Below are 221,810 nucleotides of genomic sequence, written 5' to 3'. Positions count from 1 at the left end.
GCGCGATGAGCGCGCGCCTGCGGGCGTACGGCGCGATCCCGTGCGAGGTGCCGACCATCGCGGTCGAGCCGCCGCGCACGCCCGCCCAGATGGAGCGGGCGGTCAAGGGCCTGGTCGACGGCCGGTACGCCTGGGTCGTCTTCACCTCGGTCAACGCGGTCCGCGCCGTCTGGGAGAAGTTCGACGAGCACGGCCTCGACGCCCGCCACTTCGGCGGTGTGAAGATCGCCTGCATCGGGGAGGCCACCGCCGAGGCGGTCCGCTCCTTCGGCATCCAGCCCGAGCTGATCCCGGCCGACGACCAGTCGAGCGAGGGGCTGCTGGCCGAGTTCTCCCCGCACGACGAGATCCTCGACCCGGTCGGCCGGGTGCTGCTGCCTCGCGCCGACATCGCCACCGAGACGCTCGCGGCCGGACTCATCGAGCGCGGCTGGGAGGTCGACGACGTGACGGCGTACCGCACGGTCCGCGCCGCCCCGCCGCCGGCCGAGATCCGCGACGCGATCAAGTCGGGTGGCTTCGACGCGGTGCTGTTCACCTCGTCCAGCACCGTACGCAACCTGGTCGGCATCGCCGGCAAGCCGCACGCCCGCACGGTCGTCGCGGTGATCGGCCCGAAGACCGCCGAGACCGCGACCGAGTTCGGCCTGCGCGTCGACGTCCAGCCCCAGCACGCCTCGGTGCCGGACCTGGTCGAGGCGCTCGCGTCGTACGCGGTCGAGCTGCGCGAGAAGCTGGCCGCCATGCCGGCCAAGCAGCGCCGCGGCTCCAAGGTGCAGGGACCCACCGCTCTTCGCTTCCGCTAAGTCTTGGAGCCCGCCATGTCGTACCCCGATGTGCGTCCGCGCCGGCTACGGCGTACCCCGGCCCTCCGCCGCTTGGTAGAGGAGACGCGGGTCGCGCCGTCCGAGCTGGTTCTGCCCCTCTTCCTCAAGGAGGGGCTGACCGAGCCGCGGCCGATCAGCTCGCTGCCCGGCGTCGTGCAGCACTCGCGGGAATCGCTGCGCAAGGCCGCGCACGAGGCGGTCAGTGCGGGCGTCGGCGGGCTGATGCTGTTCGGCGTGCCTACCAACGATCACAAGGACGAGACCGGCTCGGCCGGGCTCGACCCCGCCGGCATCCTGAACGTCGGTATCGGCGATCTCGTCGCCGAGGTGGGCGACGCCACGGTCATCATGAGCGACCTGTGCCTGGACGAGTTCACGTCGCACGGCCACTGCGGAGTGCTGGCGCCGGACGGTTCCGTGGACAACGACGCCACATTGGCCATTTATGCCGATATGGCGGTAGCGCAGGCTTCCGCCGGGGCGCACATGGTCGGGCCGTCGGGAATGATGGACGGCCAGGTCGGCGTTGCCCGGCAGGCATTGGACAAAGCGGGTTATCAGGACACTTCGATCCTGGCGTACTCGGCGAAGTATGCGGGCGCGTTTTACGGCCCGTTCCGCGAGGCCGTCGAGTCCACTCTCAAGGGCGACCGCCGCCAGTACCAGCAGGACCCGGCCAACCTGCGCGAGGCGCTGCGCGAGGTCGACCTCGACGTCGCCGAGGGCGCCGACATCGTCATGGTCAAACCGGCCCTGGCGTACCTCGATGTGATCGCCGCGATCCGCGACCGCGTCACCGTGCCGGTAGCCGCCTACCAGGTCTCCGGCGAGTACGCGATGGTCGAGGCCGCCGCCGCGAACGGCTGGATCGACCGCGACCGCATAATCATGGAGACGCTGACGTCGATCAAGCGCGCCGGCGCCCAGATCATCCTCACCTACTGGGCCGCCGAGGTCGCCCGGCACCTGCGCTGATCACTCGACCGGCTCGAGGATCTGTACGAGCTGGGCGACGTCCGCGCCGTACTCGTACCAGTCGCGGTCGGGCTGATAGCCCAGCTCGGCGTTGACCTTCAGCATCGACTCGTTGTTGTGCGCGTTCCAGGTCTGTACCTCGCGCAGGCCCGGCTCGGCCGCGCGCAGCTCGAACAGCATCCGTGCCTTGAGTGCCCGGTCGATGCCGTAACCGCGGTGCGCCCGCACGACGATCGTGTCGTACTGGTCGGCGCGCTCGGGATGTTGCGCCGGCACGACCACCTCGGTCAGGCCCGCGACGTCGCCGCTCGCCTGGTGGATCGCCAGCACGATGTACGGCTTCAGGCCGCGCTTGTGCAGCGTCTCCAGCGAGTCACGCAGCCGCTGCGGGTCGGAGGAGCGGGGCGCCAGGTCGAGGTCGTCATCGTCGTCCTGCGCTTCCAGCTTGGCCTGGGCGTACGCCTCCAGCAGCTCTTCGGGCGGGCCGCCCGGGTGATATTCCACCCGGAAGCCGGCCGCGATGCCGTCGGCCATCTCGCGCAGCGCCGGCCAGTCGACCGAGGACAGGTTGAGCACGCTGCGGGTCTCGACGTACTCCCGCTCGAAGCCCAGCGACTCGTAGAAGGGGATCGCCGGGGTGCCGCCGATCGCCTCCACACCGATCGACGAGAAGCCCTCGAGATAGGCACGGCGGGCGGCCATCGCCACCAGCTGCCGGCCCAGGCCACGGCGACGCAGCGACGGTTTGACCATCACCTCGAGCACACCGATATCGCCGAGCAGCAGGATGCTGACGTGCGCGAAGATCTCACTCTCTCCCTCGGGGAGACGGTCGTCCTCGGCCACCCAGCAGATCCGGCGCTCGCCGGGCACGGTCTCGGCCAGATACTCCCTGACCTGGACGTCCTGCCACGGTGGATCGTCGGGGAGATCTGTGGCCAGCACAGCATTGACCGTCTCCACAAGCGATCGGATCTCCCCGGCCGACGCTGACCGGGGGTCCCATTCACGCACCCTCACCCGTACAGCTTGCCGTGCAGCGGACCTTCAGGGAAGTGCCGCGTACGGAAATGTGCGGGTGCCGTCACTGTGCGTCTATGTTCGTTTGCCATCATCGACTGCGCCGGCCGTAGTCGTTTGCCGCTTCGAAGACCTTTTGGGCGTACGGCTGAACAGCGTTGTACGAGAGAATCGCGTCCCACCAGGATTCCGCCTTGGACAGGTCGCGCCCACCCTGGCACAGGTAGATCGCGGCGGTAAGTGACGCATCGTCGATGTCGTTCGGGTCGGCCACGCCGTTGTTGTCGGCGTCCACCTTGTAGCTGTTCCACGTCGCCGGGATGAACTGAAGCGGACCGACGGCCCGGTCGTAGGTGACGTCGCCGTCCATCGTGCCCTGATCGGTGTCCCGGACCATCTGGCGGCCACCCTTGCCGTCCAGCGGCAGACCATAGATCGGCGGTTGCACCGAGCCGTCGGCGCCGAGCACCGCGCCGTTCGCGCTGCCGTGCGAGGACTCGACCTTGGCGAGCGCGGCGATCGTGGTCCAACTGAGGTGACAGGAGGGCATGGTCTTGGCAACGACGAGCTCCGCGTACCCGTAGGCCTGCACGGCCACTACCGGGATGCCGACCTTGGTGCCGATCTGCTCGGCCCAGCCGGTGAGCGCGTCGGCCGGGCGGGCGCCGGTCTGCGCTCCGACCTGGCCCTGGGTGGTCTGGCCCGGGATCGCCGCGGTGGTTCCGGTGGGGAAGCCGCCGGTGGCGCCGACGGGCGCGGAGGCGGTGGAGAGGTCGGTCGGCAGACTAGCCGCCGGCGCGGACGCCGCGCCGTTGCCGGCCTCACCCGGGAAGGCGGGGGTCGCGCTGGGCGTGGGTGCGGCTTCGAGAGCCTGGGGTACGAGGTACGCGCCGGCCGTGCCCGCCGCGCCGAGCAGGAGCAGGGCGATGACCGCGGGCAGGACGAGGCGGCCGCTGGGGCGCTTGGCCCACGCGGAGGTGTTGCGGCTCGCGTGCCGGACCGCCTGCACGGGCCGGGCGTTGCGCAGCCGACCCGGGCTGGCCGGCTTCTCCGGCGCTGTGGCTTTCCCGGCTTCCGCCGTTCCTGGCTCGGGCGTTCCCGGCTCGGGCTTTCCTGGCTCGGGTGCCTTCTCGGCGGGTGTGGCTGCCTCGGTCGTCAGGCCGGGCTGCGTCTTCTCGTCCTTGGCGGGCGGGGCGGCGGTGTCCTTCGCGGGTGCGGCCATTGCCTTCTCGGGCTCGGTTGCCCTCTCGGGCTCGGCCTTCTTATCCGACTCCACCGTGTTGGCCGATTTCGCTGTCGTCTCGCCCGTCTTGTCGCCCTTTTCGGATTTGTCGCCCGTGACCGACGACCCCACAGCCGTCGACTCCGGCTCCCTCGCGGGGCCCGCGTCGGGAGCCGCGCCGGAACTGCCGAGCGGCCCGCCCTGGTGCGGCGCTGCCGCCCGCAGTTCAGGTTGCCCCACCGGTGTCTCCCGCCCGTTCGCCACGGCCCGACCATACCCGCCGAAGGCTCGCCGCAAGAGGCCGCGTCGACGCCGGCGAATGACGTTACGGCTGGGTAGGGCTGCCGAGTGCATTTCTGTCATACCGGGGGCCTACTCTTTGCCAATGCCGCGTTACGAGTTCCGGTGCCGCGCCTGTGGCGACACGTTCGAGGTCAGCCGCCCGATGGCCGAGGCGTCCGCGCCCGCCGACTGCCCCCAGGGCCACAACGACACGGTCAAGCTGCTGTCCACCGTCGCGGTCGCCCGCGGCGCCGCCGGCGGCTCATCAGCCCCGGCCCCCTCCGGCGGCGGCGCCTGCGGCGGCGCCTGCGGCTGCTGACCCACCCGGGCCGGCTTGCCCACCCGGGCGGCTTGCCCACCCGGGCGGCTTGCCCACCCGGGCGGCTTGCCCACCCGGGCGGCTTGCCCACCCGGGCGGCTTGCCCACCCAGGCGGCTTGCCCACCCGGGCGGCTTGCCCGGCCAACCCCCGCGTGCCCGACGACGCCGCGACGGCTCGTCACCGGGCTGGCCCGATGGGGAAGAGCGGGCACCGTGTCGCGCAGCATCTCGGTGGTGACTTGCGCCGGTGGTCCGGTGGCTGCGTTCGAGGCGCTGCAGGTTGGGCGACTTGCGCGGGGTGGTCCGTTGGCTCCGATCAGGGGCTGCACGCTGGGCACCTGTGCGGGCGGTCCGATGGCTCCGATCAGGGGCTGCACGCCGGGCACCTGTGCGGGCGGTTCGGTGGCGGCGATCAGGGCGTTGCGCAGTGAGCGACTTGCGCGGGTGGGCTCGTGACGGCGATCAGGGCGCGGACGTGCGCCGGGTCGTCCCATGCGTGCAGGCCGATTCCATGCGTCCAGAAGGGGTGGCCTTCGCGGACGGCCGGGCATATGGTGCCCGGCGGTCGATCTCCGGGGGACGCGTGTGGTGGTCACGCAGCGGAGCGACCGTGCGACCGTGGAGAGACGCCGCGCGTGATGACTCCTCCGGGTACGTCCGAACGGTCGGCCGGAACTGACCAACCGCGGCGTGTCCTGGCTCGATCCATTTCGTTACGTCACGCGTAGTGCATAGAGAACGTCGATGACTGCCCGGCGAGTGTCGTCCGTCCGGGGTCGGCCGTGGCGGGAGATCGTTACCGTCCGTTTCTACGATGCACAGTGACGCTGTGATACGGCAGCATGAGTCACGACTTCCCAAAGGAGGCGGAGGTTCACCGTGTCGGGACGGACCGAGCTGCCGAGCGGCCTGGTGACCTTTATGTTCACCGACATTGAAGGCTCGACTCGTCTGGCCCGGATGCTCGGCGACGATTACGGACCTGTCCTTGGTGCTCACCGAGCGTTACTTCGGGATGCACTGAGCGACTTTGGCGGTGTCGAGCTCTTCACTGAGGGTGACTCATTCTTCGTTGCGTTCCGCGACGCTGGCGCCGCGATGGCGGCCTGTGTGGAGGCGCAACGGCGACTGTCCGCACACGAGTGGCCCGGTCGCGACGCGATGCCCCGGGTGCGGATGGGCATGCACACCGGCTTCGCCAAGCCGATCGGCGACGAGTACGCCAGCATCGAGGTCCACCGCGCCGCCCGCGTCGCCGCCGCAGCCCACGGAGGCCAGATCCTCTGCTCGGGCGCGACCGCGCTGGCCGTCCTCACCGCGGGAGCTGACATCCCCTTCGGAGCACGGGAAGCCGGCGCGAGGCCCGCCCCGAGCAAAACAGAAAAAAATAGGGCCCGGACCGCAACGCTTACCGTGGAACGCCCCAGCCAGGACCCGGTAGCCGACACCCTGGCCGGCGTCGACCTGCTCGACCTCGGCCCGCACCGCCTGCGCGGCTTCGACGACGACGAGCGCCTCTTCCAGGTGGTCGCCGCCGGCCTCGACCGCGAGTTCCCCCGCCCCCGCACCCCGGGCGCGGCCCGCCACAACCTCCCCGCCCCGCTCACCTCCTTCGTGGGCCGCCGCGCCGAGGTGGCCGAGCTCGCCGACCTGCTCACCCGCAACCGGATCGTCACGATCGCGGGTCCGGGTGGCGCCGGGAAGACGCGCCTGTCGCATGCGGTGGGGGAACAGGTGCTCGACACGTACGCGCAAGGAATCTGGACCGTCGATGCCGTCAGCGCGGCAACCGGCCTGGCTCCCGCGCTGGCCGCGGCCCTGGGCCTGCGCGCCGAGCCGGGCCGTCCGGTGCTCGACACCCTGCTCGAGCAATGCGCCGACCGGCGGATGCTGTTGCTGCTCCAGACCTGCGACGCCGCGCCCGCCGCCTGTGCCGGTCTGGTGCGCCGCCTGCTTTCCTCCTGCCCGGGCGTCGATGTGCTGGTCACCGGACGGGAGCCGCTCGGCGTGCACGGCGAGGTGGTTTGGCGGATTCCGCCGCTCTCGCCGGCCGACGCGTTCACCCTGCTCAGCGAGCGGGCCGAGGCCGCGCGCGGCGGACGGCCCGGCTGGGTCGACGAGAGCGACGAGCTGGCCCGGGTGGCCGCCCGGCTGGAGGGTTCGCCGCTCGCGGCGGAGCTCGCCGCCGGCCGGCTGCGGCTGTTCTCGGCCGGCCAGCTGCTGGCGCGCCTCGACGACCCGATCGCCGCCCTCGATCCAGTCAACGCCGATCTGGACAAGGACCATGAGCGCCACGACAGCCTGACCGCCTGCCTCGACTGGTCCTATCGGACGCTCAGCGTGCGCTCGGCCGCCCTGCTGCGCCGGCTGTCGGTCTTCGCCGGCCCGGTCGATCTCGCCGCGATCGAGTGGTGCGGCGCCGACGCGCTCGCCTCGCTCTCCGAGCTGACCGAGAAGTCCCTGATCGACGTCGTGCCGGGCCCGCTCTACCGGATGTCCGAGCAGGTGCGGGCGTACGCGGGCCGCCAGCTCGTTGCCGCCGGTGACGAGCGCGCCGCCCGGGAACGGCATGTGGCCTGGTCGCTGCACGCGCTCGGCGCGGTCACCGTGGACACCGACGGCCAGCCGCGCACCGTCTCCCTCACCGAGCTTGCCCCTTTTGTCAGCGAATGGCGGGCGGCTCTGCGCTGGGCCGCCACCGAGGGCAGCGTCGAGGCGGGCCTGCGACTGGCCGGTGCTCTCGATCCCTGGTGGCGCGAGCACGGGGGCGCGCGGGAAGGCCGTGACCAGCTGTTCCGCCTCTACCGGCGGCTGGGCGAGGCCTCCGTGCCACCCGCCGACCTGGCGGGCGCCTACCTGGTGCACGCCGGGCTGGCCGACGACCGGGACGAGCGGGTGCGCTTCTTCGAGCGGGCCGAGAAGGTGGCCGACAGCGAGAACCTGCTTGTCCGGGCGATCGCCGGCCACCGGATCACGCTGCTGGAGAACCGCGACTTCGAGGCGGCCGAGCAGTTCTGCCGCGAGGTGACGGCGCGGGCCGAGCAGTCCGGCGCGGCCGAGGCGGCGCTGCCGGCGGTGGTCACCCTGGCCGAGCTGCTGTGGCGGCGGGACGCGATCGACGAGGCGGCCGAGTTGCTGGGCGGCGCTCGCCAGCTGGAGGCCGGCCGCCCCGAGGATCGCGGCCGGCGCACCGTCGACTGGCTGCTGGGGATGGTGGCGCTGCGTCGCCGCGACCTGGTCGCCGCCCACGATCACCTGGTGGTGGCGCTGCGGTCCCGGCTGCGCCACGGCTTCCGGGGCGCGGCGGCGGACGCGGTCGCGGCGATCGCTGCGCGCTGCGCGCTGGGCGGCGACGCGGCGATGGCGGCCGTCCTGTTCGGCGGGGCCGAGGCGGCCCGCGGCGCCCGGCGTACCGACATGTTCGGACGGTTCTGGTCGGAACAGCAGTTGGCGCTGCGGGCCGCACTCGGCGATGCGGCGTTCGATGCCGCGTACGCGGATGGTGTGGGTCTCGGTTTTGATCGGATTGTGGCGATGGCCTTGGCGGTGGAGCACCCCGACCTGGAGGACGGCGCCGTCAGGTTTGCTGCATCAGGGCTGACGCTCGATTGAGATCGGCCTGCTTGACCGCGGACAGCGAACCGAAATTGTGCACGGCCTCGTAGTACGTCCAGGCCAGGCTGTAGCAGGCCGGGCGCACGATCGAGCTGTACGTGGCGCACTTCCGCTTGAGGTCGGCGTAGAAGGTGTCGTCGATCCGGCCCTTGTTGGCCGGGAACGCGCCGATGGCCTTGTAGTTGCGGTAGCCGAAGTCGTGGTGCCAGCAGGACAACGTGAAGTCGAAGCCGAGCGGCTTGTCCGGGCTGGCCGAGCAGTAGTCGGTGGACCAGTCGAAGTTGTAGGACTGCCAGGGCGTGCGGTTGAGGCGGGCCGCGTTCCAGGCGTTGGTGCTCGCCGCGTTGGGTTGGGTCCAGCCTAGGAGCACGGCCGGCTTGTCGTCGGTAGCGGCGGAGGCCGTGCCGGCGGGGACCAGCGCGGCCAGGGTGAGGACCAGAACGAGGAGGATGCGTCGGGTCATGGGGGCAGTTTTGGCCTCCGTCCCCGCGGCATACAGATCTGTCGATCGACTTTGGCGGCCATCGCCGAAGTTACCAACGGGTATTCCTTAACGATGGTTAATGTGATGTCCTGGAGGGCGGGCCTGCACCCGGCCGCTATGGTGTGCGTGTGCGGGACGACAAATGATCCATCTGCCCCTGGTCCGCCAGGGCCCCCTGCGTGCGCTCGCCGTCCGAGTGGCGCTGGCCGTCGGATTGGTCCTGTTCACCGTCGCGGTCATCTACCTCGACCGCGACGGCTACCGCGACGTCAACGAGGACGGTCTGACCCTCCTCGACTGCTTCTACTACGCGGTCGTGTCGCTCTCGACGACCGGCTACGGCGACATCACCCCGGTCACTCCCGACGCCCGGCTGGTGAACGTCCTGGTGATCACCCCTGCGCGGGTACTCTTCCTGATCATCTTGGTCGGCACGACCCTCGAGGTGCTCACCGACCAGTACCGCAACAGCCTGCGTGTCGGCCGGTGGAGGCGAAAGTTGAAGGACCACGTCATCGTCTGTGGCTACGGCACGAAAGGCCGGGCCGCGGTCGCCGCGCTGCTGGAGAACGGCTACGACAAATCCCGCATCATCGTCGTGGAGAACCGTGAGGCCGGCATCCGTCAGGCCGCGTCCAACGGCCTCGTCGCCATCGAGGGCAACGCCACCCGCTCGTCGGTCCTCAACGAGGCCGACGTCAAGAACTGCAAGGCCGTCATCATCGCCACCGACAGCGACGAGGCCTCGGTGCTGATCACGCTGACGGTCCGCCAGCTCACGGCCGGCCAGGTGCGCATCATCGCCGCCGTCCGCGAGCAGGAGAACGCCGCCCTCCTCAAACAGAGCGGCGCCCACCACGTGATCGTCTCGTCGGCCACCGCGGGCCGGCTGCTGGGCCTGACCACGACGGCGCCACCGCTGATCGACGTGGTGGAAGACCTGCTGACGCCGGGTCAAGGCATGGCGCTGGCGATGCGGAGCGCGGAGCGCAGCGAGGTCGGCCAGAACCCCCGCCAGCTGGCGACGCTGGTGGTGGCGCTGATCCGCCGGGGGAAGGTGCTTCCGCTGGGCGGCGAGCATGCGGTGACGATCGAGACGGGCGACATGCTGGTCTACATCCGCGTCGAGGAGAGCAGCGTAGGCGTCACCGTCTGATTCAGGGTTTGGCGGCGACGACGGCGAACTCGGAGACCTTGTCGGTGATGCCGGGGTGCTCGGGGTCGGGGCGCCAGGCGGTGCACGTCACCACGCCCGGCGGCAGGATCTCAAGGCCGTCGCAGAAGGCGGCGATTCCCTCTCGGCTGCGGGCCGTGATGGGCGCCGCGCCGCTCTCGTTCCACTGGCGCATCGACTCGCGGACGGCCGGGCCGTTGACCTCTTCGGTCGGGTGCGAGATGACCAGGTAGCTGCCCGGCGGAACGGCGGCGATCAGGCGCGAGACGATGGCGTCGGCGGACGTGTCGTCGACGATGAAGTTGAGGATGCCGGAGAGGATCACCGCGACCGGTTGGGTGAAGTCGAGCGTCTTCTGCGCGTCGCGGAGGATCGTGGCGGTGTCGCGCAGGTCGGCGTCGATGTAATCGGTGGCGCCGGAAGGGGTGCTGGTCAGCAGGGCCCGGGCGTGCACCAGCACCATCGGGTCGTTGTCGACGTAGACGATGCGGCTGTCGGGGGCGACCGCCTGCGCGATCTCGTGCGTGTTGCCCGCGGTGGGCAGGCCGGTGCCGATGTCGAGGAACTGCCGGATGCCGGCGTCGGCAGCCAGGAAGCGGACCGCGCGCCCGAGGAACTCGCGGTTGGCGCGGGCCGACTGGACGAGCTCGGGCATGAGCGCCAGGGCATACTCGGCGGCCTCGCGGTCGGCGGCGAAGTTGTCCTTGCCGCCCAGCAGGTAGTTCCACAGCCGGGCGGAATGTGGCACCTCGGTCTTGAGTAGGGCGTGCAGGCCAGACTCGTCGGTCATGTCGACCCCCCTCACGACAGTGGCGAGGAAGCGAGCCTACCGCTTCCTCGCCGCCGGGTGTGAGCAGGTGACTCCCCCGTGGACGATTACATGATCGTCCAGGTGTCGGCCGCGTTGAGCAGCGAGTCGAGCATCTCGTCGGGGGTGCCGTCGGCCTGGGCCTTGGCGTCCTGGAGCTGCTTCTGCAGCAGCTGGTCGTAGGTGGGGCGCTTGACGTCGCGGAATACGCCGATCGGCGTGGTCGCCAGGTCGGAGCCGGAGAGGCGGGACAGTGCGAACGCGTACGCCGGGTCGTCGACGGTGGCGTCGTGCACGACCGGGGACTCGCCGTCGAGCGAGGTCGAGTCGCGCACCGACAGGCCGAAGCCGCCGGCCGGGTGGACCACCGAGAACTGTCTCTCGCTGCCGAAGGTGATCGGCTGACCCTGCTCGAGTCGGATCAGGTGATCGTCCCGGGTGGACGGGTCCTTGATCAGCTCGAATGCGCCGTCGTTGAAGATGTTGCAGTTCTGGTAGATCTCGACGAACGCGCTGCCCTCGTGCTGGGCCGCCGCGCGCAGCACCGACTGCAGGTGCTTGGCGTCCGAGTCGATCGCGCGGGCCACGAACGACGCCTCGGCGCCGAGCGCCAGCGACAGCGGGTTGAACGGCGAGTCCGCCGAGCCCGCCGGCGTCGACTTCGTGATCTTGCCGAGCTCGGAGGTCGGCGAGTACTGACCCTTGGTCAGGCCGTAGATCCGGTTGTTGAACAGCAGGATCTTGAGGTTCACATTCCGCCGCAGGGCGTGGATCAGGTGGTTGCCACCGATCGAGAGCGCGTCGCCGTCGCCGGTCACGACCCAGACCGACAGGTCGGGGCGGGACGCGGAGAGCCCGGTGGCGATCGCCGGGGCACGCCCGTGGATCGAGTGCATACCGTACGTGTTCATGTAGTACGGGAACCGCGACGAGCACCCGATCCCGGAGATGAAGACCGTCTTCTCGCGCGGGATGCCCAGCTCGGGCATGAACCGCTGCATGGCCGCGAGGATTGAGTAGTCACCGCAGCCCGGGCACCAGCGAACCTCCTGGTCGGACTTGAAGTCCTTCGCCGTGAGCTTGAGCTCAACAGTCGGGCTAGCCATTCTTGACCACGTCCTCGAGCATGCTTTCCAGCGTCGCGGCGGTGAACGGCAGGCCGCTGATCTGGTTGAACGGAACGGCGTCGACCAGGTACTTCGCCCGGATCACGTGGGCGAGCTGGCCCAGGTTCATCTCGGGGATGACGACCTTGTCGTACGCCTTGAGCACCGCACCGAGATTCGCCGGCAACGGTGCGAGGTGCCGCAGGTGGGCCTGCGCGATCGGCAGCCCGCGCTGCCGCAACGCCCGGCAGGCCGCGCCGATCGGACCGTAGGTCGAGCCCCAGCCCAGCACGAGCACCTTGGCGCCCTGCTGGTCGCCGTTCTCGGCGTCCGGGTCTTCGACCTCGACGTCGGGCACCTCGATGGCCTCGATGCGGGCCGCCCGGGTGCGCACCATGAACTCGTGGTTGGCCGGGTCGTACGAGATGTCGCCGGTTTTGTCGGCCTTCTCCAGGCCGCCGATGCGGTGCTCCAACCCCGGCGTGCCCGGGATCGCCCACGGCCGCGCCATGGTCGAAGGGTCGCGAAGGTACGGCAGGAAGCGGCCGTCCTCGCCGTTGGGCTCGGTCGCGTACTGCACCGTGAGGTCGGGAAGCTCGCCGGCCTCGGGCAGCAACCACGGCTCGGAGCCGTTGGCCACGTAGTTGTCGGAGAGCAGGATGACCGGCGTGCGGTAGGTCAGCGCGATCCGCGCCGCCTCGATCGCCGCGTGGAAGCAGTCGGACGGCGACTTGGGCGCGATCACCGCAAGCGGCGCCTCGCCGTGCCGGCCGTACAGCGCCATGTTGAGGTCGGCCTGCTCGGTCTTGGTCGGCATGCCCGTGGACGGGCCGGCCCGCTGCACGTCGACGACGACCAGCGGCAGCTCGAGCGCGATCGCCAGCGAGATCGTCTCGCCCTTGAGCGCCACGCCGGGGCCCGAGGTGGTGGTGACGCCGAGCGCGCCGCCGTACGAGGCGCCCAGCGCCGCGCCGATGGCCGCGATCTCGTCTTCCGCCTGCATCGTCGTGATGCCGAACCTCTTGTGCTTCGACAGCTCGTGCAGGATGTCGGAGGCCGGAGTGATCGGGTACGCGCCGAGGAACACCGGCAGCTTGGACCGGACGCCGGCGGCCACGAGGCCGAGCGCGAGCGCCTGGTTGCCGGTGATGTTCCGGTAGGTGCCCGGGCGCATCTTGGCCGGCTTGATCTCGTACCGGACCGTGAAGTCTTCCGTCGTCTCGCCGAAGTTCCACCCGGCCTGGAAAGCGGCCTTGTTGGCGGCCACGAGGTCGGGGCGCTTGGCGAACTTGCGCTCGAGGAACCGCAGGGTCGACTCGAACGGCCGCGAGTACATCCAGCAGACCAGGCCGAGCGCGAACATGTTCTTGGCCCGCTCGGCGTCCTTCTTGGAGACGCCGTGGTCGCTCAGCGCGCCGACGGTCATCGAGGTCAGCGCGACCGGGTGAACGGCGTAGCCGTCGAGCGAGCCGTCCTCGAGCGGGCTGACCGCGTAGCCGACCTTGGCCAGGTTGCGCTTGGTGAACTCGTCGGTGTTGAGGATGAGGTCGGCGCCCTGCGGCAGGTCGGACAGGTTGGCCTTGAGCGCTGCCGGGTTCATCGCGACCAGCACGTTCGGCGCGTCGCCGGGCGTGAGAATGTCGTAGTCGGCGAAATGCACCTGGAAGCTCGACACGCCGGGCAGCGTGCCGGCTGGTGCGCGGATCTCGGCCGGGAAGTTCGGCAGTGTGGAGATGTCGTTGCCGAGCTGCGCGGTCTCGGATGTGAACCGGTCACCCGTCAGCTGCATGCCGTCGCCCGAGTCGCCCGCGAACCGGATTACCACCCGGTCCAGCTGTTCGACCCGCTTTGCTCCAGCTGCCACGATCTCAACCTCCAAGGGGCGCCGGCCAGGGCGGGTGATGCACGTCGATGAGCCGGCCCGCAATCAGTCACTTCCAGCCTACGTCGTCGGTCCTTACTAACCGGCGATGGCCGGTGCCCACAGTACTTAGGCAATGCTTGCTCGATCCAGAAGAGTCCACCATGCGGCGGGTCATTCATCTCACTGGGTTTACTAGGCTGTGACCCGTGGACGGCTATCTCGGCTCGTACGCCACGCTCGGGCTGGTGATCGGAGCGGGCGTGCTCGTCTTCGTGGGTGCTTTCTCCGCCAACCGGCTACTTCGCCCGGGCAGTCCGGCCGAGCCGCCGGGCAAGTTCATCGCGTACGAGAGTGGGATCGACCCCGTCGGCGGCGATTGGGCGCAGGCGCAGATCCGTTACTACGTATATGCATACCTTTACGTCCTTTTCGCCGTAGAAGCCGTTTTTCTCTTCCCCTGGGCCGTCGTGTTCGACCTGCCGGGATTCGGCGCGGCCACCGTCATCGAGATGGCGATCTTCGTTGCCGTGCTCGCGCTGGGCATCCTCTACGCCTGGCGTAAGAAGATCCTGACCTGGACCTGACTGCCCGGCCGGGGTGGCGGGCTCGCCACAAAACGGCGGGCATGCCAACATCGTGCGCATGGGTCAGCTTTTCCTCTTCATCGTGGTCGCCTTGGTGGTCGCCGCGATCGTCTTCGGCGTGACCGTGATGCTGGGCGGGGGCGACTCGGGATTGACGCCCGTCGAACCCGATGGGAGCGCGGTGCCGCTGCCGACCGACCGTCCGCTGGGCGAGGAAGATCTGGCCGGCACCCGCTTCGACACCGCCTGGCGCGGCTACCGCATGGCCCAGGTCGACCAGGCGCTCGAGCGCGCCGCCTACGACATCGGGTACAAGGGCGAGCTGATCAGCGTGCTCGAGGCCGAGGTCATCGCGCTGCGCGACGGCCGCATGGCCGACGCCGACGCGCTGCGCAAGGCCCGCGAGGCGGCGATCGCGCCGGTCCCGGCGCCCCCGGCCGGCGACGGTCCGCTGATCGACCTCGCCGCCACGCCCCCGCCACCGGACGACGCGCCCGGCGCCGACGCGAAGGAGTCCGAGCCGGCGGAGCCGCGGTGAGCGGGGCCGAGCCGGTCGACGGGCTCGGCGACGCCTCCCGCCCCGGCACCGGCGAGGTGACCGCCACCGTCATCGTCAACGCGCCCGCCGCCCGGGTCTTCGCCGCCTTCCTGAACTGGGAGGGCCAGTCCCAGTGGATCCCGTTCACCAAGGTGCGCGTGGTCGAGGGCGACGGCGGCGAGGGAAGCCTGGTCGAGGCGGTCACCGCGATCGGTCCGGCGTCGCTCCGCGACGAGCTGCGCGTCGTCAAGGTCAACCCCCCTTTCGAGGTACGGGTCGTGCACTGCGGAAAGGTCTTGCGGGGTCCGGGATCGGTTCGCTGCACGCCGATGTCCGGCGACCGCACCCAGGTCGTCCTGCACGAGTGGTTCCACCTGCCGGCCGGCCCCGCCGGGAAGGTCGCCTGGCCGGTGCTCTGGCCGGGGTCGAAGCTGGGCTTCACCGGCGCGCTGAAGAAGTTCGGCCGCCTGGTCGAGCAGGGCCGTCTCCCGTAGCGGATTTTTGTCAGAGGGTGGCCCTACGGTGGTCGCCATGACAGACACCTCGCCGTTCGGCGCGCCGCAGCCCGGCACCGCGCCGGCTGACCTGCTCGACGCCGGTCTCGTGGTCGGCGACGACGGCCGGGCACGCTGCTTCTGGGGCGGCAGCACCCCCGACTACGTGGGCTATCACGACACCGAGTGGGGCCGGCCGGTCCGCGGCGACGACGCGCTCTTCGAGCGCATGAGCCTCGAGGCCTTCCAGTCCGGCCTGTCCTGGATCACGATCCTGCGCAAGCGCCCGGCCTTCCGGGCCGCCTTCGCCAACTTCTCGATCGACAAGGTGGCGGCGTTCTCCGAGGCCGATGCGACCCGCCTGATGACCGACCCCGGCATCGTCCGCAACCGCATGAAGGTCGACGCCACTCTGCACAACGCGCGCGTCGCCGCCGAGCTCGGCGACGGCCTGTCCGCGCTGCTGTGGTCGTTCGCGCCGTCCCCGCGCCCGCCCCGCCCGCACACCCGGGCCGACGTCCCGGCCACCACACCCGAGTCGATCGCGATGGCCAAGGCGCTGAAGAAACAGGGCTTCAAGTTCGTGGGCCCGACGACGGCGTATGCATTGATGCAGGCCACCGGCATGGTCGACGACCACCTCGCGGGCTGTTGGGTCCCACCGATCTCGCCTGCGCCGGCCGCGTGATGAGATGGAACGCATGGCTCAGTGGGCGGTGATCATTCCGGCGGATCAGTGGGCGACCGAGCGGCTCTACCACAACGAGACCGTGACGGTGGCTTTCGCAGGCGGTGCGGTGGCGCCCGACGAAGAGGTACTGCTGGTCGCCGACGACCACGTGGTGGCGCTGGCCCGGGCCGGCAAGACCGCGCACGACCCGGTGGTGGCGCTGGCCCGGGCCGGCAAGACCGCGCACGACCCCGTGGTGGCGCTGGCCCGGGCCGGCAAGACCGCGCACGACCCCGCCGGCCGTCGCGGTGACGACCTGGTCCTGACCTACGTGCGCCGCGCGTTCGACGACCCGGTGCCGGCCGCGAGCCTTGCCGCTGTCCTGGCCGCCGGCGACGGGCCGGTGCAGGTCGAGGCTCAGGAATTCCGCCGTCTGACGGCCGCGCTCGCCGGCGAGCCCGGCCCCGGCACGCCGACCTGGCTGGTCAGCCTGGCCCTGCCGATCGAGGCCGCCACCCCGGCCGATGCGGTGCGCCAGTTCTGGACGCACGTGGCCGTGCTCGGTCCCAAGGAGCTGCCGACCTACGTCTGGCCTTCCGGTGACGAGCTGGCCATGCAGGCGTTCGTCCTCGGTGAGGAGGCCAACCAGGACCCCGAGGAAGAGGACGACGACTGAACGCACGCCACGGCCCCGCAGCCCTGGGCTGCGAGGCCGGCACACCGGCGGTCCGCACGCCACGGCTCCGCAGGGCTGAGCTGCGAAGCCGACGGCCGGCACACCTGCGGCCGGCACGCCACGGCCCCGCAGCCCTGGGCTGCGAGGCCGTGGGTGCGACGCCGGTCGAGCCGGGCGAGGGGCGGGGCCGTCGTCGCGATCAGGGGCCGTTCAGCCGCCCAGGCTGGCCGCTGCCGACTTGATGGCCGACGAGAAGTAGCTCACCTGCGTGTACACGCCCGGCTTGTTGGGCCGCGCGCAGCCGTCGCCCCAGCTCACGATCCCGACCTGCACCCACGCGCCGGCCGAGTCGGTGCGGAACATCGGGCCGCCCGAGTCGCCCTGGCAGGTGTCGACCCCGCCCGCCGTGTACCCGGCGCAGATCTCATCGGTCGCGATGACCTCCCCGTTGTACATGGCCGACGAGTTGCAGGTGGCGTCGCTGACGAACGGCACCTGCGCCTTCAGCAGGTAGCGCTGCTGCGAGCCGCCCTCGGTCGCCGAACCCCAGCCGGCGATCGTGAACGTGCCCGAGTCGTACGCGGTGCTGGAGGCGAGCGCCAGGGTCGCGAGGCCGGTCACCGGGCTGGCCAGCCGGATCAGCGCCCAGTCCTTCCCGGCCCCGTTGTAGCCCGGCGCCCGGTACACGTAGTTGGACTTCCGGGTGATCTTGCTGCTGGAGTTCAGGTCGACCACGCCGAGCGTCGCCGTGATCGACGTGTTCGTGCCGGTGCGGCCCACGCAGTGCGCCGCGGTGAGCACGATCGTCGGGCTGTAGAGCGCCCCGCCGCAGCCCATCGAGAGCCGCACCATGAACGGGAACTCGCCCTGTGCGGCCCGCGTGCCGCCGACGACGTTCGTGCCGGGCGCGACGCCGTCACCCGAGCCGACCGGAGCCGCCGCGGCAGGGGACGCGGTGGCGCCCAACGCCGCGACGGTGAGCACAGCCACCGCCGTACCCAGAAGAATCCGCCACCTGACCATGTAAGGCCCTCCCACTCAGCAGAAGTGTTGGGGAGGAGCCTATTGATGGAACTCTATGAATGTGGCGATCCCAAAACGGTCATAACGTCAGTGACCCTCGAAGACCGGCTTCTGCTTGGCCAGGAACGAGCTCACCGCGGCCTTGTGGTCGTCGGTCCCGCCGCAGATCGACTGCGCCTGGGCCTCGGCCGCCAGCGCGTCGGAGAGCGTCCCCGCATCCCCGATGGACAACTCCCGCTTTATCGCGCCATAGGCGACGGTCGGCCCGGCGGCGAGCCGCGACGCCAGAGCCTGAGCGGCCGGCAGCACCTCGTCGTCGGAGTCGGTCAGGCGGGACAGCATGCCGTATTTCTCGGCGGTGACGGCATCGAGCGGCTCGCCGAGCAGCAGCAGCTCGAGCGCCCGGGCATGCCCCACGATCCGCGGCAGCGACCACGAGACCCCGCTGTCCCCGGCCAGGCCCACGTTGGCGAAGGCCATCAGGAACTTCGTCGACGGCCCGCCGATCCGGAAGTCGGCCAGCAGCGCGAACGACGCGCCCGCGCCGGCCGCCATGCCCCGCACCGCGGCCACCACCGGCTTGGGCATGTTCGCCAGCCGCTGGGCGATCGGGTTGTAATGCGCCCGCACGGTGTCCAGGTCGGTACGGCCGGACTCCAACTGCTCGGCGTGCTCCCGCAGGTCCTGGCCGACGCAGAAGCCGCGACCCGCGCCGGCCAGCAAGATCGCCCGGCAGCTGCGGTCGGTCTCGAGCTGCGCGAGCGTGTCCCGCAGCGCTTCCTTGAGGTCGACGTCGAGGGCGTTCATCGCCTCGGGCCGGTTGAGCGTGAGCGTGACGACCGCGTCGGTGCGGTCGACGAGCAGAGAGTCCGTCATGTATCTGAGAATCCCACACGGCCGCCCCGGGAGGCCGAATGCAGGCAGCGTTCGACGTACCGGTCGGCGGCGGGTCGCAGGCGGGCCGCGTGCCGGTCGAAGAAGCCGGCCGCGCTCGCCCCCGGCCAGCGCGGCGGCAGCAGCGACGGCGGCAGTTGCGGGTCGCGGAACAGGAACGAGCGCCAGGCGTGCACGAGCCGGAACCGGGCCGCGTACGCCTCTTCGTCGCTGCTGCGCGCGTTGACCGCGCTGACCACCGGCCGCAGGTCGGCCACGAACGTCTCGTAGGACGACGCGAGCGACGGCAGGTCCCAGGCCTTGCCGACGACCTCGCTGGCGCCGGGCGACCCGGCCGCGTGCGCGGCGCTGAACCGCTCGTAGCCGACGCCGGCGTCGACCAGGACGGCGTCGACCTCGTCGGCGGCGCGCGGCGCCACCCAGGCATGATCACCCAGCGTGCCGTAGCCGAGGAAGGACAGCCGGTTGGCATCCTTCTTGACGAGCGGGCCGTGCAGCAGAATGAGATCGAACCGGCCGTCCCACCCGGAACGCCCGGTGCGGTAGATCCGGGCCGCCGCCTCGTCGAGCCGGCGCGCGGCCTTCGGAGTGAGCAGATAGCCCGGTCCGGAGACCAGCCGCAGGGGGTGCAGCCAGCCCTGACGCACCATCCGGGACACCGCGGTGCGCACGGCGGGCGGCGCGATTCCGAGCGGCGCGAGCAGCTTGACCAGGGCGGCGACCGGCGCTCGCCCGCCCCGGGGGCGGAGGTAATCGCCGTACAGGTCGAAGAGTGCCGACCGCGCCTGCATGACCGCACATTGTGACAGCCCGAAAGGCGATATGCTAGATGCTGTCACATCCGCCCGGGCTGGGTTTGGGTTCGCCGGTGTTCATCAGGGAAAATGTTTGATCGGCACGGTGGGCCGGGTCGCGTGAACACGCGGAATGGCCCACGGCCGCCGGTCGGATACGAGTACCACGCCGCGTGGGGCTGAGCACGCGGCGTTGAAAAGTGGCAGTGGGGTAACCCACCGACACCCTGATGTAGGTCTGAGGGGAGACGAAATGGCGGCGATGAAGCCGCGGACGGGCGATGGTCCGCTGGAGGTCACCAAGGAGGGGCGGGGCATCGTCATGCGCGTCCCGCTGGAAGGTGGTGGCCGTCTCGTCGTTGAGATGACTCCGGACGAGGCCAACGCGCTGGGCGACGCGTTGAAGTCGATCGCCGGCTGACGTTTCGCGCGAGCCCGCCGGTACGGTACCGCCCGTACCGGCGGGCTTTCCACGTCTTCGAGAAAGGTCACGCTCTCGTGTTTCCGATCAGGCTGACCGACCATCTCGACGACGACCGCACCAGGATCGTGCCGATCGCCGCCTCGGGCCCACTGTCGCACGAGGTCGACGACCTTTCCGCCGAAATCGCCGCGCTGGCCGAGGGATTCGGCGAGGCCGGCGAGGTGCGACTTCTACCCCGGCCGCTGCGGAGGCCGAACAGCGTCGTGCTCGCGGGGACAGGCGCGGGCGACGAGGCGGGCTGGCGCGCGGCCGGCGCCGCCGTGAGCCGCGAGCTGAGGGCCGACGAGCCCCTGCAGGTCAAGCTGGACGGTGAGGTTCCGCCCGAGGCGGTGCGCGGCCTGGCCGAGGGCCTCTGGCTGGGCGGCTATCGCTATCGCGATGGCCGCGAGGACCCCCGATCGGCCGAGGTCGAGCTGATTTCTCCCGCTTTTTCCGCGTACGCCGAGAGCCTGGCCCTCGCGACCGCGTCGGCCCGTGCCGCCTGGTTCGCCCGTGACCTCACCAACACCCCGTCCTCGCTGAAGAACCCCGCCTGGCTGTCCGAGGAGCTGGTGGGCGCGACCGCCGGCCATACGGGAGTGGAGATCCGCATCCGGGCCGGCGCCGAGCTGGACCGCTTCGGCGGCCTCCGGGCCGTCGGCGGCGGCTCGGTGAGCCCGCCCTGCCTGGTCGAGATGTCCTGGTCGCCCGCGGGCGCCCGCACCCACGTGGTCCTGGTCGGCAAGGGGATCACCTTCGACTCCGGCGGCATCTCGATCAAGACCCGAGAGGGCATGAAGCGGATGAAGATCGACATGGGCGGCGCGGCCGCGGTGGCGGCGGCCACGCTGGGCGCGGCCGAGCTGGGGCTTCCGGTACGCGTCACCGCCCTGCTCCCGCTGGCCGAGAACGCGGTCGGCGCCGCCGCCTTCCGCCCCGGCGACGTGATCACTCACTACGACGGCACCACCAGCGAGTCCACCAACTCCGACGCCGAGGGCCGCCTGGTCCTGGCCGACGCGCTCGGCTACGCGGTCGCCGAGCTCGACCCCGACGTGATCGTCGACCTGGCCACGCTGACCGGCGCGAACACGGTCGCGCTGGGCCACCGCACCGCCGCGCTCTACAGCCACAACGACGACCTGGCCGCCGCGCTGGCCGAGGCGGGCCGGCAGGCCGGCGAGCAGATGTGGCGGCTGCCGCTGGCCGACGACTACCGGGAGTACCTGCGTAGCGACCTGGCCGACCGGCACAGCTCCCCCGCGCGGGGCGCCGGCTCGGTGGTGGCCGCGCTCTACCTCGCCGAGTTCCTCGGGGACAAGGCCGACGTCTGGGCGCACGTGGACATGGCCGCGCCCAGCTGGGCCGAGACCTCGGAGCTCGAGATCAGCCGCGGCGCGACCGGCTGGGGCGCCCGCACCCTGCTGCGCTATCTCGAGCGGCTCAGCGCTTGACCGCGGCGAGCAGTCCGGCCCCCGACGGGATCACCGCGGGGATCCACTCCTCGGCCTCGCGCACGGTCCGCACGGTCTCGCGGATGGTCAGCGTGTCGACGTCGCGGGCGGCCGGGTCGCTGATCCGCCCGCCGGCCATCGCGCCGTTGACCACCAGCACCCCGCCCGGCCGCAGCAGCCGCAGCGCCGCCTCCGCGCAGGCGCCGAACTCGGTCGCGTCCGCGTCCACGAACACCAGGTCGTAGACCCCGTCGGCGAGGCGGGGCAGCACGTCCAGCGCGCGTCCGGTGATGATCCGGGTACGGGACGAGGCGAACCCCGCCTCCACGAAGATCCGGCGGGCGATCCGCTGGTGCTCGTTCTCGACGTCGATGGTGGTGAGCACCCCGTCGACGCGCATGCCCCGCAGCAGCCAGACGCCGCTCACACCCGTACCCGTGCCGATCTCGACCACCGCCTTGGCGTTGCCCGCGGCAGCGAGCAGGCGCAGCACGGAGCCCGCGGCCGGCGTGACGCTCTCCAGGCCGAGCTCATGGGAGAGGCCGCGCGCGGTCTGCAGCACGATGTCCTCGGCGGCGTAGGCCTCCGCGAACTGCAGGGACTGGGCCGTCTGCGGGCCGATCGGGCGGGCTGGCGGGACGATGACGACCTCCGGGCGGTTCCGTTCGGGCGGGGGATGCACGTGCGGAACCGGCGTACATCGGATATGAGAGTAGAGCGATGCTCTCCCGGGATGCACCGGGCCGTCGATGGGATAAACGGGCCGGGGCCGGGAAGGCTCAGGGATCCGTGTCATTCTGGAGGGGGAGCCGGGCTCCTTCAGGGACCGCGAGTGTGGGAGGCACCGACGTGACCGACGGCTGGAACGCGCGTAACGCTCCGCCGCCTGCCGGTCAGCCCATGCCTCAAAACCCGAATCAGAACTGGTGGTCCGACGCGCTCACCGACCCCTGGCGCGACCCGTACGCGGCGGCCCAGGTCGTGCTGCCGCCCCCGCCGCCGGGCGGAGGGCCATCTCCCGAGTCGGTCCCCAATCCCGACGCGCCGCGCCGCTCGCTCACCCCGATCCTGCTGATCTGCCTGATCACGGCCCTGCTCGCGGGCGGTCTCGGCGGCACGCTGGGCTTCGTCTTCGCCGTCCGCGGCGGCCTCGCCAACTCGAACGGCAGCCAGCTCGGCGCGGCCCATCCCGAGCCGTCGGCGGCGGTCAACCGCGCCCCCGACACGCTGGCCGGCGTGGCCAAGAAGGTGCTGCCGAGCGTCGTGACCGTCCGGGTCACCGGCGCGATCGGCTCGGGCTTCGTGGTCTCCGCCGACGGGTATGTGATCACCAACGACCACGTGGTCGAGACCGGCAGCGACAACATGTCGGTGTCGTTCAGCGACGGCACCACGGCCAAGGCGACCCTGGTCGGCCGCGATCCCGAGTCCGACATCGCTGTGATCAAGGTCGCGAAATCGGGACTCACCCCGGTGGCGCTCGGCAACTCCGACTCGATCGCGGTCGGCGACCCGGTGCTCGCCTTCGGCTCGCCGCTGGCGCTGGTCAACACCGTGACCGCGGGCATCGTGAGCGCCCTCGACCGCACGATCCAGTCCGGCGACCCGGGCGGAACCACCCGCTACTACGCGGCCATCCAGACCGACGCCGCGGTCAACCAGGGCAACTCGGGCGGGCCGCTGGTCAACGCCGCCGGTCAGGTCATCGGGGTCAACTCGGTGATCCGCTCGCTGGGCACCACCGAGACCGACGCCGGCAACATCGGCCTCGCCTTCGCCATCCCGATCAACCAGGCCAAGCGCCTCGCCGGCGACATCATCGACCACGGCAAGGCCCGCCGCACGGTGATCGGCGCCGAGGTCGTCACCGGCACCGCCACGGTCACCGGCGCCCGCCTGCGCTCGGTTGAGCCGTCCGGCCCGGCCGCCACCGCGGGCCTCAAGGCCGGTGACGTGATCACCAAGCTCGACAACCACGTCCTCGAGGACGGCACCGACCTGATCGCCCTCGTCCGCAAGTACGCGCCGGGCACCGTGGTGCCGGTCGAGTACCGCCGGGGGAGCAAGACCTCGACCGCGTCAGTGACACTCGTCGCCGACTCGAATTGAACCTATGGCTCAGCGGATCTCGTGCGTAGGCTTGGCGCCGGAACGGTAGGGAGGGAGGCCACCTCATGTTCGAGAACCTGAACTGGTGGGAGATCGGCGCGTTGCTCCTGCTCGCGCTGCTGATCTTCGGCGAGCGCCTGCCCAAGGTGATCGGCGACGGCATGCGCATGCTGCGCGGCCTGCGCGCCATGGCGCAGAACGCCACCTCCGACCTGAACAAGGAGCTCGGCACCGACCTCCAGCTTCAAGATCTGCATCCCAAGGCGTTCATCCGCAAGCACATCCTCAGCGAGGAAGACGAGGAAGCGCTGCGCAAGCCGCTGCAGGGCCTTTTCGAGGACGTGAAATCCGACCTGAACGGCGTGAAGTCGGATTTGTCCGAGGTGGCCGCCGCCGCGGACATCAAGAACGCCACGAGCAGCGATGTGGTGAAGCGTCCAGCCCAGAGCTTCGACCTGGACGCCACCTAGCCAGCCGGCTCCGCTTCGCTCAGCGGGGCGATCGCGATCACCGCTTGGCGTTGACCATCAGGCTGAGCGGCTTGCCCACCAGGGAATCGCGCCGGACGGCCAGCTTTGCCGCCACCTCGTCCAGCGCCTTCGCGGCCGGGGCATCCGGTGCGGCCAGCACGATCGGCTCGCCCGCGTCGCCGGACTCCCGAACCCGCGTGTCCAGCGGCACCTGACCGAGCAGCGGCACGGAGGCGCCCACCGTCTTGGTCAGCGAGTCGGCCACGGTCTGCCCGCCGCCGGCCCCGAAGACCTCCATGCGCGAGCCGTCCGGCAGCTCGAGCCAGGACATGTTCTCGACCACGCCGAGCAGCCGCTGGTGGGTCTGCAGCGCGATCGCGCCAGCCCGCTCGGCCACCTCGGCCGCGGCCGCCTGCGGGGTCGTCACGACCAGGATCTCGGCGTTGGGCAGCAACTGGGCCAGCGAGATCGCCACATCGCCGGTGCCCGGCGGCAGGTCGAGCAGGAGCACGTCGAGGTCGCCCCAGTAGACGTCGGCGAGGAACTGCTGCAGCGCACGGTGCAGCATCGGCCCGCGCCAGACCACCGCGGCGTTCCCGGCGGTGAACATGCCGATCGAGATCACCTTCACGCCGTGCGACTGCGGCGGCATGATCATGTCTTCGACCCGGGTGGGCCGGCCCTCGACGCCGAGCATGCGGGGCACCGAGTGTCCGTAGATGTCCGCGTCGAGCACGCCGACCGAGAGCCCGCGCTTGGCCAGGGACGCGGCCAGGTTGACGGTCACGCTCGATTTGCCGACGCCGCCCTTGCCGCTCGCCACGGCGTACACCCTGGTCCTGGAACCTGGTTGGGCGAACGGGATGACGGGCTCGGCAGCGGCGGAACCACCGCGCAGCGTGCTCTGCAGCGCCTTGCGCTGCTCCTCGGTCATCACGCCGAAGTCGATGCTCACCGACGTGATCCCGGGGATCTTGGTGAGGGCGGCGGTGATGTCCGAATTGAGCTTGTCGCGCAGAGGGCAGCCGGCCACGGTGAGCAGCAGCTCGACCTTGACGTGCTCGCCGGCGACGGTGAAGCCCTTGACCATGCCGAGGTCGGTGATCGGGCGGCGGATCTCGGGGTCGTCGACGGTCGCCAGAGCAGTCTGGATCGCGTCCTCGAGCGTGGGGGCGGGAGCGGACATAGCTTGACTTTACTGCGCGGTCAGGAGCGATCCGCGTCCCACTCCTTGCGATCCTCCTCCCACTCCGAGCGGGCCCGCTTCTCCCGCCGGTGGGCCGCTTCGTCCAACTCGTCGGCGAGCCGGGCCAGCTCATTGCGCAGGAAGTCGCGGGTCGCGACCTCGCCCAGCGCGATGCGCAGCGAGGCGATCTCGCGGGCGAGATATTCGGTGTCCGCCTTCTGCATCGCGGCGCGCCGTCGATCTTCCTCCATGGCCAGGCGGTCGCGGTCGGCCTGCCGGTTCTGTGCGAGCAGGATCAGCGGCGCCGCGTACGAGGCCTGCAACGACAAGATCAAGGTCAAGAACGTGAAGGTGTACGGGTCGAAGCGCAGACCCTCCGGCGCGAGCGTGTTCCACGCGAACCAGGCCCCGATCACCACCGTCATCCAGACGATGAACTGCGCCGTCCCCATCCCCCGGGCGATCCCCTCCGACCAGCGGCCGAACGTCTCGGGGTTGAATCGGGGCAGCCGCACCCGGCTCCGCTCGACGGGTTGATCCAGGCGGTCCCGCCGCGGCTCGGTCGTCACGGCGAAGCCTGCTGGTCATCGGCGCCCGCGGCGTCCCGGTCGCGCCAGTCCCGCGGCAGCGAGTGGTCGAGCACGTCGTCGACCGTGACCGCCCCGAGCAGCCGGTGCGAGTTGTCCACCACCGGCATCGAGACCAGGTCGTACGTCGCCATCCGCTTGGTGACCTCGGCCAGCGTCGCCTCGGGCCGCAGCGGCTCGAGGTCGCTGTCGACGAGGCCGCCCAGGATCGACGCCGGTGGCTCGCGCAGCAGCCGCTGGAAATGCACCATGCCGAGATACTTACCCGTCGGGGTGGCCGACGGCGCGCGCGCCACGAAGACCTGCGCCGCCACCACCGGGGAGAGCTCCGGCTCGCGGATGCGGGCCAGCGCCTCGGCGACCGTCACGTCGGGCGTGAGAATGACCGGCTCCGAGGTCATCAAGCTGCCCGCCGTGCCCTGCTGGTAGTCCATCAGCTGGCGGACGGGGGCCGCTTCCTCGGGCTCCATGAGGTCGAGCAGCACGGTCTGCTCGGTCTTGGGCAGCTCGGCGAGCAGGTCGGCGGCGTCGTCGGGGTCCATCCGCTCGAGCACGTCGGCGGCGCGCTCGCGGTCGAGGCGTACCAGGATCTCGACCTGGTCGTGCTCGGGCAGCTCTTCGAGGACGTCGGCCAGGGTGCGGTCGCTCAGCGCGGCCGCCACCTCGTTGCGCCGGGCATCGGGCAGGTCTTGCAGAGCGTTCGCCATGTCGGCCGGGCGCATCTGCTCGAGCAGGGCCAGCAGGTTGGAGGTGCCCTGCGTATCGGTCGGGCCGAAGAGGTTGCGGATCCGCTCGTACTCGGCCTGGAAGACGTGCCCGCGGCGGGCGAGCCGCCCGGTGTGCTCGCGGACGGCGACCCGGGTGACCAGCCACTCGTTGCTGCGGTTCTGCTCCATGCCGATGTCGACGACATTGCCCTGGGTACCGGGCCCGTCGCCGGTCTCGGGCTTCACCATCACGCGGCGGTCGAGCAGGTCTTCCACCACCAGCAGCTCGTTGGGCCGCTTCTCGAAGCGGCGCAGGTTGAGCGTGCCGGTGTTGAGCACGACCGCCTCGGCGTCCATCGAGGTGACCCGCCCGATCGGCAGGAAGATGCGCCGCCGCAGTGCCATCTCGGCGACCAGCCCGACGACCTGCGGCGGCCGGTTGGTGGTGCGCAGCCGCACCACGGCGTCGCGCACCCGGCCGACCCGATCGCCGTTCGGATCGAAGACGCCCAGCCCGGCGAGCCGGGCCAGATAAACCCGCGTCCCCATGGTCACGGCTCAAGCCTAGGTTAGGGTCCGGACATGTCCACCGTGGCGTACGAGATCGTCGACGTGTTCACCGACCGCCCCTTCGCCGGGAATCCGCTGGCCGTGGTCTACGGTGCCGACGATCTGGCCGCCGACCAGATGCACGCGCTGGCCCGCGAGTTCAACCTCGCGGAGACGGTTTTCATCCTCCCGCCGACCTCCTCGGCCACCTATCGCGCGCGGATCTTCACCCCCGAGCGCGAGTTGCCGTTCGCGGGCCACCCGAGCGTGGGCGCCGCGGTGACCTCGATGCGCCGCGGTCTCTTCCCGCCCGGCGAGATCATCCAGGAGTGCGGCGCGGGCCTGCTGCCTCTTGTTGTCAGGGAGTCCGGCTCGGCCACCCTCACGGGCGGCGAGCCGACGCTGGGCGAGCAACTCGATCCCACCCCGCTGCTGGCCCTGGCGGGCCTCACGGCCGAAGATCATGAGCTTGCTGCCCCACGTTCCGCCGGGTGCGGTCTGGCCTGGGTGTTTCTTCCCGTACGGCGGGAAGCGCTCGCGAAGATCCGGATCGACGACGCGGCGGCCGAGAAGCTCGGGGTGAGCGAGCTCAGCATCTTCTCCTGGTCCCCGTCCCCCTCGCCGGAGGCCCACGCGCGGGTCTTCTGCCCCGGCGCGGCCGTCCCCGAGGATCCCGCGACCGGCTCGGCCGCCCTGGGACTGGGCGTCTACCTGGTCGACGCCGGTCTCCTGCCGGCCGACGGCACGTCCACCTACCGCGTCCACCAGGGAATCGAGATGAAGCGCCCGTCCCTGCTGGACTGCACCGTGACGGCCGGCGCCGGCCGCGCCCTTGCCGCCACGGTGGCCGGCCACGTCTGTCCGATCGCGAAGGGCGAGATCGCCGTCCCGCCCTTCATCGGCTGAGGATCAGGATTTCCGCACGCGGTGCAGGCGGAAGGGACGTTTCGTCTCCACCCGGGCCGGGGTGTCGCGCGGGGCGGCCGCCCCCGAGGTGGCCGGCAGGTGGGGTGCGGTCGTGTCGTGGTCGGACGGGGTCAGGCGGACGATCGCGCAGCCGTCGGCGGCCCAGCGGGTCACCAGCTCGCCGAAGGTGCCCGAGGCGTTCAGGCGCTTCTGGGCCAGCTGCGGGGCGACCTCGGCCCAGTCGTCGCCGTCCCGCGCCAGGCGGGTCACCGTCATCTCGGCCACCACGATCAGGCCGCCGTTGTCGCCGCGCAGGCGGACCGTCGCCGTCGACGCCTCGGCCAGGCCGGGCGCGTGCTGCTCGCCGGGGCCGCTCACCATGATCAGCGAGCCGTCCAGCGGCATGCACCAGACGCCGAGGGCCGGGCCGTCGCCGACCGAGACCCAGGCCAGCGCCGCCTTCTTGAGGGCTTCCTCCACGACCGCAGACGTCATCGGGTCATCCTCGCACCTTCGGGATTCACCATCTGGGTGTGGTCGATCAGGCTCACCACCTCGGTCAGCGAGCGGACCGTGCGGCCCGCGAAGTTGGTGTCCGCGTCGTACACGAGGTGGTGGGCCAGATCGGGGGCGGCCAGCCGTACCGGCGTCATGCCGATCGCCGCCGCGCCGGTGAGCTCGTTGCTGCCGCCGTCGCCGACATACAGGCACTCGGACGGCAGGACATTGAGCTCATCGCAGGCGGCCAGATAGATGTTCGGATCCGGTTTGCAGACCCCGAGCCGTACGGAATAGATCGTCGCGTCCAGCAGCGGCGCGACCGGAAGGCTCGGCAGGAAGGCCGGCAGCTCGTGTGTGCAGTCGCTGATCACCGCGGTCGCCAGACCGCGCCGCCGGATGGCCGTGAGCACGCTGACCGCGTCGGACCGCAGCCGGGTGTCGGCCTTGAGCGCGTTGATCCGGGCCGGCACGCCCGCGCGCACCTGCGACGGGCGGGGGCGGCCGCCCGCCTGCTCGATGACCCATCGTAGGGTGGCTTCGGCGGAGCCGTACCGGCCCCGGGCGCGCGCCCGGAAGGTGCGGTCGAGCACACCGCGCACCGCGTCGGGGTCAGCGCCGAGAGATCGGGCGATCTCGGCGTGCTGGGGTCCGCGCTGGACCGCACGGGTCAGGGTGCCAAAAAAGTCAAACACGACCGCACGGTATGCGGACACGATAAATCAGCCTCCCGGGCATCGGGTGGTCAAAAGGGGCGGGACAACGCGGTGACTGTAGCCACGGCGTCACTTTCCGTTCAATAGCGGTTGGCAAACGTGCTGCAAAACCCTGCAAGAAGCGACGGCCGGGGATGAATACGCGCTCACCTCGCCAACGGCCTGGATTGACAACCGTCGTCGCCCTCGCCGTTGCGGTCCTCGCCGTCTCGTCGTCGGCCCCGCTGATCGCGTTCGCGGCCGCTCCCGCCCTAGCCATCGCGTTCTGGCGCAACGGCCTGGCCGCCGTTGCGCTCACCCCCGTGACCCTCGGACCCCGCCGGCCCGAGCTGCTCGGCGCCGGCCGCCGCGCGCTGATCTTCTGCCTGCTGGCCGGCGTCGCCCTCGCCGCACATTTCGCAACATGGATGCCGAGCGTCCAGCTCGGCTCGGTGGCCACCGCGACTGCCTTGGTCGCCACCCAGCCGGTCTGGCAGGGGTTGATCGCCGCCGCTCAGGGCCGCCGGCCGCCGGCCGCGGGCTGGCTCGGCATCGGCCTGGCGGTGGCGGGCGCCGCGTGGGCGACGGGCGCCGACGTGGGGGTCTCCGGGCAGGCGGTGCTGGCCGACGTGCTGGCCCTGTTGGGCGCGGTGGCCGCCGCGGTGTACACCGCGCTGGGCGAGCAGGCCCGGACGACGCTGAGCACGACGACGTACACCTGGATCTGCTACGGCACCTGCGCGCTCGCCCTGCTCGCGGTCTGCCTGATCGCCCGGGTCGACCTGGCCGGCTACGACCCGCGCACGTGGGCCGCGATTCTGGCCCTGGTGGCCGGGGCCCAGCTCCTGGGCCACTCGATGTTCAACTACGCCCTCCAGCGCACGTCGGCCACCACCGTCAGCGTCCTGGCCCTCCTCGAGGTGCCCGGGGCGGCCCTGCTGGCCTGGGTGTGGCTGGGGCAGCAGCCTCGTCTCGCCACCCTGCCCGGCCTGCTGCTCCTGCTGGCCGGCGTGGCCGTATTCGTCCTCGGCGCCACCCGGGCCAACCGCCTCACGGTCGACCCCGCCCTCACCGACTAGCGAGCCCTCCCCGATCAGCCCGCCCTCGTCGGCTTGCGCGCAGCTTCTCTCGCCGGCCGGCCGTTCGCGGTCTCGTTCTTGCGGCGGGTGTGCGGTCCGCTTTGGGCGGGTTCGCTCGTTGAACCATCGGGGGCGTCGGGCTGGCGGCGGCCGGCGAGGACGGGTAGAGAGGGGGAATGCGATGTACCGCGGTCGATTCCGGACGGGCCTCGCGCTCGGGGTGGTCCTCATGATCGGTGGGTGCGGCGACCCGGGCGACGGCGAGATCGTCGACTCGCCCGGCCTGACCGGCGGCTGGACCACGGCCGGCTGTGGCGTGCCTCGCACCCCCGAGCACGTCACCGCCGGCGGCGTCCAGGTGCCCGTCACGCCGCCCCGGCTCGAGGCGGTGATGACCGGGATCGACCGGGCCGGCCGGGGCGAGTTCGCCGACAGTTTCGCGGGCGTCGAGGTCGATCAAGAGAAGGTTCGCGCGATCGTCTACCGCGTCCCGTCGGCGGCCTTCGACGACTTCATCCGCAAGTCGGCCGAGGACGCCTGCGTGGTCGTCCGCGACGCCGACCACTCCACCAAGGACCTCACCGTCTGGCACGACCGGGTGCTCGCCGACCTGCCGTACTGGACCGCGCAGGGCGTCCGTGTCGTCAGCATCGGCGCCCGCCACGACGGCAGCGGCGTCGAGATCGGCGTCCGCGACGTCGAGGAGGCCCGCCGTCAGCTACCGGCCCGCTACGGCGCCAGAGCTCCGCTGATCTTCGTTCAGGCCGATCCGGTGCGCCCGCTGCCCGCCCCCACCAGCCGCGTAGCCGCGCCGCCGGGCGATCAGGTCACCAGTTGGGATCGTTCTCGCTGAGCACGACCAGGACGATGACGAGCACGATCCCCACCACGACGATGGCCGTCGTGATCCAGCCGACGATGATGCCGGCCAGAGCCATCCCGGCGCCGTCCGTGCCGTTGGCCGCGATCCGCCGCCGGGCGACGTGGCCCATGATCGCGCCGACAACGCCGAGAAGACCGCCGATCCCGTACGCGCACAGGCCCGGCACCGCCGCGCACGAGACGACCAGCGACGCGATCGCGAGCCCTTCGGTCTCCCGCGGCCGGTAGACGTACGGGTAGCCCGGCTGCGGATAGCCCGGCTGCGGATAGCCCGGCTGCGGATAGCCCGGCTGCGGATAGCCCGCCTGCGGATAGCCGTGCTGCGGATCGCCGGGCTGCGGATAGCCCTGCTGCGGATCGCCGGGCTGCGGATCGCCGGGCTGCGGATACGACGGCTGGGCGTAGGTCGGCGGCGGATACTGGACCGGCGGGACGGCGTCGTCCGGGGGCGGCGTCGGCTCGGGCGGATACGGGTAGCTCAATATCGCCTCCGGTGGCAGGTCGGCCGGACCCCATTAAACAGTGAGGTCACGTACGCCTGTCGTGCGCCACATGGGTGCGATGTTTGCCCTGGCCCATGTGACGGGGCAGGATCGCCGCATGGTCTTCGACGCCCGCTCTGCCAGCGGTAGCCGTTCTCGGCGCGACGCCACCCGTCCCGCGGCCGGCCGCCGGCCGCGCACCAACGTGCCCGACGCCCCCGACACGGCCGACGCGGCCGACGCTCCGGCGGAAGTCTCGGAGCCGGGCGAGGCGCCCGTGACGCTCCGCCTCGACGGAAAGGTCGCGCTGGTCACCGGCGCGGGCAGCCCCGACGGCATCGGGTACGCGACCGCCCGCCGCCTGCGCGATCTGGGCGCCCGCGTCGCGATCGTCTCCACCACCAGGCGCATCCACGAGCGGGCCGCCGAGCTGGGCATCACCGGTTTCGTGGCCGACCTGACCGACGAGGCCGAGGTGGGCGCGCTCGCCGACGCGATCACCGACCAACTCGGCGACGTCGAGGTTCTCGTGAACAACGCCGGCCTCGCGAGCCGGGCAAGCCCCGAGGTGCTGCGCCCGGTCGCCCAGCTCACGTACGACGAGTGGAAGGCCGAGATCGACCGCAACCTGAGCACGGCGTTCCTGTGCAGCCGCGCCTTCCAGGGCGCGATGGCCGAGCGGGGCTGGGGCCGCATCGTCAACCTGTCCGCGACGGCGGGCCCAGTGAACGCCCTCCCGACCGAGGCGGCGTATGCCGCGGCCAAGGCCGGCGTGGTCGGCCTGACCCGCGCCCTGGCGATGGAACTGGTGGCCGACGGCGTCAACGTCAACTGCGTGGCCCCCGGCACGATCTACACGGCCGCGTCGACGGTGACCGAGATCAAGCAGGGCCTCGGCACCCCGATCGGCCGCCCCGGCACTCCCGACGAGGTGGCCGCCGCGATCGCGTTCCTCTGCTCTCCGGCCGCGTCCTACATCACCGGCCAGATGCTGGTCGTGGACGGCGGCAACAGCGTCCGCGAGGCCGAGTTCCGCTGACCCGTCGCTGAACGGGCTGTCGCTCGACGGGGCGTCGCTGAACGGGCTGTCGTTCGACGGGTCTACGTCGAGACCTTCGGCCCGCTGCTGGCCTACGCCCTGCGCCGGGTCGAGCAGCCCGCCGAGGCGTCCGATGGCGGCCAGGTGCCGCTTGCCAGGCGCCTGACTGACGGCGACCCGCACCCCCTTGCGGGTCGCGATCGGGGCAAGCCGCTTGACCGTGGACAGCGCGGAGGCGGCGTCGGCGTGCGGCACCGCGGCTCCGGCTCGCGATGAGCTGGAGGCGAGAAGACTCGGTGGTTGGCCGGCCGGGTGACCGGCCGACCATCCCGATCAGTAGGTGCTGCTGCCCATGCCGTTGTTGACGGCGAAGATGATCGCGACCACGTAGAACGCGCAGACGAGCACGCCGAGGCCGGTGAAGATGTAGCCGAGCCAAAGGCCGGCCGTGGCCAGGCCCTCGCCCTGCTCGCCGGTTTGACGGATCTGCTTCTTGGCCAGGTGGCCGAGGACGATCGCGACCGGCGCGAAGATGAACGCGAACACGAGGGCCAGGATCGCCATCGTGTTCGTGCCGGCCACCGGCACGTAGACCGGCTGCGGATAGCCGGGCTGCGCGCCGTAGGGCTGCTGCCCGTAGCCCGGTTGCCCGTAGGGCTGGTCGCTCGTGGGCGGCTGCCCGTAAGGCTGGCCGTACGGCTGACCGCTGGACGGCGGCTGCCCGTACGGCTGACCGCTGGACGGCGGCTGCCCGTAAGGCTGTCCGTAGGGTTGTCCGCTGGACGGCGGCTGCCCGTACGGCTGTCCGCTCGACGGCTGGGACGGGTCGCTGGGCTGCTGCCCGTAGGGCTGCTGGGGCTGATATGGATCCGGCGTGCCGCCGGACGTCGGATAAGTCATGAGGTCCTCCTCGTTCCCCGGCACCGTACTAGCCGGGACAAACGTGGGGACACGATAGGCGTACTCCGACCCAGGAAGCGACGCCAATCAGACTCAATTTCCCCGATGTCTCGCACCGAGGCGGCCCGTCTCGGGACAATCCGGCTCAGGAAAGTCTCGTCAGACTGCCCACGGCCCGCTCGACCGCGAGGCATCGATCTTCCACATAGTCGATCCCAGCCTCCTCGGCGAGCCGCCGCGCCTGGGCCGACACGATGCCGCTCTGGAGCCACACGGCCGGCGCCTTGATCGCGATCGCCTGCCGCACGATCTCGACCGCGTCGCGAGCCGGCCGGAAGATGTCGACCAGGTCGACCGGCTCCCCGATGTCGGCCAGCGTCGGGACCGCTTTGATCCCGAACACCTCGTCGGCGAACGGGTTGACCGGAATGATTCGCCAGCCGTGCCGGAGCATCTGCAGCGGAACGGTGTGCGCAGGCTTGAACGGGTCCCGTGAGGCCCCCACCACGGCGATGACGTTGGCCTCCGCCAGGATCTGCTGTGCACTCCTCATGCAATCGACTGTAGTCACGCGAAACGCCCACGACTGCTCCGTACATCACAGCCCCGCCGCACGTCACAAAGCCCCACCGGCGCGCCGTCGCTGCAAGGGGGAGAGGCGAGGAGAAGAAGAAGCCGTCGACGCCGCGGTCGGTGAAGGCAGAGGCGGTCGGCCGGCTCGCAGCGTAAGCGCGGGGCCGGCACGGTGTTGAGGGCGGGCGGTGTGGGCCGAGCGGCGTGGTCATAGCAGGGTCAGTTGCTGGGGCTGGGGCTGGGGCTGGGGCTCGGCGGCCGGGGGTGGGCCGACGTTGCGGATCTGGGCCGGGTCGGGGCGGTGCAGGCCGTGGCGGCGGGCTGCCATGCGGACGCGGGCGCCTATCTCGGACTGGTAGGACTCCGGGAGGTAGGAGCCGTCGCCGTAGAGCTCGCGGTAGCGCGGGGCCAAGGCGGGGTGGGTGCTGGTCAGCCAGGACGCGTACCACTCCTTGGCGCCGCGGCGCAGGTGCAGCGGGATGGGGGTGACGCTGACGGCGCCGGCGGCGGCGATGGCGGCGACCGTTTCCTCGATGGACTCGTCGTTGTCGGTCAGGCCGGGGAGGATCGGGGCCATCAGGACGCCGACGGGGAAGCCGGCGTCGGTCAGCCTGTGCACCACGTCGAGACGGCGGCGGGGGCTGGGCGCGCCGGGCTCGACCGAGCGCCAGATGGTCTCGTCGACGAAGCCGACGGAGACCGCCAGACCGACGCTGGTCACCTCGGCCGCCTGCCGGAGGAGGTCGAGGTCGCGCAGGATCAGCGTGCCCTTGGTAAGGATCGAGAACGGGTTGGCGTGATCGCGCAGCGCGGCCAGGATCTCGGGCATCAGGCGGTAGCGGCCCTCGGCGCGCTGGTAGACGTCGACGTTGGTGCCCATCGCGATCGCCGCGCCGGACCAGCGGGGCGCGGCCAGCTCGCGGCGGATCAGCTCGCCCGCGTTGACCTTGACGACGATCTTGGTGTCGAAGTCGTGGCCGGAATCGAGATCGAGATAGGTATGGGTGTGCCGGGCGAAGCAGTTGTGGCTGACCACGCCGTCGGCGATGAAGTCGCTCGTGCCGGTGGAGATATCGAACAGGGGGAGCGTGAGGCCGAGGTCTTCGATGTCGGCAACCGCGAGTTCTCGGCTTTTGCGCACGCCCACCCCGGAGGCGTCGAGCGGCGCGCCGTCGATGCCGGTGAGGTGCCGGAAGCGCAGCGCCGCCCACAGGTCGCGGTCGATCTCGACGGTCGCCGGGGCGCCGGGGCGGGTGCTCGCCGAGGCGCCGGCGCGGGTGGTGACCGGGGCTCGGCTGGGCAGGCCGAGCCGGGTGAGCGCATCGGTGACCCGGCTGAGGAAGAGCTGGTCGCCGCTGGTGAAGGTGATCGCGAGCCGGTCGGACCGGCCGGTCGACCCGAACGCCCCGGCCAGGAAGCCTCTGTACCACCCCGGGGTGGGCTGCTCGGGCCAGCGCAGCGCCTCGTGCAGGGGGAGGTCTTCGAGGTAACGGTCGGCGCGGACCCAGGCGTCGCTCTCACGGGCCGTGCGGCCGGGGCTGCCCGATGCCGGGGTGGTGAGTGCGGCATCGCCGCGGATCAGGCCGCAGAGGAAGCCGGACTGATAATCGGGGGACTCCTTGGGCGGCTCGGCGAAGTGACCGACCCCGAACATCAGGTCGCCGACCGCGAGCGCCGGCTGGTGCGGCTCGGCGGGGCTGACGTGGCGCCAGCCGCGGTCGGTGAGGAAGCGGTGGTCGCCGCTGGCCACCAGCCGGGTGCCGTCGGCCAGCGTGACCCGGAAGGCCGGTTTCTGGGTCTGCCAGTGGTCGAGGACCGTGGTGGGCACGTAGCGGCGGCATGCGCCGGCGCCCATCGTGCCCATGATGGCGTCGCCGGGGCGCAGCTCGGCGAGCGGACGGGTCGTGCCGTCGGCCATCAGGATCGGGGTGTCGCCGGCCAGGCAGTACGAGCAGGCGTGTGAGCAGCCCCGATAGGGATTGACGGTCCACTGGAACGGCACCCGCGACTGACCCGGCACGCGATTGATCAGGCTCTTCGCCCGGATCTCGTAGAAGGTCATGCCGGCGAAGCCGGGTGTGTCGAAGGTGCGGACGGTGGCGCCGGGCAGCGCCAGCGGCAGGGGTGGAGCCGCCGGCGCCGCCCTGTCAAGGAGCGGGTCGCCGTCGTGGGGAGCCGACAGGTTGGACCATCGCATGGGGGAGATTCGAACACATGTTCGATCTCGTTGTCCACTCGTCGGCGGCGTGTCGCCCGGCCGGAAACCGCGCGCGTCGCGATGGCGAAATGGCCCGCGGACCTAGCGGGTCCGCGGGCCGGGATGTGGTGCCGAGATCAGTGGCTGTGCGCGGCGAGCTGCTTGCGCACGTCCTCCATATCGAGCTTCTCGACCTGGTCGATCAGGTTCTCCAGGGCCGACTCCGGAAGGGCGCCGGGCTGGGAGAAGACGATGACGCCGTCGCGAACGGCCATGATCGTCGGGATCGAGCGAATGTCGAACTTCGCGGCGATAGCCTGCTCGGCCTCGGTGTCGACCTTGCCGAACGTGATCTCCGGGTGCTTCTCCGAGGACCGCTCGTACGTCGGCGCGAACCGGACGCAGGGGCCGCACCAGCTGGCCCAGAAGTCGACCAGGACGATGCCGCCCTTGTTGGTGACCTCGTCGAAGTTCTCAGCGGTCAGCGCAACCGTCGCCATGATGTCTCCGTCCACGGGAAAATTGGCTTGCGTGCGTTGAAACCCATCGTCGCTCCGCCCCATTCCCGCTCTCCGGGGTGGCGACACGTGTCCTGGGGCACGATTTCCGAACGCCGTGTTGGCCTTAGACCACTCATCGTAACGATAAGTAGGGAGAGCGCTCTCATTTCTGAAGCAACTTGCTACGCCCGTTTTTGAGCGAGATACCGGGACATCGCATCCCGGGTCGGGTCGCACCCCTGCCTGCCTGCGTAACACCCGGTATCAAAGGTAATGGTTAACAAACCTAAATGTGATTTGGCTCACATCTGAAAGTCCTTCACATCGATACGCACGGTAAGGCAGACTTCAACTCATCAGAGCGTGGGCGGCGGGTGCCGGGGAGGGCCCCGCCGCTCATTGCGTCTCCACCACCGCTGGGTAGCGTAACCGCCCATGATTGCGGATGAGGGCAGGTCGGTGGCGGCGGAGCCGTCGGACGGCGAGTCCGCCGAGGTCGGCGTAGGCCCCTGGGTCGGTGAGTGGCCGTCCGATCCTTGGTTTGATCCCGAATTGCTCGCGCAGGGTGACCGCCGCAACGTCGTGGATCGCTATCGGTATTGGCGGCGTGAGGCCGTCGTGGCCGACCTGGACACCCACCGGCACGACTTCCACGTCGCGATCGAGAACTGGCAGCACGATCTCAACATCGGCACCGTGGTGCGCAACGCCAACGCGTTCCTCGCGGCCGAGGTGCACATCGTCGGACTGCGGAAGTGGAACCGGCGCGGCGCCATGGTCACCGACCGGTACCAGCACGTGCGGCACCACCCGACCATCGACGAGTTCGTGGGTTGGGCCGCCGAGCTCGACCTGCCGGTGATCGGGATCGACAACCTGCCCGGCTCGCGCCCGATGGAGACCGTCACCCTGCCTCGCCGGTGCGTTCTTCTCTTCGGCCAGGAGGGGCCCGGCCTCTCCGGCACGGCCCGTTCGGCGTGCAGTCAGCTGTTCTCGATCGCGCAGTACGGCTCGACCCGATCGATCAACGCCGGGGTGGCCAGCGGCATTGCCATGCACGCGTGGATTCGCGCTCATGCGGGACCCCCGCCGGAGTGAATCTTTCTGATACGTCCGGGTTCTGCGGATCCGCTTGACGAGGCCTTCGCCGACCCGCACGGTAGGTGTGTGGGTGTCACGGTGAGTTGCCCCAGGTGCGGTGCGCAGGTCCGGAAGCCGGACCTGATGCACAGCGACTGGCGCTGTGACAACTGCGGCGACGTTCCGCCCTTCCATGTGGCCGAGCACATCAGTGCCGAGATCGTCGACAGCATGATGCGGCAGCGCACGCCGAAATCGGAGAAGGTTCCGTTCTGGTGCCCGTGGCCGTTGCCCGCCGGCTGGATGGTGACCGGTGTCGGCTGGGCGGGTGACGACCGATTGGGCGTACGTGCGAGCGCGATCTCGTGCAGCGGCCCCGAGCCCTTGGGCGGTGGGCCGGCCGATGTGGTTCTGATCGCCGAGCTTCCGGGCGTCGGCCTGGGCACGCGATTCGCCGGCATTCCCGGCATCGACCCGGGATATCTGATCACCGAAGCCCTGGCCGGCCCCAGTGGACACCCGGGCCCGCACGCCAAGATCAAGGCCGCCGGACACCCCACTCCACTGTGGTGCGTCAAGTCCCCGGAAGATCGAAGTGCCTACGTGAGTGAGGCAAAAGGAATGTGGCTCTATGCGGTAGCGTGGCCCGCAAGCGCGGGTTACTTTCTCGCGGAGCACGTCGTACTGCACGACCTCTCCGAGGGGGTGCCACCCGAGCTCGTGTACGGAGCGCCGTCACCGTACCTGCACGGCCGGGCCTGATTGCGGGGCCTGACCTGCGGTTTCGGTATCGGCTTTTCGGTCACATTGTTCACACCGAGCGACGAAGCTGATACCGTCAGTACTGCCGCGGCGCTGACCGTCACCCGCACCCACAGGAGAAGGCCCGCCATGATCAAGAAGGTTCTCACCTGGCTTGGTATCGCGTTCTTGATCTTTTTCATCGCCTTCAACCCGAACTCGGCGGCGGACGTGTTCGCCTCCCTCGGAGGGACGATCGCCGATATTGCCCGGGGCTTCGGCCAGTTCTTCACCAACCTCGTCGCTTAGCATCTCTACATGGGTGGTCCTGCTGAGCCGCACGAGCCTCGAGGCGAGGGTGCTGGGCGCCCTCGGGACGATGACGAGAGCTTCGGGTACGAAGATCCGGCGTTCGATGATGCCTATACCCGGCGGCGCCCCTATTCGGACGGTCCCGGTTTCTCCCCGGACGCGGGCTACAACCCCGACGCCGGCTACAACCCCGACGCCGGCTACAACCCCGACGCGGGCTACGCGACGGACGCCGGCGAGTACGAGCCGCCCATCATCACCCAGGAAGAGCTGGCCGGCCTCGGCGAAGGCGGTGGCGGCGGCCCGCGCCGCGTGCTCCCGCTCGAGGACGAGCCCACCACTCTGGTCGCGCGCTACCTCTTCCCGACCGAGCGCTATCGCGGCGAGTGGAAGAGGCATTGGATCCACCTCTCCACGCCGCTCCTGATCGGCGCCGGCGCCACGCTCGCGCTGGGCTACCTGGCCGGCTTCCTGACCCGCCAGCACATCGACGGCCTGGTGACGGTCGCGGTGCTGATCTGGCTGGGAGTGATCGGCTGGGTCGCGTGGAAGGTCTTCGACTGGTACTTCGACCGCTTCATCCTGACCAACAAGCGGGTCATGGTGGTCAACGGGATCGTCACCCGTCGGGTGGCCATGATGCCCCTCCTGCGGGTGACCGACATGAAGTACGAGCAGTCCGCGCTGGGCCGCATGCTCAGCTACGGCACGTTCGTCCTCGAGTCGGCCGGCCAAGATCAGGCGCTCCGCGAGGTCAAGCACCTGCCGAACCCCAACGAGCTCTACCTGAGGGTCGTCGAGGAGATGTACGAGCCGCAGGCCGTCGAGGCACGGCTGGGCAAGGACGGCGACGGCGACGACGCCTGATCACCGTTCGGCGGGCATGTGACGAAGGGATCTCGGATCCGTACGGTCGCGGGTTGTGCCTGGCCGGTAGCGTTTTCGGGTGACCAGAATCGACCTGCACTGCCACTCGACCGCCAGCGACGGCACCCTGACACCCGCGCAACTGGTCATGGCGGGTTCGCGTGCGGGTCTCGACGTCATGGCGATCACCGACCACGACACCACCGGCGGCTGGGCCGAGGCGGCCGCGGCGCGTCCCGAGGGACTGATCCTAGTGCGCGGCGCCGAGCTGTCGTGTCGCTGGTTCGGCGGTGGCGAGTGGCCGATCCCGCTGCACATGCTCGCGTACCTGTTCGACCCGGCCGAGCCACGGCTGGCCGCCGACCTGTTGGCCCTGCGCACCGACCGCGAGCAGCGCGCCGAGAAGATCGTGACGAAGCTGCGCGCCGACGGCGTGCCGATCACGTGGGACGAGGTGCGTGGCTACGCGGCGGGCGGGTCGGTCGGCCGGCCGCACATCGCCCAGGCGCTGATCCGGGCCGGGCTCGTCCATACGACCAACGAGGCGTTCGCCTCCCGATGGCTGGGCTCGCGGTATTTCGTACCCAAGGCTGATCTTGATGTTTTCGAAGCCGTGCGGGCGGTACGTGCGGCAGGCGGCGTGCCCGTTTTTGCACATCCGAGGGCGACGTCACGCGGGCGAGTGGTGCCCGATCAGCTGATCGTCGACCTCGCCGAGGCCGGCCTCTTCGGACTCGAGGCCGACCACGAAGATCATTCGTCCGCCGAGCGGGCGCACGTGCGGGCTCTGGCGGAAGACCTGGGCCTGGTGGTCACCGGATCTTCCGATTTTCACGGTACGCACAAGACGGTCCGGCTAGGTGCGTTCACGACCGCGCCCGAGGCGTACGAGAAGATCGTCTCCGCGGCGACCGGAGTGCCGGTCCTAGGGTGACCCTCACCGCACCGGCCTGCGTGAACAACGTGCCAACCCCTACCTTGTTCGGGTGAATCTCAAGTTTCTCGGCGAGGTCTACGTGACCCTGTTGGTCATCGTCGACCCGCCCGGCATGGTGCCGGTCTTTCTGGCGCTGACCGGGACGATGCCGTCCAGAGCCCGGATGAAGGCCGGCACCCAGGCGGTGCTGCTGGCCCTCGGCGTCATCGTGGGCTTCGCGGTCGCCGGGCAGACTCTGCTCGATTACCTGCACGTCAAGCTGCCCGCGCTCCAGGGCGCCGGCGGCCTGCTGCTCGTGCTCGTCGCGTTGCAGCTGCTCACCGGCAAGACCGACGAGCCCGCCGAACAGGGCGGCACCAGCAACGTGGCGCTCGTGCCGATCGGCACTCCGCTGCTCGCCGGGCCCGGCGCCATCGTCGCCACCATGTTGTTCGTCCAGCGTGCCGATGGTCTCAACGACTACACGGTGATCGGCATCGGCATCCTGCTGGTCATGCTCACCGTCTGGGTCGTCCTCCGCTACTCCGGAGTGATCGTCAAACTGCTCCGCCCGGCCGGCATCGAGGTGCTGACCCGGATCGCCGGCCTGCTGCTCGCGGCCATCGCCGTGCAGTTGATCGCCGACGCGGTGGACGCCTTCGTGGAGCTGTACACCGCCGCGTACGCCTGAGTTTTTGTCGGGGGGTGCTGGCAGGATTACCGCGTGGCTTCCACCAGACCCGCCAGGTCGGTCCCCGAGCAGCTCGGCTTCGACGGCATGCCCGAGCGGCTCTTCGTCTGCACCCCGAGCAAGCTGGGCACGTTCGTCGACTGCCCCCGGCGGTACCGATACTCCTACGTCGACCGCCCCACCCCGCCCAAGGGCGCGCCCTGGGCACACAACTCGCTGGGCGCGAGCGTCCACACGGCGCTGAAGAACTGGTATGCGCTGCCCGTCGCCCGGCGCGCGCCGGGCGCACTGCCGAGCCTGCTCCGTCCGACCTGGGTGCGCGAGGGCTATCGCGATGTCGAGCAGGAACGAGCGACGTATCGGGCGGCCATGGGCTGGCTGGAGACCTACGTGGCAGGTCTCGACCCGCAGGAAGAGCCGCTCGGGGTCGAGCGGGTGGTGGCGACCAAGACGTCGGTGATCGCCTTCAACGGGCGCGCCGACCGCATCGACTCCCGCGACGGCGAGGCGGTGATCGTCGATTACAAGACGGGGCGTTCGGGCCTCGACGCCGATGATGCTCGCGGGTCGCAGGCGCTGGCGCTGTACGCATGGGCCGCGCAGCGCGTGTTCCGGCGGCCGTGCCACCGGGTCGAGCTGCACCATCTGCCGAGCGCGGCGGTCGCGGCTCACGAGCACACCGAGGAATCGCTGGCCCGGCAGGTGCGGCGTGCCGAGGAAACGGCGCAAGACATCATGGCGGCCGAGCGGGCGGTCGCCGGCGGGGCCGATCCCGACGAGGAGTTTCCGGTCAATCCGGGGTCGCTGTGCAGCTGGTGTGACTTCCGCAAGGTTTGCCCGGCCGGGCAGCAAGCGCCGGCCCGGGAGCCTTGGGCTGCGGTGGAGCATTTGGGCAACTGAGGAGCATTTCGGCAACTGAGGAGCATTTCGGCAGCCGGGGAGCGGGCGGGCTCGGTGCTGTCGCCGTGGGGTGTGGAAGGGCCGGTGGGTGCTCGCGGCGGGTCACGAGGGCGGGGGCGCTCGCGGCGGGTCAGTAGGGGCGGGTGCGCTCGCGGGGTCAGGAAGGGGCGGCGGCGTTGGCGGCGGCTGCTCGGGCCAGGGCGGCTTCTCGCATGGGTGCTACCCGGAGGCTGCGGGGGATGGTCGAGAGGACCGAGGAGAGCAGCAGGCGCAGGCCACGGGCCGAGAGGTCGGCGGTCAGGTCGGTGGTGGGCAAGCCCAGGCCGCCGTACATACGGCGGGCCCAGGGCGGGAGCATGGCCATCGCGGTTGCCGCTATGCCGAAGTACGCCCAGCGCGTCGGGCCCAGGGTGAGGCCCAGGCGGAAGGCCCGGCCGCCCCAGTTCTCCGGGACGGGCGGGACGGTCAGGAACAGCGCCGTCTCCACGCTCTCCCTGGTCAGGCTCAGGCGGGGCTGCATCTCGTCGTAGTACATGGCCACCTCGGTGGCCGTGGCCGGGACCGTGGCGGGGTCGAGGCCCATCAGCTCGGCGGCCAGGAGTTGCTCGGTGTAGTAGCCGTCGATCTCCTCGGGGGTGAGGCGCACGCCCGCCCGGGTCGCGGTGGTCAGGAACGACTCGACCTCGGCCACGTGCACCCAGCGCAGCAGCTCCGGCTCGTCGAGGGGAAAGTGCTCGCCGGTGCGCGGGTCGATCGCGGTCATCCGGGAATGCAGGCGCCGCACCCGGGAGGCGATCTTGCGCACCTCCTCCGTCGTGCCCCAGACAACCGTGCCGACGTACGCGGACGTGCGGGTGAGCCGCCCCCAGGGATCGGCGCGGTAGCTGGAGTTCTGCGAGACGGCGGCCACCGCGCGGGGGTGCAAGGCCTGAAGGTAGAGCGAGCGGAGCCCGCCGAGCAGCAGAATCGGTTCCCGATGCAGTTTCCAGGTGACGGAATCCGGCCCGAACAGCCCCAAGTCCCCACTCATGCGATCAAGGTTGCCACGGAAACGCGGAAAACTTGAACCCGTTCAGAAATGGCGACCCGTGCGGGTCCCGGGCGGGTCTCAGACTGCCTCGTCCGCCTGGCGCCGGGCCTGACAATCGGGGCACAAACCCCAGAAAGTGACTTCGGCCTCGTCGACCTCGAAGCCCTGCGCCTCGTTCGGGGTCAGGCAGGGACGCTCGCCGACGGAGCAGTCGACGTCGGCGATCGCGCCGCAGCCCCGGCAGACGATGTGGTGGTGGTTGTCGCCCACCCGTGCCTCGAACCGGGCCGGGCTGCCGGCCGGCTCGATGCGCCGGGCCAGGCCGGCCCGGGACAGGGCGCCCAGCACGTCGTAGACGGCTTGGGTCGAAACCGAGTCGAGGCGAGTGCGGGCACGGCCGGCGATGTCTTCCACCTCGAGGTGGCCGCCCTCGGCGAGGATCTCCAGCACGGCGAGGCGCGGCCTGGTCACCCGAAGGCCGTGCCTGCGTAGAAGATCTTCGTTGCTGGACATCGGTCCATGACAACACGGTTCACGGCAAAGCCCAACTCGTGACCTTGCGAGGTGCCCCGTTCTGGTGGGATATCACAGGATCGGTCTGCCGGTGAACCGCAGTGGGCGGCCGGGCGTAAGCGCAGACAGTGGATGTTGCGGCGTCAGACACTTCGGGCTGACGGATCCGTTCATGATCGAGGAGGCGTCTTGTTCGACCAGATCAACGGCCTGCCCGTGCACGCGCTCGTGCTGCACGCGGCGGTCATCTTCGTTCCGCTCCTGGCTCTGGGCGCCATCGTGTACGCGCTCGTGGGACCGTGGCGCGCGAAGATCGGCTGGGCCGTCCTGCTGCTCGGGATAATCGCGCCGATCTCCACCTTCGTCGCCAAGGAGTCCGGCGAGAAGCTCTACGACCGTTTGGTGGGTCTGGGCCTGAAGGGCAACGGTAAGGAGATTCTCGACGACCACATGCACTTCGGCACGATGACCTTCTGGTTCTCGCTGTCCCTCGGGGTCGTCAGCATCGTGGCGGTCATCCTCACCCGCCGCGGCTCGGTTCCCAAGGTTGTCGAATGGGTCCTGGCGGCGGCCATGGTGGTGCTGGCCGTGTTCTCGGGCTATTACGTCTTCCGCACGGGCGACTCGGGCGCTACCGCGGTCTGGGGCACGTACTAGAACGTCGTCCCACCACGAGAAACGACGCCTCCGTCGGCCGGGCTGCCTTTACGGCGGCCGGCGGAGGCGGAAATGCGGCGGGCAGGGCGCGGCGGGCGGGGCGCGGCGGGCAGGGCGCGGCGGGCGGGGCGCGGCAAGCGGGGCGCGGCAAGCAGGGCGCCTTGGCCGGAGCGCGGTGAGCGAGGCGCGGCGGGCAGGGCGCGGCGGGCGGGGCGCGGTGGCCGGAGTGCGGTCGCCGGAGCGCGGTTTCTAGAAGATGGCTCGGGCGCAGAGCAGGCAGATGAGGATCACGGCGATGGCACCGGCCACGAGCCCTACGCCGTACGTGACCGTGCGGGCCGAGCCCTCGGCGTCATCCAGGGCGTCCATGTCCTGTGGGGGCAGGGCGCGCGGGGGCGGAGGCTGGGCGATCGTGGGCGGTCGCCAGTCCGGCGGGGGCGGGGTCGCGCGGGGTGGGCCCTGGTAGCCGGGGCCCCGGGCGGGCTGGGGCGCCGGGGCCGGCGGCGGCGCGGGCGGGGTGGCCGCGGGGTCGGGGCGCTGCCAGTACGCGTCGTCCGGGACGCCGGTGGGGGAGCTCACGTTCACCGACGGTACAGCCGAAGGAGGAAGACGGTCTCGGCGGCGCGGCTTACCCTCGTAGCCGTGGACATCTTGGACGAGCCTGAGCGCGACAACGACGCCGAGCGCGAGGTCGACTTCGAGTCGGAAGAGGTGGCCGTGCTGCCCGACCAGACCCGCGACGACACCGAGCGGGGTTGGGGCGAGCGCGGCGACACCAACGACGAGCGGCTCTGGGAGGACCGTCCGCCCCACTGGGGGTGAGGCGGGCCTGGGGCGGGCAGAGGGTCAGCCGGGGGCGGCAGGGCGTCACGGGCGGCAGGGCGTCACCGGGCGGCAGGGCGTCACCGGGCGGCAGGGCGTCAGCCGGGTGGCAGGGCGTCAGCCGGGGCGGATCAGGATCGCGAAACCGTGGCCGGGGGTGACCACGGCGCGCTGGGCCTCGGTTGGGGCCAGGGCCAGCAACAGGCCGCCGCCGGCAGTGGGGTCGCCGGCGCCGGTGACCTTCAGGACCAGGGCGGCGGCCGCCACAGCGGTGGGGCCGCCATCGCGGTTCATGCGCAGCAGATCGACCCGGTTTCCGGGGCGGACCAGGCTCAAGGCCGTCGGGTCGGCCAGCCGGATCGGGACGCCCAAGCTGCCAGGCGGCACCGTGACCTGGCCCGCATGCGCCGGGCCGTCCGCACCCGAGCCGGCCGAGCCAGCCGCACCCGACCCGGCCGAGCCAGCCGCACCCGAGCCGGCCGAGCCAGCCGCACCCGCGTTGGTCGACCCCGAGCCGGCCGCACCCGCGTTGGTCGACCCCGAGCCGGCCGAGCCAGCCGCACCCGCGTTGGTCGACCCCGAGCCGGCCGCACCCGCGTTGGTCGACCCCGAGCCGGCCGCACCCGCGTTGGCCGCACCCGTGTTGGTCGACCCGGAGTTGGCCGCCCTCGAGCTGGCCGAACCTGAGCCGGCCGGAGCTGCTGCGGCTGAGGCCGGCGCCGCGGCCGTGGGGGAACCCTGCGAAGGATCGGCCGCGGCGCCGGGTTTGCCGGTGCAGGACCGGCTGGCTGACCACGACGCGAAGGCGGCGGTTGCCAGCAGCGCCGCGACCGCTGCCAGACGCAGCAGCGTGCCGCGGGACGGCCGGCGCCGTCGCACGGGATCTAGGTGTCCGTCGTGTCGTGCGGATCCCCGTGCCCGAGGGCCGGATTGCCCTGACTGTGACGTTTCGGGCTTGCCCATGGTCCGTTCCTCCCGCCCGCCGGATGTGCCGTGGTCGGGGCAGGACGTTAGGCCGGATCGAAGATCGCTCGCTCGAGGCCTGTGGACAACCGCGCGCTGTGGACAACCCGCGGCAAGGCGGTGATTTTGCTATGCACAAAGCAGCGCGCCAGGCCCAGGGCCTGGCGCGCTGTCGGTTGTCGCGTGGGTCAGGAAGCGGCGGCGGCCTTCGCGCTGCCGGACGAGCCCGATCCCGATGACGAGCTCGAGGACGACGAAGAGGACGTGCCCGACGAGGACGTGCCCGACGAGGACGTGCCCGACGAGGACGTGCCCGACGAGGACGAGCCCGACGAGGACGAGCCCGACGAGGACGAGGACGACGTGGTCGCGGCGGCGGCGTCGGAGGACTTGCCATCGGAACCGTTGGACTTCTCGGCGCTCACCGCGCCGGCGCGGGAGTCGTTGCGGTAGAAGCCCGAGCCCTTGAAGACGATGCCGACCGAGTTGAAGACCTTGCGGAGCTTGCCCTGGCAGTTCGGGCACTCGGTGAGCGCCGGGTCGGAGAACGACTGAACCGCCTCGAGCTGCTGACCGCACTCGGTGCAGGCGTACTGGTAGGTAGGCACGGCTCCTCCGGATCTGTCGGCTGCTGGCACTCGCCAACTCCGAGTGCCAATGTTGCGCCATCGGAGGTCATTTCGTCCACTCGGCTGCGCGGTTGAGAGTCAAGCCACCACGAGGTGTGATAACCCCGTGCACCGCCCGATCGTGTGGCTCGGCCGGCACCGAGTCGAGCAACTCCCCGTCGTGCAGCAGCGCGAGCACCAGCGGCGGCCGCCGCTGGGGGAGGCGAGCCAGCGCTCGATCGTAGGATCCGCCGCCACGCCCCATGCGGATCCCCGAGCGGTCGACGGCCAGCGCCGGCACCAGCACAAGATCGGCCGAGGCGGGCGCGCCGGTGCCGAGCCGCGGCCCATCGGGTTCGAGCAGCCCACGCGGCCCGGAGGAGAGCGAGCCCGAGAAACCGGAGGAGAGCGAGCCCGAGAAAACAGCCCAGTCGAGATCGCCGTCGGGCAACAGGACGGGCAGCAGGACGCGGGCATGGGCGGCCAGGACCGAGGGCAGGTCGGCGCCACCGGGTTCCGGCCCGATCGGGACATACGCGGCAATCGTGGACGGGTGCTCACGACGTACGAAATCAAGAATGTGACCTTGAAGTTGGGACGCCGCGAGGGACCGGTCGCTGGCAGTGAGCGCTCGTCGTGCTGTAATCAGTTGACTGCGCAGGGCGATCTTGGCTGCTCGTGATCCTTCTTCGTCACCGGTTAAATCGGACATGCAACACCCCCTTTCAAAAAGCGGCAAACGGCGCACACTATGTCAGCATCGCTCCAAAGAGGGCCATTTCCGGGAGGATGCGTGACGCTACGTGGCCGGCTGACCGCCGCCTTCCTGGTGGTCGTTCTCGGTCCGGTCCTGCTCGGGTCCATCTTCGTCGCCCTGACCGTCACCACCGTGAGCCGGGATCGGGCGGCCGAGCGACTCGATCATGCCGCGACCACCCTGCGTACCGGAATCTCCGCCATCTGCCGACAGCTTCAGGCTGCGGCGGACGCGGTCGCGGTCGTGCCCGCCGATGATCGATCGCCGGTGGCGCGCCAGCTGATCGCCCGCGGTCTGGCCAGTGATATCCGGATATTCTCCGGCCAGTCCGGCGAGGAGTCCAAACCGTCCCGAACCGGTGATTGCGCCGCTCCGACCGGCACCACCACCTCCGCGATCGTCGCCACCGCCACCGTCGGCACCCAGCAGATCACCGCGGCGCAATCCGTCGACGAAGCCTTCCTCACCCGCCTCGCCGCCGCCAGCGGCGCACGCGTCACCCTCGGTAGCCATCACCGGCCCGGCGGTCGCGAGCTGGGCGTGGGGCCGGGCCAGCCGCTGCCGCTCACGCTCACCATCACCAAGAGCAAACCCCTTTTCCTGTACGCCGTGCTGCTCGCCGTCGTCTGCGCGGCCGCCCTCGCGTCGGTGCTGGTGGCGCGCTGGCTGGCGCACACCACCACCCGGCCGCTGGGCGATCTGGCGTGGGCGGCCGACCAGGTGGCCGGTGGCGATCTCGACACTCGGGTGCCGATCGTGCGGCCCGACGAGCTCGGCCGGCTGGCCGCCACGTTCAACCGGATGACGCGCGAGCTCAAGGCGTACGTGCAGGCGCTCACCGCCAGCCGCGACCAGCTCCGCGGCCACCTCGCGATCCTCGGCGAGACCCTGTCCAGCACCCACGACGTCGACCGGATCCTCCAGGTCATCCTGCGGACCGCGCTCGCCGCGACCGGCGCCCGCTCGGGACTCGTGCTGCTGCTCGACCCGGCCGGCGGTCATCTCGTGGCGCGCTGCGCGATCGGGCTGACCGGCGCCTGGGACCTGCCCGACGACAAGCTCGCGACGATGCGGTTGCCGGTCGGCTCGGGCGTGCTGGGCGCGGTCGCGGCGGCGGGCGAGTCGCGACGGGGACACGGAGAGATCGCCTCGGTCGAGCCGCCGTGCCGCACTTACGTGGCCGTGCCGATCCGCGCTCCCGTGGCCGTCGACGACCCGCTGCTGCCCAGCGAGCCGACGCCCGCCACGCTCGGCGTGCTCGCCCTCTACGACCGGGTCGGCGGGGACGACTTCGACGACGCCGACCTGCGCACGCTGCGCACCTTCGCCGGGCAGGCCGGGGTCGCCGTGCACAACGTGCGGGTGCACGAGGAGGCGCAGCGGCTCTCGCTTACCGACCCGCTCACCGGACTGTGGAATTACCGTTATCTGCGGGAATCGTTGCGCCGGGAGGTGGAGCGGGCGAGCCGGTTCGGCCGGATGCTGGCGGTGCTGGTGCTCGACCTCGACCACTTCAAGGAGGTCAACGACACGTACGGGCACGCGGCCGGTGACGCGGTGCTGGGCGAGTTCGCCCGCCGCATCCGGATCGGGCTGCGCGAGGTCGACGTGGCGTTCCGCCAGGGCGGGGAGGAGTTCGTGGTGCTGCTGCCGGAGACCGACGCGTACGGCGGGGCGATCGTGGCCGAGCGACTGGGCGCCGTGGTGCGCGACCGGCTGGTGCCGATCGAGGGGCGCGGCGCGATCCCGGTCACGGTCTCGATCGGGATCGCGGTCTACCCCGAGCACGGCGCCGACGCGCAGCGGGTGCTGCAAGCCGCGGACGACGCCTTGTACGCGGCGAAGAACGCGGGGCGCGACACCTACCGGCTCGCCGACCCGGCGAGGGGCGTGCCCACCGGTGGGCCGCAGCCGCCGCGCCAGGCGCACGGCCGATAGTCTCACGACATACCCGGGCACGATCTGAGCGAAGGTGCGGTGACCTCGATGACCCCGAACGCGCATGCGACCGGCCGCCGAGCGGTCAAGGCCGTCATTCCCGCGGCCGGTCTGGCCACCCGGTTCCTGCCGGCGACCAAGGCGGTGCCCAAGGAACTGCTGCCGGTGGTGGACCGGCCCGTCCTCCAATACATCGTGGAGGAGGCGGCGGCCGCCGGCATCACGGACGTGCTGCTGGTGACCGGCCGCGGCAAGACCTCCATGGTGGACCACTTCGACCGCCGCCCCGACGTCGAGCAGCGCCTCGAGGAGAAGGGCGACCTCGAGCGGCTCGCCGCCGTGCGCCGCACCAGCGAGCTGGCCGACATCTACACCTGCCGCCAGGGCGAGCCGCTCGGCCTGGGCCACGCGGTCGGCACCGCCGCCTCGCACGTCGGCGACAACGCGTTCGCGGTGCTGCTCGGCGACGAGTTCGTCGAGGAAGACAAGCCCCTGCTGCCGGACATGCTCGACCTCCAGGCGCGGACCGGCGGCATCGTCCTCGCCTTCATGGAGGTCAAGCCTTCGGAGACCTCGCGGTACGGCATCGCCTCGGTGGCGCCCTCTTCCTTCGGTGACGACATCGTCGAGGTGACGGGCCTGGTCGAGAAGCCCGCGCCCGACGAGGCGCCGAGCAACCTGGCCGTCCTCGGCCGTTACATCCTGCCCAGCTCGGTCTTCGAGGCGATCGACAACACCAAGCCCGGCAGCGGCGGCGAGATCCAGCTGACCGACGCGATGGCGCAGCTCCTCGCCGACGGCGTGCCGGTGCACGGCATCGTCTACCGCGGTCACCGCTACGACACCGGCATGCCTCTGGGCTACCTTCAAGCAGTGGTGATGTTGGCGAGCAAGCGCGCCGACCTCGGCGAGGAGTTCCGTGAGTGGCTCGCCGAGTTCGTCGCCGGCGGTGCGAAGGGATGACGGCGACGGCCGATGCCGAGGCGGCCGCCAACGAGCTGATGCCTCTCGCCGAATACCTGGGCAGCGTGCTGCGCAGGTTGCGGGCGCTGCCTCCGCTCGACCTCGACCTCACCCAGGCGCACGGCAACGTCCTCGCCGGCGATGTGCTCGCGCCGCACCCCTACCCCGCCTTCGACCAGGCCGCGATCGACGGATACGCGGCCCGGTGGGAAGACCTCGCGTCGGCCGGCCGGGTCGGCTCGCACCCGTCCTTCGGGCGGTTCGAGGGCGGGCCGCGGCCGGTGCGGCTCAACGTCGTCGGCGACCTCGGCGCGGCCAGCTGGCGTCCCGTGCGGCTCACCCCCGGCACCTGCTTCTCGGTGGCGGCCGGCGCGCCGCTGCCGATCGGCACCGACGTGGTCGTGCCGGTGCATTGGACCGACCAGGGCATGGCCGCGGTCGAGATCCTGCACGCGCCCAAACGCGGGTCAGGAGTCAGGCGTACGGGTGAGGAGCTGGCCGCCGGTCAGCTCCTCGCCTCCGCGGGCACGTACGTCACACCCGCGATGGTGGCCACGTTCGCGGCGTCCGGGATCGGGCACGTGATCGTGCGGCCCAGCCCCCGGGTCGTGGTCGTGGCCACCGGCGACGAACTCGTCGACGTGGGCCGGCCCAGCCAGCCCGGGCAGGTCGTCGACGCGAACTCACACGCGCTCACCGCCGCCGCGGTCGAGGCGGGCGCGCTCGCGTACCGGATCGGCATCTGCGACGACGACCCGGAAGGCCTGCGTGGCCTGCTGGAAGACCAGACTCTCCGGGCCGATCTGATCATCACGACCGGCGGCACCGGCACCGGCCCGGGCGACATGCTCCGGCGCGTCCTCTCCCGGCGCGACCCCGGCCGCGGCGTGGTCGAGTTCACCGACGTGGCCCTCTGCCCCGGCGCGACCCTCGGGTTCGGCACCGTCGGCGGCGAGGAGGTGCCGGTCGTCTGCCTGCCCGGCGAGCCCGGCGCCGCCCTGATCGGCTTCGAGGTCCTGGCCCGCCCGGTCATCCAGCTCCTCGCCGGCGCCGAGCCGGTGTTCCGCCCCAGCGTCAAGGCCCACTTGCTGGAGACGGTCTCCTCGCCCGGCGGCCTGCGCGAGTTCCGCCCCGCCCACGTGGCCGAGCGGCGCGGCGGTGGTTACACGGTGCAGCCTCTCGCCGGTGGGCCGTACACTCTCTCCGGCCTTGCCGAGGCCAACGGACTTCTGGTCCTCGGCGAGCGGGTCACCACGGCGGCCGCCGGCTCGACCGTGGACGTGTTGCTCCTCGACCGGAGGCGATGATGTCCTTTTTCGGCCGGCGGCCATGATGCTGGGCTCCACGCCCGGATGGCCTGCTGTGCTGGCGGACGGCGCTGTGCTGCTGCGGCCGTACAAGCGCAGCGACGCGCGGGCCTGGTCCGAGGTGCGCATCGCCAACCAGAAATGGCTCGCGCCGTGGGAGTCGTCGCCGCCCGGTCCCTGGTCCGAGATGAACTCGACCCGCGCATACGCGTACGTGTATTCGGACATGAAGCGGGCCGCCCGGCGCGGCGACAGCATGCCGTTCGCGGTCTGCCTCGACGATCGGCTCGTCGGGCACATCAATCTGGGCAACATCGTGCGACGGGCGTTCAGCTCCGCGTACGCGGGCTATTGGGTCGACGCCCGGGTGGCCGGCCGGGGCGTCATCCCCACGGCGCTGGCGCTCGCGGTCGACCACGCCTTCGGCCCCGGCGGGCTGCACCGCATCGAGGTCAACATCCGCCCCGAGAACGGGCCGTCCCGGCGGGTGGTGGAGAAGCTCGGCTTCCGCGAGGAGGCCTACCACCAGCGGTACATGCACATCGACGGCGCGTGGCGTGACCATCTTGGATACGCGCTGACCAGCGAGGAGGTGGCCGCCGAGGGCGGTCTGCTGGCCCGCTGGCGACGCGTACGTGCTTGAACCTTCGATCTTCGCAGCGTGACGCGCCCGGCGCGGCGCGCGCATTTCCGCAGCTCCCGCCCGTAGCCTCGGGGAGATTGGGTCTTGCGGTCCGCCTGTGTTACCGCTAATGCGGGCCGCCCGTAGCTGACGGGAGGGGTGAGGGTGCCGACCTCGGTGCTCCTCGCCGTCCTCGCCGCGGCCGGTCTGCTCGCTCTCGCGCCCGCGCTCGTGCGCCGGTACGACGCCACCGAGCGCCTGGCCGCGGAGCGGGCGTCGTCGACGGCGCGGGTGCTGCAGCGCCGCCGCCGTCGCCGCACCGTGCCCGGACGCCGACCGATCAACCCCGGACGGGCCGTGACGGTTACGGTGCTCGTCCCGACTTCCGCGCCGCCCGCGCCGCAGCGCCGCCTCCGCCTGGTCACCGGCAAGCGGCCGCCGCGACGCATCCCGACCCGGCGGCACACGCCGGCGGTGGTCCGGCGCCGGCGGGTCTTCGCGGCGCTCCTGCTGCTCAACGTGATCGAGCTGGTGGGGGTGCTGACGGTCGGGCCGGGGTTCTGGATCGGGTTCGCGGTTACCGGGTCGCTGCTGGCGCTCTATCTGGTGCATCTGCGGAACCGGGCGCTGGCCGACCGGCGTCGGCGGCGGGTCGAGGCTCGCGAGGCCGCGTGGCTGGCCGCTCGGCAGGCCGAGGTTCGGCGGGAGCAGGCACGGCGGGCGGCGGCCCGGCGGGAGGCCCAGCGGAGGCTGGCGGCGCAGCGGGAAGCCGTGCGGCGGGCCGCGATGGGGCTTGATCGAGATCCGTCCGAGCTGCCTGCGGCGGCGTCGGTTTCGTATCGTCGCGCCGGTGGGTTGCGAGGGCGGGCGTACGAGGCTGGGGGCGGGGGTCGGTTCGCGGGCTGACGGGCTGACCTGTTAGCCTTGCTGCTGTTCGACGGACAGTGTCCGTCGGCGGGGCTGTGGCGCAGACTGGTAGCGCACCTCGTTCGCATCGAGGGGGTCAGGGGTTCAAATCCCCTCAGCTCCACGAGTCGATAGGCGGCCTGTGTTCGCGGAAAGCGCGAACAGGGTCGCCTCGTCATATCTGCTCCGGGGGGCCGAGCCCCCGGACGCCCCGCGATGCTGTGGTTGCGCTTCCGTCTGGTGGTTGCGCTTCCGTCTGGTGGTTGCGCTTCCGTCTGGTGGTTGCGCTTCCGTCTGGTGGTTGCGCTTCTGTCATGGGATGTGGGGAGCGCCTGGCTCCAGCGGGAGGCGGGTGGCTCGGGCCACGAAGCTGATCGCGTGGTACCAGCCGCATAGCAGCAGCAGGTCGATCAGCTGGGGGTCGTCGAAGGCCTTGGTCAGGCGTGCCCACAGCTTGTCGTCGATGTCGCTGGTGTCGTGCAGAGCGTCCACGGCCTCGATCAGCAGGCGCTCGGTGTCGTCGGGCCAGCAGGGGTCGGTGGAGGCGCCGTGGACCAGGGCATGGTGCTGGTCGGGGGTCAGGGCTACCCGGGTGCCGAACGTCTGGGCGTGTACGGACCACTCGTACTCGCAGCCGCAGCGGGCGCAGGTGCGGTCGATGACTATCTCGCGCTGGCGCATGGTCAGGGTTAGGTCGCGGCCCAGTTCGTAACGGCCCCACGCGTGCATGGCGCTGGTCATCGGCAGGTTGCGGGCGAACAGGCGGAACAGGGCGATCGGCGGGACGCCGGGCGGCATCATGGCGGCCAGCAGGGCGCCGGCTTCCTCGGTGTACGGCGGTTCGAGTGTGGCGATGCGTGACATGACCCCTCCTGTTTCGGATTCCGAAACGGACGTTAGTGTTTCTGAAAACGAAACGCAAGGAGGAGGGTATGCCGGTTCCGCTTCCGGGGAGGCCGGTTCGTGGCTCCACGACCGGGCGGCCGATCATGGCGGCGATGGATCTGCTGGGGCGCCGCTGGGCGCTGCGGCTGATCTGGGAGTTGCGGGACGGGCCGGTGGGCGCGCGTGCGCTGCTGGCTCGCTGCGAAGGGTTGTCGTCGAGCGTGCTTTACCAGCGGCTCGGGGAGCTCACCGGGAGCGGGCTCGCGCTGGGCGGCAATGAGGGGTACGAGCTGACGCCGCTCGGGAAGGACCTCGGGCGGGCGCTCGGGCCGCTCGACGAGTGGGCGAACCGCTGGGCTGAATTGCCGGGCGAGCGCGGCAAATCGGGCGATCCGCAGGGCGATTGGACAGGCCATACGCCCCGGTGAGTGGACAGGCCTTACGCCCGGGTGAGCGACCGCTCCGCGACCGGCCAGCCGAGCAAGGTGCGCAGCTCTTCGGGGGTGGCCAGCTCGTCGGCACCCAGCTCGGCTCGGGCGATCTGGCGGGCCGCCGTCGGGTCGGGGTCGTGGCCGTACACCTCGGGCCACTGCCGGCGCAGGCGGGGCTCGCCGCCGAAGGTCGGGTCGGCGTTGTCGAGGACCATCGGGTCGCCGTAGACCGCGCCTTGGCAACCGGCCAGCAGGCCGTACCAGATCGCGCTGCACAGGCGGTTGGAGACGACGCGGCGGTGACGCCGCAGCTCGGCGAGCTGGCGCACCAGGAACCCGCGGTCGTGGTCGCGCCACCAGAAGCCGCGGTAGCCGTGGCAGATGACGCGGAAGCCGGCCTTCTCGTACAGCCGGCGGATCGCCTTGACCCGGTGCTCGTTCCAGTACAGACAGACCGTGACGGGGCCGGACTCGTGGGCCTTGAGCTCGGCGATGAGGCGGCGGTGGTCGCCCATCACCTCCTGACCCTCCCAGCCGTGGAACGGGTAGAAGATCGTGCCCTCGCGCTCGTCTTCCGTGGCGATAGGCTCCATCTCGAGCAGGTACGCGAACGGCGAGCCGACCACCACCGCGTCGCGCCGGCCCTGGGACCAGGCGCGGCGGCGCACCTGCTCGGACCAGACCAGCAGCGGGCTGCCCTCGACGAACGGCACGCCGGGGGCGAGGCCGTCGCCGATGTTCCACCCGTGCTGGAGGTAACCCTGGATGCGCGGCGGATGCAGCGGCTCGGGCAGCGCGCAGTACTTGGCCAGCACGTGGGCGTGGCCGTAGTAGTAGTTCGCGTGATGCATGCCCTCACCGACCCCGAGATCCCGCGGGAAAACCGCCCGGAATACGTTCGGTTCCGGCGCTGAATCGTAGCGCGGGCGCCGAGGCGGGCTCGGCGCGCGCAGGCACGTTGAACTGCGGATTAACGGGAAGTGTGGCCCATGAGAACACGGCAGCGCGGCGACTATTCGCAGTCGGCGCTGGTGCTCGGCACGGCCCAGTTCGGCGGCGCGTACGGCATCGCCAACCGCACCGGCGTGCCCGGCGAGACCGCAAGTGAACGCATCCTGGCCACCGCCCGCGAGCTCGGCGTCACCCACATCGACACGGCCCGCGCGTACGGCGACAGCGAGCAGCGCATCGGCGCCGTCGACCACGGCCTCTCGGTGATCACCAAGGTGGCGCCGGGCGGGGACGTGCGGGCCGGGGTCGACGCCAGCCGGGCCGCCCTGCGCGCCACCGGGCCGCTGACGATCCTGCTGCACCGCGCGGCCGACGCCGGCGTGAGCTGGAGCGAGCTGCGGAAGTGCCTGGACACCGGGGAGGCCGATCGGGTCGGCGTCTCCGTGCAGTCACCCGACGAGCTGCGACGGGTGCTCGACCTGCCCGACCTGGGGTACGTCCAGCTGCCCTGCAACATCCTCGATCGGCGGTGGCTCGACATCGATCTGGCCGCACGGCCCGAGCTCGTGGTGACCGTGCGGAGCGCGTACCTGCAAGGTTTGCTTGTCGCCGGGACCTCGGTGACCTGGCCGCACCTGCCGGACGGCGACCGCGACGCCGTCGTCGCGACGCTGGACAAGCTCGCGGCCGATTTCGGCCGCGAGGGACGCGCCGACCTGTGCCTTGCCTACCTGTTCTCGCTGCCCTGGGTGACCTCGCTGGTGGTCGGCGCCGAGACCGAGGAGCAGCTGCGCGCCAACGCCGAGCTGATCGACCGCGAGCCGCTCACCGCCGGCCAGCGCGAGCAGGTCCTGGCCGCGCTGCCCGAGATGCCGGTGGAGCTGCTCGACCCGAGCCGGTGGTCGAAATGATCACGCCGAACGATCTCTTCGGCCTCGACGGCAAGGTCGCGGTCGTCACCGGGGCCACCGGACGGCTCGGCCGGGTGATGGCCGAGGCCCTGGCCGGCGCCGGAGCGACTGTCTGGCTGGTGGGACGCGACCAGGGCAAGCTGGACTCCCTGGCGAGCGAATGGAACTGCCCGGCGATGAGATGCGACGTGACCGTCGACGAGGACGTCGCCGCGCTCGGCGCGCGAATCAGGGACGAGAGCGGCCGCCTCGACGTGCTCGTGCACAACGCGCATGTCGGCAAGGCCGGCTCGCTGCGCACGGCGAAGCCCTCCGACTACCTGGAGGCCGCCGACCTGGCGTTGTCCGCCTTCCAGCGGCTGCTGGACGCGACCCGTGACCTGCTGGTCACCACGGCCGCCTACAGCTCGCCGTCGGTGATCGCCGTCGCCTCGATGTACGGGCTGGTCAGCCCCAAACCGTTTCTGTACGACACGCCCGAGGGCGGCAATCCGCCCTTCTACGGCGCGGTCAAGGCGGGCCTGGTGCAGCTCGCCCGGTACGCCGCGGTGGAGCTGGGCCCGGCCGGCGTGCGGGTGAACTGCCTGACGCCCGGCGCGTTCCCGGGCGGCGGCGACCCCGAGCTGCTGGCCCGGCTCGGCCGGCAGAACCCGCTCGGCAGGGTCGGCGACCCGGCCGAGATCGCCACCTCGGTGCTCTACCTCGCCTCTCCGCGCACCAGCTACGTCACCGGTGCGAATCTCGTGATCGACGGAGGCTGGACGGCCTGGTGAAGGGGTGATCAGGCGACCGCGGTGACCTTGCAGGTCATCGACGCGTCCGCGTTCGTGTCGAGGATCGTGCTCTGGTCGACGCTCTCGGTGTCACCCGACCCGATGTCGCGCACCAGCGCCGTGTCGGTGTCGAGCAGCTTGCCGGCCCCGTCGTGGTATTCGACGCGGATCGTCGCGGTCTGCGTGTCGGAGCTGCGGTTGTGCACCTCGAGGCCGATGGTGGCGACGCTGCCGCTGGCGTTGCACTTGGTCACCTTGACGTCGAAGCCGGTTCCCGAGTTGCGTCCGAACAGGTAGTACGCGCCGAAGCCGAGAACCAGGACCACGACGCCGATGAGCACCGCGTACGAGGCGGAGAAGCCCGACCGCTGGGGCGGCGGCGGAACCTCCCGTTGGGGCAGCGGGGCCTGCTGCCAGTCCGAAGGGGACTGCGCCGGCTCCCATTGGGGCCGCATCGGAAGCTGCGGCGGCGAGACAGGCTGCCCCTGTACGGGCGGCGCCCAGCTCGGCGGCTGCGCCCAGGACGGCTGCTGTGGCTGTTGCGGGTGTTGCGGTTGATGTGGCGGTGTCCAGGCGGGCGGCTGCCCGCCCGCATGCCGGGGCCCCTGCTCACCGGCAGGCGGCCAACGGTCGGGCGAGGGAGGGTATCCCTGCGGGGGATTCGCGTAAGACATCGAGCATCCTTGCACGATGGTGTGGGGGCGCTCACAGAGTGGTCCTAAACTTGATCGACGTCGAGAGTGGGACCAGAGACTCGGATGATCGTCAAGGGAAACTGGATGATCGGATGATTTCACCCAGCGTAACTATGGTGCGGATTGAAAACGATCAATCTTGGCACAGACATAGATCAGACGTTTTTGTTTCGTGAAATCCGAAAAATGCTACTTTCGGGTGGTATCTCTGGAGCAAGTCTTCGGAGGTGACGCATGCAAGCTCCCCTGCCCGACAACGAAATCGATCGTCTCGGCGCCCTGTACGCGCTCGACATCCTCGACAGCGCGCCCGAACAGGATTTCGACGACATCGTGGCGCTCGCGTCGAGTGTGTGCGGTACGCCGATGTCCTTGGTCACCCTGGTCGACACCGACCGCCAGTGGTTCAAGGCCCGGGTCGGCACCGACCTCACCGAGACCTCGCGCGACCTGTCGTTCTCCGCGCACGCGATACTCGGCCGTGACCTGCTGGTCGTCCCCGACGCCACCAAGGACGCCCGGTTCTCGGACAACCCGTCGGTGGACATGGAGGGCGGCATCCGGTTCTATGCCGGCTCGCCCCTGATCACCTCCGACGGGTACGCGCTCGGCACGCTCTGCGTGATGGACAAGAAGCCGCGCAGCCTCGACGTCGAGCAGCAGCAGGCGCTGCGCGCGCTGGCCCGCCAGGTCACCTCGCAGATCGAGCTGCGCCGGCACGCGATCGCGCTGGCCAGCACCACGGCCCGGCTGCAGGAGCTGGAACGCCGCAAGGACGATCTCGCCGGGCTGGTCGGCGGCGACTTGCGGGCGCCACTGCGGCTGATCTCGTCCTATCTGGACAAGCTGGGCAGCACCGGCTTCCACGACGCCGAGATGGCCGAGCTGGTCGGCCGGGCGACGGCCGGGCACATCCGCGGCTTCCTCGACCTGTTGCAGCACCTGAACACGATGGCGGAGGCCGGTTTCGGCAGCGAGAGCCTGCACATGCGGCAGATCGACCTGACCCGGATCACCCAGCGCGCGGTCGAGTCGGTGCGCCCGATCGCCGCGACCAAGCAGATCTGGATTCTCAACCATGCCGGTGGTCCGGCTTTGCCGATCATCGCCGATCCCGTACGCCTCGAGCAGGTGCTCACCCATCTGCTGTTCGCGGCCGTGAAGTACACGCCGGTCGGGGGCCGGGTGCGGGTCGGCACCGAGATCGAGTCGGGCCCGACCGTCCGCCTCGACGACATGGACCTGCCCGGCGGCGCGCGGCCCGATCTGTTCCCGCACCTCTACTACGGTGCGATCGCGAACCCGTCGGAGATCCCCGGCCCGGACCGCGGCCTCGCGGTGGCGAAGAAGATCCTCGACGCGCACCACGCCACGGTGGCGCTCTCCGACCGGCCGGGCGACGGCACCTCGCTGCACGTCGTGTTCCCGTTCGCGCAGGCGACGTCGGCCGAGCAGATCGCCGAGCTGGTGGCCGCCTGAGTCGCACCGGGTTTCATCGCCGACCCGCCCGCCCGGCTGCAGTTCGGGCGGGCGGGCCGGCGTCTACCCGGTGTAGACCCGGCCGGAGCCGCCACCCGGGGGCGAGCCGGCTGACGGAAGGTCCTCGGGGTCCAGCCGGGCCTGCGCCGGCACCGCCGGACGGGCCACGGCACGCCCGGCCGCGGGGTGCGCCGCCGGCCGCTCCTGTCCGATCGTGGGCGGCCACGTGTCGAGGGCCGGCGCTACCGGCTCCTGCGGCAGGTCGGGAAGGCTCTCGCGCGGCGTCAGGCCGGCCCGGTGCAGCTTGTGCCAGCGCAGCCGGCCGCCGGTCAGCGCGGTCGTCGCCGACTGCATCAGCACCAGGTACATCAGCTGCCGGTAGGCGAACTGCTGGAGCGGCAGCCGCCACAGCGGGCGCATCGATTCCTTGTCGAAGCGGAATGCCACCGCGGCCGTGAACAGCTGCAGCGCGAGCATGCCCAGCCAGGCCACCAGCGTCTCGTTCAGCTCCCAGAACACCAGGCCGTAGACGAGCATGACGTCGACGACCGGGGCGAGCATCGGCAGCGCCACCCCGAACAGCGCCAGGAACGGCAGCCCGACCCGGCCGAACCGGCCCGACGATCCGGAGTCGAACAGCGACCGGCGGTGCTTCCACATCGCCTGCATGGTGCCGTAGCTCCACCGGTAGCGCTGCCGGTACAACTGCTCGAGGGTGGCCGGCGCCTCGGTCCAGGCCTTGGCGCGCTCCTCGTACACGACCCGCCAGCCGGCCCGGCACAGCGCCATCGTGACGTCGGTGTCCTCGGCCAGCGTCTCGTCACTGATCCCGCCGACCTCGGCGAGGGCCTCGCGGCGGAACCCGCCGATCGCGCCGGGCACGGTCGGCATGCAGTTGAGAACCTCGTACAGGCGGCGGTCGAGGTTGAAGCCGATCACGTACTCGATGTGCTGCCAGGCGGCGACCATCCGCTCCCGGTTGCCGACCTTGACGTTGCCGGCGACCGCGCCCACCGTCGGGTCGGCGAACGCCTGCACCAGCATCCGGATCGAGTCCTTCTCGAAGACGGTGTCGCCGTCGACGGTGACGATCAGGTCGTGCTTGGCCAGCGCGATGCCGGTGTTCAGCGCGTTCGCCTTGCCGCCGTTGGGCACCCGCACCACCCGTACGCCCGGCAGGGCCATCCGCTCGACCAGCGCGGCGGTGCCGTCGGTGGAGCCGTCGTCGACGACCACCACCTCGATCCCGCCCGGGTGGTCGCCGCCGGCCAGCGAGCGGACGGCCGCCTCGATGCCCTCCTTCTCGTTGTAGGCGGGCACGATCACCGACACGGGGTCGGTCACCGGGGGACCCCAGCTCCAATCGGGCTTGCGGCGCTGCCGGGCGTGGCGCGTCGCGAGGAGCAGCAACAGTCCCGTACGCCCGATGGTGAGCGACCCGACCACCAGGAACAGGCCCGCGATCAGCCACAGCAGACCGTCGGCGGCGCGGACCGTCCCGATCACCGCGGCCCCGCGCCATTCGTCGCTCCGCGGCGCGGCCGGGTTCTCCTCCAGCGCCGGCACGGGCGTGGCGTCCTTGGCCTTGTTGCGCTGGGCGATGCTCTGGTTGAGGCCCTCGGTGACGGTGGTGAACCGGTAGCCGCGGGCCTTCATCATCGGGATGAACTCGCGCAGTGCCCGGACGGTCTGCGAGCGGTCGCCGCCGGCGTCATGGAACAGGATGACCGCGGACGTGTCGCCGGGTGGCGTCGCGTTGCGGATGATCTGGTGTACGCCGGGCCGTTGCCAGTCCTCGCTGTCCATGTCGTTGACGACGACCAGATAGCCCTGCTTCCCGGCCTCCTTGACCAGCTTCCAGTTCACGTCGTCGATGGCGTTGGCCTTCGACGAGTACGGGAAGCGGGCCAGGTTGGTGTGCACACCGGTGGCGCGGGCGACCGCGACCTGGGTCTGCGACAGCTCGAAGGTGCGCCGCCAGGGCGCGATCCGCTGCATGTTCGGGTGGGTGAAGGTGTGCAGGCCGACCTCGTTGCCGCCGTCGGTGATGCGCCTGGTGAGCTCGGGGTTCCGGGCCACCTCGGAGCCGATCACGAAGAACGTGCCGTGCGCGTCGTTCTCGGCCAGCACGTCCAGGACCTGCGGTGTCCAGGTGGGGTCCGGGCCGTCGTCGAAGGTGAGCGCGATCGTGTGGTCCGGCATCCGGCTGCTGCTCTCCTGGCCGCCGGTGGTGTTGATGACCGGGCCGCCGCCGCGGATCGCGAGCGGGACGCCGTCCTGGTCGCCGACCTCGGTCTCGGCGTGGTCGCTGGTGAACTCGGCGTTGATGTACGCCTGGACGACCAGGACGCCGACGAAGACGGCGAGCAGGAGGGTGGCCAGGGCGACGCGGGGCTGGGGCAGGAGCCGGCGGCGGACGGGGCCGCGGCCCTTGCCCCGGCCGCGGGTGATCACGCAGCGGCCCCGGAGACGGCGGGCTCGGGCTCAGGCTCGGGCGCCGGCTGGGACGACGCGGGCGGTTCCGGGGCGGCGGTCCTGGTCGGCGCGGCGGTCGGCGCGCCGGTCGACTCGGCGGTCGGCTCGTTCGATCCCGAGGACTCCGAGGAGCCGCCGCCCTGTCCGCCGGAGCCGGGCTCGGTGGTTGTTCCGCCGCCCCCGCCGGCCGGCGGCTGCGGCGCGACGGTCGCGGGCGTCGTGGCCGGCGTGGTCGCGGGCGTTGTCGTGGTCGACTCGACCGGCCGGGTGGTCGTGGCGGACGGCTTGGGCTTGGTCGTCGTGGCCGGCTTGCCGGTCGCGCTCGTCGTCCTCGCCGCCTTCGACGGGATCTTGGTGGATTCGAGGCGCGGTGCCACGGTGCTCGCCCCGCCGGTGCGGCGCGGCAGGGCATCGGTGAGGAACACCGGCGTCGGCGGCTGGCTCGGGGCCGGCGTCGGCGCGGGGGTCGAGCCGGGCCGGGCCGGGGCCTTGGTGTCGTTGCCGGTGGCGGTCTCGAGCCCGGGCAGCGGCAGCACGGCGCTGGACTTCACCGGGCCGCCGGCCAGGCTGACGCTGATCAGGCCGCCGTAGAGCATGACCAGGCCGCCGAACCCGTACGCGAGACGGCGCAGCAGCCGGCTGCGGCGGCCGGTGGTGTCCACGAACACCGGCGCCGGCAGCGCCGCCGGGATCACCACCTCGGTGTCGGGGATGTCGCGCTCGACGAATTGCGGGTTATCTGGCTCCTGCGAAGTCACGCGGCGAGCTTAAAAACATCTATCGCGATCTTGGGGACACTCACTCCACGGGGTGACGGATGATCGCTATCGCTAAATCAACCGAAATGATGAGTGTGGACGTTTGACCAGATGGGCATCGGTGTGTGTTGCTCGGCAAAGGTCGCTTCTGAGCAGGAGCACAATGGAAAGCACTCTGAGGTTACGCCAATTCGCCGAAGCATTTCCTGTCGCATCAACGACTCTTTCGGCGCCATTTTCGCGAAAACAATTCACGGCGCGATTGGTCGATCTTATGGTGATACAACCGTTATGTCCGATGTGGCGCGTGGCTTGATCGAAATTTGAAGTTCAGTGGGCGACCCGTTGTGCCTGACATCGGAGGTCGTTAAGCTTCACCTTGCGCGCCCCTATCGCCCGCTTCCCCCGTGGCAGGCGATCGGGGCGCGCCCTTATGTGCAGGGCCCTGAATTCCTCGGTGCCCCTAGCCCCTTCAAATCCACCGGCCGCCGAGCCACATGCGTGACGACCAGCTCTCGTACGAGATGAGTTGTCCCACGAATATCGGGTGGAAGTAGGCGAAGCAGAGCGCCACCAGCACCACGTAGGCGCCCGCCACCACCGTCCCGATCAACTGCCGGTCGGATCTGCCCTTGCCGGAGACCACCCCGGTCGACGGCGTCATGATCGCGCCGAGGACGTAGACGACCGCGAGGATGAGGAACGGCAGTGCGGGCAGGACGTAGAACGAGAACATCGTCCGCCCGTCCTTCACCGCGTAGTAGAACCACGGCAGGATCCCGCCGAGCAGCGGCACGAGGATCGCCCAGGCCCGCCAGTCGCGCCGCGCGATGCCGAACCAGATCAGCGCCGCGAGGGCCGGCAGGAACGACCACCACAGGATCGGTGTGCCCAGCAGCAGGATCTCGCGGGCGCAGCTGGGCGCGCCGCAGTTGCCGCTGTTGTTCCAGTAGAAGGCGACCGGCCGGCCGAGCAGAAGCCACTGCCACGGCCAGGACTGGTAGACGTGCCGCTCGGTCAGCCCGCTGTGGAAGTTGAACGCCTCGACGTGGTAGTGCCACAGGTTGCGCAGCGCCCCGATGACCGGCGGCTCGCTGAGCCCGTTGGCCTCGCGGTAGTGCCGGAAGTACCCGGTGTTGGTGACGAACCAGCCGGTCCACGTCGACAGGTACGTGAACAGAGCGACCCAGACGGTCACGATGCCCCAGCCGATGTCGCCGAAGATGCCCGCCACGATCGGCTGCTGGATGCCCGCCGAGCGGCGTGCCTGCCAGCGCCAGGCCAGGATCAGCACGCCGAAGAACGGCAGGAAGAACAGCGCGCTCCACTTCACCCCGCAGGCCATCCCGAACAGCACGCCCGCGACGAGCAGCCACCACGGCACGATCCGCGGAATCGAGGCGGTCTTGCCGGGGGCGTAGCCGTCTTCCAGCGCGCGCAGCAGCCGGCGGCGGTAGTGGTCGCGGTCGAGCAGGATGGCGGCGAAGCTGGCCAGCACGAACAGGCCGATGAAGATGTCGAGAAGCGACGTGCGCGACAGCACCAGCTGGAAGCCGTCGAGCGCCATGAGCAGTCCGGCCGTGCCGGCCAGCAGCACCGAGTGGAACAGTCGGTAGGCGACCCGGATCAGGATGAGGATCATCAGGGTGCCGGCGACCGCGGCGGGGAACCGCCAGCCCAGCTCCTTGTTGCCGAAGATCAGCTCGCCGAGCGCGATCAGCCACTTGCCCAGCGGCGGGTGCACCACGTACGCGGGGCCGTTGGTCTTCTCGTCCCACTCGACGCCATGGTGGATCAGGTCCCACGCGTCGGTCGGGTAATACACCTCGTCGAAGATGTAGCCCTTGGGCTGGCCCAGGTTCTGGAAGCGCAGGATCGCCCCGATCACCACGACGAGGAGCGTGACCGCCCATGAATGCGGGTTCAGCCAGTTCTCGAGGGTGGCCAGGCGGCGGCGGACGATCTCGGGCACGCCGCGTGCGCCGGTGGGTTCCGCCGCCTGAGGTGGCTCCGGAGTGAGTTCTGTCTCAGCTGTCGCCGTGGTCACCCCGCGATCCTAGGACGTACCGCTGAGAAGCGATGCCCGCCGTCGGCGCGTCCCGTCGTGTGATGGACTTTCGGGCGTGGCAGCGAACGAGAACGGGCCGGGCCGGGTGGTGCTCGCCGGGGCGCCGCTGGGCAATATCGGCGACGCGTCGGCCCGGCTGCGCGAGGTTCTGGCCTCGGCGGATGTGGTCGCGGCCGAGGACACCCGGCGGCTGGCGCGGCTGGCGCGCGATCTCGGCGTGACCGTGACCGGCCGGGTGGTGTCCTATTTCGAGGGCAACGACGAGCGGCGTACGCCCGAGCTGGTCGAGGCCCTCGAGCGCGGCGCGACGGTCGCGGTGGTCACCGACGGCGGCATGCCGAGCGTCTCCGACCCCGGTTACCGCCTGGTCCGAGCGGCGCTGGACGCCGGTTTCCCGGTCACCGCGGCGCCCGGTCCGAGCGCGGTGACCACGGCCCTGGCACTGTCGGGGCTGCCCAGCGACCGGTTCGTCTTCGAGGGCTTCCTCCCGCGTTCCGGGTCGCATCGCCGATCGCGCCTGCGCGAGCTCGCCGCCGAGCCCCGCACGCTGGTGTTCTTCGAGGCGCCGCACCGCATCGCGGCCGCGCTGGCCGACCTGGTGCCGGCGTTCGGCGACGATCGGCCCGCCGCGGTGTGCCGGGAGCTGACCAAGACCTACGAGGAGATCCGCCGCGGCACGCTCGCCGAGCTGGCGCGGTGGGCCGCCGAGGGGGAGCCGCGTGGCGAGATCACGCTGGTGGTGGCGGGCGCGCCGGCCGGTCCGCCGCCGCGCCCGAGCGACGAGGAGCTGCGCGAGGCGGTCGCCGAGCGCGAGGCCGCCGGCGCGTCCCGCCGCGACGCGATCCAGGCGGTGGCCGGCGATTTCGGCCTCAAGAAGCGCGAGGTCTACAGCCTCGTGCACGGTTCACCGTAGGCGCCGGTTCTCGACGGGCGCCGGTTCTCAGTAGGCGCCGATCAGGAAACTTCTCAGTAGGCGCCGATCAGGAAACTTCTCAGTAGGCGCCGATCAGGAAACTTCTCAGTAGGCGCCGATCAGGAAGCCGAGCAGCAGGAGCATCGGCCCGGCCAGGCTGGCCAGCACCGCGCCGCGTCTGGCCCGCCGGGTCTCGAGGCGGCGCGCGCCGGTGACGCCCGCTATGGCGTAGCCGCAGAACAGCACCAGGAGGAAGCCGAGCAGCCAGCGCAGCTGGAGCAGCGGGCTGGTGTTGCCCAGGTAGGCGCGGGGGCTGTCCGGGCTGACCATGCGCGCCGGCGAGACGGTGCCGGGCACGTGGTGGCCGGGTCCGACGCCGAGCAGCGTCACCCGGCTGATCGTGTAGCGGCCGTCGGCGGCGGCGAACCGTCCGGCGCAATGCTGGGTGACGCCCGAGCTGGTGCAGGCGCTCACGGTCGCGTAGCCGCGGTCGCCGTGCCCCATGGCCAGCCAGAACGGCTCGGCGCTGACCCAGGCGAAGAACGCGGCGAGCAGGCCCAGCGCGACCAGCGAGGCGGAGGCGGCGACCGGGGTGCGCGGGGCAGCCCGGCGGGCGCCGCGGCGGCCGACCGCGTGCGCGGGCCGGTCGTCCGGTGGTGGCTCGAGGACCTGCTCGGGGTCGGTGTGCCAGAACGGCGAGTTCTCGAGGCGCTCCAGCCGGGCGTCGGTCTGCGGGTCGCCGGTGGCGCGCGGCAGCGGCTCGGTGGGATGGGAGCGGCGGGTCTGCGGTATCGGGCCGTGCTCGATCGGCCTGGACTCCGCTGGGGCCGGCTCCGGTGGGGCCGATTCTGGCGGTGGGGCCGGCTCGAGTGGCACCGTGGGGCGGTTGCGGACGCTGGGCTCGGGCAGCACCATCACGTCCGGCTCCTCCGCCTCGGCGACTGCGGTCTCTCCCTCGACGACCGCTCGCTCGGCGGTGGTCTCGACCGCCCAGTCGGGCTTCGGCTCCTCCACGGGGCCCTTTTCGGGCGCCAGGGCAGGTTGGTCGGCTGCGACGGTGGCGGCGGTGCGGCGCGCGCGGTGCCCGGCCGCCGGGCGCAGCGGGTCGTACCGGTGGGCGTCCACCTGGTCGTGGTGGCGTTCCACGGGCGCGGTCTCGGCGAATTGCCTCGTGGTGTCGCGGACGCCGGCCTCGTGCGCCCCGCCGGCCTCGCCGGTACGTGTGGGCCCGGCCTCCTCGGGCGGCAGCAGGGTCCCGGTGCCGCCCTGGGCGGCCTCCGCCTGGTGCTGCGGGGTGCGCCGGCGCGCGTGCGGGGACCGGCCGGTGGGCGGCTCGGTGGGTGAGCGGTCGGTCTCGCCGCGCCACCACCCCGGGTCGGGATCGGAGAACGACCATGGGTTGCCCTCGGTGGGGGGCTTCTCCCCAGGTTGCGGCGTCTCTCCGATCACGGCTCCATTGGACTACGCGGCACCCCGGTGATCACGCACAATTGGCGCGTGTCGCCATAAATGAGTATCTCGCCGTGGGCAGAACGAATCCGTTCGCGGGCCGGGTCCGCCGCTCATTACTCTTAGGAACCATGAGTCACGTTCTCGCCGCGGTTGCCTGGCCCTACGCCAACGGCCCGCGCCACATCGGTCATGTGTCCGGCTTCGGAGTGCCCTCCGACGTCTTCAGCCGGTACATGCGGATGTCCGGTCACGACGTGCTCATGGTCTCGGGCACCGACGAGCACGGCACCCCGATCCAGGTGCAGGCGGACGCCGACGGGGTGACCCCGCGCGAGCTGGCCGACCGGTACAACCAGGTGATCGTCGAAGACCTGCACGGTCTCGGCCTGACCTACGACCTGTTCACCCGCACGACCACCCGCAACCACTACGCCGTGGTGCAGGAGCTGTTCTCGGTCCTGTTCAAGAACGGGTACATCGTCCGGCGCACGACGCTGGGCGCGATCTCGCCGTCGACCGGGCGCACCCTGCCCGATCGGTACATCGAGGGCACCTGCCCGATCTGCGGCTACGAGAGCGCCCGCGGCGACCAGTGCGACAACTGCGGCAACCAGCTCGACCCCGAGCAGCTGATCAACCCGCGTTCCAAGATCAACGGGGAGACCCCGGAGTTCGTCGAGACCGAGCACTTCTTTCTCGACCTGCCGGCGTTCGCCCAGGCGATCGGCCACTGGCTCGACCAGCGGGAGAACTGGCGCCCCAACGTGCTGAAGTTCTCCCGCAACCTGCTCGACGACCTGCAGCCGCGGGCGATCACCCGCGACCTCGAGTGGGGTGTGCCGATCCCGCTCGACGACTGGCGTGACCGCAACGACAAGCGCATCTACGTCTGGTTCGACGCCGTGATCGGCTACCTGTCCGCCTCGATCGAGTGGGCCCGCCGCTCCGGCGACCCCGAGGCGTGGCGGCAGTGGTGGTCGGCCGACGGGCTGGGCAAGGACGCGCAGTCGTACTACTTCATGGGCAAGGACAACATCGTCTTCCACTCGGTGATCTGGCCGGCGCTGCTGCTGGGTTACTCGGGCGAGGGCGACAAGGGCGGCGAGCCGGGCGAGCTCGGCAAGCTCAACCTGCCCACCGAGGTCGTCTCGAGCGAGTACCTGACGATGGAGGGCAAGAAGTTCTCCTCGTCGCGCCGGGTCGTCATCTACGTACGTGACTTCCTGGCGCGCTACGACGCCGACGCGCTGCGGTATTTCATCGCCGCGGCCGGCCCCGAGTCGACCGACACCGACTTCACCTGGGCCGAGTTCGTCCGCCGCAACAACGACGAGCTGGTCGCCGGCTGGGGCAACCTGGTCAACCGCTCGATCTCGATGGCGGCGAAGAACTTCGGCGTCATCCCGTCGCCCGGTCCGCTCACCGCGGAAGACGAAGCCCTGCTCGCCGTCGCGAAGGCCGGGTTCGCCACGGTCGGCGAGCTGATCGGCAAGCATCGGCAGAAGGCGGCGATCGGCGAGGCGATGAAGGTGGTCGCCGAGGCGAACAAATACCTCTCCGACCAGGCCCCGTGGAAGCTCAAGTCCGAGGAGGAGAAGCCCCGCCAGGCCACCATCCTGCACGTGGCGCTGCAGGTGGTCAGCGACGCGAACACGTTGCTGACCCCGTTCCTGCCGCACTCCGCGCAGAAGGTGTTCGAGCTGCTCGGCGGCGCGGGCGTGCACGCGCCGATGCCGCGCATCGAGCAGGTCGACGACCTGGACGGCGGTCCGTCCTACCCGGTGCTGACGGGCGACTACACGGTGGGCGCCAAGTGGGAATCGGTTCCGCTGGTCGCCGGCACCCCGCTCGCTCCGCCGAAGCCGGTTTTCCGCAAGCTCGACCCCTCGGTGATCGAGGAGGAACTGGCCCGCCTCGAGGGCTGATCTTGCCGTTGCATCCCCATCCCCTACGCGTTTCTACAACGTGTAGGGGATGTCTGCTATGTGGTGGTCCATGAGCTCGCCGACGGGGGCCCAGGTCTCGTAGACGCCGCGCTCGTAGCAGCGGGCGCCGGTCGCGTTGAGGGTTTCGGCGTCCGGGCGGACCAGGCGCAGGCGGGCCCAGCTGTCGTCGCGCTGCAGCACCCAGCACGGCGTGTTGCGCCACAGGGCCTGCTCGGCGCGGCGGCTCAGCGTGCTCACCGGGTACCGGGCGGCGCGGGTCAGGGCCCGCACCCGGAACTCGTCGGGCGGGTCGGCGACCGCCTCGTACTCCTTGTCCTTGATCTGGCCGACCAGCTTGGCCGAGCCGGGCGTCGTGCAGGGCACATACTCCCGGTCGGGGCTGACGCCCGGCAGGTTGTCCAGCAGGGGACGCCAGCGCGGGCCGGCCAGCCGCAGCCACCCGTGCTGCTCCGGCTGGTAGGAGTACAGCAGGATCTCCTCGCCACCCGACACGTACGCGATGATCTGCGCATTTGCCGGAATCGGCAGGTCGGCGAAGCCCGCGGTGACGTACTCGGGGATGAGGTCGTCGGTGCTCGGGCTGAAGCCGGTGCCCAGGACCATCGCGCCGACCCGGGAGTGTGCGGGCAGCAGCGCGAGTCCGGGCTGGGCGGGCCCGGCGGGCACCTCGTAGTCGAGCGGATCCACGGCCCGCCAGCGCAGCGCGTACGCGACCTCGGCGCCCTCGACCGCGCCGTCGGTGGCCAGCAGGGTGAGTGCCTGGGGGTCGTGCAGGTGCGCGATGTCGCAGGAGCGGTAGCAGAAGCCGTACGGAAGCCAGCCGCCCAGATGCCCGGCGACCTGAGCGGGGGAGAGAACCTTGGTCATCCGGGTGCCGCGGCGGATCGCCGCGGTCGCGCGGATGCGCCGCAGCATCACATCGTCGCGGTACGCCGCGGACTGGCTCATCCGCTGAACCTGGGTCCAGGTGAGATCACGGCGCAAGGGCGCCGACAGGGGCGGCTCGAGTGGATCAGCGCCGACCGCGCTGTCCTCGCCGGTCAAGGTCACCCGGCGCAAACTAAGCGACGACAGTGGATATCAGGTGAACAAACGGTTGCCACCAGACGTAAGTGCAGAATGTCTCACATGCCTTCGACACCGTCCCCGTCGCGCCAGGACTCCGAAGCTCGCCGCCGGGGGGAGTTCCCCGCCGCGCCCGAGCCGCTGTCCGTTCCCGTCTTCGACAGCCACACCCACCTGGACATCACGATCCAGGAGGCCGGGGTGCCCGGCGGGGGCGTCGGCGACCCGGTCGACGCGCTGATCGACGCCGCCGCGAAGACCGGTATCGATCGGCTCGTACAGGTCGGTGTGGACGTCCCGTCGTCGCGCTGGAGCGCCGATCTGGCCGCCCGCCACGGGTCCGTTCTCGCGGCAGTCGCGATTCACCCGAACGAGGCGCCGGTCCTGTCCGACCTCGACTCGGCGCTTCGCGACATCGAGGCGTTGGCGGCGCAGCCTCGGGTGCGGGGCATCGGCGAGACCGGCCTCGACACGTTCCGCACCGGCGAGGACGGGCGGCGGGCCCAGGAGGAGAGCTTCCGGGCGCACATCGCGATCGCGAAGCGGTACGGCAAAGCGCTGATCATCCACGACCGGGACGCGCACCGCGAAGTGCTGCGCGTGCTCGACGAGGAGGGCGCGCCCGACACCGTGGTGATGCACTGCTTCTCCGGCGACCCGGACTTCGCCGCCGAGTGCGTGCTGCGCGGCTTCTACCTCAGCTTCGCCGGCACGGTCACCTTCGCCAGCGCGGGCGCCCTGCGCGCGGCCGCCGAGATCACCCCGGCCGGGCAGATCATGGTGGAGACCGACGCGCCGTACCTGACGCCGGTGCCTTACCGCGGCCGCCCGAACGCCTCCTACCTGATCCCGCTGACCGTGCGCTCCCTCGCGCAGATCCGCGGCGAGGACGTGGACGCCCTGTGCACGGAGATCTCGGCGAACGGCGAGCGGGTCTTCGGCCCCTGGCGTTAGTCGTTGATCACCCACGCGGCCACGCCGAGCGTCTCGCCGATGTGGCGTACCGCGTCGGCGAACGTCCGGGGCGCCGCGTTCAGCGGGCCCCGCGACACGAACCGGACCGCCCAGCCGTTGCCTTCCGCCACGTTGAAGATGCGGTGCACGACCCGGCTCCCGCGCGGGTCGGGCTCTACCGAGGTGACCCCGCGGTACCACCATTCGCCCTGCAGGGCCACCTCGCGGCGGGCCCGGTCGACGGTCACCGTCATCCGGCTGCCGTCCTTGACCACCTCGAAGGCGTCGCCCTCGCCGGCCTCGGCCACCTCGCCGCCGGCCGCCAGCGGCGAGCGGCCGCCCGGGCGCACGTCGAGCAGCACCTCGGCGACCCGCTCGGGCGGCGCCTCCACCAGCGCGTGCAACGCCAGCAACTCGGTCATCCCTGCTTTCTACCCCGTCGCGTCCAGCCGGGCGCGCCCTCGGCCGTAGGCTCTGACCTCATGGCTGACGCACTTCTCGGCCCGGCGGAGATCCGGGACCTCGCGGCGCGGCTCGGCGTGTCCCCGACCAAGAAGCTCGGCCAGAACTTCCTGCACGACCCCAACACGATCCGCCGCATCGTGGCCGCCGCCGGCCTGCGCCCCGACGACGTGGCCCTCGAGGTCGGGCCCGGCCTCGGCTCGCTCACCCTCGGCCTGGTCACCGCCGTCCGCCACGTGCACGCCGTCGAGATCGACCCCAAGCTCGCCACCGCGCTGCCGTCGACGGTCACGGCCGCGAACCTCACGGTGCACCCCGCCGACGCGATGCGGGTGACGGCCGCCGACTTCGACCCTGCGCCCACGATGCTGGTCGCCAACCTCCCCTACAACGTCGCCGTGCCGGTCGTGCTCCATCTGCTGGCCGAGCTCCGCACGCTGCGCGGGGGCCTGGTGATGGTGCAGAAAGAGGTCGCCGACCGGCTCACCGCCGGTCCCGGGTCCAAGGTGTACGGCGTGCCGTCGGTGAAACTGGCCTGGTACGCCGGGGCGCGCCCCGCCGGGAAGGTGCCGCCCGCGGTGTTCTGGCCGGTGCCCAACGTGGATTCCGGCCTGGTGGCGTTCACCCGCCGGACCCCACCACGGGACGACATCGACCGTTCTGATGTCTTCCGAGTCGTCGACGCCGCCTTCGCCCAGCGTCGCAAGACCCTGCGCGCCGCCCTGGCCGGCTGGGCCGGGGGCCCCGACCGGGCCGAGAAGGTGCTGGTGGCGGCCGGGGTGAGCCCGCAGGCCCGCGGCGAGGCCCTGACCGTCCGGCAGTTCTCCGACATAGCCGCCGCGGCAAAACTGTCAGCCTCCGGCGGTAAGCTCAGCGCGTCCGGCAGACAGCCCGAGGAGGTGGACTCATGACCGCAGAGCCAACCGGTCATGTCATGTGGTCACCAAACCCGCTCAGGCAGCGCCTGGCGAACCACTTCCTCGAGGACGTTCTCAATCTCCCCGAGCCCGACGTTCTCCTGCTGGACGCCTCCGTCGAGAACTCGAATCACTACGTGATGCCTACCGAGGTCGTGATCGCGGTCGAGGTTGTCTCGCCGGGCACCAAGCGCCGCGATCGTCTGGAGAAGCCGGCTGAGTATGCCGCCGCCGGCATACCGCATTTCTGGCGGATCGAGCAGGATCCAGTCCGTGTTCATGCCTATGACCTGGTTGACGGGCGCTACGAGCTGGTTGCGGATTCGGAGACTGAGCTTGTGGTGAGCGCGCCGTTCGAGATCAAGCTCCCGATTCGGGAGATCACTCCGTGACGGAGGCGTGGGGGCCGGACGACGACGAGCCGCGCCGGCACAGCGGACCGGTTCGGGTGCGTGTGCCCGCGAAGATCAATCTTCATCTCGGGGTGGGGCCGCTGCGGCCCGATGGATACCACGAGCTGAACACGGTCTATCACGCGATCAGCCTCTTCGATGAGCTCACGGCGCGGAACGGGGACACGCTCGCGCTGACCATGGAAGGGGAGGGCGCGGGCATGCTCGCGCTCGACGAGAGCAACCTGATCATCCGGGCGGCACGGGCGCTCGCGGCGCGGTGCCGGGTGCCGGCGCATGCGCGGCTGCACCTGCGGAAGTCGATCCCGCTCGCGGCCGGGCTGGCCGGGGGCAGCGCCGACGCGGCGGCCACGCTCATCGCCTGCGACCTGCTGTGGGGCACCGGCATGTCCCGCGACGAGCTCGCCGAGGTGGGGGCGACGCTCGGGTCCGACGTGCCGTTCCTGCTGCACGGCGGCACCGCCCTGGGCACCGGCCACGGCGAGTCGGTCAGCCCGATCCTGGCCCGGCCCACCACCTGGCACTGGGTGGTCACGCTCGCCGACGGTGGCCTGTCCACCCCCGAGGTGTACGCGAAACTCGACGCCCTGCGCGACAGCCCGTTCCCGCCCAAGGCCCTCGCCGGCGCCGACGACCTGATGTCCGCCCTGCGCCAGCGCGACCCGGCCGTGCTCGGCGCCGCCCTCGGCAACGACCTCCAGCCGGCCGCGCTCGCCCTGCGCCCCGACCTCACCGCGGTCCTCGACGCGGGCGCCGAGGCGGGCGCCCTGGCCGCTCTGGTCTCCGGCTCCGGGCCCACCTGCGTGTTTCTCGCCGCCGACGCCGCACACGCTGAGCGGATGGCGGCGGCCCTCAACGACGCCGGCATCGGCCGCGAAGCCGTGACCGCGCGGGGACCGATGCCGGGCGCCCGCGTGGTCTGACCGCCCGCGCGGCGTGGTGACCGCCCGCCCGCGTGGTCTGACCGCCCGCGCAGTGTGGTGACGGGCCGCGCGGCATGGTGACCGCCCGCCGGGCGTCGTGACCGCCCGCGGGGCGTGGTGACAGGCCGTGCAGCGCGGTGACCGCACGCGGGCGGGTGAGTGGCCGCGGGTAACGTAGGTGGCATCGTGGCCAACATCATTAATCTCGACCGGGTCAGCAAGGGTTATGGCGCCGCCGGTCAGCTGCTCACCGACGTTTCTCTGGGGCTGGACGATGATGCCCGGCTAGGCATCGTCGGGCTCAACGGGGCCGGCAAATCCACCCTGCTGCGGCTGCTCGCCAAGAGCGAGGAACCCGACTCCGGGCGCGTGACCCACCGGCGTGACCTGCGGGTCGCCAGCCTGCCGCAGATCCTTTCGCTCGCCGCCGAGGCGACCGTGCGGGACGTCGTGCTGGGCACGGCCTGGCTCGACAAGGGCATGGGGGCCGAGCACGAGTGGGCGGGGGACGCGGGGGTTCGCGCGATCCTCGACGGGCTCGGCATGGGCTATCTCGGGCTCGACACGCCGGTGGGGCCCATGTCGGGGGGCGAGCGGCGGCGGGTGGCGCTGGCGGCGCTGCTCGTACGAGACAATGACCTGCTGATTCTCGACGAGCCGACCAACCACCTCGACGTGGCCGGTGTCGACTGGCTGGCCCGGTATCTGCTGACCCGGCGCGGCGCGTTGTGCGTGGTCACGCACGACCGGTGGTTCCTCGACGCGGTTTGCACGGCGACCTGGGAGGTCGTCGACGAGAAGGTGTACGCGTACGAGGGCGGCTACGCGGCCTGGATCCTCTCGCGGGCCGAGCGGCAGCGGGTCGCGGCGGCCATCGAGGCCCGGCGGCAGAACCTGCTGCGCAAGGAGATCGCGTGGCTGCGGCGGGGGCCGCCGGCGCGTACGTCGAAGCCGCAGTTCCGGATCGACGCGGCCAACGCGCTGATCGCCGATGAGCCGCCGGTGCGGGACAACGTGAGCCTGCAAAGGCTGGCGGTCACGCGGCTCGGCAAGCAGGTCTACGACCTCGAGGACGTGACGCTGGTCGCGGGTAGCAAGCCGATCCTCGACCACCTCACCTGGCAGGTCGGGCCCGGCGACCGGATCGCCATCCTGGGCGCCAACGGCGCCGGCAAGACGACGCTGCTGCGGCTGCTCGCCGGGCTCTCCACGCCGGCCGGCGGGCGCCTGGTCACCGGGTCGACCGTACGGGCCGCCTTCCTCTCCCAGGAGCTCAAGGAGCTGCCGGGGGAGCTGCGCCTGCTCGAGGCGGTCGAGGAGATCGCCAAGCGGGTCAAGCTCGGCGACCGGGAGCTGTCCGCGGGTCAGCTCGCCGAGGTGTTCGGCTTCACCGACAAGCGCATCTGGACGCCGGTCAACGACCTCTCCGGGGGCGAGCGGCGGCGGCTGCAGCTGCTGCGGCTGCTCGCGGCCGAGCCCAACGTGCTGCTGCTCGACGAGCCCACCAACGACCTCGACACCGACACCCTCGCGGCGCTGGAAGACCTTCTCGACTCCTGGCCGGGCACGATGATCGTGGCCTCGCACGACCGGTACCTGGTCGAGCGGGTCACCGACACGGCGTACGGGATGTTCGGCGACGGGCGCCTCGTGCACCTGCCGGGCGGCGTGGACGAGTACCTGGCTCGCGCCGCGACGCGCCTGACGGGAGGCGTACCGGAAACTCTTGGGCAAGCGACGCCGAGCGCGACGGGCCGCACCGCCGGTGAGTTGCGCCAGGCTCGCAAGGATCTTGCCCGGCTGGAGCGGCAGCTCGCCAAGCTCGAGGAACGGATCTTCAAGATCAATGAATCGCTGGCCGAGCACGGCGCCGACTATCAGAAGATCATCGAGCTCGAGGGACAGCTGAAGGCCGTCCAGGAGGAACGCGGACAGGTCGAAGAGGCCTGGCTGGAGCTTGCGGAGACAGTGCCCGAATCCTGAGGGTTGTTCGCGACCTACCTTGAGCGGTGATTTGCGCGAGTTGGCCGCTTTGGTCTCCACCGTCGCGAACAACCCTCATCGAACCAGGGGGTGTGCCTGCGCCGCGTCGGGGGATACGCGAGAATCGGCGTGGACAACACCTGACCTTGGAGACGGACACCATGGCGCACAACCCCGTCAATCACCACCTGCGGCCGCTCTACCGTGTGATCGGTTTCCTCGCCGGCGCATATCTGGTCGTGTTCGGGATCGTCGGACTGATCCAGACGTCCGGCGAGGACGCCACCGGCGCCAACGACAAGCTCGTCCTCGGACAGGGGAGCAACCTGCTTCTCGCGATCATCTCGCTGGTCGTCGGCGCCATCGTCATCATCGCCACCGTAATCGGGCGCAACCTCGACACCGCCGCCGACAATTACCTCGGCTGGGGCCTGCTCGTCCTCGGCACCTACGGCCTCGCGTTCAGCCGCACCGACGCCAACGTCTTCGGCCAGGACATCCAGACGGTGATCGTCACCTACATCGTGGGCATCGTGCTGATCACGGTCAGCCTCTACAGCAAGGTCGCGCCCGCCGCGCGGGCCGGCGCGCCCCGACAGGTGAGGGAGGGCCGCACGGCCTGATGGCGCACTACCCCCTCAACCATCACCTGCGACAGACGTACCGCTTCCTCGCCGGCCTGTCCGGCCTATTCCTCACCCTGTTCGGCGTCATCGGCATCGGCAAGACCTGGGGCGACCCGTTCTTCCACCGCGGCGCCGACTGGGTGCTCGGCCTGCGGACCAACCCCGCCGCGAGCTGGCTCTACACCATCGCCGGCGTCCTGCTGCTCGCCGCGGTCCTGATCGGCGGCAACCTGTACCACCGCGTCGCCCTCGTCCTCGGCTGGGGGCTCTGCGGGCTCGGCGTGGCGATCATGGCGTTCCTCCGGACCGACGCCAACATCCTCAACGCGTCGATGATCAACGTCATCGTGACGATCGCCCTCGGGCTCGTCACCCTCACCGCCGGCCTCTACGGCAAGGTCGGCAGCGCCTCCGCCGCCCGCGCGGAGGTCGCCGCCGCGCACAACAGCCGTTAGCGCGTCTTGCGGGTCAGCAACGTCGGCTTCGGCTCGAGATGGGACAGGCCGTTCCACGCCAGGTTCACCAGGTGGGCGGCCACCATGTCCTTCTTGGGCTTGCGGGCCTCCCGCCACCACTGACCCACCAGCGCCACCATTCCGACCAGCGCCTGCGAATACAGTTCAGCGAACTTCGGATCCAGGCCGCGACTCTTGAACTCGCCGCCCAGGATGTGCTCCACCTGGTGCGCCACGTCGTTCATCACGCTCGAGAAGTTTCCCGCCGGCGACAACACCGGCGATTCCCGCACCAGCACCTGGAAACCGTGCGGCTCGTCCTCGATGTAATCGAGCAGCGCCAGCGCCGCCTGCTCCAGCAGCTCCCGCGGATGACCGGCGGTCAGCGCCGCGGCGATGCGATCGAGCAGGGAGCGCACCTCGCGGTCGACCACGACCGCGTACAGGCCTTCCTTGCCGCCGAAGTGCTCATACACCACCGGCTTCGAGACCTTCGCCCGCGCCGCGACCTCCTCCACACTGGTCGCGTCGAACCCGCGCTCGGCGAACAACTGCCGCCCGATCGCGATCAGCTGCTCCCGCCGCTGCGCGGCCGACATGCGGACCCTGGGGGTCGCCGTCGGCCGCTGCCGCCTCATGCGATGCTGCTCGTCGCTGCTGTCGCCCGTCTCGGTCACCTGGCCATCCTGCCAGTTGCGCCCTTTGTCCATCTCCCCCGTAGCAGCGGTCACGCCTTTATCGGCTTTGCGTTTGCCATCTTCGCCGTCAGCCGCTCCGCGTTGGGCCACTTCACCGCCGAGGCCGCGCCCATCTTCTCGAACAGCCAGATCACACGCGCCGAGATGTCGATCTGACCGCGCAGCACGCCGTGCCGGGCACAGGTCGGGTCGGCGTGGTGCAGGTTGTGCCAGGACTCACCGAACGAGATGATCGCCAGCGGCCAGAAGTTCGATGCCTTGTCGCCGTTGCGCACCTCGAACGGGCGCTCGCCGTACACGTGACACACCGAGTTGATCGACCACGTGATGTGGTGCAGCAGGCCGATCCGCACGATCCCCGCCCAGAAGAACGCGGTCAGCGCGCCCTGCCACGACCAGGTCACCAGGCCGCCGATCAGCGCCGGGCCCAGCGTCGAGAAGATCACGATGGCGGGGAAGAGCTTGTCGACCCGGTTGATGTCCTTGTCGGCCATCAGGTCCGGCGCGAAACGCTCCCGGTTCGACAGCTCACGGCTGAACATCCAGCCCATGTGCGCGAACCACAGGCCCTTGGTCAGCGCCCAGAAACCCGTGCCGAAGCGCCACGGGGAGTGCGGGTCGCCCTCCTGGTCGCTGAACATGTGGTGGCGGCGGTGGTCGGCCACCCACTGGATGATGTCCCCCTCGATCGCCAGCGAGCCCGCGAGCGCCAAAGTGACCCGCAGCCAGCGCTTCGCCTTGAACGAGCCGTGCGTGAAGTACCGGTGGAAGCCGACCGTGATGCCCAGACCGGACACCAGATAGAAGACGGCGCCGATGGCGATGTCGGTCCACGACAGCCAGCCGCCCCAGGCGACCGGGACAGCCGCGAGCACCGCCAGGAACGGGACCACGACGAACGCGTACAGCGCGATGAGGATGCCGCGGGACTGCGGGCCCTCGGTGAGCGGCTTGGGAGCGGCCTTCGGTGCGGCCTCGATGGTGGAAGTCATGACACCTCATTGATCTGGGGAAGGCGCTGATCGGGGGAGATCAAGTACTTACGCCTACGTCACCGTAACTTACGCCACCGTAGCCGTAGGTGAGCCCGACTCCAAGGGTTGGACGGAATCTTCTTTGGCACATCTACAGGCTTACCGTCCCGCGCACTGACGTCCTAATGTAGAGATATAACTATGAAAGGCCGGAGTGATGACTGGATGAAAGAGGATCCGAGGCGGGACGAAGCCCGGCGGCTGCGGGTCGACCCGGGTTTGTCGCGGTCGCAGTTGATGGAGCGGTTCGGGGTGGGCAACGGCACGCTGAGCGAATGGCTGCGGGGCCTGGAAGCACCCGAGTGGACGCAGCGGCCGAATGCGAAGGACGACCTGCGCGACCTGGCCGTCGAGATGCGCCGCGATGGTTGCTCGGTGCCGAAGATCGCGTCGGAGCTCGGTGTTTCCAAGTCCACGGCCTACCTGTGGACGAAGCACATTCCGCTCGACAGCACCCCTGCTGCGCGCGAGGAGCGGCTGCGCCGGCACATGGAACTCATGCGGGAGGCGCGTTGGGCGCCGCATCGGAGGGCGCGTGACGGCGACCGTGCGGCCGTCGGCCGGCGACTTGGCGAATGGGTCGGCGAGCTGTCAGACCGAGAGGTGACGCTGATCGGCGCGGTGGCGTACTGGTGCGAGGGGGCGAAGGAGAAGCCCTGGCATCAAACGACCCTCAGCCTTCAGTTCATCAACAGCGACCCACGTTTGATCTTGCTGTTCCTTCGCTACGTCGAGCTTCTCGGCGCCGACCCGGCGCGGCTCACCTATCGGCTGAGCATCCATGAGACGGCCGACATCCCCGCGGCTGCCGAGTGGTGGTCGGGGGTGGTCGGGGTGCCTGCGGAGCGCTTCCGTCGCCCGATCCTCAAGAAGCACAAGCCTTCCACCGTTCGGCGTAACGTCGGGGATTCCTACCGTGGGTGCCTCATCGTCTACGTCCCCAAGTCGAGCCGTCTCTACTGGGCGGTTGACGGCGTGATGGGTGGGATCGCGGGGAGTGGGGACCGGTGGCGTGCCGCTAGGATGTGATCGGAGGTCATGGCCCGAAGGGGAAATGTCCGAAATAGGTCCCGGATCGTCTAATGGCAGGACCACGGCTTTTGGTGCCGTTTATAGGGGTTCGAATCCTCTTCCGGGAGCAGTCTGCCCTGCGGTTGGTTTGTCGCCGCTGCCTGCGTAATTGCTGAAGCGAAACAATGGAGTTGCCGCGTGAGCCAGGCCCCTCGTCGTACCGTTGTTGTTCTTGCTGCTGGGGAGGGCAAGCGGATGAAGTCCGCTACCCCCAAGGTGTTGCATCCGCTGCTCGGGCGCACGCTGCTCGGGCACGTGCTGGTCGCGGCGGGCGCGGCTGAGGCGGAACAGACGGTCGTGGTGGTGGGGCACAAGGCCGACGCGGTGAGCGCGCATCTGGCCGAGGTGGCGCCGGCGGCGGTGCCGGTGTTGCAGGCCCTGCAGAACGGCACGGGGCACGCGGTGCGGATCGCGTTGGACGCGGTGCCGGATGCGTCGGGGACGCTGGTGGTGCTCAACGGCGACGTGCCGCTGCTTCGCGGCGAGACGGTGGCCTCGCTGATCGAGGCGCACGAGTCGGCCTCTCGGGCGGCGACCGTGCTGGCCGCGGCGGTGGATGACCCGACGGGACTGGGGCGGATCGTGCGGGGCGCCGATGGCGGCCTGGCGCGGATCGTGGAGGAGCGGGACGCTTCGGCCGAGGTGCGGGCCATTCGGGAGATCAATGCGGGGATCTACGCGTTCGATCTCGCCGCGCTGCGGGAGGCTCTGGGCAAGCTGTCTAGGGACAACGAGCAGGGCGAGGAGTACCTCACCGACGTGTTCGGGCTGCTGGTCGAGGTGGGCAGCCCGGTGGGTGTGTTCGTGGCGGCCGACGCCGAGGAGACGCTGGGTGCCAACGATAGGGCGCAGTTGGCCGATCTGCGGGCACGGCTGCGGGACAGGGTGAACGCGGCGTGGATGCGGTCGGGAGTGTCGATCCTCGACCCGGCGACCACGTGGATCGACGTGACGGTGACGTTGGAGCCCGACTCCGTGGTCGATCAGAACTCTCAGCTGCAGGGGGCCACGTCGGTGGCGTCGGGCGCGGTGATCGGGCCGGACACGACGTTGATCGACACCGTGGTGGGTGAGGGCGCTTCGGTGCTGCGTACGCATTCGATCGGCGCCGAGGTCGGCGCGGAGGCGACGGTGGGTCCGTTCTCGTTCCTACGGCCGGGCACGCGGATGGGCCGTAAGTCGAAGGTCGGCGGTTTCGTCGAGGCGAAGAACGCCGAGCTGGGTGAGGGCGCGAAGGTGCCGCATCTGTCGTATGTGGGTGATGCGTCGATCGGGGCACGGGCGAACATCGGCGCGGGGACGATCTTCGCGAACTACGACGGGGTGCGGAAGAGCCGGACGACCGTGGGTGAGGCCGCGTTCGTGGGGTCGGACACGGTGCTGATCGCTCCGGTCGAGGTCGGGCCGGGCGCGTACGTGGCGGCGGGCAGCGCCATCGCGGGCGATGTGCCGTCGGGGAACCTGGGTGTGACGCGGGCGCAGCAGCGCAACGTGGAGGGCTGGACGGTGCGGCGCCGGCCGGGGACGGTGTCGGCGGAGGCAGCCGAGCGGGCCGCGCAGGGTCCGGGCGAGGTGTCGGAGGCGGAGTAAGCGCCTCGAAAAAGCGGCGACCGGAACGGCTCAGTGCGGCGAAGGCCTCGTGCGGGGGCACGGGGTGGGTAAAGCTGGGTGAGGCATCCCACGCGGTGGGCTCGGGGGCATGGCAAGTCGGTGGCCTCGGGGGATACTTCAGGTGACTACACCCCCTCGATCCAACGGGAGCAGCGAGCCGATGGGCAGCATCGTCGCGGAGAACCGCAAGAGCCTGATGCTTTTCTCCGGCCGGGGTTTCCCGGAGTTGGCGGAGGAGATCGGCCAGGTGCTGGGCGTGGGGCCGACGCCGTCGGACTCGTACGAGTTCGCGAACGGCGAGATCTTCGTGCGTTTCAAGGATTCGGTTCGTGGTTCGGATGCCTTCGTCGTGCAGTCGATGACGGAGGGGGTGAACCGGTGGGTCATGGAGACGCTGATCATGATCGACGCGTTGAAGCGTGGGTCGGCGAAGCGGATCACCGTGGTGTTGCCGTTCTACCCGTATGCGCGGCAGGACAAGAAGCACCGGGGCCGGGAGCCGATCTCGGCGCGCCTGGTGGCCGACCTGTTGAAGACGGCGGGGGCGAACCGGATCCTGACGGTTGACCTGCACACGGCGCAGATTCAGGGCTTTTTCGACGGGCCGGTGGATCACCTGTTCGCGATGGACATCCTGGCCGAGCACGTGGAGAAGAAGTTCGCGGGCCGGCCCTTGACCGTGGTGGCGCCGGACTCGGGCCGGGTGCGGGTGGCGGAGCGTTGGACGGACCGGCTGGGGGGCTGTCCGCTCGCGTTCATCCACAAGACGCGCGACCCGTTGAAGCCGAACCAGGTGGTGGCGAACCGGGTGGTCGGCGAGGTCGAGGGCCGGGTGTGCCTGATCGTCGACGACATGATCGACACGGGCGGGACGATCACGAAGGCCGCGGACATCCTGTTCGACGAGAGCGCGGCCGATGTGATCGTGGCGTCGACGCACGCGCTGCTCTCCGACCCGGCCACCGAGCGGTTGAAGAACAGCCGGATCTCGGAGTTGGTGGTGACGAACACGCTGCCGTTGCCGCCCGAGAAGCGGCTCGACAAGATCACCGTGTTGTCGATCGCGCCCCTGCTGGCGCGCGCGATCCGCGAGGTCTTCGACGACGGCTCGGTGACGACCCTCTTCGGCGGCCTGAGCTGAACTGAGCCGACTGCCTGCTCAACAGCGGGGCGATCGCGGGCAGTTCCCGAGGTCCACCCCCACCCGCTGAGGGAGTGCGGGAAGCGGAGGGTAAGATGGTGCGGTTGCCACGGCGAGGGTGCCCCGCGGTCTGCTGAGGTTCGCAGCCGCTCGGAGGCACCGTGATCGACGCGGTGCTCCGGGCCTGTGCCCAGCGCGCCTTCCCTTGCCCGGCAGCGCCGACGAACGGCCGACAGCACTTTGACGGCCGTGCGCCACTGCCGGAACCAGCAGCCCGCCGACTTATGACGCAGCCCGATCGAAGAGTTTCAGGAGTTTCCCCGTGTCCGAGGTAAAGATCAGCGCCGAGCCCCGTACCGAGTTCGGCAAGGGTGGTGCCCGCCGCACGCGCCGGGCCGGTTTGGTGCCCGCCGTGCTGTACGGCCACGGCGAGAAGCCGCAGCACATCGCGCTGCCGGCCCGTGAGTTCGCGGCTGCCATCCGGCACGGCGGGCTCAACCAGGTGTTCACGATCGACATCAATGGCGCGTCGGGCACGACGCTCGCGCTGCCCAAGGCCATTCAGCGCGACCCGATCAAGGACACGTACGAGCACGTGGACCTGATCATCGTGAAGCGTGGCGAGAAGGTCCAGGTCGACGTCCCGGTGACGCTGGTCGGCGAGGCCGCCCGCAACACGCTCGTGGTGAACGAGTCGACGACGCTGGCGATCGTGGCCGAGGCCATGCACCTGCCGTCGGGCTTCGAGGTCTCGATCGAGGGCCTCGAGGCGGGCTCGCAGGTGACCGCCGGCGACGTGACGCTGCCGCAGGGCTCCGAGCTGGCCGTCGAGCCCGACTTCGTGCTGGCGATCATCTCGCAGGCGCAGACCGCCGAGCAGCTCGAGGGCGGCGAGGCGGCCGAGACCGAGACCGTCGAGGAGACCGAGGCCCCGGCCGCCGAGTAATCAGGCGGACCAAGCTCGAAGGCAGTGACTCAGGGAAAGCGCCCGGCTGGGCGCTTTCCCTGACGTGTGTATGGAGGCGAAGTGACCGACGACGCGCCGTGGCTGGTGGTCGGCCTGGGCAACCCCGGCAAGGAGTACGCCGGCAACCGGCACAACGTGGGTTTCATGGTGGCCGACCTGCTGGCGTCCCGGGTGGGTGCGAAGTTCGGCCGGTCGAAGCGCGCCCACGCCGAGGTCGCCGAGGGCCGGCTGGCCTCGCCTGGCGGATACGGCGGGCCGAAGCTGGTGCTCTTGAAACCGCTGACCTACATGAACCTCGCGGGCGCACCCGTGGTTTCGCTGGCCCAGTTCTTCAAGGTGCCGGTTTCGAACGTGATTGCCGTGCATGATGAGCTTGACGTGCCGTTCGGGCAGGTGCGTGCCAAGCGGGGCGGCGGTGAAGGCGGCCACAACGGGTTGCGGTCGATGTCGAAGTCGCTGTCGAGCAAGGAGTACGCGCGAGTCCGTTTCGGGATCGGGCGGCCGCCGGGCCGGCAGGATCCGGCGGACTATGTGCTGTCCGATTTCTCCGGCGCGGAGCGTAAGGAGCTGGAGTTCCTCGTCGACCGGGCGGCGGACGTCGTGGAGGCGGTCGTGCTCGAGGGCGTCGAGTGGGCGCAGAACAAATACCACGGCGGTTGATCCTCCGGGGCCGAAACAGCAAGATCCTTTGAGGGGTTTTGTCCGTCTTGTGATCCCGTGACGCTGGCTGCCGTCCGAGCGTTGGTCACACGTACGCACCGCTCGGTGCTGCGGGACCGGCGCGGCGGGGGGAGGTTTCGGGGTGCAGCAGGAGGCGGCCGAAGGGTCCCTGACCGAGCCGACCATGGTCCTGCCGGAGATCCGGCCGGCCGTGGCGCCGGAGGGCCGGCCCGTGGGCCCGCCGCCCGAGGGGTACGGCCCGGCGAACCATCCGCCGGCCAACCACGGCCCGCGGCCGAACCGGCCGTCGGACCGCCGGCCGGGACGGAACGCGAAGATCCCGGCCCCGGTGGCGCCGCTGAGCCCGCCACCGTCGGGAGCGGGCACGCGGGAAAGGCCGCCGCGCAACTGGGCCCCGGACGGCGCGCCGCCACGGCGGCCGAAGCCGGACAATGCGCCGCCGCTGACCGTGCAGGGCGCCCCGGACCGGGAGCGGAACCGGGCGGTCGACCGGCACTGGTCGAAGCGGCAGAACCGATCGTCGGCGGCCCGCCCGGCGGCCCGGCCGTTCGTGCGGGTGCGGGGCCGGCACGCGGCGATGTCGCGGCGGCAGCGGTGGGAGCGCCGGTACGTGCGGGCGCTGGTCCTGTGCGACCTGCTCGCCGGGTCGGCGGCGGGTGCGGCGACGTTCGGGCTGCGGTTCGGGGACGAGGTCACCGCGTACAACCGGGGCTACATGATCCTGACGGCTCTGCTGCCGGTGTTGCTGCTGGCCGTGCTGGCGGTCTCCCGGGCGTACGAGCGAAGGTTCTTGTTCGTCGGCACCGACGAATACCAGCGCGTGCTCCGGGGTGGTGTCGGGCTGATCGCGGGTGCGGCGCTCGTCTCGTACGCGTTCGATCTTGATCTTGCGAGGGGTTATGTCCTCGCCGCGTTGCCCACCGCGGTCGTCACCGCGGTGGTGATGCGCTTCGCGTTGCGCCGGCGTCTGCACCGGGCGCGGTCGCGGGGGCAGAGCCTGCGCCGGGTGATGCTGGTCGGGCACGAGCTGTCGGTGATCGGGATGACCCGGCAGTTGCGCCGGGAGCGCTATCACGGCCTCGAGGTGGTGGGCGCCTGCTTGCCGCCCGGACACGACGGCCGGGGGATGGGCGCGGTCAAGGTCTACGGCTCGTTCGACGACGTCGCGAACGCGGTGGAGCACGCCGACGCCGACACCGTGGTGGTGCTGAGCTGCCCGGAACTGGACGGCGCGCAGCTGCGCCGGCTGGCCTGGGGGCTGGAGCGCGACGAGGTCGACCTGATCGTGGCGAGCGCGCTGGTGGACGTGGCCGGCGCCCGCACCACGATCCGCCCGTTCGATGGACTGCCGATGCTGCACGTCGAGCACCCGCGGCTGCACGGCGGATCGCGCCTGGTCAAGGATGTGTTCGACCGGCTCGGGGCGCTCGCGCTGCTGGTCGCGTTCGGGCCGCTGCTGCTGGCGGTCGCACTGTGTGTGCGGGTGACCTCGCGAGGGCCGGTACTCTTTCGTCAGGTACGGGTCGGGCGGGACGGCCGCCTGTTCCGCATTTTCAAGTTCCGGAGTATGTACGTCGACGCCGAGGCCCGGCTGGCCGAGCTACGGCATCTCAACGAGCACGACGGTGTGCTCTTCAAAATCCGCGACGACCCGCGGGTCACCCGGGTGGGCCAGTGGTTGCGCCGGTTCTCGCTGGACGAGCTTCCGCAGTTGCTCAACGTGGTGCTCGGCCAGATGTCGTTGGTCGGCCCACGACCGCCGCTGCCGTCGGAAGTGGCCGCGTACGCCGACGACGTGCGCCGCCGCCTTGCGGTGAAACCCGGCATGACGGGCCTTTGGCAGGTTTCCGGACGATCGGACCTGCCTTGGGAGGAAGCCGTCAGGCTGGACCTGCGCTATGTGGAGAACTGGTCCCTCAGCTTGGACCTGGTGATCCTTTTGCGGACCATGACGGCCGTGGTGCGCTCGTCCGGAGCCTATTGAAAAAGGGAGCGACATGACAGAGACGTCGGCTCGCATCGTGACCCAGCGGGAAGACGCCATCGGTACCCCGCCCGTGATCGACGCGGAATTCGCCCGCTGGCTGGCCGACCGGGCCGGCCAGCTCCTGCTGCGGGTCCGCGATGAGATGGGCTATGCGGACGGTAAGGCACTCAAGACCGCGGGCGATCGGGCCGCGCACAACCTGCTGCGCTCCGAGCTCGCCCGCTGGCGCCCCGCCGACGCCGTGTTGTCGGAGGAGGACGACCACTCCCGGCTGGCCTGGCAGGACAGCGAGCCCGCGGCGCGCCCGGAGCGGCTCGGCGCCGGCCGGGTCTGGATCGTGGACCCGCTCGACGGCACCCGCGAGTTCTCCGAGCAGGGCCGCACCGACTGGGCCGTGCACATCGCCCTCTGGAGCGCCGACTCGTCGACCCCGAGCCACCTCGCCGCGGGCGCCGTCGCGATGCCGGCCCAGCACCGCACGATCGCCAGCGACCACCCGCCGGCCTACCCGCCGATGCCGCTGGGCGACGCCCCGATCCGGATCGCCGCCAGCCGCACCCGGCCGCCCGCGTTCGTCACCGCGCTGGCCGAGGAGATCGGTGCCGAGCTCGTCCCGATGGGATCGGCAGGTGTGAAGATCGCCGCGGTGATAAACGGCGAGGCCGACGCGTACGTGCACGCCGGCGGCCAGTACGAGTGGGACTCCGCCGCACCGGTGGCTGTGGCGCTGGCCACGGGCCTGCACGCTAGCCGTATCGACGGTTCTACGCTGAAATACAACGAGGCCGATCCTAAGTTGCCGGACCTCGTGGTGTGCCGTAAGGATCTCGCTCCTCGGTTGCTTGCAGCGTTGCAGCGTCACCTCCCGTCAGAATGACGGTTCTAACAATGCAACACGGCCGTAAACCCCCGGAAAGGTCGGGAAACCGCATGAGCCAGACAGGGCACTACCGCGTCTCGCATCTCGACGCTCTCGAGGCCGAGAGCGTCTTCGTCATGCGCGAGGTGATGGCCGAGTTCGAGCGGCCCGTCCTGCTGTTCTCCGGCGGCAAGGACTCGATCGTCATGCTGCGCCTGGCCGAGAAGGCGTTCGCCCCGGCCCGCATCCCGTTCCCGGTGATGCATGTCGACACCGGCCACAACTTTCCCGAGGTCCTGGACTACCGGGACCAGCGGGTCGCCACGCTGGGGCTCAATCTGGTGATCGCCAGCGTGCAGGAGGCCATCGACACCGGCCTGGTGCGCGAGCTGCCCGACGGCACCCGCAACCGCATCCAGACCCCCGTGCTGCTCAACGCGGTCGAGAAGTACCGGTTCGACGCGCTGTTCGGCGGCGCCCGCCGGGACGAGGAGAAGGCCCGGGCCAAGGAGCGGATGTTCAGCTTCCGCGACGAGTTCGGCCAGTGGGACCCGAAGAACCAGCGGCCCGAGCTGTGGGCGCTGTACAACGGCCGGCACCACCCGGGCGAGTCGATCCGCGTGTTCCCGCTGTCCAACTGGACCGAGTTGGACGTGTGGCATTACATCGCCCGCGAGGAGATCCCGCTGCCGTCGATCTACTACGCGCACGACCGCGAGGTCGTCGAGCGCGACGGCATGTTCTACGCGGTCAACGAGTTCATCCGGCTGCGCGACGGCGAGACCTCGCAGGTCCGTACGGTGCGCTACCGGACCGTCGGCGACGCGTCGCAGACCGCGGCCGTGCTGTCCGAGGCCGACACCGTCGAGAAGGTGATCGACGAGGTCGCCGCCACGCGGATCACCGAGCGTGGCGCCACCCGCGGCGACGACAAGGTCAGCGAGGCAGCGATGGAAGACCGCAAGCGAGAGGGCTACTTCTGATGAGCCAGGCCGTACTGGAGACCGAGACCGCGCCGTCGCAGCGCATGGATCTGTTGCGCTTCGCGACCGCGGGCAGCGTCGACGACGGCAAGTCCACGCTGATCGGGCGGCTCCTCTACGACACCAAGTCGATCTTCGCGGACCAGCTGGACGCGGTCGAGGCGGTCAGCGCCGCCCGCGGCGACGAGTACACCAACCTCGCGCTGCTCACCGACGGCCTGCGCGCCGAGCGGGAGCAAGGCATCACGATCGACGTCGCGTACCGGTACTTCGCGACGCCGCGGCGCAAGTTCATCATCGCCGACACTCCCGGGCACATCCAGTACACCCGGAACATGGTCACCGGCGCCTCCACCGCCGACCTCGCGCTGATCCTGGTCGACGCCCGTAAGGGCCTGGTCGAGCAGTCCCGCCGGCACGCGTTCCTGACCAGCCTGCTGCGGGTACCGCACCTGGTCCTCTGCGTCAACAAGATGGACCTGGTCGACTGGGACAAGGCGGTCTACGACCGGATCGCCGACGAGTTCACCTCGTTCGCGGCGAAGCTCGAGATCACCGACCTGACGATCATCCCGGTGTCGGCGCTCAACGGCGACAACATCGCCTCCCGCTCCGAGAACAGCCCCTGGTACGAGGGCCCGTCGCTGCTGCACCACCTCGAGCACGTGCACATCGCGTCCGACCGCAACCTGGTCGACGTGCGCTTCCCGGTGCAGTACGTGATCCGCCCGCAGTCCACCACGGTCACCGACTACCGCGGCTACGCCGGACAGGTCGCCTCCGGCGTGCTCAAGCCCGGCGACGAGGTGATGGTCCTGCCCTCCGGGCTGCACAGCACCATCGCCGGCATCGACACCGCCGACGGGCCGGTCGCCGAGGCGTTCCCGCCCATGTCGGTCACCGTCCGGCTCACCGACGAGATCGACATCTCCCGCGGCGACATGATCTGCCGTCCGCACAACGCGCCGGCCGTCGCCCAGGACCTCGAGGCCATGGTCTGCTGGATGGACGAGACGGCGCCGCTGCGTGTCGGCGGCAAGTACGCCATCAAGCACACGACCCGCACCGCGCGCACGGTGATCCGCGGCCTTCAGTACCGGCTCGATGTGAACACCCTGCACCGCGACGAGAACGCCGGCGAGCTGCAGCTCAACGAGATCGGCCGGATCCGGCTGCGCACCACCGTGCCGCTGCTCGCCGACGAGTACCGCCGCAACCGCACCACCGGCGGCTTCGTCCTCATCGACGAGAGCACCAACCGCACGGTCGGCGCGGGGATGATCATCGAGGCGCAATAAGCGTCGCCCAGACGACCTTTCCGGTCCGCGTGGGGAGCCATCCCCACGCGGCCGTGGTCGCCGTCACCAGCTGCATGCCCCGGCCGCGCTCGTCCAACGCCCGGCCGCGTTGCGGGCGGGCCAGCTTGCGCAGCACCGGCGGGGCCGCCGCTCCGTCCGAGACGCTCAGGTGGATGCCGCCGCCGCGCAGGCTCACCACCACGCCGATCGGCGTGCGCGCGTGCTCGATCGCGTTGGTCACCAGCTCCGACATCACCAGCCGGCTCGGGAACAGCAGCTCCGGCACGCCCCACGCCAGGCATGCGTCGCCCACCAGGTTGCGCGCGATGCTCGGCGATTCCGGCTCGGGCGGCAGCGTCAGCGTCACCCGCTCGGTGAGCGGCAGCCGGCCGGCGATCGCCACCCGCGCCTGACGCACCTTCGCGTACACCGGCAGCAACCGCTGCGTGACCAGGTGCTGCATGCGGTCGGCGAGCGGCAGCGACGGCGGGATGCACAAGGCCAGCACCACGGCCGGCTCCCGCTCGCGTGCCGCCTGCCGCGCCGCGACCCAGGTCGGCGCGCTCGCGCTGGACGGGTCCTGCAGCTCGGACAGGTCCACGATCAGTGCCTCGGGGTGCTCGGCGAGGCACTTGTGCAGCTTGGTGGTGACGGCCTGTCGCAGGGCGCGATCCCAGTGGCCACGTACGGTCATCAAGGCCACTGCGGCGTCCACGTCCCCCTCGACGAGGACGCGCTGGTCCTCGGACGGCGGATACGCTGTGCTGACGGGCATGACGCCACGGTAACCGCGTTCCCGTCCTCCCCAGGAGCCCCTTAGCTCCTCCGGGTGTCGGCTCTAAGTCCTGCAACGTTGTAAAGTCCAGCCGTGCCGCCAGGCCTCAAGGACGTCGCAGCCCGGGCCGGTGTGTCGATCAAGACGGTGTCCAACGTCGTCAACGGCTACGTGCACATCGCGCCGGAGACCCGCGCCCGGGTCCAGGCCGCGATCGACGCCCTCGGCTACGTGCCCAACCCGGCCGCCCGCCGCCTGCGCGGGGGCCGCTCCGGCGTGATCGCGCTGGCCGTGCCCGAGCTGCGCTCGCCCTACTTCGCCGAGCTCGCCGGGCACGTCGTGCAGGCCGCCGCGCCGCGCGGCTGGACCGTGCTGATCGACCAGACCGACGGGCGCGCCGACCGGGAACACGACCTGGTCGCCGGGCTGCGCCGGCACGCCATCGACGGGCTCATCCTCAGCCCGGCGGAGACGCTGGCCGGCGAGCTCGCCCGCCGGCAGGGTGTGCCGGCCGTGCTGCTCGGCGAGCGCACCCGTGACGAGCCGGCCGACCACGTGGCCACCGACGGCGCCGCGGCCGCCGGGGACGCCGTCCGGCATCTGCTGCGCGTGGGCCGGCGGCGGATCGCGGCGATCGGCGTGCCCGACCGGCCGGGCGCGGTGGCGCGGCGGCAGCGGCTCGCCGGATACCGCGCGGCGCTCGCCGACGCCGGGCTCGGGCTGGTCGCCGATCCCCGCTTCGAAGTCCCGGTCGGCGGCCTGCGCCGGGCCGACGGCGCCGCGGCCATGGAGTACCTGCTCGACCGGGCCAAGGACCTGGACGCGGTGTTCTGCTTCACCGACCTGCTTGCCCTCGGCGCCATCCGCACGCTGATCGAGCACGGCGCCGACGTGCCCGGCGACGTCGCGGTGATGGGCTTCGACGGGATCGAGGAGGGTCGCTACAGCAACCCGTCGCTGAGCACGATCGACCCCGACACCGCGCGGATCGCCCAGCTCGCGGTCGACCTGCTCGCCGAGCGCCTCGGCGAACGGCAGGCCACCGCCGCGCCGCCGCGCGAGGTCTGCGTCGAGCACCGGATCGTCGCGCGGGAGAGCACGATCGGAAGGCCGTAGGGCCTACTCCTCGCGGCGGTGGTGGCGCCCTTCGGTGGCCTCCTCGATGGCCTCGCTGATGGCGCCGGTGAGGTCACCGGCCGGCACCGCGACGCTCTCGCCGTCGACCTCCTCGATCGGCCGGGCGTCCGCCTCCGGCTCGGGCGCCGTGGCGCCGCCCGAGAAGCCGTACTCGTTGGGCTGGTTCGTTTCCCGCTCGCTCGTCATGGCTCCATCGTTACCCCGGCGAGCGCCTTTCAAAGCCGTGCGGCGCCCGCTCCCGGCGTCGCGATCCAGCAGGTGGGGGCGGTGAAACCGCTTTTTCCGTACGCCTGCTCGACCGCCTCGGTCGTGACGTCCGCCCGGTCCGCGTCGATCAGCGCCAGCACGCAGCCGCCGAAGCCGCCCCCGGTCATCCGCGCGCCGTATGCGCCGGCCGACAGCGCCGCCTCGACCGCGACGTCGACCTGCGGCACCGTGATCTCGAAGTCGTCGCGCATCGACGCGTGCGACGCGGTCAGCAGCGGCCCGATCGCCCGCACCCGGCCCTGCTCGAGCAGCGCCACGGTGTCGAGCACCCGCTGGTCTTCGGTGACGACATGCCGCACCCGGCGCCGCATCACCTCGTCGTCCAGCTTGTCGAGGGCGGCGGCCAGCCCGTCCGGCGGCACGTCGCGCAGCGCGGGCACGCCCAGGATGTGGGCCGCCTCCTCACAGGACTTGCGGCGGGCGCCGTACTCGCCGTCGACGTGCTGGTGCGGGGCATTGCTGTTGATCACCAGGATGGCCAGGCCCTCGGCGGCCAGGTCGAACGGGATCTGCTTGACCTCGTACGAGCGGCAGTCGAGAAACAGGGCGCGCCCGGCGAGGCAGCGGATCGAGGCGGACTGGTCCATGATCCCGGTCGGCGCGCCCACGTAGACGTTCTCGGCGCGCTGGGCCAGGGCCGGGCGGCGCTCGATCGCCAGGTCGAGGCCGCCGAGGTCGATCAGCGCGGTCAGCACCGACGACTCCAGGGCCGCCGAGGAGGACAGGCCCGAGCCGACCGGGACCTCGGAGGCGAGCGCGATGCGGGCCCCGGGCGCCTCGAAGCCGGCGTCCTGCAACGCCCAGACGACGCCGGCCACGTACGCCGCCCAGCTGGTCACCTCGCCCGGCGTGGTGGCGCCGAAGGAGATGGTGCCCTCCTCGAGCGTTGAGCAGACGGTCCACTCGCCGGCGGGGGCCGGGCCGACCGCGGCGACGGTGCGCTGCGGCAGGGCGAAGGGGAGGACGAAGCCCTCGTTGTAGTCGGTGTGCTCGCCAATCAGGTTGACCCGGCCGGGCGCGGCCCACAGACCGGTCGGTTCAGTGCCGTACCGCTCGCGGAACAACGAAGCGGCGTTCACGCGACGTGCGCCTGGTAGAAGGCCCAGGCGTCGCCGATCATCGCCTGCAGCGTCGGCTTCTGCGGCACCCAGCCGAGCTCGGCACGCGCTTTGGCCGACGACGCCACCAGCGTGGCCGGGTCGCCCTCGCGGCGCGGCGCGATCTCGGCCGGCAGCGCGGCGCCGGTGACCTCGCGGGCCACCTCGACGACCTGCTTGTTGGAGAAGCCGTTGCCGTTGCCCAGGTTGTAGATGCGGTGCTCGCCCGGCGTGGCCGCGTCCAGCGCCAGCAGGTGCGCGCGGGCCAGGTCTTCCACGTGGATGTAGTCGCGCACGCAGGTGCCGTCGTCGGTCGGGTAGTCGTCGCCGAACAGCTGCAGCTTCTCGCGCTTGCCCGCCGCGACCTGCAGCGCGATCGGGATCAGGTGGGTCTCGGGGTGGTGCCGCTCGCCGATCTCGTAGTCGTCGCGGATGTATGCCCCGGCCACGTTGAAGTAGCGCAGCGAGACCGCGGCCAGCTTGTGCGCGTACGCCTCCGAGGTCAGCGCGTGGTCGAAAGTGAGCTTCGTCGCGCCGTACGTGTTGGTGGGCGCCTTCGCCGCGGACTCGGTGATCGGCAGCTCGACCGGGTTGCCGTAGACGGCCGCCGTCGAGGAGAAGATGACCCGCGGCACCCGGGCCGCGCGGATCGCATCGAGCAGGGCCAGCGACTTGACCACGTTGTCGTGCCAGTACAGCTCGGGCTTGACCATCGACTCGCCCGCCGCGATCAGGCCCGCGAAGTGCAGCACCGCGTCGAAGCCGGAATCGGGGGTGAGCACCTCGGCGGCGTCGCGGATGTCCTTCTCCACAAAGGTGGCATCCGGTGCGACGGCCTCGCGGAAGCCCGTGCTGAGATTGTCGAGCACGACGACCTCGTGGCCGGCGTCGAGCAGCAGACGGCTGGTGACGCTGCCGACGTAGCCGGCACCCCCGGTGACGAGCAGTTTCACTTCGAGCCTCTCCAGGAAGATACGGTTCTCCCGAGTCTCCCGCGAAAAGCGATCATAAGTCAACAAGAATGAACATAGACTTTCATATGATCTCGCTGTGTTCCGGACAAAACGCCGTCACGTCGGTGGCGGTGGGTGCGTTGGCCATCTAGTGACCACGACTGACAGAATGGCGCTCATGTCCGACGTCGACCGCCGACCCCGCGTGCTCTCCGGCATCCAGCCGACCGCCGATTCGTTCCACCTCGGCAACTATCTGGGCGCGGTTCGCAACTGGGTGGCGATGCAGGACACCTTCGACGCGTTCTACTGCGTGGTCGACCTGCACGCGATCACCATGGGGCACGACCCGATCGCGTTGCGCAACCGCACCCGCGTCTCGACCGCCCAGCTGCTCGCCGTCGGGCTCGACCCCGAGCGCTGCACGCTGTTCGTCCAGTCGCACGTGCCCGAGCACGCCCAGCTCGCCTGGGTGCTCAGCTGCATCACCGGGTTCGGCGAGGCCGGCCGCATGGTCCAGTTCAAGGACAAGTCGGCCAAGGCCGCCGACACGACGACCGTCGGCCTGTTCACGTACCCGATCCTCCAGGCCGCCGACATCCTGCTCTACCAGGCCGACCAGGTGCCCGTGGGCGAAGACCAGCGGCAGCACCTCGAGCTGACCCGCGACCTCGCGCAGCGGTTCAACACCCGCTACGGGCACACGTTCACGGTCCCGTCGGCGTACATCGTGCGCGACACCGCGAAGATCACCGACTTGCAGGACCCGACGTCGAAGATGTCGAAGTCGGCGTCCTCGCCCAACGGCATCATCGAGCTGCTCGAGGAACCGTCCCGCTCGGCCAAGAAGATCAAGTCGGCGGTGACCGACACCGGCCGCGAGATCCTCTACGACGAGGAGAACAAGCCCGGCGTCAGCAACCTGCTGACCATCTACGCCGCGCTGACCAACCGGGCCATCGACGAGCTGCTCGAGGGGTACGAGGGCAAGGGCTACGGCGACCTCAAGAAAGACCTCGCCGAGATCGTCGTCGAGTTCGTCAAGCCGATCCAGGAACGCACCCGGGCGTACCTCGAGGACCCCGGCTATCTCGACAAGATCCTCGCGGTCGGCGCAGAGAAGGCCCGGGCGGTGTCCGCGGTGACCCTGGCGACGGCGTACCAGAACGTGGGCTTCCTCAGCCCGGCCCGCGAGGCCTGACCCGACGTGGCGGCGGCCCAGACGACGCGGATCGGCGTCGCGATCGACATCCCCGAGCCCTGGGGCGCCCAGCTGACCCAGCGGCGCCTCGACGCCGGGGATCCGCAGGCCGCCTACACCCCGGCCCACGTCACGTTGCTCGGCCCCACCGAGATCGACAGCGCCGCGCTGCCCGCCGTCGAGCGTCACCTGGAAAAGGTGGCGGCCGCCCAGCAGCCGTTCACCATCCACCTGCGCGGCACCGGCACGTTCCGGCCGATCACCGAAGTGGTCTTCGTGACGCTCGCGGTGGGCATCAGCGAGTGCGAGCTGCTCGCCGAGGCGATCTCCGCCGCCGGCGACATCGACCGCGACTCGCGGTTCCCCTACCACCCGCACGTCACGGTCGCCCAGGACGTGCCGGCCGAGCAGCTCGACGCCGTCTTCGAAGACCTCGCCGGCTTCTCGGCGAAGTTCCACGTCACGTCGTTCACGCTGTTCTCGCACGGCGGCGAGGGCCCCTGGCGGCCACGGCGTGACTACCCCTTGGGTGTCTGAGTTTCATAGAGCGTGATTTCGGTTACGGTGCGCGCGTGAACCCCATCGATCGCGCGTACGAGGCCGTCGAAGCGCGCATCATGCGGGTGCGGGTCAAATCGCGGATATTCGACCATTTCAGCCGAGCCCTGATTCGCTTCTGGGACGTGCAGGGCGGCCGGCTCGCCGCCGCGATCGCCTACTACGGGTTCTTCGCGATCTTCGCGCTGCTGCTGATCGGCTACTCGATCTTCGGAATCCTGCTCACCAACAACGTCGAGCTCCTCGACGTGGTCACCGAATTCCTTGCGCAGAACCTGCCGTTCCTCGACATCGACGCCATCCTGTCCAGCGGCCGGACCGTCGGGATCATCGGCATCCTCGGCCTGACCTTCACCGGCATCGGCTGGGTCGAGTCGATCCGCTCCTCGCAGCGGCTGATCTGGCGGGTGCCCGAGCAGCCCGGCTACCTCGGCGTCCGGCAGGCGCTCGACCTGCTCGTACTGATCGGCCTCCTGCTGCTGCTCGCCCTGTCGCAGCTGGCCGTCTACGGCCTCGAGAAGGTGACCGACTGGCTGGCCGACGGATTCGTCCAGTCGAGCGTCAGCTGGCTGCTCACCGTCTCCGTCAACATGCTGCTGGCGGCGGCCCTGCTCTCGGCCGTGCCCCGGCTGCGGATGACCGTGCGCCGAATCGCCCCGCCGGTGATCCAGGTCGGCATCGGCTTTACCCTGCTCAACACCGTCGGCAAGTCCTTTGTCGCGCTGGTGCAGCGAAATCCGGCATACGGGCTCGTCGGCTCGGCGGTGGGCGTACTGGTCTACCTCTATGTCTTCAACCAGCTTCTGCTGTTCGGAGCGGCCTGGGCGGCGACCAGCCCGCACGGCCGGGTCGTCGACCTCTCAGCTGACGATAAAAATGCCCCGGTGGGGCAAAACACCTGGATTCGGCACAGCCGACCGGAATGATGTGCCCGTGGGCACTCTCGTGACGCTTGACCTGCCGGCGGGCTCGCCGGTGGCTGATCTTCCGTGGGTCATCACGATCGGGTCGCTGGGCGAAGACGACTGGGAGCCGATCGTCTGCGGGCCCTACGAGCGGGCACACGCCCTCGCTCTCGCGCAGGCCGTCGTGGCCGACGAGGACCTGATGGCGGTGGTCGAGCCGCTGCTGCCCCGGCCCGACGCCGAGGCGATCCGCGACGAGATCGAGCTGGCCCGGGCCGCCGAGGAGGCGCCGGCCGGGACCGGCCCCGACGACGACGATTTCGAGACCCGGCGCGTACGGCCGGGGCGCGCGCCCACCGAGGCCGAGGTCCGCGAGGGCTGGGCCCGGATCGCGGCACGGCTCGCCGGTTAGCGCCGGTCGAGCAGGGTGCGAACGCCCACGACGTACGTCTCTTTGTCGGGCGTCCCGGTGAGCAGGCGCTGCAGCGCGTAGCCCGGGATCATCCCGTAGAACGCGGCCGTGGTGGCGTCGATGTTCGTGTCGGCCGGCAGCTCGCCGCTCTCGACCGCGTGCACGATCAGCCCGCGCACGCTGGCTCGCAGGGACTCGTACCGGTCCTTGACGATGGCGCCGATCGTCGGGTCGAGCGTCGCCTCGGCCCAGACCTGCAGCGCGATCGGCAGAAAGCCGCCCGGTCCCAGTTGACGGTCGATGCCGTCCAGCACCCGCGAGAACGAGTCGGCCAGCGGCAGCCGCAGCGCCGCCACCTCGTCGATGTGCTGCTGGACGCCGCCGACGACGGACTCGGCGATGGCGGCGATGATGTCGTTCTTGGACTTGAAGTAGCGGTAGACCGCGCCGACCGACAGGCCGGCCTCGTGGATCAGGTCCTGCATCGACGTGTTGTGCAGGCCCTTGCTCAGGAAGCAGACCCGGGCCGCGGCCAGGATCTGCTCACGGCGGGCGATGAGGTGTTGCTCGGAGACTCGTGGCACGTCGCAGATTCTAAAGCGAACGTTCGTTCTTGACTCGATCTCGAACCTGGGCGCATGCTGGGCGCAATAAAGAACGAGCATTCGTTTTAGGAGTACGAGATGCGCCGCAACGCACTGACCCTCGGCGTGCTCATCGCGAGCGCGGTGGTCGTCGGGCAGGCCCTGCTCATTCCGCTGTTCGCCGCGCCGGCCGCCAACCTCGAGCCGCGCGACCTGCCGATCGCCGTGGCCGGCCCGCCGCAGGTCGTGGCCCAGCTCGAGGCCGCGCACCCGGGCGCCTTCGAGGTCACCACGGTGGCCGACGCCGTCGCGGCCGATTCCAGGATCAAAGACCGTGACGTGTACGGGGCCATCCTGGTCACCGCCACCGGCTCCGAGGTGCACGTCGCCTCGGCCGCCGGCCCGACCGTCGCCCAGCTGCTCACCCAGGCCGCCGCCGGCCTCGGCCAGGCTCCGCCGACTGATAGTCCAGGCATGGGTAGCGGCATCGTGCCGGTCCGCGACGTCGTCCCGGTCGACCCCGACGACCCGCGCGGCGCCGGGTTCGTCGCGGGCTTCCTGCCGCTGGCGATCACCAGCCTGCTCGCGGGCGTGCTGGTCTACTTGTTCGTCCCGCGCCGGGCCGCCCGGCTGACCGCGCTGGCGACCTTCGCCGCGCTCGCCGGCCTCGCGGGCGCCGGGATTCTGGTCGGCTGGCTCGGCATCCTGTCCGGCGACTACTTCGCCGTCGCCGGGGTGCTCGCGCTGTTCGCGCTGGCCATGGCGGGTGCCATGACCGGGCTGGCCGCGCTGATCGGCCGCGGGGGGCTCGCTCTCGGCGCGGTCGTGATGTTCCTCGTCGGCAACGCGCTCTCCGGCATCGCGGCCGCGCCCCAGCTCCTGCCGCAGCCGTGGGGCGAGGTCGGGCAGTGGCTGCCGATCGGGGCCGGCGGCACGCTGTTGCGGTCCGTGGCCTACTTCGGCGGGAGCGGCGGGGGCTTCGCGGTGACGGTGCTCAGCGCGTACGCGATCGTGGGTCTGCTCCTGGTCCTGATCGGCCGCAACGGGCTCGTGAAGAAGACCCGGGAAGCGCCGGCCGCGCCCGCGCCCGAGCTGGTCGGCGTGCCCTCCTAGCCGGCTCCGCTTCGCTCCGCGGGCAATCGCCCCTTCCGGGCCGATGAGGAGGCAGGGCGATCGCGATTGAGATAGTGGACGGATGGTGCTCTCGCGGCGATGGGCGGTCTTCCTGACCGGAGTCGGAGTCTGGACGTGGCTGATCTGGCCGAGGTTCGGGCTCGCGATCTGGCAGGACGACCGCTCCTTCGCCGACGGGAGGCCGACGTCGTTCCTGCTGGTGCACGCGGTGCTGATCGGGGCCTCGCTCGCGGTCGGCACCACCGTCGGGGTGCTGGGCATGCGAGCCTGGCGCTATCACCGGCGTCGCCGGGTGGCTGAAGATTTGGTGGCCGCAGGCCCCTCCGGGCCGCAAGATTAACGGCATGTTACGCCATTGACCGGTCAATTGTCGGTCAGATCAACCTAAACCGCCGTTCAAAGCGATCTGCGGTTGCGGCGTTATAACGGTGCGCCAACAGTCCGGACCAAACCTCCGCTGACGTTCTGGCCTGCGGCTACGCTCCCCAACTTGAAGACTCACCGACGGGTGTCGGTGTGCGTTGGAAGGAGGGCGTCTTGCGCCCAGTACGTGGGAAGCGGATCCTTGCGATTCTCGCGGCAGGTGGGCTGACGCTCGCCGCCGCCGCTTGTGGTGACGCCCCGGACGAGACTCCCAGCGGCGGCAGCAGCAGCGCTGCCACCGCAGCGGCATACAAGGCTTGCATGGTCACCGACACCGGCGGCATCGACGACAAGTCGTTCAACGCTTCCGCCTGGGCCGGCCTGCAGGCAGCCAAGACGCAGGCCCCCAACGTCGAGCCGAGCTACGTGGCGTCGACCGCCGAGGCCGACTACGAGCCCAACCTGCGCGGCTTCGTCACCAAGAAGTGCAACTTCATCCTCTCGGTCGGCGGCCTCATGGGCGACGCCACCAAGAAGGTCTCCGACGAGAACAAGAGCTCGCAGTTCGGGATCGTCGACTCGGGCAGCACCGGGGCGAACGTCTTCCCGATGCAGTTCGCCACCCAGCAGGCGGCGTTCCTCGCCGGCTACCTGGCCGCGGGCTACTCGAAGTCGGGCACGGTCGCGACCTTCGGCGGCCTGAAGATCCCGCCGGTCACCATCTTCATGGACGGTTTCGCCGACGGCGTGGCGCACTACAACCAGGTCAAGGGCAAGAGCGTCAAGGTGCTCGGCTGGGACAAGGCCAAGCAGGCGGGCAGCTTCGCCGAAGACTTCGCCAGCCCGGCCAAGGGCAAGGCCCTCGCGAACACGTTCGTGGGCCAGGGCGCCGACGTGATCCTGCCGGTCGCCGGCGGCACCGGCCTCGGCGCGGCCGAGGTCGCCCAGGGCTCCAGCGGCAAGGTCTCGATCATCTGGGTCGACCAGGACGGCTGCAAGAGCGCCGCCCAGTACTGCTCGGTCTTCCTGACCACGGTCGTCAAGAACATCACCGACGCCGTCGAGAAGGCGGTCGTCACCGGCGCCAGCGGTCAGCCGCTCAGCCCCACCCCGGGCTACCTCGGCACGCTCGAGAACAACGGCGTCGAGCTCGCGCCGTACAACCAGTTCGACAGCAAGATCGACGCGGGCCTCAAGTCCGAGGTCGACGCGCTCAAGGCCGACATCATCTCGGGCAAGGTCAAGGCCGAGTCGGCCAACGCGCCCAAGTGAACCGGTAGTAGGTAACATCCAGGCCGCCGCCCTGGTCGCGAGATTTCCTCGCGGCCGGTGCGGCGGTTGTTCCATACACGCCGAGGGTGGGAGATTCCGCTGAGACTCGAGCTGCGCGGCATCACCAAGCGCTTCGGCGACCTGGTGGCCAACGACCACATCGACATCGCGGTCGAGCCCGGCGAGGTACACGCCCTGCTCGGCGAGAACGGCGCCGGCAAGTCGACGCTGATGAACCAGCTCTACGGCCTGCTCCAGCCCGACGAGGGCGAGATCCTGGTGGACGGCGAGGCCAAGGTCTTCCGCAGCCCCCGGGACGCGATCGCGGCCGGCATCGGCATGGTCCACCAGCACTTCATGCTGGTCCCGGTCTTCACCGTGGCCGAGAACATCGCGCTCGGCGCCGAGGATGTGCGCGGCGGCCCGCTGGGCATCCTCGACCAGCGGCGCAAGCGGCGCGAGGTGCTGGAGACCTCCCAGCGGTACGGCCTGCCGGTCGACCCCGACGCCCTGGTGGAAGACCTGCCGGTCGGCGCGCAGCAGCGGGTCGAGATCGTCAAGGCGCTCACCCGCGACGTCGACCTGCTCATCCTCGACGAGCCGACCGCGGTGCTCACCCCACAGGAGACCGACGAGCTGCTCGCGGTCATGCGCTCGCTGGCCGAGACCGGCAAGTCGATCGTCTTCATCACGCACAAGCTGCGCGAGGTCAAGGCGATCGCCGACCGGATCACGGTGATCCGGCGCGGCCGCACGGTCGGTGTCACCAGCCCCGACACGTCCGAGGACGAGCTCGCTGCCCTGATGGTCGGCCGCGACGTCAACCTCGGGGTCACCAAGACCCCGGCCGAGCCCGGCCGTGAGGTGCTCAAGGTGACCGGCGTGGTCGTCGACGACGACCGCGGGATCCGGGCCGTCGACGGCGTCGACCTGACCGTCCGGGCCGGTGAGGTGCTCGGCATCGCCGGCGTGCAGGGCAACGGGCAGACCGAGCTGGTCGAGGCGATCATGGGCCTGCGCGGCATCCGGGCCGGGAGCATGGAGCTCGACAACGAGAGCCTGGCCGGCATGAGCACCAAGAAGATCCTGCGCTCCGGCGTCGGCTACATCCCCGAGGACCGCAGCCTCGACGGGGTGGTCAAAGAGTTCTCGGTCGCGGAAAATCTCGTGCTCGACATGTACGACCGGCCGCCGTTCGGCAACGCCTTCCAGCTCAACCCCAAGGCGATCGGTGAGAACGCCGGCGGGCGGGTCGAGCAGTTCGACATCCGTACGTCGTCGGCCGAGCACGCGGTCAGCACGCTCTCCGGTGGCAACCAGCAGAAGGTCGTCGTGGCCCGGGAGATGTCCCGGCCGCTGCGGCTGATGATCGCCAGCCAGCCGACCCGGGGTGTGGACGTGGGCTCGATCGAGTTCATCCACAACCAGATCATCCACGAGCGCGACAACGGAACCGCCGTGCTCGTGGTCTCCAGCGAACTCGACGAGGTGGTCGGCCTCGCCGACCGGATCGCCGTGATGTACCGCGGCCGGGTCCTGGCCACGGTCTCGCCCGACATGCCCCGTGAGGAGATCGGGCTCCTGATGGCCGGCATCACCGACGCGCCACAGCAGGAAGAGGAAGCAGAGTGACCACCGACGTCGAGCCGGAGGCGGCAAAGCCGGCGCCGCCGCCCAAGAAGGAAGACTCGTTCCTGAGTCTCTTCCTGAAGAACCTCTGGTCGGCCAACACGGTCACCGTCACGGTTCTGTCGATCTTCCTGGCGCTGGTCATCGGCGCCGTGCTGATGGTCGTCTCCGACTCCGAGGTGCTGTCGAAGTTCTCCTACCTCACGTCCCGGCCCAGCGACGCGCTCGAGTCCAGCTGGGATCTGATCAGCGCGGCTTACGCCGACCTGTTCAAGGGCGCGATCTTCGATCCGGCGGCGTTCCAGGCCTGGTTCGACGGCACCGGCACCTGGCAGACCGCGTTCGGGCCGATCTCGGAAACCCTGACCTACGCGACCCCGCTGGTCTTCACCGGCCTGTCGGTCGCGATCGCCTTCCGCGGCGGTCTGTTCAACATCGGCGGCCAGGGCCAGGCCATCATCGGCTGCATCCTCGGCGCGGTGGCCGGCTTCTCGTTCGGCCTGCCGCCCGGCATCCACCTGGTCGTGGCGCTGCTGTTCGGCCTGATCGGCGGCGCGCTCTGGGGCTTCCTGCCCGGCCTGCTCAAGGCCCGGTCGGGCGCCCACGAGGTGATCACCACGATCATGCTGAACTACGTGGCCCTGCTCTTCCTCGGCTGGCTGATTCTGCAGAAGGGCGTGCAGGACCCGGACCGCAGCGACGCGATCAGCAAGGCGATCAAGACCTCGGCCGAGCTGCCCGCGCTGCCCTCGCCGCTGCGGGTGCACCTGGGCATCGTGCTGGCGGTGCTGGTCACGGCCGGGGTCGCCTGGCTGATCAACCGGTCGTCGTTCGGCTTCGAGCTGCGCGCGGTGGGCGTGAACCCGCCGGCGGCCAAGACCGCCGGCATGAGCGTCGCCAAGACGTACACGCTGCTCATGGTGGTCGCCGGTGGCCTGGCCGGCCTCGGCGGCGCGGTGCAGGTGCTCGGCACCGCCGACAAGCTCACCGCCCAGGTGGCCGGCAACATCGGCTTCGACGGCCTGCTGGTAGCGCTGCTCGGCCGCAACAAACCGTGGGGCACGCTGCTGGCCGCGATCCTCTACGGCGCGCTGCGGGCCGGCGGCAACCTCATGCAGGTCGACGTGGGCATCTCGCTCGAGCTGGTCACCGTCCTGCAGGCGCTCATCGTCATCTTCATCGCCGCCCCCGCCCTGGTGAAGGCGATCTTCCAGCTCCGCGCCGCCCGTTCCGCACGGCTCGGCGCCTCGATGGCGAAGGGCTGGTGACCCCCGTGTCCACGGCGACGGTGGAAGAGCTGACCACGGTCGACGCTCCCGAACCCTTCTGGAACCGGGAGCGCCGGCTCGGCGTCGGCATCACGATCATCGGCCTGATCGCGACGTTCGTGTTCGGCGCGCTCGCCGAGTCGAAGACCGCGCGCTTCACGCTCAGCGCCGACGCGAGCGGCGCCGCGCTGAGCATCAACGGGCAGCTCGGCACGATCCTGTTCGGCCTGATCACGGTCGCGCTCGGCGTGATCATGCTGATCGGCAAGGCCCGCAAGTGGCAGACCTTCCTGCTCAGTTTCGGCATCGCGGCGTTCGTGCTGTCGTTCCTGTGCTGGCAGGTGGCCGGCAAGTTCCTCCCGCTGGTCGACACTCTGGACGGCAGCGTCGAGTACGCCCTGCCGCTCGTCCTGGGCGCGCTGGCCGGCGTGCTCGGCGAGCGCTCCGGCGTGGTCAACGTGGCGATCGAGGGCCAGTTCCTGATGGGCGCGTTCGGCGCGGCCCTGGTCGGCACGCTCGCCACCAGCGTCTGGGCCGGCCTGGTCAGCGCCATGGTCGGCGGCGTCATCATCGCCGCCATGCTGGCCGTGCTGGCCATCCGCTTCCTGGTCGACCAGGTCGTGGTCGGCATCGTGCTCAACCTGTTCGCGCTCGGCATCACCGGCTTCCTCTACGAGCGGCTCATGCAGCCGAACGCGCTCAAGTACAACGAGCCGCCGCAGCTGCCCGAGTGGAAGATCCCCGGCCTCGCCGAGATCCCGGTCATCGGGCCGGTGCTGTTCGACACCAACCTGCTGGTCTGGCTCGCGCTGGTGCTGGTCTTCGTCATCCACTTCGCGCTCAAGGGCACCCGGTGGGGCCTGCGCACCCGGGCGGTCGGCGAGCACCCCACGGCGGCCGACACGGTGGGCGTGCGGGTGCGCGGCCTGCGATACATGAACGTGCTGCTCGGCGGCGTCGTGGCCGGCTGCGGCGGCGCGTACTTCACGCTGGTCTCCACGGGCGCGTTCAACAAGAACATGACCGCGGGCGCCGGCTTCATCGCGCTCGCCGCGCTGATCTTCGGACGGTGGACGCCGTTCGGGGCGCTCGGGGCGGCATTGTTCTTCGGCTTCGCGCAGAAGCTGGCGTACTACCTGAGCGTGGCCGGCAGCCCGGTGCCCAACCAGTTCCTCAACATGCTGCCGTACATCGCGACGATCGTTGCCGTGGCCGGCCTGGTGGGACGGGTCCGCGCGCCGGCCGCCGACGGTGTGCCGTACGTCAAGAGCTGATCGCTTTCGATGGGGCAGAATCGCCTCATGGAGATCGACTGGGCTGGCCTGCGTGCCGCCGCCATCGAGGCGATGCGGCACGCGTACGCCCCCTACTCCGACTTTCCGGTCGGGGTGGCGGGCCTGGTGGACGACGGCCGGGTGGTCGTCGGCTGCAACGTGGAGAACGCGTCCTACGGCGTCGGCCTCTGCGCCGAGTGCGGGCTCGTCAGCTCGCTGCACGCGACCGGCGGCGGCCGGCTGGTGGCGGTCTCCTGCGTGGACGCCAACGGCGAGCCGCTGATGCCGTGCGGACGCTGCCGTCAGCTGCTGTACGAGCACGGCGGACCGGAGTGCCTCGTCGAGGCGGTGCCGGCGCCGCTGCGGGTGCACGACCTGCTGCCGTACGCGTTCGGCCCGGCCGACCTCGAGAAGGTCAACGGACCGGCGCTCCTGCCGCAGGTGCCCGAGTCGCTGGCGAAGTGGCGCGGCCGGGGCACCGTCTTCGTGCACCCCGACCTCTCCGGCGGCGCTACGGTCTGGACGGGGTACTGGGAACGGTCCGGCGGCAGCCCGGCCGAGAGCGACGCCGAGAAGGGCGTGCTCGAGGAGGGGCCGAACTTCCCCACCGCCGCCGAGGCTGTCGCGTGGGGCGCGGTCCGCACGCCACGGATCGTGGTGGTGGACGCATCCGGCGGGCTGGCGTGGGCCGGTGAGGGCGAGCCGCCGGAGGGCATCCCGGTTCGCTGGCAGCAGGAGGAAGCATGAGCGAGTTCGCGGCTGTCGACATCATCCGCGCCAAGCGGGACGGGCACGTGCTGTCCGACGCGCAGATCGATTGGGTGGTCGACGCGTACACCAAGGGCGTCGTCGCCGACGAGCAGATGTCGGCTCTCGCGATGGCGATCCTGCTGCGCGGCATGACGCCCGCTGAGATCGCCCGCTGGACCGCCGCGATGATCGCCAGCGGTGAGCGGCTCGACCTCTCCTCGGTCACGCGGCCCACCGCCGACAAGCACTCCACCGGCGGCGTCGGCGACAAGATCACGCTGCCGCTCACCCCGCTCGTGGCCGCCTGTGGCGCCGCCGTGCCGCAGCTGTCCGGCCGCGGCCTCGGCCACACCGGCGGCACCCTCGACAAGCTCGAGTCGATCGCCGGCTGGCAGGCCACGATCAGCAACGACGCGTTCAAGCGGCAGCTCGACGAGGTCGGCGCGGTGATCTGCGCGGCCGGCGAGGGCCTCGCGCCCGCCGACCGCAAGTTGTACGCCCTGCGCGACGTCACCGGCACCGTCGAGGCCATCCCGCTGATCGCCAGCTCGATCATGAGCAAGAAGATCGCCGAAGGCACCGGCGCGCTGGTGCTCGACGTCAAGGTCGGCTCGGGCGCCTTCATGAAGGACCTGGCGACCGCCCGGGAACTGGCGAGCACCATGGTGCGGCTCGGCAAGGACAGCGGCGTCACCACGATCGCGCTGCTCACCGACATGAACACCCCACTCGGCCTGGCCGTCGGCAACGCGGTCGAGGTGGCCGAGTCGATCGAGGTGCTCGCCGGTGGCGGACCGGCCGACGTGGTCGAGCTGACCCTGGCGCTGGCCCGCGAGATGCTGGCCGCAGCCGGCGTCGACGCCGACCCGGCCAAGGTGCTCGAGTCGGGGGCGGCCATGGACACCTGGCGGCGGATGATCCAGGCGCAGGGCGGCGACCCGGGCGCCGCGCTGCCGGTGGCTCGCGAGAACGAGGTGGTTCGAGCTTCGCGCGATGGCGTGGTGACGGCTGTCGACGCGTACGGGATCGGGCTTGCCGCCTGGCGCCTCGGCGCCGGACGCGCCCGCAAGGAGGACCCGGTCAGCTTCGGCGCCGGGGTCATGCTCAAGGTCCGGCCCGGCGACCGGGTGAGCGCCGGAGACGTGCTGTTCGAGCTGCGTACGGATGAACAGTCCCGTATTCCCGCGGCGCGTGACGTGGCCGCTGATGCGGTGATTGTCGGAGATGCCGCTCCCGGTCTTACCCCGCTGGTGCTCGACCGCATAGCCTGACGCACCATGACGAAGGCCGCACCCGACCCGCGCGCGGTTCGCGAGGCGAGTCTGGACGAGCTCGAGCGGCTCGGCCTGCCGATGCCGCCGCCGGGCTTCCCGCTGATCTGGGAGCCCGGCGACACGGTCGAGCTGCGGCCGACGCTCGACATCGAGGCCCGATGCGCGGTGCTGCACGTGGTCGTGGCGCGCTGCTTCGGCATGCCCACCGAGATCGCCATGGGCTGGCTGCTCGGCTCGCACCTGGTCGACCTGGTCACCCCGCCCGAGTGGCAGTTCGTGATCGGCGCCAAGGGCGATCACCGGTCGTTCGTCCTGCACCACGACGCGGTATTCGCGCTGTCGTGGCTGCTCGGACTCAGCCGGCACCTCGACCCGACCGCGCCGCCCGAGGACCGGCTGATGTCGCAGATGCCCGATCTCCCGGCAGGTGAGACTTTCGGGAACTGGCGGTCGCGGTCGCTGATGTCACCCCGCGACCCGGTCGAGGCGGCCGTGCTGCTCGATCTCTACTACTGCCTGGACTGGGCGTTTCAGGAGGTCGAACAGGCCGGTGGCCGGCTGCCGGGGGAGATCAACGGGAACGCGATCGGGCAGCGGCGGTGGGCGCTCGAGTGGGCAGTGATCTTCCATGGCCCGTACCATGACAAGCCGCCGGAGTGGGAAGAAGTTGACCTCTCGGTCTAGACCGGACTATATGCGCTTAAATCTATTTTCGCGGTGACGGTGACATCGTCCTCCGGGGCGGTGGCGCCGTGGCGGGCGCTCGGTGTCATGCCGATCAGCGTGCGGGCCTCGGCCGCGGTCAGCCGCAGCGTCCGGCTTCGCGTCTGCGTGCCTTCCGGCGTGAAGAACCCCTCGAGGCTGTCCCTGATCCGGTCGGCCTTCCCGGGATCGACCCGGATCATCCCGTACGTCTCGACGAGCTCGCCGAGATGATCGGGGGCCGGCGTGACCACGAGCAGGACGCCGTCGGGACGCAGAATGCGGCGGAACTCGGCGCCGTTGCGCGGGGCGAACACGTTGAGGATCGTGCTCGCGGCCGCGTCCACGATCGGCAGCGGCCGCCACAGGTCGGCCAGGACCGCGGCGGCTCTCGGGTGGCACCGGGCGGCCCGGCGTAGCGCCGCCTTGGATACGTCCAGCCCAAGGCCGTTCTCTGCCAACTTGTCCAGCGCGCGGGCCAGATAGAAGCCGGTACCGACGCCGGCGTCGACCACGAAGCCCGGCGGGGTGGCCTCGGCGAGGGCGTCGGCGATGAAGTCGTAGTGCCCGGCCGTGAGAAAGGTCTCCCGGTCGGCGACCATCCCCGCGGTGTCGCCGACGTGGGGGAGGCGGCCGGCGCTCAGGTCCGCGTACCCCTGTCTGGCCAGGTCGAAGCTGTGGCCGAGCGGGCAGCGCAGGGCCCGCTCATGCCGGCGCAACGGCTGCCCGCAATTCGGGCACCGCAGGTACGGCAATGCTCCGTCGATCATTCGTCCCCGACCTCTAGGCTCGGCTGATGGCGGCCATCACGCACCCCGACATCGTCAAGGCGCCCAAGGCGCTGCTGCACGACCACCTCGACGGCGGCCTGCGCCCCGAGACCGTCCTCGAGCTCGCCGACGCCGTGGGACACCCGCTGCCGGCCGGCGACGCCGAGGCGCTGGGCGCGTGGTTCGTGGCCGCGGCCGACTCGGGCTCGCTGGAACGCTACCTGCAGACCTTCGCCCACACCGTGGCGGTCATGCAGACCGAGGCGGGCCTGCATCGGGTGGCCAGGGAGTGCGCGCTCGACCTGGCCGCCGACGGCGTCGTCTACGCCGAGGTGCGCTACGCGCCCGAACAGCACCTGGAATCGGGCCTCTCGCTCGACGCGGTGGTCGACACGGTCAACGCCGGCTTCGTGGACGGCTGCGCCGAGGCGGCCGCGCTGGGCCGGCCGATCCGGGTCGGCGTGCTGCTGACCGCCATGCGGCACGCCGCCCGCTCGCAGGAGATCGCCGAGCTCGCGGTGCGCTACCGGGACGCCGGGGTGGTCGGCTTCGACATCGCCGGCGCCGAGGCGGGCTTCCCGCCCACCCGCCACCTGGACGCCTTCGAGTATTTGCAGCGTGAGAACTTCCACTTCACCATCCACGCCGGCGAGGCGTTCGGCCTGCCGTCGATCTGGCAGGCCATCCAGTGGTGCGGCGCCGACCGGCTGGGCCATGGGGTCCGCCTGGTGGACGACATCACCGGATCGCCGGCCGCCGGTGACGCGGTGCTCGGCCGGTTGGCGGCCTATGTCCGCGACAAGCGGATTCCGCTGGAATTGTGCCCTTCGTCCAATGTGCAGACCGGGGCGGCGCCCTCGATCGCCGAGCACCCGATCGGACTGCTGCACGACCTTCGCTTCCGTGTCACGGTCAACACCGACAACCGGCTCATGAGCGGCACCTCCATGTCGCGCGAGATGGCCCTGCTCAGCCAGGCTTTCGGGTGGGGCTGGAGTGAACTGCAGTGGCTGACGATCAACGCCATGAAGTCCGCCTTCATCCCGTACGACGAGCGGCTCGCGATCATCACCGAGATCATCAAGCCGGCGTACGCCAAGCTCATGGGTTGAATGCCCTGGGGCAAATAGCACCCCACCTACGGGCCATGGTGCTGCCGGTTCGGTGAGTCCTCTCAACCGTTCGGCCAGAATGGTCCCTACAAACACTGCAAAATCCGGCATCTCACCTTGCTCTGGGGCTCGGACCGCGCCATCGTCTCTCCTGCCCCGATCCACTACGATCGGGCTCGATCGGCCTGCGCCACCCCCACGCCGTGCCGATCATCTGGGTGACAGTGAGAGACGCACACAGATACAGGCAGTCATATCGAACCGGCGTTGTCCCTGTTGGACGGGACAACATCGCATCACACAACCGGTCCGTGTCCGCCTGGTCTTTCTCTTTGACACTCGTCGTGATGGAATCTCGGGGGCCCGACGCGGGAGTCGGCCGTGTGCGGTGCCCGGCGACCGAGTGCCGGGCCCGAATCAGGAGGACGGTGACGTGAGCAAGCGCCCCAAGACGGCGACCGGCGTCATGTCGCGTCTCCGTCGGCCGGCCGATCGGCTGCGAGATCTGCCGATCTGGTCGAAGCTAGGCCTGATCATGCTGGTTCCCACCTTGGCGACGATCATCGTCGGCGTCAGCGGCCTGGTGGACCACATCGATACGGCCAGCAACGCGGAGCGTGCACGTAACCTTGCGGTTCTGTCCGAGGCCGCCGGTGGCCTCGTCGACCGCCTTCAGAACGAACGCGCCTACGGCGTCATGATCAAGACGTACGGCAACTCGCCCGTCGGCGACGCAGCCGTGAAGGCGTACAACAACGAGCACTCCGCTGTCGATCAGGCCAAGGTGCCGTACTCGCAGCAGAAGGCCGCGCTGGACGACGTGCCGCCCAAGGTGGCCACGCTCCTGCTGCGCCTCGACCGCAACCTGGAGGAGCTGCCCTCCAAACGCAGCCAGATCGCGAACAAGGCGCTGCCGGTCAGTGACGTCGAGGACACGTACACCATCCTCATCAACGACCTGCTCACGGTCCGCGACGTGTCGGCGCAGCTCTCCACCGACACCACGCTCGCCGACCACCTGCGCACCGTCGCGGCCGTGGCCCGGGCCAAGGAGTACATCGCCGAGCAGCGCGACATCGGTCACAGCGTCCTCGGCGTGGGCGACTTCAACTCGACCCTGCGTCGCGACTTCCTGCTCACCGACACCGGCCTCCAGCTGGCGACCGACACGATCCACTCGATCGGCACCGACGCCGAGATCCAGCTCTTCGACCGGATCCAGAACGTGCCGGACGGCCGCGCCGCGACGAACTTCACCGTCCAGCTGAAGAACCTCCAGGGCCAGAACACCAAGAACATCCCCTACGACGCCCAGTCGTGGGAAAAGGCGATGATCGGCTACAACAACCTGTTCCGCCAGGTGGAGCAGAAGATGGACGCCGATGTCGTCGCGCAGGCCACCGACCTGCGCAACAACGTGAACCGCCGGGTGTTCATCGAGACCAGCGTGCTGCTCGCGATGCTGCTGCTCGCGATCCTGTTCGCCTGGCTCGTCGCCCGGTCGATGGCCCGCTCGCTGCGCGAGCTGCGCCAGGGTGCTCTCTCGGTCGCCCAGTTCGGCCTCCCGCACGCCGTTTCCCGGCTGCGTGACCCGGCGCTGGCCACCTCGCTCACCCCGGCCCAAGTCGCCGACCAGATCGCCGAGCCGCTGCCGGTGCGCAGCCGGGACGAGTTCGGTCAGGTGACCGAGGCGTTCAACGCGGTTCACCTCGAGGCGGTGCGCACCGCGGCCGAGCAGGCCGCATTGCGGGCCTCCGTCGCGACGATGTTCGTCAACCTCGCCCGCCGTTCGCAGATCCTGGTCGACCGGCTCATCGGTCACCTCGACCGGCTGGAGCGCGGCGAGGAAGACCCGGACCGCCTGGCCGAGCTCTTCCAGCTCGACCACCTGGCCACCCGGATGCGTCGTAACGACGAGAACCTCCTGGTTCTCGCGGGCGCCGACTCCACCCGCGTGCAGCGCGAGCCGGCCGCCCTGATCGACGTGCTCCGCGCCGCGCAGTCCGAGGTCGAGCACTACACCCGCATCGAGTTCGGCATGATCGACCGGGACATCGAGGTGGCGGCGCACGCCGTCAACGACATGGTCCACCTGGTCGCCGAGCTCTTCGACAACGCGACCGCCTTCTCCCCGCCCAACTCGACGGTCACCGTCGAGGCCCGGCGGCTGGGCGACGGCGCGCTGCTCTCGGTGGAGGACCGCGGCATCGGCATCAGCCGCGAGCAGCTGCGCGACCTCAACGACCGGCTGGCCAACCCGCCGATGGTGGACGTGGCCGTCTCCCGCATGATGGGCCTGGTCGTGGTCGCCCGGCTGGCGAACCGGCACGGAGTCAAGGTCGAGCTGCGCCCGGCCGACTCCGAGCGTGGCTCGGTGGCCGAAGTGAGCCTGCCGATCCAGGTGCTGATCTCCGGCGCGATGGCCGGCCGCATCCAGCCCGGTGGGTACGAGAGCCTCCAGCAGGGTGGCCGTCCCGGCCTGCCCGAGCCGCTGGCCCTCGAGAGCGGCCGTGGTGGCTACCCCGGTGGCCGTCCCTTCGACCCGAACCCGCCGATGAACAACGGCGGCATGCTCGGCACCGGCGGCGGCCGATCCGTTCCGGCCTGGTCCGACCTGACCGGCGCGCCCGCCAACGGCAGCAACGGCAACGGTTTCGGCAGTGGGCCCGGCCTCGGCGGCGCCTTCGCGAACGGCTCCAACGGCAACGGCAACGGGAGCGGCTCGCCGAACGGGTTCTACGGTCCACGCAGCAACGAGATGATCCCGCCGCTGCCGTCCGGCCCCGCGCCGTCCGGCCCGCAGGGCTTCGCCGGCCCCGATGGCCTGCCGCAGCGCCGCAACGGCGATCAGTTCCGCGAGAGCGACAGCGGCTTCGGCGGGACCATCCCGCGTCAGCTTCCGTCCAACCCCGAGATCCAGGGCCGCGGCGGGTTCGTCCCGCCGGTCTCGGCCCCGCCGGTTCCGCCGGTCTCCGCGCCCCCGGTGCCGTACGGCCGGCCCACCTCGGTGCCGCCGGCCAACGAGCAGCCGCCGGCCTGGCCGCCGGTCGCTGCCCCGGAACGTGACCAGAGCGCGGCACCGCACGTGCCCGAGAGCCTCGCGGCCGCGCTCGACATGACCGCCGAGATCCCGCGCTACCGCCCCGAGGGGCAGCAGCCGCAGGTCGAGCGGCCGACCAACCCGCAGACCGCGCCGATCCCGTCGTCCGCGCCGCCGGCCCGCCCGGTGTCCGCGACGCCCACGTCGGGCGGCTCGCCGGCGGACGCCCAGCGGGCGGCCGCGGCGGCCAGGGCGGCCCACGAGGCAGCGGCGGCCCAGGCCGCCGAGGCGCAGGCCACCGCGTCGGCGCAGATCGCCGCGGCCCAGGCCGCGGCCCGCCAGCGGGACAGCAACCCGGGTCAGTTCGCCGACGAGACCATGGAGCTGCCGATCTTCCGGGAGCTCGAGTCCGCCTGGTTCACCACGGCCCGTCCGGCCGATGGCAAGCAGCCGACCGGCGACGAAGCGGTCGCCACGCAGCGGATCCCGACCGGCGAACCGACCCGTATGGTCGGCGTGCCGCAACAGGCTGGTTCACCGGAATCTCGCGAGCAGGAGCCCGCTGCGGTGGGCGTTGGCGCCGCGAACGGCTACGGTTCTGCGAATGGCAGCGGTACCAACGGCGGCGTGGTGTCCAACCCGTGGCAGACCGCGGCCGATGAGGGCTGGCAGGCCGCGCGTGCGGCCTCCGAGCACTCGATCGATACCACCACCACCGCAGGGCTGCCCAAGCGCACACCGATGGCGCAGCTCGTACCCGGCGGTGTCGACCGGGGCGAAAGTTCCGTCCAGAAACGTACCCCTGAGGGTGTCCGCGGCCTCCTGTCCGCGTACCACCGGGGTGTGCAGCGCGGTCGCACCAAGGAACAATCGACCAACCCGGAGGAGACTCCGGGAGGGCAGCAGTCCTCGCAGGCTGGCAAGGAGCATGAGGCATGACATCTACGCAGGATCTCGGTTGGCTGCTGGCCAACTTCGCCGACCGCGTTCCCGGAGTCGCACATGCGATCGCGGTCTCCGCCGACGGTCTGCTCCTGGCAGCTTCGCGGGACCTTCCGCGTGACCGTGCCGACCAGCTGGCGGCTATCGCCTCCGGCCTGGTCAGCCTGACCCAGGGCGCCGCACGGTGCTTCGAGGGTGGCGCGGTGCTGCAGACGGTCGTCGAAATGGACAACGGATTCCTCTTCCTGATGTCCATCTCGGACGGCTCGTCGTTCGCGGTGCTCGCGGCGCGTAGCTGCGACGTCGGACAGGTGGGCTACGAGATGGCCCTTCTCGTCGACCGCGTCGGCGAGGCCTTGACTCCCGCGCCGCGTTCCGCGGCCGGCGTTCTTGGCTGAATGGGCAGTGAGCCGGTTCTCTCGGCTGCTGTTCAAAAACTTGACAACAAGAGACACTTCTAGGGTTCGAGGAAGGGGTGAGCGGTGACGATGCCCGAGCGCGATGAGCCGACCGGCGCGCTGGTCAGGCCGTACGCCGTGACCCGCGGTCGGACCCGGCCGAAGCTTGAGATAGCGCTGGAAGCGCTGGTCGAGACAACCGTGCGCGGTAGATCAGGAGTGATCCGCGGCGGGCAGGGTGGAAGCGAGCATCAGTACATCGCGGCTATGTGCGACGGCGGCCGTGTGCAGTCGCTCGCTGAAATCGCCGCACGCATGCAACTGCCGCTCGGTGTGGCTCGAGTGATCGTCGCCGACATGGCCTCTGATGGCCTCGTCGCGGTGTATGAGCCCACCTCGCTGGAAGACGAGACCGACGCGGTAGGCACGGAATTGTTGGAAAGGGTGCTGAGTGGACTTCGCAGGCTCTGACATGTCGCACCGTCCCGCTGCTGGGGGGCGTGTTACATCGGCGAAGATTGTCATCGCCGGTGGGTTCGGCGTCGGTAAGACGACGCTGGTCGGGTCGGTTTCGGAGATCACCCCGCTGACCACCGAGGCCATCATGACCTCGGCCGGTGTGGGTGTCGACGACAACCGGCAGGTTCCCGGCAAGATGACGACTACCGTCGCCATGGACTTCGGCCGTATCAGCATCGACCGCGACCTGATCCTCTATCTGTTCGGTACCCCCGGCCAGACGCGGTTCTGGTTCATGTGGGACGAGCTGGTCCGAGGCGCGATCGGTGCCGTGGTCATGGTGGACACGCGTCGTCTCGCCGACTGTTTCGCCGCCATCGACTTCTTCGAGCACCGTCGCCTGCCGTACCTCGTGGCGATCAACTGCTTCGACGGGATGCAGTACCACAACGCGCAGGACGTTCGGGACGCGCTGGCGATCTCGAGTGACGTGCCCGTGGTGAGCTGCGACGCCCGCAACCGTGAGTCGACGAAGAACGTCCTCATCTCGCTTGTCGAGTATGTGCTGACGATGCGTCGCACGCGTGCGGTAGCGCCCGCCTGAGTGATGCGGAAACCCCGCGGCGTAACTGCCGCGGTGGTGGCTCGCTCGCTCATGGTGATAGCTCGTTCGCTTGGCGGAAGCCCCGCTCCGATAGGTCGGAGTGGGGTTTCTGCGTGCTTGCGGTCCGGTACGGACGGTGACCGCTCGACCGCAGGTCACGAATGGAGCAGTGTGTCGTGTTCGCGGCTGCCGCCGTCGCCGGCGTGCCGGCAGTCTTGCGCGGGCACCCCGAGGGGGGCTCTCACGGCCGCGTAGAGGCGCGGATCGGGCTTGTGGTACCCCGGGGTGCCAGGAGAACGCTGCGGTGTCGATACGGGGCGCGTAGGGCTTCGAGGCCAGGACTCGTAGAGCTCGCGGGTCGTGCGGGGAATGATGGGCGCATGACGAAGCTCACGGGACGACAGATCGCCGACGAGGGGCTGACCGGCTGGGTGCTGCTCGCCAACGCCCTGCACACCCGCGTGCGCAGCGGAAACTTCGCGACCGGGCTGGCCTTGGTCAACGCCATCGGCGCGGCGGCCGAGGAGGCGAACCACCATCCCGACATCGACCTGCGCTACCCGCATGTGAACATCCGGCTGGCCAGCCACGACGAGGGCGGGGTCACCTCGCGCGACGTCGAGCTGGCCCGCATCATCTCGGCGCTGGCCGCCGACTCGGGCCTGTCCCAGACGACCCTGGGGGTGAGCGAGCTCGAGCTGGCCCTGGACACGCCGAACCTCAAGGCGTTGCTGCCGTTCTGGGCCGCGGTGATGGCGATGAAGCCCGCGCACAGTCTCGAGCTCGGCGACGATCTGCGCGACGGGGCGGGCACGCTGCCGCTGATCTGGTTCCAGGAGTCCGGCAGCGAGGAGCCGAGGCAGCGCTGGCACCCCGACATCTGGGTCGACCCGGCCGAGGTCCAGCCGCGGATCGACGCGGCGCTCGCGGCCGGCGGTTCGCTGGTGAGCGACGCGGAGGCGCCGAGCTTCTGGGTGCTCGCCGACCCCGAGGGCAACAAGGTCTGCCTGTGCACCTGGCAACACCGCGGCGCCTGACCCACCCATGCGAAAGCGGCCACGACGTCGAGTCGCGGCCGCTTTCGCCGGTGTCAGCGAGCGAGGCCCGCGGTCAGTGGGAGTAGTTGGCGTCTCTGTCGCGGAACTCGTCGGCTCCTTCGCGGTCGCGGGTGAAGTCCCAGCCGCCGGCCGACTCGCGGCCGGGGCGGCCGCCCATGGCGAAACCGCCGATCTCCTGGCCCCGGCGCCAACCGCGGAAGTAGCCCGTGGTGTGCGCCGCGATGCTCGCCGCGTCGCGGACGATGCGCAGCGGGCGCTCGTCGCGCAGCGGAGAACCCGGCACCAGGTTGGCCTGCGGGACACGCTTGGGCAGCCCGGCCGCGGTCTCGGCCGCGATCTCGGGCGTTGCCGCCCGCTCGGCGGCACGCCAGCCGCTGTCGTTGGGGTTGGCCCAGTCGAGATCGGGCGCCGCGTCGCTGTGGCCGGTGAACCAGGCCGAGCGGGCCGCCGCGAAGATGAGCAGGTCGGTGTCGTTGTTGTCGGCCGGGACCGGCGGCGCGGTGCTGCGGTCGAGCGCGGTGAGATTGGTGCTCGTCGTGCTGATCGTGCTCGACGTGCTTATCACGCTGGCCGAGCCGACGCGACGGCCGTTGCGGCCGATGTCGCCCTCGACCAGGCGCAGCGAGGGGGGATCGTTGACCGCCGGCAGGCCGGCGACCGTCGTCTCGAGGCTGTTGCCGATCTGGCCCTCGACCAGGCGCAGCGCCGGCGGCTCCTTGGGCATGTCCTGCCACGGCGGCTTGACCCGGCCGGTGTCGGACGGCGGCCCGTTCGTCGACGCGGCCGGCATGGTGACGTCGTCGCCGCTCGGGTTCATCAGCGGCCAGTTGGCCCGGGAGCCGGGCTCGGCGGGTTCGGGCCGCTGGGTCGGCATCGGCAGCGAGTAGTCGGTGGCGCTGCCGGGCGCGGGGCTCGACGGCGCGCGGCTCGGCCGCGGCGGGATCACCGTGCGCTGACGCTCGGCGCGGGCGTTGTTGATCGCCGCGTTGGTGAGCGTGGCGCGGAACGGCTGGCCGCTCTCGGCCGGCGAAACCGAGGCCGACGGCAGCGAGGACCCCGACAGCGAGGACCCCGACAAGGAGGACCCCGACAGCGAGGACTCCGACAGCGAGGACTCCGACAGAGATGAGGGCGGCAGCGAGGACCCCGACCGCGATGACGGCGGCAGCGAGGACCCCGACCGCGATGACGGCGGCAGCGAGGACCTCGAGAACGACGGCGGCGAAGACGGCGGCAGCGAGGACCCCGGGAACGACGGCGGCAGCGAAGACCCGGGCGACGACGGCGGCAGCGAGGCGGCCGGCAGGCCCGAGGCCGGGCGGGCGGCCGGCGACGACGGCGCCATCGGGTTGCGCGCGGCGGGCCGCGAGCCGGGCGTGATCGGGGTCATGCCGGGCGGGGGCGGCGGCACCGAGACCGGCCGGTTGCCGGGCACGGGCGCCCGGTTGGGGAACGCGGCCGCGGCGGCGGGCGCCACGGGTGGCGGTGTGACCGGGCGCGGCGCGAGCGGTGGCGGGGCCACCGGGTTGGGCGCGACCGGCGGCGCGTTCATCGGGTGCGGCGTGGTCGTGGCGCTGCCGGCGCTCATCGGCTCGCGGCGGCTGCGCCGGCCGGCGGGCGCCGGAACGGCTTGGAGCGCGGCGGCCTGCGAGCGGCGGGTAAGGCCAGGGAGGCTGCGGGCGCTGATCGTGCCGATCAGCGAGGCGCAGGCGGCGTCGCACGAGCGGACCGCGGCGATGGCGTTGCGGACCGTGTCGGCGGCGGCGGGGGCGAGCGACTTGTTGACTCCACCGCGGCGGGGGGACTCGCTGATCGCGACGTGCAGCGCGGTGACCGCGGCGATGATCTCGTCGTCGATGCCGGCGCCGGCCCGGATCAGCTCGGCCGCGACCTGCTCGGCGATCTGCTGCGACTCGGCGTTGCCGGAGGTGAGCCGGCCCGGCTCGGGCAGCGCGTCGAGCACGGCCAGGGCGAGCGGATGGGCCGGGTCGGGGTAGGCACGCAGGGCGGCGGGGTAGAGCTCGCGCAGAACCTCGCGCAGCGCGACCGCGGACGCGTACCGGCCGCCGAGCAGCGCCACGTGGGCGGCCAGGACCGGCTTATAGCTGACCAGCTCGCGCGGGGCGGCCTGGGTGACCGCGGCGATCGCGCCGGCCTGCAGCGCCCGGGCGAGGCCCACGGCGCGGCGGGCGGCCGGCGGGGCCTGCATCTCCTCGACGGAGTCGTCGTCGGCGAAGCGCTCGGCGAAGTCGTCGGTGGTGTCGTCGTCGGTGACGACCAGTGGCCGGCCCGCGGCAATGAGCAACGAGGTGACCAGGTGGTCGTCGCTGTCGGCGGCCACCGCGGCGTCGGTGAACCCGCTCGTCCGTTCCACGAGAAGCGCGCCCAGCTCGGCGTAACCGCCGGGGTCGTCGCTGATCTCGTGGACGCCGAGCAGCCGGCCTGCGTCGTCAACCACGGCAATGGTCAGTTGCGCGGTTTGGGCCCCACGCACCGAATCATCAGCCGACGCGAGACCGCAGTACACGCGCACGAGCGCCACGGCGTCGTCCTCCTCCCCGGTGAGACCCGTTCGCGACCGGCCTGGAGTCTCGCGGCTCCACCGTCGCGAACAAGTCTCATTGAATGCTGCATTTGGCCAAGCACTGATGGTCTCTGGTAAGGGGTCAGTCGCGCCAGTCCACAGCGGCAGAGATCTTGCCGATTACCGAGCGCCATCCGAGGCTTGCCTGTTGTGCCCCGATTTTCTTCAATCGACGGCGACCGAAGAATCCGCCCATTCCCCCGCTTTCCGCCGACCGGAGGGACTCGTCCAGGTCATCGAGCGGCGAGCCGGCCGACAGGGCCAGGATCACCGGCTTGAGTCGAAGAGCGTACCCCAGGTCGCGGGCCACCTCGCCGGCGGCGATGAGCAACGACAGGTCCCACGTGTCATGGCCGCCGCGCAGGTTCTCGACCACGAGGTCGAGCTCGTAGCGGTCTTCCGGCGACGGGTCGATGTCGGTCGACTGTACCCGCTCGGCCAGGACGGCCCAGCTGTCGAGTTGTGCGAGGTCGTGCGGAGCACCCGAACGAATGAAGGAGACCAGGGACTCGGGGCTCTTGAAGGCCAGCAGACGGCCCTTGTGGCTGAGGAACATCGGCACTTCTTCGTCGGCCGGTTGATCCTCGTCCTCGTCCTTCTCGTCCTCGAAGTCGGCCGGATCGGGCTCTTCCGCCTTGGCCGCGTCGGGGTCGTTGTCGCCCTCGGCGAGCAGCGCCTGGAACTCGTCGTCGACGATGACCTCTTCGTCGTCGTCCTCTACGCGCGCCTGGCGCTTGCGCGCGTCGAACGGGTCTTCCTCCTCGGCCTCGATCTCGGTCGGGGTCAGCTCGGAGGCCATGCGGTAGGCGCGCAGGGTAAGGCCGACGCCGCCGGGAAGGGCGATCTCGACCGGCTCGATGCGGACCTCGTCCCAGAGCTCAGCCCCGGAGAGCTCCGCCCCGGAGAGCCCCGACTTGGCGTCCTCGGACTTCTCGTCCACGGGCGTCGACGCCTCGGACTCGTCGGACTGGCTGGCCACGGTGACCTCCGGGATGATGCGGTCGGTTGGACGGTGATTCTGCCGACACACCCTAATAGGCGCGCCTGAGAGTGGACCGACCGTCCCCCGTACTTCCGCATCGGCCGATAAAGGAGGGTCAAAAACCCTTCGGATGCCAGACCGTCTTGGTCTCCAGCAAAGCGGTCATCGGACGCAGCCCGGGGTCGGCCGTGAAGTCGGCCTCGCCGGACGGGCGGAGCACCCGCTTGAGAGTGCCCGAGGCCGAGCGCTCCAGGTCGGCGGCGAGCCCGGCGTCGGTCACGCCGGTCAGGTCGAGCGCGTTGACATCGTCGTGCGAGGCCAGCCAGGGCGCGGTCTCGGCGGCGCGTCCGGTGAGGATGTTCACCACGCCGCCGGGCACGTCGGAGGTGGCGAGGACCTCGGCGAAGGTGATCGCCACCTGCGGGCCGGCCGCGAGCACGACCACCGTGTTGCCGGTGACGATCGCCGGGGCGACCACGCTGACCAGGCCGAGCAGCGACGCCGGGGCGACCACGCCCACCACGCCGGTGGGCTCGGGCGAGGAGAGGTTGAAGAACGGGCCGGCGACCGGGTTGGCGTTGCCGACCACCTGGGCGATCTTGTCGGACCAGCCCGCGTACCAGATCAGGCGATCGATCGCGGCGTCCACCTCGTCGGCCACGATGCCGAGGGAGGCGAACTCGGCCCGCCGGGCCTCGACCATCTCGGCGACGCGGTAGACGACCTGGCCGCGGTTGTAGGCGGTGGCGGACGCCCATTTCGGCTGGGCCTTGCGGGCCGCTGTGACCGCGTCCCGGGCGTCCTTGCGGGAGGCGAGAGCCACGTTGTCGCCGTCCACGAGATAGGTCCGTCCTGACTCGCTGCGGGGGAAGGCCCCGCCGACATACAGCTTGTAGGTCTTGCGTACGGAGAGCCGGGCGCGCCCGTTGGCCGGTGGGGGAGTTTCCGCGGCCTTCGCCGCCTTGGCCGACTTCGCGGCTTTCGTCGCCTTGGCCGGCGCCGGCGAGGTGGTGGGTGCTGACTTAGGCAAGGTACGCCTCCAGGCCGTGCCGGCCACCCTCGCGGCCGTAACCGGATTCCTTGTAACCGCCGAACGGCGACGTCGGGTCGAACTTGTTGAAGGTGTTGGCCCACACCACCCCGGCCCGCAGCTTGTCGGCCACGGCCAGGATGCGGGAGCCCTTGTCCGTCCAGATGCCGGCCGACAGGCCGTACGGCGTGTTGTTGGCCTTTTCGACGGCCTCGTCCGGCGTGCGGAACGTGATCACGGACAGGACCGGCCCGAAGATCTCTTCCCGGGCGATCCGGTGTGCCTGGGTCACGCCCGTGAAGATCGTCGGGGCGAACCAGAACCCGCGATCGGGCAACTCGCACGGCGGCGACCAGCGATCGGCGCCTTCCGAACTGCCAATTTCCGACAATTCGGTAATCTTCTCGAGCTGTGCGCGGGAGTTGATCGCGCCGATGTCCGTGTTCTTGTCGAGCGGATCGCCGACCCGCAGCGTCGCCATCCGCCGCTTCAGGGAATCGAGCAACGAGGAAGCGATCGATTCCTGCACCAGCAGCCGGGAGCCCGCGCAGCAGACGTGCCCCTGGTTGAAGAAGATGCCGTTGACGATGCCCTCGACGGCCTGGTCGATCGGCGCGTCGTCGAAGACGATGTTGGCCGCCTTGCCGCCGAGCTCGAGGGTGAGGCGCTTGCCGGTGCCCGCGACCGAGCGGGCGATCTGGCGGCCCACCTCGGTCGAGCCGGTGAACGCGACCTTGTCGACGTCGGGGTGCTCGACCAGGTAGCGGCCGGTGTCGCCGGCGCCGGTGATGATGTTGACGACGCCGGGCGGCAGGTCGGCCTGGCGGCAGACGTCGGCGAAGAACAGCGCCGAGAGCGGGGTGGTCTCGGCCGGCTTGAGCACCACCGTGTTGCCCGCGGCGAGCGCCGGCGCGATCTTCCACGCCAGCATGAGCAGCGGGAAGTTCCACGGGATGACCTGGCCGGCCACGCCCAGCGGCTTCGGATCGGGGCCGAAGCCGGCGTACGAGAGCTTGTCGGCCCAGCCCGCGTAGTAGAAGAAGTGCGCGGCGACCAGGGGCAGGTCGACGTCGCGCGATTCCTTGATCGGCTTGCCGTTGTCGAGCGACTCGAGGACGGCGAGCTCGCGGGAGCGCTCCTGGACGATGCGGGCGATGCGGAAGAGGTACTTCGCGCGCTCGGCGCCGGGCAGCGCCGACCAGGGCCCGAAGGCGCGGCGGGCGGCGGCGACCGCGCGGTCGACGTCTTCCGGAGCGGCCATCGCGACCTCGGCGAGGACCTCCTCGCTGGCCGGGTTGATCGTCTTGAAGGTGCCCTTGCCGTCGGTGAACTCGCCGTCGACGAACAGGCCGTAGGTGGGGGCGATCTCGACGATCGACCGGGATTCTGGTGCCGGAGCGTACTCGAACATGTGATCAGTCCAGCGTGAAGTAGTCCGGACCGGCGTAGTGGCCGGTGGTGAGCTTGGTGCGCTGCATCAGCAGGTCGTTGAGGAGCGAGGAGGCGCCGAAGCGGAACCACGCCGGATCGAGCCAGTCGTCGCCGACGGTCTCGTTGATGAGCACGAGGTACTTGATGGCGTCCTTCGTCGTACGGATGCCGCCGGCCGGCTTGACGCCCACCTGACGCCCGCTCTGCGCGCGGAAGTCGCGCACGGCCTCCAGCATGATCAGCGTGACCGGCAGGGTCGCGGCGACCGGGACCTTGCCGGTGGAGGTCTTGATGAAGTCGGCGCCCGCCGTCATCGCGAGCCAGGAGGCGCGGCGGACGTTGTCGTACGTCCCCAGCTCGCCGGTCTCGAGGATGACCTTGAGGTGGGCGTCGCCGCAGGCCTCCTTGACCGCGACGATCTCGTCGAAGACCTTGGCGTAGTCGCCGGCCAGGAACGCGCCGCGGCTGATCACCATGTCGATCTCGTCGGCGCCGGCGGCCAGCGCGTCGCGGGTATCGGCCAGCTTGACGTCGAGCGGCGCCTGGCCGGAGGGGAAGGCCGTGGCCACGCTGGCCACGTGCACCCCGGAGCCGGCCAGCACGGACGCCGCCACCGGAACCATCGAGGGGTAGACGCACACCGCGGCAACGGACGGGCACGAAGGATCGGCCGGGTCGGGGCGCAGGGCCTTGGCCGAGAGCGCGCTGACCTTGCCGGGGGTGTCGGCGCCCTCGAGCGTGGTGAGGTCGACCATGCGGATCGCCAGATCGATGGCCTTGGCCTTGGCGGTCGTCTTCACCGATCGGGTGCCGAGCGCGGCCGCCCGGGCCTCGACGCCCACCTTGTCGACCCCGGGGAGCCCGTGCAGAAGGGCCCGCAGGTTGGCGGTCGACGTCGCTGTCGCAGTCATGAAAACGATTCTACGCAGGCCGGTAACATTTGATCTTGACTGACCGGTAGGTTGTCGCCGTGGACGTACTCGTCGTAGATCACCCGCTGGCCCAGACCCGGCTCACCGCGATGCGCAACGCGGAGACCGACTCGGGCGTCTTCCGCGCCTCCCTGCACGAGCTCACCACCATGGTCGTGTACGAGGCCGCCCGCTCCTTCGCGGTCGAGCAGTACCCGATCAACACGCCGGTCGCGCCCACCGAGGGGATCCGGCTGGCCAACCCGCCGCTGATCGTTCCGGTGCTGCGGGCCGGGCTCGGCATGGCCGACTCGGCGCTGGCCCTGCTGCCCGAGTCGTCGATGGGGTTCGTGGGGCTGGCGCGGGACGAGCATACGTTCGAGCCGCGGGCGTACATGGAGTCGTTGCCGGCCGACCTCTCCGGGCAGCCGGTGCTGGTGCTCGACCCGATGCTGGCCACCGGGGGGTCGCTGCTGCACTGCTGCCGGCTGCTCGCCGAGCGGGGCTGCACCGACGTGATCATCTGCTGCGTGCTGGCCGCGCCCGAGGGCATCGAGCGGCTGGGCAACAGCGGGCTGCCGCTGCGGCTGGTCACCGCCGCGATCGACCAGGGGCTGAACGAGAAGGCCTACATCGTGCCGGGCCTGGGCGACGCGGGTGACCGACAGTTCGGCGGCATGCGGCGCTTCTAGGCTAGAGCGTGGAGTAACTCCAGCTCAGCGCCTTGCCGTTCGAGAACGGCATGACGCCGTGGAAGACCGTGGGGGAGTCGGCGAAGACGAGCGGCAGGAAATGCCGGTCCGACTCCCACATCGGCAGGTTGCCGGCCAGCACGTCGGCGATCGGCACCCAGTGCAGGCTGCCCTCGTCGTTGGCGGTCAGCGGCGTGCCCGAGAAGGCCGGGACGCGGAAGAGGAAGCCGAACCAGTTGCCGCCGTCCTTGCCGAAGCCCGGCCAGGAGATCGTGCCGGCCAGCTCGAGCGACGAACACTCGATGCCGGCCTCCTCGCGGATCTCCCGGCGCATCCCGGCCGCCACGTCCTCGCCGGGCTCGAGCTTGCCGCCGAGCCCGTTGTAGTAGCCGTAGTGGATGTCGTCGGGCCGGGCGTCGCGCCGGATCATCAGGATGTTCTTGCGATCTTCGGAGAAGACGTACCCGAGGGTGGCGAGCGTGGCCTTCATCGTTCGAGCAGCGCGAACAGGGCTTCCCAGCGGTCGATGATGCTGTCCGGCGAGAACCGCCGCACCGACTGCTGGCCGGCCTCGCCCAGCCGCACCCGCAGGTCGCGGTCCTTCATGAGCCGTTCCAGCCCGGTCGCCATGCCGGGCACGTTGCCGGCCGTCACCACGATGCCGCCGCTGACCTCGTCGTCGATCAGCTCACGAATCCCGGGCGCGCAGTCGAAGGCGACCGTCGGCAGGCCGTACGCCATCGCCTCCATCACGGCGATCGGGAAGCCCTCCTCGCGCGACGGCAACGCGTAGATCGACGCGGCGCTCAGCGCCGCGTCGATGTTGTCGGTCTGTCCCTGGAAGATCTGGGTGTCGTCGAGACCGAGCTCGCGCGCCTGCGCCCGCAGCGCCTCCTCGTCCGGGCCGGAGCCGAAGATCTTGAGGCGCCAGTCCGGGAACTGCGGTCCGGTCAGCGCCCACGCCTCGAGCAACATGTCGATGCCCTTGTCGTGGGAGAGGCGGCGCAGCGTGACAACCGTCTTCTCGTCGAGCGTGGGCAGCGTCGTGGGCACGGTCATCAGCGGGTTGGGCATCGCGCCGACGTTGGTCATGCCGGCCCGGGCCCAGGCGTCCGCGTCGGCGTCGGTGAGCGCCAGGTGGATGTCGAGGCCCTCGTAGTAGATGCGGGCCCGGTTGTAGCGGCTGCTGCTCTTGCTGGCCTCGAACGACTCGTGCGACATGCCGATCGTGGTGAGCCCGGTGGTGTCGGCCGCCGCCACCCACTCGCCGGCCCAGATCTGCGCCGCGATGACCACGCCGCCCGGCCGGGCCTCGCGGAACAGCTCCGAGAGCCGGCGCGCGCCGACGGCCTGCTGAGCCGCGCGGCGGCGGCGCCAGAACAAGCCGTTGCCCTTCCGGGGCAGGCGGTGGTCGTGCAGGGTGAGCGTCCGGTACGGCAGGCCGGAGCCGTAGTCGCGGTGCACGTTGGCCGGTTCGACGCCGATCAGCGTGACCCGGTTGCCGCGGGCGGTGAACAGCCGGGACACGTCGTGTGCCCACTGCTGGAGGCCGCCGAGCTCGTCGACGGCGTTGGTGACGATGAAGATGTCCCGGGGCTCAGCCACGGCGCGCTCCCTGGGCGAAGAATCGGTCGACGACCGCCTTGGCCGCGGTGCCGGTGTCGTACTCGCAGAACTTGGCGGTGAAGGCGCGGTGCCGCTCGGCGTACCGCTCCTCGAGCTCGCCGAGGTCGGCGAGGGCGGCGAACAGCTCGTCCCCGGTGCGGGTCAGCGGGCCGGGCGCGACCTCGGCGAGGTCGAAGTAGGAACCGCGGCTGCTGCCCACATAGTCGTCGTAGTCGGGCACGTGGAAGACCATCGGCCGGTCGAGCAGCGCGTAGTCGAACATCAGCGACGAGTAGTCGGTGATCACCGCGTCGGCGATCTGCATCAGCGGCGTCACGTCGTGCACATTGGCGACGTTGCGCACCGAGTGCGCGTACATCGGCGGCAGCGCGAACGAGACCAGGTAGTGCGGGCGGACCAGCAGCACGTACTTGTCGCCGAAGCGCTCGACGAAGTCGTCCAGCGAGAACGGCAGGGTCAGGCCCTTCGAGCCGGTCGCGATCTCGTCCGGGCGGAAGGTGGGCGCGTAGAGCAGCACCTTGCGGTCGTCGTGCAGATTGAGCTGCTTGCGCAGCGCGGCGACCTCATCGTCGTTGTGCGGCTTCACGAGCACGTCGTTGCGCGGGTACCCGACGCGCATCAGGTCGGCGTGCACCCGCATGCCCTTGGTGAGCGTGCGCACGTCGTGCTCGGTGCGGGCCAGGAAGAAGTCGAAGCGGTCGATGGCGTCCTGGAGCTTCTGCTGCTGGGACGCGGTCTGGCGCTTGATGTTCGCCTCGTCGAAGCCCATCCGCTTGAACGCCGAGCCGTGCCACGTCTGGATGTACGTGGTGCCCGCCCGCTTGCGCAGGTCGTGCGGGAAGCCCTGGTTGTCCACCCAGTACCGGGCCCGGCCCAGCTCGCGCAGGTACGCGTAGGACTGCCGGCGCACCAGCTTGACGTCGCCGGGGAAGCCGTTCGGGTGGTCGTCCGCGTACGCCCAGACCGCGCGGAACCGCACGCCGGAGCGCTTGAGCTCCTCGTAGATGGCCCGCGGGCTGTCCGAGAACTGCTTGCCCATGTGGCTCTCGAAGACGATCGTCCGCTTGCTGATCGGCATCCGCGAGAAGACGTTGTCGTACCAGGCCAGCTTGGTCTTGCGCTTGTCCATCGCCTGCCGCACGTCGCGCCGCAGGCTCGCGGCCTTGCCCCAGGCGCGGGCGCCGAGCGGCTGGGAGCGCACCTTCTTCAGCGTCGCGTCGCCGGCCCGGGCCCGCTTCCCCTCGGCCGACAGCCGCAACGCCAGATTGCCCCGGTCGGTGCGGTACGCCTCCATGCGGTCGGCCGCCAGCCGGGACAGCCGTGGCCGCACCGGCAGGCTGAGCTCCTCGGTCAGCTCGTCGGGGGCGAACAGGTGCACGTCACAGGTCTCGCCCCCGGCCTTGACCCGCAGCGCCAGCGAGTAGACCGGGTCGACGAAGCCGATCGGCCGCGGCGCCTCATCGGGACCGACCGTCGCGGTCCAGGCCAGCTCGGTGCCGACCGGGGCGATCGTGGCCTTCGCGGTGAACTGCCGCCGCCGGTTGCGCCGGGCGACGACGGCGAGCGACGCCTTGACCTTGCCGTCGAGCCGGCCGAGCGGATTGGTGATCACGCCGCTGACCGTGACGGAGCTGCCGGCGCGCTCGACCGAGGTGATCCGGCTGCCCAGGGCGAGCTTGGCCAGCGGGAGGTCCTGGAAGCCGAGCTCGGTCACGTCGAGCACCTCGCGGCCCAGCGGGTCGTCCAGGTGCCGGTCGCACCAGAAGATCCGGCCGTCGCGGACGGTGAGCGTCGTGGTCAGCCGCGGCCGATTGTCCTTGCTGGCGATGTAGTCGTGGGCGGTGGCGACGCCTTCGAGGTCGTCCACCCGGACCATGTACGCGGCGATCGCGGGCAGCGGCTTGGCCTGCTTGAACGCTTCGGGGTCGATGCCACGCACGTACGGCCCGGCGACCTCGATGAGCTTCCGCTGGTCGGCCTCGGCGGCGTCGCCGATGCCGGCCAGATGGGTGCGCAGGTCGTTCTCGATGAACCGGATGTCTTTCTGCAGCCGCAGCTCGGGGGTGCCGTAGCGGGCGAGCAGCGCGTCGATCTGCCGGGTGACCGCGATCCGGTCGGTGAGGTTGCGCACGTCCCGGGCGCGGTTGGTGATCGAGAGCGAGGCGGCCCCGCGCTCGACGTTCCAGGTGTAGACCCGCTGCGGGATGACCGCGATCTTCTTGGCCGTCAGGTAGGCGTGCGCCGAGAAGACGTTGTCCTCGTAGTACCGGTCCTCGAGGAAGACCAGGTTCTCCCGGGTCAGGAAGTCGTGCCGGTAGAGCTTGTTGGTGGAGAGCACGTCGTACAGCAGCTCGGGCTCGTCGCGCAGCGACTCGTGAACCACCTTGCGCTGCACCAGCCACGGCATCCAGGAGTGCTCCTTGCCGGTGGCGACGTCGTGCCGTACGCACCGGCCGATCACCATGTCGGCCTCGGACTCCTCGGCCATCGCGACCATGTTGCGGCAGGCGTGCCGGTCGAGCGTGTCGTCCGAGTCGAGGAACATGATGTACCGGCCGCGCGCGTTACGGACGCCCTCGTTGCGCGGGGCGCCGCAGTGCCCCGAGTTGGCCGCCAGCCGGATGAACCGGACGTCGTCCGGGTGCTGCGCGGCCAGCCGTTCCATGACCTCGGGGGTGTTGTCGGTGCTGTGGTCGTCGACGACGATCACCTCGCGGCTGCGCAAGGACTGATCGAGCACCGACCGGACCGCCGTCTCGATCCGTGCCGCGTCGTTGTAGACGATGACCACGACCGTGACATCGGGCCGGGGGTGGGGCGAGGTCACGCTGAGATGTCCTTTCTCGGAACGGCTCCCGTGGCGGCAGCATCATAGGTTAAGAGTCTGTTCCCCTAAAAATTACCTGTGGCCCGACCGGATAAGGTCATCGCCGTGAAGGTGCTCATCGCCGGCGGGGCCGGTTTCATCGGTAGCACGATCGCGTCCTGTCTGATCGACGCGGGTCATCAGCCGGTCATTCTGGACAATCTGGTCACCGGCCGCCGCGAGTTCTGCGAGGGACGCCCGTTCTACGAGGGCGACATCGCCGACCGGGCCGTCCTCGACCTTATCTTCGACGAGCACCCGGAGATATCGGCGGTCGTGCACTGCGCGGCGCTGATCGTGGTGCCCGACTCGGTCGCGCGGCCCATTCACTACTACCGGGAGAACGTTGCCAAGACGCTCGAGCTCGTCGATCACCTGGTCGACCGGGGCGTCACCCGGCTGGTGTTCAGCTCGTCCGCCTCGATCTACGAGCCGAACGACGAGTTCAGCGTGGACGAGAGCTCGGCGCTGGCCGCCTCGAGCCCGTACGCGCGGACCAAGCTCGTGGTCGAGCAGATGCTCACCGACGTCACCGCGGCCACCCCACTGAAGGTGCTGTCGCTGCGCTATTTCAACCCGATCGGGGCCGACCCCAAGATGCGTACCGGCCTGCAGGTGCCGGCGCCGAGCCACGCGCTCGGCAAGCTGATCGAGGCCTACCGGGCCCGCGTGCCGTTCCGCGTGACGGGTGTCGACTACCCGACCCGCGACGGCTCCGGCATCCGCGACTACGTCCACGTGTGGGACCTCGCCGGCGCCCACCTGCGCGCGCTCGAGCTCTTCGACACGCTCTTCGCCGACGACCTCCAGTACAACGTGATCAATCTGGGCACCGGCACCGGCACCACGGTGCTGGAGTTCGTCGAGGCGTTCAACCAGGTCGTCGACGTGCCGGTCGCCGTCGAGCAGGCGCCGCGGCGCCCGGGCGACCAGGCGGGGGCGTACACCCGCAGCAGCCGCGCCGCCGACCTGCTCGGCTGGCGCGCCGAGCACTCGGTCGCCGACGGCATCCGCGACACGCTGGCCTGGTTCGCCCAGCGCGACCGCGTCCTGCCGGATCTGGCCGGGAAGCCGTAGCACAAAGACCCGACCTGGCGATCTCCTTGCGTGACTCGGGCCACTATCGTTGCGTCACATGACCTCCATTCCGCTCGCCGAGGAACTGCTCCTCCTCGCATACGACGACCAGACCGGTAAGGCCACCGGTTCCCGTATCGGACTCGACCTCGGCATGGCCGCGGCCGTGCTGGTCGACCTGGCGCTGGCGGGGCGGGTCGCGTACGCCGACGGTTACCTCAAGGTGATCGACCGGACCCCGATCGGCGAACCGATCGCCGACGCGGTGCTGGCCAAGGCCGCCGACGACGAGCCGCACACGCCGGGCCAGTGGGTGCAGCGACTGCGCCACCGGCTGCGCACCCGCGTCCTGGAAGACCTCGTCTCCCGCGGCGTGGTGCAGGACGTGGACGAGACCCAGATGGAGTTCATCCACGTCCACCGCTACCCGACCACCGACCCGGCCTACGAGGCCGAGATCCGGCGGCGGCTGGCCGAGGCGCTGACCGAAGAGAACATGTGCGACGAGCGGACGGCCGCGCTGGCCACCCTGCTGGTCGCCACCCGCATGGAACCGGCGCTGCACCTGCCGCCGGAAGAGAGCGCCCGGGCGCACCAGCGGCTCGAGCAGATCGCCGCGGGCGCCGGCTTCTCCGGCTCCGTCGACCTGGAAGACTCGGTGGTACGCCCGTCGGTCGCGCTGGTCGTGCACACGCTGGGCAAGGCCATCTCGGCCGCCCTGGGCGCGCCGAAACCGGCCTAGGCTCACACGCCGAGCGCGGCGGCGACCTCCTGACGGAGGGTCTTGAGGGCATCCGCTGCCCGGGTGCGGGCGGCGGTGACGTCACCCTGGGCGACCGGTTCCACCACTTCGAGGTACGCCTTGAGCTTGGGCTCGGTACCCGACGGCCGGATGACCACGCGGGCCGCGGCGGTGCGGAACGTGAGCACGTCGTTCTCCGGCAGCAGGTCGCCGACCGCCGTCACCGGCGCGCCGAGCAGCGTCGCCGGGGGCTGCTGCCGGGCCCGGCCCATCGCGGCGCCGATCTCGGCGAGGTCGTCGACACGCGCCGAGAGCTGGTCGGTGGCGTGCACCCCGAACTCGGCCGCCAGCTCGTCCAGACGGTCCTGCACCGAGCGGCCCGCGGCCAGGAGCCCGGCGGCGAGCTCCGCGGCGGTCAGCGCGGCCGTGATGCCGTCCTTGTCGCGGACCAGGGCGGGCGCCACGCAGTAGCCCAGCGCCTCCTCGTAGCCGAAGGCCAATTCATCGGCGGCACGAACGATCCACTTGAAGCCGGTCAGGGTCTCCGCGTACGGCACGCCGCGGGCCGCGCAGAGCCGGCCGAGCAGCTGCGACGAGACGATCGTGGTCGCATACGTGCCCGGCACGCCCCGCCGGATCAGGTGGTCGGCCAGCAGCACGCCCAGCTCGTCGCCGCGCAGCGGCCGCCAGCCGCCGTCCGGGCCCGGGATGGCCAGCGCGCACCGGTCGGCGTCCGGGTCGTTGGCGATCGCCAGGTCGGCGTTGCAGGCTTTCGCCAGCGCCAGCAGGCGGTCCATCGCCCCCGGCTCCTCCGGGTTGGGGAAGGGGACCGTCGGGAACTCGGGGTCGGGCTCGGCCTGCTCTGTCACGACCGGGGGCACCCCGAACCCGGCCGTCACGAACGCGGCGGCCAGCGTGCCGCCGCCGACGCCGTGCAACGGGGTGTAGACCACGGTCAGGTCGCGCGGTCCGCCCGGCGTGAGCACGTTCGCGGCGCTCTGCACGTACCCCTGAACGATCTTGTCGTCGAGCACCGTGCCCGGCACGCCCAGCCGGACTCCGGCGATCGGCCCGACCGCCCGGATGGCTGCCTCGATGCCGGCGTCGGCCGGCGGCACGATCTGTGCGCCGTCGCCGGCCGGACCGCCGAGCTGCCGCCCGAGGTAGACCTTGTAGCCGTTGTCCTGTGCGGGGTTGTGGCTGGCCGTGACCATCACGCCGGCCACCGCGTCGAGCGCCCGCACCGCGTAGGCGAGCACCGGTGTGGGCAGCGTCGAGGGCATGACGAACGCCTCGCGGCCGGCGCCGGTGGCCACCCGGGCGGTGCGCTCGGCGAAGTCCCGGGAGCCGTACCGGGCGTCGTACCCGATCACCAGCGGGCCCTCGCCGCCCTGGGCCTCGAGCCAGGCGATCAGCCCGGCCGCCGCCCTCGTGACCACGGCGAGGTTCATACCGTTCGGGCCGGCCCGGAGCCGGCCGCGCAGGCCGGCCGTGCCGAAGGTCAGCGGGCCGGCGAACCGGTCGCGCAGCTCGTCGGCGGTGCCCGGAAGCCCGTCGATCAGCTCGCGCAGCTCGTCCCGGCTCGCCGGATCGGGATCGTCGGCCAGCCAGGCTTCGGCCTCTTCCAACGGGGTTGTCTGGGGTTTTCCGCCGCGGGTTGGCACAGCTCGGAGTTCGTCGTCAGGCGCCATCTGGGATTGATAGCACGTGCCGAGCGGTCAGGAGGCCGTCAGGGTGTAAGTCTTGATCATCTGATCGAAGATCGGCTTGCTGTCGGCGAACTGCGCCTCGGTGGATGTCATGTAGAACGAGAACGCCTTGCCGCCGGTCACCACCGCGCCCCAGAGCCCGTGCCGACCGCCGTCGCCGTCGCCGCACGTGTACTCGAGGACCGCGCCGTCCTTGCCGGAGATCGTGGTCTTGCTGAGGTCGACCCGGTTGTAGGGCTTCGGGCAGCTCGTGGACCGCGTCTTGAGCGTGTTCTCGGCGACGCCGAGGAACTTCGTGGGCTCGGCCGTCGACTTCTCGACCAGGATGCGCACCTTGTGCTTGGCGTCCTTGGGGTCGACGTAGTCCACCCAGTCGCCGGCCGACTTGCGGGTCCAACCCTTCGGCACCTGCACCGAGATGCCCCGGTCGTTGTACTCCTGGGTCTCGAACGTGGGCGCCGCCTGTTCGCTCACGGTCGGCTGCGCGACCGGTGTCGTCGGCGTGTCGCCTCCGCCGCCGGACAGCGAGATGACCAGCACCAGGACGATCAGCAGGGCCAGCGCCCCGCCGCCGGCGATCAGCTGCTTGTTGCGCGGCCAGCCCTTGAACGTCTCGACGGCCTTGCCGGTGGCCGCCCTGGCCGAGCCGACCGCGTTGTCGATCATCGCCTTGCGCTTGGCGGCCGGGCTCCGCACGATCGTGCCGCCCATCGGCTCGCCGGCCGCGCGTGCGCCGTTCCACGCCTCGCGAGGCGGGATCACGCTGGTCGGGTCGGTGCCGTGGGCGGTCGGCATGAAGCCGGTCGCACCGCCGGGCATCAGCGTGTCGTCGAGCTCGGGCGCACGCCGGCGACCGCCGCCGGCGGGTGCGTTGCCCTGCTGGAGCTTCTGCAGATGGTCGGTGAGCGACTGGCCGGGCGCGAGCATGGCCCGGCCGCCGATCTGACCGTTCGGCTGCGGCTGCGGCGGCAGCGGCTGCGTCTCGGCCGGCGCCGCCGGCGGGCGCTGGGCCGGGACCACCGAGTACGGGTCGGTCATCATGTGCGGCGGGCTGGTGCTGGCCAGCGGGCCGGCCAGCTGCTGCCGGAGCATGGTGCGCGCGGTCAGCACGTCCATCCGCCGGGCCGGGTCCTTTTCCAGCAGGCCCATCAGCACCGGGGTGAGCGAGCCGGCCCGCACGGCCGGGGCCGGCGGGTCCTCGACCACGGCGTGCATGGTCTCGATCGGGTCGCCCTTGTCGAACGGCGGACGGCCCTCGACCGCGGTGAACAGCGTGACGCCCAGCGAGAACAGGTCGCTCGGCGGGCCGAAGTCGCTGCCCATGGCGCGCTCGGGCGAGATGAAATGCGGCGAGCCGAGCACCATGCCGGGCGTGGTCAGCTGCACGTCGGTGGGCATGCGCGCGACGCCGAAGTCGGTCAGCACGCAACGGCCGTCGGAGCAGATCAGCACGTTGGCCGGCTTCACGTCGCGGTGCAGCACGCCGTGCGCGTGCGCCACCTCGAGCGCGCCGAGCAATGCGATGCCGATCTTGGCGACGACGCGGGGGGTGACCGGCCCGTCCTCGATCACCATGTCGGCGAGGCTGCGCGCGTCGAGCAGCTCCATCACGATCCACGGCCGGCCGTTCTCGTGCACGACGTCGTAGACCTGCACCACCGCCGGGTGCTGGAGCGCGGCCGCGGCGCGGGCCTCGCGCATGGTTCGCTCGTACATCGAGTCGCGGTCGCTGGGAGCCAGGCCGGGCGGGAGGACGACCTCTTTGATCGCCACGTCGCGGCGCAGCAGCGTGTCCGCCGCGCGCCAAACCGTGCCCATGCCACCGTGCCCCACCGCTGCGCGCAGTGTGTACCGCCCGCCGATGAGCGTGCCCGGGGCTGCGCGTCCGCTGGTGGGAGCAGAGTTGCCACCGCTCCACGTCGGAATCTGAGTCACTGAGGATGCCACCGAGGGGATGTAGGGGCCGTCGACCAACCCCGCTATCTTGCCGGGTGCGCCCCCCTATTTGAAAGTCACGACGCGGGTGTTCCTGTGAAGTCGACGCACCGTGACCGGAAAGCCGCTTTCCGTGGTGATTATCGGACTCTCTGTGCAAAATCCCTCACGCTTGCGCCCTGAACGAAGTCTTAGGATCACGGTTGTGAACGCAGAGTCGGGTTTCGAGATCAAGCCGGTCTACCGCGCCGGGGACGTGCCCGCGGACGTGCCGATCGGCGAGCCGGGGGAGTACCCGTACACCCGAGGCGTCTACCCGACCATGTACACCAAGCGCCCCTGGACCATGCGGCAGTACGCGGGCTTCGGCACCGCCGCCGAGTCCAACGCGCGCTATCACCAGCTGCTCGCGGCCGGCACCATGGGCCTGTCGGTGGCGTTCGACCTGCCCACCCAGATGGGGTACGACTCCGACGACCCGATCGCGCACGGCGAGGTCGGCAAGGTCGGCGTGGCCATCGACTCGATCGACGACATGCGCAAGCTGTTCGACGGCATCCCGCTCGACCAGGTCTCGACCTCGATGACGATCAACGCGCCCGGTGCTCTACTGCTTCTGCTCTACCAGCTCGTGGCCGAGGAGCACGGCGTGCCGGGAGCGGCGCTGCAGGGCACGATCCAGAACGACATCCTCAAGGAGTACATCGCCCGCGGCACGTACATCTTCCCGCCGAAGCCCTCGCTGCGGCTGGTGGCGGACACGTTCGCGTACTGCCGTGCCGAGATCCCGAAGTGGAACACGATCTCCATCTCGGGCTACCACATGGCCGAGGCGGGCGCGACCCCGGCGCAGGAGATCGCCTTCACGCTGGCCAACGGCATGGAGTACGTGCGGGCCGCGCGCGCCGCCGGTCTCGCCGTCGACGACTTCGCGCCCCGGCTGTCGTTCTTCTTCGTGGCCCGCACCACGCTTCTGGAAGAGATCGCCAAGTTCCGCGCGGCCCGCCGGATGTGGGCCCGGATCATGCGCGAGGAGTTCGGCGCGAAGGACCCGAAGTCGCTCATGCTGCGGTTCCACACGCAGACCGCGGGCGTCCAGCTCACCGCCCAGCAGCCCGAGGTCAACCTCGTGCGGGTCGCGATCCAAGCTCTCGGCGCCGTCGCCGGCGGCACGCAGTCGCTGCACACCAACGCGTACGACGAGGCGATCGCCCTGCCCACCGAGAAGTCCGCCCGGCTCGCCCTGCGCACCCAGCAGGTACTCGCCTACGAGAGCGGCCTGACCGGCACGGTCGACCCGTTCGCCGGCTCCTACGCGATCGAGGCGATGACCGACGAGGTCGAGGCGGAGGCGACCCGGCTGATCGAGCGGGTCTTCTCGTACGGGTCGGCGGTCGACGCGATCGAGCAGGGCTTCCAGAAGGAGCAGATCGAGACCTCGGCGTACCGGATCGCCAACGAGATCGACTCCGGGGAGCGGGTGGTGGTGGGCGTCAACCGCTTCGCCGTGGATGACGAGGAGCGGTACGAGCCGCTGCGCGTCGACCCGGCCATCGAGGCCGCCCAGGTCGCCCGACTTGCCGATCTGCGGGCGAAAAGGGACTCGGCGGCCGTCGAGAGCGCGCTGGCGGATTTGGCGAAGGCCGCCCAGGGGACCGAGAACGTCCTACCGTTGATGAAAGAGGCGTTGCGGCTACGTGCCACGGTGGGAGAGGTCTGCCACACGTTGCGTGGTGTGTGGGGTGTCCACCACCCCGTGGAGCGTTTCTGAGTCGGACTCGTGGTGTGGCATCACCTCCGCGATCCGTTACACGTTGTAGGAGGTGATGGGCCAGATGCTGCGCAGGGACGACAACCCGAGCATCTCCTCGCCTCTCATCGAGCGCTCTTATCAGGGCATTCGTGACCCAGCGCTACCCAGCGTGCACGGGAATGATGTTGCACAGCGTCACCAAACTGGGTCTAAGCTGTCGCGCGTCAAGCAAACACGACAAACCTTCGAGAGTGATACGGAAACCGACGTGACTACTGCTCTGACGGCGCCCCCCTCGCCTGGGGAACCCGAGACGGAGTGGCCCGGGCCGTTGCCCGGCGCCGAGCCCCTGCCCGGCCAGCTCGACCGCTGGCTCGCCGCCCACGGCGCGGAGCTCGTAGCGATTCGTCGGCACATTCACGCCCACCCCGATCGTTCCCACCACGAGTTCGAGACCGCCGCCCTGATCGCCCGCGAGCTGGCCGTGGCCGGCCTCTCCCCGCGGCTGCTGCCCAAGGGCAACGGTGTGATCTGCGACATCGGCGAAGGCGACCGGGTCGTGGCCTTCCGCGCCGACCTCGACGCGCTGCCGCTGCAAGACCTCAAAGACGTGCCGTACCGCTCGACCGTCGACGGCGTCGCGCACGCCTGCGGACACGACGTGCACACCACGGTGCTGCTCGGGCTCGGGCTGGCCCTCGCCCAGCTCGCCGAGCAGGGCCAGCTGCCCGGCCGGGTCCGGCTGATCTTCCAGCCCGCCGAGGAGAGCATCCCGTCCGGCGCGCCCGAGGTGGTCGCGGCCGGCGGGCTCAAGGACGTCGTCGCGATCTACGCGCTGCACTGCTACCCGCAGCTGCCGATCGGCCTGGTCGGGGTCCGCTCCGGGCCGTTCACGGCGGCCGCCGACATCGTCGAGGTCAAGCTGACCGGCCCCGGCGGCCACACCGCCCGGCCGCACCTGACCGCCGACCTGGTGCACGCGCTGGGCCGGGTGATCGTGGACGTGCCGGCGCTGCTCGACCGCCGCATCGACCCGCGGGCCGGCGTCTCGATGGTGTGGGGCTCGGTGCACTCGGGCGACGCGTTCAACGCGATCCCCGCCGAGGGGCGGGCGAGCGGCACGGTCCGCATCCTCAGCCGCGAGGCCTGGCGGGACGCGCCCGAGCTGATCACCAAGCTGATCCGCGACGTGGTCGCGGCGACCGGAGCCGAGGCCGAGGTCGCGTACCGCCGGGGCATGCCGCCGGTGATCAACGACCGGATGGCCACGGCGGTCATCGCGGGCGCGGCCGGCGCGGCGCTCGGCGCCGACCGGGTGGTCGAGGCCGAGATCAGCATGGGCGGCGAGGACTTCTCGTTCTACCTCGACCACGTGCCGGGCGCGATGATCCGGCTGGGCACCGGGACGCCCGGCTCCGACGAGCGCTACGACCTGCACCAGGGCAGCTTCGACGTGGACGAGAGCTGCATCGGGTACGGCGTGCGGGTCTTCGTGCACACCGCGCTGGCGGCGCTGGCCACCGGCGCCTTCTGAGCTGAGCTGGCTGGCTCCGCTTCGCTCCGCGGGCGATCGCCCCTTCGGGGCTGACTCCTCATCAGCGGGGCGATCGCGGGGCCGTACCCGTCTTAGGGTTTGTCGGTTTCGTCCGTTTGCTTCGATGGTACCGGCGGCGCCGAGGCCGGCATCGGGGGATGCGGCGGATAGACCGCCGGCACCGCCCCGGCGGGCGCGACGAGAGCCGGTCGCCCGGTCGCCCGGTTCGGCCGGAACCGCCGATAGAGGTAGAACGCCGCCCACACCGGCAGCCCGATCACGATCAGCCAGGGCAGCAGCGCGCCCAGCACGGTCAGCACGACCTTGAGCGAGGCCAGCAGCGCGTCCCAGCCGGCCGCCAGCCCGCCGAGGAACCCGCCCGGGTTGTCCTCGCCCGCGGGCGTCGGCGCCGCCGGACCGAGGAACGTGACGGTGATGGTGGACAACGCCGTGAGGTCGGCCAGCCGCCGCTTCTTGGCCTGCAGCGACGCCAGGTCGGACTCCCGCGTCGCCACCTCCTTCTCGAGCATCACCAGGTCGTTCAGCGTCTTCGCCTGAGCCAGCAGCCGCCGCCCGCTGTCCACCCGGGCCTGCTGCACGGTGATCCGGGCGTCGAGGTCGACGGTCTCCTCGGTGACGTCCTCGGTGCTGATCTCGCGGTGTTCCTCACTGCCCAGCTTGGACAGTTGGTCGACCACGGGGGCGAATTTGTCGGCCGGGACCCGCAGCATCAGCGTGGCCGTGCCGGAGCCGCCCGAGCCGCTGGTGCGGTTGTCCGAGCCGATGAAGCCGCCGGCCGTGGTCGCGATGCCGGAGGCCTGCCCGGCCGCGGCGTTGACGTCGTCCTTGACGCGTACCGAGATGCTGCCGCGATAGATGATGGACCGCTGGTCGACGCTCAGGTCGGGCGCCTGCGCCGGCTTGTCCTGTGCGGCGGCCGGCGGCTGAGCCTCGGCGACCGCGCCGCCATCGGCTCGTTCCGGAGCGGCGGCCTTGTCCGCGGCCGACACGCCGGAGGAATTCGATTGTGAGTCGTCGGATGCTCCGGCGCCGCATCCGGCCAGTAGAAGCCCCGTGAGAAGCACGGAGGAGGCGATGTATATGGGTCTGACACGCATGGTTTTCTCCCATCCCCGTTCGGGTGTGCACCTGGGACGTACGGCACAGGGGACCCGGTTCCGGCAGACTGCGGGGTGAGCGGTTACGAATCGGCAGCGGAGGGGTCCCGTGCGCGTCACGAAGTTCACGCATTCCTGCCTCCGGATCGAGGGCGACGGAGTGTTGGTCGTCGATCCGGGCGAGTTCAGCGAGCGCTCCGCGCTGGATGGCGCGGACGCCGTCCTGATCACCCACGAGCACATCGATCACCTGGATGTCGCGGCGGTGGCCGACACCGCGGCGAAGCGTCCGGGCCTGCGCGTCTTCGCCCACGCGGAGGTGTTGCCCCAGCTCGCCGCCTTCGGCGACATCGCCACCGCCGTGGGTCCCGGTGAACAATTCGGCGCGGCCGGCTTTCGCGTACGGGCATTCGGCGGCCAGCATGCGTTGATCCACCCCGACATCCCGCGGGTCGCGAACCTCGCCTATCTGATCGGCGACGACGACACGAACGTCTATCACCCCGGCGACTCGTTCACCGTTCCGGAGGAAACGGTCGTGGGCACGCTGTTCGTCCCGTTGAATGCTCCTTGGATGAAACTGATGGAGTCGATCGACTTCGTCCGGGCGGTCAAGCCCGGCCGTGCCTATGCGCTGCACGACGCGCTGCTCAACGAGACCGGCGCCAAGGTCTCCGACGGCCACCTCGGCCGGCTCTCCGGCACCTCCTACGCGCACCTCGCGCCCGGGACCACGATCTGACGTGCCGAGCGGAAGCTTTTCCGGCGCGCCCGGCGCGACCGACGACCTGATCCAGCGGCTCTACGAGCAGCCGCCGGACGGTTTCGTGGCGGCCCGTACCGCCGCGATCGACGAGGCCAAGCGGGCCGGCGACCGGGACACGGCGAAGCGCCTCGCGGCGCTCAAGAAGCCGACCGTGGCCGCCTGGGTGGTCAACCTGCTGGCGCTGCGCCGCCCCGACCTGATCGACGAGTTGGTCGAGCTCTCGTCGGCGCTGCGCGAGGCCCAGCGTGGCCTCCAGGGCGATCAGCTGCGCGAGCTGACCGCACAGCGCCGCCAGGTGGTGTCGGCGCTCGTCGGCGCGGCCCGCAAGCTGGCGCTCGAGGCCGAGCCGGACGCCAAGCTGCCGCTGGGCGAGGTGGAGGCGACGCTCTCGGCGGCCCTCGCCGAGCCGTCGGTCGCGGCGCAGGTGCGCACCGGGCGGCTGATCCGGGCGGCCAGCTACGCCGGGTTCGGCGAGGTGCCGAAGCCCCGGCTGCGCCTGGTCAGCGACACCGACACCGACCTCGACACCGACCTCGACGCCGACCTCGATGCCGAGGAGTCGGACGAGGAGGGCGGGGAGGTCGTCGAGTTCCCGCAGCAGTCCACACGGGAGCGGCAGGCCGCCGAGCGCCGCCGTCGCCAGATCGAGCAGCGCCGCCGGGAGCTGCGCCGCGAGCTGGGCACCGCCGAGTCCGCCGAGCACCGCGCCGACGAGCAGCTCGTGCGGGCCGAGAACGCCGAGCGCGACGCCGAGCATCTGGTGGAAGACCTCGACGCGGAGCTCGCCGAGCTGGAACGGCGGCGCACCGAGGCGCAGGCCGACGTGGCCCGCCGCAAGCAGGCCCGGCGCACGGCCGAGCGGGACGTCGCCACCGCCCGCCGCCGGGTCGGCGACGTGCAGGCCGCCCTAGAAGATCTCGAAACGGACGAGTCCGATTGACCGCCCGTGCCGGTCGGGACGGGAAGAATATTTTCCAGATCGGGCGCGGGAGAGCACAATCGGCGCGTGACACCCGAACAGGCTGCCGCCAACGCCATGACGGGACTCGCCACGATCGTCGGCGCCTTCGCCGAGTCACCGCAGACGCTGCGTCGCGCGCGGCTTCTGGGGCTCTCCGGCTGGGCGTACCACGTGTCTGCGCGGGCCGGTGCGCTCGGCGACGTACGACCCGAGACGGTGGCCGCTGCCATCGGATTCATCGCCCCCGACGCCGTCATCGACGGCTGGGAGTCGACCGCCAAGGCATCGGCGCCCATGGAGGTGGCCACCTGGCACCTGCACGAGCTGTGCAAGTGGGGCATCGAGCAGCTCGGCGGCTTCCCCCGGCTGGGCCGGCTGCTCGAGCTGGCCGGCCGGGTGGTGGACGCGGTCGACCACGCCGCGCTGCCGCTGTTCGCCGCGTGGCGGGCCATGCCGGTGCCCGACCAGGCCCCGGGCGCGCGGGCCGCGGTCACCTTGCACCTGATGCACGAGCACCGGCTCGGCGTGCACCTGGTGGCCGTGCGGGCCAGCGGGCTCACCCCGTTGCAGGCCATCATCGCGGGGCCCGAGGGCGAGACCGGGGCGGTCGCGTTCGGCTGGCAGCCGCCCTACCCGCCGGCCGGCCCGATCGTGCGCCGGCTCATGTGGGCCGACTCGGTGGCCGACGCCCTGGCCGGCCAGGCCTACGCGACGCTCGACATGGCCGAGCGCATCGAGCTGGTCGGCCTCCTTGAGTCACTGAGCCAGCGCCTCACGCGCTGATCGCGCGCCGCACGCGCCTCATGCACCTCACGTGCTACACCTGCCTCACGCGCTGATTGCGTGCCTCACGCGCTGATTGCGTGCCTCACGCGCTGATTGCGTGCCTCACGCGCTGATTGCGTGCCTCACGCGCTGATTTCGCGCCTCACGCGCTGATTTCGCGCCTCGGTCCTGATGCACAACCGCCGCCCGACCTGCGAGATCTTGATGGCTTGCCGTTCGCCGCGAACGGTAAATCATCGCTCTCTGCGGGCCGTCGCGAGCCACGCCGGAAATGAACGGATATTTCTGATGGCCGCGCCGCCGAAGTTCCACGGTGTGGGTGATGCGCCAGCCACTGGGACCGGCGCCTGGATGCGGGACGGGCCATCGCAGCACAGCCGGCGCACCGAACATCCCGGTCGGGCGCAACGACAAGTTGTTGATCACGGCCGGCGCCCCCGGCCCACCCCCACCCTGGTAGGGAGGGGCCTATTCAAGCAGGCGGGTATGACAGATTTTCGGCGCTGTCCACAGGCGCGGGCGGGGCGGGAGGTGGCGGCGATCAACGCGGTCGATATTCGGTCGACCGGAGGCCGCGGTTCATGGTCCGATGCGCGGATGACCGCTGCCGCGACGACCCTGCTGCCCGAGGGCTGGACCACGCGCCGGCCGACGCTCGATGACGTGCCCGACATCCTGGCGGTGGTGCACGCCAGCGACATCGCGGCGATCGGCGAGCCCGACTTCACCGCCGACGAGGTGCGCGAGATGCTCACCGATCCGCACACCGACATGACCCGCGACAGCTGGCTGGCGCTCGACCACGCCGGCGCCATCGTTGGCTGGACGTTTCCGCACAACATCACCGGCGGCGACCGTGACTTCCTCGAGGTCTTCGTGCACCCCAAGCGCGGGCGTCCGGCGATGCGGCCGCTGCTCGCGCTGATCCTCGACCGGATGGCCGTGCGGGCCGCCGAGCTCGGCCACGACCCGTACGAGGTGCGCGCCGGGGCCATCCCCACCGAGCAGCCCTACATCGACGCGCTCACCGAGTCCGGCTTTGTCTTCCTCAAGCAGCACGCCCGTATGCGGATGCCGCTCGACGGCGTGCCGCACACCGCGCCCGAGCCGCCGGCGGGAGTGACCGTGCGCCCGGTCCGCGGCGACGACCAAGACGACCTGCGGGCGCTGCACGCGGTGATCGAAGAGGCGTTCCGGGACACCGACCACTTCGCCGTCGACTACCCGACATGGCGGGCCCAGGTCGACAACGAGCCGACCGTCTCCTTCGACGAGTGGTTCATCGCCGAGGCGGACGGCCGGGTGGTCGGGTCGCTGCAGTCGTCCGATGCCGGCATCGAGGACGACGAGGGCTGGGTGAAAAGGCTCGCTGTGCTCCGGGCGTACCGGAAAAGGGGTTTGGGTGAGGCGCTCCTGCGCCGGGCTTTTGCGGTCTATGCCGCGAAGGGCCGGGCGCACGCGGGCCTCGGCGTCGATCTGGAGAACCCCACCGAGGCCGTGCGTCTCTATCTCGCGGTCGGGATGACGCCGATGTACCGGGCCAACGTCTACCGCACCCACGTCGCCGCGCGGTCCTAGACCGGCGCCGGTTGCTCCTTCTCGACGACGGGCTCGGTCTCGACGCGCGGGGGAGGCGCGGCGGGAGTGCCGTCCTTCTTGCGGAGGAAGCGCTTCGGCGTGCGCTTGCGCCACCACTTCTCGGCCGGCTCCTCGACGAAATGGAACAGTGCCCACGACATGGCGGCGACCACGAGGCCCATGCCGAGCAGCGTGAACAGCACCGCGTCGTTGTCGCGCATCCGGCCCCACTCGTACGTCGCGAGCCGGCTCACCGAGTGGTGGATCAGGTAGAAGCCGTAGGACCACAGGCCGAGCAGCACCAGTGGCTTGGCGTTGAGGACGCCCTTCAGGCCGCGCACCTCGCGCTGCACGAAGGCCAGGATGATCAGGGCGGAGAGGATCGCGACGCACTGCCGGACGGTGAAGTCGAGCTGGTTGACCAGGGCGTGGGGGAGCCGCATCCGGCCCTGGTAGTAGCCGTAGACGTAGCCGACGAGCAGCACGATCGGGATGAACGGGCGCAGCGGGAACCGCCAGCCGCGCTTGAGCGCCATGGCGACGGTCAGGCCGAGCAGGAACTCGGGAAGGTAGACGATCGGGTTCCGCATCACCCAGCTGGCGTGCGGGGCCGAGAGGTGCGCGACGGCGAGCCAGTTGACCGCCCACATGCCGATCAGGCCGAGCGCGGTGGCCAGGGCGAGCCAGCGGGTGCGGGTGCGCACCGCGAGCCAGCCGAACAGCGGGAACATCGCGTAGAAGAGCAGCTCGACGCTGAGCGTCCACGTCACCTCGTTGCCCGGCAGCGTCGGCGTGACGTGCGGGAACCAGGTCTGCACCAGGAACACCGAGGAGATCAGGCTCCACCACTCGATCGGCTTGTGCGCGGCGATGTAGTACGCGAAGACGCCGAGCGGCAGCGCGACCAGGTGGGCGGGCCAGATGCGGCCGACGCGCCGCCACCAGAACGAGGCCGGGTGCTCGCCCGGTTTGTACACCCACATCATCAGGAAGCCGGAGAGCACGAAGAAGAACGTCACGCCGTGCCCGCCGATCTGCGAGTACGGGAAGATCAGCGGCGAGCGGCCGAAACCGGTCTGGCCCCCCAAGCCGGTGAAGTGGTGGGTGAAAACGGCGAAGGCCGCGAAGAACCGCAGACTGGTCAGCGCGTCCAGGCGCTTGGGCAGCACCGCCGTGGAGGCGGCCCGGAAGCCTCGAATGGGCATGAGTACGCGCTCAACCTCTGTTCGGCAGCGATGACGGAAGTTGAACGGTAAGTGAAGAGTCTTCTCCCTGTCCAGAAACGGGACGAGTCAGATCTCCGGAGTGGACGTCGCGCTGGGCCGATGGCGGAGGTCGTCGACGTAGTCGTCGGGCGCGCCGGCCTTCTCGGCGGCGTTGGCGATCTCGGAGAGATACCACGCGGTGGGCAGGCCGCCCTCGTACCCGTCGTAGACGTACACCCACGCGCTGAACTCGCCCTCGAGCGTTGATACACGCACGGTGAGCTTCTGGTACGCCCCCGCGGTCACCCCCTCGACCTCGTCGAGCTGTGCCGCATCCCACGGATGCACGTCGTAGAGGGAGACGAAGACCCGGTCGCCGGGCGACTCGACGATCGTCGTCACCGCGCCCTCCCAGCCCATTTCCGCCTCACCGGCGAAGGTCAGGCGCCAGCCTTCTATCCACCCGACGCCGACCATGGGCGAGTGCGGGCAGTAGGCCCGCATGCGGGCCGGGTCGAGGTTTGAGCCATACGCGGCGTAATGACGCACGGCGATGACGATAGCCGGATACGGCGGTCGTGGAGAATACAAGAAGTGCGTGTCGGCACAAGTAGACCGACAACGCCGGTTACGGAGGGGAACGTCGTGAGTCGGATCGTGATCATCGGTGGGGGTCCGGGCGGGTATGAGGCTGCCCTGGTCGCCGCCCAGCTTGACGCGGAGGTGACCCTCGTCGAGGCCGATGGCCCGGGTGGAGCCTGCGTGCTGACCGACTGCGTTCCGTCGAAGACGTTCATCGCCAGCTCCGAGGTGATGACCGGTTACCGGCACAATGACCGGTTCGGCATCCGCTCGACCGGCCTCGAGGGTGTCTCGGTCGACGCCGTCGCGGTGAACGACCGGGTGAAGAAGCTGGCCCTGGCCCAGTCCGCCGACATCCACTCCAAGCTGATCAAGGCGGGGGTCGAGGTGGTGCACGGCCGGGCGCTGCTCGGCGAGGACACCCTCGGGCACACCCACCAGGTGCTGGTGATGCCCGACGGCGAAGAGATGTTCTCGATCGAGGCCTCGACCGTGCTGCTGGCGACCGGCGCCACCCCGCGCGTGCTGCCGACCGCCCGGCCGGACGGCGACCGCATCCTCGACTGGCGGCAGGTCTACGACCTCACCGAGCTGCCCGGGCACCTGATCGTGGTCGGCTCCGGCGTGACCGGCGCCGAGTTCGCCAGCGCCTACCTCGCGATGGGCACCAAGGTCACGCTGGTCTCCAGCCGCGAGCGGGTCATGCCGCACGAGGACGCCGACGCGGCCATGGCGATCGAGCGGGTGTTCCGCGAGCGCGGCATGACGATCCTCAACCAGTCCCGCGCCGAGTCGGTGGTCAACACCGGCGACGGCGTGCTGGTCACGCTCTCCGACGGCCGTACGGTCGAGGGCTCGCACGCGCTCATGGCGGTCGGCGCCGTGCCGAACACCGACAAGCTGGGCCTGCGGGAGTACGGCGTCGACGTCGGCGCCGGCGGTTACCTGACCGTCGACCGCGTCTCGCGTACCAACGTGCCCGGCATCTACGGCGCCGGCGACTGCACGGGCGTGCTGCCGCTGGCCAGCGTGGCCGCCATGCAGGGCCGCATCGCGATCTGGCACGCCATGGGCGAGGCGGTGTCGCCGCTACGGCTGCGCACCGTCTCGGCCAACGTGTTCACCGATCCCGAGCTGGCCACCGTCGGCGTCTCGCAGAACGAGGTCGACTCCGGCCGTACCCCGGCCCGCCAGGTGATGCTGCCGCTGACCGGCAACGCGCGGGCCAAGATGGCCGACCTGCACGACGGCTTCGTGAAGCTTTTCTGCCGGCCGGCGACCGGTCAGATCATCGGCGGCGTGGTGGTGGCGCCCAAGGCGAGCGAGCTGATTTTGCCGATCACCATGGCGATCGAGAACAACCTGACTGTGGACCAGCTGGCCCACACGATCACTATCTACCCGTCGTTGTCGGGGTCGATCGCGGAAGCTGCTCGTCAGCTGATGCAGCACGAGCGGCAATGACGTCGGCCTCCGCGGCCACCGCGGCGGCCGCGATGTCTTCCGCCAGGTCGGCGTCGACCTGCTTCTTGCCGCCGAAGACCGCGAGGATCCAGCCGGCGGTGCCGAAGACGGCCGCGGCGGTGGCGGCGATCGCGAACAGGCGCCACGCCGATTGCGTGATGGCCGTGCCGCCGACATGACCGACCAGGCCGCCGTAGCCCGCCCAGCAGAGCGCGGCGGCCCCGTCGTAGAGCACGAACAGCTTGAGCGGGTAGCCCGTGCGACCGGCATGGAAACCGGCGGCCATCCGGCCGCCGGGAACGAAGCGGCACAGCAGCAGCACGAGAGGACCCGGCCGGCGCAGCCCCCGGGTGAAGCGGACCGCGGCCTTGCGGGTCCTGGACTGCTCGCGGGGGTGGTCGTCGTCGTGTTTCGGGGCGAAGCGGCCACGCAGGGCCCCGAGCCGGCCGCGGCCGACCTGGCCGGTCGAGCGGCCCAGGAAGTAGGCGATCGAGTCGCCCGCGAACATGCCGGCCGCGCCGATCGCGATCACCAAGGCAAGATCGAGATTGCCGTAGACGGTGAGCGCCCCGGATGTGATCATGATCGCCTGGACCGGAACGACCGGAATCATCGCGTCGATCGTCAGGAAGCCGAACAGCGCCAAGTAGGCCCACACCGGTGTGGCCATCATGGTCAACAATTCGGTCATCGCTTCGGCCACCTCACGGCTTCAGATCTCGCCACATTCTTGACGTGCATACCTGAGAATGTGCTGTGTTCCAGCATGCGCCCTGATCAGGCCGGTCCCACGGTGATGCCTGACACGGTGTCATCACGATCGCAGGGTCGAACCGGCGCCGGTTATTTCCCGCGATTTCATCCCGGGGCGCGGCGCGAGTTTTTCGCTTGTCCCCGGCGGGCGTACGGTGGCTTTGCCGGAGACACCGGGTCCCCCGTTCTCGGTGTGGCCGGCCCGGGCCGTCGGTAGGTCCCGTACCGACGGCCCGCCCTACGTCCAAGTTGCGTTCGTTACGAGCACGCAATGAGCCGTGCGTAGGGTCCTCGCATGGCGGATCTTTTCGAGGAGTACCGCCTCGGCCCCGGCTGGGACGAGATGTTCAGCGAGCTGGGCATGCCCCGGGAGAGCTACGAGGCGCTGCACGCGACGCTCCAGCCGCTGTCCAGCTCCGAGCTGGGTGTGCGTGCCGAGGTGCTGGCCCGGGCGTTCCTCGACCAGGGCATCACGTTCGCGCTCAAGGGCGTCGAGCGCCCCTTCCCGCTGGACATCGTGCCCCGCGTCATCGCCGCCGCCGAGTGGCGCTCGGTCGAGCTCGGCGTGGCCCAGCGGATCCGGGCGCTCGAGGCCTTCCTGGCCGACGTGTACGGGGCGGGCCAGGTGCTCGCCGACGGCGTGGTGCCCCGCCGGATCATCGCGACCAGCGCCCACTTCCTGCGCGCGGCCGCCGGGATCAACCCGCCCAACGGCGTGCGCATCCACGTGGCCGGCGTCGACCTGATCCGCGACGAGCAGGGCACGTTCCGGGTGCTGGAAGACAACGTGCGCATCCCGTCCGGGGTGAGCTACGTGATGGAGAACCGACGGGCCATGGCGCAGGTGTTGCCCGAGGTCTTCGCGGCGACCCGCGTCCTGCCGGTGGAGAGCTATCCGGCGATGCTGCTGCGGGCGCTGCGGGCGGCGGCGCCAGTGGGGGTGAGCGATCCGACCGTGGTGGTGCTGAGCCCGGGCGTCTACAACTCGGCCTACTTCGAGCACGCGCTGATCGCCCGGGAGATGGGCGTCGAGCTGGTCGAGGGGCGCGACCTGGTCTGCGTCGGCAACGACGTGGCGATGCGGACCACGGCCGGCGAGCAGCGGGTGGACGTCATCTACCGGCGGATCGACGACGACTTCCTCGATCCGGTGCACTTCCGGGCCGACTCGGTGATCGGGGTGGCCGGCCTGCTGAACGCGGCGCGGGCTGGGCGGGTCACGATCGCCAACGCCGTCGGCAACGGGGTGGCCGATGACAAGCTGCTCTACACCTACGTGCCCGACCTGATCCGCTACTACCTCAACGAGGAGCCCCTGCTCCCCAACGTCGACACCTACCGGCTGGACGAGCCCGGGGTGCTGGATCACGTGCTGCCGAAACTCGATCAGCTCGTGCTCAAACCGGTCGACGGGGCCGGCGGCGCGGGAATCGTGATCGGCTCGCAGGCTTCTTCGGGCGAGCTGAACGACGTACGCGAAAAGATCTTGGAAAATCCCCGCGGGTGGATCGCGCAGCGCGAGGTGAAGCTGTCGATGGTGCCCACCCTGATCGGCAATCGGCTCCGCGGGAGGCACGTCGACCTGCGGCCGTTCGCGGTCAACGACGGCGAGAAGATCTGGGTGCTGCCCGGCGGCCTCACCCGGGTCGCGCTGCCCGAGGGCGCGCTGGTGGTCAACTCCAGTCAGGGCGGCGGTTCCAAGGACACGTGGGTGCTGGCCGCCGACGACGACGTGGTGCCCTTCGAGGTTCCGCACCTGCCGGCCACTCCGGCGCCCCTCCCGGTCGCGGCGCGCCCCGATCTCGGGCCGGGCGCATCGGGCGCCGAGCAGCAGCAACAACAGCAACAGGGGAGGTTCTCGTGCTGAGCCGCATCGCGGAGTCCCTTTACTGGATCGGCCGCTACATCGAGCGGGCCGAGGACACCGCCCGCATCCTCGACGTGCACCTGCAGCGCGTGCTCGCCGACCCGTGGACGCAGGAGGACGCGGCCTGCCGCTCGCTGCTCGCCGTCATGGGCGTGCCGGTCACCGAGGGAAGTGGGGGGGGGGGCCCCCCCAAAGGGGGGCGCCCCCCCCCCCCCCCCCCCGCCCCCCGGGGGGGGGGGGGGGGGCCCGGGCCCCCCCCCCCCCCCCCCCGGGGGGGGGGGCGGGGCGGGGGGGGGGGTGGGGGCCCCGCCGCCCGGGGCGGGCCGGGGGGGCCCCCCCCCCCCCCCCCCCCCCCCCCCCCACTCCGTTCACCTCGGCCAGCGTGGTCGGGCTGCTCGGCCTCGACGACCGCAATCCCTCCTCGGTGGTCGGCGCGCTGGCGGCGGCCCGCGAGAACGCGCGTGGCGCCCGCGAGACGGTCTCCTCCGAGATGTGGGAGTGCCTCAACTCCACGTGGCACGGCCTGCCCAACGCCCGGCGGCGGGTCGAGCAGCAGGGCGTGCACTCGTTCTTCCGCTGGGTGCGGGAGCGCTGCGCGGTGATGGCCGGCCTGACCGACGCCACCATGAGCCGCGACGAGGGCTGGCTGTTCCTGGTGCTCGGCCGCAGCGTCGAGCGCGTCGACATGACCGCGCGGCTGCTGCGCACCCACGAGAGAGCGGGTGGGAACATCCCCAGCTGGATGACTCTGTTGCGGTCGAGCGGGGCCTGGGAGACCTTCTTGCGTACGTATCGGGGCGCGCTCGACGATCAGCACGCGGCCGAGTTCCTGCTGCTCGACCGGCTGTTTCCGCGCTCGGTCTTCGCGGCGCTGTCCACGGCCGAGGGCTGTCTGTCCGATCTGGAGCCCGACCCGGGACGGGCCGGCGTCGCCACCGACGCGCAGCGGATCGTCGGGCGGGCACGTACCAACCTCGAGTTCCGCGGCGCGGACGAGCTGATCGGTGAGATGTCGACGGTGCTGGCCAGCCTCGAGAAGACCTGCTCGCAGGTGAACGACGCGGTGTCGCGGCGATACTTCCGCCAGACGACGGCGGTCAACTGGGTGCGGGGGGCCGTCGCGTGACTGTTGATTCGTGGCGGTTGCGCATTCAGCACAAGAGCGGCTTCGACTACGCAGGGGCGGTGTCGTCGTCGTACAACGAGGCCCGCATGTGGCCGCGCAACGAGACCAGGCAGGCGGTGCTCGACGCCCGGGTCGAGGTGTGGCCGCCTGCTCGTACGTACCGCTACGAGGACTACTGGGGCACGGTCGTGACCGCGTTCGACGTGCACGCCAAGCACGAGGCGCTCACCGTCACGGCAACGTCCACGGTGGAGACGCTGCCGGCGGGCGACCTGGCGCCGACCGGGTTCGCCTGGGAGGCGCTGAGCCTGCCCGAGAACGTCGACCGCTGGTACGAGCTGCTGCTGTCGACCAAGCGGACTGGGCTCGACTCCTCGCTGCGGGAGATCGTGGCCGATATCAAGGCGGCGCACGCCACCCCGCACGCGGCGGCGCTGGCGCTCTGCGAGTTCGTGCGCGGCGAGGTGACGTACCAGCCCGGCGCGACCGGCGTGCAGAGCGACGCGCTCCACGCGTGGGAGCAGCGCAAGGGTGTGTGCCAGGACATCAGCCACCTGACCGTCGGCATGCTCCGCGAGATGGGCATGCCGGCCCGGTACGTGTCGGGCTATCTGCACCCGTCGCCGTCGGCCGGGATAGGCGACAGCGTGATCGGGCAGAGTCACGCCTGGGTGGAGTGGTGGGCGGGCCGGTGGACGGCCTTCGACCCCACCAACGGCGTGCCGGTGGGCGAGCGCCACGTCGTGGTCGGGCGGGGCCGCGAGTACGGCGACGTGCCCCCGCTCAAGGGCGTCTACGCCGGCCCGCCGAGCACCGGCCAGGGCGTCGAGGTGACCATCACCCGCCTGCGCTGAGCGCGGGCAACGGCGGGCCGGCCGCCCTCACCCCAGAACCACCGCCACCGCGGCGGCGATGAAGACCAACTGCATCGGGGTGCGGACGGCCAGCGGAGTGGCCGGGCGGCCGAGACGTTGGCCGGGAACATCAGGATCATCGGCAGGTCGGGGCGGGCAGGCTCGGCGGAACCATCGCGATCAGGTCGTTGCGGCGGCCGAGGCCGAAGTGGGCCAGGCCGGTCAGCACGAACATCAGCGCGAGGCCGGCCCGACGGCATCTTGTCAACGGCAAGTTAGAATCCGGGCATGGCGAAGCAGACCTACCACCACGGCGACCTGCGCCGGGCCCTGCTGCAGGCCGCCGACGAGGCGATCACCGAGCACGGTGTGGCCGCGTTGAGCATGCGCGACCTGGCCCGCCGCGCCGGCGTCTCGCACGCCGCGCCCACCCACCACTTCGGCGACAAGGCCGGTTTGCTCACCGCGTTCGCTACCGAGGGTTTCGAGCAGCTGGCCAAGGCGCTGGCCACCTCACGCCTGGCCAGCAACAGTTTCCTGGAGCTGGGGGTGACCTACGTTCGCTTCGCCGTGACCCGCCGCGCGATGTTCGAGGTCATGTTCCGCCCTGACCTCTACCACCCCGACGATCCAGAGTTGCTGGCCGCCCGAGCGAAGTCGGCCGACGCGCTGTACGCCGCCGTCTCGGATTTCCCCGACAGCATCCTGGCCACGCAGCCCCACTCGCCGGCGTCCACAGCCGCCCCCGCGCGGGGCCTGCGTGCCGCCGAATCGGCCGTAGCGGCCGGGGCCACCGCCGGGCGGCCCGGCGGGAGGAGCAAGCCCACAACGGCACGCCCCGCGAGGCCCGGGACCGCCGCAACCGCCCCGCCCGAGGTGCGCAGTGCCGGCCTGGCCGCCTGGTCGATGGCCCACGGCTTCGCCACCCTCTGGCTGACCGGGGCCTTCCCCGACCGCGACCTCGACCCCACCGACATGGCCCGGCACCTGTTCACCGAGCTCAACCGCGACTACGCCCCCTAGCGTGGACGCGCCGGGATGCCGACCGGCATCAGCGCGGCCGAACCCCCAACGCGGCGCCTCAGTCGATCGTGCAGATCACCGTGCCGGCCGTGACCGTCGCGCCCACCTCGACCGTCAGCCCCGCCACCGTGCCCGAGCGATGCGCCTGCAGCGGCTGCTCCATCTTCATCGCCTCGACCACGACGATCGTGTCGCCCTCTTGCACCTCGTCGCCGTCGGAGACCGCGACCTTCACGATCGTGCCCTGCATCGGCGCCGCCAGGGCCGCCGCGCCACCCGCGGAGGCCGCCGCGGCGCCGCCGCCGGACCGGCGCGCGGCCGGACGTGCGGGCGCGCTTCCACCCGTACCGGTGAAAAGGCTCTTGGGAAGGCTCACCTCGAGCCGCTTGCCGCCCACCTCGACCACGACGGTCTCGCGCTTGGCCGGCGGAGCCGCCGATGCGGCCGAAGCCGCGTCGAACGGCGGCACCCCGCCCGCCCACTCGGTCTCGATCCATCTGGTGTGGACGGTGAACGGCTCGGAGGTGAAGGCCGGGTCGCGCACCACCGCTCGATGGAACGGCAGCACGGTGGCGATGCCCTCGACGACCGTCTCGTCGAGCACCCGGCGGGAGCGCTCGAGCGCCTCCGCACGCGTCGCGCCCACCACGATGATCTTCGCGAGGAGCGAGTCGAAGTTTCCGCCGATCACGCTGCCCGACTCGACGCCCGCGTCGACCCGCACGCCCGGCCCGAGCGGCCAGGTCAGCGCCGTGACCGTGCCCGGCGCCGGCAGGAAGCCGCGACCCGGATCCTCCCCGTTGATACGGAACTCGATCGCGTGCCCGCGCGGCGCGGGGTCTTCGGTCAGCGCCAGCGCTTCGCCGTCGGCGATGCGGAACTGCTCGCGTACGAGATCTAGCCCCGCTGTTTCCTCGCTGACCGGGTGTTCGACCTGGAGGCGGGTGTTGACCTCGAGGAACGAGATGGTGCCGTCCTGGCCCACGAGGTATTCGACCGTACCGGCGCCGTGGTAGCCGGCCTCGCGGCAGATCGCCTTGGCGCTCGAGTGGATCTGGGTGCGCTGAGCGTCGGTGAGGAAGGGGGCCGGCGCCTCCTCGACCAGTTTCTGGTGGCGGCGCTGGAGCGAGCAGTCGCGCGTGCCGACCACGATGACGTTGCCGTGCGTGTCGGCCAGGACCTGGGCCTCCACGTGGCGGGGGCGATCGAGATAGCGCTCGACGAAGCACTCGCCCCGCCCGAAGGCCGCCACCGCCTCGCGGGTCGCGCTCTCGAACAGCGCCGGGATCTCTTCGAGGGTGCGCGCCACCTTGAGGCCCCGGCCGCCGCCACCGAACGCCGCCTTGATCGCCACGGGCAGCCCGTGCTCTTCCGCGAAGGCGACGATCTCGCTCGCGTCGGCGACCGGCTCGGCCGTGCCGGCCACCAGCGGCGCGCCCGCGCGCTGAGCGATGTGCCGGGCCGTCACCTTGTCGCCGAGGTCGCGGATCGCCTGCGGCGTCGGGCCGATCCAGGTGAGGCCCGCGTCGAGTACGGCCTGAGCGAAGTCGGCGTTTTCCGACAGGAAGCCGTAGCCCGGGTGCACCGCGTCGGCGCCGCTGCGCGCCGCGACGTCGAGCAGTTTGTCGATGCGCAGGTAGCTCTCGGCGGCGGTGTCGCCACCCAGGGAGAACGCCTCGTCGGCGAGCCGGGCCGGGAGACCGTCGCGGTCGCTATCGGCATACACGGCGACGCTGGCGAGACCGGCGTCCTGGCAGGCCCGGATGACCCGGACGGCGATCTCGCCTCGGTTGGCGATCAATACCTTGCGCACGGCCTGAGCTTAATGGCAGACACCGACAGTTCTACTCTTAAGTAGTGTCCGCTACGCGCATGATGATCCTCGGGCTGGTGCAGTGGATGCAGCCCGTGCACGGCTACGACGTGCGGCGTGAGTTGCTCAGTTGGAGTGCGGACAAGTGGGCCAACGTGCAACCGGGCTCGATTTATCACGCATTGCGCAAGCTGGCCGAGGAGGGCCTGCTGCACGAGGTGTCAACCGAGCAGGTCGCGGGTCGCCCGGCCCGCACGAGCTACGAGATCACCGACAAAGGCCGGGCCGAGTTCCAGTCGCTGCTCCGGAACTCCTGGTGGAACCTCGCGACGCCGCCCGACCCGTTCATGGCGGCGTTCTCCTTTCTGCCGGCGCTGCCCCGCGAGGAGGCCGCGGCGGCGCTGCGTAACCGGGCAATTCAGTTGCGCGCGACCGTGCAGCAGTTGGAGGCTGCCTCTCAGGCCGAGTGGGCCGACCAGAAGCCGGTCTACGTCGCGTGGATGTGGGAGCTGAGCGTCGTCCGGGCCGAGGCCGAGATCTCCTGGTGCGAGCGCACGGCGGAAAAGATCGCGGCGGGCGAGCCGTACCTGCCCGGCGACGCCACCTACGAAGAGTGGCCCCGCGACGCTTAATCAAGTTTGACTAGTAAAACTTGAATAACCTACGCTGCCCGCATGATAGAGACTCGCGAGTTGCGCAAGTCGTTCACGTCGCGCCAGGGGCGCGTGAAGAAGATCGTCGAGGCCGTACGCGGCGTGGACCTCGACGTGTCCGAAGGAGAGATCTTCGGGTTCCTCGGCCCGAACGGGGCCGGCAAGACCACCACGCTGCGCATGCTCGCCACGCTGATCGAGCCCGACGGCGGCACCGCCACGATCGCCGGCGCCGACCTGCTGAGCAATCCCGCCGAGGTGCGCCGCCGGATCGGTTACGTCGCCCAGGGCGGCAGCACGTGGGACGACTCCACCGCGCGCGAGGAGCTGGTGCTGCAGGCGCGCCTTTACGGCGCGAGCAAGGCGACGGCCCAGGCCCGTGCCGCGAGCGTGCTCGAGGGTTTCCAGTTGAGCGAGTACGCGGACCGCAAATGCAAAACCTACTCGGGCGGCCAGCGCCGACGGGTAGACATCGCGCTCGGCATCATCCACGAGCCCAAGGTCGTCTTTCTGGACGAGCCGACCACCGGTCTCGATCCGCAGAGCCGCGCGCACATGTGGGACGAGATCCGCCGTCTGCGCGCGGAGGGCATGACGGTCTTCATCACCACCCACTACCTCGACGAGGCCGACGCGCTCTGCGATCGCATCTCCATCATGGACAACGGCGAGATCGTCGCCTCCGGCACGCCCGCCGCGCTGAAACGCGAGATCTCCGGCGACGTCGTCCGGGTCGGCCTGCCGGTCGCCGCGGTTGCCGCCGCGGCAGCCGCCCTTGCGGCCTACAAGATCGAGACGTACGACGACAACGTGCGCCTCTACGTGGATGACGGGGCGACCGCGATTCCGCAGATCCTGCGTGCCCTCGACGCGGCGGACGTTCCGCTGGGTGCGATCGAGCTGCACCGTCCCAGCCTCGACGACGTCTTCCTGACCAAGACCGGCCGATCCCTGCGGGAGAGCTGACCCATGAAGCTTCTGCGTGACACTTCGCTGATCTTCCAGCGCCAGATGCAGTTGCTGCTGCGGAACCCCGTCTGGATCTTCGTGGGCGTCTTCCAGCCGGTGATGTATCTCCTGCTGTTCGCGCCACTCCTGAAGCCCGCGCTGCAGGTGAGCTCCAACGCCGAGGCGTACGAGATCTTCGTGCCCGGTCTTCTGGTGTTGCTCGCGATCTTCGGGGGCCTGTTCCAGGGCTTCGGCCTGATCGCGGAGCTGCGCGCCGGGGTGATCGAGCGTTCCCGGGTGACGCCGGTCAGCCGCTTGGCGTTGCTGCTCGGCCGGTCGTTGCGCGACGTGGTCTCGCTGATCGCCCAGGCCGTGATCATCACGCTGCTGGCGCTGCTCTTCGACCTGCGGGTGGTTCTCGGCAACCTGCTGCTGGCCTACCTGATGCTCGCGCTGATCTCGCTGATGACCTCGGCGCTCAGCTACGGGGTGGCGCTCGTGGTGAAGAGCGAGGACGCGCTCGCGCCGCTGATGAACACGGTGGCCCAGCCGGTGCTGCTGCTGTCCGGGATTCTGCTGCCGTTGACGTACGCGCCGGGTTGGCTCCAGGGGGTCGCCGACTGGAACCCGTTCTCATGGGCGGTCGATGGGACACGCGCCCTGTTCCGGGGCGATCTGGGCGCGCCGGCGGTTTGGCAGGGCCTGCTCATCATGGCCGTGCTGGCGGCGGCGGCCGTGGGGTGGGCGGCGCGGGAGTTCGCCCGCAGCGTTCGCTGAGGCCCGCCTTTATGCGCTTCATGCGCTTTATGCCCGCCAGAGCTCGGTGATCGAGACGTCCATTTCGATGAGGAGTTTGCGGAGGAGCGGCAGCGACAGCCCGATGACGTTGCCCGGATCGCCTTCGATCCGCTCGACGAAGGCTCCTCCGCGCCCATCGATGGTGAACGACCCGGCCACGCTGAGCGGCTCATCGGTCGCGACGTAGGCCGCGATCTCGGCATCGGTGATGTCGGCGAAATGCACCACGGTCGTGCCTACGGCTTCGGCCTGGCGCCCGCTGACCAGCCCCGTGATGTGGTGCCCCGTGTGCAGCACCCCCGACCGCCCGCGCATCATCACCCACCGCTTGGCGGCTTCTTCCGCGTCGGCCGGCTTGCCGAAGACCTGCCCCTCGAAGGCCAGCACCGAGTCGCACCCGAGCACCAGAATCCCCGGATCGGCCGGCAGCTCGGCCGCGACGGCGCGCGCTTTCATCCGCGCCAATGCGAGGCTCAGCTCATAGGCGTCCGCAGCCTCGACGACGGACTCATCCACCCCACTGACCATTACTTCAGCCTCGATCCCCGCGGCGCTGAGTAGAGCCCGCCGGGCGGGACTGGCCGAAGCAAGGACAAGCCGGTAGTCGACGTCGTTTCCCACGCCCCCGAGGCTACAAGCCCCACCCATGCCGAAGGGGTGCAGAACCCCGCGATTCAGCCCAGAGTTTCGGTCCAGCGTTTCCGCCCAGCGTTTCCGGAGCTCAGAAACTCCGCCGCCGCCGGACCACCAGCAAGGCGATGACGCCGCCCGCCACGACCAGCCCGGCAAGCACCCCGAATATCAGCGGAGTGCTGCTCGACGCCGGCTCGGCGTCGTCGGCCTCCGGCTGGGCGGCGGCAGTGGTAGCGGCCGGGTCGATATATCCGGCCTTACCATTTCCGGTCGCGCTCGCTGCAGGTGCGGCAGCGGACGCGGAAGCGCTTCCCAGCGGAGCCACGTCAGCGGTCAGCGCCTTGACGACGTTCAATTTGCCGTATCCGCATTCGTCGTCCCGTCCGGCTGGACCGATATCGTCGGCGGTTGCTTCCAGGCGATGAACAACCTCAGGCCCCGACATTCCAGGAAACTTCGATCTCACCAGTGCAACAGCACCTGCAACGATGGCGGTCGACAGGGACGTCCCATCGGCGTCGGCATATCGGTCTTTGGGCTCGGCGGTGGTGATGTCAACGCCGGGTGCGCAAATATCAACCCTTTTGTCAATGAGTGACAAAGAGGCGTGGTTTCCGCTTTTGTCGACCGCTCCAACGGCTATTACACCCTCGATCGCCGCAGGATAACCGATGACGCTGTCCTGGCCAGTATTTCCGACGCTGGCTACAACGACGACGTCATCATCAATCGCGTCGTTGACTGCATCGATCAGTCCCGCAGATGGCCCGGTAGCGGCGGATATGTTGATAACCTTCGCGCCGTTGTCCACGGCCCAGCCTACGCCCTTTATCGCGCCATCGAGCGACAAAGCGTTGCCTTTGTCTGCGATCTTGATCGGTAGTATTTTGGCAGACGGCGCCAGCCCGAGAACCCCGGAGTCGCCGTTCTTCCCGTAGGCTGCGATCAGCGCTGCCATGTTGGTTCCATGGCCGTCTGGATCCGTGCGTCCGTCGCCCTTTCCGCCTGGCAGGAAATTTGCTCCTGCCAAGACATTTCGCTTAAGGTCGGGATGGGGGTACACGCCCGTGTCCATTACGGCAACCGTTACGCCTGATCCCTTGCTAAGAGCATGGGCTTGCGCAATGTTCAGACTCTTTAGGTACCACTGATCGTTGCGGACACCATCAGCGTAGGCGGGTGCCGCCGGAAGCCCGACGACGGCCGCAAGGGTGAGAGCCCCTGCGGCCGCGGCAATTCGGGAACGCATTTTGTCAGCCGAGTCCAATCGCTGGTCCCGGGTCGACACGCTGCACCTGGGGCGGCAACACCACGGGGTCGACACCCTCGGCGGTTTCCCACGGATTGTCGGGATCCCAGTGAGCACCTTCCGCCTCGTCGCGACGACCGGACCGTCGACCGGCGCCCTGCCCGTACATGCCGGCACCGGCGGGGTGCTCAGCGGCGGACATGCCGCCTACGGTGCCGCGGCGCGATCCAAGAGAACTTCCGCCTTCGCCAATCACGCCACCTACCGGGTTGATGCGCGCTGCGGCGCGACCAGCACCCGATTGGCCGACTCCGATGCCAGGGGTGCCGCGCGTCGGCCCGCCGCCGACCGGCATCCCGCCGATCACGCCATTAGGTGCCATGCCGCGCAGCCCGCCCTCGGGCAGAGTGGCCCCGGGCCGTATGAGTCCTTCACGGGGTGCGGCTCCTCTACGCCCGACGCCCGGCGTGGTCGGAGCAAGGGGCGAGGGTCCCCCGGGCAGCAGACCAGTGCTCGGCGGAAGCAGGCCGGGGTTGGGCAATGGGCCGCCGCCGGGGATGGTCGGAGTGATCGGGCTGATACCCGGCGCGGTTGGCGTCGGCAATGTCGGCTGGGCCCCGCCCAAGACAAGCCCGGGCTGCGCCGTGCCCACGCTCGGCGGCGTAACCGGCGAATGAACTGTCGTCGGCGTCGAGGTCGGGAAGATCGTCGTGCTCGTCGATCTGGTAGTGCTGCCGCCGCTGTCGTCGGAGAAGCTCGGTGTAATCGGCGGGATTGGGGGAGGCGTATAGGTGTCCCCGTCCCTAACGGCCTTGTTGTCCTCGCGGTCTCCGAACTTGGTATACGGCGCCGGCCGGACGATTCGGGCCTGGGCCTGGGCCAGGTCTGTGCTCACGCTGCTGAGCAGCGTGGCCGCCTGGCGGCGCAGCTCTTCCTGGCGGCCGGGGGCGACCGGTGGCTCGTCGCCGCTCGGGCTGGGGCTCGGCGTTGCTGTGGTGCTGTTCTGCTCGGCCTGCTTCTTCGCGTTGTACGTATTCAGCGCGGTCTGGTTGCTCTGGTACTCGGCGTAGATCTTGTTCATCTTGACCTGGGCCTGGTAGATCGACCCGGTCGCCGAGGAGATGGCGTCGTGGTTGGTGAGCGACGCCTCGTACGTGTCGGACAGGTTCTTGATGAGCTCGTCGAGCCGGGCCAGGTAGGCCGCCGACGCCGAGCTCTTCTCGGGAGGCCAGGCGGACGCGAGGTTGTCCCGATATTCCTGCACCTGGAAACGGTGCTCGCTCAACAGCTCGGACGATTTCTGCCAGCCGCTGACCAGGTCCCACTGCGCGTCGGTGTTGGGGTTCTGGATGAGCTCCTGCATCTTGTCGAGGGTCATCGACTCCCACGGGGTGCCACCGCCACCGCCACCTGCATCGAGCATCAGGCCACTCCCTCGCCGGACTGGTCGGCCGGGATGCCGACCCGGTCGAAGGCCTTGTCGACATCGCGCACCTTCGCGTGGGCGAAGGCGTCGGTGCCGCTGTACGTCTTGCTGATGTCTTCCGCGGCCGACGCGAAGCCCTGCGTCCCGTTCGCGTAGTTGTAGACGTTCTGGTGGGCGACGTCCGCCGCTTCGTGGTGGACGAACAGGAACGTGAGCAGCTCGATGAACTCGCTCGGCGGGTCGGGAAGCTTGGTGGACATCGCGTCGGTGACCGTGGAGAGGTGGGGGGCGTAGCTGTCCTTCACGTTCGCGGACAACTTGGTGGCGAACTGTTCCATCGCCTGGATGTCAGCCTCGATCTGGCTGAAGTCCGTGTACCCGTAGTCGCGCAGCCACGCGGGGCCGCGGTCCTCCTCTGGAATCACTTGTTGCCCTCCCCCGAACCGAACCATGCGAACGCCGTACACCGGCGACGCATAGGTGAGCGTAGTCGGTCATTGCCAGCCACGGGGAGCCCACCTCGACGCCTGTGGACGGTCGAAACCCTTCCGATATCGATCGATGATCGAGGATCTATCGGGGGAGGGCGGAGCGGCGCCAGGAAAGCGGGCGCATCGACGGGCGTGCGGACATTGTCCACGCCGAGGGCGCGGTGGGCGGGGAAATTGCATCCATCGAGGTGGATCGGGCGGCCAGGATCGCGGCCAAAGCGGCCAGCTCGTGATCGGTGGGAGTGCCGCGCACTACTCTGACCAGGGGTTCCGCATCCATCGACCGAGCGTACGACCTTGGTGGGGTTGTCCGGTGACACGAATCCCACACTCGGCTGATCGATTCGCTGTCGCTGGACATGACCGGGTATTTTCTGCGTGATGTCTTCTTCTCCCCCTGCCGTTGTCGCTGACCGTTACCGGCTTGTCTCGCCGCTCGGTCAGGGCGGGATGGGTCGCGTCTGGCGGGCGACCGATGTTGTCCTCCACCGTGATGTGGCCATCAAGGAGCTGGTCCCGCCGCCCGGTCTGACGCCGGGCGAGCGGCAGGAGATGCGTGAGCGGTCGCTGCGCGAGGCGCGCGCGATCGCCCGGCTCAACCACGTCAACGTGGTCCGCGTCTTCGACGTTCTGCGTACGGACGCCGACCCGTGGATCGTCATGGAGTACGTGCCGTCCCGCTCGCTGCAGGACACGCTGGCCGCCGAGGGGCCGTACAACCCGGTGCGCGCCGCCGAGATCGGTCTCGGCGTGCTGGGCGCCCTGCGCGCCGCGCACCGGGCGGGCGTGGTCCACCGCGACGTGAAACCGGGCAACGTGCTGATCGGCGCCGACGGCCGCGTCGTGCTCACCGACTTCGGCCTGGCCACCGTGCCGGGCGACCCCAACGTCACGCGTACGGGCTTGGTGCTCGGCTCCCCGGCGTACATCGCGCCGGAACGTGCCCGCGACGGCACGGCCGGCCCCGCCGCCGACCTCTGGTCGCTGGGCGCCACCCTCTACGCCGCGGTCGAGGGCGCTTCGCCGTTCGCCCGGCCCTCCGCGATCGCCACGCTCGCGGCCCTGGCGACCGAAAATCCGCCGCCCGCGCGCAACGCCGGCCCGCTCAAGCCGGTGCTCAACGGCCTGCTCCGGAAGGACCCGACGCACCGGATCAACGCGGACGAAGCCGAGCGCCTGCTCAACCGCGCCGCCGGCCGTCGTTCCAAGCTGGCGTTCCCGATGAGCCCGACCATGCGCCGCCCGGGCGTGGGCCGCGACCGGCCGAGCGGCCTGATGGCGCCGACCGGCTCGACCCCGGTGGTGCCGGGTCCGCGTCCGCCCGTTGTGCCGGCTCGACCGGTCGATCCGCCGGGCCGTCCGCCTGTGTCGGGTGGCCGCCCGGCGGCCGGCGGTGGCCGGCCGCCGGTCTATGTGCCGGGCAAGGCGCAGGTCGGCCCGGCCGCCGAGACGCCGACGAGGATCGACGGTCCCAAGGTCGACGCTCCACGTCTCGACGCGACGCGGGTGGACACGCCGCCGGTCCGCGACGAGAAGACGTCCAAGATTTTCGGTACGAGGGGCAGGCCCACAACCGCACCCGGGCAGCCGCCCGCCGCTGGTCAGGGCCAGCAGTCTCCGGCGACGCAAACGAGTCGTGGCGAGCCCGGCGGTTTCACGGCGGCCGACGTCGCCGCCAACCGTCGCCGCCAGGCCGCCCCCGAACACGAGCAGTCACTGGCCGACGCGACCGCGCTGGTCAGCCGCGTCGACACCCCGGACGCCACCACCGTGGTCGGCGGCCCCGCCATCGACGCCACCACCGTGGTCGCCCCGCCCGCCGACGCCACGACGGTCCTCGGCGCGCCCAAGAAGGGCTCGCAGAAGAAGAAGGCGCCCGCCAGGACCACCCCGGCCGAGGCAGCGACGGCCAGGGCAGCAGAGACCGCGCCGACCGAGGCAAGGACGGCAGCGCCCGAGGCAACGCCGACCGAGACGACGCCGGCCGAGGCAACGCCGCCCGAGACGACGCCGTCCGAGGCAACGCCGCCCGAGACGGCGCCGTCCGAGGCAACGCCGGCCGAGACGGCGCGGGCCAAGACGACGGCGGCCGATACGGCGCGGGCCAAGACGACAGCGGCCGAGACGGCGCGGACCAAGACGACAGCGGCCGAGACGGCGCGGACCGAGGCCAAGCCGGCCGAGGCGGCGACGGCCGGGGCGCGGACGACGGCGACCGGCGCGAAGCCGGCCGGGACGACGCAGGCCGAGACCAAGTCGGCCAAGGCGACAGCGACCGACGCGAAACCGGCCGATTCAGAGGCCGACGCGCAGGCCGTCGAGGCTGGGCCGGCGGGGGCCGAGGACACCGAGGCTCCGCCCGCCGCGAGCCCAGCCGAGGCCGGGGCAACCCTCGCCGAAGCCGAAGCCGAAGCCGATGCCGATGCCGATGCCGCGGTCGGCAGCGTGGCCACCGCGCCCGCCCCAGCCGCCGACGAGGACGCCCGGAACAGCGAACCCGAGGCCGCCGCCGGCACGCTCGACGACAGCGAGACGGCGAGCGGGACCGAGAGCGAGACGGCGACCGGGACCGAGAGCGAGACGGAGAGCAGGAACGGCAACGAGACCCACGCCGAGCCCGAGCCGCCGAGCAAGAGCGAGAGCCAGAGCGAGACCGGCACCGAAAGCGACGGCCGGCCCGCAGCCGATTCGACGGATAAATCAGAAAAGTCCGAAAAGGCGGCCGCCGTCTCGGTCCCTCTGGCCCGCTCCGGGCAGTCCAAGCGCGACCGCCGGACGAAGCAAGCCCAGCCAGCGAACCCCCAGCCGGCACAGCCCGCCGATGAGCAGCGCGCCGATGAGCAGCCCGCCTACGAGCCCGCTCAGGCCGACGCCCCCGACGACCTGAACCCGGTCTCCCCGGCGATCAGCCGCTCGACCCGCCCCGCCTGGCGCCCCATGGAGCCGGCCCCCTCGAGCCGGGGCGGCGTCACCGTCTTCGGTACCCGCCTGACCTACCCCCAGGCCGGAATAGGCGCCGGCATCCTCCTGCTCGTCCTGGTCCTTATCGGAGTCCTGACCGCCCAGGCCTTCGGCAACGACGACCAGCCCACAACCAATCCCACCGCCGCGCCCACCACCTCGCAGCAGACCGGCGCCCAGCAGCCGTCCGGCAACGCGAGCACCGGCCCCCAGCAGGGCGGCAACAACGCGACCCCGTCGAGCGTGCCCCCGACGACCAATCCCGCCAACGTCGTCCTCCCGGCCGGCTGGCGCATGTACACCCAGGGTGCGGCCGGCAGCGGCCCCGGCTTCGTCATTCCGCTGCCGAAGGATGCGAAGGTCAGCGGTGGCGGCGGCACGGAGGTGCGGTTCCGCTGGAACAACCGCCTGCTGATCGTCGACCGCAGCAACTCGCCGCAGGCCGACGCCTACCAGGACTGGAAGAACCAGGAGGCGTCTCGCCGCGGCGGTTACCGCAACTACTCGCTCATCAAGATCAAGCCGGTGCAGTACCGCGACTACGAGTCGGCCGCCGACTGGGAGTTCCTGTACACCACGGACGGTGGCAACGCCCAGCACGCGGTCAAGCGGAACATCCGCGTCGACAGCAGCGCCGCGTACTCCCTCTCGTGGTACACGACCCCCGAGGATTGGGCCGCTTCGCAGAGCGATCTTCAGCTGCTCTACCAGGGCTTTCAGCCGAAATAGCAGCACCGATGTGCGTGAAGCCGAATGAATGGGTAATTCATTCGGCATCACGGATGGAGGTGCAGCGTCATGAACTGCCGACGGCACGGCAGTAAGCCCGCAATCGCTCTCTGGATGCTGGTCGCGGTGGCGGATCTCGCGATCCTGGTCGCCACCATCGGCGTGGTCACCATGCTTCTGATCGTGGCGGGCCTCGTCGCGCTCGCCGGCGGCCTGCTGGCCGCCCGCACCGTGCTCCGGCCGTCGGAGCAGGCCGCCCGGGCGGTGACACGCCGACGCGCATAGCGTGATCGGCTACAGTCCCCCGCGTGTCGATCGACGGTGTGACTGATCTCTGGGACAAGCTGCTCGGCGCTCAACCGGACCCGCCCGGCCTGCTCGTGCTGCTCACGGCTCTGGCCGGCCTGCTCGCGGTGTCGTTCCGGCTGGTGTGGCGCGTGGCCCGCAACGCGGTGACGATCGCCCACGAGGGTGGTCACGCGCTGATGGCCCTGCTGACCGGTCGCCGGTTGCGCGGCATCCGCCTGGAGTTCGACACGTCCGGCCTGACGTTGTCGTCCGGGCGCCCGACCGGCCCGGGAATGATGCTGACGCTGCTCGGCGGCTACATCGCCCCGTCGCTGCTGGGCGTGCTCGGCGCCTGGCTGCTGGGCGGCAACCGGATCACGCTGCTGCTCTGGCTGGCGGTGGTCCTGCTGCTGCTCATGCTGATCAACATCCGCAACCTGTTCGGCGTGGTCTCGGTGGTCGTCACGGGCGCCGTCGTTTTCGCGGTCTCGTGGTTCGCCTCGGCCCAGGTACAGGCGATTTTCGCGTACGCGGGGGTCTGGTTCCTTCTTTTCGGCGGTGTGCGGCCCGTCTTCGAGCTGCAGAGCCTGCGCCGGCGCGGCCGGATGCCCGAATCGGACGCCGACCAGCTCGCCCACATCAGCCACGTCCCCGCTCTTTTCTGGGTCGGTGTCTTCCTCCTGGTGGACCTGGCCGCCCTGGTGATCGGCGCTTTCCTGCTGGCCGGTCAGTGGCTGCCCCAAGCCTCCTGAGGGCGGAACAACACGCGTTCGCGTGATGGAGCGGTGACACGGCCGTCGATACGTTCCAGTCATGGCGGACGTCGGCATGGCCTGGACCACCGGAGTGGTCGCGTTCGTCGCCGCGGTGCCGCTGGGGCGGTTCACCCTGCACGCCGTCACCTGCGCGCACGAGGGCGGCCACCTCCTGCTGGGCCTGTTGACCGGGGTGAAGGTCGGCCGGATCAAGTTGAGCCGCGGCGGCGGCGGCGAGACTGGTTTTCCCGACAGCGTCCCGTGGCTGGCCGACGTGCTGAGCACGATGGCCGGCTACCTCGGTCCGTCCGCTGTCGGGCTCGGCGGCGTCTATCTGCTGGCGCATGACCGGGCCGAGTGGGTGCTGTGGATCAGCCTCGTCCTCTTCGTGCTGCTGCTGTTCCGGATGGGCAACCCGCTCGGCTTCGTCACGGCGATCGCCACCGGCGTGCTGCTCTGGTACGTCGCCACCCACTGGAGCGACCAGGCGCAGCTGACGTTCGGCTACGCCTGGGTGTGGTTCCTGCTGATCGGCGGGGTACGGGCGATCACCGGTCTGTTCTGGGCGACGCACGGCGGCAGCAAGACCTCGGACGCGGCGGTCATGCAGCGCCTCACTCTGTTGCCGGACGTCTTCTGGCTCGGCGTCTTCTGGCTCGCCGCGCTGGCCGCCCTCGTCTTCGGTGGAGCGAAGATGCTGCAGCTGGGCGCGTGACCGGGCTCAGAGCGGAATGTTGCCGTGCTTCTTGGGCGGCAGGGTCTCCCGCTTGGTCCGCAGGGTGCGCAATGCCCGGGTGACGTGGGCGCGGGTGTCCGAGGGCCGGATGACCGCGTCGACGTAGCCGCGTTCCGCTGCGATGTACGGGTTGGCGAGGGTGTCCTCGTACTCCTGAATGAGCTCGGCTCGTCGCTCGGCGGAGTCGATCTCTCCGCGGTAGAGGATGTTGACCGCGCCCTGGGCGCCCATGACGGCGATCTGGGCGGTGGGCCAGGCGAAGTTGAGGTCGGCGCCGAGGTGCTTGGACCCCATGACGTCGTACGCCCCGCCGTACGCCTTGCGCGTGATGACGGTGACCTTGGGGACGGTCGCTTCGGCGTACGCGTAAATGAGCTTGGCCCCGCGCCGGATGATGCCGTCCCATTCCTGTGACGTGCCCGGCAGGAAGCCGGGCACGTCGACGAAGGTGACCACCGGGATGTTGAAGGCGTCGCAGGTGCGCACGAAGCGGGCGGCCTTCTCGCTGGCGGCGATGTCGAGCGTGCCGGCGAAGTGCATGGGCTGGTTGGCCACGACGCCGACGGGCCGGCCCTCGACCCGGCCGAAGCCGACCACGATGTTCTGCGCGTAGAGCGGCTGCACCTCGAGGAAGTCCTCGACGACCGTCTCCACGACCTTCTTGATGTCGTAGGGCTGGTTCGCGGAGTCGGGGATCAGCGTGTCGAGGCTTCGGTCGGCATCCGAAATGTCCAACTCGGCCGGCGTCTCAAAAGCGATCGGTTCGTCGAAATTGTTCGAGGGAAGATACGACAGCAATGCCCGCACGTAGTCGATCGCGTCGTCCTCGTCCGAAGCCAGGTAGTGAGCATTGCCCGACCGCGAGTTGTGGGTGCGGGCGCCGCCCAGCTCCTCCATGCCGACCTCTTCGCCGGTGACGGTCTTGATCACGTCGGGGCCGGTGATGAACATGTGCGAGGTCTGGTCGACCATCACGGTGAAGTCGGTGATCGCGGGGGAGTAGACCGCGCCGCCCGCGCACGGCCCCATGATCAGGGAGATCTGCGGGATGACGCCGCTGGCTCGCACGTTGCGGAAGAAGATGTCGGCGTAGAGGCCGAGCGCGACCACGCCCTCCTGGATGCGGGCCCCGCCGGAGTCGTTGATCCCGATGATCGGGCAGCCGATCTTCATGGCCAGGTCGAGGACCTTCACGATCTTCTCGCCGAAGACCTCGCCGAGCGAGCCGCCGAAGACGGTGAAGTCCTGCGAGAAGACGCAGACCTGCCGGCCGTCGACGGTGCCGTAGCCGGTGACCACGCCGTCGCCGTAGGGGCGGTTCCGATCGAGGCCGAAGTTGGTGCTGCGGTGCCGGGCCAGCTCGTCGAGCTCGACGAACGAGCCCTCGTCGAGCAGCAGGGCGATCCGTTCCCGGGCGGTCTTCTTGCCGCGGGCGTGCTGCTTCTCGACCCCGCGGGCCGAGCCGGCGTGTACGGCCTCCTCGGTGCGGCGCTCGAGGTCCGCGAGCTTCCCGGCGGTGGTGTGGATGTCGGCCTCGACCGATTCCTGCTGCATCGTCACGGTAATCCTCGCCGTAGAGAAAGAGCCTCGCTCGTGATCGTAATGCCGGGGCGACCGGGCGGCGCTACGAGTGCGTTTCGCACCCAATGCCCTATTCGTTACTCCAGGCGTGACGAACTGGATGACCGCGGCCGGGCTCGCCCTCATCGCCGGTGGCCTCGCCACATTGATCAGCTTCCGTTCGCTGCTCTTCGGCCGTGGGGAACGCCGGGCTCGGCGGCGATCGGATCGGGCCCTCGAGGCGCGTCGTCGTCCCGCGCTGCCCGGGCCGCAGGGTCGCGCCGCCGGCGCCATGGCTGCCGCGGCGTTGCCCGCCGGCCCGATGCCCGCGGCGTTTCCCGCCGACCCGATGCCTGTGGCGTTTCCCGCCGGCCGGATGCCCGCGGCGTTTCCCGCCGGCCGGATGCCCGAGCCGGAGGAGGCCGGCGGGGTCGCGATCGGCGCGCGGTCACGGCGTGCCCGGCGAGGGCGGCGGCGAGCGCTGGCCATGGCATCCCGCGAGCACGAGATCCCGTTGATGTCGCCCGGGTCCGATGAGGACGACCGTGGTGGGCTGGCCTCGATCGGCTTCGCCGACGAGGAGGACGCCGCGGAGCCCGTGGGTGACGGCGCCTTTGATTCGTACGCGGACAGCTGCGTCGACGCCGAGGAAGACGTCGCGGAGGACGACGAGAGCGACGCCGGTGACCACGACGAGGGCGATCTTCGCCGCACCGACCGCTACGGCGACCGTGTGCAGGGCTGGGTCCGCCCCGAGTACCGCGACCAGCCCGGCGAGCCCCGCCCCGGCGAATACTGGACCCCCATCCCCGTCGACCTCGCCGGCGACCCCGAGCCGTCGGCGAAGGGCTACGGCTGGCCCCGCCCGGTCGAGCGCCTCCCGGCCGTGCCCGACTACGAGCCCGCCACCGGCTTCGACCTGATCCCGGTCGTCTCCGAGCCCACCGAGGTCGTCCCCGCCTGGCCGCTGAACGACGACCGGCCCGGCCGGATTCGCCTGCCCCGTTCATGGGCAAACCGCAACGAGAAACCGGCCCGCGACGAGAAACCGGCCCGCGAGGAAAGGCCAGTCCGCGAGGAAAAGCCGGTCCGCGGCGAGAAGCTGGCGCGCGGCGAGAAGCCGGCCCGCGATGAAAAGCCGGTCCGCGGCGAGAAGCTGGAGAGACCCCCGGCCACCGAGCGCCGTCGCCCGCGCCCGCGACCCCGCCCGGAGCCGCCGACCGACCGCAGCACCACCGTCTACGTCAGCCGCCACGCCGCCGACCCACCGCCGCCGCCGCGCCAGGGTCGCTGACGTCGAGCGCCCCGCTCCGCGTCGGGTCTGTCCGCCGCCCCGCCGCGGACTAGGCTCGTCAAATGCCCGCTTCTCCCTACGCCGACCTGGAGCGGCCGCCGCTTTCGCCGCGGGGCCTCGAGCGGGCTCTGGTGACCCCCGGCGGCTTGTGGACACACATCGACGTCCGCCCCGAGACCGGCTCCACCAACGCCGACGCCGCCGCGGCCGCCCTGCGCGGCGAGCCCGAGGGCCTGGTCGTGATCGCCGAGCAGCAGACCGCGGGCCGCGGCCGCCGCGACCGGCAGTGGACCTCCCCGCCGCGCGCCGGCCTCACCCTGAGCATCCTGCTCCGCCCCGGCCGGCCCGACGCCGAGCGGGACTGGCCGGCCGCGCCGACCGGCGCCTACGGCTGGTTGCCGCTGCTCGCCGGCGTCGCCCTGCTCGAGGCGGTGCGCCGGGTCGCCGAGGTCGAGGCCGCCCTGAAATGGCCGAACGACCTGCTCGTGGGCCCCGCCGACCGCCCCGGCAAGTGCGCCGGCATCCTGGCCGAGGTGGCCGGCGACGCTGTGGTCGTCGGGATCGGACTCAACGTGACGACCCGTGGCGAGGAGCTTCCCGAGACGACCGGCGTGGCCGCGACGTCGCTGAAGGTGGCCGGCGCGGCCGTCACCGACCGCGACCCGATCCTGCGGGCCCTGTTGCGCGGCATAGCCGGCTGGTACACCGGCTGGCGCGAGGTGGGCGGCGACGCCGAGCTGTCCGGCCTGCTCGGCGCGTATCGCCGGGAGTGCGCCACGATCGGCCGGCGGGTGCGTGCGCTGCTGCCCGGCGGCGGCGAGATCACCGGCGAGGCGACCGACGTGGACAACAACGGCCAGCTGGTGATCCGTACGGCTGACGGCGCCGAGCATCGCGTCTCGGCGGGTGACGTGCTGCACGTACGCTGACGGCGTGGCGTTCCCGGACGAGGTTCTCACCGACGAGGAGGAGGTCGTCCTCCATCTGCATCCGCACTGGAAGACGGCGATCCGCCCGTCCCTGGTCGTGCTGCTGGCGCTGGTCACGGCGGCCTTCGCCTGGGTGATGCTGCCGCAGAACACCGGCGGGTTCCTGGGCTTCGGCGTGGTCGCCCTGATCATGGGTTACTACGGCATCCGGTACGGCGTGGCCCCGCTGGTCGTCTGGCGCTGCACCCACTACGTGGTGACCAACGAGCGCGTCCTGCTGCAGGACGGCGTGATCGCCCGCGAGCGCCGCGACCTCCCGCTGAACCGCATCAACGACCACCTGATGACCCAGACGGTCCTCGACCGGCTGTTCGGCTCGGGCACGCTGACGATCGACTCGATCGGCGACCAGGCCGCGGTCCTCCGCGCGGTTCCGCACGCCCACCATCTGCAGACGGCGCTGTACGAGCTGATCGAGCAGCTACCGGAGGACGAGGAAGAAGAGGAAGAGGAGCCCGAGGTGCCGCCGCAGCGACGCGCTATCGGGTGGCGTCGAGCTCGGCCTCCGCGCTGAGCTCCGCGAAACCGGCGACCGCGTCGAGGTCGGCGAGCTCGGCCTCGTGGCCGTCGACGGGCGGCTTGAGGAAGACGAACGTGCGGTACGCCCAGAAGCGGAAGATCGTCGCGATCACGATGCCGATCAGCGTGACCCCCATGAAGGCCAGCTCGTCGTGCTCCTCGGTGAGGCCGAAGCCGTACTTGCCGATGGCCACCGCGCCGGACTGGATGACCATGCCGATCAGGTTGAAGCCGAAGAACAGCGTGTACTCCCGGCGCAGCGCCGTGCGCGTGTGGTGCCGGTAAGTCCAGTAGCGGTTCGCGAAGTACGCCAGCGTGGTGGTCACGACCGTCGCGACGACGCTCGCCTTGACCGCGCCGATCGGCAGCGCTGCCCACGTGATCGCCATGTAGAGCAGCGTGTTGCCGGCGCCGATGATTCCGAAGGCGATGGCCTCGGGAGCAAGACGGCGCAGGCGTTCCGTCAGCGTGCTGGCTGAAGGCATGGGGGGCAACCTTTGGTGAGAAATGGAGCTGTCACGCCGTGTCGCGGACGGGCGAGGGCGTTGCCACGTTAGTCGCGTGACGTTCGGGTCGCTGCCCCTCGGCGGCCTTGTCGGGGGCAGGTGTGGCGCGGAACACGAACCGCTTGTACGACCAGAAGCGGAAGAGTGTGCCGAGACCGGTGCCGATGAGCAGGCCCGAGACGTTGTCGGCGAGCGCCGTCTGGAACGACGGCCACACCGAGCCCAGCCCGTAGTGGCTGATCGCGAGGCAGGCCAGGCCGATGCCGAGGCCGACCGCGTTCAGCACGAAGAACAGCGTGTACTGCCGGGCCATGTTGTCGTGGGCGCGGTCCCGCCAGGTCCAGAACCGGTTGCCCACGAACGCGACCGAGGTCGCGATGATCGTGGAGACCGTCTTGGCGAACAGCGTCTCCCAGCCGGCGCGCAGCAGGATGTTGAAGATGGCCACGTCGATCGCGAACGAAATCGCCCCGACCGTGCCGAACTTGCTCAATTCGCGGATCAGCGCCCGAAGCTTGGCTCGCAGGCGGGACGGCGGCGTCGGCGAGGTCTCGGGCACGCCCCGAGACTACCGGCCGTTGTCACGGTCCGCAGTTTTCGTTGGCGAGTCTTAACCGGCTCTGTCGGCATGGTGACGCTGGCGGTACGAACGGTGACGCAGTCCGTCTATTTCGCGGATTTCGGCGAACCGCCCCCGGCATTCGGCGCACCAGCCCAGGTGGGTGCGCATGCGGCCGGCGTCGCGCGACGCGAGGCGGCCGCGCAGGTGCCCGCCGAGACGGTCGCCCGCCCAGCGGCATTCGGGGTGCTCGGCGGCCGCCACGTGCTGCTGGAGATAGAGGCTGCGCAGGCCCTCCCGCGCACGGTGGGCGAGCACGGCCACCGCGTTCGGGGTCATGCCGAGCATGCCGGCCACCTCGGCGGGCGTGTTGCCCTCGACCGCGGTCTGCCAGAGCACGTCGCGCCAGCGCTCGGGCAGCTGCCGGAAGGCGGCCGCCGCGTACGCCCGCTCGAGCCGGTCGAGCGCCGGGTCGGTGAACGGCTCGCCCTCGTCGTAGCGGGTGAGGTCGTCGGTGAACTCGAGCCGCCGGTCACGCCGGGCGCGGTGGTAGCAGACGTGCCGCATCGTGGTGTGCAGGTAGGCGCGGAAGGCGACCATCGGGCCGCGCCCGGCGCGCAACGACGCGAAGACCTTCGCGAACGTCTCGGCGACCAGGTCGTCGGCGTCCGCCGGGTCGCGGGAGAGCCCGTACGCCAGTTGCCGTGCCGCCGTGCGATGGCGTTCGTACAGCGTGCCGTAGGCGGCGGTGTCGCCGGACCGGACCGCGGCCAAGAGATCGGTATCCGAGTCCGGCTCTGCTACCGGGATCGTCATTCCTGCCCCCTAAAGACGGGAAGACCAGATATCCGAAGTTTACGGCTTTTAGTCCGTTTTGGGGAAGTCCGCCGAACGGCCGGACCGTAGCTCGGCCTTTGGTCGGGTTTGGGCGGAGGACGGCGTGGTTGGCCGGTGTTCTCGCGATGGTGCGCACAACTGCGCCAAGTAGCGAAGAATCGATCGTCTGCAAGCAAAGTTTCCGAGGATTGTGCGGTCTTCCACAGGAGGAACCGATGAACCTCACGTGGCGCGGCCTTAGGCTCAGGTGACTCCCCGTGGCCCGAAGATGGCCATTGGTCAGTGCCGACCGAAGGAGATCGCATGCAGCAGCCCCCGACCTCGCACGCCCGCCTCCTGGCGTGGGTCGACGAGGTAGCAGCTCTGACCACGCCCGACCGGATCGTCTGGTGCGACGGCTCGGAGTCCGAGTGGACCGGCATCACCGATGCCCTGGTCGACTCGGGCGCCCTGGTCCGCCTCGACCCCGCCAAGAAACCCAACTCGTTCTGGGCCCGCACCGACCCCGGTGACGTGGCCCGCGTCGAGGAGCGCACCTTCATCTGCTCGGTCGACGAGGCCGACGCCGGTCCCACCAACAACTGGATGGCGCCGGCCGAGATGAAGACGACGATGACGGAGCTGTACCGCGGCTGCATGCGCGGCCGGACGATGTACGTCGTCCCGTTCTGCATGGGCCCGCTCGACGCGCCGCAACCGATGTTCGGGGTCGAGCTCACCGACAGCCCGTACGTCGTCGCCAGCATGCGGATCATGACCCGGATGGGGGCCGGGGTCCTGTCCGCTCTGGAGGACGCCGATGCCGACTTCGTGCCGGCGCTGCACTCGGTCGGCGCGCCGCTCGAGCCCGGCGACGCCGATGTCGCGTGGCCCTGCAACGAGACGAAGTACATCTCGCACTTCCCCGAGACCCGCGAGATCTGGTCGTTCGGCTCCGGTTACGGCGGCAACTCGCTGCTCGGCAAGAAGTGCTACGCGCTGCGCATCGCCAGCGTGGCCGCCCGCGACGAGGGCTGGCTCGCCGAGCACATGCTGATCATGAAGCTGACCTCGCCCGAGGGCCAGGTCCGCTACATCGCCGGCGCGTTCCCGTCGGCCTGCGGCAAGACCAACCTCGCCATGCTCGAGCCGACACTGCCCGGCTGGAAGGTCGAGACGGTCGGTGACGACATCGCCTGGATGCGTTTCGGCGAGGACGGCCGCCTCTGGGCAACCAACCCCGAGTTCGGCCTGTTCGGCGTCGCGCCCGGCACCGACTTCCACACCAACCCGAACGCGATGCGCACGCTCGCCCGCGGCAACTCGGTCTTCACCAACGTGGCGCTCACCGACGACGGCGACATCTGGTGGGAGGGCATGGGCTCGCCGCCTTCGCACCTGACGGACTGGAAGAACCAGGATTGGACGCCTTCTTCCGCCGCGCCCTCGAGCCACCCCAACAGCCGATTCTGTACGCCGATCGAGCAGTGCCCGATTCTGGCCGACGAGTACCACGACCCGCGCGGCGTCCCGATCGACGCGATCCTGTTCGGCGGCCGTCGCAAGACGACGGTCCCGCTGGTCACCGAGGCCCGCGACTGGGTGCACGGCGTCTACCTCGGCGCCACCCTCTCTTCGGAGACGACCGCCGCCGCCGTCGGCCAGGTGGGCGTGGTGCGCCGCGACCCGATGGCGATGCTGCCGTTCATCGGATACCACGCCGGTGACTACTTCCAGCACTGGATCGACATGGCCAAGGGCGCGTCCGGCGACGCCGCCAAGCTCCCGAAGGTCTTCTACGTCAACTGGTTCCGCCGCGGTGACGATGGCCGGTTCCTGTGGCCCGGCTTCGGCGAGAACAGCCGCGTCCTGAAGTGGATCGTCGAGCGCCTCGACGGCAAGGGCGAGGCGGTGGAAACGGCCATCGGACACGTACCGACCCCGGGAGCCCTGGACCTCACCGGTCTGGACATTTCGGACGAAGACCTGGCCGCCGTCCTCAAGGTCGACCGCGAGGAGTGGCTGGCCGAGATTCCCCAGGTCACCGACTGGTTCACCAAGTTCGGCGACAAGCTCCCGGCGGTCCTGTGGGCCGAGCTCGACGCCCTCAGGGCTCGACTCGCGGACGCCTGAGCCCTTCCCTGCAAAGGGCTTTGCGCGCGGCAACCACCCGGTTGCCGCGCGTAAGCTCGCGTCGGCGCGTAGGCGGGGCGATCATGTTCGGCGTAAAACGGGTTTACCCGTACATCTGAGGAAGACTGACCATCGCTCAGCGCAACCGAACCGCCCGGCCGACGCCGCCGCTCCGCTGGAGGGCTAGGGTTTGGGGCGATGAGTGTGCGGTCCCTGGTCTATTCGTTCTACGAGCGGCGGCTGGCCGGAAAGCTGGTCGGCAAGCCCGTCCCCCAGCACGTCGGCGTCATGTGTGACGGCAACCGGCGCTGGGCCAAGGAGATGGGGTTCGTCGACCCCAACGACGGGCACCGGGTCGGCGCCGCCCGCGTCAAAGAGCTGCTCACCTGGTGTGACCAGGCGGGCATCCGGCATGTGACGCTCTATCTGCTCGCCACCGACAACCTGCGGCGGCCGGCCGGCGAGCTCGACCCGCTGCTGCGGATCATCGAAGACCTCGCGACCGAGCTGGCCGAAGATGGCAACCCGTGGCGGCTGCGCATGGTGGGCGCGCTCGACGTGCTGCCCGCCCCGACCGCCGCGAGCCTGAAAGCGGCGCAGGAAAAGACGCGCGACCGCACCATCGGCGTCGAAGTCAACATGGCGGTCGGCTACGGCGGCCGGCGGGAGATCGCCGACGCGGTGCGCTCGCTCATGCAGCAGCACGCGGCCGCCGGCGGCACGCTCGAGGAACTCGCCGAGGTGCTCGACGTCGAGCACATCGCCGAGCACCTGTACACCCGCGGCCAGCCCGATCCCGACCTCATCATCCGCACCAGCGGCGAGCAGCGGCTCTCGGGCTTCCTGCTGTGGCAGTCGGCGCAGTCGGAGTTCTACTTCCACGACGCCAACTGGCCCGATTTCCGGCGCACCGACTTCTTGCGGGCGCTGCGCTCCTACGCCACCCGCCAGCGCCGCTTCGGCGCCTGACGGCCGGCTTCAGCCCGTCCTTGCGCCTCGCCCTCGTGTGCCTCGCCCTCAGAAGCGCTGCAGCCCTTCGCTGAGGAAGGCCGCCACGGCGTCCGGCGATTCCAGCGTGAGGTCGGCGGCGCTGGACACCTCGGCGCCCGTCTCGGGGTTGGCGACCGCGACCGCCACGCCGAAGAAACCAGGGTCGACCGCCTCGCGGGCGCGCAGCGCGTCGAACGCCTTGATGTCGGACATGTCGTCACCGAAATACCAGGCGCAGCGCGCGTTGCGGACGCCCTCGGTGATGACCATGCCCTTGTCTTGGTCGACCGGGGGCTTGAGCTCGATCACCATGCGGCCGCCTTGGATCTTGAGACCGTGGCGCTCGGCCTGCTCGTGGCCCCAGCGCTCGACCTCGCCGGCCAGCTGCGGCGCCGTGCGGTAGTGCAGGGCCACCGACAGCCGCTTGAACTCGACCAGGATCTGCGGCGGCAGCTCGGCCTTGGCCCGCTCGGCCAGGTCGGCCATCGCGGGGATCCATGGCAGCGCGGCCGGCTCGGTCACCACCGTGCCGTCGTGCCACACCTCGAGCCCGTAGAGGCCGTAGAGGTCGACGTGCTCGAGTGACGCGAATCTCGACCGGAGAAAGCTCACCGGGCGCGCCGAGACGATCGCCACCCGGCGGACGGCGGTCGCCAGGCTTTCCAGCACGCCGGGCACGGCATCGACCGGCTGGGACGCGTCGGGGTCGTCGGTCACGGGGGACAGGACGCCGTCGAAGTCGAAGAAGAAGGTGGTCTCGGCCGAGCGCTCGGCCGTGACGGCCCACGCGTCGGCGATGCTCGGCGGATGGTTCGGACGCTGAGTCTCTGCCACGAAGTCAGATTACCTGCCGAGAGTCCGGTTGGCGGCCTGAGAAATTGCCGTGAGCCCGGTTTTGCGTACTACCGCGGGGGCCAGTTGACCGCTAGCGTTCTAGACATGACGCGGGGTCATCCCGAGTCAGCCGGACGGCCCGGACCTGCGACACTGTGCGCCACGGGGCCCCGCAATCCGACCCCGTGCTGTAAGCCGGCCGCCGGAGGTGCGGACCCTGGGCGTCGACGGGTTGCACGCCCGCTGGAGCAGGCCTGTGACACCACGCCGATCTGACGCCGAGGGCATCCCTTCCAGCACTCGCGCCGCGTCGCGTCGCACATCCCGCGACCGTCACGCCGACGCCGAACCGGCCCCTATGGGCCGGATTTTTGTTCTGGACACCTCGGTCCTGCTGTCCGACCCGGCGGCCATCCGCCGGTTCACCGATCACGAGGTGGTTATCCCACTCGTGGTCATCACGGAGTTGGAGGGCAAGCGTCACCACCCCGAGCTGGGCTGGTTCGCGCGGCAGGCGCTGCGCAATCTGGACGAGCTACGGATCAAGTTCGGCCGGCTCGATCAACCGGTGCTCTGCAACGACGAGGGCGGCACCCTGTGGGTGGAGCTCAACCACGCCGACCAGAGTGTGCTCCCGCACGGTTTCCGCAACGACTCGAACGACACCCGCATCCTCTCCGTGGCGCTGGGCCTGGCTGCCGAAGGCCGCGACGTCACGCTGGTCAGCAAGGACATGCCGCTGCGGGTCAAGGCGGCCGCGGTGGGCCTCACCGCCGACGAATACCGCCACGGCCAGGCCAGCGACCCGACGTGGACCGGCATGGCCGACCTCAAGCTCGCCGAGGAACAGGTCAACGCGCTCTACGCCGGCGACGCGCTCGAGCTCGAGGAGTCCGATCACCTGCCCTGCCACACCGGCCTGGTGATCCACTCGACGCGCGGCTCGGCCCTCGGCCGGGTCAACCCCGACAAGACGGTCCGCCTCGTCCGCGGCGACCGGGAGGCGTTCGGGATCCGTGGCCGCTCCGCCGAGCAGCGCGTCGCGCTCGATCTGCTGCTGGACGAGTCGATCGGCATCGTCTCGCTCGGCGGCCGGGCCGGCACCGGCAAGTCGGCCCTGGCGCTGTGCGCGGGTCTCGAGGCGACCATGGAGCGCAACCGCCACAAGAAGGTGATCGTCTTCCGCCCGCTGTACGCGGTCGGCGGCCAGGAGCTGGGCTACCTGCCCGGCACCGAGAACGAGAAGATGTCGCCCTGGGCGCAGGCGGTCTTCGACACGCTCGGCTCGGTGGCGCACGCCAACGTGGTGGAGGAGGTCATGGCCCGCGGCATGCTCGAAGTGCTGCCGCTGACCCACATCCGCGGCCGCAGCCTGCACGACGCCTTCGTCATCGTCGACGAGGCCCAGTCGCTGGAACGCAACGTGCTGCTCACCGTGCTCTCCCGCATCGGGCAGGGGTCGCGGGTGGTGCTCACCCACGACGTCGCCCAGCGTGACAACCTGCGGGTCGGCCGGCACGACGGCGTCACGGCCGTGATCGAGGCGCTCAAGGGGCATCCGATCTTCGCGCACGTGACCTTGACGCGTTCCGAGCGGTCGCCGATCGCCGAGGTGGTCACCGATCTGCTGGAGGACATCCCTCTCTGAGGTGACCCCCGTGCCGGGGAACTTTCGACCGGTTTACGCGTAAATTTAGTGTGAGCAACATCACAAGAGTGCGTCGGCATTTCACATCCACTTCACGTTGCGCAATGGTGTTCGGCGAGCGCCATCGCGTGGTCATCTTCGTCGGAGATCGACGTCGGGCCACCACCCCGATCGAAGCTGATCGGGGTGTCGGCCCGAGTGGTCGCGGTGCTCGCGGCATGGGCAGCCACCTTCCCCGGTGGCCGTACATGCCGCGTCCCTGCCCCCGACGAAGGGATACTTCGTGAGTCGGCCTTGGAGCCGGGTCGGAGTACGTTCCGCGTCGGTCGGCCTGCTAGTCGCGGGTCTGATCGGCGGTGTGTACCTCGGCAAGGACCGCGTGGTCCAGGCACCACAGCAGAGTTCCGAAGCGTCGAACGTCGTCCAGGTGGACGTAGACGACATGCAGCTGCTCAAGCAGCGGGCAAGCCAGCACGCCGCGGCTCGCGCCTACCAGCGCCAGGCCGAGGGCGATGCCGCCGCGAAGGCGGCCGCCGAGGCGAAGGCCGCTGCCGGCAAGGCGCACGAGCTCGAGACCAAAGCGATCGCGGCGAAGAAGGCTCAGGAACAGGCCGCCGCCGAGGCCGCGGCCAAGAAGAAGGCCGAGGAGACCGGCGGCCCGGTCGAGTACACCGGCCCGGTTCCCACCTCCTGCAACGAGTACACGGGCAGCCGGAAGACCGGATGCGCGCTGATGCTCGATGCCGGCTTCGGAATCGACCAGTTCCCCTGCCTCGACAAGCTGTGGAAGAAGGAGAGCGGATGGAACTACCGCGCCTCCAACGCCAGCTCCGGCGCGTACGGGATTCCGCAGGCTCTGCCCGGCAGCAAGATGGGGTCGGTCGCCTCGGACTGGAAGACCAATCCCGCCACGCAGATCAAGTGGGGCCTCGGCTACATCGAGGGCCGCTATGACACCCCCTGCGGGGCCTGGTCACACTCGCAGAGCACGGGTTGGTACTAATTGGACAACGCTAGTCAAAACAGGCCGCGCGGCTAACCGCGCGGCCCGTTTTGCTGTGATCAAATATCCACATGGTCCGAAAAGCCGCGCTCATCCTCATTGGTGTCATCGTGAGCGTGGCGGCGATGCCCTCGGCGCATGCCACAGTGGCGCCGCGGCCCGTTCGCGAGGTGGTCGGCGGCGACGTCGCCCCACTCGGGAAGTTCCCGTGGATGGTGCGGCTGTCGATGGGCTGTGGCGGCACGCTGACCGCGCCCCGGGTGGTGCTCACGGCCGGGCACTGTGTGGACGGAACCGGCAAGACCAAGAACATCAAGGTGACGGCCGGGGTGGTGGACCTCAAGTCGCCCAAGGCGCTCACCGCCCGGTCGGTGTCGGTGATCCGGGCGCCCGGCTTCCGCGACGAGACCCGCGGCGACGACTGGGCCCTCGTCCGCCTCGACCGCGCGCTCGACCTGCCCACGCTGCCGCTCATCGAGGGGCCGGGAGATCAGGGGGAGTTCGTGGTGCTGGGCTGGGGGCAGACCCGCGAGGACTCGATGAAGCAGGAGCAGCGGCTGCACTACGCCACCGTCCCCACCGTGCCCGACGCGAAGTGCGCGGCCGAGTATCAGAAGGCCGGCGTCAAACTCGTCGCCAAGGAGTCCATCTGCGCCGGCAAGCGCGGCGTCGACACCTGCCAGGGCGACTCCGGCGGGCCGATGGTCGGGCGCGACGCCAAGGGCGAATGGGCGCAGGTCGGCATCGTCAGCTGGGGGCTCGGCTGCGCCCGGATCGGCTATCCGGGCGTCTACACCCAGATCTCCGCTTTCCGCGACGAGATTCGCAAGGCCATCAAGAAGCTGAACTAGGTTTCGGTCCGGCCGATGGCAGCGTTTGCCGATGCCTGGAACCATGGGAACCATGAGTTACGGCCAGGCGGACCCTCAGTCAGATCCCACCAGGTTCGGCACCGAGGCTTTCTACGCCTCGCTGGGGCGGGCCTTCGTGACCATGTGTGCCGTGATCCCCCTGCTGTTCCTGATCGAGGTGATCGACAAGGGGATCGGATCGGGGCAGCTGGACCTGGCCGGCGGGATCATCCCGCACCACCTGTCCGGGCTCGACGGCGTGCTGTTCAGCCCCTTCCTGCACGCGGGCTGGGACCACCTGTACGGCAACGCGGTGCCACTGATCCTCGTCGGCACGTTCGCGCTGGCGGGCGGGGTCAAGCGGTTCATCTGGTCGACGTTCGTGATCATGCTGGTCAGTGGCGTGGGCGTGTGGTTCGTCGGCGACCCCAACAGCGTGGTCGTCGGCGCCAGCGGCGTCATCTTCGGATACCTCGGTCTGCTGCTGACTCGCGGACTGGTCGAGCGCAGCTGGTGGAACCTCGGCGTGGCGGCCTTCATCGGCTTGCTGTACTGGTACCAGCTCTACAACATCCTGCCCACCGATCAGCCGATCTCCTGGCAGGGTCACCTGCTGGGCCTGCTCGGCGGCGTGATCGCGGCGATCCTGTTCCGGCGCAAGAGGGTCAAGACCGAGCCGGCGCTGTACACGCCGACGCAGATCTAAGGTTCCTGTGTGGAGATTCGCCGCAACAGGTCTTTCAGGTCCTTGAGCTCGGCGTCGGTCAGTCGCAGCGCACGCTCGGTCTCCTGATAGAGACGCTCGCCCTCGTCCAGGGTGCGCTGCCCCTTCGTGGTGAGGTGCACCAGGTTGCGCCGCCGGTCCGCCGGGTCTGACCGCCGTTCGACCAGGCCCTTCCGCTCCAGCGCGTCGACCAGGTCGACCATGGTGGTGCGGTCCACGTTCAGCTTCCCGGCGGCCTGCTGCTGCGCGAGCGCCGGCCCGTCGCCCAGGACCGTCAGCACGGCGAGTTCCCGCCCGTTGATCCCGAGCGGCGCGAGCGCGGCCGTGGTGCGCTCGGTCAGCGCCAGCTGGGCGTGTTTCATCAGGTAGCCGAGGCGGTCTCGCATCCCACTTCCCTCATCCTGGGCAGCAGTTCTCCGACGTCGGCGACGCGCTCGAGGCCGCCGCCGCGAGGCATCAGGATCAGATCGGTGAAGCCGGCTGCCACGAACGCCTCGACGGCCTGGAGTATCTCATCGCCGGTGTCGGGGACCGGAAACTGGACGCCTCGCCGAAGCGATGCCGGATCGCGGCCGACGGCCTCGCAATGGCGATCCAGCACCTCGATCAGCCGGGCCAGGTCGCCGGGCACGGTGTCGAAGGTCGCGGTGAGCCAGCCGGTGGCGTGCTCGGCCACCACCCGCATGCCCCGCCGCTCGCCGTTGCTCGCGAGCCAGAGCGGAAGCGTCGCCTGCACGGGTTTCGGCTCGGAGGGCACGCCCGTCAGCCGGAAGTGCTCGCCGGAGAATGTCGTTTCCGGCCGCGTCCACAGCATCCGGAGGATCCGGGCGGATTCGTCCAGCCGCGCGACCCGTTCCCGCGCCGCCACCTCGGGCAGGCCGATCGCCGGATCCACGTCGGGGTCGCCGCCGGCGCCCAGCCCGACATCGAGGCGCCCGCCGCTGACGTGGTCGACGGTCGCGGCCATCTTGGCGAGCAGCGCGGGATGCCGGTACAGGTTCCCGGTGACCAGCGTGCCGAGTCGTACGCGGCTGGTTGCCTCGGCCATGGCCGCGAGAATCGTCCAAGCCTCGAAGATGTCGCCGGTGCGGTCGCGCCCCATGGGCCTGAGGTGGTCGAACACCCAGCAGGAGTCGAAGCCGTGGTCGTCGACCAGCCGCCAGAGCCGCCGGTATTCATCGATGGTGACGTGCTGCTGGGAGGCCTTCCATCCAATTCTCATGACAATCAGGATAGCTGATCGTCAGCACTCCTGACGATATGCTGATGCAGGTTCAGGAACATCACGTGCAACCCGACCGGTCCGTGTTCGGGATGGTCGAAGGCCTCCGGAACGGTGGCGAGCACCTCGAAGCCCAGCGAGCGCCACAGCCGCACCGCAACCTCGTTCGTCTCGACGACCGCGTTGAACTGGATGCTGCGGTACCCGGCGGCGCGCGCCCAGTCGACGACGTGCTCGCCGAGGGCACGACCGACGCCGCGGCCGGAGTGCTGCGGATCGACCATGAAACTGGCCGTCGCCACATGAGCTCCCCGGCCGGGCCGGTTGGGGCCCATCTTGGCGCTCCCGAGAACGGTCGAACCATCCACCGCCACGACGGTGCGCCCCGGTGGGGATTCCATCCACCACCCGCGAGCCTGCTCCAGGGTGAGATTTTCCGGAAACGCGTAGGAAAGCCCCTCCGCGACGATCTTGCGGAAGAAGGGATAAATCGCGGACCAGTCGTCGTCCCCGGCGTCTCGGATCATCATTTTCGCTCGGCCGGACGCAGGGCCACTGCCACGACGTCGCCCTCGGTCAGATCTTCGGCCTCTCGGACCGCGTCCTTGAGCGGAACCAGGTAGCGGCCGTCCTTGGGGAAGAGCGCCGTCCTGAACTCGGTGCCCCCGATGACGACATGCACCGGAACCTGGCCCCAGTAGATCAGTGACCGCGCCTGCTCCTTGAGGTCGGCGCTGTCAGACTCGGACATGGCCACGAAGAAGTACGGCGCCGGCCCACGCCACTCAAAGATCTCGCCGTCGAACATCCACTCCACGGTGATCTATTGAACCAGCGTGGAGCGAGGGTGTGCACCACGACACCGGTTACAGCCCGATGACCCGAACCCGTTGTGCGCACAGCTTGACCATGTCGTCGACATCGGATGTCAGAACCACCACCGGCCCCGGCAGCCGCAGTGCCACTTCGGCAACCGTGGCGTCGATGGCGTACTTGTGCCCATGCAGCCCCGCGTACTTCAGGAGATCGGCGCTGCGGCGGGCAGTTTCCTTCGTCACCGACTCCACACGAATCCGAGACAAGAGCCAGTTCAGCCGCGCGATGTCCACGCCGCCATGCGAAACCTCGATGATTGTGGCGGCCGATATCGCAAGATCGGCCCCGTCACGCTCTGCCTGCTCCAGAAGCCGCATCACCTTGCGGTCCCGGTCGATCCACGAAGAGAGGCCCTGCGAGTTGAGCACCAGCGATTCGATGCTCACGCCGCATGCTCCATCCCCTCGGTCCCATGCAGAAGGGCTTGGGTCTCGGCCATCTCCTGATCGGTGAACGCGCCGAACTCACCTTGGTAGTGGTCCAGCTCCTCCCGCAGAAGCCTGCGGCGCTCGGCACGCTCGGCCAACTCGGCAAGGTAACCGGAGACGTTGTCGGTGTGCTGCTTCATACTTTCCAACAGCTCGACCGGCAGCGTGATCGTGACCTTCCTCGTCTTCGCCATACCGTGACCATACCACGGTATTACCGCATCGAAGAGGCCCGCCCCGACCCCACTCGCTCAAAAGACAGGGCGACTACTAAACGTTGAACCTGAATTCGACCACGTCGCCGTCCTTCATGAGGTAGTCCTTGCCTTCCATGCGGACCTTGCCGGCCGCTTTGGCGGCCGCCATCGAGCCCGCGGCCATCAGGTCGTCGTAGCTGACGATCTCGGCCTTGATGAAGCCACGCTGGAAGTCGCTGTGGATGACGCCGGCGGCCTCGGGGGCCGTGGCGTCGCGCGGGATCACCCAGGCGCGCGCCTCCTTCGGGCCGGCCGTCAGGTAGGTCTGCAGGCCCAGCGTGTCGAAGCCGACGCGAATCAGCTGGTTGAGGCCGGGCTCGGTCTGGCCGGTCGACTCGAGCAGCTCCATCGCCTCGTCCGGCGGCAGGTCGATGAGCTCCGACTCGATCTTCGCGTCCATGAAGACGGCCTCGGCCGGGGCGACCAGCGCCCGCAGCTCGTCGAGGAACGCGGCGTTGCCCAGCTCGGCCTCGTCGACGTTGAAGACGTACAGGAACGGCTTGGTCGTCAGCAGGTGCAGCTCGCTCAGCAGGGAGAGGTCGATGCCGGTCCCGCCGGAGTAGAGCGTCGCGCCCTCGTCGAGAACCTTGAACGCCGCCTCGGCCGCGGCCACCGCGGGCGCGCGGTCCTTCTTGAGCTTCGCTTCCTTCTGCAGCCGGGGCAGCGCCTTCTCGACCGTCTGGAGGTCGGCGAGGATCAGCTCGGTGTTGATCGTCTCGATGTCGTCCGCGGGCGAGATCTTGCCGTCGACGTGCAGCACGTTCGGGTCGGAGAACGCGCGTACGACCTGACAGATCGCGGACGCGTCGCGGATGGTCGCGAGGAACGCGTTGCCGCGGCCCTGGCCCTTGGACGCGCCGCGCACGAGGCCGGCGATGTCGACGAAGCTCACCGGCGCCGGGATCACCTTCTCGCTGGCGAACAGCTCGGCCAGCTTCTCCAGGCGCTCGTCGGGCAGCCCGACGACCCCGACGTTCGGCTCGATCGTCGCGAACGGGTAGTTCGCGGCGAGCACGTCGTTCTTGGTCAGGGCGTTGAACAGGGTGCTCTTGCCGACGTTCGGGAGGCCGACGATTCCGATGGTGAGGCTCACGGACGCCCAGTCTACGCAAGCCCTCGACGCAACCTCGCCGGCTGACGGTCATGTCCGAATCCCGCCAGCCATCCGCCAGAAGAAGCAGCAGACTCTAAGGCATGGAACTGGACTTCGAACGGTGCTACCGGGCCGTGGACAGCCGGGACCAGCGCTTCGACGGCTGGTTCTTCACGGCGGTGACCAGCACCGGCATCTACTGCCGCCCGTCCTGCCCGGCCATGACGCCCAAGCGGGAGAACGTCACGTTCTTCCCGTCCTCGGCCGCCGCCCAGCGCTCCGGCTTCCGCGCCTGCAAGCGCTGCCTGCCCGACGCCGTGCCCGGCTCCCCGGAGTGGGACGTGCGGGCCGACCTGGTCGGGCGCGCGATGCGGCTGATCGGTGACGGCGTGGTCGACCGGGAGGGCGTGCCGGGCCTGGCGAGCCGTCTCGGCTACACCGAGCGTCACCTGAATCGTCTGCTGACCGCGGAATTGGGCGCCGGGCCGCTCGCCCTGGCCCGGGCGCAGCGCGCGCAGACCGCCCGCATCCTCATCGAGACGACCGACCTGGGGCTCGCCGAGATCGCGTTCGCGTCGGGGTTCGGCAGCGTGCGGCAGTTCAACGACACCATCCAAGAGGTGTACGCGCAGGCGCCGAGCCGGCTGCGCGAGCGCCGGCCGATCAAGAAGGCCGAGGCGGGCACGATCTCGCTGCGGCTGCCCTACCGGTCGCCGTTGCACATCCCGGCGCTGCTCGATTTTCTGGAGCAACGGGCGCTGTCAGGCGTGGAGGAACGGGCGGGTGACACGTACCGCCGAGGTCTGGTCTTGCCGCACGGAAGCGCGACCGTCGCGCTGACCCCGGCCGACCGCTGGGTTTTCGCGACGCTGCGGTTGAGCGATGTGCGTGATCTCGCGCCGGCCGTCGCCCGATGCCGCCGGCTCTTCGATCTCGATGCCGATCCCGACGCCGTCGATCTCACCCTGGGCGCCGACGTCGCGCTGAGCGCGTCGATCAAAACCGAGCCGGGTGTACGGGTACCGCGCGCGGTTGACGGGTTCGAGATGGCGGTGCGGGCGATCGTCGGGCAGCAGGTCAGTGTGGCGGGAGCTCGCACGACGCTGACCCGCATGATCCGCGCGGCCGGTGGCTTCGACGGCGCCGGCCTGGTCGGATTCCCGGCCGCGCGCGTGGTGGCCGACCTGCCGGACTCGGCGTTCGGCATGCCGGCCGCGCGCCGCGACACGATCCGGCGGCTGGCCGAGGCGGTCGCGGATGGCAAGATCGACCTCGAGCCGGGCGCCGACCGTGAGGAGTCGGTGGCGAAGCTGATGGAGCTGCCCGGGATCGGCGCGTGGACCGCCGGATATGTGGCGATGCGCGCGATCGGCGACCCCGACGTGTTCCTGCCGACCGACCTGGCGGGGCGGCGCGGCGCGGCGGCCCTCGGGTTGCCCTCGACGCCGAAGGCCCTCGAGAAGCACGCGGAACGCTGGCGGCCGTGGCGCTCCTACGCGCTGATCAGGCTGTGGCGTGCCTCCTGACGACAGTTATCCACAGGCACGGAAAAAGTCGCACGCGGCCGGCCCGCGACGGGCCAGGCTGTGTGCCAACCCCCTGGAGGACGAGATGTTGAAGTACCAGACGATGCAGACCCCGGCCGGCCCGCTGACGATCGTGGTGGGCGAGACGGGCGGCGTGCGCGCCGCCGGCTTCACCGACCAGGTCGACGAGCTTCTCCCGCTGATCCACCCGTCGTTGGCCGGCGAGGCGGTCCCGGCCGACGACGTAGGGCCGGTCACCGGCCAAGTGCGCTCCTATTTCGACGGTGACCTGGCCGCGCTCGACGCGGTGACCGTCGAGCAGCGCACCGGCGGCGAGTTCATGGCCCACGCCTGGCAGGTGATGCGCGACATCAAACCGGGCCACCCGGTGACGTACACCGAGTTCGCCCACCTGGCCGGCCGCCCGGCGGCGGTGCGCGGGGCCGCGGCCGCCTGCGCGCGCAACCCGGTGGCTCTGTTCACCCCGTGCCACCGGGTACTGCGGCTCGACGGCTCGCTCGGCGGCTACCGCTGGGGCCTGACCGTGAAGCGGCAGCTTCTCGACCACGAGGCGGCCTGACGAGGGTTATTGGGCGGCCGGGGCGAGCGGCGAGCCGTAGCATTCTGCCCATGACTGATACGGGTATGACCGCGCGCGCCGGTCTCCCCGAGCGCCCGTCGCTGGACGGGCTCGAGGACAAATGGGCGCGCCGCTGGCAGGAGGAGGGCACGTATACGTTCGACCGTTCCAAGGAGCGGGCGGATGTATACGCGATCGACACGCCTCCGCTGACCGTATCGGGCGAGCTGCACATGGGGCACGTCTTCTCGTTCACCCACACCGACACGGTCGCGCGGTTCCAGCGCATGCGCGGCAAGACCGTCTTCTATCCGATGGGCTGGGACGACAACGGGCTGCCCACCGAGCGCCGGGTCCAAAATCGCTACGGCGTCCGGTGCGACCCGACCCTTCCCTACGACCCGTCCTGGCAGCCGCCCGCCCAGGCTCCCAAAGACGCGGTCTCGATCTCGCGGCGCAACTTCGTCGAGCTGTGCGAGCGCGTCACCGCCGAGGACGAGCAGGCATTCGAGGCGTTGTGGCGCAGGGTCGGCCTGTCCGTCGACTGGGGACTGATCTACACGACGATCGGCGTCCGCGCCCAGGCCGTCTCGCAGCGGGCCTTCCTCAACAACGTCGCGCGCGGTGAGGCATACACGGCCGAGGCCCCCACCCTGTGGGACGTCGGCTTCCGCACCGCGGTCGCGCAGGCCGAGCTGGAAGACCGGGAACGTCCCGGCGCCTATCACAAGCTGCGCTTCCACGGCCCCGATGGCCCGGTCGAGATCGACACGACCCGGCCCGAGCTGCTGCCGGCCTGCGTCGCGCTCGTCTTCCATCCCGGCGACGAGCGCTACCAGCACCTGCTCGGCAAGACGGTCCGCACGCCGTTGTTCGGTGTCGAGATCCCGGTCTACGAGCATCCGCTCGCGGCGTCCGACAAGGGCACCGGCATCGCGATGGTCTGCACGTTCGGCGACCTGACCGACGTCACCTGGTGGCGTGACCTGCGGCTCGAGACGCGGGTCGTGCTCGGCCGCGACGGTCGCTTCCTGCCGGGCCGGCCGGCCGGCGTCCCCGCGGCGGCCTACGAGCCGTTCGCCGGCCTGACGGTCAACGCGGCCCGCCGCGAGATCGTCCGGCTGCTGCGCGAGGCAGGCGACTTGATCGGCGAGCCGACGCCGGTCACCCACCCGGTGAAGTTCTACGAGAAGGGCGACTCGCCACTCGAGATCGTCACGAGCCGGCAGTGGTTCATCCGCAACGGCGGCCGCGACGCCGATCTGCGCGAGCGCATGCTGGCCCGCGGGCGCGAGTTGCACTGGTTCCCCGAGCACATGCGGCACCGCTACGAGCACTGGGTCAACGGCCTGACCGGGGATTGGCTGATCAGCCGGCAGCGTTTCTTCGGCGTGCCCATCCCGGTTTGGTACCGGCTCGACGACGCTGGCGAACCGGACTACGGCCAGCTTCTCATACCGGACGAATCAGCACTGCCGGTTGACCCTTCCTCGGAGTGTCCGCCGGGCTTCGACGAGTCACAGCGCGACGTCCCGGGCGGCTTCGCCGGCGACCCCGACGTCATGGACACGTGGGCCACGTCGTCGCTCACGCCGCAGATCGCCGGCGGCTGGCACGGGGACGAGGACCTCTTCCGGCGGGTTTTCCCGATGGACCACCGGCCGCAGGCGCACGAGATCATCCGGACCTGGCTGTTCACCACGGTTCTGCGCGCCGAGCTGGAAAGCGACGTGCTGCCCTGGCGCAACGCCATCCTCTCCGGCTGGATCCTCGACCCCGACCGCAAGAAGATGTCGAAGTCCAAGGGCAACGTGGTCACCCCGATCGACCTGCTCGAGGCGAACGGCTCGGACGCGGTCCGCTACTGGGCGTCGAACGGCCGGCCGGGCGCCGACCTGGCCTTCGACGCGGCCCAGATCAAGGTCGGCCGGCGGCTGGCGACCAAGCTGCTCAACGCGTCGAAGTTCGCGCTCGGCCTGGGCGCAGCCGAGACGCTGCGGCAGCCGGTCACCGAGCCGCTCGACCGCGCGATGCTGACCCGTCTCGCCACCGTGGTGAGCGCGGCGACCGACGCGTTCGACCGCTACGACCACACCGAGGCGCTACAGGTCACCGAGGCGTTCTTCTGGACGTTCTGCGACGACTACATCGAGTTGGTCAAGGAGAGGGCGTACGCCGAGGGCCCGGCGGCCGACTCGGCGCGGGCGGCGCTCGCGGCCGGTCTGTCGGTGCTGCTGCGGTTGTTCGCGCCGTTCCTGCCGTACGTGACCGAGGAGGTCTGGTCGTGGTGGCGGTACGGCTCGGTCCACCGCTCGACCTGGCCCACGAAGTACGAGCTGACCCAGGTCGCCGGCGAGGGTGAGGCCGACCTGCTCGACCTGGCCGGCGACGCGCTGCGCCAGGTGCGGCGGGCCAAGTCCGACCGCAAGCTGTCGATGAAGGCAGACGTGCCGCTGGCCGAGGCCCTCGGCCCGGCGGCGCTGCTCGACCGGCTCGCCCTGATCGAGGGCGACCTGAAGGCGGCCGGCCGGATCGCCAAACTCGACCGCCTGCCCGACCGCACGCCCGAGCTGGTCATCGCCTGCGCGTTCTGACATTTCAAACCCGAGCGGCCCGTTTCGGGCCGCTCGGCCCGCGCCCCGCGTCGGCCCGCGCCCCGGGTCGGCCCGCGCCCCGGGTCGGCCCGCGCCCCGGGTCGGCCCGCGCCCCGGGTCGGCCCGCGCCCCGGGTCGGCTCGCGTTTGCGTGCCGAGCTCCCCGCCGTCGACGCGGCTGCTCGGCGTCGGCGGCGCTGTGTGGTGCAGGACCGGCGAAACGCCGGTCCCGGCGCCCTGGGGCGAGGCAGCATGAAGGGCATGTCGATCGCGCCCGAGCAGGTGGAGGCGCCCGCCGCCGACGCCGTGCTGTTCCGGTCCTCGCCGTGGCGGACGTTCATCGCCGTCTTCGCGCTGCTGATGATCTCGTTCGGCGCCGTGTCGCCGATTGTCGCCCTGATGGTGGGCGGCACCGGGAACCCGTGGTGGCAGACCGCCCTCGAGGCCGCCTCGATCAGCGTGCTGGCGGCCGGTGGCTACGCCTGGTCGACCCGGGGAGCGCTCACGACCTGGATCCGGCTGTCGTCCGGCGGGCTCGAGGTGGCCGCCCAGGACAGCGACCCGATCCTGCTGGCCTGGCCGGACATCGCCCACGTCGAGGTGCGCCGGCAGGGAATCCGGGCGGTCCTCGAGATCACCCCGATCGACCTCGACCGGGTGCACCCGGTGCAGGACGAGGGGCCGGGCGGGCCCGCCATGACCGAGACCGCCACCGGGACGGCCTTCACCGCCGACCTCACCGAGGTGTGGCCGGGCCCTCGCGCCCTGCGGCGCGAACTGGCCCGGCGCCTGCCCACCGCCAAGCCGGCTTAGAAGTCGAAGCCGGCCTAGAAGTCGAAGCCGGCGTAGAAGTCGAAGCCGGCCTAGAAGTCGCCGCCGAAGTCGCCTCCACCGAAATCTCCGCCGCCGAAGTCCCCGCCGCCGCCGAAGTCGCCCGCGTTGTCGCCGCCGAAGTCGCCGGCTGCGTCCTGGACGCCGTCCTGGTAGCCGTCGCCGTAGCCCATGTCGCCGAAGCCCGGCGAGAACAGCGCGTCGAAGATCAGCATGCCGCCGAGCACGCCGGCGCCGGCGCCGAGCGCGGTCTTCCACACGGGCGTCGAATACCACCCCGCGGGCACCGGACGGCCCTGCACCCGGCCGCCCGGGTAGTAGTACGGCGTGTCGGCGCCGGGCGTCGGGCCCGCCTTGTAGTGCTGGCCCTGGACGTTGACCTCGCGCTCCTGGGTAAGACGCCCGGCGCCCTGAGCGCTCGCCAGCGGCGGCAGGTCGGGGCCGGGGTCGATGCCCATCGCCACGCGGGCGGCGCGCACGTAGTTGAGGCCCTCGAGCGCGGACTCGCGAGCCAACTCGTACTGCTTCACGGTTTTGGCCTGTTGGAGCTGCCCGCCCGCCGCGTTGTACCGCTCGCCGGCGTCGGACAACGCCTGCCGGGCCGCGGCGTCGTCGCCGTGCAGATTCATTACCTGGCCGCCGAGGCGCTCATACCACCGCTGGGCGTCGGCCTTCGCGTCCTCGAGCTGTGTCTGCTGGGTGGCCGCGCTGTTGCGGCGCGCGAGCATGACCACCAACAGGACAACGATGACGATGGCCAAGATCAGCAACACACTCATGTTTCAACGGTACCCTCGCGGTTCTTGTCGTACCTATCTGGCAATGTGCCCGTTGTGACCGTCTCGACGCTGGCCGTGGTGCTGCTCTGTCTCGCGGCCGGCGCCGCCCTCGGGTGGCTGGCCGCCCGCGGGCGCGCCGCCGCCGACATCGCCCGGCTCGAGGCCACGGTCCAGGCCCACCGCAACGGCGAAGATCGGCTCGAGCAGTCGATGCGCGCGTTGTCGTACGAGTCGGCCGCCCAGTCACAAGAGGCGGTCGCCCTCGCGGTCGCGCCGCTGCACGACACCCTCCGCCGCTACGAGCAGCGGGTCGCCGAGCTCGAGCGGGAACGCGTCGACGCGTACGCCGAGCTCCGCGAGCAGGTGCGGCAGATGGGCGCGGTCTCGGGCGAGCTGCGCACCGAGACGAAACAGCTGGTGGCCGCGTTGCGCTCGCCGCAGGTGCGGGGCCGCTGGGGCGAACACCAGCTACGCCGCGTGGTCGAGGCGGCCGGCCTGCTCGAGCATTGCGACTTCGCCGAGCAGGTCACCGCGGCGGCCGACGGCCAGGGCTGGGTCCGCCCCGACCTGGTGGTGCGCCTGCACGGCGGCCGCAGCGTGGTGGTCGACGCGAAGGCGCCGCTCGAGGGTTACCTGGCAGCCGCCGAGGCGCGCGACGAGCGCACCCGCGATGCCTGCCTCGACCAGCACGCCCGCCACCTGCGCGCGCACGTCGACGCGCTGTCCGCCAAGGAGTATTGGACGGCGTTCGAGCCGTCCCCCGACTTCGTGGTGCTGTTCGTCCCCGCCGACCCGTTCCTCGATGCCGCCCTCCAGCACGACCCGACGCTGATGGAACACGCCTTCCGGCGCAACGTCGTGCTGGCCACCCCGGCCACGCTGGTCGCGATGCTGCGCACGGTGGCGTATTCGTGGCGTCAGGAAGAGCTGGCCCGCAACGCGATCGAGGTGCACGGCATGGCCCGCGAGCTCTACACCCGGCTGGCGACCCTCGGCGACCACGTGGGCAAGGTGGGCACGGCTTTGGGGGGCGCCGTCACGGCGTACAACAAAGCGGTTGGCTCGCTCGAATCGCGGGTGCTGGTCAGCGCCCGCAAGCTCGCCGAAATGGGGGTTTCCCGCGAGGAGATGCCGACGCCACCCCAGGTCGAGGTCGCGCCCCGGCAGCCTCAGGCGCCCGAGCTGAGCTGACTCGCGATCGCCCGGCCGATGAGCGGGCAATCGCCTGCCCGCTCATCGGCCCCGTGGGGGCGATTGCCCGCGGAGCGAAGCGGAGCCAGCCAGCTCAGCCCTCTTCATGTCGCGGCGCAGCTCCTGCGGTAGCGAGAAGGTCAGGCGCTCCTCGGCGGTGGTGTATTCGGTGACCTCGCCGAAGCCTCGTGCGGCCAGAACCGCCAGAACGTCCATGACCAGGTCGTCCGGCACGCTCGCGCCCGACGAGACGCCGACCGTGGTCGCGTCGGCGAGCCACGAGTCGTCGATCTCGGAGGCGTAGTCGACCAGGTAGCCGGCCTTGGCGCCGGCGTCGACGGCCACCTCGACCAGCCGGACCGAGTTGGAGGAGTTCTTCGACCCGACGACGATCACGACGTCACACGACGGCGCGATCTCCTTGACCACGTGCTGCCGGTTCTGCGTGGCGTAGCAGATGTCGTCGCTCGGCGGCGACTGCAGCAGCGGCAGCCGGGTCTTGAGCCGGGACACCGTTTCCATCGTCTCGTCGACCGAGAGCGTGGTCTGCGACAGCCAGACGACCTTGGACGGGTCGCGCACGACGACCTTGTCGACCGCGTCGGGGCCGTCGACGAGCTGGATGTGCGCCGGGGCCTCGCCGGAGGTGCCGACGACCTCTTCGTGGCCCTCGTGGCCGATCAGCAGGATGTCGTAGTCGTCGGCGGCGAACCGCTTGGCCTCGTGGTGCACCTTGGTGACCAGCGGGCAGGTCGCGTCGATCGCCTTGAGGTTGCGCACCTTGGCCTGCTCGTGCACCTCGGGCGCGACGCCGTGTGCCGAGAAGACGACGGTGGACCCCTCGGGGACCTCCTCGTTCTCCTCCACGAAGATCGCGCCGGCGGCCTCGAGGGTGCTGACCACGTGTTTGTTGTGCACGATCTGCTTGCGTACGTAGACCGGGGCGCCGTACAGCTTCAGCGCCTCCTCGACGGTCTGCACCGCCCGGTCGACGCCGGCGCAGTAGCCGCGCGGCTTGGCCAGCAACACACGCTTACGAGGTTCGGTCACCCGGCCATGGTACGTGCCGCGTCCTCGGCGCCGCTCATCCGAGACGTGGACCACAACTGAGCAATACTCGTCCGGTGACGGACACCACGGACGAGACGACGATCTATGAGCCGACCGGGCGCTGGGCGCGCGCCGGCCGCCTGGCCCGCTGGCTGTTGGGTGCTTTCTCCCTGGTCGCGGGCCTGACCTGGATCCTGTTCACGATGCACGGCCCGACCGCGCTGCTCGACCTCACGGTGGGGCTGGTGCTCGCCGCGGCCGGCCTGGTGCTGCTGATGCCGCATCGGATCCGGCTGCCGCGGCTGGTGACCACGATCGTGATGACGATGGTGGCGATCGCCGGCACGGCCGCCGGCTTGGCCGCCTTGACCGAGCGCACCTGCTGCGCGTACGCGTACGTCCTCGACCGTGGTTTCCCGTTCGCCTGGGCGCAGCGCGCCGGGGTGGGCGCCGACCCCGCGACCGCCGAGCGGCTGGCCGGGTCCGCCACCTGGACGGTCGATCTCGTCTCGCTCGCGGCGAGCCTGCTGCTGTGGGCGTACGCGGGATTGTTGCTCGTGGTGGTCGCCGTGCTGGTGCGTCGCCGCTGGGCGTAACAACCCTGATTCGCCCCGATACGGTGGCATTTGCGACGATACTCGGTCGCATGGGCGATGCCGAGCCGACGGCCGGAGCGGACGATCAGGGCTCGCTGGCAGCGGTCCTGATCGTGCTGCGGCTGCTGGCCGCCTGGTGCTTCGCCGCGATCGGCGCGCTCGGCCTGTTGATGGGCTTCGCGGACACGAACTACGTGATCTTCCACGTGGTGCTCCTGGCCGGCGGCGTGGCCATGCTCGGCTTCCGCCCGATGCTCCGGCGCCCGCGGCCGATCGCCTACCTGGCCGGCGCGGTGGTGGCCCTGCTCGGTCTGCTCATCTCGGCGCTGCCGCGTGCCTCGGCCGCCGTGTGCTGCCGTCTCTCCGGCTACGAGAACCCGCACGGCTTCCCGTTCGCCTTCCTGGCCGGCGGCCATCTCGATGCCTGGCGGGCCTTCGCCGACCTGGTCTTCTGGGCCTGCGTCGGCCTGTTCCCGCTGGCCGTGATCACACTGGTCGCGCCGGCGCCCGGGCCGGCGCCGGGTCACCCGGCCGGGCACGTCGCGCACGCCGAGCAGCGGGCCGAGGTAGCGGACGACGAGAATGTCGGAGGCCTTCCGTAGTCTGGCCCGGTGAGCGAGCCCGACAGCACGCCGAGGAGCACCGCCGACGAGCCCTGGCCGGTGCGCGTCGTGAGTCAGAAGGTCGGCGCCTGGATCGCCAAGCTCGGCTGGGTCTGGGTCGACGGCCAGGTCGCCCAGATCAGCCGCCGTCCCGGCTCCGCGGTGGTGTTCCTGACCCTGCGCGACCCCTCGGCCGACCTCAGCCTCACCGTCACCGCCCATCGCGACGTGCTCGACGCCGGCGCCCCCGAGCTCGCCGAGGGGGCCCGGGTCACGCTGCACGCCAAGCCGGAGTTCTACCCGGCCCGCGGCACGCTCAGCCTGCGCGCCGACGAGATCCGCCAGGTCGGCCTCGGCGAGCTGCTCGCCCGGCTCGAGAGGCTGAAGAAGCTGCTCGCCGCCGAGGGCCTGTTCGCCCGCGAGCGCAAGCGCCGCCTGCCGTTCCTGCCCCGCCGGGTCGGCCTGATCACCGGCCGGGCCAGCGCCGCCGAGCGCGACGTGCTGATGAACACGCGACGCCGCTGGCCCGCGGTCGACATCAAGGTCTACAACGTGCCCGTCCAGGGCCCCACCGCGGTGCCGCAGATCATCGAGGCGCTCAAGGCCCTCGACGGCGACGAGACCGTCGACGTCATCGTGATCGCCCGCGGCGGCGGCAGCGTCGAAGATCTGTTGCCCTTCTCCGACGAAGCGCTCTGCCGTGCGGTCTTCGCGGCCCGCACCCCGGTGGTCAGCGCGATCGGCCACGAGACCGACACCCCGCTGCTCGACTACGTCGCCGACCTGCGCGCCTCCACCCCGACCGACGCGGCCAAGCGCATCGTCCCCGACCTGGCCGAGGAACGTCAGCTCATCCAGGTCGCCCGCCGCCGCATCGAGCGGTCGCTGCTGACGCTGATCGAGCGCGAGGAACACCGCATCGCGCAATGGCGGTCCCGGCCGTCGCTGGCCCGCCCCGAGCTGCTGGTCGACCAGCGCGCGGCCGACGTGAGCGCACTGCGCGAGCGCGCGGTCCGCAACCTCGAGCACCGGCTGCGCCGGGCCGACGACGACCTGCGCCACACTCTCGCCCGGCTGCGCGCGCTGTCACCGGCGGCGACCCTTCAGCGCGGCTACGCGATCGTGCAGCGCGACGACGGCCACGTGGTCCGCGCGGCCGGCGAGGTGAAGCCCGACGACCTTCTCCGCTTGCGGCTGGCCGAGGGCGAGCTGCACGCAATCGTGACCGACGAACAGGAGAGCGCATGACCGACGACAATCTGTCCTACGAGCAGGCCCGCACCGAGTTGGCCGCCGTGGTCGAGCGGCTCGAGCAGGGCGGCAGTTCGCTGGAGGAGTCGCTCGCCCTGTGGGAGCGCGGCGAGAAGCTGGCCGACGTCTGCCAGCGCTGGCTCGACGGGGCCCGGGAGCGCATCGACGCCGCCCGGGCCACTCGTGCCGAGTCAGCGGGTTAGCTGTTGAACATCTCGAGCTGGGCGCTCGACATCTCCTTGACCGTGCCCGACGGCTTGGTCTGCGCCTTCTGCTCCCCGTAACCGCTGACCGTGACCGTCCACTTGCCGGCCGCCTCGTCGGCGGTCTTCGGCGCGTCGATCTCCAGCTTGGTGAGCCGGCCCTGGTCGTCGAGGGTCGCGGTGAACGGCAGCGCCGAGGCCGCGGCGCCCATGTCCTTGACCGAGTCGGTGTCCAGGAACGCGTCCCCCGACCCGATCTTGGTGGCGTCGAGCTTGCCGGTGACGGTGTGAGCGTCGCCCGTCACCTCGGTCACGGCGTCGACCATGGCGCCCACGTAGAGAATGTCCGGCTTGGTCACGTCGAGGTCGAAGTCGCCGCCCTTCTTGAGCTTGGTCGTGTCGACGTGGAACCAGGTGTCCGGGGCGGCCTTCTCGTCGAGAATCGACTTGCCGCCGGTGGTCATCCGGATCCAGCGGTCGGGCTCGGCGAGCACCATCTCGAGCTTGAACTTGAAGCCTTCGGTCTTGGTGTCGATCGCGAGCGCGGCGCTCTTGCTGGCCGTGTGGACCATGCCCTCGGCGTCGGCGCCCGGCGACGAGGCGGTGAAGGCGTAGTTGCCGTTCGCGAGCTCCTTGGTGGAGGCGGCGAGCGCGGCCTTGGGGTCGGCCGGCGCCTTGGTGGCGGTTTGCGCCGCGGCGTCGCCGCCAGGGGAAGAGGTGGTGGAGTCCGCGCAGCCACTCAGGCCGAGGGCGAGCACACCAGCTATGGCAATCGGGATGAACCCCCGTAGATTTTTCATGGCGCGGAGCTTAGATGACCGTCGAAGCAACCGTGGGGGTGGCTACGAGTTGAACCATTCCAAGGCCGTCTCCGAGGCCTCGGCGACCGCACCCGACGGCTCGGCCACGGCCTGCTGCTCGCCGTAGCCCGAGACGGTGAGCGTCCACTTGCCGTCCAGGTCGACCTCGAACGAGGTGAGCCGCCCCCGATCGTCGAGGGTCGCGGTGAACGGCGCCGATGCCGCGCGCGCCACGCCCTGGACCGCCGTGGGATTGAGGAAACCGCCCCCGGCCGCGCCCTCGGTGGCGTTCAGCGTGCCGGCCAAGACACGCCCGTCGCCGTGCGCCTCGATCACGGCCGTGAGCAGCGGGCTCACGTCGGCCCAGCCCACGGCGTCCAGATCGATGCTGTGGCCCTTCGCGATCCGGCTCTCGGCCACATGCCGCCACGTCTTGGGGTTGAGGCCCTCGCCGTACGCGTCCTCGCCCGTGGTCGAGGTGGCCCGCACCCAGGCGTCCCCGCCGGCGAGGACCACTTCCATGTTCAGGTTGAGCGACGCGTTCTCGCCGATGACCGTGTACTTCGCGCTCCTGCTGGGCAGATGCACGACGCCCATCCCGTGCGCGTCCGGCGCGCCGACGGTGAAGGCGTAGTCGCCCGCCTTCATCTCCTCGGTGGAGGCGGCCAGTAGGGCCTTGGCATCGACCTTCGGCTCCGCGGCCACCTGAGCCGCCGGGCCGGCACAGCCGCCGAGTGCCAGCACGAGCACGCAGGCGGCGATCAGCCGCACCTTCCCCATGGCGCGGCAGTTTAACGATCGTCTATCGAAGCGAGGTGGCGAGGGCTTCCAGATTCTTCATGTCGGTCTTGCCGACCACCACGATCGTGCGGGCCTGGTCGGCCAGGACCAGCGCCTTCTCTCCCGGCCGCCCGTCGTAGACCCGCCACACCCCCGCCGGGGTGCGGAAGTTGCCCAGCGCCTTGGCGTCATCGCCCAGCTCACCGGGAAGCAGCGAGGCCGGCGGCACGCTGCTCTCGACCAGCTGCACCGGGTCTTTGTCCGGATCGACGTAGCCGAGCCGTAGCGTCGCGCCGTCGCTCAGCTTCTTGAAGGTGGCGCTCGACGTGTGCCAGTCGTCGCCGAGCCCCTGCGGCACGACCACGGTGAACGCCGCCGCCTGTCGCGCCTCCTGAATCGTCGGCGCAGGGTCGACCGTGATCGGCGCGTCCCCGCTCAGCACCACCCGATAGAAGATCAGCAGCAGCGCGATCGGCACGAGCAGCACCGCGAGCGACATCACCATGTCGCGAGGTGAGCGTTCCCCTCCGCGTCCGAGACGCGGCGACGGCTGGGTTTCGCTTTCTTCGGGTACGGCCGGAGCACCCTGCTCGCCGGCGGCCGTCGTCGGCGGCTGGTCGGGCTTCGGATCGGTGCGCGGCGCTGGTTCCACTCACCCATTGTTAACCATGTCGCTGAAGCGGGACTTTGCGCATCCGGCCATGTGAGGATCGTGGGACTACCAGCCCCGCAACGTCGCGAGGAGGCGCACCATGCCTGCCCGGGTTCCGCAGGATCTCGACCGCAACATCGCCCTCGACCTGGTCCGCGTGACCGAGGCCGCAGCCATGGCCGCGGGCCGCTGGGTCGGCCGAGGCGACAAGAACGGTGGCGACGGCGCGGCCGTGGACGCCATGCGCAAGCTCATCAACTCGATCCAGATGCGCGGCATCGTGGTCATCGGTGAGGGCGAGAAGGACGAAGCCCCCATGCTCTTCAACGGCGAGCAGGTGGGCGACGGCACCGGCCCCGAGGTGGACGTGGCCGTGGACCCGATCGACGGCACCACCTTGATGAGCAAGGGCATGCCCGGCTCGGTGAGCGTCCTCGCGGTGGCCGAGCGCGGCGCGATGTTCGACCCCAGCGCCGTCTTCTACATGGAGAAGATCGCGGTCGGTCCCGACTGCGCCGATGTCATCGACATCAACGCCCCCACCGCCGAAAACCTGCGTCGTATCGCCAGGGCCAAGCGCTCGAGCGTCTCGGATGTGACGGTCTGCATCCTCGACCGCCCCCGCCACGCCGCGCTGGTCGAAGAGGTGCGCCAGGCCGGCGCCAACATCAAGTTCATCTCCGACGGCGACATCGCCGGCGCCATCTCCGCGGCCCGCACCGAGTCGGATGTGGACGTGCTGATGGGCATCGGCGGCACTCCCGAGGGCATCACCGCGGCGTGCGCCCTGAAGTGCCTGGGCGGCATGATCCAGGCCAAGCTCTGGCCGAGGGACGACGCCGAGCGCGAGAAGGCCCTGGCCGCCGGCCACGACCTCGATCGCGTCCTGACCACGGACGACCTGGTGACCGGCGACAACTGCTTCTTCGTTGCCACCGGGGTGACGTCGGGCGACCTGCTGAAGGGCGTCCGCTACCGCTCGGGCGGGGCACACACCCAGTCGATCGTCATGCGCTCCAAGAGCGGCACGATCCGCGTGATCGACAGCTACCACCGCCTCGAGAAGCTGGCCCTCTACTCGGCCGTCGACTTCGACGGCCACCTCCCGACCGTCCCGATGGGCGAGGGCGACCCCGTCATCTGAGACTTCCCGCAGCACAACGCGACGCCAGGGCCGGCCGTACGGGCGGGGCCTGGCGTCGGTCGTTGATCGTCAGAACTTGCCGTGGGCGACGTCGGCAAGGGTCACGCGGGTGACGGTGTAGTTGATGTCGACGCCGTCGCCGGCGAACTTGATCGGCAGGCCGGTCTCGGCGTCGACGGTCAGGGTCTCGGCGCTGGTGGTGGCGGGCTTGCCGGCGGTCAGGTTCAGCACGGCCCGGCCCTGGTAGGTGCCCTTCTCGACCTTGACCTCGGGCATCTGGCCGAGCAGGCGCAGCACGCCGGCGCGGACCTGCGGGTTGCCGGCGCCGTCGCGCAGGGCGTCCATCGAGTTGTTCCAGACCCAGTTATCGGTGGTGTTGAGCTGGAGGAAGGGACCGCCCTTGAGCTTCTCCAGGATCTCGGCGTCGGCCGGCCTGGGCGGAACGACGCCCGGGTCGTCGAGGGTCGGCTTGACCTTGGGGTTCTTCGGAACATAGGCCCAGGCCATGTCCTTGCGGGCCGCGTTCAGATCGCCCGTGGCCGCCTCCGTGGCCGCCGCGACCGTCTTCTTCCGGCCGGCCTCGTCCTCCTGCTTGTGCCCGTTCTTCACCTGCGCCGGCAGGGCGCCCTTGGTCTTGGCGAAGTAGTAGTCGCCGTTGTCCGCGTGCAGGTCCCAGACGTCGACCTTGAGCCCGTCGTCGAAGACCTGGTCGCGCAGCAGGAGCGTCGCGTCGCCCTTGGCCGGCTCGGCCTTGGCCAGGTAGCCGACCAGCTGAACCAGCGGCGAGTCGGCGGTGGCGCCCGAGGTCGCCGTGGCCGGGTTCGGGGCGGCGAGGTTCGGCGACGGCGCCTGCGTGCCGGTCCCGCTGGTGGCCACCGCGATCGCGGCGACGGCGGCGACGGCGAATCCGGTCCCGGCCGTCGCGCGCCACGCGATCCGGCGCCGGCGCAGCGTCCGTCCGCGACTTTCGATCTGGTCGAGGTCGGGCGCCCACGGACGGTCCCCGACCATGCCCTGCAGCGCCGCGCTCAGGCGGTGCTCGGTGTTGTCGTCGTACGACATGGTCAGATCTCTCCTCGGTTCAGGACGGACTTGAGCTTGGTCAGCGCCCGGCTCGTCTGGCTCTTGACGGTGCCCTCGCTGCACCCCAGGGCCTCGGCGGTCTCCCGCTCGCTGAGCCCCTCGAGAAACCGCAGGACGACGGTCGCCCGCTGCCGCTTGGGCAGTGACTGCAACGCCTGAAGCAACTCGGCCCGGTTCACCACGTGGTCGGACATGTCCGAGACGGTGATGTCGGCCACCCGATCGTCCGGATGCACGGTCAGGTTCTTGTTCCGGCGCCAGTTGCGTCGCGACTCGTTGATCAGGATGCGCCGCACGTACGCGGACGGATTGTCCGCACGCTGAACCTTGCGCCAATGGCTGTAGGCCTTGGCCAGGGCCTCCTGGACAAGGTCATCTGCCAGGTACCAGTCACCGCACAGCAGATACGCCGTGCGGTGCAGCGATGCGGCAATCCCCTGGACGAAAACCCGGAACTCCTGCTCCGTGCCGCTCGCCGATCCGGCCGGTCGGTGCCTCATTACGGTCGTCACACCCAGCAAGACACGGGCATGGCCGTGGGGGTTGTCAGCAAGTCCGATCTTTCTGGGGAGTTACAGAGCCCGCTCGTAGCAGAGTGACAGGTCGGAGCCGACGTAGACGCCGTACAGCGGAATCGGGCGGTAGCCCTCGCGCTCGTAGAAGCGGATGGCGTCCGGCTGGGCGGGCCCCGTCTCGAGGCGCAGGGTGGTCCAGCCGCGGTCTCGGGCCTTCTCTTCCAGCGCACGCAGCAGGGCCGCCGCCACGCCGGAACCACGGCTGGCGGGCTCGACGTACATGCGCTTGACCTCGGCGCTCGCCTCGTCCAGCCGGCGGAGGGCGCCGCAGCCGACCGCCCGCCCGTCCGGGGAGACCGCGATCACGAAGACGTCGATGTCGGCGGCCGAGGGGGCGGCGCCGGGCTCGTGGTCGTCGCTGCCGTAGCGGTCGTCGAGCTCGATGCGCTGGGCGGTGCGGAGCGCCTCGCCGGACTCGTCGTCCCAGGCGCGTTCCTCGATCGTCCAGGTCATCTGCGTCTCTTCCTGCCCCGTAGCCGTAACAAGCGTTACGGTAACATCCGTTACGGTTGCGGAAGGGGAGACGCGTGTCACGGACGGCGGATCGGCCGGCTCAGGAGGAGGCGCTGTCCCGGGCGGTGTGGGACGTGCTTGCCAAACAGGGTTTGGAGCGCCTCACTGTGCGAGCCGTGGCGGCCGCGGCGGGTTGCACGACGGGCTTGGTGATGCACCGTTTCCCCAACCGGCAGGCGCTGCTGCGGCACGCGCGCGAACTGCTGCACGAGACCTCACATCGCCGTGTCGAGGCGCTGGAGGCGACGGCGGCTTCGCCGCGGGAGGCGCTGCGGGCAGTGCTCCGGCAGGGCTTGGCGGTCGACGAGGAGACCATCAACGGGAGCGTCGTGTGGATCGGCTTCCTGGCCGCGGCCTTCGCCGACGACGAGCTGATCGAGATCCACCGGCGCAACAACCGCCTGTGGCGGGAGAGGCTGGAACGGCTGGTCGGCGGGGCGGCGCCGGAGTGGCCGGCCGAGCGGGTGTCTACTGTGGCGCTCGCCTTGAGCGCGATGGTCGAGGGCGCCGCGGCCTTCGCGGCGGCTGACGCCGCCTCCTACCCCGCGGTGGTGCAGGTGGAGATGCTGGATGCGGCCCTTGTCGCGTACGGGTTGGCAGAGGTGCCCTGATCGGCTCACGGTAACGGCGCCGGCCGGTCGCCCGGAGGGGCAACCGGCCGTGCGAACGAGATCAGGCGAGGGAGATCGCGACCTGCTCGAGCGCGTCGTACGACTCCTGCATCCCCGACTCCATTCCGGAGTCGATGACGATGTTGCGGGTCGCCTTGTCGTTGTACTCGCAGAGGGCCTCCAGGTAGGTGCGGCCGTCCTTCTCGGTCAGGGTCACCGTGACCAGGCCCGCGTTGCCGTCCGGGTCGGGGACTCCCTCGAAGGCCTCCGTGTTCACCAGGCGCTCGGGCGCGGCGACCTCGCGGAACTCCCCGTGGAAGGCGACCTCGAAACCCCCGTTCGCCACCATCACGTAGCGCCAGTTGCCGCCGACGCGGAGGTCGACCTCGACGCTGGTCACCGTGCCCTTCTGGCCGGCCCACCAGCGCTTGATGAGCTGCGGCTCGGTGTAGGCGCGCCACACGTGGTGGCGCGGTGCGTCGAACTCGCGGGTGATCAGGATCTGGGTGTCGGCCGGAAGTGTCACCTTGGCCGTGCCGCTAGTCGTCGCCATGAGAATCCTCCTCGTTGAGTTCCGCCAGGATGGTGTCCATCAGGTCGAAACGCTCGTTCCATGCCTGCTCGTACTTGCTCAACCAGTCGTGGATCGGGCGCAGTGGCTCGGCGTTCAGCCGGTAGAGCCGTTGCCGGCCCTCGTCGCGGACGCGCACCAGGTCGACCTCGCGCAGCACCCGCAGGTGTTTCGAGACCTGGGGCTGGGCCAGACCGAGCATCGCGACCAGGTCGTTGACCGGGCGCTCGCCCTGGGCCAGCAGGTCGAGGATCTGCCGCCGCCGGGGCTCGGCCACCGCGTTGAACGCGTCTGTCGTCGTTGCCGCTCGTGCCATGGCCCAATCGTATACCCATAAGAGCATACGTCAAGCCGTGAAAGGAAACCGGGCCAAGAGCAAAACGGACTTATTCGCCGGCTATGGCGTCGAGCGCCTTCGCCAGCGACGGCAGGTCGAGGTCGCCGAGGTGGTCGAAGATCCGCCTCCGGACGCTGAGCAGGTGCGTCGGCCATGCCTCTTGGAGGCGCGCCAGGCCTTTCGACGTGAGCACCGCGTTCCACCCGCGGGCGTCGTCCTCGCACTTCGTGCGCTTCACGTAGCCGCTGGACTCGAGCTTGGCGGCCAGCCGGGTCATTCCGCTCAGCGACATGTCGCACGCCTGGGCGAGCTCGCTCATACGCATGAGCCCGCACTTCGACTCGGAGAGATTCCGCAGCACGCTGTACTCGCTGAGCGCCATCCGCTGGCCGCGCTCGAGGTCGTGGTTGAGCGAGCGGGGCAGCACCAGCATGAGCCGGCCGAGGGCGCGCATGACCGCCTCCTCCTCCGCGCTGAGCGGCGGAACCCCGTCGGGAGCGGATGTGGCGGACATGACATTGATCCTACGTCGGTTGCACCCAAGTACTTGTTTGACGTATCAATTACGCCGAGCCCCGGGCAACCCGCCGGGTACAGAGGCACGAAACGGAGCACCGATGACCAAGATCGGAATCATTCTCGGCAGCACGCGCCCCGGGCGTAACGGCGAAGCCGTCGCCAAGTGGGTGCTGGATGTCGCGAGCAAGCGCACCGACGCCGAGTTCGAGCTGGTCGACCTGCTCGACTACAACCTGCCCCACCTCGACGAGGCGATCCCTCCGGCGATGGGGCAGTACAGCAAGCCGCACACCCTGGAGTGGGCCAAGAAGATCGGCTCGCTCGACGGCTTCGTCATCGTCACGCCGGAGTACAACCACTCCACGTCGGGCGCGCTCAAGAACGCGATCGACTTTCTGTTCGCCGAGTGGAACAACAAGGCGGCCGGTTTCGTCGGGTACGGCTCCGTCGGCGGCGCCCGCGCGATCGAGCACCTGCGGCTGATCGCCGGCGAGCTCATGCTGGCCGACGTCCGTGCATCGGTGCACCTGTCGCTGGCCCAGGACTTCGAGAACTACAGCATCTTCCTGCCCAAGGAGCAGCACGAGCAGGCCCTGACCGCTGTGATCGACCAGGTCGTGGCCTGGAGCAAGGCGCTGGCCCCGATCCGGGAGGCGGCAGCCGCGTAGGCCCGGCCAAAGCGGACAAAGGGGGCCGGGGTTGGCATTCCGGGCCCCGCATTGCACAATGCTGGGGTGCAAAACCAGACAACTAGTGACTCTTGGCAGCAACTGCTCGAAATGCCACGAAAGTCTTGGTGGGCCAGGCTGCCGTTCGGGGTCCGGATGGCGGCCGGCGCCAGCGCCGTTCTGGCGGTGATCGCCGGCGGGGTCGTGGGAATCGCGACGCTCACCGGCGGTCATGGCGGCGAGGGGCCGCGGATCGTGACCGAGGTGGGGCAGGCCGCGCCGGCGACCCGCGAAGTGCCGGAAGCGGCCGAACCGGCAGCCGAGAAACCTCGCGCTCAGCGTCGTTTTTCCACCCCATCCGATCGTACGGCGGCCAAATCGCCCAAAAACGCAGCGCCGGCCGCCCCCGTGGCCTCCAGTCCCGCGGTGGTCGCGCCGGTCACACAGCCGCCGGCTCCGACCGAGCCGGTGCGGACGACCCGCACCGAGGTGGAGACCCGCGAGATCCCGTACGAGACGAGGCTGGTCCGCGACCCGGCCCTGCCCCGCGGCTCGACGAGGGTCGAGACTCCCGGCGTCAAGGGCGTCGAGACCCTGCGCTACCTGGTCACCCTCGCCGACGGCCGGCCGGCCGGCCGGTCGCTCATCGACGCGGTGGTGACCCGCCAGCCGCAGCACCGGGTGATCGCGCTCGGCACCCAGCACCCGGCCGCCAAGAAGAACTGCGGCGAGGCCCTCAACTTCTGCGTCCCGCTGGGCCGCAAGGCGATCTGCCCGGGCAAGGGCCGCGAGGAGGACGCGTCCATCCCGCTGCCCGACATGGTCCTCAACGCCGCCGATCTGGAGTATCTCGAAGGGCTGGCCTGCTGACCGGCGCGAGGGAAGACTGAGATCGTGCCGTTGACCGAAGCCCGTCTGCTCGAGGTCGCCGAGCGGGTCGCCGAGGTGCCCGGCGTGGCCGGGATAGTCCTGGGCGGCAGCCGGGCGCGCGGCTCGCACGCCCCCGACTCCGACACCGACGTCGGCCTCTACTACCGGTCCCCGCTCGACGTCGATCTCCTCGACCGGCTGGCCAAGTCGATCGCCGGGCCGGCCGCGATGGTGACCGCGCCGGGCGGGTGGGGCCCGTGGGTCGACGGCGGTGGCTGGCTGAAGATCGATGGCCACGCGGTCGACTGGATCTACCGGGACCTCGACCGCGTGCTGGCCGTGTGGTCCGATGCGGAGCGCGGGAAATACGGCTTCCACCAACAGCCCGGTCACCCGCTCGGTTTTCCCGATTTCGCGTACGTCGGTGAGCTCGCCCTCAGCCGCATCCTGGCCGATCCCACGGGGGAGCTCACCGAGGCACGCGAGCGGATGCGCGTCTATCCGCCCAAGCTGTCCGAGGCCCTGGTCGCCGGCCTGTGGGAGGCCGACTTCCTGGTCGCGGTCGCCCGGAAGGCGGTCTCCCGCGGCGACAGCGCCTACGTCGCCGGCTGCCTGTTCCGCCTGGTCGGGGTGTGCGCGCACGCCCTGCACGGCGCCGCGAAGGAGTGGCTGATCAACGAGAAGGGCGCGGTGGCGGCGGCGGCCGCCCTGCCCGGGGCTCCCGAGCGGTTCCGCCAGCGGGTCGACGAGGCGTTCGTCGGGGTCGACGGCGACCCGCTGCACCTGACCGCGGCCATCGACGTGGCCGCCGATCTCGTCCTCGACACCGCGGACGCGTGCGCCATGATGATCCGGTGACTGCCGACGCGCCCACGATCCTCGCCACCAGCGCCGGTTTCCGGCGCGGACCCCGCGGCCCGTACGACGTGCATGCCGGGCCGATCCACCGCTTCGCGGCCGAGCTGTCCGGTGCGAGCAATCCCAAGATCTGCGTGCTGACGCAGGCCACCGGTGATCCGCAGACATTGATCGGCGCCTGCTACTCGGCGTTCGCCGGCACCGAGTTCCGCCCGTCGCACCTCGCGCTGTTCCCGATGCCGAACGTCGACGACATCAGGGCGCACCTGCTGGAGCAGGACGTCATCTGGGTCGAGGGCGGCAGCGTCGCGAACCTCTGCGCGGTCTGGCGGGCGCACGGCCTCGACGAGATCCTGCACGAGGCCTGGCAGTCCGGCGTCGTGCTGGCCGGCATCTCGGCCGGCTCGATCTGCTGGCACCAGGGCGGCTGCACCGACAGCTACGGCCCCGAGCTGCGCGGCTTCACCGACGGGCTGGGCTGGCTGCCGTACAGCAACGGCGTGCACTACGACGGCGAGGCGCAGCGCCGGCCGAAGATGCACGAGCTGATCGCGACGGGCACGCTCGGCGACGGCTACGCGACCGACGACGGCGCCGGGCTGGTCTACCGCGGCACCGATCTGGCCGAGGTCGTGGCCGATCGGGAAGGCCCGAAGGGTTACGAGCTGAAGCGGGCAGCGGACGGCTCGGTGGTGGAGACGCCGCTGCCCACGAGGGTCCTGAATTACGCGGCGTAGTGCAGGATCACGTTGTGCACGTGCTGGGTCTTCTCGACCCCGCGGAACTCGACTTCGTGCTGGTGCGTGCCCACGGTGATGACGATCGTGCCGGAGGAGAAGAACTCGCCGGCCCAGCTCTTGTTGCTGACCACGCTCACGCTGCTGATCTTCGAGTACGGGATGCTCGTGATCGCCACGCGCTTACCGACGAAGGACTTGTCCTGGATGATGATGCGCCGGTTGGTCAGCCCGATGAAGCCGGTGCCCGCCCCGATCGCGTCGTACACGGCGATGATCTGCTCGCCGTCGAGAAGGCCGCTCTCCACCTGCTGGAGCTGCCCCTTGTTGTCAAAGATGACGTCAGCCATGGCCGCAGCCTAGCGGCCGGGCTCTATGGCGCAGGCGAGGTGGTGCCGACCACGGTGCGGTAGAAATCCTCGATGCGGGCGGCGAGCGTTACCTCACCGTCCGTGATGGCGTCGCCGTCGCGGGCACCCAGGCAGATCTGTGTGTGACCGTCGAATCGCCGGATACTGGGGCGGATGTGCAGTGTGTCCGCCGCCACCTTGATTCGTTCGGTCAATGCGGCATGCTGACTCTCGTCGCATGCCAGCTCGCGCTTGAGCTGAACGCCTTCACGCGTCCAGCCGCTCAGCAGAGCAAGTGCGTCGCTCAGATAGTCGGATCCGTTCGCCCGACGTCTTCTGGCCCGCATCCGCCGCACCCCCTAGGCGTCGTTGCCGGCTTGTGGCCAAACTGTCGCCGTGTCGTCATGGTCGGTGCCCCACAGTCTTGTCTTCCGCGTCAACCATGTCCACGCCCACATATACGTGTTTGCGTGACGATCGGGACGGCTCGGGCAACCTGAACGGTGAACTTTTGTGGGATCCTCTGATCTCATGCCGGGGGAACAGCACGTCAGCGCCGTGAAGTCACGCAAGGTGATCGTTGCGGCGGCCATTATCACCGACCGTCGCGTGCTTGCCTGCGAGCGCTCGGCGCCGCCCGAGGTGGCCGGCCGGTGGGAGTTTCCCGGCGGCAAGGTCGAGCCGGGCGAGACCGACGAGCAGGCGCTGGCCCGGGAGTGCGTCGAGGAACTGGGCGTACGCGTCGAGGTCGGCGCCCGCATCGGGCCGGACGTGCCGCTCGCGCACGGCCGCGCGGTCCTGCGGGTCTTCGTGGTGCGGTTGCTGGACGGCGACGAGCCGAGGGCCCTCGAGCACACCGCCATGCGCTGGTTGTCCGCGGACGAACTGGACTCGGTCCACTGGCTGCCCGCGGACAAGCCGATCGTCGCCGCCCTGCCGCCCCTACTGGCCGTAGGTCTTTCGTAGTTCCCGCTTCAGCACCTTCATGCTCGGCCCGAGCGGCAGGGACTCGGCGAAGCGCACCTGACGCGGGTACTTGTGCTTGCCGAGCTTCTCCCGCGACCACTCGATGAGCTCGTCGGCGGTGATCCCGTCCGGCTCGGCCACGACCACCGCGCAGATCTCCTCGCCGTGCACCGGGTCGGGCACGCCGATCACCGCGACCTGCAGCACGGCCGGGTGCCGGGCCAGCGCCTCCTCGACCTCGCGCGGGTAGACGTTGAAGCCGCCCCGGATCACGAGGTCTTTCTTGCGGTCGACGATCGTGATGAACCCGTCCTCGTCCTTGGTGCCGAGGTCGCCGGTGCGGAACCAGCCGTCGACGACGGCCTGGGCGGTCGCCTCGGGGTTGTTGAGGTACGCCGCGAACACGTTGTGCCCGCGGATCACGATCTCGCCGAGCTCGCCGGTGTCCATGAGCTCGATCCGCTCGTCGATCTCGGGCCGGGCGATCTCGACCTCGACACCCCAGATCGGGTGCCCGACCGTGCCGGCCTTGACCCCGAACGCGGGCTGGTTGGTGGTGGCGGTCGGCGAGGTCTCGGAGAGGCCGTACCCCTCGAAGACGGTGGCGTGGAAGGTCTCGTTGAACTTCTCCAGCACCGCCACCGGCAGTGAGGCGCCGCCCGACACGCAGAGTCGCAGCGAGGGCAGCCGGTCGGCCTTGGCCGCGGCCTCGAGCAGCCCGATGTACATGGTTGGCACACCGTGGAAGATGGTCACGTTCTCCTTGACCATCAGGTTGATCGCGGCCTCGCCGGTGAAGCGGGCGAGCAGCACGATCGTGCCGCCCATCCGGAACGTGCCGTTCATCCCCACGGTCTGGCCGAACGTGTGGAACAGCGGCAGGCAGCCCATCACCACGTCGTCCTCGTACAGCTCGTGGATGTCGAAGACGTTGACCATCGTGTTCATCACGAGGTTGAGATGGGTGAGCAGCGCGCCCTTGGGCTTGCCGGTCGTGCCGCTGGTGTAGAAGACGACCGCGACGTCCTCGGCCTCGCGACTCACATACGTCCGCAGTGGCGGCACCGCGGCGGCCGCGTCCTCGAGCCGGCGCACGCCTTCCACGGCGGGCCCGACCGACGCGACCTCCACCCCGGCGATCTTGGAAGCGGCCACCGCGTTCGCCAGCTGGCTGGAGTGCGCCACCAGAAGCTTGGCCCCGCTGTCGGAGAGAACGTAGGCGTTCTCCTCGGGCGTCAGCAGGAGGTGCATCGGGACGATCGTCGCGCCGACCGAGAGGACGGCGTAGTAGACCCGGGGGAAGTCGGCGAGGTTGGGGATCTGGATCGCCACCGTGTCGCCCGGGCCGATGCCGAGCTCGCGCAGGCCCGCCGCGTGCGCGAGGGTCTGCCGCCACAGATCGCGGTAGGTGATGCGCTCGGTCGTGGCGCTGTCGATCACGGCGAGCTTGTCGGGGTATTTACGGGCCGCTTCAGCCAGGACGGTGGCCAGCGACAATTGAGTCATGCGAGGTGTCCTCCGATCTTGGTGTACCCGCGGAGGAGATCGCGGGAGATGATCAGGCGCTGCATCTCGTCGGTGCCCTCGTAGATGCGCATCAGGCGAACCTGGCGGTACCAGCGCTCGATCGGCAGCTCCCGCGTGTAGCCCATGCCGCCGTGGATCTGCATGACCCGGTCCACGACCCGATTGGCCATGCCCGCGCCGTACAGCTTCGCCATTGACGAAGCATGCCGTGGATCCCAGCCCTGGTCCACCGTCCAGGCGGCGCGCAGGATCAGCCAGCGGGCCGCCTCCAGCTCCACCTCGGAATCGGCGATCATCCACTGGATCGCCTGGTTCGTGCCGATCTTGGCGCCGAAGGTCTCGCGCGTGTTCGCGTACTCGATCGCCATGCCCAGGGCCCGCTCGGCGATGCCCAAGGCGTTCGAAGGGATGAGGTAGCGGCCCTTGCCGATCCATTTCATGCCGAGCTCGAAGCCCTGGCCGATCTCGCCGAGGATGTTGCGGTGCGGCACCCGTACATCCTCGAAGATCAACGACGCGGGACCGCCCTCGCCCATCGTCTGGATGAACTCGGATCGCCAGCCCATCGAGCGGTCGACCAGGAAGGCCGTGGCGCCGCCGTTGCTGGCCTTCTTCGAGGGGTCGGTCACCGCGACCACGATCGCGAAGTCGGCGTCGTTGCCGTTCGTGATGAACGTCTTCTCGCCGTTGAGCACCCAGTCGTCGCCGTCGCGGACCGCCCGCAGCTTGATGTTGGCGGCGTCGGAGCCCGCGCCCGGTTCGGTGATCGCGAAGCAGGAGATGCGCTCGCCCTCGATCGTGGGCAGCAGGAACTCCTCCTTCTGCGCGTCATTGGCGAAGTAGAGGATGTTGTCGGCCTCGCCGCCGAACTTGAACTGCACGAAGGTGCGGCCCACCTCGGTCCAGATCAGCGACTGGAGGACGGCCGGCAGGTCCATCCCGCCGTACTCCTCCGGCGTGGACAGGCCCCAGAAGCCGAACTTCTTGGCCTTCTGCTGGAGCTCGCGCAGTTCGCTGAGCTCCAGCCCGGGCTGGTGGCGGCGCTCGCGGAGCAGCGCCTCCTGCTCCAGCGGCATGACCTCTTTGGTGATGAACTGACGAGCGGTGTCGCGAATCGCACGTTCCTCGTCGGTGAGCGAGAAGTCCATGTGCCTTAAACTAGCGGTGTAAGTTTTAGCACGTCCAGTGCGAATTTCTTGGAGTTTGCTGAGATGGCGCGACCCAAGCAGGCTTTGCTGACCCGTGAACGGATCGTCACGGCGGCATCCGCCCTGGTTGATGCCGAGGGGCTGGAGGCGCTGTCGACGCGTCGGCTCGCCACCGAGCTCGGCGTGCAGGGGCCGTCGCTCTACAACCACTTCGCCACGAAGGCCGAGATCGTCGACGCCGTCGCCGACGCGGTGGTCGAGCAGGTCGACCTCTCCGTCTTCGGCCGGCTCGTGTGGCACGAGGCGTTGCGGGCGTGGGCGAAGTCGTACCACGCGGCGCTGGCCGCCCACCCCAACGTCGTGCCCGTGCTCGCCACCGGCCCGGGTCGCCGTCCCGCCTCGCTGGCCATGGCCGAGGCGGTGTTCGGGGCGCTGGTCGACGCCGGCTGGCCGCCCGCGCGCGCCACCCACATCGGCGCGCTCATGCGTTACCTGGTGACCGGCTCGGCGCTCGGCTCGTTCGCGCTGGGCTTCGATATCGACCCCGCCCTGTACGACCAGTACCCGCATCTGCACCGCGCGCCGCTGCTGGCGGCGCATCATGAGGCCGTGGACGAAGGCGCCTTCGAGCTGGGCCTCGACCTGATGATCAGTGGCCTGATGGCCCGCCAAGAGATTGGGATCCGACGATGACGTCGCTCGACCGTCCGCATCTTTTCATCGGTGGGGAGTGGGTGCCGCCCGCCTCGACCGAGACCATCCCGGTGGAGAACCCCGCGACCGAGGAGATCATCGCGCACGTGCCGGCCGGCACCGCCGAGGATGTCGACCGCGCGGTTGCCGCCGCGACGGCCGCTTTCGAGGGCTGGGCCGGTCTGACGATGGCTGAGCGCGGCGCGGTGCTCGATCGGCTGCACGGCGCGCTCACCGCGCGGGCGGGCGACGTCGCGAAGACGGTCGGGCTCGAACTGGGAACGCCGCTCAAGGTCGCCAAGAATGTGCAGGCGGGGCTTCCGCTCACGGTCCTGCGAGGATATGCCGACTTGGCCGCCCGGTCGGAAGTATCCGAAAAAATTGGAAATTCCCTGATCGAGCACGAGCCCATCGGGGTCGTCGGCGCCATCACGCCGTGGAACTACCCGCTGCACCAGGTCGTCGCCAAGGTGGCCGCGGCGATGGCGGCCGGCTGCACGGTCGTGCTCAAACCGAGCGAGCTGACCCCGCTGGTGGCGTACCTGCTGTTCGACGCGGCCGCGGAGGCCGGCGTGCCGGCCGGGGTGCTCAACCTGGTGACCGGGACAGGGCCGGTGGTGGGCGCGGCCATCGCCGGTCATCCGGGCGTCGACATGGTCTCGTTCACCGGCTCGACCGCGACCGGCCGGGCGATCTCGCACGCCGCGGCCGACCGCATCGCCCGGGTCGCGCTGGAGCTGGGCGGCAAATCGGCCAACGTGATCCTCGAGGACGCCGACGTGGTCAAGGCGGTCAAGGTCGGCGTGGGCAACGCGTTCCTCAACTCCGGGCAGACCTGCACGGCCTGGACCCGCATGCTGGTGCATCGCTCGCTCTACGACGAGGCGGTCTCGCTGGCCGCCAAGACCGCTGCCGGCTACACCGTGGGCGACCCCTTCGACGAGGCGACCCGGCTCGGACCCCTGGTCTCCGGCGCTCAGAAGGAGAGAGTCGGCGGCTTCGTCGAGCGCGCCGCCGCTCGCCTGGTCGCGGGTGGCCCGGACGCGCCGCTTCCGGACCAGGGGCACTTCGTGGCGCCGACCGTCTTCGCCGACGTCGACCCGGACAGCGAGCTCGCCCAGGAGGAGATCTTCGGCCCGGTGCTGTCGATCATCCCGTTCGGCGACGACGACGAGGCCGTGGCGATCGCGAACAACTCGCGGTACGGCCTGGCCGGCGGGGTCTGGGGGTCGGACGAGCGGGCGCTCGCGGTGGCCCGGCGGATGCGCACCGGCGCGGTCGACATCAACGGCGGCGCCTTCAACCCGCTCGCCCCGTTCGGCGGGTACAAGCAGTCGGGCGTCGGACGCGAGCTGGGCGAGTACGGTCTTGCTGAGTTCCGTCAGGTGAAGGCGATTCAAAGATGACGACTTACTTCAATGGCGTGGTAGTTCGTTCGTCCGGGGAGCGGCCCGCGGTGGCCGAGCTGCGGCTGCCCGAGATCGGCCCCGGCCAGGTGCGCGTACGGGTGCGCGCCGCCGGCGTCTGCCACTCCGATCTGTCCATGATCAATGGCACCCTGCGCGCCCCGTACCCCCTGGTGCTGGGCCATGAGGCGGCCGGCGAGGTGATCGAGGCCGGCGACCACGTGACTCGCGCGGCGGTCGGCGACCACGTGGTGCTCAACTGGCAGCCGCCCTGCCGGAGCTGCTGGTTCTGCGCGCGCGGCGAGCCCTGGCTCTGCTCGACCTCGTCGGGCATCGCGGCCCTCGAGAACGGCATCACCCTCGACGGCGGGCCGGTGCACGTGGCGCTCGGCCTCGGCGCGTTCGCCACCCAGGTGGTCGCCCCCGAGAACGCGGTGATCCGGGTTCCCGCCGAGCTCGGCTTCGACCGCGCGGCCCTGCTCGGCTGCGGCGTGCTGACCGGCGTCGGCGCGGTCCGCAACACGGCCCAGGTCGCCGCGGGCGAGTCGGTCGTGGTGATCGGGCTCGGCGGCGTGGGCCTGTCGGTGGTCGCGGCCGCCCGCGCGGCGGGCGCCGCCGACGTGATCGCCGTGGACGTCACCGAGGCCAAGAAGGGACTGGCCGAGGCGGCCGGCGCCACCGACTTCGTGGTCTCCTCGGACACGCTGTCCAAGGAGATCCGGGTGCGTACCTCGGGCCGCGGCGCCGACCACGCCATCGAGTGCGTCGGACGGGCCGCCACGATCCGCGCGGCCTGGCGGTCCACCCGCCGCGGCGGCAAGGTGACGGTCGTGGGCATGGGCAGCAACGAAGACATGGTGCAGCTGTCCGCATTGGACATCTTCTCCTCGGCCCGCACGCTGCGCTCCTCGGTGTACGGCGGCGCCGACTTCGACGCCGAGATCCCGCGGCTCGCCGCCGACGTGCTCTCCGGCACGCTCGCGGTCGACCACCTGATCTCCGACCGGATAGGCCTGGCCGACGTCCCCGCGGCGTTCGACCGCATGTCCCGGGGCGAGGGTGCCCGGTCGGTGGTCCTGGTGTGATCGTGTAAGAGTGTCCGGATGCGACCGGAACCCGGCCAGGTGCTGCATTTCTCCGAGGACCCGACGCTCACGCGCTTCGCCCCGCACGTGGCCGCCACGTCCGGCACGGACACGCCGTACGTGTGGGCCGTGGATTGGCGCAACGCGCCGAGCTATTGGTTTCCCCGGCAATGCCCGCGCGCGATGGCGTGGGTGGGCGACGGCACCACCGACGCCGACCGCGACCGCATCATCGGCGCCGGCTGCGGCGAGCGTGTGCACGCCATCGAGTACGCCTGGCTCCCAGCCATGCGGTCGGCGAAGCTGTACGCCTACCGCTTCTCCGACGCCGCATTCCGCCACGTGTCGTCACCGGGCGCCCAGCCACACGCCCTGGTGGCGACCAAGGTGGTCACGCCGCTGGGCCCACCCGAGCCGGTCGGCGACCTGCTCGCGTGCCACGCCGCGGCCGGCATCCAGCTGCGCCTGCTCTCCAACCTGTGGTCGTTCTGGGACGAGGTCATCGAGAGCACGGCCGGCTTCAGCGGCATCCGCCTGCGCATCGCCCAGCCGCGCCCGCCGGCCAACGGGTAGCCGCGCCCGCCGGCCAACGGGTAGCCGCGCCCGCCGGCCGACGGGTAGCCGCGCCCGCCGGCCGACGGGTAGCCGCGCTCGCCGGCCGACGGGTAGCCGCGGCCGTCAGCCGACGGGTAGCCGCAGGCCGAGCAGCCCGCCCAGCTCGGCCAGCGCCAGCAGGTTCAGTCCGGTCGGCTCGGCGTGGCGGGTGGCGATCAGGCCCGGCCGGCGCTCCTCGGGCGCCGCCGCCCGGACGACCGCGCCCGAGGTGAGCACGAACGCGGTGTCGGTGAAGCCGTCGCCCAGGCGAACCGTGCTGCCGGCGATGAGCCGCCAGCCGTACGAGATCTGGGCGAAGACACGCCCCTCGGCGATCTCGAAGGGTGGCGCGAGCCCCTGCGCCGCGGCCCGCGAGGCGAACCACCGCCCGATCGTTCCCGAGTCCCACGGCACCCACTGCGCGCCCGGCGGAAGGACCGCCTCCAGCGGCTCCCAGTAGCTCATCCCGGGCAGGAACGGCAGGAACGGGCAGACCCGGTAGAGCGCCGCGTAGATGTCGTCGCCGGGCTCCTTCTCCAGGACCATCGCGGCCTGGAGCAGCCGTTCGTGCGGATCGGGCGTCCGCGCGATCAGCCCGAGCAGACGCTCCCGGTCTTCGGCGTCGGGCGGCGCCATCGTGGCGGAGCAGTCGGCGCAGATCTGGTGGCCGGCCGGCTGGCACTCGGGGCACCGGTAACGCCGGCAGTGCCCGCACACCGTGACGGCGAACTTGCCGCACGGGCAGGTGGCGATCGGCTCGACCGCGTCGTCGTAGTAGAGCTCGCCGTGCGGGTAGGACGTCGGCACGGCCTGAACCATGCCGCCCGGCCCGACCGGCCGCGGCGCGAGAATCGTCACCAGCGCCATGCAGCGGTAGAGGCCGGGGAGGACCCGTTGACGAGGTTCGGCCGGGTGACCCAGCGAGCATCCCACCCGCCCATGCTAGATCGTCCTAAGTGGCCGCCGGCGCCAGCAGGGCGGCGATGGTGCGGGCCAGTGCGGCCCGGGAGGCCGCCACCGACAGGTTCATCGCCTCGCGCCACGTGGACCAGGTCGGCCACATGCTGACCGCCGCCAGCGCGTTCAGCAGCTCGTCGTTGCCGTCGACCTCGGGGGCGAACACCACCGCGATCTCGTCGCGGACCCGGGCCACGTGCAGCCGGCGGTAATGCTGGAGCGTCTCGGAGAACGGCTCCTTCATCGCCGACGCCTTGGCGTTCGGGGCGATCAGCTCCAGCAGCTTGGCGCGCTGCTTGGCGTACGCCTCGATGCGCTCCGGCAGGGGCAGCTTCGCCGAGATCGGGCGGTGGGCGGCGTCGCGGATCTCGAGGACCCGCTGGCCGCTCGCCGCGAACAGGGCCTCCATGTCGGCGAAGTGGCTCCACAGGGCGCGCAGCGAGACGCCGGCCTGTTTGGCGATCTTTTCGGCCGTCGGGCGCAGGTCGCCCTCGCGGATCAGCTGGAGGTGGGCGTCGACGATGGCGGTGCGGGTGCGCTCCGAGCGGGCCGTGCGGCCGTCGACGCGCTGCGGCGAAGTGCTCACCGGTCGCTCCGGTAGCGGTTCAATTCCCGGTGGGCCAGCGACCGCTTGTGCACCTCGTCGGGGCCGTCGGCCAGACGCAGGGTGCGCGCGGCGGTCCAGAGCGCGGCGAGTGGCGTGTCCTGGCTGACGCCGGCCGCGCCGTACGCCTGAATGGCCTTGTCAATGATCCACTCGACCGTCGACGGTACCGTGATCTTGATGGCCTGGATCTCGGTGTGCGCGCCCTTGTTGCCGACCGTGTCCATCAGCCAGGCGGCCTTGAGCACGAGCAACCGGGCCTGCTCGATGCGCACCCGCGACTCGGCGATCCAGTCCTGCACCACGCCCTGCTCGGCGAGCGGCCGTCCGAACGGGGTGCGGGCGAGCGCCCGCGTGCACATGAGCTCGAGCGCACGCTCGCCCATGCCGATCAAGCGCATGCAATGGTGGATGCGGCCGGGGCCGAGGCGCGCCTGCGAGATCGCGAAGCCGCTCCCGGGAGAGCCGATCAAATTCGAGGCAGGCACGCGTACGTTGTCGAAGACCACCTCGGCATGCCCGCCGTGATCGCCGTCGGTGTAGCCGAAGACCCGCATGCCCCGCTTGACCTGCACCCCAGGGGTGTCGCGCGGCACGAGCACCATGCTCTGCTGCACATGCCGGGCGGCCGCGGGGTCGGTCTTGCCCATCACGATGAAGATCTTGCAGTTCGGGTTCATCGCGCCGGTGATGAAGAACTTGTGCCCGTTGATGACGTACTCGTCGCCGTCGAGCTCGATGCGGGTGCCGATGTTCGTGGCGTCGGAGGAGGCCACGCCCGGCTCGGTCATCGCGAACGCCGACCGGATGCTCCCGTCGAGCAGCGGCGCGAGCCACTCCCGCTGCTGGTCGGGGGAGCCGAACTCGGCGAGCACCTCCATGTTCCCGGTGTCGGGCGCGGCGCAGTTCAGCGCGCCCGGCGCCAGCGCGGGGCTGCGGCCGGTGATCTCGGCGAGCGGCGCGTACTGGAGGTTGGTGAGGCCGGCGCCGTGCTCGCCGGGCAGGAACAGGTTCCACAGGCCGGCGTCGCGGGCCTTCGCCTGCAGCTCCGCCAGCACCGGCGGCGGCCCCCAGCCCTCGTGCGCGCCGAGAGACGGCTCGGCCGGGTAGACGTGCTCGTCCATGAAGGACTGCAGCCGCTTGCGGTAGTCCTCGGTTTTCGCGTCGAAGCCGAACTCCATCAGTTCCCCTCCAGCGCCTCGTGGCCGCGCATCACCAGCGGGCCTACCAGGTTGCCGATAGTCTCGAAGCCCGCACCGACCGTCTGGCCCTGAACGTAGCGGTAATGCACGCCCTCGAGGATCACCGCGAGCTTGAATGCGGCGAAGGCCACGTACCAGTGCAGGTCGCTCACGTCGCGGCCGCTGCGCTCGGCGTAGCGGGCGCTCATCTCGCGCAGCGAGGGATGCCCGGCGACCTCGAGCGGCACGGTCGCGCGGCCCCCGCTGACCTGCAGGGGCAGGCCGGCGTAGGTGAGCATCAGGGCCACGTCGCTGAGCGGGTCGCCGAGCGTGGACATCTCCCAGTCGAGCACCGCGTTGATCTGCAGCTCGGGGCCGATCAGCACGTTGTCGAGCCGGTAGTCGCCGTGCACGACGGCGCCGGGGCCGCCGGCCGGGATGCCGACGGCCAGCCGGGCGTGCAGCTCCTCGATGCCGGCCACGTCACGGCTGCGGGAGGCGTCCAGCTGCTTCTTCCAGCGGCGGACCTGGCGCTCGTTGAAACCCTCGGGCCGGCCGAAGTCGGCGAGGCCGATCGCGGCCGGGTCGAGCGCGTGCAGGTCGGCGAGCGTGTCCACGAGGTCGAGCGTCAGCTTGTTGAAGGCCGGCGCGCCCAGCGCTTCCAGGTCGACGGAGTCGCGATAGATCCGCCCGTCGACGTGCTCCATCATGTAGAACGGCGCGCCAATAACCGAAATATCGGTGCAAAGCACGACGGGGCGCGGCGCCGGGAACCCGGCCTTCGACAGGGCCTCCAGCACCCGATGCTCCCGGACCATGTCGTGCGCGGTCGGCAGGACATGCCCGAGCGGGGGACGGCGAAGCACCCACCGTCGCTCGCCGTCGGTGATCGCATACGTGAGATTCGAGCGGCCCCCGGCGAACATCTGGCCGGTCAGCGGGCGCGACGAGCCGAGAAAGGACTGCAGCTGGTCGAGATCGAGGCCCTTCACGCGCGATCACCCTCGAACGCCCGCTGAATCTTGTTCATCCCGCCGAGCCAGCGATCGGTGTCGGTGGCCCGCAGCCGGTAGTACTCGGCCACCTCGGGGTGCGGCAGGATCAGGAAGCTCTCGCCCTCGATCGCCTTGGCGGCGACCTCGGCCACCTCGGCCGGCTCCAGCGCGCCCTCGGCCAGCAGCCGGGCACTCGCGCTGTCGCGCTCGTTGCCGCGGGTGAGCATGTCGGTGCGCACGCCCTGCGGGCACAGCGCCTGCACGATCAAACCCCGATGCGCGTACGTGGCGCGCAGCCACTCGGCGTACGCCAGGGCGCCGTGCTTCGTCACCGCGTAGGTGGCGCTGCCCAGGATCGAGAGCAGCCCCGCCGCGCTGACCGTCACCAACAGCCGCTTCGGCTCGCCCTGGTCGAGCCAGCGGGGCAGAAGGTGGCGGGTGACGTAAACATGGGACAAGACGTTGACCGAGAAGTCCCGCTGCCACGCCTCGTCGGGGGTGTTCTCGTCGCCGGCCGTGAGCACGCCGGCGTTCGAGCAGAAGAGATCGATGCCGCCGAGCGAAGCCCACGCCGTCTCGATCAGGCGACGGGTGTCGTCCTCGTTCGCGGCGTCGGCGGGCACGGCCAGCCCGCCGATCTCGCCGGCGACCGCTTCCGCCGTGGCCGCGTCGAGATCGCTCACGACCACCGAGGCGCCGTCGGCGGCGAACCGGCGGGCCAGCGCCGCCCCGATGCCGCCGCCGGCGCCGGTGACCACGACCCGCCTCACTGCACCGACCCGGTCAGCGTGACGCCGCCGTCGATGACGACGGTCTGGCCGGTGATCCAGGCGGCGTCCGGACCGCAGAGGAACGCGACCGCGCCGGCCACGTCCTCGGGCACGCCGAGGCGGCCCAGCGGGTAGGTGGCCGCCACCTGCTCCTCGCGGCCCTCGTAGAGAGCGGTCGCGAACTTCGTCTTGACCACGGCCGGGGCGACCGCGTTGACCCGCACCTTCGGCGCCAGCTCGACGGCCAGCTCCTCGGTGAGGTGGATCAGCGCGGCCTTGGTCACCCCGTAGAACGCGATTCCCGGCGCCGGGCGCACGCCGGAGACCGAGGAGATGTTGACGATGGCGCCGCCCTCGGACAGACCGCCGCGCAGCGCCTCCTGCACCCAGCCGAGGGTGCCGAGCACGTTCACGTCGATCATCTTGCGGGCGGCGCCCAGGTCGAGCGTGCCGAGCGGGCCGTACGCCGGGTTGATCCCGATGTTGTTGACCAGCGTGGTGATCGGGCCGAACTGGCCGAGCACCGTGTCGATCACGGCGGCCCGGTGGTCGGTGTCATCGCCCTTGCCGGGGATGCCGATCGCCACCTCGGGGCCGCCGAGATCCAGCGCGGCCTGCGCGAGCGCCTCCGCGTTGCGCCCGGTGATGGCGACCTTGTAGCCCTCGGCAACGAAGCGTTGCGCGATGGCGAAGCCGATTCCCCTGCTGGCTCCGGTCACGATCGCCACTTGGTCCGCCATCGCCGCTCCTCTGCTCGAGAACTGCTGGAAAACGTTTGACCCTGACGCTACTGCGCCGCGGGAATGCCATTCTGCGGAGGCGTGCTCGCCGCACCCGAGTACGCGGTGACGGCGCCATCCTTGTCATCGGTCGTGAACGGCGTACCGAAGTAGGTCGCCTTGCCGCCGGTGAGCTTGGTCAGCTGCTCACCCGCGTACCCTGAATGATCTTGCGCCGAGAAGCGCACGGGCACCAGCCCGGGCCCGGTGAATCCGCCCTTCTGCACGGCTTCGGTCAGCTTGTCCCTGGTGAGGTCTTTGCCGGTGGCCTGCAGCGCCTGGACGAACAGGTAGCCGACGGACATGCCGTACACGACGTTGTTGTCGAACTCGGCGTTCCCGTTGTATTGGCTGTTGACCTTCTTGTAAAGCTGGATCCACGGGTTGGCATCGTCGGTCGCCAGTGGCAGGTAGTTGGCCGCCACCACGCCCTCGAGCAGCGGCGCCGCGGCCCCCAGCGTCTTGCTCACCGTGGTCGGGTCGGAGCCGACGTTGCTGACCACGAACTGCGGCTTGAAGCCGATCTTCGCGGCCGTGCCGATCGACAGCGCGGTGAAGCCGGGAATCGTGGCGAGCATGACGACGTCGCAGGCCGCGGCCTTGAGCGCGCCCATCTGCGGGCCGACGTTGGGGCTGCTGGTCACGTAGTTCTGCTTGGCCGTGACCGGTCCAAGGATCTTCTCGATGCCGGCGAGGCTGTCCTTGCCGAAGTCGTCGTCCTGGCCGAGGAAGCAGACCTTCTTGCCCGGGTAGGTCTCCTTGACGTACGAGGCCAGGATCTTGCCCTCGACGGTGTAGTCGGGGTTGAAGCCGAACGTGCCCGGATACTTGTCCGGCTGGTTCCAGCTGCGGCTGCCGCTGGCCACGAAGAGGTCGGGCACCCGGTTGGTCTTGAGGAAGTCGAGCACGCCGGTGTGCGTCGGCGTGCCGAGGCCGTTGAGGATCGCGAACACTTTGTCTTGCAGCACGAGCTGGCGGACGACCTGCTGGGTGTTGGACGGGTTGTAGCCGTCATCCATGATCTTGTATGTGATCTTGCGGCCGTGCACGCCGCCGTTCGCGTTGACGTAGTCGAAGTAGGCCTTCGTGGCCGGGGCGATCGACGAGTATCCGGCCGCGGCCGGGCCGGTGAGTGGCTGATGCGTGCCGACCACGATCTCGGTGTCGGTCACGCCGGGGGTATCGCTGCTTCCACCACTGCTATTGCCGTTTCCGTTGCTGCAGCCTGCGGCCAGCAGCAGCGCGGCGAGGACGGTCGCGGTGCGTTTCCCCGTCCGACCGCCCCGCCACCACCCTTGAGACGACTGAAGACTCATTTCTTGGCCTTTCTGCTTACGGTTTCTTCGGGGATTTGTTTCGTCGGGATGCGGAGATTCGTCGTGGGATGCGGAGCGAGGCCAGTCCGCCGGGGGCGGCGAGCATGACGAGGACGAGGACGACGCCGAAGACGGTGAGCGCGAGGTTGCCCTCGAGGTGCTGCGAGCCCGCGTCCTCGGCGATCGATTGGGCCGCCGACGGCAGCGCCACCAGCAGGAACGCGCCGATCAGCGCACCGGTGAGCCGGCCCAGCCCGCCGATCACGATCGCCATCACCAGGAACAGCGAGAGCGTGAGCGGGAAGGCGCCGGGAGAGACGCTCTGCGCGAGCACCGCGAAGAGGGCGCCGGCGAGACCGGCGCAGGCCGCGGAGATGACAAAGGCCAAGACCTGGGTACGGGCGACGCCGACGCCCGCGAGCTTGGCGGCGGTCTCGTCGTCGCGCACCGCGCGCATGTCGCGGCCGAAGCGACCCCTGATCACGTACGCGAGGAGCAGCACCGTCAGCAGCGCGGCGGCCCAGCAGATCCAGGCCTGCCACTGCTCGACCGGGATCACGCCGGGTGGCGGATCGAGGGGCACGGAGAGTCCCTGGTCGCTGTTGAACGTCTCGTCGAACGTGCTCGTGATGCTCGGGACGACCACGGCGACCGCGAGGGTGAGCCCGGCCAGGTAGGGGCCGCGCAGCCGGGCCGCGGCCAGGCCGATCACCGCGCCTACCGCGGTGGTCGTCAGCACCGCTGCTGCTATTCCCGGCAGCAGCAGGTTGAACTTGTCCTGCCAGAGCGCCAGCGTGTACGCGCCGGTCGCCATCAGGGCGCCGTGGCCGAGGCTGAGCTGGCCGTTGAGTCCGGTGAGGACGGTCAGGCCCGCGGTCACGCAGAGGTACGCGCCGATCGTCGCCAGCTGGTAGTTCCGGAACGGCGGCAGGACGTAGGTGAGGCCCACGATCGCGGCCGCGCCGACCACGACGACCAGCAGCGGGACGAGCATGCTCTGCGCCGATCTCTGCCTGTTTTTCGGCTTTACCGCGCGCTGCGCCACGATTGTCATGCGGTCCTCGCCTTCGCCCTCGAGAACAGGCCGTCCGGCCGGCCCAGCAGCACCACCACGAGCAGGATCAGCACGGCGATCGGAGCGACGGTGGCGCCGAGATAGCCGCTGACGTACGCGAGCAGCAGGCCCACCACCAGCCCGCCGACCACCGCGCCGACCGGGCTGTCCAGGCCGCCCAGCACCGCGGCGGTGAAGGCCGAGATGAACAGCACGTCCATCGCGTTCGGGTTCAGGCCCAGCTCGGTGGGGATGACCAGCATCCCGGCGAGGGAGCCGACCGCGGCTGCCAGCGCCCAGCCGAGCGTGAGCATCCCGCCCACCGGCACGCCGAGCAGCCTCGACACGTCCGGCGCGAAGGCCGCCGCCCGCATGCGCAGGCCGGTCGACGTACGCGTGAAAAGAAGCGTGAGAATGACGACCACCGCGCCCACCGCGGCGAAGACGAACAGGTCGTAGCGGGAGAGGATCGCGACTCCGCCGATCTGGAAGGCGTCGCGGCTGAACGGCGCCTCGGCGGGGCGGAAGTTGTTGCCGTAGATCATGCCGAGCACGCCCTGGATGATCAGCACGAGACCGAGCGCCACGACCACGCCGTTGAGCGGCGACGAGTGGTCGACGAAGCGCATCACCACCCGCTCGACCGCCGCGCCGATGACCAGGCCGCCGATGATGGCGACCGCGAACCCGAGCCAGTAGGAGCCGGTCGTGTTGGTCACCGAATAGCCGGCGTACGCGGTGGCGACCGCCATCGCGCCCTGGGCGAAGTTCACGATCCGCGCGGCCCGCCAGATCAGCACCAGGGCCAGCGCGAACGCCGCGTAGACCGCGCCGCGGCTGAGTCCGTCGAAGGTCAGGTAAAGGAATCGGTCCATGTCAGAACCCCAGGTAGGCGTGCCGGAGATCGGCGTCGTCGGCGAGCGTGCCGGCCTTCTGCCTGGCGGCGACCCGGCCCAGGTTCAGCACCACCCCCTCGTCGGCGATGGAGAGCGCGCTGCGCACGTTCTGCTCGACCAGCAGCACGGACAGGCCGGTGCGGTCGCGCAGGTCGCGCAGCAGCCCCATGATCAGTGCGGTGATCTTGGGAGCGAGGCCGAGCGACGGCTCGTCGAGCAACAGCAGGCGTGGCTTCGCGACCAGCGCCCGGCCGATCGCGAGCATCTGCCGCTCGCCGCCCGAGAGCTGATGTCCCAAGTGGCTCCGCCGGTTGGCGAGCGCCGGGAACAGCTCGTAGACCTCGTCCAACTTTGGCTTTTCCTTACGCCACAGGCCGCCCAGCCGGAGGTTTTCCTCGACGGTCAGCTCGGTGACCACGCCCCGGCCCTCGGGGACGTGCGCGATGCCGTGCCGGACCATCCGCTCGACCTTCACGCTCTTCAGGTCGATGCCGTCGAACCTGGTGCTGCCGGCCGTGACGGGCAGTGTGTTGGAGATGGCCCGCAACAAGGTGGTCTTGCCGGCGCCGTTCGCACCGAGGACGGCGACGATCTGGCCCTCCCCGACGCTCAGATCGACCTCGTGCAGGACGGGGGCGGCGCCGTAGCCGGCGGTCAGACTCGTTATCTCCAACAGCGCTGTCACGCGGCCGCTCCCAGGTAGGCTTCGGCAACCTTGGGATCCGTGCGGATCTCGCCGGGGGAGCCGAGGGCGATCGGCTTGCCGAAGTCGAGCACGAGGATCTCGTCGCAGACCGACATGACCAGGTCCATGTGGTGCTCGACCAGCAGGACCGTGGTGTCGGCCTCGCGGATCAGGTCGGCCAGCCAGCCGATCTCATCGGTGCCGAGGCCGCCGGCCGGCTCGTCGAGCATGAGGATCCGGGGCTTCGCGGCCAGGGCGCGGGCCAGCTCGACCCGCTTGCGCTTGGCGTAGGGAAGCATGCCCGGGTACGCCCGCGCCTGGTCGGCGACGCCGCAGCGCTCCAGCGCGGCATAGGCGTCCTGCTGGTTCTTCAGGCCGACCTGGACGTTCTCCAGGACCGTCATGCCACCGAACTGGCCGACGCCCTGGAGAGTGCGGGCGATGCCGTGGCGGCGGAGGTGATGCGGCCGGGGTCGCCACGGGCGGCCGTCGAGGGTGATCGCCCCCGCCTGCGGCGCGACGAAACCGCAGATCACATTGAAGAGCGTCGTCTTGCCGGCGCCGTTGGGGCCGATGATGCCGACGACCTTCTTGGGTGGGACTCGCAGCGAGACATCGTCGAGAGCGAGTAGGCCGCCGAAGCGGACGGTTATGTGATGAAGGGAAAGTCCCTGGTCATCGCGCGTTGACATGGTCACCTCGGGCTCGGACCGGTGGATGTCCTGTGTGGAGCGAGAAGGCTTGCGAAGGTCAACTTTTTACACTTGGAGTGTAACTTTCTCGGCCGCCGCGTCAATGGCTCTGTTTGACTGCCGTTCATTTGTTAGCGGGGCGATATATCGATGCGCCGGATCGGCGGTGACGCGGCTCGGTCGCCCGCCCGGGCGCGCGCCGATCTGCCGCCGCCTGGCGGCGGGTGTACCGCTCGTCGCGGCGGTGGCGGCATCGCTGGGGCGCGGCCGCGCCTTGCTCCACGCCTCGCTTCTCTTCGCGTCGCACTGCCTCGCGCGCACTGCCTCGCGCGCACTGCCTCGCGCGCACTGCCTCGCGCGCACTGCCTCGCGCGCACTGCCTCGCGCGCACTGCCTCGCGCGCACTGCCTCGC

General features: G+C 70.4%; 226 protein-coding genes, 2 tRNA genes and 3 pseudogenes (1 of these 231 cut by a window edge). 129 read left to right on the top strand and 102 right to left on the bottom strand.

Features of this window, described 5'->3' with window-relative positions; translation table 11 throughout:
* On the top strand, positions 1–806 hold the 3' portion of the coding sequence (locus tag ACIA5D_RS05295) for a uroporphyrinogen-III synthase (RefSeq protein ID WP_396028543.1). 781 nt of this gene lie to the left of the window's left edge; 806 of the gene's 1,587 nt are visible here — the last part of the coding sequence; its start codon lies off the left edge, out of view; it ends in the stop codon at positions 804–806.
* 15 nt (positions 807–821) lie between these two features.
* Positions 822–1,802, top strand: a complete 981-nt coding sequence (hemB, locus tag ACIA5D_RS05290) for a porphobilinogen synthase (protein WP_396028542.1) — start codon at positions 822–824, stop codon at positions 1,800–1,802.
* On the opposite strand, the gene ACIA5D_RS05285 is transcribed toward hemB, so the two are convergent.
* Together ACIA5D_RS05285 and ACIA5D_RS05280 are read right to left on the bottom strand one after the other, a co-directional pair.
* A complete protein-coding gene (locus tag ACIA5D_RS05285; protein ID WP_396028541.1) occupies positions 1,803–2,822 on the bottom strand; it encodes a GNAT family N-acetyltransferase in 1,020 nt (339 codons plus the stop codon).
* A gap of 91 nt (positions 2,823–2,913) precedes the next feature.
* Positions 2,914–4,308 (bottom strand): murein transglycosylase, encoded by a 1,395-nt coding sequence (locus ACIA5D_RS05280; RefSeq protein ID WP_396028540.1) that lies wholly within the window; start codon positions 4,306–4,308, stop codon positions 2,914–2,916.
* Positions 4,309–4,429: 121 nt separating this feature from the next.
* On the opposite strand from ACIA5D_RS05280, the gene ACIA5D_RS05275 reads away from it, so the two are divergent.
* Together ACIA5D_RS05275 and ACIA5D_RS05270 are read left to right on the top strand one after the other, a co-directional pair.
* The gene (locus tag ACIA5D_RS05275) at positions 4,430–4,645 is read left to right on the top strand and encodes a zinc ribbon domain-containing protein (RefSeq protein WP_396028539.1); all 216 of its coding nucleotides are present in this window, start codon (positions 4,430–4,432) and stop codon (positions 4,643–4,645) included.
* Between the two features lie 880 nt (positions 4,646–5,525).
* The gene (locus ACIA5D_RS05270; RefSeq protein ID WP_396028538.1) at positions 5,526–8,258 is read left to right on the top strand and encodes an adenylate/guanylate cyclase domain-containing protein; all 2,733 of its coding nucleotides are present in this window, start codon (positions 5,526–5,528) and stop codon (positions 8,256–8,258) included.
* Here the strand turns inward: ACIA5D_RS05270 and ACIA5D_RS05265 are convergent.
* Complete coding sequence (locus ACIA5D_RS05265) at positions 8,224–8,724, bottom strand: phospholipase (RefSeq protein ID WP_396028537.1); 501 nt, start codon at positions 8,722–8,724, stop codon at positions 8,224–8,226. The two genes, ACIA5D_RS05270 and ACIA5D_RS05265, sit on opposite strands and share 35 nt — an antisense overlap.
* A gap of 163 nt (positions 8,725–8,887) precedes the next feature.
* Here ACIA5D_RS05265 and ACIA5D_RS05260 point away from each other — a divergent pair, with 163 nt between their 5' ends.
* On the top strand, positions 8,888–9,901 hold the full coding sequence (locus ACIA5D_RS05260) for a potassium channel family protein (protein ID WP_396028536.1): 1,014 nt from the start codon (positions 8,888–8,890) through the stop codon (positions 9,899–9,901).
* Between the two features lies 1 nt (position 9,902).
* Here the strand turns inward: ACIA5D_RS05260 and ACIA5D_RS05255 are convergent, their stop codons facing one another.
* The 3 genes from ACIA5D_RS05255 to ACIA5D_RS05245 all read right to left on the bottom strand — a co-directional run bounded on the left by ACIA5D_RS05255 (position 9,903) and on the right by ACIA5D_RS05245 (position 13,697).
* Positions 9,903–10,709 carry an SAM-dependent methyltransferase gene (locus ACIA5D_RS05255; RefSeq protein ID WP_396028535.1) on the bottom strand — a complete coding sequence of 269 codons (807 nt, stop codon included), beginning with the start codon at positions 10,707–10,709 and terminating at the stop codon, positions 9,903–9,905.
* 86 nt (positions 10,710–10,795) lie between these two features.
* Positions 10,796–11,833: a 2-oxoacid:ferredoxin oxidoreductase subunit beta gene (locus tag ACIA5D_RS05250; protein WP_396028534.1), complete on the bottom strand. Its 1,038-nt coding sequence runs from the start codon at positions 11,831–11,833 to the stop codon at positions 10,796–10,798.
* Positions 11,826–13,697 (bottom strand): 2-oxoacid:acceptor oxidoreductase subunit alpha, encoded by a 1,872-nt coding sequence (locus ACIA5D_RS05245; RefSeq protein WP_396028533.1) that lies wholly within the window; start codon positions 13,695–13,697, stop codon positions 11,826–11,828. Before ACIA5D_RS05245 ends, ACIA5D_RS05250 begins: the two co-directional genes overlap by 8 nt.
* A gap of 206 nt (positions 13,698–13,903) precedes the next feature.
* Between ACIA5D_RS05245 and ndhC the strand changes: the two genes are divergently transcribed.
* The 5 genes from ndhC to ACIA5D_RS05220 all read left to right on the top strand — a co-directional run bounded on the left by ndhC (position 13,904) and on the right by ACIA5D_RS05220 (position 16,659).
* Positions 13,904–14,281 carry an NADH-quinone oxidoreductase subunit A gene (gene ndhC, locus ACIA5D_RS05240; protein WP_396028532.1) on the top strand — a complete coding sequence of 126 codons (378 nt, stop codon included), beginning with the start codon at positions 13,904–13,906 and terminating at the stop codon, positions 14,279–14,281.
* 58 nt (positions 14,282–14,339) lie between these two features.
* Positions 14,340–14,819: a DivIVA domain-containing protein gene (locus ACIA5D_RS05235; protein ID WP_396028531.1), complete on the top strand. Its 480-nt coding sequence runs from the start codon at positions 14,340–14,342 to the stop codon at positions 14,817–14,819.
* Positions 14,816–15,313 (top strand): SRPBCC family protein, encoded by a 498-nt coding sequence (locus ACIA5D_RS05230; protein WP_396028530.1) that lies wholly within the window; start codon positions 14,816–14,818, stop codon positions 15,311–15,313. The genes ACIA5D_RS05235 and ACIA5D_RS05230 overlap by 4 nt, the downstream gene beginning before the upstream one ends.
* Positions 15,314–15,422: 109 nt before the next feature.
* On the top strand, positions 15,423–16,001 hold the full coding sequence (locus ACIA5D_RS05225) for a DNA-3-methyladenine glycosylase I (protein ID WP_396028607.1): 579 nt from the start codon (positions 15,423–15,425) through the stop codon (positions 15,999–16,001).
* Between the two features lie 13 nt (positions 16,002–16,014).
* Positions 16,015–16,659, top strand: a complete 645-nt coding sequence (locus ACIA5D_RS05220) for a hypothetical protein (protein WP_396028529.1) — start codon at positions 16,015–16,017, stop codon at positions 16,657–16,659.
* 210 nt (positions 16,660–16,869) lie between these two features.
* Here ACIA5D_RS05220 and ACIA5D_RS05215 read toward each other — a convergent pair whose 3' ends face one another.
* The 3 genes from ACIA5D_RS05215 to ACIA5D_RS05205 all read right to left on the bottom strand — a co-directional run bounded on the left by ACIA5D_RS05215 (position 16,870) and on the right by ACIA5D_RS05205 (position 19,367).
* Positions 16,870–17,682 (bottom strand): serine protease, encoded by an 813-nt coding sequence (locus tag ACIA5D_RS05215; RefSeq protein WP_396028528.1) that lies wholly within the window; start codon positions 17,680–17,682, stop codon positions 16,870–16,872.
* An 87-nt stretch (positions 17,683–17,769) separates the two neighbouring features.
* A complete protein-coding gene (locus ACIA5D_RS05210; protein WP_396028527.1) occupies positions 17,770–18,558 on the bottom strand; it encodes an enoyl-CoA hydratase-related protein in 789 nt (262 codons plus the stop codon).
* A complete protein-coding gene (locus ACIA5D_RS05205; protein WP_396028526.1) occupies positions 18,555–19,367 on the bottom strand; it encodes a PaaX family transcriptional regulator C-terminal domain-containing protein in 813 nt (270 codons plus the stop codon). The genes ACIA5D_RS05210 and ACIA5D_RS05205 overlap by 4 nt, the downstream gene beginning before the upstream one ends.
* A 256-nt stretch (positions 19,368–19,623) precedes the next feature.
* On the opposite strand from ACIA5D_RS05205, the gene ACIA5D_RS05200 reads away from it, so the two are divergent.
* Positions 19,624–19,791 (top strand): DUF3117 domain-containing protein, encoded by a 168-nt coding sequence (locus ACIA5D_RS05200; protein ID WP_014447667.1) that lies wholly within the window; start codon positions 19,624–19,626, stop codon positions 19,789–19,791.
* A 77-nt stretch (positions 19,792–19,868) separates the two neighbouring features.
* Positions 19,869–21,287 (top strand): leucyl aminopeptidase family protein, encoded by a 1,419-nt coding sequence (locus ACIA5D_RS05195; protein ID WP_396028525.1) that lies wholly within the window; start codon positions 19,869–19,871, stop codon positions 21,285–21,287.
* Here ACIA5D_RS05195 and ACIA5D_RS05190 read toward each other — a convergent pair.
* A complete protein-coding gene (locus ACIA5D_RS05190) occupies positions 21,277–21,885 on the bottom strand; it encodes an O-methyltransferase (RefSeq protein WP_396028606.1) in 609 nt (202 codons plus the stop codon). The two genes, ACIA5D_RS05195 and ACIA5D_RS05190, sit on opposite strands and share 11 nt — an antisense overlap.
* 251 nt (positions 21,886–22,136) lie before the next feature.
* Between ACIA5D_RS05190 and ACIA5D_RS05185 the strand changes: the two genes are divergently transcribed.
* Both ACIA5D_RS05185 and ACIA5D_RS05180 read left to right on the top strand, forming a co-directional pair.
* Entirely contained in the window at positions 22,137–23,396 is a 1,260-nt protein-coding gene (locus tag ACIA5D_RS05185; RefSeq protein WP_396028605.1) for a S1C family serine protease, read from the top strand.
* A gap of 65 nt (positions 23,397–23,461) precedes the next feature.
* The gene (locus ACIA5D_RS05180) at positions 23,462–23,866 is read left to right on the top strand and encodes a preprotein translocase subunit TatB (RefSeq protein WP_396028524.1); all 405 of its coding nucleotides are present in this window, start codon (positions 23,462–23,464) and stop codon (positions 23,864–23,866) included.
* A gap of 37 nt (positions 23,867–23,903) precedes the next feature.
* Here ACIA5D_RS05180 and ACIA5D_RS05175 read toward each other — a convergent pair whose 3' ends face one another.
* Genes ACIA5D_RS05175 through ACIA5D_RS05165 form a run of 3 tightly spaced genes read right to left on the bottom strand, consistent with a single transcriptional unit; the run spans position 23,904 to position 26,901 of the window.
* Positions 23,904–25,052: an Mrp/NBP35 family ATP-binding protein gene (locus tag ACIA5D_RS05175; RefSeq protein WP_396028523.1), complete on the bottom strand. Its 1,149-nt coding sequence runs from the start codon at positions 25,050–25,052 to the stop codon at positions 23,904–23,906.
* A 20-nt stretch (positions 25,053–25,072) separates the two neighbouring features.
* A complete protein-coding gene (locus ACIA5D_RS05170; protein WP_396028522.1) occupies positions 25,073–25,621 on the bottom strand; it encodes a DUF1003 domain-containing protein in 549 nt (182 codons plus the stop codon).
* On the bottom strand, positions 25,618–26,901 hold the full coding sequence (locus ACIA5D_RS05165) for a magnesium transporter MgtE N-terminal domain-containing protein (protein WP_396028521.1): 1,284 nt from the start codon (positions 26,899–26,901) through the stop codon (positions 25,618–25,620). Before ACIA5D_RS05165 ends, ACIA5D_RS05170 begins: the two co-directional genes overlap by 4 nt.
* A 27-nt stretch (positions 26,902–26,928) precedes the next feature.
* On the opposite strand from ACIA5D_RS05165, the gene ACIA5D_RS05160 reads away from it, so the two are divergent.
* The gene (locus tag ACIA5D_RS05160) at positions 26,929–27,801 is read left to right on the top strand and encodes a PhzF family phenazine biosynthesis protein (RefSeq protein ID WP_396028520.1); all 873 of its coding nucleotides are present in this window, start codon (positions 26,929–26,931) and stop codon (positions 27,799–27,801) included.
* Positions 27,802–27,804: 3 nt separating this feature from the next.
* Here the strand turns inward: ACIA5D_RS05160 and ACIA5D_RS05155 are convergent, their stop codons facing one another.
* Together ACIA5D_RS05155 and ACIA5D_RS05150 are read right to left on the bottom strand one after the other, a co-directional pair.
* Positions 27,805–28,296, bottom strand: coding sequence for a hypothetical protein (locus tag ACIA5D_RS05155; RefSeq protein WP_396028519.1), 492 nt, complete (start codon positions 28,294–28,296; stop codon positions 27,805–27,807).
* A complete protein-coding gene (locus ACIA5D_RS05150; RefSeq protein ID WP_396028518.1) occupies positions 28,293–29,015 on the bottom strand; it encodes an HAD family hydrolase in 723 nt (240 codons plus the stop codon). Before ACIA5D_RS05150 ends, ACIA5D_RS05155 begins: the two co-directional genes overlap by 4 nt.
* A 134-nt stretch (positions 29,016–29,149) precedes the next feature.
* On the opposite strand from ACIA5D_RS05150, the gene ACIA5D_RS05145 reads away from it, so the two are divergent.
* Positions 29,150–30,073 carry a DMT family transporter gene (locus ACIA5D_RS05145; RefSeq protein WP_396028517.1) on the top strand — a complete coding sequence of 308 codons (924 nt, stop codon included), beginning with the start codon at positions 29,150–29,152 and terminating at the stop codon, positions 30,071–30,073.
* A 181-nt stretch (positions 30,074–30,254) separates the two neighbouring features.
* Positions 30,255–30,926 (top strand): hypothetical protein, encoded by a 672-nt coding sequence (locus ACIA5D_RS05140; protein ID WP_396028516.1) that lies wholly within the window; start codon positions 30,255–30,257, stop codon positions 30,924–30,926.
* Here the strand turns inward: ACIA5D_RS05140 and ACIA5D_RS05135 are convergent.
* Positions 30,901–31,437 (bottom strand): DUF4190 domain-containing protein, encoded by a 537-nt coding sequence (locus ACIA5D_RS05135; protein WP_396028515.1) that lies wholly within the window; start codon positions 31,435–31,437, stop codon positions 30,901–30,903. The two genes, ACIA5D_RS05140 and ACIA5D_RS05135, sit on opposite strands and share 26 nt — an antisense overlap.
* A gap of 118 nt (positions 31,438–31,555) precedes the next feature.
* Here ACIA5D_RS05135 and ACIA5D_RS05130 point away from each other — a divergent pair, with 118 nt between their 5' ends.
* A complete protein-coding gene (locus ACIA5D_RS05130; protein WP_396028604.1) occupies positions 31,556–32,476 on the top strand; it encodes an SDR family NAD(P)-dependent oxidoreductase in 921 nt (306 codons plus the stop codon).
* Between the two features lie 333 nt (positions 32,477–32,809).
* Here the strand turns inward: ACIA5D_RS05130 and ACIA5D_RS05125 are convergent, their stop codons facing one another.
* The 4 genes from ACIA5D_RS05125 to trxA form a co-directional block, all read right to left on the bottom strand.
* A complete protein-coding gene (locus tag ACIA5D_RS05125; protein WP_396028514.1) occupies positions 32,810–33,376 on the bottom strand; it encodes a DUF4190 domain-containing protein in 567 nt (188 codons plus the stop codon).
* Positions 33,377–33,521: 145 nt separating this feature from the next.
* Positions 33,522–33,929: a CoA-binding protein gene (locus ACIA5D_RS05120; RefSeq protein WP_396028513.1), complete on the bottom strand. Its 408-nt coding sequence runs from the start codon at positions 33,927–33,929 to the stop codon at positions 33,522–33,524.
* A gap of 228 nt (positions 33,930–34,157) precedes the next feature.
* Positions 34,158–36,146 carry an intein-containing Rv2578c family radical SAM protein gene (locus tag ACIA5D_RS05115; RefSeq protein ID WP_396028512.1) on the bottom strand — a complete coding sequence of 663 codons (1,989 nt, stop codon included), beginning with the start codon at positions 36,144–36,146 and terminating at the stop codon, positions 34,158–34,160.
* Between the two features lie 137 nt (positions 36,147–36,283).
* Positions 36,284–36,646, bottom strand: a complete 363-nt coding sequence (gene trxA / locus ACIA5D_RS05110; RefSeq protein ID WP_396028511.1) for a thioredoxin — start codon at positions 36,644–36,646, stop codon at positions 36,284–36,286.
* A gap of 435 nt (positions 36,647–37,081) precedes the next feature.
* Here trxA and ACIA5D_RS05105 point away from each other — a divergent pair, with 435 nt between their 5' ends.
* From ACIA5D_RS05105 to ACIA5D_RS05075, 7 genes are all read left to right on the top strand, one after another.
* The gene (locus ACIA5D_RS05105; RefSeq protein ID WP_396028510.1) at positions 37,082–37,744 is read left to right on the top strand and encodes a TrmH family RNA methyltransferase; all 663 of its coding nucleotides are present in this window, start codon (positions 37,082–37,084) and stop codon (positions 37,742–37,744) included.
* Between the two features lie 69 nt (positions 37,745–37,813).
* Positions 37,814–38,488, top strand: coding sequence for a DUF6758 family protein (locus tag ACIA5D_RS05100; RefSeq protein WP_396028509.1), 675 nt, complete (start codon positions 37,814–37,816; stop codon positions 38,486–38,488).
* Between the two features lie 129 nt (positions 38,489–38,617).
* A complete protein-coding gene (locus tag ACIA5D_RS05095; protein ID WP_020512937.1) occupies positions 38,618–38,776 on the top strand; it encodes a hypothetical protein in 159 nt (52 codons plus the stop codon).
* 9 nt (positions 38,777–38,785) lie between these two features.
* On the top strand, positions 38,786–39,646 hold the full coding sequence (locus tag ACIA5D_RS05090; RefSeq protein WP_396028508.1) for a PH domain-containing protein: 861 nt from the start codon (positions 38,786–38,788) through the stop codon (positions 39,644–39,646).
* A gap of 79 nt (positions 39,647–39,725) precedes the next feature.
* Positions 39,726–40,580 carry a PHP domain-containing protein gene (locus ACIA5D_RS05085; protein WP_396028507.1) on the top strand — a complete coding sequence of 285 codons (855 nt, stop codon included), beginning with the start codon at positions 39,726–39,728 and terminating at the stop codon, positions 40,578–40,580.
* A gap of 52 nt (positions 40,581–40,632) precedes the next feature.
* Complete coding sequence (locus ACIA5D_RS05080; RefSeq protein ID WP_396028506.1) at positions 40,633–41,253, top strand: MarC family protein; 621 nt, start codon at positions 40,633–40,635, stop codon at positions 41,251–41,253.
* Positions 41,254–41,340: 87 nt separating this feature from the next.
* Positions 41,341–42,153 carry a RecB family exonuclease gene (locus ACIA5D_RS05075; RefSeq protein WP_396028603.1) on the top strand — a complete coding sequence of 271 codons (813 nt, stop codon included), beginning with the start codon at positions 41,341–41,343 and terminating at the stop codon, positions 42,151–42,153.
* A gap of 157 nt (positions 42,154–42,310) precedes the next feature.
* On the opposite strand, the gene ACIA5D_RS05070 is transcribed toward ACIA5D_RS05075, so the two are convergent.
* Positions 42,311–43,183 (bottom strand): oxygenase MpaB family protein, encoded by an 873-nt coding sequence (locus ACIA5D_RS05070; protein ID WP_396028505.1) that lies wholly within the window; start codon positions 43,181–43,183, stop codon positions 42,311–42,313.
* A gap of 78 nt (positions 43,184–43,261) precedes the next feature.
* A complete protein-coding gene (locus tag ACIA5D_RS05065) occupies positions 43,262–43,696 on the bottom strand; it encodes a Fur family transcriptional regulator (protein WP_396028504.1) in 435 nt (144 codons plus the stop codon).
* 189 nt (positions 43,697–43,885) lie between these two features.
* On the opposite strand from ACIA5D_RS05065, the gene ACIA5D_RS05060 reads away from it, so the two are divergent.
* The gene (locus tag ACIA5D_RS05060; RefSeq protein WP_396028503.1) at positions 43,886–44,353 is read left to right on the top strand and encodes a DUF2231 domain-containing protein; all 468 of its coding nucleotides are present in this window, start codon (positions 43,886–43,888) and stop codon (positions 44,351–44,353) included.
* Between the two features lie 249 nt (positions 44,354–44,602).
* Here ACIA5D_RS05060 and ACIA5D_RS05055 read toward each other — a convergent pair whose 3' ends face one another.
* On the bottom strand, positions 44,603–44,932 hold the full coding sequence (locus tag ACIA5D_RS05055; protein ID WP_396028502.1) for a translation initiation factor 2: 330 nt from the start codon (positions 44,930–44,932) through the stop codon (positions 44,603–44,605).
* A 63-nt stretch (positions 44,933–44,995) separates the two neighbouring features.
* On the opposite strand from ACIA5D_RS05055, the gene ACIA5D_RS05050 reads away from it, so the two are divergent.
* Complete coding sequence (locus ACIA5D_RS05050) at positions 44,996–45,175, top strand: hypothetical protein (protein WP_396028501.1); 180 nt, start codon at positions 44,996–44,998, stop codon at positions 45,173–45,175.
* Between the two features lie 117 nt (positions 45,176–45,292).
* Here ACIA5D_RS05050 and ACIA5D_RS05045 read toward each other — a convergent pair whose 3' ends face one another.
* Positions 45,293–46,054, bottom strand: coding sequence for a hypothetical protein (locus tag ACIA5D_RS05045; RefSeq protein ID WP_396028500.1), 762 nt, complete (start codon positions 46,052–46,054; stop codon positions 45,293–45,295).
* Positions 46,055–46,321: 267 nt separating this feature from the next.
* On the opposite strand from ACIA5D_RS05045, the gene ACIA5D_RS05040 reads away from it, so the two are divergent.
* Entirely contained in the window at positions 46,322–46,591 is a 270-nt protein-coding gene (locus ACIA5D_RS05040) for a hypothetical protein (RefSeq protein WP_396028609.1), read from the top strand.
* Positions 46,592–46,653: 62 nt separating this feature from the next.
* Here ACIA5D_RS05040 and ACIA5D_RS05035 read toward each other — a convergent pair.
* Positions 46,654–46,746: pseudogene (locus tag ACIA5D_RS05035) on the bottom strand (FmdB family zinc ribbon protein); the annotation flags it as partial.
* Between the two features lie 67 nt (positions 46,747–46,813).
* Positions 46,814–47,458: a 5-formyltetrahydrofolate cyclo-ligase gene (locus ACIA5D_RS05030; RefSeq protein ID WP_396028602.1), complete on the bottom strand. Its 645-nt coding sequence runs from the start codon at positions 47,456–47,458 to the stop codon at positions 46,814–46,816.
* An 81-nt stretch (positions 47,459–47,539) separates the two neighbouring features.
* Here ACIA5D_RS05030 and ACIA5D_RS05025 point away from each other — a divergent pair, with 81 nt between their 5' ends.
* The 6 genes from ACIA5D_RS05025 (at position 47,540) to ACIA5D_RS05000 (ending at position 53,363) form a co-directional block, all read left to right on the top strand.
* Positions 47,540–49,441: a diguanylate cyclase gene (locus tag ACIA5D_RS05025; RefSeq protein WP_396028499.1), complete on the top strand. Its 1,902-nt coding sequence runs from the start codon at positions 47,540–47,542 to the stop codon at positions 49,439–49,441.
* Positions 49,442–49,489: 48 nt separating this feature from the next.
* Positions 49,490–50,404 carry a UTP--glucose-1-phosphate uridylyltransferase gene (locus tag ACIA5D_RS05020; protein ID WP_396028498.1) on the top strand — a complete coding sequence of 305 codons (915 nt, stop codon included), beginning with the start codon at positions 49,490–49,492 and terminating at the stop codon, positions 50,402–50,404.
* Complete coding sequence (gene glp, locus ACIA5D_RS05015; RefSeq protein ID WP_396028497.1) at positions 50,401–51,711, top strand: gephyrin-like molybdotransferase Glp; 1,311 nt, start codon at positions 50,401–50,403, stop codon at positions 51,709–51,711. The genes ACIA5D_RS05020 and glp overlap by 4 nt, the downstream gene beginning before the upstream one ends.
* Before the next feature lie 22 nt (positions 51,712–51,733).
* Positions 51,734–52,354 carry a GNAT family N-acetyltransferase gene (locus tag ACIA5D_RS05010; protein ID WP_396028496.1) on the top strand — a complete coding sequence of 207 codons (621 nt, stop codon included), beginning with the start codon at positions 51,734–51,736 and terminating at the stop codon, positions 52,352–52,354.
* A 144-nt stretch (positions 52,355–52,498) separates the two neighbouring features.
* Positions 52,499–53,239, top strand: a complete 741-nt coding sequence (locus ACIA5D_RS05005) for a hypothetical protein (protein ID WP_396028495.1) — start codon at positions 52,499–52,501, stop codon at positions 53,237–53,239.
* Between the two features lie 50 nt (positions 53,240–53,289).
* Positions 53,290–53,363, top strand: a tRNA-Ala gene (locus ACIA5D_RS05000).
* Between the two features lie 188 nt (positions 53,364–53,551).
* Here the strand turns inward: ACIA5D_RS05000 and ACIA5D_RS04995 are convergent.
* A complete protein-coding gene (locus ACIA5D_RS04995; protein ID WP_396028494.1) occupies positions 53,552–54,103 on the bottom strand; it encodes a carboxymuconolactone decarboxylase family protein in 552 nt (183 codons plus the stop codon).
* 134 nt (positions 54,104–54,237) lie between these two features.
* On the opposite strand from ACIA5D_RS04995, the gene ACIA5D_RS04990 reads away from it, so the two are divergent.
* Positions 54,238–54,552, top strand: a complete 315-nt coding sequence (locus tag ACIA5D_RS04990; protein ID WP_396028493.1) for a winged helix-turn-helix transcriptional regulator — start codon at positions 54,238–54,240, stop codon at positions 54,550–54,552.
* Positions 54,553–54,563: 11 nt separating this feature from the next.
* On the opposite strand, the gene ACIA5D_RS04985 is transcribed toward ACIA5D_RS04990, so the two are convergent.
* The gene (locus tag ACIA5D_RS04985; protein WP_396028492.1) at positions 54,564–55,406 is read right to left on the bottom strand and encodes a hypothetical protein; all 843 of its coding nucleotides are present in this window, start codon (positions 55,404–55,406) and stop codon (positions 54,564–54,566) included.
* A 138-nt stretch (positions 55,407–55,544) separates the two neighbouring features.
* On the opposite strand from ACIA5D_RS04985, the gene ACIA5D_RS04980 reads away from it, so the two are divergent.
* Together ACIA5D_RS04980 and ACIA5D_RS04975 are read left to right on the top strand one after the other, a co-directional pair.
* Positions 55,545–56,417 carry an aldo/keto reductase gene (locus ACIA5D_RS04980; RefSeq protein WP_396028491.1) on the top strand — a complete coding sequence of 291 codons (873 nt, stop codon included), beginning with the start codon at positions 55,545–55,547 and terminating at the stop codon, positions 56,415–56,417.
* Positions 56,414–57,190, top strand: a complete 777-nt coding sequence (locus tag ACIA5D_RS04975; protein ID WP_396028490.1) for an SDR family NAD(P)-dependent oxidoreductase — start codon at positions 56,414–56,416, stop codon at positions 57,188–57,190. The genes ACIA5D_RS04980 and ACIA5D_RS04975 overlap by 4 nt, the downstream gene beginning before the upstream one ends.
* Positions 57,191–57,198: 8 nt before the next feature.
* On the opposite strand, the gene ACIA5D_RS04970 is transcribed toward ACIA5D_RS04975, so the two are convergent.
* Positions 57,199–57,645, bottom strand: a complete 447-nt coding sequence (locus ACIA5D_RS04970) for an FxLYD domain-containing protein (RefSeq protein ID WP_396028489.1) — start codon at positions 57,643–57,645, stop codon at positions 57,199–57,201.
* Between the two features lie 474 nt (positions 57,646–58,119).
* Between ACIA5D_RS04970 and ACIA5D_RS04965 the strand changes: the two genes are divergently transcribed.
* Positions 58,120–59,364 carry a GAF domain-containing protein gene (locus ACIA5D_RS04965; protein WP_396028488.1) on the top strand — a complete coding sequence of 415 codons (1,245 nt, stop codon included), beginning with the start codon at positions 58,120–58,122 and terminating at the stop codon, positions 59,362–59,364.
* Positions 59,365–59,427: 63 nt separating this feature from the next.
* On the opposite strand, the gene ACIA5D_RS04960 is transcribed toward ACIA5D_RS04965, so the two are convergent.
* Positions 59,428–61,815, bottom strand: coding sequence for a bifunctional polysaccharide deacetylase/glycosyltransferase family 2 protein (locus ACIA5D_RS04960; protein WP_396028601.1), 2,388 nt, complete (start codon positions 61,813–61,815; stop codon positions 59,428–59,430).
* Positions 61,815–62,597, bottom strand: coding sequence for a hypothetical protein (locus ACIA5D_RS04955; protein ID WP_396028487.1), 783 nt, complete (start codon positions 62,595–62,597; stop codon positions 61,815–61,817). Before ACIA5D_RS04955 ends, ACIA5D_RS04960 begins: the two co-directional genes overlap by 1 nt.
* Before the next feature lie 111 nt (positions 62,598–62,708).
* Here ACIA5D_RS04955 and ACIA5D_RS04950 point away from each other — a divergent pair, with 111 nt between their 5' ends.
* The gene (locus ACIA5D_RS04950; RefSeq protein ID WP_396028486.1) at positions 62,709–62,924 is read left to right on the top strand and encodes a hypothetical protein; all 216 of its coding nucleotides are present in this window, start codon (positions 62,709–62,711) and stop codon (positions 62,922–62,924) included.
* A gap of 145 nt (positions 62,925–63,069) precedes the next feature.
* Here ACIA5D_RS04950 and ACIA5D_RS04945 read toward each other — a convergent pair whose 3' ends face one another.
* Positions 63,070–64,644: a dolichyl-phosphate-mannose--protein mannosyltransferase gene (locus ACIA5D_RS04945; protein ID WP_396028485.1), complete on the bottom strand. Its 1,575-nt coding sequence runs from the start codon at positions 64,642–64,644 to the stop codon at positions 63,070–63,072.
* A 76-nt stretch (positions 64,645–64,720) separates the two neighbouring features.
* Between ACIA5D_RS04945 and rsmI the strand changes: the two genes are divergently transcribed.
* Positions 64,721–65,578, top strand: coding sequence for a 16S rRNA (cytidine(1402)-2'-O)-methyltransferase (rsmI, locus tag ACIA5D_RS04940; protein WP_396028484.1), 858 nt, complete (start codon positions 64,721–64,723; stop codon positions 65,576–65,578).
* 105 nt (positions 65,579–65,683) lie between these two features.
* Here rsmI and ACIA5D_RS04935 read toward each other — a convergent pair whose 3' ends face one another.
* Positions 65,684–67,027: a hypothetical protein gene (locus ACIA5D_RS04935; RefSeq protein WP_396028483.1), complete on the bottom strand. Its 1,344-nt coding sequence runs from the start codon at positions 67,025–67,027 to the stop codon at positions 65,684–65,686.
* 131 nt (positions 67,028–67,158) lie between these two features.
* Between ACIA5D_RS04935 and metG the strand changes: the two genes are divergently transcribed.
* A complete protein-coding gene (gene metG, locus ACIA5D_RS04930) occupies positions 67,159–68,955 on the top strand; it encodes a methionine--tRNA ligase (protein WP_396028482.1) in 1,797 nt (598 codons plus the stop codon).
* Between the two features lie 33 nt (positions 68,956–68,988).
* Here metG and ACIA5D_RS04925 read toward each other — a convergent pair whose 3' ends face one another.
* Positions 68,989–70,026: a hypothetical protein gene (locus ACIA5D_RS04925; protein ID WP_396028481.1), complete on the bottom strand. Its 1,038-nt coding sequence runs from the start codon at positions 70,024–70,026 to the stop codon at positions 68,989–68,991.
* A 69-nt stretch (positions 70,027–70,095) separates the two neighbouring features.
* Here ACIA5D_RS04925 and ACIA5D_RS04920 point away from each other — a divergent pair, with 69 nt between their 5' ends.
* On the top strand, positions 70,096–70,995 hold the full coding sequence (locus ACIA5D_RS04920) for a TatD family hydrolase (protein ID WP_396028480.1): 900 nt from the start codon (positions 70,096–70,098) through the stop codon (positions 70,993–70,995).
* On the opposite strand, the gene ACIA5D_RS04915 is transcribed toward ACIA5D_RS04920, so the two are convergent.
* Positions 70,992–71,417 (bottom strand): hypothetical protein, encoded by a 426-nt coding sequence (locus tag ACIA5D_RS04915; RefSeq protein ID WP_396028479.1) that lies wholly within the window; start codon positions 71,415–71,417, stop codon positions 70,992–70,994. The genes ACIA5D_RS04920 and ACIA5D_RS04915 overlap by 4 nt on opposite strands.
* Positions 71,418–71,477: 60 nt before the next feature.
* Between ACIA5D_RS04915 and rsmA the strand changes: the two genes are divergently transcribed.
* The 6 genes from rsmA to ACIA5D_RS04885 all read left to right on the top strand — a co-directional run bounded on the left by rsmA (position 71,478) and on the right by ACIA5D_RS04885 (position 76,774).
* Positions 71,478–72,368: a 16S rRNA (adenine(1518)-N(6)/adenine(1519)-N(6))-dimethyltransferase RsmA gene (gene rsmA / locus ACIA5D_RS04910; RefSeq protein WP_396028478.1), complete on the top strand. Its 891-nt coding sequence runs from the start codon at positions 71,478–71,480 to the stop codon at positions 72,366–72,368.
* Positions 72,365–72,766, top strand: a complete 402-nt coding sequence (locus tag ACIA5D_RS04905; protein WP_396028477.1) for a Uma2 family endonuclease — start codon at positions 72,365–72,367, stop codon at positions 72,764–72,766. Before rsmA ends, ACIA5D_RS04905 begins: the two co-directional genes overlap by 4 nt.
* Positions 72,763–73,710: a 4-(cytidine 5'-diphospho)-2-C-methyl-D-erythritol kinase gene (locus tag ACIA5D_RS04900; protein WP_396028476.1), complete on the top strand. Its 948-nt coding sequence runs from the start codon at positions 72,763–72,765 to the stop codon at positions 73,708–73,710. The genes ACIA5D_RS04905 and ACIA5D_RS04900 overlap by 4 nt, the downstream gene beginning before the upstream one ends.
* A gap of 186 nt (positions 73,711–73,896) precedes the next feature.
* Positions 73,897–75,693, top strand: a complete 1,797-nt coding sequence (locus ACIA5D_RS04895; RefSeq protein WP_396028475.1) for an ABC-F family ATP-binding cassette domain-containing protein — start codon at positions 73,897–73,899, stop codon at positions 75,691–75,693.
* Positions 75,694–75,854: 161 nt separating this feature from the next.
* Positions 75,855–76,316 (top strand): DUF4383 domain-containing protein, encoded by a 462-nt coding sequence (locus ACIA5D_RS04890; RefSeq protein WP_396028474.1) that lies wholly within the window; start codon positions 75,855–75,857, stop codon positions 76,314–76,316.
* Positions 76,316–76,774, top strand: a complete 459-nt coding sequence (locus ACIA5D_RS04885) for a DUF4383 domain-containing protein (protein ID WP_396028473.1) — start codon at positions 76,316–76,318, stop codon at positions 76,772–76,774. The genes ACIA5D_RS04890 and ACIA5D_RS04885 overlap by 1 nt, the downstream gene beginning before the upstream one ends.
* Here the strand turns inward: ACIA5D_RS04885 and ACIA5D_RS04880 are convergent.
* Both ACIA5D_RS04880 and ACIA5D_RS04875 read right to left on the bottom strand, forming a co-directional pair.
* Complete coding sequence (locus ACIA5D_RS04880; RefSeq protein WP_396028600.1) at positions 76,771–77,412, bottom strand: TetR/AcrR family transcriptional regulator; 642 nt, start codon at positions 77,410–77,412, stop codon at positions 76,771–76,773. The two genes, ACIA5D_RS04885 and ACIA5D_RS04880, sit on opposite strands and share 4 nt — an antisense overlap.
* A gap of 89 nt (positions 77,413–77,501) precedes the next feature.
* Positions 77,502–78,464: an acyl-CoA desaturase gene (locus tag ACIA5D_RS04875; RefSeq protein WP_396028472.1), complete on the bottom strand. Its 963-nt coding sequence runs from the start codon at positions 78,462–78,464 to the stop codon at positions 77,502–77,504.
* Between the two features lie 207 nt (positions 78,465–78,671).
* Here ACIA5D_RS04875 and ACIA5D_RS04870 point away from each other — a divergent pair, with 207 nt between their 5' ends.
* The 10 genes from ACIA5D_RS04870 to ACIA5D_RS04825 all read left to right on the top strand — a co-directional run bounded on the left by ACIA5D_RS04870 (position 78,672) and on the right by ACIA5D_RS04825 (position 89,104).
* Positions 78,672–79,535 carry a resolvase gene (locus ACIA5D_RS04870; protein WP_396028471.1) on the top strand — a complete coding sequence of 288 codons (864 nt, stop codon included), beginning with the start codon at positions 78,672–78,674 and terminating at the stop codon, positions 79,533–79,535.
* Positions 79,536–79,574: 39 nt separating this feature from the next.
* A tRNA-Gln gene (locus ACIA5D_RS04865) sits at positions 79,575–79,645 on the top strand.
* 70 nt (positions 79,646–79,715) lie between these two features.
* On the top strand, positions 79,716–81,167 hold the full coding sequence (gene glmU / locus ACIA5D_RS04860) for a bifunctional UDP-N-acetylglucosamine diphosphorylase/glucosamine-1-phosphate N-acetyltransferase GlmU (RefSeq protein ID WP_396028469.1): 1,452 nt from the start codon (positions 79,716–79,718) through the stop codon (positions 81,165–81,167).
* 181 nt (positions 81,168–81,348) lie between these two features.
* Complete coding sequence (locus ACIA5D_RS04855; protein ID WP_396028468.1) at positions 81,349–82,329, top strand: ribose-phosphate diphosphokinase; 981 nt, start codon at positions 81,349–81,351, stop codon at positions 82,327–82,329.
* Between the two features lie 322 nt (positions 82,330–82,651).
* Positions 82,652–83,275 (top strand): 50S ribosomal protein L25/general stress protein Ctc, encoded by a 624-nt coding sequence (locus tag ACIA5D_RS04850; protein ID WP_396028467.1) that lies wholly within the window; start codon positions 82,652–82,654, stop codon positions 83,273–83,275.
* 81 nt (positions 83,276–83,356) lie between these two features.
* A complete protein-coding gene (gene pth / locus ACIA5D_RS04845; protein WP_396028466.1) occupies positions 83,357–83,956 on the top strand; it encodes an aminoacyl-tRNA hydrolase in 600 nt (199 codons plus the stop codon).
* A gap of 142 nt (positions 83,957–84,098) precedes the next feature.
* A complete protein-coding gene (locus tag ACIA5D_RS04840; RefSeq protein ID WP_396028465.1) occupies positions 84,099–85,961 on the top strand; it encodes an exopolysaccharide biosynthesis polyprenyl glycosylphosphotransferase in 1,863 nt (620 codons plus the stop codon).
* A 58-nt stretch (positions 85,962–86,019) separates the two neighbouring features.
* Positions 86,020–86,841: a 3'(2'),5'-bisphosphate nucleotidase CysQ gene (locus ACIA5D_RS04835; RefSeq protein ID WP_396028599.1), complete on the top strand. Its 822-nt coding sequence runs from the start codon at positions 86,020–86,022 to the stop codon at positions 86,839–86,841.
* Positions 86,842–86,894: 53 nt separating this feature from the next.
* Entirely contained in the window at positions 86,895–87,806 is a 912-nt protein-coding gene (gene cysD / locus ACIA5D_RS04830) for a sulfate adenylyltransferase subunit CysD (protein WP_396028464.1), read from the top strand.
* A complete protein-coding gene (locus tag ACIA5D_RS04825; protein WP_396028463.1) occupies positions 87,806–89,104 on the top strand; it encodes a sulfate adenylyltransferase subunit 1 in 1,299 nt (432 codons plus the stop codon). Before cysD ends, ACIA5D_RS04825 begins: the two co-directional genes overlap by 1 nt.
* On the opposite strand, the gene ACIA5D_RS04820 is transcribed toward ACIA5D_RS04825, so the two are convergent.
* Positions 89,088–89,879: an ATP-binding protein gene (locus tag ACIA5D_RS04820; RefSeq protein ID WP_396028462.1), complete on the bottom strand. Its 792-nt coding sequence runs from the start codon at positions 89,877–89,879 to the stop codon at positions 89,088–89,090. The two genes, ACIA5D_RS04825 and ACIA5D_RS04820, sit on opposite strands and share 17 nt — an antisense overlap.
* Before the next feature lie 93 nt (positions 89,880–89,972).
* On the opposite strand from ACIA5D_RS04820, the gene ACIA5D_RS04815 reads away from it, so the two are divergent.
* Complete coding sequence (locus tag ACIA5D_RS04815; protein WP_396028461.1) at positions 89,973–90,995, top strand: LacI family DNA-binding transcriptional regulator; 1,023 nt, start codon at positions 89,973–89,975, stop codon at positions 90,993–90,995.
* 3 nt (positions 90,996–90,998) lie between these two features.
* On the opposite strand, the gene ACIA5D_RS04810 is transcribed toward ACIA5D_RS04815, so the two are convergent.
* The 3 genes from ACIA5D_RS04810 to galE (ACIA5D_RS04800) are packed head-to-tail and all read right to left on the bottom strand — an operon-like array spanning position 90,999 to position 93,333.
* Positions 90,999–91,202 (bottom strand): hypothetical protein, encoded by a 204-nt coding sequence (locus tag ACIA5D_RS04810; RefSeq protein WP_396028460.1) that lies wholly within the window; start codon positions 91,200–91,202, stop codon positions 90,999–91,001.
* Positions 91,203–91,231: 29 nt separating this feature from the next.
* The gene (gene galK / locus ACIA5D_RS04805; RefSeq protein WP_396028459.1) at positions 91,232–92,362 is read right to left on the bottom strand and encodes a galactokinase; all 1,131 of its coding nucleotides are present in this window, start codon (positions 92,360–92,362) and stop codon (positions 91,232–91,234) included.
* The gene (galE, locus tag ACIA5D_RS04800; RefSeq protein WP_396028458.1) at positions 92,359–93,333 is read right to left on the bottom strand and encodes a UDP-glucose 4-epimerase GalE; all 975 of its coding nucleotides are present in this window, start codon (positions 93,331–93,333) and stop codon (positions 92,359–92,361) included. The genes galK and galE (ACIA5D_RS04800) overlap by 4 nt, the downstream gene beginning before the upstream one ends.
* 178 nt (positions 93,334–93,511) lie before the next feature.
* Here galE (ACIA5D_RS04800) and trpS point away from each other — a divergent pair, with 178 nt between their 5' ends.
* The 4 genes from trpS to ACIA5D_RS04780 are packed head-to-tail and all read left to right on the top strand — an operon-like array spanning position 93,512 to position 96,409.
* Positions 93,512–94,534, top strand: a complete 1,023-nt coding sequence (trpS, locus tag ACIA5D_RS04795; protein WP_396028457.1) for a tryptophan--tRNA ligase — start codon at positions 93,512–93,514, stop codon at positions 94,532–94,534.
* 6 nt (positions 94,535–94,540) lie between these two features.
* Entirely contained in the window at positions 94,541–95,071 is a 531-nt protein-coding gene (locus tag ACIA5D_RS04790; RefSeq protein WP_396028456.1) for a 2'-5' RNA ligase family protein, read from the top strand.
* 35 nt (positions 95,072–95,106) lie between these two features.
* On the top strand, positions 95,107–96,018 hold the full coding sequence (locus ACIA5D_RS04785; protein ID WP_396028455.1) for a YihY/virulence factor BrkB family protein: 912 nt from the start codon (positions 95,107–95,109) through the stop codon (positions 96,016–96,018).
* 7 nt (positions 96,019–96,025) lie between these two features.
* Positions 96,026–96,409 (top strand): hypothetical protein, encoded by a 384-nt coding sequence (locus tag ACIA5D_RS04780; protein ID WP_396028454.1) that lies wholly within the window; start codon positions 96,026–96,028, stop codon positions 96,407–96,409.
* Here ACIA5D_RS04780 and ACIA5D_RS04775 read toward each other — a convergent pair.
* Positions 96,406–96,993 (bottom strand): TetR/AcrR family transcriptional regulator, encoded by a 588-nt coding sequence (locus tag ACIA5D_RS04775; protein WP_396028453.1) that lies wholly within the window; start codon positions 96,991–96,993, stop codon positions 96,406–96,408. The two genes, ACIA5D_RS04780 and ACIA5D_RS04775, sit on opposite strands and share 4 nt — an antisense overlap.
* 99 nt (positions 96,994–97,092) lie before the next feature.
* Between ACIA5D_RS04775 and ACIA5D_RS04770 the strand changes: the two genes are divergently transcribed.
* The 9 genes from ACIA5D_RS04770 to ACIA5D_RS04730 all read left to right on the top strand — a co-directional run bounded on the left by ACIA5D_RS04770 (position 97,093) and on the right by ACIA5D_RS04730 (position 106,641).
* Positions 97,093–98,106 (top strand): hypothetical protein, encoded by a 1,014-nt coding sequence (locus ACIA5D_RS04770; RefSeq protein ID WP_396028452.1) that lies wholly within the window; start codon positions 97,093–97,095, stop codon positions 98,104–98,106.
* Between the two features lie 82 nt (positions 98,107–98,188).
* Positions 98,189–98,467, top strand: a complete 279-nt coding sequence (locus ACIA5D_RS04765) for an SCO4848 family membrane protein (protein ID WP_396028451.1) — start codon at positions 98,189–98,191, stop codon at positions 98,465–98,467.
* 197 nt (positions 98,468–98,664) lie between these two features.
* On the top strand, positions 98,665–99,762 hold the full coding sequence (locus tag ACIA5D_RS04760; RefSeq protein WP_396028450.1) for a BMP family protein: 1,098 nt from the start codon (positions 98,665–98,667) through the stop codon (positions 99,760–99,762).
* A gap of 66 nt (positions 99,763–99,828) precedes the next feature.
* Entirely contained in the window at positions 99,829–101,394 is a 1,566-nt protein-coding gene (locus tag ACIA5D_RS04755; RefSeq protein WP_396028449.1) for an ABC transporter ATP-binding protein, read from the top strand.
* Positions 101,391–102,659: an ABC transporter permease gene (locus ACIA5D_RS04750; protein WP_396028448.1), complete on the top strand. Its 1,269-nt coding sequence runs from the start codon at positions 101,391–101,393 to the stop codon at positions 102,657–102,659. The genes ACIA5D_RS04755 and ACIA5D_RS04750 overlap by 4 nt, the downstream gene beginning before the upstream one ends.
* Before the next feature lie 5 nt (positions 102,660–102,664).
* On the top strand, positions 102,665–103,933 hold the full coding sequence (locus ACIA5D_RS04745) for an ABC transporter permease (RefSeq protein ID WP_396028447.1): 1,269 nt from the start codon (positions 102,665–102,667) through the stop codon (positions 103,931–103,933).
* Positions 103,934–103,960: 27 nt separating this feature from the next.
* Positions 103,961–104,680 carry a cytidine deaminase gene (locus tag ACIA5D_RS04740; protein WP_396028446.1) on the top strand — a complete coding sequence of 240 codons (720 nt, stop codon included), beginning with the start codon at positions 103,961–103,963 and terminating at the stop codon, positions 104,678–104,680.
* Complete coding sequence (locus ACIA5D_RS04735; protein ID WP_396028445.1) at positions 104,677–105,954, top strand: thymidine phosphorylase; 1,278 nt, start codon at positions 104,677–104,679, stop codon at positions 105,952–105,954. Before ACIA5D_RS04740 ends, ACIA5D_RS04735 begins: the two co-directional genes overlap by 4 nt.
* A gap of 6 nt (positions 105,955–105,960) precedes the next feature.
* Positions 105,961–106,641, top strand: coding sequence for a DUF4272 domain-containing protein (locus ACIA5D_RS04730; RefSeq protein WP_396028444.1), 681 nt, complete (start codon positions 105,961–105,963; stop codon positions 106,639–106,641).
* Here the strand turns inward: ACIA5D_RS04730 and ACIA5D_RS04725 are convergent.
* The gene (locus ACIA5D_RS04725; protein ID WP_396028443.1) at positions 106,638–107,429 is read right to left on the bottom strand and encodes a putative RNA methyltransferase; all 792 of its coding nucleotides are present in this window, start codon (positions 107,427–107,429) and stop codon (positions 106,638–106,640) included. The two genes, ACIA5D_RS04730 and ACIA5D_RS04725, sit on opposite strands and share 4 nt — an antisense overlap.
* Positions 107,430–107,455: 26 nt before the next feature.
* Here ACIA5D_RS04725 and ACIA5D_RS04720 point away from each other — a divergent pair, with 26 nt between their 5' ends.
* The 6 genes from ACIA5D_RS04720 (at position 107,456) to ACIA5D_RS04695 (ending at position 115,021) form a co-directional block, all read left to right on the top strand.
* The gene (locus tag ACIA5D_RS04720; protein ID WP_396028442.1) at positions 107,456–108,541 is read left to right on the top strand and encodes an adenosine deaminase; all 1,086 of its coding nucleotides are present in this window, start codon (positions 107,456–107,458) and stop codon (positions 108,539–108,541) included.
* 433 nt (positions 108,542–108,974) lie between these two features.
* Positions 108,975–112,520 (top strand): nitrate- and nitrite sensing domain-containing protein, encoded by a 3,546-nt coding sequence (locus ACIA5D_RS04715; protein WP_396028441.1) that lies wholly within the window; start codon positions 108,975–108,977, stop codon positions 112,518–112,520.
* Positions 112,517–112,921, top strand: a complete 405-nt coding sequence (locus ACIA5D_RS04710; protein WP_014447580.1) for a roadblock/LC7 domain-containing protein — start codon at positions 112,517–112,519, stop codon at positions 112,919–112,921. The genes ACIA5D_RS04715 and ACIA5D_RS04710 overlap by 4 nt, the downstream gene beginning before the upstream one ends.
* A 90-nt stretch (positions 112,922–113,011) precedes the next feature.
* Positions 113,012–113,392, top strand: a complete 381-nt coding sequence (locus ACIA5D_RS04705; protein ID WP_026205958.1) for a DUF742 domain-containing protein — start codon at positions 113,012–113,014, stop codon at positions 113,390–113,392.
* Between the two features lies 1 nt (position 113,393).
* Positions 113,394–113,984: an ATP/GTP-binding protein gene (locus ACIA5D_RS04700; protein ID WP_203725129.1), complete on the top strand. Its 591-nt coding sequence runs from the start codon at positions 113,394–113,396 to the stop codon at positions 113,982–113,984.
* A 380-nt stretch (positions 113,985–114,364) separates the two neighbouring features.
* Positions 114,365–115,021, top strand: a complete 657-nt coding sequence (locus ACIA5D_RS04695) for a 4a-hydroxytetrahydrobiopterin dehydratase (RefSeq protein WP_396028440.1) — start codon at positions 114,365–114,367, stop codon at positions 115,019–115,021.
* 73 nt (positions 115,022–115,094) lie between these two features.
* Here ACIA5D_RS04695 and ACIA5D_RS04690 read toward each other — a convergent pair whose 3' ends face one another.
* From ACIA5D_RS04690 to deoC, 5 genes are all read right to left on the bottom strand, one after another.
* The gene (locus ACIA5D_RS04690) at positions 115,095–117,584 is read right to left on the bottom strand and encodes a transposase (protein ID WP_396028439.1); all 2,490 of its coding nucleotides are present in this window, start codon (positions 117,582–117,584) and stop codon (positions 115,095–115,097) included.
* A gap of 124 nt (positions 117,585–117,708) precedes the next feature.
* Positions 117,709–118,605: a DNA primase gene (locus ACIA5D_RS04685; protein ID WP_396028438.1), complete on the bottom strand. Its 897-nt coding sequence runs from the start codon at positions 118,603–118,605 to the stop codon at positions 117,709–117,711.
* Between the two features lie 118 nt (positions 118,606–118,723).
* Positions 118,724–119,497, bottom strand: coding sequence for an aldehyde dehydrogenase family protein (locus ACIA5D_RS04680; protein WP_396028598.1), 774 nt, complete (start codon positions 119,495–119,497; stop codon positions 118,724–118,726).
* Between the two features lie 133 nt (positions 119,498–119,630).
* Entirely contained in the window at positions 119,631–121,049 is a 1,419-nt protein-coding gene (locus tag ACIA5D_RS04675) for an aldehyde dehydrogenase family protein (protein WP_396028437.1), read from the bottom strand.
* A gap of 4 nt (positions 121,050–121,053) precedes the next feature.
* Complete coding sequence (gene deoC / locus ACIA5D_RS04670) at positions 121,054–121,980, bottom strand: deoxyribose-phosphate aldolase (protein WP_396028435.1); 927 nt, start codon at positions 121,978–121,980, stop codon at positions 121,054–121,056.
* A gap of 59 nt (positions 121,981–122,039) precedes the next feature.
* Between deoC and upp the strand changes: the two genes are divergently transcribed.
* Positions 122,040–122,672 (top strand): uracil phosphoribosyltransferase, encoded by a 633-nt coding sequence (gene upp / locus ACIA5D_RS04665; RefSeq protein WP_396028434.1) that lies wholly within the window; start codon positions 122,040–122,042, stop codon positions 122,670–122,672.
* A 1-nt stretch (position 122,673) separates the two neighbouring features.
* Here the strand turns inward: upp and ACIA5D_RS04660 are convergent, their stop codons facing one another.
* The 3 genes from ACIA5D_RS04660 to ACIA5D_RS04650 are packed head-to-tail and all read right to left on the bottom strand — an operon-like array spanning position 122,674 to position 127,125.
* Positions 122,674–123,162, bottom strand: a complete 489-nt coding sequence (locus ACIA5D_RS04660) for an NUDIX hydrolase (protein WP_396028433.1) — start codon at positions 123,160–123,162, stop codon at positions 122,674–122,676.
* Positions 123,159–124,277, bottom strand: a complete 1,119-nt coding sequence (locus ACIA5D_RS04655; protein ID WP_396028432.1) for a glycosyltransferase — start codon at positions 124,275–124,277, stop codon at positions 123,159–123,161. The genes ACIA5D_RS04660 and ACIA5D_RS04655 overlap by 4 nt, the downstream gene beginning before the upstream one ends.
* Positions 124,270–127,125: a CDP-glycerol glycerophosphotransferase family protein gene (locus ACIA5D_RS04650; protein WP_396028431.1), complete on the bottom strand. Its 2,856-nt coding sequence runs from the start codon at positions 127,123–127,125 to the stop codon at positions 124,270–124,272. The genes ACIA5D_RS04655 and ACIA5D_RS04650 overlap by 8 nt, the downstream gene beginning before the upstream one ends.
* A gap of 105 nt (positions 127,126–127,230) precedes the next feature.
* Here ACIA5D_RS04650 and galE (ACIA5D_RS04645) point away from each other — a divergent pair, with 105 nt between their 5' ends.
* Positions 127,231–128,241, top strand: coding sequence for a UDP-glucose 4-epimerase GalE (gene galE / locus ACIA5D_RS04645; protein WP_396028430.1), 1,011 nt, complete (start codon positions 127,231–127,233; stop codon positions 128,239–128,241).
* 58 nt (positions 128,242–128,299) lie between these two features.
* A complete protein-coding gene (locus ACIA5D_RS04640; RefSeq protein WP_396028429.1) occupies positions 128,300–128,983 on the top strand; it encodes a GPP34 family phosphoprotein in 684 nt (227 codons plus the stop codon).
* Between the two features lie 2 nt (positions 128,984–128,985).
* Here the strand turns inward: ACIA5D_RS04640 and ACIA5D_RS04635 are convergent, their stop codons facing one another.
* Both ACIA5D_RS04635 and ACIA5D_RS04630 read right to left on the bottom strand, forming a co-directional pair.
* Entirely contained in the window at positions 128,986–130,674 is a 1,689-nt protein-coding gene (locus ACIA5D_RS04635) for a phospho-sugar mutase (RefSeq protein ID WP_396028428.1), read from the bottom strand.
* 27 nt (positions 130,675–130,701) lie between these two features.
* Positions 130,702–132,627, bottom strand: a complete 1,926-nt coding sequence (locus tag ACIA5D_RS04630; protein WP_396028427.1) for a serine/threonine-protein kinase — start codon at positions 132,625–132,627, stop codon at positions 130,702–130,704.
* Positions 132,628–132,832: 205 nt separating this feature from the next.
* Between ACIA5D_RS04630 and ACIA5D_RS04625 the strand changes: the two genes are divergently transcribed.
* Complete coding sequence (locus ACIA5D_RS04625; protein ID WP_396028426.1) at positions 132,833–134,398, top strand: methylmalonyl-CoA mutase; 1,566 nt, start codon at positions 132,833–132,835, stop codon at positions 134,396–134,398.
* A 250-nt stretch (positions 134,399–134,648) separates the two neighbouring features.
* On the top strand, positions 134,649–135,914 hold the full coding sequence (locus ACIA5D_RS04620) for an amidohydrolase (RefSeq protein WP_396028425.1): 1,266 nt from the start codon (positions 134,649–134,651) through the stop codon (positions 135,912–135,914).
* Between the two features lie 92 nt (positions 135,915–136,006).
* On the opposite strand, the gene ACIA5D_RS04615 is transcribed toward ACIA5D_RS04620, so the two are convergent.
* Positions 136,007–136,924 carry a DUF4349 domain-containing protein gene (locus ACIA5D_RS04615; protein ID WP_396028424.1) on the bottom strand — a complete coding sequence of 306 codons (918 nt, stop codon included), beginning with the start codon at positions 136,922–136,924 and terminating at the stop codon, positions 136,007–136,009.
* Positions 136,925–137,141: 217 nt separating this feature from the next.
* On the opposite strand from ACIA5D_RS04615, the gene ACIA5D_RS04610 reads away from it, so the two are divergent.
* The 4 genes from ACIA5D_RS04610 to ACIA5D_RS04595 all read left to right on the top strand — a co-directional run bounded on the left by ACIA5D_RS04610 (position 137,142) and on the right by ACIA5D_RS04595 (position 141,123).
* Positions 137,142–137,774, top strand: coding sequence for an MBL fold metallo-hydrolase (locus ACIA5D_RS04610; RefSeq protein WP_396028423.1), 633 nt, complete (start codon positions 137,142–137,144; stop codon positions 137,772–137,774).
* A gap of 1 nt (position 137,775) precedes the next feature.
* Entirely contained in the window at positions 137,776–138,738 is a 963-nt protein-coding gene (locus ACIA5D_RS04605; RefSeq protein ID WP_396028422.1) for a hypothetical protein, read from the top strand.
* Between the two features lie 66 nt (positions 138,739–138,804).
* Positions 138,805–139,542 (top strand): hypothetical protein, encoded by a 738-nt coding sequence (locus ACIA5D_RS04600; protein WP_396028421.1) that lies wholly within the window; start codon positions 138,805–138,807, stop codon positions 139,540–139,542.
* 600 nt (positions 139,543–140,142) lie between these two features.
* Positions 140,143–141,123, top strand: coding sequence for a GNAT family N-acetyltransferase (locus tag ACIA5D_RS04595; RefSeq protein WP_396028420.1), 981 nt, complete (start codon positions 140,143–140,145; stop codon positions 141,121–141,123).
* Here the strand turns inward: ACIA5D_RS04595 and ACIA5D_RS04590 are convergent.
* Complete coding sequence (locus ACIA5D_RS04590) at positions 141,120–142,328, bottom strand: acyltransferase family protein (protein WP_396028419.1); 1,209 nt, start codon at positions 142,326–142,328, stop codon at positions 141,120–141,122. The genes ACIA5D_RS04595 and ACIA5D_RS04590 overlap by 4 nt on opposite strands.
* A gap of 87 nt (positions 142,329–142,415) precedes the next feature.
* Positions 142,416–142,877, bottom strand: a complete 462-nt coding sequence (locus ACIA5D_RS04585; protein WP_396028418.1) for a gamma-glutamylcyclotransferase — start codon at positions 142,875–142,877, stop codon at positions 142,416–142,418.
* A 96-nt stretch (positions 142,878–142,973) separates the two neighbouring features.
* Here ACIA5D_RS04585 and ACIA5D_RS04580 point away from each other — a divergent pair, with 96 nt between their 5' ends.
* Entirely contained in the window at positions 142,974–144,374 is a 1,401-nt protein-coding gene (locus ACIA5D_RS04580) for an NAD(P)H-quinone dehydrogenase (RefSeq protein WP_396028417.1), read from the top strand.
* Here the strand turns inward: ACIA5D_RS04580 and ACIA5D_RS04575 are convergent.
* Complete coding sequence (locus tag ACIA5D_RS04575; protein ID WP_396028416.1) at positions 144,304–145,065, bottom strand: DedA family protein; 762 nt, start codon at positions 145,063–145,065, stop codon at positions 144,304–144,306. The genes ACIA5D_RS04580 and ACIA5D_RS04575 overlap by 71 nt on opposite strands.
* A gap of 357 nt (positions 145,066–145,422) precedes the next feature.
* Here ACIA5D_RS04575 and ACIA5D_RS04570 point away from each other — a divergent pair, with 357 nt between their 5' ends.
* The 4 genes and pseudogenes from ACIA5D_RS04570 to ACIA5D_RS04555 all read left to right on the top strand — a co-directional run bounded on the left by ACIA5D_RS04570 (position 145,423) and on the right by ACIA5D_RS04555 (position 148,974).
* Positions 145,423–146,994, top strand: a complete 1,572-nt coding sequence (locus ACIA5D_RS04570) for a circularly permuted type 2 ATP-grasp protein (RefSeq protein WP_396028415.1) — start codon at positions 145,423–145,425, stop codon at positions 146,992–146,994.
* Positions 146,988–147,089, top strand: a pseudogene (locus ACIA5D_RS04565) (alpha-E domain-containing protein); the annotation flags it as partial. The gene ACIA5D_RS04570 and the pseudogene ACIA5D_RS04565, both read left to right, overlap by 7 nt.
* Positions 147,090–147,376: 287 nt before the next feature.
* Entirely contained in the window at positions 147,377–148,120 is a 744-nt protein-coding gene (locus tag ACIA5D_RS04560; RefSeq protein WP_396028414.1) for an alpha-E domain-containing protein, read from the top strand.
* The gene (locus tag ACIA5D_RS04555) at positions 148,117–148,974 is read left to right on the top strand and encodes a transglutaminase domain-containing protein (RefSeq protein WP_396028413.1); all 858 of its coding nucleotides are present in this window, start codon (positions 148,117–148,119) and stop codon (positions 148,972–148,974) included. The genes ACIA5D_RS04560 and ACIA5D_RS04555 overlap by 4 nt, the downstream gene beginning before the upstream one ends.
* A 136-nt stretch (positions 148,975–149,110) precedes the next feature.
* On the opposite strand, the gene ACIA5D_RS04550 is transcribed toward ACIA5D_RS04555, so the two are convergent.
* A complete protein-coding gene (locus ACIA5D_RS04550; RefSeq protein ID WP_396028412.1) occupies positions 149,111–149,242 on the bottom strand; it encodes a hypothetical protein in 132 nt (43 codons plus the stop codon).
* 20 nt (positions 149,243–149,262) lie between these two features.
* Between ACIA5D_RS04550 and ACIA5D_RS04545 the strand changes: the two genes are divergently transcribed.
* Complete coding sequence (locus ACIA5D_RS04545; RefSeq protein WP_396028411.1) at positions 149,263–149,997, top strand: TetR/AcrR family transcriptional regulator; 735 nt, start codon at positions 149,263–149,265, stop codon at positions 149,995–149,997.
* Positions 149,998–150,055: 58 nt separating this feature from the next.
* Here the strand turns inward: ACIA5D_RS04545 and ACIA5D_RS04540 are convergent, their stop codons facing one another.
* On the bottom strand, positions 150,056–151,810 hold the full coding sequence (locus tag ACIA5D_RS04540) for an acetyl/propionyl/methylcrotonyl-CoA carboxylase subunit alpha (RefSeq protein WP_396028410.1): 1,755 nt from the start codon (positions 151,808–151,810) through the stop codon (positions 150,056–150,058).
* A gap of 44 nt (positions 151,811–151,854) precedes the next feature.
* On the opposite strand from ACIA5D_RS04540, the gene ACIA5D_RS04535 reads away from it, so the two are divergent.
* From ACIA5D_RS04535 to ACIA5D_RS04525, 3 genes are read left to right on the top strand one after another with little or no spacing between them, the layout of a single operon-like run.
* Positions 151,855–152,442 carry a helix-turn-helix transcriptional regulator gene (locus tag ACIA5D_RS04535; RefSeq protein ID WP_396028409.1) on the top strand — a complete coding sequence of 196 codons (588 nt, stop codon included), beginning with the start codon at positions 151,855–151,857 and terminating at the stop codon, positions 152,440–152,442.
* A 42-nt stretch (positions 152,443–152,484) separates the two neighbouring features.
* Entirely contained in the window at positions 152,485–153,429 is a 945-nt protein-coding gene (locus ACIA5D_RS04530) for an ATP-binding cassette domain-containing protein (protein ID WP_396028408.1), read from the top strand.
* Between the two features lie 3 nt (positions 153,430–153,432).
* Entirely contained in the window at positions 153,433–154,188 is a 756-nt protein-coding gene (locus ACIA5D_RS04525) for an ABC transporter permease (RefSeq protein WP_396028407.1), read from the top strand.
* A 27-nt stretch (positions 154,189–154,215) separates the two neighbouring features.
* On the opposite strand, the gene ACIA5D_RS04520 is transcribed toward ACIA5D_RS04525, so the two are convergent.
* From ACIA5D_RS04520 to ACIA5D_RS04500, 5 genes are all read right to left on the bottom strand, one after another.
* Positions 154,216–154,830, bottom strand: a complete 615-nt coding sequence (locus ACIA5D_RS04520) for a Maf family protein (protein ID WP_396028406.1) — start codon at positions 154,828–154,830, stop codon at positions 154,216–154,218.
* 100 nt (positions 154,831–154,930) lie between these two features.
* On the bottom strand, positions 154,931–156,091 hold the full coding sequence (locus tag ACIA5D_RS04515) for a S8 family serine peptidase (RefSeq protein WP_396028405.1): 1,161 nt from the start codon (positions 156,089–156,091) through the stop codon (positions 154,931–154,933).
* A gap of 4 nt (positions 156,092–156,095) precedes the next feature.
* Complete coding sequence (locus tag ACIA5D_RS04510; RefSeq protein WP_396028404.1) at positions 156,096–157,469, bottom strand: hypothetical protein; 1,374 nt, start codon at positions 157,467–157,469, stop codon at positions 156,096–156,098.
* A gap of 44 nt (positions 157,470–157,513) precedes the next feature.
* A complete protein-coding gene (locus ACIA5D_RS04505) occupies positions 157,514–157,942 on the bottom strand; it encodes a hypothetical protein (protein ID WP_396028403.1) in 429 nt (142 codons plus the stop codon).
* 148 nt (positions 157,943–158,090) lie between these two features.
* The gene (locus ACIA5D_RS04500; protein ID WP_396028402.1) at positions 158,091–158,288 is read right to left on the bottom strand and encodes an acyl-CoA carboxylase epsilon subunit; all 198 of its coding nucleotides are present in this window, start codon (positions 158,286–158,288) and stop codon (positions 158,091–158,093) included.
* Between the two features lie 101 nt (positions 158,289–158,389).
* Between ACIA5D_RS04500 and ACIA5D_RS04495 the strand changes: the two are divergent.
* From ACIA5D_RS04495 to ACIA5D_RS04480, 4 genes and pseudogenes are all read left to right on the top strand, one after another.
* A pseudogene (locus tag ACIA5D_RS04495) lies at positions 158,390–159,646 on the top strand (serine/threonine-protein kinase); the annotation flags it as partial.
* A 2,121-nt stretch (positions 159,647–161,767) separates the two neighbouring features.
* Entirely contained in the window at positions 161,768–161,983 is a 216-nt protein-coding gene (locus ACIA5D_RS04490) for a hypothetical protein (protein WP_396028401.1), read from the top strand.
* Between the two features lie 23 nt (positions 161,984–162,006).
* The gene (locus ACIA5D_RS04485; RefSeq protein ID WP_396028400.1) at positions 162,007–162,738 is read left to right on the top strand and encodes a M50 family metallopeptidase; all 732 of its coding nucleotides are present in this window, start codon (positions 162,007–162,009) and stop codon (positions 162,736–162,738) included.
* A 61-nt stretch (positions 162,739–162,799) separates the two neighbouring features.
* Entirely contained in the window at positions 162,800–163,456 is a 657-nt protein-coding gene (locus ACIA5D_RS04480; RefSeq protein WP_396028399.1) for a M50 family metallopeptidase, read from the top strand.
* Between the two features lie 6 nt (positions 163,457–163,462).
* Here ACIA5D_RS04480 and ACIA5D_RS04475 read toward each other — a convergent pair whose 3' ends face one another.
* On the bottom strand, positions 163,463–165,031 hold the full coding sequence (locus ACIA5D_RS04475) for an acyl-CoA carboxylase subunit beta (protein ID WP_396028597.1): 1,569 nt from the start codon (positions 165,029–165,031) through the stop codon (positions 163,463–163,465).
* 115 nt (positions 165,032–165,146) lie between these two features.
* On the opposite strand from ACIA5D_RS04475, the gene ACIA5D_RS04470 reads away from it, so the two are divergent.
* From ACIA5D_RS04470 to ACIA5D_RS04460, 3 genes are all read left to right on the top strand, one after another.
* Complete coding sequence (locus ACIA5D_RS04470; protein WP_396028398.1) at positions 165,147–166,331, top strand: hypothetical protein; 1,185 nt, start codon at positions 165,147–165,149, stop codon at positions 166,329–166,331.
* Positions 166,332–166,393: 62 nt separating this feature from the next.
* Positions 166,394–167,260 carry a biotin--[acetyl-CoA-carboxylase] ligase gene (locus ACIA5D_RS04465; RefSeq protein WP_396028397.1) on the top strand — a complete coding sequence of 289 codons (867 nt, stop codon included), beginning with the start codon at positions 166,394–166,396 and terminating at the stop codon, positions 167,258–167,260.
* A gap of 4 nt (positions 167,261–167,264) precedes the next feature.
* Positions 167,265–167,834, top strand: a complete 570-nt coding sequence (locus ACIA5D_RS04460) for a PH domain-containing protein (RefSeq protein ID WP_396028396.1) — start codon at positions 167,265–167,267, stop codon at positions 167,832–167,834.
* Here the strand turns inward: ACIA5D_RS04460 and ACIA5D_RS04455 are convergent.
* The 3 genes from ACIA5D_RS04455 to ACIA5D_RS04445 are packed head-to-tail and all read right to left on the bottom strand — an operon-like array spanning position 167,800 to position 169,720.
* Entirely contained in the window at positions 167,800–168,324 is a 525-nt protein-coding gene (locus ACIA5D_RS04455; protein ID WP_396028395.1) for a GtrA family protein, read from the bottom strand. The two genes, ACIA5D_RS04460 and ACIA5D_RS04455, sit on opposite strands and share 35 nt — an antisense overlap.
* A 31-nt stretch (positions 168,325–168,355) precedes the next feature.
* A complete protein-coding gene (locus ACIA5D_RS04450; protein ID WP_396028394.1) occupies positions 168,356–168,904 on the bottom strand; it encodes a GtrA family protein in 549 nt (182 codons plus the stop codon).
* A 51-nt stretch (positions 168,905–168,955) separates the two neighbouring features.
* The gene (locus ACIA5D_RS04445; RefSeq protein WP_396028393.1) at positions 168,956–169,720 is read right to left on the bottom strand and encodes a sigma-70 family RNA polymerase sigma factor; all 765 of its coding nucleotides are present in this window, start codon (positions 169,718–169,720) and stop codon (positions 168,956–168,958) included.
* 324 nt (positions 169,721–170,044) lie between these two features.
* On the opposite strand from ACIA5D_RS04445, the gene ACIA5D_RS04440 reads away from it, so the two are divergent.
* A complete protein-coding gene (locus ACIA5D_RS04440; RefSeq protein ID WP_396028392.1) occupies positions 170,045–171,853 on the top strand; it encodes a phosphoenolpyruvate carboxykinase (GTP) in 1,809 nt (602 codons plus the stop codon).
* A gap of 198 nt (positions 171,854–172,051) precedes the next feature.
* Positions 172,052–172,822: an isoprenyl transferase gene (locus tag ACIA5D_RS04435; RefSeq protein WP_396028391.1), complete on the top strand. Its 771-nt coding sequence runs from the start codon at positions 172,052–172,054 to the stop codon at positions 172,820–172,822.
* Between the two features lie 48 nt (positions 172,823–172,870).
* On the opposite strand, the gene otsB is transcribed toward ACIA5D_RS04435, so the two are convergent.
* On the bottom strand, positions 172,871–173,677 hold the full coding sequence (gene otsB, locus ACIA5D_RS04430) for a trehalose-phosphatase (RefSeq protein WP_396028390.1): 807 nt from the start codon (positions 173,675–173,677) through the stop codon (positions 172,871–172,873).
* Positions 173,678–173,933: 256 nt separating this feature from the next.
* Between otsB and ACIA5D_RS04425 the strand changes: the two genes are divergently transcribed.
* From ACIA5D_RS04425 to ACIA5D_RS04410, 4 genes are all read left to right on the top strand, one after another.
* Positions 173,934–175,325 carry a PhoH family protein gene (locus ACIA5D_RS04425; RefSeq protein ID WP_396028389.1) on the top strand — a complete coding sequence of 464 codons (1,392 nt, stop codon included), beginning with the start codon at positions 173,934–173,936 and terminating at the stop codon, positions 175,323–175,325.
* 427 nt (positions 175,326–175,752) lie between these two features.
* Positions 175,753–176,328: a lytic transglycosylase domain-containing protein gene (locus ACIA5D_RS04420; protein ID WP_396028388.1), complete on the top strand. Its 576-nt coding sequence runs from the start codon at positions 175,753–175,755 to the stop codon at positions 176,326–176,328.
* Positions 176,329–176,399: 71 nt separating this feature from the next.
* Positions 176,400–177,179 (top strand): S1 family peptidase, encoded by a 780-nt coding sequence (locus tag ACIA5D_RS04415; protein WP_396028387.1) that lies wholly within the window; start codon positions 176,400–176,402, stop codon positions 177,177–177,179.
* A gap of 52 nt (positions 177,180–177,231) precedes the next feature.
* A complete protein-coding gene (locus ACIA5D_RS04410) occupies positions 177,232–177,885 on the top strand; it encodes a rhomboid family intramembrane serine protease (RefSeq protein WP_396028386.1) in 654 nt (217 codons plus the stop codon).
* Here the strand turns inward: ACIA5D_RS04410 and ACIA5D_RS04405 are convergent.
* The 7 genes from ACIA5D_RS04405 to ychF form a co-directional block, all read right to left on the bottom strand.
* Positions 177,882–178,289: a MarR family winged helix-turn-helix transcriptional regulator gene (locus tag ACIA5D_RS04405; RefSeq protein WP_396028385.1), complete on the bottom strand. Its 408-nt coding sequence runs from the start codon at positions 178,287–178,289 to the stop codon at positions 177,882–177,884. The two genes, ACIA5D_RS04410 and ACIA5D_RS04405, sit on opposite strands and share 4 nt — an antisense overlap.
* Complete coding sequence (locus ACIA5D_RS04400; RefSeq protein WP_396028384.1) at positions 178,265–179,125, bottom strand: LLM class flavin-dependent oxidoreductase; 861 nt, start codon at positions 179,123–179,125, stop codon at positions 178,265–178,267. Before ACIA5D_RS04400 ends, ACIA5D_RS04405 begins: the two co-directional genes overlap by 25 nt.
* Before the next feature lie 5 nt (positions 179,126–179,130).
* Positions 179,131–179,655 (bottom strand): GNAT family N-acetyltransferase, encoded by a 525-nt coding sequence (locus tag ACIA5D_RS04395; protein WP_396028383.1) that lies wholly within the window; start codon positions 179,653–179,655, stop codon positions 179,131–179,133.
* The gene (locus ACIA5D_RS04390) at positions 179,652–179,933 is read right to left on the bottom strand and encodes a DUF1905 domain-containing protein (RefSeq protein WP_396028382.1); all 282 of its coding nucleotides are present in this window, start codon (positions 179,931–179,933) and stop codon (positions 179,652–179,654) included. Before ACIA5D_RS04390 ends, ACIA5D_RS04395 begins: the two co-directional genes overlap by 4 nt.
* A 58-nt stretch (positions 179,934–179,991) precedes the next feature.
* Positions 179,992–180,387, bottom strand: a complete 396-nt coding sequence (locus tag ACIA5D_RS04385; RefSeq protein ID WP_396028381.1) for a PIN domain-containing protein — start codon at positions 180,385–180,387, stop codon at positions 179,992–179,994.
* Positions 180,384–180,623 carry a hypothetical protein gene (locus tag ACIA5D_RS04380; protein ID WP_396028380.1) on the bottom strand — a complete coding sequence of 80 codons (240 nt, stop codon included), beginning with the start codon at positions 180,621–180,623 and terminating at the stop codon, positions 180,384–180,386. Before ACIA5D_RS04380 ends, ACIA5D_RS04385 begins: the two co-directional genes overlap by 4 nt.
* A 76-nt stretch (positions 180,624–180,699) precedes the next feature.
* Complete coding sequence (gene ychF / locus ACIA5D_RS04375) at positions 180,700–181,779, bottom strand: redox-regulated ATPase YchF (RefSeq protein WP_396028379.1); 1,080 nt, start codon at positions 181,777–181,779, stop codon at positions 180,700–180,702.
* A 101-nt stretch (positions 181,780–181,880) separates the two neighbouring features.
* On the opposite strand from ychF, the gene ACIA5D_RS04370 reads away from it, so the two are divergent.
* From ACIA5D_RS04370 to ACIA5D_RS04355, 4 genes are all read left to right on the top strand, one after another.
* Entirely contained in the window at positions 181,881–183,305 is a 1,425-nt protein-coding gene (locus ACIA5D_RS04370; RefSeq protein ID WP_396028378.1) for a DNA-3-methyladenine glycosylase 2 family protein, read from the top strand.
* A gap of 85 nt (positions 183,306–183,390) precedes the next feature.
* Entirely contained in the window at positions 183,391–183,885 is a 495-nt protein-coding gene (locus tag ACIA5D_RS04365; RefSeq protein WP_396028377.1) for a methylated-DNA--[protein]-cysteine S-methyltransferase, read from the top strand.
* A 50-nt stretch (positions 183,886–183,935) separates the two neighbouring features.
* The gene (gene valS, locus ACIA5D_RS04360) at positions 183,936–186,479 is read left to right on the top strand and encodes a valine--tRNA ligase (RefSeq protein ID WP_396028376.1); all 2,544 of its coding nucleotides are present in this window, start codon (positions 183,936–183,938) and stop codon (positions 186,477–186,479) included.
* A gap of 260 nt (positions 186,480–186,739) precedes the next feature.
* Positions 186,740–187,291, top strand: a complete 552-nt coding sequence (locus ACIA5D_RS04355; RefSeq protein WP_396028375.1) for a hypothetical protein — start codon at positions 186,740–186,742, stop codon at positions 187,289–187,291.
* 50 nt (positions 187,292–187,341) lie between these two features.
* Here the strand turns inward: ACIA5D_RS04355 and ACIA5D_RS04350 are convergent, their stop codons facing one another.
* A complete protein-coding gene (locus ACIA5D_RS04350; protein ID WP_396028374.1) occupies positions 187,342–188,088 on the bottom strand; it encodes a hypothetical protein in 747 nt (248 codons plus the stop codon).
* 54 nt (positions 188,089–188,142) lie between these two features.
* Between ACIA5D_RS04350 and ACIA5D_RS04345 the strand changes: the two genes are divergently transcribed.
* Positions 188,143–189,279, top strand: coding sequence for a DNA recombination protein RmuC (locus tag ACIA5D_RS04345; protein ID WP_396028373.1), 1,137 nt, complete (start codon positions 188,143–188,145; stop codon positions 189,277–189,279).
* 42 nt (positions 189,280–189,321) lie between these two features.
* On the opposite strand, the gene ACIA5D_RS04340 is transcribed toward ACIA5D_RS04345, so the two are convergent.
* Entirely contained in the window at positions 189,322–190,329 is a 1,008-nt protein-coding gene (locus tag ACIA5D_RS04340) for a 4-hydroxy-3-methylbut-2-enyl diphosphate reductase (RefSeq protein ID WP_396028372.1), read from the bottom strand.
* Between the two features lie 74 nt (positions 190,330–190,403).
* Between ACIA5D_RS04340 and ACIA5D_RS04335 the strand changes: the two genes are divergently transcribed.
* The 4 genes from ACIA5D_RS04335 to ACIA5D_RS04320 are packed head-to-tail and all read left to right on the top strand — an operon-like array spanning position 190,404 to position 192,981.
* Positions 190,404–190,925 (top strand): hypothetical protein, encoded by a 522-nt coding sequence (locus tag ACIA5D_RS04335; protein ID WP_396028371.1) that lies wholly within the window; start codon positions 190,404–190,406, stop codon positions 190,923–190,925.
* A 50-nt stretch (positions 190,926–190,975) separates the two neighbouring features.
* On the top strand, positions 190,976–191,527 hold the full coding sequence (locus ACIA5D_RS04330; protein ID WP_396028370.1) for a hypothetical protein: 552 nt from the start codon (positions 190,976–190,978) through the stop codon (positions 191,525–191,527).
* A 9-nt stretch (positions 191,528–191,536) separates the two neighbouring features.
* Positions 191,537–192,775, top strand: a complete 1,239-nt coding sequence (gene xseA / locus ACIA5D_RS04325) for an exodeoxyribonuclease VII large subunit (RefSeq protein ID WP_396028369.1) — start codon at positions 191,537–191,539, stop codon at positions 192,773–192,775.
* Positions 192,772–192,981 carry an exodeoxyribonuclease VII small subunit gene (locus ACIA5D_RS04320; RefSeq protein ID WP_396028368.1) on the top strand — a complete coding sequence of 70 codons (210 nt, stop codon included), beginning with the start codon at positions 192,772–192,774 and terminating at the stop codon, positions 192,979–192,981. Before xseA ends, ACIA5D_RS04320 begins: the two co-directional genes overlap by 4 nt.
* Here the strand turns inward: ACIA5D_RS04320 and ACIA5D_RS04315 are convergent.
* From ACIA5D_RS04315 to ACIA5D_RS04305, 3 genes are read right to left on the bottom strand one after another with little or no spacing between them, the layout of a single operon-like run.
* On the bottom strand, positions 192,978–193,781 hold the full coding sequence (locus tag ACIA5D_RS04315; RefSeq protein ID WP_396028367.1) for a hypothetical protein: 804 nt from the start codon (positions 193,779–193,781) through the stop codon (positions 192,978–192,980). The two genes, ACIA5D_RS04320 and ACIA5D_RS04315, sit on opposite strands and share 4 nt — an antisense overlap.
* A 42-nt stretch (positions 193,782–193,823) precedes the next feature.
* A complete protein-coding gene (locus ACIA5D_RS04310; RefSeq protein ID WP_396028366.1) occupies positions 193,824–194,561 on the bottom strand; it encodes a hypothetical protein in 738 nt (245 codons plus the stop codon).
* 22 nt (positions 194,562–194,583) lie between these two features.
* Positions 194,584–195,213 carry a DUF4245 domain-containing protein gene (locus ACIA5D_RS04305; RefSeq protein ID WP_396028365.1) on the bottom strand — a complete coding sequence of 210 codons (630 nt, stop codon included), beginning with the start codon at positions 195,211–195,213 and terminating at the stop codon, positions 194,584–194,586.
* 100 nt (positions 195,214–195,313) lie between these two features.
* Between ACIA5D_RS04305 and glpX the strand changes: the two genes are divergently transcribed.
* Positions 195,314–196,357, top strand: a complete 1,044-nt coding sequence (gene glpX / locus ACIA5D_RS04300) for a class II fructose-bisphosphatase (protein WP_396028364.1) — start codon at positions 195,314–195,316, stop codon at positions 196,355–196,357.
* A 69-nt stretch (positions 196,358–196,426) separates the two neighbouring features.
* On the opposite strand, the gene ACIA5D_RS04295 is transcribed toward glpX, so the two are convergent.
* From ACIA5D_RS04295 to ACIA5D_RS04285, 3 genes are all read right to left on the bottom strand, one after another.
* A complete protein-coding gene (locus ACIA5D_RS04295) occupies positions 196,427–197,419 on the bottom strand; it encodes a hypothetical protein (protein ID WP_396028363.1) in 993 nt (330 codons plus the stop codon).
* Positions 197,420–197,421: 2 nt separating this feature from the next.
* Entirely contained in the window at positions 197,422–197,940 is a 519-nt protein-coding gene (locus ACIA5D_RS04290; RefSeq protein WP_396028362.1) for a SigE family RNA polymerase sigma factor, read from the bottom strand.
* A 72-nt stretch (positions 197,941–198,012) separates the two neighbouring features.
* On the bottom strand, positions 198,013–198,468 hold the full coding sequence (locus ACIA5D_RS04285; protein ID WP_396028361.1) for a GNAT family N-acetyltransferase: 456 nt from the start codon (positions 198,466–198,468) through the stop codon (positions 198,013–198,015).
* Positions 198,469–198,542: 74 nt separating this feature from the next.
* Here ACIA5D_RS04285 and ACIA5D_RS04280 point away from each other — a divergent pair, with 74 nt between their 5' ends.
* On the top strand, positions 198,543–199,139 hold the full coding sequence (locus ACIA5D_RS04280) for a TetR/AcrR family transcriptional regulator (RefSeq protein WP_396028360.1): 597 nt from the start codon (positions 198,543–198,545) through the stop codon (positions 199,137–199,139).
* 61 nt (positions 199,140–199,200) lie between these two features.
* Here the strand turns inward: ACIA5D_RS04280 and ACIA5D_RS04275 are convergent, their stop codons facing one another.
* The 3 genes from ACIA5D_RS04275 to ACIA5D_RS04265 form a co-directional block, all read right to left on the bottom strand.
* Positions 199,201–199,692, bottom strand: coding sequence for an SRPBCC family protein (locus tag ACIA5D_RS04275; protein WP_396028359.1), 492 nt, complete (start codon positions 199,690–199,692; stop codon positions 199,201–199,203).
* On the bottom strand, positions 199,679–200,026 hold the full coding sequence (locus ACIA5D_RS04270) for an ArsR/SmtB family transcription factor (RefSeq protein ID WP_396028358.1): 348 nt from the start codon (positions 200,024–200,026) through the stop codon (positions 199,679–199,681). The genes ACIA5D_RS04275 and ACIA5D_RS04270 overlap by 14 nt, the downstream gene beginning before the upstream one ends.
* A gap of 70 nt (positions 200,027–200,096) precedes the next feature.
* Entirely contained in the window at positions 200,097–200,561 is a 465-nt protein-coding gene (locus tag ACIA5D_RS04265) for a MarR family winged helix-turn-helix transcriptional regulator (protein ID WP_396028357.1), read from the bottom strand.
* A 103-nt stretch (positions 200,562–200,664) separates the two neighbouring features.
* Between ACIA5D_RS04265 and ACIA5D_RS04260 the strand changes: the two genes are divergently transcribed.
* The 4 genes from ACIA5D_RS04260 to ACIA5D_RS04245 all read left to right on the top strand — a co-directional run bounded on the left by ACIA5D_RS04260 (position 200,665) and on the right by ACIA5D_RS04245 (position 203,699).
* The gene (locus tag ACIA5D_RS04260; RefSeq protein ID WP_396028356.1) at positions 200,665–201,234 is read left to right on the top strand and encodes an NADPH-dependent FMN reductase; all 570 of its coding nucleotides are present in this window, start codon (positions 200,665–200,667) and stop codon (positions 201,232–201,234) included.
* Between the two features lie 111 nt (positions 201,235–201,345).
* Positions 201,346–202,104 carry a G5 domain-containing protein gene (locus ACIA5D_RS04255; RefSeq protein WP_396028355.1) on the top strand — a complete coding sequence of 253 codons (759 nt, stop codon included), beginning with the start codon at positions 201,346–201,348 and terminating at the stop codon, positions 202,102–202,104.
* A 24-nt stretch (positions 202,105–202,128) separates the two neighbouring features.
* Positions 202,129–202,962 (top strand): nucleotidyltransferase domain-containing protein, encoded by an 834-nt coding sequence (locus ACIA5D_RS04250; protein ID WP_396028354.1) that lies wholly within the window; start codon positions 202,129–202,131, stop codon positions 202,960–202,962.
* Positions 202,959–203,699 (top strand): Type 1 glutamine amidotransferase-like domain-containing protein, encoded by a 741-nt coding sequence (locus ACIA5D_RS04245; protein ID WP_396028353.1) that lies wholly within the window; start codon positions 202,959–202,961, stop codon positions 203,697–203,699. Before ACIA5D_RS04250 ends, ACIA5D_RS04245 begins: the two co-directional genes overlap by 4 nt.
* Here ACIA5D_RS04245 and ACIA5D_RS04240 read toward each other — a convergent pair.
* Both ACIA5D_RS04240 and ACIA5D_RS04235 read right to left on the bottom strand, forming a co-directional pair.
* A complete protein-coding gene (locus ACIA5D_RS04240; RefSeq protein ID WP_396028352.1) occupies positions 203,687–204,049 on the bottom strand; it encodes a PH domain-containing protein in 363 nt (120 codons plus the stop codon). The two genes, ACIA5D_RS04245 and ACIA5D_RS04240, sit on opposite strands and share 13 nt — an antisense overlap.
* A gap of 23 nt (positions 204,050–204,072) precedes the next feature.
* Complete coding sequence (locus tag ACIA5D_RS04235) at positions 204,073–204,396, bottom strand: pterin dehydratase (RefSeq protein ID WP_396028351.1); 324 nt, start codon at positions 204,394–204,396, stop codon at positions 204,073–204,075.
* Positions 204,397–204,580: 184 nt separating this feature from the next.
* On the opposite strand from ACIA5D_RS04235, the gene ACIA5D_RS04230 reads away from it, so the two are divergent.
* Positions 204,581–205,015: a (deoxy)nucleoside triphosphate pyrophosphohydrolase gene (locus ACIA5D_RS04230; protein WP_396028350.1), complete on the top strand. Its 435-nt coding sequence runs from the start codon at positions 204,581–204,583 to the stop codon at positions 205,013–205,015.
* Here the strand turns inward: ACIA5D_RS04230 and ACIA5D_RS04225 are convergent.
* Positions 204,992–206,521, bottom strand: coding sequence for a long-chain fatty acid--CoA ligase (locus ACIA5D_RS04225; RefSeq protein WP_396028349.1), 1,530 nt, complete (start codon positions 206,519–206,521; stop codon positions 204,992–204,994). The genes ACIA5D_RS04230 and ACIA5D_RS04225 overlap by 24 nt on opposite strands.
* The gene (locus ACIA5D_RS04220) at positions 206,518–207,690 is read right to left on the bottom strand and encodes an acyl-CoA dehydrogenase family protein (protein WP_396028348.1); all 1,173 of its coding nucleotides are present in this window, start codon (positions 207,688–207,690) and stop codon (positions 206,518–206,520) included. Before ACIA5D_RS04220 ends, ACIA5D_RS04225 begins: the two co-directional genes overlap by 4 nt.
* A 63-nt stretch (positions 207,691–207,753) precedes the next feature.
* Here ACIA5D_RS04220 and ACIA5D_RS04215 point away from each other — a divergent pair, with 63 nt between their 5' ends.
* Genes ACIA5D_RS04215 through ACIA5D_RS04200 form a run of 4 tightly spaced genes read left to right on the top strand, consistent with a single transcriptional unit; the run spans position 207,754 to position 211,447 of the window.
* Complete coding sequence (locus ACIA5D_RS04215) at positions 207,754–208,383, top strand: TetR/AcrR family transcriptional regulator C-terminal domain-containing protein (protein ID WP_396028347.1); 630 nt, start codon at positions 207,754–207,756, stop codon at positions 208,381–208,383.
* Positions 208,380–209,789 carry an aldehyde dehydrogenase family protein gene (locus ACIA5D_RS04210; protein ID WP_396028346.1) on the top strand — a complete coding sequence of 470 codons (1,410 nt, stop codon included), beginning with the start codon at positions 208,380–208,382 and terminating at the stop codon, positions 209,787–209,789. The genes ACIA5D_RS04215 and ACIA5D_RS04210 overlap by 4 nt, the downstream gene beginning before the upstream one ends.
* Positions 209,786–210,874, top strand: a complete 1,089-nt coding sequence (locus ACIA5D_RS04205; RefSeq protein WP_396028345.1) for an alcohol dehydrogenase catalytic domain-containing protein — start codon at positions 209,786–209,788, stop codon at positions 210,872–210,874. Before ACIA5D_RS04210 ends, ACIA5D_RS04205 begins: the two co-directional genes overlap by 4 nt.
* Before the next feature lie 18 nt (positions 210,875–210,892).
* Positions 210,893–211,447: a DUF6886 family protein gene (locus tag ACIA5D_RS04200; RefSeq protein WP_396028344.1), complete on the top strand. Its 555-nt coding sequence runs from the start codon at positions 210,893–210,895 to the stop codon at positions 211,445–211,447.
* A 105-nt stretch (positions 211,448–211,552) separates the two neighbouring features.
* Here the strand turns inward: ACIA5D_RS04200 and ACIA5D_RS04195 are convergent, their stop codons facing one another.
* From ACIA5D_RS04195 to ACIA5D_RS04145, 11 genes are read right to left on the bottom strand one after another with little or no spacing between them, the layout of a single operon-like run.
* A complete protein-coding gene (locus tag ACIA5D_RS04195) occupies positions 211,553–212,401 on the bottom strand; it encodes a hypothetical protein (RefSeq protein ID WP_396028343.1) in 849 nt (282 codons plus the stop codon).
* 19 nt (positions 212,402–212,420) lie between these two features.
* Complete coding sequence (locus ACIA5D_RS04190) at positions 212,421–213,011, bottom strand: TetR/AcrR family transcriptional regulator (RefSeq protein ID WP_396028342.1); 591 nt, start codon at positions 213,009–213,011, stop codon at positions 212,421–212,423.
* Complete coding sequence (locus tag ACIA5D_RS04185) at positions 213,008–214,210, bottom strand: acyl-CoA dehydrogenase family protein (RefSeq protein ID WP_396028341.1); 1,203 nt, start codon at positions 214,208–214,210, stop codon at positions 213,008–213,010. The genes ACIA5D_RS04190 and ACIA5D_RS04185 overlap by 4 nt, the downstream gene beginning before the upstream one ends.
* A complete protein-coding gene (locus ACIA5D_RS04180; RefSeq protein ID WP_396028340.1) occupies positions 214,210–215,202 on the bottom strand; it encodes a phosphotransferase family protein in 993 nt (330 codons plus the stop codon). The genes ACIA5D_RS04185 and ACIA5D_RS04180 overlap by 1 nt, the downstream gene beginning before the upstream one ends.
* The gene (locus tag ACIA5D_RS04175; RefSeq protein ID WP_396028339.1) at positions 215,199–215,975 is read right to left on the bottom strand and encodes an SDR family oxidoreductase; all 777 of its coding nucleotides are present in this window, start codon (positions 215,973–215,975) and stop codon (positions 215,199–215,201) included. The genes ACIA5D_RS04180 and ACIA5D_RS04175 overlap by 4 nt, the downstream gene beginning before the upstream one ends.
* Entirely contained in the window at positions 215,972–216,715 is a 744-nt protein-coding gene (locus tag ACIA5D_RS04170) for an SDR family oxidoreductase (RefSeq protein ID WP_396028338.1), read from the bottom strand. Before ACIA5D_RS04170 ends, ACIA5D_RS04175 begins: the two co-directional genes overlap by 4 nt.
* Positions 216,716–216,762: 47 nt before the next feature.
* Positions 216,763–218,070, bottom strand: coding sequence for an ABC transporter substrate-binding protein (locus ACIA5D_RS04165; RefSeq protein WP_396028337.1), 1,308 nt, complete (start codon positions 218,068–218,070; stop codon positions 216,763–216,765).
* 16 nt (positions 218,071–218,086) lie between these two features.
* Positions 218,087–219,064 (bottom strand): branched-chain amino acid ABC transporter permease, encoded by a 978-nt coding sequence (locus ACIA5D_RS04160; RefSeq protein ID WP_396028336.1) that lies wholly within the window; start codon positions 219,062–219,064, stop codon positions 218,087–218,089.
* A 56-nt stretch (positions 219,065–219,120) separates the two neighbouring features.
* Positions 219,121–219,999, bottom strand: a complete 879-nt coding sequence (locus ACIA5D_RS04155) for a branched-chain amino acid ABC transporter permease (protein ID WP_396028335.1) — start codon at positions 219,997–219,999, stop codon at positions 219,121–219,123.
* A 1-nt stretch (position 220,000) separates the two neighbouring features.
* On the bottom strand, positions 220,001–220,705 hold the full coding sequence (locus ACIA5D_RS04150) for an ABC transporter ATP-binding protein (RefSeq protein WP_396028334.1): 705 nt from the start codon (positions 220,703–220,705) through the stop codon (positions 220,001–220,003).
* A complete protein-coding gene (locus tag ACIA5D_RS04145; protein WP_396028333.1) occupies positions 220,702–221,397 on the bottom strand; it encodes an ABC transporter ATP-binding protein in 696 nt (231 codons plus the stop codon). The genes ACIA5D_RS04150 and ACIA5D_RS04145 overlap by 4 nt, the downstream gene beginning before the upstream one ends.
* Positions 221,398–221,810: the final 413 nt, after the last annotated feature.

This window comes from Actinoplanes sp. NPDC051513 (assembly GCF_044454685.1).
GTDB lineage: Bacteria > Actinomycetota > Actinomycetes > Mycobacteriales > Micromonosporaceae > Actinoplanes.
Note: the sequence above shows the minus strand (reverse complement) of the source record. Positions and strands in the feature narration are given on the sequence as shown.

Coding starts and splice junctions, on each gene's coding strand:
- ACIA5D_RS04825 (WP_396028463.1), top strand. CDS start 87,806: ATGAGCCAGGCCGTACTGGAGACCGAGACCGCGCCGTCGCAGCGCATG.
- valS (WP_396028376.1), top strand. CDS start 183,936: ATGACTGATACGGGTATGACCGCGCGCGCCGGTCTCCCCGAGCGCCCG.
- ACIA5D_RS04205 (WP_396028345.1), top strand. CDS start 209,786: ATGACGACTTACTTCAATGGCGTGGTAGTTCGTTCGTCCGGGGAGCGG.
- ACIA5D_RS04440 (WP_396028392.1), top strand. CDS start 170,045: ATGCAGCAGCCCCCGACCTCGCACGCCCGCCTCCTGGCGTGGGTCGAC.
- ACIA5D_RS04160 (WP_396028336.1), bottom strand. CDS start 219,064: ATGCTCGTCCCGCTGCTGGTCGTCGTGGTCGGCGCGGCCGCGATCGTG.
- ACIA5D_RS05155 (WP_396028519.1), bottom strand. CDS start 28,296: ATGACGTCTGCGGTCGTGGAGGAAGCCCTCAAGAAGGCGGCGCTGGCC.
- ACIA5D_RS04240 (WP_396028352.1), bottom strand. CDS start 204,049: ATGGCTGACGTCATCTTTGACAACAAGGGGCAGCTCCAGCAGGTGGAG.
- ACIA5D_RS05090 (WP_396028508.1), top strand. CDS start 38,786: ATGGGTGGTCCTGCTGAGCCGCACGAGCCTCGAGGCGAGGGTGCTGGG.
- ACIA5D_RS05070 (WP_396028505.1), bottom strand. CDS start 43,183: ATGAGTGGGGACTTGGGGCTGTTCGGGCCGGATTCCGTCACCTGGAAA.
- ACIA5D_RS04705 (WP_026205958.1), top strand. CDS start 113,012: ATGCCCGAGCGCGATGAGCCGACCGGCGCGCTGGTCAGGCCGTACGCC.
- ACIA5D_RS04720 (WP_396028442.1), top strand. CDS start 107,456: ATGGCGGCCATCACGCACCCCGACATCGTCAAGGCGCCCAAGGCGCTG.
- ACIA5D_RS04695 (WP_396028440.1), top strand. CDS start 114,365: ATGACGAAGCTCACGGGACGACAGATCGCCGACGAGGGGCTGACCGGC.
- ACIA5D_RS05120 (WP_396028513.1), bottom strand. CDS start 33,929: ATGAGGAGTGCACAGCAGATCCTGGCGGAGGCCAACGTCATCGCCGTG.
- ACIA5D_RS04390 (WP_396028382.1), bottom strand. CDS start 179,933: ATGTTCGACGGCGAGATCTTTGAGTGGCGTGGGCCGGCGCCGTACTTC.
- ACIA5D_RS04875 (WP_396028472.1), bottom strand. CDS start 78,464: ATGACTTCCACCATCGAGGCCGCACCGAAGGCCGCTCCCAAGCCGCTC.
- ACIA5D_RS04590 (WP_396028419.1), bottom strand. CDS start 142,328: ATGCCCATTCGAGGCTTCCGGGCCGCCTCCACGGCGGTGCTGCCCAAG.
- ACIA5D_RS05215 (WP_396028528.1), bottom strand. CDS start 17,682: ATGGTCAGGTGGCGGATTCTTCTGGGTACGGCGGTGGCTGTGCTCACC.
- ACIA5D_RS04500 (WP_396028402.1), bottom strand. CDS start 158,288: ATGGATGCGGAACCCCTGGTCAGAGTAGTGCGCGGCACTCCCACCGAT.
- ACIA5D_RS05175 (WP_396028523.1), bottom strand. CDS start 25,052: ATGTCCGCTCCCGCCCCCACGCTCGAGGACGCGATCCAGACTGCTCTG.
- ACIA5D_RS04275 (WP_396028359.1), bottom strand. CDS start 199,692: ATGGCGACGACTAGCGGCACGGCCAAGGTGACACTTCCGGCCGACACC.
- ACIA5D_RS04225 (WP_396028349.1), bottom strand. CDS start 206,521: ATGACTCAATTGTCGCTGGCCACCGTCCTGGCTGAAGCGGCCCGTAAA.
- ACIA5D_RS05105 (WP_396028510.1), top strand. CDS start 37,082: ATGATTGCGGATGAGGGCAGGTCGGTGGCGGCGGAGCCGTCGGACGGC.
- ACIA5D_RS04370 (WP_396028378.1), top strand. CDS start 181,881: ATGGAACTGGACTTCGAACGGTGCTACCGGGCCGTGGACAGCCGGGAC.
- ACIA5D_RS04320 (WP_396028368.1), top strand. CDS start 192,772: ATGACCGACGACAATCTGTCCTACGAGCAGGCCCGCACCGAGTTGGCC.
- ACIA5D_RS04975 (WP_396028490.1), top strand. CDS start 56,414: ATGATCACGCCGAACGATCTCTTCGGCCTCGACGGCAAGGTCGCGGTC.
- ACIA5D_RS04810 (WP_396028460.1), bottom strand. CDS start 91,202: ATGACGAGCGAGCGGGAAACGAACCAGCCCAACGAGTACGGCTTCTCG.
- ACIA5D_RS05160 (WP_396028520.1), top strand. CDS start 26,929: ATGTCCACCGTGGCGTACGAGATCGTCGACGTGTTCACCGACCGCCCC.
- ACIA5D_RS04155 (WP_396028335.1), bottom strand. CDS start 219,999: ATGGACCGATTCCTTTACCTGACCTTCGACGGACTCAGCCGCGGCGCG.
- ACIA5D_RS04640 (WP_396028429.1), top strand. CDS start 128,300: ATGACCTCCATTCCGCTCGCCGAGGAACTGCTCCTCCTCGCATACGAC.
- ACIA5D_RS04765 (WP_396028451.1), top strand. CDS start 98,189: ATGGTGCTCTCGCGGCGATGGGCGGTCTTCCTGACCGGAGTCGGAGTC.
- ACIA5D_RS05210 (WP_396028527.1), bottom strand. CDS start 18,558: ATGACGGACTCTCTGCTCGTCGACCGCACCGACGCGGTCGTCACGCTC.
- ACIA5D_RS04265 (WP_396028357.1), bottom strand. CDS start 200,561: ATGTCCGCCACATCCGCTCCCGACGGGGTTCCGCCGCTCAGCGCGGAG.
- metG (WP_396028482.1), top strand. CDS start 67,159: ATGAGTCACGTTCTCGCCGCGGTTGCCTGGCCCTACGCCAACGGCCCG.
- ACIA5D_RS04725 (WP_396028443.1), bottom strand. CDS start 107,429: ATGATCGACGGAGCATTGCCGTACCTGCGGTGCCCGAATTGCGGGCAG.
- ACIA5D_RS04415 (WP_396028387.1), top strand. CDS start 176,400: ATGGTCCGAAAAGCCGCGCTCATCCTCATTGGTGTCATCGTGAGCGTG.
- ACIA5D_RS04920 (WP_396028480.1), top strand. CDS start 70,096: ATGTCTCACATGCCTTCGACACCGTCCCCGTCGCGCCAGGACTCCGAA.
- ACIA5D_RS04355 (WP_396028375.1), top strand. CDS start 186,740: ATGTCGATCGCGCCCGAGCAGGTGGAGGCGCCCGCCGCCGACGCCGTG.
- ACIA5D_RS04905 (WP_396028477.1), top strand. CDS start 72,365: ATGACCGCAGAGCCAACCGGTCATGTCATGTGGTCACCAAACCCGCTC.
- ACIA5D_RS04480 (WP_396028399.1), top strand. CDS start 162,800: ATGGCGGACGTCGGCATGGCCTGGACCACCGGAGTGGTCGCGTTCGTC.
- ACIA5D_RS04595 (WP_396028420.1), top strand. CDS start 140,143: ATGACCGCTGCCGCGACGACCCTGCTGCCCGAGGGCTGGACCACGCGC.
- ACIA5D_RS04740 (WP_396028446.1), top strand. CDS start 103,961: ATGGAGATCGACTGGGCTGGCCTGCGTGCCGCCGCCATCGAGGCGATG.
- ACIA5D_RS04995 (WP_396028494.1), bottom strand. CDS start 54,103: ATGTCACGCATCGCCACACTCGAACCGCCGTACACCGAGGAAGCCGGC.
- ACIA5D_RS04970 (WP_396028489.1), bottom strand. CDS start 57,645: ATGCGGCCCCAATGGGAGCCGGCGCAGTCCCCTTCGGACTGGCAGCAG.
- ACIA5D_RS04820 (WP_396028462.1), bottom strand. CDS start 89,879: ATGCCCGTCAGCACAGCGTATCCGCCGTCCGAGGACCAGCGCGTCCTC.
- ACIA5D_RS05115 (WP_396028512.1), bottom strand. CDS start 36,146: ATGCGATGGTCCAACCTGTCGGCTCCCCACGACGGCGACCCGCTCCTT.
- ACIA5D_RS05065 (WP_396028504.1), bottom strand. CDS start 43,696: ATGTCCAGCAACGAAGATCTTCTACGCAGGCACGGCCTTCGGGTGACC.
- ACIA5D_RS04215 (WP_396028347.1), top strand. CDS start 207,754: ATGGCGCGACCCAAGCAGGCTTTGCTGACCCGTGAACGGATCGTCACG.
- ACIA5D_RS04405 (WP_396028385.1), bottom strand. CDS start 178,289: ATGCGAGACCGCCTCGGCTACCTGATGAAACACGCCCAGCTGGCGCTG.
- ACIA5D_RS04915 (WP_396028479.1), bottom strand. CDS start 71,417: ATGACCGAGTTGCTGGCGTTGCACGCGCTGGTGGAGGCGCCGCCCGAG.
- ACIA5D_RS04980 (WP_396028491.1), top strand. CDS start 55,545: ATGAGAACACGGCAGCGCGGCGACTATTCGCAGTCGGCGCTGGTGCTC.
- ACIA5D_RS04950 (WP_396028486.1), top strand. CDS start 62,709: ATGGGCATCGGTGTGTGTTGCTCGGCAAAGGTCGCTTCTGAGCAGGAG.
- ACIA5D_RS05275 (WP_396028539.1), top strand. CDS start 4,430: ATGCCGCGTTACGAGTTCCGGTGCCGCGCCTGTGGCGACACGTTCGAG.
- ACIA5D_RS05145 (WP_396028517.1), top strand. CDS start 29,150: ATGAATACGCGCTCACCTCGCCAACGGCCTGGATTGACAACCGTCGTC.
- ACIA5D_RS04315 (WP_396028367.1), bottom strand. CDS start 193,781: ATGAAAAATCTACGGGGGTTCATCCCGATTGCCATAGCTGGTGTGCTC.
- ACIA5D_RS04965 (WP_396028488.1), top strand. CDS start 58,120: ATGCAAGCTCCCCTGCCCGACAACGAAATCGATCGTCTCGGCGCCCTG.
- ACIA5D_RS04710 (WP_014447580.1), top strand. CDS start 112,517: ATGACATCTACGCAGGATCTCGGTTGGCTGCTGGCCAACTTCGCCGAC.
- ACIA5D_RS04770 (WP_396028452.1), top strand. CDS start 97,093: ATGCGCCGCAACGCACTGACCCTCGGCGTGCTCATCGCGAGCGCGGTG.
- ACIA5D_RS04525 (WP_396028407.1), top strand. CDS start 153,433: ATGAAGCTTCTGCGTGACACTTCGCTGATCTTCCAGCGCCAGATGCAG.
- ACIA5D_RS05265 (WP_396028537.1), bottom strand. CDS start 8,724: ATGACCCGACGCATCCTCCTCGTTCTGGTCCTCACCCTGGCCGCGCTG.
- ACIA5D_RS04735 (WP_396028445.1), top strand. CDS start 104,677: ATGAGCGAGTTCGCGGCTGTCGACATCATCCGCGCCAAGCGGGACGGG.
- ACIA5D_RS04285 (WP_396028361.1), bottom strand. CDS start 198,468: ATGACCTGGACGATCGAGGAACGCGCCTGGGACGACGAGTCCGGCGAG.
- trxA (WP_396028511.1), bottom strand. CDS start 36,646: ATGGCGACGGTTGCGCTGACCGCTGAGAACTTCGACGAGGTCACCAAC.
- ACIA5D_RS05250 (WP_396028534.1), bottom strand. CDS start 11,833: ATGGCTAGCCCGACTGTTGAGCTCAAGCTCACGGCGAAGGACTTCAAG.
- ACIA5D_RS04515 (WP_396028405.1), bottom strand. CDS start 156,091: ATGCGTTCCCGAATTGCCGCGGCCGCAGGGGCTCTCACCCTTGCGGCC.
- ACIA5D_RS04675 (WP_396028437.1), bottom strand. CDS start 121,049: ATGTTCGAGTACGCTCCGGCACCAGAATCCCGGTCGATCGTCGAGATC.
- ACIA5D_RS04490 (WP_396028401.1), top strand. CDS start 161,768: ATGAACTGCCGACGGCACGGCAGTAAGCCCGCAATCGCTCTCTGGATG.
- ACIA5D_RS04310 (WP_396028366.1), bottom strand. CDS start 194,561: ATGGGGAAGGTGCGGCTGATCGCCGCCTGCGTGCTCGTGCTGGCACTC.
- ACIA5D_RS04200 (WP_396028344.1), top strand. CDS start 210,893: ATGCGACCGGAACCCGGCCAGGTGCTGCATTTCTCCGAGGACCCGACG.
- ACIA5D_RS04885 (WP_396028473.1), top strand. CDS start 76,316: ATGGCGCACTACCCCCTCAACCATCACCTGCGACAGACGTACCGCTTC.
- ACIA5D_RS04700 (WP_203725129.1), top strand. CDS start 113,394: ATGTCGCACCGTCCCGCTGCTGGGGGGCGTGTTACATCGGCGAAGATT.
- ACIA5D_RS04635 (WP_396028428.1), bottom strand. CDS start 130,674: ATGGCGCCTGACGACGAACTCCGAGCTGTGCCAACCCGCGGCGGAAAA.
- ACIA5D_RS04290 (WP_396028362.1), bottom strand. CDS start 197,940: ATGAGGCACCGACCGGCCGGATCGGCGAGCGGCACGGAGCAGGAGTTC.
- glp (WP_396028497.1), top strand. CDS start 50,401: ATGACGGCGACGGCCGATGCCGAGGCGGCCGCCAACGAGCTGATGCCT.
- ACIA5D_RS04660 (WP_396028433.1), bottom strand. CDS start 123,162: ATGAAGGCCACGCTCGCCACCCTCGGGTACGTCTTCTCCGAAGATCGC.
- ACIA5D_RS05220 (WP_396028529.1), top strand. CDS start 16,015: ATGGCTCAGTGGGCGGTGATCATTCCGGCGGATCAGTGGGCGACCGAG.
- ACIA5D_RS04235 (WP_396028351.1), bottom strand. CDS start 204,396: ATGCGGGCCAGAAGACGTCGGGCGAACGGATCCGACTATCTGAGCGAC.
- ACIA5D_RS04445 (WP_396028393.1), bottom strand. CDS start 169,720: ATGACGATCCCGGTAGCAGAGCCGGACTCGGATACCGATCTCTTGGCC.
- hemB (WP_396028542.1), top strand. CDS start 822: ATGTCGTACCCCGATGTGCGTCCGCGCCGGCTACGGCGTACCCCGGCC.
- ACIA5D_RS04990 (WP_396028493.1), top strand. CDS start 54,238: ATGGATCTGCTGGGGCGCCGCTGGGCGCTGCGGCTGATCTGGGAGTTG.
- ACIA5D_RS05010 (WP_396028496.1), top strand. CDS start 51,734: ATGATGCTGGGCTCCACGCCCGGATGGCCTGCTGTGCTGGCGGACGGC.
- ACIA5D_RS04530 (WP_396028408.1), top strand. CDS start 152,485: ATGATAGAGACTCGCGAGTTGCGCAAGTCGTTCACGTCGCGCCAGGGG.
- ACIA5D_RS04465 (WP_396028397.1), top strand. CDS start 166,394: ATGCCCGCTTCTCCCTACGCCGACCTGGAGCGGCCGCCGCTTTCGCCG.
- ACIA5D_RS05095 (WP_020512937.1), top strand. CDS start 38,618: ATGATCAAGAAGGTTCTCACCTGGCTTGGTATCGCGTTCTTGATCTTT.
- ACIA5D_RS04985 (WP_396028492.1), bottom strand. CDS start 55,406: ATGCATCACGCGAACTACTACTACGGCCACGCCCACGTGCTGGCCAAG.
- ACIA5D_RS05075 (WP_396028603.1), top strand. CDS start 41,341: ATGCCCGAGCGGCTCTTCGTCTGCACCCCGAGCAAGCTGGGCACGTTC.
- ACIA5D_RS05125 (WP_396028514.1), bottom strand. CDS start 33,376: ATGACTTATCCGACGTCCGGCGGCACGCCGGATCCATATCAGCCCCAG.
- ACIA5D_RS04210 (WP_396028346.1), top strand. CDS start 208,380: ATGACGTCGCTCGACCGTCCGCATCTTTTCATCGGTGGGGAGTGGGTG.
- ACIA5D_RS04255 (WP_396028355.1), top strand. CDS start 201,346: ATGCCACGAAAGTCTTGGTGGGCCAGGCTGCCGTTCGGGGTCCGGATG.
- ACIA5D_RS05260 (WP_396028536.1), top strand. CDS start 8,888: ATGATCCATCTGCCCCTGGTCCGCCAGGGCCCCCTGCGTGCGCTCGCC.
- rsmA (WP_396028478.1), top strand. CDS start 71,478: ATGGCTGACGCACTTCTCGGCCCGGCGGAGATCCGGGACCTCGCGGCG.
- ACIA5D_RS04880 (WP_396028600.1), bottom strand. CDS start 77,412: ATGAGGCGGCAGCGGCCGACGGCGACCCCCAGGGTCCGCATGTCGGCC.
- ACIA5D_RS04170 (WP_396028338.1), bottom strand. CDS start 216,715: ATGGCGGACCAAGTGGCGATCGTGACCGGAGCCAGCAGGGGAATCGGC.
- ACIA5D_RS04365 (WP_396028377.1), top strand. CDS start 183,391: ATGTTGAAGTACCAGACGATGCAGACCCCGGCCGGCCCGCTGACGATC.
- ACIA5D_RS04230 (WP_396028350.1), top strand. CDS start 204,581: ATGCCGGGGGAACAGCACGTCAGCGCCGTGAAGTCACGCAAGGTGATC.
- ACIA5D_RS04270 (WP_396028358.1), bottom strand. CDS start 200,026: ATGGCACGAGCGGCAACGACGACAGACGCGTTCAACGCGGTGGCCGAG.
- ACIA5D_RS04380 (WP_396028380.1), bottom strand. CDS start 180,623: ATGGCGAAGACGAGGAAGGTCACGATCACGCTGCCGGTCGAGCTGTTG.
- ACIA5D_RS04545 (WP_396028411.1), top strand. CDS start 149,263: ATGGCGAAGCAGACCTACCACCACGGCGACCTGCGCCGGGCCCTGCTG.
- ACIA5D_RS05030 (WP_396028602.1), bottom strand. CDS start 47,458: ATGTCCGATTTAACCGGTGACGAAGAAGGATCACGAGCAGCCAAGATC.
- ACIA5D_RS04410 (WP_396028386.1), top strand. CDS start 177,232: ATGAGTTACGGCCAGGCGGACCCTCAGTCAGATCCCACCAGGTTCGGC.
- ACIA5D_RS05255 (WP_396028535.1), bottom strand. CDS start 10,709: ATGACCGACGAGTCTGGCCTGCACGCCCTACTCAAGACCGAGGTGCCA.
- ACIA5D_RS05020 (WP_396028498.1), top strand. CDS start 49,490: ATGACCCCGAACGCGCATGCGACCGGCCGCCGAGCGGTCAAGGCCGTC.
- ACIA5D_RS04145 (WP_396028333.1), bottom strand. CDS start 221,397: ATGTCAACGCGCGATGACCAGGGACTTTCCCTTCATCACATAACCGTC.
- ACIA5D_RS04435 (WP_396028391.1), top strand. CDS start 172,052: ATGAGTGTGCGGTCCCTGGTCTATTCGTTCTACGAGCGGCGGCTGGCC.
- ACIA5D_RS04395 (WP_396028383.1), bottom strand. CDS start 179,655: ATGATGATCCGAGACGCCGGGGACGACGACTGGTCCGCGATTTATCCC.
- ACIA5D_RS05140 (WP_396028516.1), top strand. CDS start 30,255: ATGTACCGCGGTCGATTCCGGACGGGCCTCGCGCTCGGGGTGGTCCTC.
- ACIA5D_RS04455 (WP_396028395.1), bottom strand. CDS start 168,324: ATGCCTTCAGCCAGCACGCTGACGGAACGCCTGCGCCGTCTTGCTCCC.
- ACIA5D_RS04260 (WP_396028356.1), top strand. CDS start 200,665: ATGACCAAGATCGGAATCATTCTCGGCAGCACGCGCCCCGGGCGTAAC.
- ACIA5D_RS04295 (WP_396028363.1), bottom strand. CDS start 197,419: ATGTCGTACGACGACAACACCGAGCACCGCCTGAGCGCGGCGCTGCAG.
- ACIA5D_RS04165 (WP_396028337.1), bottom strand. CDS start 218,070: ATGAGTCTTCAGTCGTCTCAAGGGTGGTGGCGGGGCGGTCGGACGGGG.
- ACIA5D_RS04475 (WP_396028597.1), bottom strand. CDS start 165,031: ATGCAGCAGGAATCGGTCGAGGCCGACATCCACACCACCGCCGGGAAG.
- cysD (WP_396028464.1), top strand. CDS start 86,895: ATGAGCCAGACAGGGCACTACCGCGTCTCGCATCTCGACGCTCTCGAG.
- glpX (WP_396028364.1), top strand. CDS start 195,314: ATGCCTGCCCGGGTTCCGCAGGATCTCGACCGCAACATCGCCCTCGAC.
- ACIA5D_RS04185 (WP_396028341.1), bottom strand. CDS start 214,210: ATGGAGTTCGGCTTCGACGCGAAAACCGAGGACTACCGCAAGCGGCTG.
- ACIA5D_RS04855 (WP_396028468.1), top strand. CDS start 81,349: ATGGGCAGCATCGTCGCGGAGAACCGCAAGAGCCTGATGCTTTTCTCC.
- ACIA5D_RS04890 (WP_396028474.1), top strand. CDS start 75,855: ATGGCGCACAACCCCGTCAATCACCACCTGCGGCCGCTCTACCGTGTG.
- ACIA5D_RS05130 (WP_396028604.1), top strand. CDS start 31,556: ATGGTCTTCGACGCCCGCTCTGCCAGCGGTAGCCGTTCTCGGCGCGAC.
- ACIA5D_RS04400 (WP_396028384.1), bottom strand. CDS start 179,125: ATGAGAATTGGATGGAAGGCCTCCCAGCAGCACGTCACCATCGATGAA.
- deoC (WP_396028435.1), bottom strand. CDS start 121,980: ATGACTGCGACAGCGACGTCGACCGCCAACCTGCGGGCCCTTCTGCAC.
- ACIA5D_RS04330 (WP_396028370.1), top strand. CDS start 190,976: ATGGGCGATGCCGAGCCGACGGCCGGAGCGGACGATCAGGGCTCGCTG.
- ACIA5D_RS04730 (WP_396028444.1), top strand. CDS start 105,961: ATGACGAAGGCCGCACCCGACCCGCGCGCGGTTCGCGAGGCGAGTCTG.
- ACIA5D_RS05235 (WP_396028531.1), top strand. CDS start 14,340: ATGGGTCAGCTTTTCCTCTTCATCGTGGTCGCCTTGGTGGTCGCCGCG.
- ACIA5D_RS05200 (WP_014447667.1), top strand. CDS start 19,624: ATGGCGGCGATGAAGCCGCGGACGGGCGATGGTCCGCTGGAGGTCACC.
- ACIA5D_RS05180 (WP_396028524.1), top strand. CDS start 23,462: ATGTTCGAGAACCTGAACTGGTGGGAGATCGGCGCGTTGCTCCTGCTC.
- ACIA5D_RS04570 (WP_396028415.1), top strand. CDS start 145,423: ATGGCGGATCTTTTCGAGGAGTACCGCCTCGGCCCCGGCTGGGACGAG.
- ACIA5D_RS04870 (WP_396028471.1), top strand. CDS start 78,672: ATGAAAGAGGATCCGAGGCGGGACGAAGCCCGGCGGCTGCGGGTCGAC.
- ACIA5D_RS05205 (WP_396028526.1), bottom strand. CDS start 19,367: ATGCAGGCGCGGTCGGCACTCTTCGACCTGTACGGCGATTACCTCCGC.
- ACIA5D_RS04575 (WP_396028416.1), bottom strand. CDS start 145,065: ATGACCGAATTGTTGACCATGATGGCCACACCGGTGTGGGCCTACTTG.
- trpS (WP_396028457.1), top strand. CDS start 93,512: ATGTCCGACGTCGACCGCCGACCCCGCGTGCTCTCCGGCATCCAGCCG.
- ACIA5D_RS04350 (WP_396028374.1), bottom strand. CDS start 188,088: ATGAGTGTGTTGCTGATCTTGGCCATCGTCATCGTTGTCCTGTTGGTG.
- ACIA5D_RS04220 (WP_396028348.1), bottom strand. CDS start 207,690: ATGGACTTCTCGCTCACCGACGAGGAACGTGCGATTCGCGACACCGCT.
- ACIA5D_RS04510 (WP_396028404.1), bottom strand. CDS start 157,469: ATGACCCTCGACAAGATGCAGGAGCTCATCCAGAACCCCAACACCGAC.